Origin of the sequence: Synechococcus sp. BIOS-E4-1, from assembly GCF_014279995.1 — a bacterium.
Classification (GTDB): domain Bacteria; phylum Cyanobacteriota; class Cyanobacteriia; order PCC-6307; family Cyanobiaceae; genus Synechococcus_C.
This window is the reverse complement of the sequence record NZ_CP047935.1, coordinates 2,841,334-3,063,322: the sequence shown is the minus strand read 5'-3', so window position 1 is coordinate 3,063,322 and position 221,989 is coordinate 2,841,334. Positions and strand designations below refer to the sequence as shown.

The 221,989-nt window shown below is 58.3% G+C and carries 220 protein-coding genes, 3 tRNA genes and 3 rRNA genes (2 of these 226 running past the window's edge); 116 read left to right on the top strand and 110 right to left on the bottom strand.

What is annotated here, in order from left to right:
- From SynBIOSE41_RS16745 to coaE, 4 genes are all read right to left on the bottom strand, one after another.
- Positions 1 to 1,782, bottom strand: the 5' portion of a protein-coding gene (locus SynBIOSE41_RS16745) for an adenylate/guanylate cyclase domain-containing protein (protein WP_186539014.1). Its footprint begins 93 nt before the window's first position; only the first 1,782 of its 1,875 coding nucleotides appear in the window; its start codon is at positions 1,780 to 1,782; its stop codon lies off the left edge, out of view.
- A 35-nt stretch (positions 1,783 to 1,817) separates the two neighbouring features.
- Positions 1,818 to 2,264 (bottom strand): hypothetical protein, encoded by a 447-nt coding sequence (locus SynBIOSE41_RS18220; protein ID WP_255475850.1) that lies wholly within the window; start codon positions 2,262 to 2,264, stop codon positions 1,818 to 1,820.
- Positions 2,252 to 2,584, bottom strand: coding sequence for a hypothetical protein (locus SynBIOSE41_RS18215; protein ID WP_255475849.1), 333 nt, complete (start codon positions 2,582 to 2,584; stop codon positions 2,252 to 2,254). The genes SynBIOSE41_RS18220 and SynBIOSE41_RS18215 overlap by 13 nt, the downstream gene beginning before the upstream one ends.
- 80 nt (positions 2,585 to 2,664) lie before the next feature.
- Positions 2,665 to 3,321 (bottom strand): dephospho-CoA kinase, encoded by a 657-nt coding sequence (gene coaE / locus SynBIOSE41_RS16735; protein WP_186539013.1) that lies wholly within the window; start codon positions 3,319 to 3,321, stop codon positions 2,665 to 2,667.
- 104 nt (positions 3,322 to 3,425) lie between these two features.
- On the opposite strand from coaE, the gene argJ reads away from it, so the two are divergent.
- Genes argJ through SynBIOSE41_RS16715 form a run of 4 tightly spaced genes read left to right on the top strand, consistent with a single transcriptional unit; the run spans position 3,426 to position 7,463 of the window.
- Positions 3,426 to 4,661: a bifunctional glutamate N-acetyltransferase/amino-acid acetyltransferase ArgJ gene (gene argJ, locus SynBIOSE41_RS16730; protein ID WP_186539012.1), complete on the top strand. Its 1,236-nt coding sequence runs from the start codon at positions 3,426 to 3,428 to the stop codon at positions 4,659 to 4,661.
- Between the two features lie 43 nt (positions 4,662 to 4,704).
- Positions 4,705 to 5,415, top strand: coding sequence for a hypothetical protein (locus tag SynBIOSE41_RS16725; protein ID WP_186539011.1), 711 nt, complete (start codon positions 4,705 to 4,707; stop codon positions 5,413 to 5,415).
- A gap of 57 nt (positions 5,416 to 5,472) precedes the next feature.
- Positions 5,473 to 5,784: a hypothetical protein gene (locus SynBIOSE41_RS16720; RefSeq protein ID WP_186539010.1), complete on the top strand. Its 312-nt coding sequence runs from the start codon at positions 5,473 to 5,475 to the stop codon at positions 5,782 to 5,784.
- A complete protein-coding gene (locus SynBIOSE41_RS16715) occupies positions 5,781 to 7,463 on the top strand; it encodes an AarF/ABC1/UbiB kinase family protein (protein ID WP_186539009.1) in 1,683 nt (560 codons plus the stop codon). The genes SynBIOSE41_RS16720 and SynBIOSE41_RS16715 overlap by 4 nt, the downstream gene beginning before the upstream one ends.
- A 276-nt stretch (positions 7,464 to 7,739) precedes the next feature.
- On the opposite strand, the gene eno is transcribed toward SynBIOSE41_RS16715, so the two are convergent.
- On the bottom strand, positions 7,740 to 9,032 hold the full coding sequence (gene eno, locus SynBIOSE41_RS16710; RefSeq protein WP_186539008.1) for a phosphopyruvate hydratase: 1,293 nt from the start codon (positions 9,030 to 9,032) through the stop codon (positions 7,740 to 7,742).
- A 145-nt stretch (positions 9,033 to 9,177) separates the two neighbouring features.
- Between eno and gloA the strand changes: the two genes are divergently transcribed.
- The 8 genes from gloA to rplL all read left to right on the top strand — a co-directional run bounded on the left by gloA (position 9,178) and on the right by rplL (position 16,002).
- Positions 9,178 to 9,579, top strand: coding sequence for a lactoylglutathione lyase (gene gloA, locus SynBIOSE41_RS16705; RefSeq protein WP_186541361.1), 402 nt, complete (start codon positions 9,178 to 9,180; stop codon positions 9,577 to 9,579).
- A 14-nt stretch (positions 9,580 to 9,593) separates the two neighbouring features.
- On the top strand, positions 9,594 to 12,359 hold the full coding sequence (locus SynBIOSE41_RS16700) for an ATP-dependent Clp protease ATP-binding subunit (protein ID WP_186539007.1): 2,766 nt from the start codon (positions 9,594 to 9,596) through the stop codon (positions 12,357 to 12,359).
- A 97-nt stretch (positions 12,360 to 12,456) separates the two neighbouring features.
- Positions 12,457 to 12,705 (top strand): preprotein translocase subunit SecE, encoded by a 249-nt coding sequence (gene secE, locus SynBIOSE41_RS16695; protein WP_066909273.1) that lies wholly within the window; start codon positions 12,457 to 12,459, stop codon positions 12,703 to 12,705.
- A 61-nt stretch (positions 12,706 to 12,766) separates the two neighbouring features.
- A complete protein-coding gene (gene nusG, locus SynBIOSE41_RS16690) occupies positions 12,767 to 13,435 on the top strand; it encodes a transcription termination/antitermination protein NusG (RefSeq protein ID WP_066909270.1) in 669 nt (222 codons plus the stop codon).
- 110 nt (positions 13,436 to 13,545) lie between these two features.
- Positions 13,546 to 13,971: a 50S ribosomal protein L11 gene (rplK, locus tag SynBIOSE41_RS16685; RefSeq protein ID WP_066909267.1), complete on the top strand. Its 426-nt coding sequence runs from the start codon at positions 13,546 to 13,548 to the stop codon at positions 13,969 to 13,971.
- A gap of 75 nt (positions 13,972 to 14,046) precedes the next feature.
- Entirely contained in the window at positions 14,047 to 14,754 is a 708-nt protein-coding gene (gene rplA, locus SynBIOSE41_RS16680) for a 50S ribosomal protein L1 (RefSeq protein ID WP_066909264.1), read from the top strand.
- Positions 14,755 to 15,034: 280 nt separating this feature from the next.
- Positions 15,035 to 15,562 carry a 50S ribosomal protein L10 gene (gene rplJ / locus SynBIOSE41_RS16675; protein WP_066909261.1) on the top strand — a complete coding sequence of 176 codons (528 nt, stop codon included), beginning with the start codon at positions 15,035 to 15,037 and terminating at the stop codon, positions 15,560 to 15,562.
- 47 nt (positions 15,563 to 15,609) lie between these two features.
- Complete coding sequence (gene rplL / locus SynBIOSE41_RS16670; protein ID WP_186539006.1) at positions 15,610 to 16,002, top strand: 50S ribosomal protein L7/L12; 393 nt, start codon at positions 15,610 to 15,612, stop codon at positions 16,000 to 16,002.
- 291 nt (positions 16,003 to 16,293) lie between these two features.
- Here rplL and SynBIOSE41_RS16665 read toward each other — a convergent pair whose 3' ends face one another.
- On the bottom strand, positions 16,294 to 17,022 hold the full coding sequence (locus SynBIOSE41_RS16665) for a DUF3747 domain-containing protein (protein WP_370594150.1): 729 nt from the start codon (positions 17,020 to 17,022) through the stop codon (positions 16,294 to 16,296).
- Between the two features lie 36 nt (positions 17,023 to 17,058).
- Here SynBIOSE41_RS16665 and SynBIOSE41_RS16660 point away from each other — a divergent pair, with 36 nt between their 5' ends.
- The 6 genes from SynBIOSE41_RS16660 (at position 17,059) to SynBIOSE41_RS16635 (ending at position 23,726) form a co-directional block, all read left to right on the top strand.
- Positions 17,059 to 17,826, top strand: a complete 768-nt coding sequence (locus SynBIOSE41_RS16660; RefSeq protein WP_186539005.1) for a ribonuclease H — start codon at positions 17,059 to 17,061, stop codon at positions 17,824 to 17,826.
- A 14-nt stretch (positions 17,827 to 17,840) separates the two neighbouring features.
- Entirely contained in the window at positions 17,841 to 19,019 is a 1,179-nt protein-coding gene (locus SynBIOSE41_RS16655; protein WP_186539004.1) for a quinone-dependent dihydroorotate dehydrogenase, read from the top strand.
- A gap of 47 nt (positions 19,020 to 19,066) precedes the next feature.
- Entirely contained in the window at positions 19,067 to 19,957 is an 891-nt protein-coding gene (locus SynBIOSE41_RS16650) for a hypothetical protein (RefSeq protein WP_255475848.1), read from the top strand.
- Entirely contained in the window at positions 19,950 to 20,648 is a 699-nt protein-coding gene (locus tag SynBIOSE41_RS16645) for a PilN domain-containing protein (protein ID WP_186539003.1), read from the top strand. Before SynBIOSE41_RS16650 ends, SynBIOSE41_RS16645 begins: the two co-directional genes overlap by 8 nt.
- Entirely contained in the window at positions 20,645 to 21,421 is a 777-nt protein-coding gene (locus SynBIOSE41_RS16640) for a hypothetical protein (protein WP_186539002.1), read from the top strand. The genes SynBIOSE41_RS16645 and SynBIOSE41_RS16640 overlap by 4 nt, the downstream gene beginning before the upstream one ends.
- A 244-nt stretch (positions 21,422 to 21,665) precedes the next feature.
- Positions 21,666 to 23,726 carry a type II secretion system protein GspD gene (locus SynBIOSE41_RS16635; protein ID WP_370594149.1) on the top strand — a complete coding sequence of 687 codons (2,061 nt, stop codon included), beginning with the start codon at positions 21,666 to 21,668 and terminating at the stop codon, positions 23,724 to 23,726.
- A gap of 57 nt (positions 23,727 to 23,783) precedes the next feature.
- On the opposite strand, the gene SynBIOSE41_RS16630 is transcribed toward SynBIOSE41_RS16635, so the two are convergent.
- On the bottom strand, positions 23,784 to 24,620 hold the full coding sequence (locus SynBIOSE41_RS16630; RefSeq protein ID WP_186539000.1) for a pentapeptide repeat-containing protein: 837 nt from the start codon (positions 24,618 to 24,620) through the stop codon (positions 23,784 to 23,786).
- Positions 24,621 to 24,697: 77 nt separating this feature from the next.
- Here SynBIOSE41_RS16630 and SynBIOSE41_RS16625 point away from each other — a divergent pair, with 77 nt between their 5' ends.
- A complete protein-coding gene (locus SynBIOSE41_RS16625) occupies positions 24,698 to 25,810 on the top strand; it encodes a histidinol-phosphate transaminase (RefSeq protein ID WP_255475847.1) in 1,113 nt (370 codons plus the stop codon).
- 9 nt (positions 25,811 to 25,819) lie between these two features.
- On the opposite strand, the gene SynBIOSE41_RS16620 is transcribed toward SynBIOSE41_RS16625, so the two are convergent.
- Entirely contained in the window at positions 25,820 to 26,896 is a 1,077-nt protein-coding gene (locus tag SynBIOSE41_RS16620) for a glycosyltransferase (RefSeq protein WP_186538998.1), read from the bottom strand.
- Between the two features lie 54 nt (positions 26,897 to 26,950).
- Here SynBIOSE41_RS16620 and SynBIOSE41_RS16615 point away from each other — a divergent pair, with 54 nt between their 5' ends.
- Positions 26,951 to 27,700: a hypothetical protein gene (locus SynBIOSE41_RS16615; protein WP_186538997.1), complete on the top strand. Its 750-nt coding sequence runs from the start codon at positions 26,951 to 26,953 to the stop codon at positions 27,698 to 27,700.
- Here SynBIOSE41_RS16615 and SynBIOSE41_RS16610 read toward each other — a convergent pair.
- Positions 27,690 to 28,607, bottom strand: a complete 918-nt coding sequence (locus tag SynBIOSE41_RS16610) for an NAD(P)-dependent oxidoreductase (RefSeq protein WP_186538996.1) — start codon at positions 28,605 to 28,607, stop codon at positions 27,690 to 27,692. The genes SynBIOSE41_RS16615 and SynBIOSE41_RS16610 overlap by 11 nt on opposite strands.
- Before the next feature lie 75 nt (positions 28,608 to 28,682).
- On the opposite strand from SynBIOSE41_RS16610, the gene SynBIOSE41_RS16605 reads away from it, so the two are divergent.
- Positions 28,683 to 29,078 (top strand): hypothetical protein, encoded by a 396-nt coding sequence (locus SynBIOSE41_RS16605; protein WP_255475846.1) that lies wholly within the window; start codon positions 28,683 to 28,685, stop codon positions 29,076 to 29,078.
- A gap of 29 nt (positions 29,079 to 29,107) precedes the next feature.
- Here the strand turns inward: SynBIOSE41_RS16605 and pgk are convergent, their stop codons facing one another.
- Complete coding sequence (pgk, locus tag SynBIOSE41_RS16600; RefSeq protein WP_066909225.1) at positions 29,108 to 30,313, bottom strand: phosphoglycerate kinase; 1,206 nt, start codon at positions 30,311 to 30,313, stop codon at positions 29,108 to 29,110.
- A gap of 102 nt (positions 30,314 to 30,415) precedes the next feature.
- On the opposite strand from pgk, the gene SynBIOSE41_RS16595 reads away from it, so the two are divergent.
- Genes SynBIOSE41_RS16595 through SynBIOSE41_RS16585 form a run of 3 tightly spaced genes read left to right on the top strand, consistent with a single transcriptional unit; the run spans position 30,416 to position 32,651 of the window.
- On the top strand, positions 30,416 to 30,799 hold the full coding sequence (locus tag SynBIOSE41_RS16595; protein WP_066909222.1) for a universal stress protein: 384 nt from the start codon (positions 30,416 to 30,418) through the stop codon (positions 30,797 to 30,799).
- Complete coding sequence (gene ylqF, locus SynBIOSE41_RS16590) at positions 30,796 to 31,662, top strand: ribosome biogenesis GTPase YlqF (protein WP_066909219.1); 867 nt, start codon at positions 30,796 to 30,798, stop codon at positions 31,660 to 31,662. Before SynBIOSE41_RS16595 ends, ylqF begins: the two co-directional genes overlap by 4 nt.
- Positions 31,659 to 32,651 carry an RluA family pseudouridine synthase gene (locus tag SynBIOSE41_RS16585; protein WP_186538994.1) on the top strand — a complete coding sequence of 331 codons (993 nt, stop codon included), beginning with the start codon at positions 31,659 to 31,661 and terminating at the stop codon, positions 32,649 to 32,651. Before ylqF ends, SynBIOSE41_RS16585 begins: the two co-directional genes overlap by 4 nt.
- 7 nt (positions 32,652 to 32,658) lie before the next feature.
- Here SynBIOSE41_RS16585 and SynBIOSE41_RS16580 read toward each other — a convergent pair whose 3' ends face one another.
- From SynBIOSE41_RS16580 to SynBIOSE41_RS16560, 5 genes are all read right to left on the bottom strand, one after another.
- Positions 32,659 to 34,701 (bottom strand): S8 family serine peptidase, encoded by a 2,043-nt coding sequence (locus SynBIOSE41_RS16580; protein ID WP_186538993.1) that lies wholly within the window; start codon positions 34,699 to 34,701, stop codon positions 32,659 to 32,661.
- 466 nt (positions 34,702 to 35,167) lie between these two features.
- The gene (locus SynBIOSE41_RS16575; RefSeq protein WP_222930557.1) at positions 35,168 to 36,280 is read right to left on the bottom strand and encodes an ABC transporter substrate-binding protein; all 1,113 of its coding nucleotides are present in this window, start codon (positions 36,278 to 36,280) and stop codon (positions 35,168 to 35,170) included.
- 194 nt (positions 36,281 to 36,474) lie between these two features.
- A complete protein-coding gene (locus tag SynBIOSE41_RS16570; RefSeq protein WP_186538991.1) occupies positions 36,475 to 38,322 on the bottom strand; it encodes a cellulose binding domain-containing protein in 1,848 nt (615 codons plus the stop codon).
- A gap of 186 nt (positions 38,323 to 38,508) precedes the next feature.
- Complete coding sequence (locus tag SynBIOSE41_RS16565; RefSeq protein ID WP_186538990.1) at positions 38,509 to 39,204, bottom strand: response regulator transcription factor; 696 nt, start codon at positions 39,202 to 39,204, stop codon at positions 38,509 to 38,511.
- A gap of 4 nt (positions 39,205 to 39,208) precedes the next feature.
- On the bottom strand, positions 39,209 to 40,813 hold the full coding sequence (locus tag SynBIOSE41_RS16560) for an ABC transporter ATP-binding protein (protein WP_186538989.1): 1,605 nt from the start codon (positions 40,811 to 40,813) through the stop codon (positions 39,209 to 39,211).
- A 57-nt stretch (positions 40,814 to 40,870) separates the two neighbouring features.
- Between SynBIOSE41_RS16560 and SynBIOSE41_RS16555 the strand changes: the two genes are divergently transcribed.
- Entirely contained in the window at positions 40,871 to 43,204 is a 2,334-nt protein-coding gene (locus SynBIOSE41_RS16555) for a bifunctional (p)ppGpp synthetase/guanosine-3',5'-bis(diphosphate) 3'-pyrophosphohydrolase (RefSeq protein WP_186538988.1), read from the top strand.
- On the opposite strand, the gene SynBIOSE41_RS16550 is transcribed toward SynBIOSE41_RS16555, so the two are convergent.
- Positions 43,160 to 43,678: a DUF2062 domain-containing protein gene (locus SynBIOSE41_RS16550; RefSeq protein ID WP_186538987.1), complete on the bottom strand. Its 519-nt coding sequence runs from the start codon at positions 43,676 to 43,678 to the stop codon at positions 43,160 to 43,162. The genes SynBIOSE41_RS16555 and SynBIOSE41_RS16550 overlap by 45 nt on opposite strands.
- A gap of 76 nt (positions 43,679 to 43,754) precedes the next feature.
- On the opposite strand from SynBIOSE41_RS16550, the gene mnmE reads away from it, so the two are divergent.
- The 4 genes from mnmE (at position 43,755) to SynBIOSE41_RS16530 (ending at position 48,912) form a co-directional block, all read left to right on the top strand.
- Positions 43,755 to 45,116, top strand: a complete 1,362-nt coding sequence (gene mnmE, locus SynBIOSE41_RS16545) for a tRNA uridine-5-carboxymethylaminomethyl(34) synthesis GTPase MnmE (RefSeq protein WP_186538986.1) — start codon at positions 43,755 to 43,757, stop codon at positions 45,114 to 45,116.
- 74 nt (positions 45,117 to 45,190) lie between these two features.
- Entirely contained in the window at positions 45,191 to 46,069 is an 879-nt protein-coding gene (gene nadC / locus SynBIOSE41_RS16540) for a carboxylating nicotinate-nucleotide diphosphorylase (protein ID WP_186538985.1), read from the top strand.
- Between the two features lie 30 nt (positions 46,070 to 46,099).
- The gene (gene argS / locus SynBIOSE41_RS16535; protein WP_186538984.1) at positions 46,100 to 47,893 is read left to right on the top strand and encodes an arginine--tRNA ligase; all 1,794 of its coding nucleotides are present in this window, start codon (positions 46,100 to 46,102) and stop codon (positions 47,891 to 47,893) included.
- Between the two features lie 26 nt (positions 47,894 to 47,919).
- On the top strand, positions 47,920 to 48,912 hold the full coding sequence (locus SynBIOSE41_RS16530; RefSeq protein WP_186538983.1) for an asparaginase: 993 nt from the start codon (positions 47,920 to 47,922) through the stop codon (positions 48,910 to 48,912).
- A gap of 220 nt (positions 48,913 to 49,132) precedes the next feature.
- Here SynBIOSE41_RS16530 and SynBIOSE41_RS16525 read toward each other — a convergent pair whose 3' ends face one another.
- Complete coding sequence (locus SynBIOSE41_RS16525) at positions 49,133 to 49,621, bottom strand: DUF6790 family protein (protein WP_222930556.1); 489 nt, start codon at positions 49,619 to 49,621, stop codon at positions 49,133 to 49,135.
- Between the two features lie 279 nt (positions 49,622 to 49,900).
- Entirely contained in the window at positions 49,901 to 51,598 is a 1,698-nt protein-coding gene (locus SynBIOSE41_RS16520) for a protein adenylyltransferase SelO family protein (RefSeq protein WP_186538981.1), read from the bottom strand.
- 108 nt (positions 51,599 to 51,706) lie between these two features.
- Here SynBIOSE41_RS16520 and SynBIOSE41_RS16515 point away from each other — a divergent pair, with 108 nt between their 5' ends.
- Positions 51,707 to 52,810, top strand: coding sequence for a histidinol-phosphate transaminase (locus SynBIOSE41_RS16515; RefSeq protein WP_186538980.1), 1,104 nt, complete (start codon positions 51,707 to 51,709; stop codon positions 52,808 to 52,810).
- Between the two features lie 8 nt (positions 52,811 to 52,818).
- Here the strand turns inward: SynBIOSE41_RS16515 and SynBIOSE41_RS16510 are convergent, their stop codons facing one another.
- From SynBIOSE41_RS16510 to SynBIOSE41_RS16480, 7 genes are all read right to left on the bottom strand, one after another.
- Complete coding sequence (locus SynBIOSE41_RS16510; RefSeq protein WP_186538979.1) at positions 52,819 to 53,562, bottom strand: MBL fold metallo-hydrolase; 744 nt, start codon at positions 53,560 to 53,562, stop codon at positions 52,819 to 52,821.
- A gap of 26 nt (positions 53,563 to 53,588) precedes the next feature.
- Positions 53,589 to 54,197 (bottom strand): aminodeoxychorismate/anthranilate synthase component II, encoded by a 609-nt coding sequence (locus tag SynBIOSE41_RS16505; RefSeq protein ID WP_186538978.1) that lies wholly within the window; start codon positions 54,195 to 54,197, stop codon positions 53,589 to 53,591.
- Positions 54,198 to 54,200: 3 nt separating this feature from the next.
- Complete coding sequence (locus SynBIOSE41_RS16500; RefSeq protein ID WP_186538977.1) at positions 54,201 to 54,674, bottom strand: diacylglycerol kinase family protein; 474 nt, start codon at positions 54,672 to 54,674, stop codon at positions 54,201 to 54,203.
- A complete protein-coding gene (gene ybeY, locus SynBIOSE41_RS16495; RefSeq protein ID WP_186538976.1) occupies positions 54,652 to 55,248 on the bottom strand; it encodes an rRNA maturation RNase YbeY in 597 nt (198 codons plus the stop codon). Before ybeY ends, SynBIOSE41_RS16500 begins: the two co-directional genes overlap by 23 nt.
- Positions 55,245 to 55,445 carry a DUF3285 domain-containing protein gene (locus tag SynBIOSE41_RS16490; protein WP_066909162.1) on the bottom strand — a complete coding sequence of 67 codons (201 nt, stop codon included), beginning with the start codon at positions 55,443 to 55,445 and terminating at the stop codon, positions 55,245 to 55,247. The genes ybeY and SynBIOSE41_RS16490 overlap by 4 nt, the downstream gene beginning before the upstream one ends.
- Positions 55,446 to 55,447: 2 nt before the next feature.
- A protein-coding gene (gene prfB / locus SynBIOSE41_RS16485; RefSeq protein ID WP_186541359.1) for a peptide chain release factor 2 occupies positions 55,448 to 56,576 on the bottom strand; the annotation gives its coding sequence in 2 pieces (ribosomal slippage) (positions 55,448 to 56,500 and positions 56,502 to 56,576; 1,128 coding nt in all).
- Complete coding sequence (locus SynBIOSE41_RS16480; protein ID WP_222930603.1) at positions 56,499 to 56,690, bottom strand: hypothetical protein; 192 nt, start codon at positions 56,688 to 56,690, stop codon at positions 56,499 to 56,501. Before SynBIOSE41_RS16480 ends, prfB begins: the two co-directional genes overlap by 78 nt.
- A 28-nt stretch (positions 56,691 to 56,718) precedes the next feature.
- On the opposite strand from SynBIOSE41_RS16480, the gene grxC reads away from it, so the two are divergent.
- The 4 genes from grxC (at position 56,719) to SynBIOSE41_RS16460 (ending at position 62,060) form a co-directional block, all read left to right on the top strand.
- Positions 56,719 to 56,973 (top strand): glutaredoxin 3, encoded by a 255-nt coding sequence (gene grxC, locus SynBIOSE41_RS16475; RefSeq protein WP_066909153.1) that lies wholly within the window; start codon positions 56,719 to 56,721, stop codon positions 56,971 to 56,973.
- A 23-nt stretch (positions 56,974 to 56,996) separates the two neighbouring features.
- A complete protein-coding gene (gshB, locus tag SynBIOSE41_RS16470; protein ID WP_186538975.1) occupies positions 56,997 to 57,920 on the top strand; it encodes a glutathione synthase in 924 nt (307 codons plus the stop codon).
- Positions 57,899 to 59,965 carry a S9 family peptidase gene (locus tag SynBIOSE41_RS16465; RefSeq protein WP_255475845.1) on the top strand — a complete coding sequence of 689 codons (2,067 nt, stop codon included), beginning with the start codon at positions 57,899 to 57,901 and terminating at the stop codon, positions 59,963 to 59,965. The genes gshB and SynBIOSE41_RS16465 overlap by 22 nt, the downstream gene beginning before the upstream one ends.
- Positions 59,966 to 60,050: 85 nt before the next feature.
- Positions 60,051 to 62,060 (top strand): S9 family peptidase, encoded by a 2,010-nt coding sequence (locus SynBIOSE41_RS16460; protein WP_255475844.1) that lies wholly within the window; start codon positions 60,051 to 60,053, stop codon positions 62,058 to 62,060.
- Here the strand turns inward: SynBIOSE41_RS16460 and SynBIOSE41_RS16455 are convergent.
- Positions 62,046 to 63,452, bottom strand: coding sequence for an isochorismate synthase MenF (locus SynBIOSE41_RS16455; protein ID WP_186538974.1), 1,407 nt, complete (start codon positions 63,450 to 63,452; stop codon positions 62,046 to 62,048). The genes SynBIOSE41_RS16460 and SynBIOSE41_RS16455 overlap by 15 nt on opposite strands.
- A gap of 69 nt (positions 63,453 to 63,521) precedes the next feature.
- Between SynBIOSE41_RS16455 and menA the strand changes: the two genes are divergently transcribed.
- The 4 genes from menA (at position 63,522) to SynBIOSE41_RS16435 (ending at position 67,929) form a co-directional block, all read left to right on the top strand.
- Positions 63,522 to 64,487: a 2-carboxy-1,4-naphthoquinone phytyltransferase gene (menA, locus tag SynBIOSE41_RS16450; protein ID WP_186538973.1), complete on the top strand. Its 966-nt coding sequence runs from the start codon at positions 63,522 to 63,524 to the stop codon at positions 64,485 to 64,487.
- A 4-nt stretch (positions 64,488 to 64,491) separates the two neighbouring features.
- Positions 64,492 to 65,469 (top strand): o-succinylbenzoate synthase, encoded by a 978-nt coding sequence (locus tag SynBIOSE41_RS16445; RefSeq protein ID WP_186538972.1) that lies wholly within the window; start codon positions 64,492 to 64,494, stop codon positions 65,467 to 65,469.
- A complete protein-coding gene (locus SynBIOSE41_RS16440) occupies positions 65,469 to 66,734 on the top strand; it encodes an AMP-binding protein (protein ID WP_186538971.1) in 1,266 nt (421 codons plus the stop codon). Before SynBIOSE41_RS16445 ends, SynBIOSE41_RS16440 begins: the two co-directional genes overlap by 1 nt.
- A gap of 532 nt (positions 66,735 to 67,266) precedes the next feature.
- The gene (locus SynBIOSE41_RS16435; protein ID WP_186541356.1) at positions 67,267 to 67,929 is read left to right on the top strand and encodes a phycobilisome rod-core linker polypeptide; all 663 of its coding nucleotides are present in this window, start codon (positions 67,267 to 67,269) and stop codon (positions 67,927 to 67,929) included.
- Between the two features lie 5 nt (positions 67,930 to 67,934).
- Here the strand turns inward: SynBIOSE41_RS16435 and SynBIOSE41_RS16430 are convergent, their stop codons facing one another.
- The 5 genes from SynBIOSE41_RS16430 to SynBIOSE41_RS16410 form a co-directional block, all read right to left on the bottom strand.
- The gene (locus SynBIOSE41_RS16430; RefSeq protein ID WP_186538970.1) at positions 67,935 to 68,315 is read right to left on the bottom strand and encodes a ferredoxin; all 381 of its coding nucleotides are present in this window, start codon (positions 68,313 to 68,315) and stop codon (positions 67,935 to 67,937) included.
- Positions 68,316 to 68,462: 147 nt separating this feature from the next.
- The gene (locus tag SynBIOSE41_RS16425) at positions 68,463 to 68,597 is read right to left on the bottom strand and encodes a photosystem II protein Y (protein ID WP_186541355.1); all 135 of its coding nucleotides are present in this window, start codon (positions 68,595 to 68,597) and stop codon (positions 68,463 to 68,465) included.
- A gap of 198 nt (positions 68,598 to 68,795) precedes the next feature.
- Entirely contained in the window at positions 68,796 to 69,248 is a 453-nt protein-coding gene (locus tag SynBIOSE41_RS16420; protein ID WP_186538969.1) for a thioesterase family protein, read from the bottom strand.
- 146 nt (positions 69,249 to 69,394) lie between these two features.
- Positions 69,395 to 71,062, bottom strand: a complete 1,668-nt coding sequence (locus tag SynBIOSE41_RS16415) for a hypothetical protein (protein ID WP_186538968.1) — start codon at positions 71,060 to 71,062, stop codon at positions 69,395 to 69,397.
- 392 nt (positions 71,063 to 71,454) lie between these two features.
- On the bottom strand, positions 71,455 to 72,639 hold the full coding sequence (locus tag SynBIOSE41_RS16410) for an NAD(P)H-quinone oxidoreductase subunit H (RefSeq protein WP_186538967.1): 1,185 nt from the start codon (positions 72,637 to 72,639) through the stop codon (positions 71,455 to 71,457).
- Positions 72,640 to 72,683: 44 nt separating this feature from the next.
- Between SynBIOSE41_RS16410 and rsmH the strand changes: the two genes are divergently transcribed.
- A complete protein-coding gene (rsmH, locus tag SynBIOSE41_RS16405; protein ID WP_186538966.1) occupies positions 72,684 to 73,616 on the top strand; it encodes a 16S rRNA (cytosine(1402)-N(4))-methyltransferase RsmH in 933 nt (310 codons plus the stop codon).
- Complete coding sequence (locus tag SynBIOSE41_RS16400; RefSeq protein WP_186538965.1) at positions 73,613 to 74,161, top strand: DUF456 domain-containing protein; 549 nt, start codon at positions 73,613 to 73,615, stop codon at positions 74,159 to 74,161. Before rsmH ends, SynBIOSE41_RS16400 begins: the two co-directional genes overlap by 4 nt.
- Here the strand turns inward: SynBIOSE41_RS16400 and SynBIOSE41_RS16395 are convergent.
- Positions 74,148 to 74,918: a hypothetical protein gene (locus SynBIOSE41_RS16395; protein ID WP_186538964.1), complete on the bottom strand. Its 771-nt coding sequence runs from the start codon at positions 74,916 to 74,918 to the stop codon at positions 74,148 to 74,150. The two genes, SynBIOSE41_RS16400 and SynBIOSE41_RS16395, sit on opposite strands and share 14 nt — an antisense overlap.
- A gap of 77 nt (positions 74,919 to 74,995) precedes the next feature.
- Positions 74,996 to 76,207: a cysteine desulfurase family protein gene (locus tag SynBIOSE41_RS16390; RefSeq protein ID WP_186538963.1), complete on the bottom strand. Its 1,212-nt coding sequence runs from the start codon at positions 76,205 to 76,207 to the stop codon at positions 74,996 to 74,998.
- Here SynBIOSE41_RS16390 and SynBIOSE41_RS16385 point away from each other — a divergent pair.
- The 4 genes from SynBIOSE41_RS16385 to SynBIOSE41_RS16370 all read left to right on the top strand — a co-directional run bounded on the left by SynBIOSE41_RS16385 (position 76,197) and on the right by SynBIOSE41_RS16370 (position 79,119).
- Positions 76,197 to 76,712, top strand: a complete 516-nt coding sequence (locus tag SynBIOSE41_RS16385; protein WP_186538962.1) for a hypothetical protein — start codon at positions 76,197 to 76,199, stop codon at positions 76,710 to 76,712. The two genes, SynBIOSE41_RS16390 and SynBIOSE41_RS16385, sit on opposite strands and share 11 nt — an antisense overlap.
- Before the next feature lie 111 nt (positions 76,713 to 76,823).
- Positions 76,824 to 77,531, top strand: coding sequence for a response regulator transcription factor (locus SynBIOSE41_RS16380; protein ID WP_186541349.1), 708 nt, complete (start codon positions 76,824 to 76,826; stop codon positions 77,529 to 77,531).
- A complete protein-coding gene (locus SynBIOSE41_RS16375; protein ID WP_370594148.1) occupies positions 77,528 to 78,487 on the top strand; it encodes a pseudouridine synthase family protein in 960 nt (319 codons plus the stop codon). The genes SynBIOSE41_RS16380 and SynBIOSE41_RS16375 overlap by 4 nt, the downstream gene beginning before the upstream one ends.
- Before the next feature lie 56 nt (positions 78,488 to 78,543).
- On the top strand, positions 78,544 to 79,119 hold the full coding sequence (locus SynBIOSE41_RS16370; RefSeq protein ID WP_186538961.1) for a hypothetical protein: 576 nt from the start codon (positions 78,544 to 78,546) through the stop codon (positions 79,117 to 79,119).
- Positions 79,120 to 79,153: 34 nt separating this feature from the next.
- Here the strand turns inward: SynBIOSE41_RS16370 and bchM are convergent, their stop codons facing one another.
- On the bottom strand, positions 79,154 to 79,867 hold the full coding sequence (bchM, locus tag SynBIOSE41_RS16365) for a magnesium protoporphyrin IX methyltransferase (protein WP_066909105.1): 714 nt from the start codon (positions 79,865 to 79,867) through the stop codon (positions 79,154 to 79,156).
- Positions 79,868 to 79,891: 24 nt separating this feature from the next.
- The gene (locus tag SynBIOSE41_RS16360; protein WP_186538960.1) at positions 79,892 to 81,046 is read right to left on the bottom strand and encodes an N-acetylglucosamine-6-phosphate deacetylase; all 1,155 of its coding nucleotides are present in this window, start codon (positions 81,044 to 81,046) and stop codon (positions 79,892 to 79,894) included.
- A gap of 33 nt (positions 81,047 to 81,079) precedes the next feature.
- Here SynBIOSE41_RS16360 and purE point away from each other — a divergent pair, with 33 nt between their 5' ends.
- From purE to SynBIOSE41_RS16345, 3 genes are all read left to right on the top strand, one after another.
- Positions 81,080 to 81,667, top strand: a complete 588-nt coding sequence (gene purE, locus SynBIOSE41_RS16355) for a 5-(carboxyamino)imidazole ribonucleotide mutase (RefSeq protein WP_255475843.1) — start codon at positions 81,080 to 81,082, stop codon at positions 81,665 to 81,667.
- Positions 81,668 to 81,747: 80 nt separating this feature from the next.
- On the top strand, positions 81,748 to 82,287 hold the full coding sequence (locus SynBIOSE41_RS16350; protein ID WP_255475842.1) for an oxidoreductase: 540 nt from the start codon (positions 81,748 to 81,750) through the stop codon (positions 82,285 to 82,287).
- Positions 82,288 to 82,306: 19 nt separating this feature from the next.
- Complete coding sequence (locus SynBIOSE41_RS16345) at positions 82,307 to 83,389, top strand: AI-2E family transporter (RefSeq protein WP_186538958.1); 1,083 nt, start codon at positions 82,307 to 82,309, stop codon at positions 83,387 to 83,389.
- On the opposite strand, the gene cysC is transcribed toward SynBIOSE41_RS16345, so the two are convergent.
- Together cysC and SynBIOSE41_RS16335 are read right to left on the bottom strand one after the other, a co-directional pair.
- Complete coding sequence (gene cysC, locus SynBIOSE41_RS16340) at positions 83,370 to 84,017, bottom strand: adenylyl-sulfate kinase (RefSeq protein ID WP_066909093.1); 648 nt, start codon at positions 84,015 to 84,017, stop codon at positions 83,370 to 83,372. The two genes, SynBIOSE41_RS16345 and cysC, sit on opposite strands and share 20 nt — an antisense overlap.
- Positions 84,018 to 84,082: 65 nt before the next feature.
- Positions 84,083 to 84,409, bottom strand: a complete 327-nt coding sequence (locus SynBIOSE41_RS16335) for a translation initiation factor (protein WP_186538957.1) — start codon at positions 84,407 to 84,409, stop codon at positions 84,083 to 84,085.
- Positions 84,410 to 84,447: 38 nt separating this feature from the next.
- Here SynBIOSE41_RS16335 and SynBIOSE41_RS16330 point away from each other — a divergent pair, with 38 nt between their 5' ends.
- Both SynBIOSE41_RS16330 and trpB read left to right on the top strand, forming a co-directional pair.
- Positions 84,448 to 85,407 carry a class I SAM-dependent methyltransferase gene (locus SynBIOSE41_RS16330; RefSeq protein WP_186538956.1) on the top strand — a complete coding sequence of 320 codons (960 nt, stop codon included), beginning with the start codon at positions 84,448 to 84,450 and terminating at the stop codon, positions 85,405 to 85,407.
- 39 nt (positions 85,408 to 85,446) lie between these two features.
- Positions 85,447 to 86,697, top strand: a complete 1,251-nt coding sequence (gene trpB, locus SynBIOSE41_RS16325) for a tryptophan synthase subunit beta (protein WP_186538955.1) — start codon at positions 85,447 to 85,449, stop codon at positions 86,695 to 86,697.
- Between the two features lie 17 nt (positions 86,698 to 86,714).
- Here trpB and SynBIOSE41_RS16320 read toward each other — a convergent pair whose 3' ends face one another.
- The gene (locus SynBIOSE41_RS16320; RefSeq protein ID WP_186538954.1) at positions 86,715 to 87,707 is read right to left on the bottom strand and encodes a heat-inducible transcriptional repressor HrcA; all 993 of its coding nucleotides are present in this window, start codon (positions 87,705 to 87,707) and stop codon (positions 86,715 to 86,717) included.
- A 140-nt stretch (positions 87,708 to 87,847) separates the two neighbouring features.
- Entirely contained in the window at positions 87,848 to 88,198 is a 351-nt protein-coding gene (locus tag SynBIOSE41_RS16315) for a rhodanese-like domain-containing protein (protein ID WP_186538953.1), read from the bottom strand.
- Between the two features lie 77 nt (positions 88,199 to 88,275).
- On the opposite strand from SynBIOSE41_RS16315, the gene SynBIOSE41_RS16310 reads away from it, so the two are divergent.
- The 10 genes from SynBIOSE41_RS16310 to SynBIOSE41_RS16265 all read left to right on the top strand — a co-directional run bounded on the left by SynBIOSE41_RS16310 (position 88,276) and on the right by SynBIOSE41_RS16265 (position 96,182).
- Complete coding sequence (locus SynBIOSE41_RS16310) at positions 88,276 to 89,913, top strand: DUF3352 domain-containing protein (protein WP_186538951.1); 1,638 nt, start codon at positions 88,276 to 88,278, stop codon at positions 89,911 to 89,913.
- Positions 89,891 to 90,391, top strand: coding sequence for a histidine phosphatase family protein (locus tag SynBIOSE41_RS16305; RefSeq protein ID WP_186538949.1), 501 nt, complete (start codon positions 89,891 to 89,893; stop codon positions 90,389 to 90,391). The genes SynBIOSE41_RS16310 and SynBIOSE41_RS16305 overlap by 23 nt, the downstream gene beginning before the upstream one ends.
- Before the next feature lie 27 nt (positions 90,392 to 90,418).
- Positions 90,419 to 91,609: a citrate synthase gene (locus SynBIOSE41_RS16300; RefSeq protein WP_066909317.1), complete on the top strand. Its 1,191-nt coding sequence runs from the start codon at positions 90,419 to 90,421 to the stop codon at positions 91,607 to 91,609.
- 24 nt (positions 91,610 to 91,633) lie between these two features.
- Positions 91,634 to 92,788, top strand: a complete 1,155-nt coding sequence (nuoH, locus tag SynBIOSE41_RS16295; RefSeq protein ID WP_066909075.1) for an NADH-quinone oxidoreductase subunit NuoH — start codon at positions 91,634 to 91,636, stop codon at positions 92,786 to 92,788.
- A gap of 55 nt (positions 92,789 to 92,843) precedes the next feature.
- The gene (gene ndhI, locus SynBIOSE41_RS16290) at positions 92,844 to 93,500 is read left to right on the top strand and encodes an NAD(P)H-quinone oxidoreductase subunit I (RefSeq protein ID WP_186538947.1); all 657 of its coding nucleotides are present in this window, start codon (positions 92,844 to 92,846) and stop codon (positions 93,498 to 93,500) included.
- Positions 93,497 to 94,096: an NADH-quinone oxidoreductase subunit J gene (locus SynBIOSE41_RS16285; protein ID WP_067096234.1), complete on the top strand. Its 600-nt coding sequence runs from the start codon at positions 93,497 to 93,499 to the stop codon at positions 94,094 to 94,096. Before ndhI ends, SynBIOSE41_RS16285 begins: the two co-directional genes overlap by 4 nt.
- 18 nt (positions 94,097 to 94,114) lie before the next feature.
- Entirely contained in the window at positions 94,115 to 94,447 is a 333-nt protein-coding gene (gene nuoK / locus SynBIOSE41_RS16280; RefSeq protein ID WP_066909066.1) for an NADH-quinone oxidoreductase subunit NuoK, read from the top strand.
- Positions 94,448 to 94,463: 16 nt separating this feature from the next.
- A complete protein-coding gene (locus SynBIOSE41_RS16275; protein WP_186538945.1) occupies positions 94,464 to 95,405 on the top strand; it encodes an NAD(+) kinase in 942 nt (313 codons plus the stop codon).
- Positions 95,406 to 95,415: 10 nt separating this feature from the next.
- Complete coding sequence (locus SynBIOSE41_RS16270; RefSeq protein ID WP_186538943.1) at positions 95,416 to 95,922, top strand: CYTH domain-containing protein; 507 nt, start codon at positions 95,416 to 95,418, stop codon at positions 95,920 to 95,922.
- Positions 95,923 to 95,996: 74 nt separating this feature from the next.
- The gene (locus SynBIOSE41_RS16265; RefSeq protein WP_074159334.1) at positions 95,997 to 96,182 is read left to right on the top strand and encodes a hypothetical protein; all 186 of its coding nucleotides are present in this window, start codon (positions 95,997 to 95,999) and stop codon (positions 96,180 to 96,182) included.
- On the opposite strand, the gene SynBIOSE41_RS16260 is transcribed toward SynBIOSE41_RS16265, so the two are convergent.
- Complete coding sequence (locus tag SynBIOSE41_RS16260) at positions 96,139 to 96,417, bottom strand: LuxR C-terminal-related transcriptional regulator (protein WP_066909057.1); 279 nt, start codon at positions 96,415 to 96,417, stop codon at positions 96,139 to 96,141. The genes SynBIOSE41_RS16265 and SynBIOSE41_RS16260 overlap by 44 nt on opposite strands.
- A 91-nt stretch (positions 96,418 to 96,508) precedes the next feature.
- Between SynBIOSE41_RS16260 and SynBIOSE41_RS16255 the strand changes: the two genes are divergently transcribed.
- Positions 96,509 to 97,402, top strand: coding sequence for a methylenetetrahydrofolate reductase (locus SynBIOSE41_RS16255; RefSeq protein ID WP_186538942.1), 894 nt, complete (start codon positions 96,509 to 96,511; stop codon positions 97,400 to 97,402).
- Here the strand turns inward: SynBIOSE41_RS16255 and SynBIOSE41_RS16250 are convergent.
- The 6 genes from SynBIOSE41_RS16250 to SynBIOSE41_RS16225 form a co-directional block, all read right to left on the bottom strand.
- Positions 97,383 to 98,561, bottom strand: coding sequence for an NDP-sugar synthase (locus tag SynBIOSE41_RS16250; protein ID WP_066909051.1), 1,179 nt, complete (start codon positions 98,559 to 98,561; stop codon positions 97,383 to 97,385). The two genes, SynBIOSE41_RS16255 and SynBIOSE41_RS16250, sit on opposite strands and share 20 nt — an antisense overlap.
- A 44-nt stretch (positions 98,562 to 98,605) precedes the next feature.
- Positions 98,606 to 99,505, bottom strand: coding sequence for a segregation/condensation protein A (locus tag SynBIOSE41_RS16245; RefSeq protein ID WP_186538940.1), 900 nt, complete (start codon positions 99,503 to 99,505; stop codon positions 98,606 to 98,608).
- A 98-nt stretch (positions 99,506 to 99,603) separates the two neighbouring features.
- Positions 99,604 to 101,274: an NAD(P)H-quinone oxidoreductase subunit 4 gene (locus SynBIOSE41_RS16240; RefSeq protein ID WP_186538938.1), complete on the bottom strand. Its 1,671-nt coding sequence runs from the start codon at positions 101,272 to 101,274 to the stop codon at positions 99,604 to 99,606.
- A gap of 306 nt (positions 101,275 to 101,580) precedes the next feature.
- Complete coding sequence (locus SynBIOSE41_RS16235) at positions 101,581 to 101,736, bottom strand: hypothetical protein (protein ID WP_186538936.1); 156 nt, start codon at positions 101,734 to 101,736, stop codon at positions 101,581 to 101,583.
- A gap of 73 nt (positions 101,737 to 101,809) precedes the next feature.
- Positions 101,810 to 103,822: an NAD(P)H-quinone oxidoreductase subunit 5 gene (locus SynBIOSE41_RS16230; protein ID WP_186538935.1), complete on the bottom strand. Its 2,013-nt coding sequence runs from the start codon at positions 103,820 to 103,822 to the stop codon at positions 101,810 to 101,812.
- Between the two features lie 34 nt (positions 103,823 to 103,856).
- Positions 103,857 to 104,558, bottom strand: coding sequence for an NnrU family protein (locus SynBIOSE41_RS16225; protein WP_186541346.1), 702 nt, complete (start codon positions 104,556 to 104,558; stop codon positions 103,857 to 103,859).
- A 133-nt stretch (positions 104,559 to 104,691) separates the two neighbouring features.
- Between SynBIOSE41_RS16225 and SynBIOSE41_RS16220 the strand changes: the two genes are divergently transcribed.
- Positions 104,692 to 105,696, top strand: a complete 1,005-nt coding sequence (locus SynBIOSE41_RS16220; protein WP_186538933.1) for a LysR family transcriptional regulator — start codon at positions 104,692 to 104,694, stop codon at positions 105,694 to 105,696.
- Here SynBIOSE41_RS16220 and SynBIOSE41_RS16215 read toward each other — a convergent pair.
- On the bottom strand, positions 105,687 to 106,319 hold the full coding sequence (locus SynBIOSE41_RS16215) for a DUF3172 domain-containing protein (RefSeq protein WP_186538931.1): 633 nt from the start codon (positions 106,317 to 106,319) through the stop codon (positions 105,687 to 105,689). The two genes, SynBIOSE41_RS16220 and SynBIOSE41_RS16215, sit on opposite strands and share 10 nt — an antisense overlap.
- On the bottom strand, positions 106,316 to 106,663 hold the full coding sequence (gene ndhM / locus SynBIOSE41_RS16210) for an NAD(P)H-quinone oxidoreductase subunit M (RefSeq protein WP_186538930.1): 348 nt from the start codon (positions 106,661 to 106,663) through the stop codon (positions 106,316 to 106,318). The genes SynBIOSE41_RS16215 and ndhM overlap by 4 nt, the downstream gene beginning before the upstream one ends.
- A 108-nt stretch (positions 106,664 to 106,771) precedes the next feature.
- Between ndhM and pds the strand changes: the two genes are divergently transcribed.
- Both pds and SynBIOSE41_RS16200 read left to right on the top strand, forming a co-directional pair.
- Positions 106,772 to 108,190 carry a 15-cis-phytoene desaturase gene (gene pds, locus SynBIOSE41_RS16205; protein ID WP_186538928.1) on the top strand — a complete coding sequence of 473 codons (1,419 nt, stop codon included), beginning with the start codon at positions 106,772 to 106,774 and terminating at the stop codon, positions 108,188 to 108,190.
- Between the two features lie 3 nt (positions 108,191 to 108,193).
- Positions 108,194 to 109,102: a phytoene synthase gene (locus SynBIOSE41_RS16200; RefSeq protein WP_066909022.1), complete on the top strand. Its 909-nt coding sequence runs from the start codon at positions 108,194 to 108,196 to the stop codon at positions 109,100 to 109,102.
- 61 nt (positions 109,103 to 109,163) lie between these two features.
- Here SynBIOSE41_RS16200 and SynBIOSE41_RS16195 read toward each other — a convergent pair whose 3' ends face one another.
- Together SynBIOSE41_RS16195 and SynBIOSE41_RS16190 are read right to left on the bottom strand one after the other, a co-directional pair.
- Positions 109,164 to 109,598, bottom strand: coding sequence for an RNA-binding protein (locus SynBIOSE41_RS16195; protein ID WP_114993943.1), 435 nt, complete (start codon positions 109,596 to 109,598; stop codon positions 109,164 to 109,166).
- 64 nt (positions 109,599 to 109,662) lie between these two features.
- Complete coding sequence (locus SynBIOSE41_RS16190) at positions 109,663 to 110,940, bottom strand: CCA tRNA nucleotidyltransferase (RefSeq protein WP_186538926.1); 1,278 nt, start codon at positions 110,938 to 110,940, stop codon at positions 109,663 to 109,665.
- Here SynBIOSE41_RS16190 and SynBIOSE41_RS16185 point away from each other — a divergent pair.
- Genes SynBIOSE41_RS16185 through SynBIOSE41_RS16175 form a run of 3 tightly spaced genes read left to right on the top strand, consistent with a single transcriptional unit; the run spans position 110,939 to position 112,391 of the window.
- A complete protein-coding gene (locus SynBIOSE41_RS16185) occupies positions 110,939 to 111,190 on the top strand; it encodes a Ycf34 family protein (protein ID WP_066909016.1) in 252 nt (83 codons plus the stop codon). The genes SynBIOSE41_RS16190 and SynBIOSE41_RS16185 overlap by 2 nt on opposite strands.
- Positions 111,187 to 111,804 carry a tRNA (adenosine(37)-N6)-threonylcarbamoyltransferase complex dimerization subunit type 1 TsaB gene (gene tsaB / locus SynBIOSE41_RS16180; protein WP_186538924.1) on the top strand — a complete coding sequence of 206 codons (618 nt, stop codon included), beginning with the start codon at positions 111,187 to 111,189 and terminating at the stop codon, positions 111,802 to 111,804. The genes SynBIOSE41_RS16185 and tsaB overlap by 4 nt, the downstream gene beginning before the upstream one ends.
- Positions 111,804 to 112,391 (top strand): YdcF family protein, encoded by a 588-nt coding sequence (locus SynBIOSE41_RS16175; protein WP_186541345.1) that lies wholly within the window; start codon positions 111,804 to 111,806, stop codon positions 112,389 to 112,391. Before tsaB ends, SynBIOSE41_RS16175 begins: the two co-directional genes overlap by 1 nt.
- Here SynBIOSE41_RS16175 and SynBIOSE41_RS16170 read toward each other — a convergent pair.
- The 5 genes from SynBIOSE41_RS16170 to rpaB all read right to left on the bottom strand — a co-directional run bounded on the left by SynBIOSE41_RS16170 (position 112,385) and on the right by rpaB (position 117,197).
- The gene (locus SynBIOSE41_RS16170) at positions 112,385 to 113,047 is read right to left on the bottom strand and encodes a 1-acyl-sn-glycerol-3-phosphate acyltransferase (protein WP_186538922.1); all 663 of its coding nucleotides are present in this window, start codon (positions 113,045 to 113,047) and stop codon (positions 112,385 to 112,387) included. The genes SynBIOSE41_RS16175 and SynBIOSE41_RS16170 overlap by 7 nt on opposite strands.
- Before the next feature lie 2 nt (positions 113,048 to 113,049).
- On the bottom strand, positions 113,050 to 113,946 hold the full coding sequence (gene fabD, locus SynBIOSE41_RS16165; protein ID WP_186538920.1) for an ACP S-malonyltransferase: 897 nt from the start codon (positions 113,944 to 113,946) through the stop codon (positions 113,050 to 113,052).
- A 27-nt stretch (positions 113,947 to 113,973) separates the two neighbouring features.
- Positions 113,974 to 114,987: a beta-ketoacyl-ACP synthase III gene (locus SynBIOSE41_RS16160; protein ID WP_186541343.1), complete on the bottom strand. Its 1,014-nt coding sequence runs from the start codon at positions 114,985 to 114,987 to the stop codon at positions 113,974 to 113,976.
- Positions 114,988 to 115,123: 136 nt separating this feature from the next.
- Positions 115,124 to 116,464, bottom strand: a complete 1,341-nt coding sequence (gene plsX / locus SynBIOSE41_RS16155; RefSeq protein ID WP_186538918.1) for a phosphate acyltransferase PlsX — start codon at positions 116,462 to 116,464, stop codon at positions 115,124 to 115,126.
- Positions 116,445 to 117,197: a response regulator transcription factor RpaB gene (rpaB, locus tag SynBIOSE41_RS16150; RefSeq protein ID WP_186538917.1), complete on the bottom strand. Its 753-nt coding sequence runs from the start codon at positions 117,195 to 117,197 to the stop codon at positions 116,445 to 116,447. Before rpaB ends, plsX begins: the two co-directional genes overlap by 20 nt.
- Before the next feature lie 90 nt (positions 117,198 to 117,287).
- On the opposite strand from rpaB, the gene radA reads away from it, so the two are divergent.
- Complete coding sequence (radA, locus tag SynBIOSE41_RS16145; protein ID WP_186538915.1) at positions 117,288 to 118,685, top strand: DNA repair protein RadA; 1,398 nt, start codon at positions 117,288 to 117,290, stop codon at positions 118,683 to 118,685.
- 14 nt (positions 118,686 to 118,699) lie between these two features.
- Here the strand turns inward: radA and SynBIOSE41_RS16140 are convergent, their stop codons facing one another.
- Positions 118,700 to 119,221, bottom strand: coding sequence for a photosystem I assembly protein Ycf3 (locus tag SynBIOSE41_RS16140; RefSeq protein WP_066908996.1), 522 nt, complete (start codon positions 119,219 to 119,221; stop codon positions 118,700 to 118,702).
- A gap of 73 nt (positions 119,222 to 119,294) precedes the next feature.
- Between SynBIOSE41_RS16140 and SynBIOSE41_RS16135 the strand changes: the two genes are divergently transcribed.
- The 3 genes from SynBIOSE41_RS16135 to SynBIOSE41_RS16125 are packed head-to-tail and all read left to right on the top strand — an operon-like array spanning position 119,295 to position 123,255.
- On the top strand, positions 119,295 to 121,649 hold the full coding sequence (locus SynBIOSE41_RS16135) for a cation-translocating P-type ATPase (protein WP_255475841.1): 2,355 nt from the start codon (positions 119,295 to 119,297) through the stop codon (positions 121,647 to 121,649).
- Between the two features lie 2 nt (positions 121,650 to 121,651).
- The gene (gene tmk, locus SynBIOSE41_RS16130) at positions 121,652 to 122,293 is read left to right on the top strand and encodes a dTMP kinase (protein ID WP_186538914.1); all 642 of its coding nucleotides are present in this window, start codon (positions 121,652 to 121,654) and stop codon (positions 122,291 to 122,293) included.
- Positions 122,294 to 122,298: 5 nt separating this feature from the next.
- Positions 122,299 to 123,255 carry a DNA polymerase III subunit delta' gene (locus SynBIOSE41_RS16125; protein WP_186538912.1) on the top strand — a complete coding sequence of 319 codons (957 nt, stop codon included), beginning with the start codon at positions 122,299 to 122,301 and terminating at the stop codon, positions 123,253 to 123,255.
- Between the two features lie 11 nt (positions 123,256 to 123,266).
- Here SynBIOSE41_RS16125 and SynBIOSE41_RS16120 read toward each other — a convergent pair whose 3' ends face one another.
- The 4 genes from SynBIOSE41_RS16120 to SynBIOSE41_RS16105 all read right to left on the bottom strand — a co-directional run bounded on the left by SynBIOSE41_RS16120 (position 123,267) and on the right by SynBIOSE41_RS16105 (position 125,490).
- Positions 123,267 to 124,064: a response regulator transcription factor gene (locus tag SynBIOSE41_RS16120; protein WP_066908990.1), complete on the bottom strand. Its 798-nt coding sequence runs from the start codon at positions 124,062 to 124,064 to the stop codon at positions 123,267 to 123,269.
- 362 nt (positions 124,065 to 124,426) lie between these two features.
- Positions 124,427 to 124,498, bottom strand: a tRNA-Asn gene (locus SynBIOSE41_RS16115).
- A 23-nt stretch (positions 124,499 to 124,521) separates the two neighbouring features.
- Positions 124,522 to 125,220, bottom strand: coding sequence for an ABC transporter ATP-binding protein (locus SynBIOSE41_RS16110; protein WP_186538910.1), 699 nt, complete (start codon positions 125,218 to 125,220; stop codon positions 124,522 to 124,524).
- Between the two features lie 6 nt (positions 125,221 to 125,226).
- Positions 125,227 to 125,490 (bottom strand): hypothetical protein, encoded by a 264-nt coding sequence (locus tag SynBIOSE41_RS16105; RefSeq protein ID WP_186538908.1) that lies wholly within the window; start codon positions 125,488 to 125,490, stop codon positions 125,227 to 125,229.
- Between the two features lie 155 nt (positions 125,491 to 125,645).
- Here SynBIOSE41_RS16105 and psbD point away from each other — a divergent pair, with 155 nt between their 5' ends.
- From psbD to SynBIOSE41_RS16090, 3 genes are all read left to right on the top strand, one after another.
- Positions 125,646 to 126,701 (top strand): photosystem II D2 protein (photosystem q(a) protein), encoded by a 1,056-nt coding sequence (gene psbD, locus SynBIOSE41_RS16100; RefSeq protein WP_186538906.1) that lies wholly within the window; start codon positions 125,646 to 125,648, stop codon positions 126,699 to 126,701.
- Between the two features lie 87 nt (positions 126,702 to 126,788).
- Positions 126,789 to 127,742, top strand: a complete 954-nt coding sequence (locus tag SynBIOSE41_RS16095; protein WP_186541436.1) for a hypothetical protein — start codon at positions 126,789 to 126,791, stop codon at positions 127,740 to 127,742.
- Positions 127,743 to 127,785: 43 nt separating this feature from the next.
- On the top strand, positions 127,786 to 129,414 hold the full coding sequence (locus SynBIOSE41_RS16090; RefSeq protein ID WP_186538905.1) for a DUF2079 domain-containing protein: 1,629 nt from the start codon (positions 127,786 to 127,788) through the stop codon (positions 129,412 to 129,414).
- A gap of 19 nt (positions 129,415 to 129,433) precedes the next feature.
- Here SynBIOSE41_RS16090 and SynBIOSE41_RS16085 read toward each other — a convergent pair whose 3' ends face one another.
- Genes SynBIOSE41_RS16085 through SynBIOSE41_RS16075 form a run of 3 tightly spaced genes read right to left on the bottom strand, consistent with a single transcriptional unit; the run spans position 129,434 to position 133,706 of the window.
- Positions 129,434 to 130,990, bottom strand: coding sequence for a glycosyltransferase family 39 protein (locus SynBIOSE41_RS16085; RefSeq protein ID WP_255475840.1), 1,557 nt, complete (start codon positions 130,988 to 130,990; stop codon positions 129,434 to 129,436).
- A 12-nt stretch (positions 130,991 to 131,002) separates the two neighbouring features.
- Complete coding sequence (locus SynBIOSE41_RS16080; protein ID WP_255475839.1) at positions 131,003 to 132,124, bottom strand: glycosyltransferase family 2 protein; 1,122 nt, start codon at positions 132,122 to 132,124, stop codon at positions 131,003 to 131,005.
- Between the two features lie 4 nt (positions 132,125 to 132,128).
- The gene (locus tag SynBIOSE41_RS16075; protein ID WP_186538903.1) at positions 132,129 to 133,706 is read right to left on the bottom strand and encodes a glycosyltransferase family 39 protein; all 1,578 of its coding nucleotides are present in this window, start codon (positions 133,704 to 133,706) and stop codon (positions 132,129 to 132,131) included.
- 513 nt (positions 133,707 to 134,219) lie between these two features.
- Here SynBIOSE41_RS16075 and SynBIOSE41_RS16070 point away from each other — a divergent pair.
- The 4 genes from SynBIOSE41_RS16070 (at position 134,220) to SynBIOSE41_RS16055 (ending at position 139,871) form a co-directional block, all read left to right on the top strand.
- Positions 134,220 to 135,923 carry an iron uptake porin gene (locus SynBIOSE41_RS16070; RefSeq protein WP_186538901.1) on the top strand — a complete coding sequence of 568 codons (1,704 nt, stop codon included), beginning with the start codon at positions 134,220 to 134,222 and terminating at the stop codon, positions 135,921 to 135,923.
- Between the two features lie 158 nt (positions 135,924 to 136,081).
- The gene (gene cysK, locus SynBIOSE41_RS16065; protein ID WP_066911739.1) at positions 136,082 to 137,050 is read left to right on the top strand and encodes a cysteine synthase A; all 969 of its coding nucleotides are present in this window, start codon (positions 136,082 to 136,084) and stop codon (positions 137,048 to 137,050) included.
- Positions 137,047 to 137,775 carry a J domain-containing protein gene (locus tag SynBIOSE41_RS16060; protein ID WP_231857191.1) on the top strand — a complete coding sequence of 243 codons (729 nt, stop codon included), beginning with the start codon at positions 137,047 to 137,049 and terminating at the stop codon, positions 137,773 to 137,775. The genes cysK and SynBIOSE41_RS16060 overlap by 4 nt, the downstream gene beginning before the upstream one ends.
- Positions 137,775 to 139,871: a phospholipid carrier-dependent glycosyltransferase gene (locus SynBIOSE41_RS16055; protein ID WP_186538899.1), complete on the top strand. Its 2,097-nt coding sequence runs from the start codon at positions 137,775 to 137,777 to the stop codon at positions 139,869 to 139,871. Before SynBIOSE41_RS16060 ends, SynBIOSE41_RS16055 begins: the two co-directional genes overlap by 1 nt.
- On the opposite strand, the gene ndhO is transcribed toward SynBIOSE41_RS16055, so the two are convergent.
- A complete protein-coding gene (gene ndhO / locus SynBIOSE41_RS16050) occupies positions 139,850 to 140,107 on the bottom strand; it encodes an NAD(P)H-quinone oxidoreductase subunit O (protein ID WP_186538897.1) in 258 nt (85 codons plus the stop codon). The genes SynBIOSE41_RS16055 and ndhO overlap by 22 nt on opposite strands.
- A 58-nt stretch (positions 140,108 to 140,165) precedes the next feature.
- Between ndhO and SynBIOSE41_RS16045 the strand changes: the two genes are divergently transcribed.
- Both SynBIOSE41_RS16045 and SynBIOSE41_RS16040 read left to right on the top strand, forming a co-directional pair.
- Positions 140,166 to 141,422 carry a cation:proton antiporter gene (locus SynBIOSE41_RS16045; RefSeq protein ID WP_186538895.1) on the top strand — a complete coding sequence of 419 codons (1,257 nt, stop codon included), beginning with the start codon at positions 140,166 to 140,168 and terminating at the stop codon, positions 141,420 to 141,422.
- 27 nt (positions 141,423 to 141,449) lie between these two features.
- Complete coding sequence (locus SynBIOSE41_RS16040) at positions 141,450 to 142,394, top strand: TIGR01777 family oxidoreductase (RefSeq protein WP_186538893.1); 945 nt, start codon at positions 141,450 to 141,452, stop codon at positions 142,392 to 142,394.
- Here SynBIOSE41_RS16040 and SynBIOSE41_RS16035 read toward each other — a convergent pair.
- From SynBIOSE41_RS16035 to SynBIOSE41_RS16020, 4 genes are all read right to left on the bottom strand, one after another.
- Positions 142,330 to 142,605 (bottom strand): hypothetical protein, encoded by a 276-nt coding sequence (locus SynBIOSE41_RS16035; protein ID WP_074159391.1) that lies wholly within the window; start codon positions 142,603 to 142,605, stop codon positions 142,330 to 142,332. The two genes, SynBIOSE41_RS16040 and SynBIOSE41_RS16035, sit on opposite strands and share 65 nt — an antisense overlap.
- Positions 142,602 to 143,807, bottom strand: coding sequence for a lipid-A-disaccharide synthase-related protein (locus SynBIOSE41_RS16030; protein WP_186538892.1), 1,206 nt, complete (start codon positions 143,805 to 143,807; stop codon positions 142,602 to 142,604). Before SynBIOSE41_RS16030 ends, SynBIOSE41_RS16035 begins: the two co-directional genes overlap by 4 nt.
- Before the next feature lies 1 nt (position 143,808).
- Positions 143,809 to 144,228 (bottom strand): M48 family metallopeptidase, encoded by a 420-nt coding sequence (locus SynBIOSE41_RS16025; RefSeq protein ID WP_186538890.1) that lies wholly within the window; start codon positions 144,226 to 144,228, stop codon positions 143,809 to 143,811.
- 63 nt (positions 144,229 to 144,291) lie between these two features.
- Positions 144,292 to 144,702 (bottom strand): iron-sulfur cluster assembly accessory protein, encoded by a 411-nt coding sequence (locus tag SynBIOSE41_RS16020; RefSeq protein ID WP_066911760.1) that lies wholly within the window; start codon positions 144,700 to 144,702, stop codon positions 144,292 to 144,294.
- A 111-nt stretch (positions 144,703 to 144,813) separates the two neighbouring features.
- Here SynBIOSE41_RS16020 and zds point away from each other — a divergent pair, with 111 nt between their 5' ends.
- Genes zds through SynBIOSE41_RS16005 form a run of 3 tightly spaced genes read left to right on the top strand, consistent with a single transcriptional unit; the run spans position 144,814 to position 147,269 of the window.
- The gene (gene zds / locus SynBIOSE41_RS16015; protein WP_186541337.1) at positions 144,814 to 146,280 is read left to right on the top strand and encodes a 9,9'-di-cis-zeta-carotene desaturase; all 1,467 of its coding nucleotides are present in this window, start codon (positions 144,814 to 144,816) and stop codon (positions 146,278 to 146,280) included.
- A gap of 4 nt (positions 146,281 to 146,284) precedes the next feature.
- Complete coding sequence (locus SynBIOSE41_RS16010) at positions 146,285 to 146,734, top strand: SRPBCC family protein (RefSeq protein ID WP_066911761.1); 450 nt, start codon at positions 146,285 to 146,287, stop codon at positions 146,732 to 146,734.
- Positions 146,685 to 147,269 (top strand): hypothetical protein, encoded by a 585-nt coding sequence (locus SynBIOSE41_RS16005; protein WP_186538888.1) that lies wholly within the window; start codon positions 146,685 to 146,687, stop codon positions 147,267 to 147,269. The genes SynBIOSE41_RS16010 and SynBIOSE41_RS16005 overlap by 50 nt, the downstream gene beginning before the upstream one ends.
- On the opposite strand, the gene SynBIOSE41_RS16000 is transcribed toward SynBIOSE41_RS16005, so the two are convergent.
- From SynBIOSE41_RS16000 to SynBIOSE41_RS15980, 5 genes are all read right to left on the bottom strand, one after another.
- A complete protein-coding gene (locus tag SynBIOSE41_RS16000; protein ID WP_186538886.1) occupies positions 147,248 to 148,057 on the bottom strand; it encodes a uroporphyrinogen-III synthase in 810 nt (269 codons plus the stop codon). The two genes, SynBIOSE41_RS16005 and SynBIOSE41_RS16000, sit on opposite strands and share 22 nt — an antisense overlap.
- Positions 148,054 to 149,265, bottom strand: a complete 1,212-nt coding sequence (locus tag SynBIOSE41_RS15995; RefSeq protein WP_186541335.1) for a glycosyltransferase — start codon at positions 149,263 to 149,265, stop codon at positions 148,054 to 148,056. The genes SynBIOSE41_RS16000 and SynBIOSE41_RS15995 overlap by 4 nt, the downstream gene beginning before the upstream one ends.
- Before the next feature lie 69 nt (positions 149,266 to 149,334).
- Entirely contained in the window at positions 149,335 to 150,963 is a 1,629-nt protein-coding gene (locus tag SynBIOSE41_RS15990; RefSeq protein ID WP_186538885.1) for a glycoside hydrolase family 3 N-terminal domain-containing protein, read from the bottom strand.
- Positions 150,956 to 151,372: a 30S ribosome-binding factor RbfA gene (gene rbfA / locus SynBIOSE41_RS15985; RefSeq protein WP_186538883.1), complete on the bottom strand. Its 417-nt coding sequence runs from the start codon at positions 151,370 to 151,372 to the stop codon at positions 150,956 to 150,958. The genes SynBIOSE41_RS15990 and rbfA overlap by 8 nt, the downstream gene beginning before the upstream one ends.
- A gap of 1 nt (position 151,373) precedes the next feature.
- Positions 151,374 to 151,580, bottom strand: coding sequence for a DUF751 family protein (locus SynBIOSE41_RS15980; protein ID WP_066911775.1), 207 nt, complete (start codon positions 151,578 to 151,580; stop codon positions 151,374 to 151,376).
- 447 nt (positions 151,581 to 152,027) lie between these two features.
- Between SynBIOSE41_RS15980 and SynBIOSE41_RS15975 the strand changes: the two genes are divergently transcribed.
- The 3 genes from SynBIOSE41_RS15975 (at position 152,028) to SynBIOSE41_RS15965 (ending at position 153,969) form a co-directional block, all read left to right on the top strand.
- Positions 152,028 to 152,243 (top strand): hypothetical protein, encoded by a 216-nt coding sequence (locus tag SynBIOSE41_RS15975; RefSeq protein WP_066911778.1) that lies wholly within the window; start codon positions 152,028 to 152,030, stop codon positions 152,241 to 152,243.
- Between the two features lie 150 nt (positions 152,244 to 152,393).
- Positions 152,394 to 153,146, top strand: a complete 753-nt coding sequence (locus tag SynBIOSE41_RS15970) for a putative 2OG-Fe(II) oxygenase (protein ID WP_186538881.1) — start codon at positions 152,394 to 152,396, stop codon at positions 153,144 to 153,146.
- Positions 153,147 to 153,240: 94 nt separating this feature from the next.
- Positions 153,241 to 153,969: a glutathione S-transferase family protein gene (locus tag SynBIOSE41_RS15965; RefSeq protein WP_186541333.1), complete on the top strand. Its 729-nt coding sequence runs from the start codon at positions 153,241 to 153,243 to the stop codon at positions 153,967 to 153,969.
- Here the strand turns inward: SynBIOSE41_RS15965 and SynBIOSE41_RS15960 are convergent.
- Positions 153,941 to 154,618 carry a DUF6816 family protein gene (locus SynBIOSE41_RS15960; protein ID WP_186538879.1) on the bottom strand — a complete coding sequence of 226 codons (678 nt, stop codon included), beginning with the start codon at positions 154,616 to 154,618 and terminating at the stop codon, positions 153,941 to 153,943. The genes SynBIOSE41_RS15965 and SynBIOSE41_RS15960 overlap by 29 nt on opposite strands.
- A 31-nt stretch (positions 154,619 to 154,649) precedes the next feature.
- Between SynBIOSE41_RS15960 and SynBIOSE41_RS15955 the strand changes: the two genes are divergently transcribed.
- Complete coding sequence (locus SynBIOSE41_RS15955; RefSeq protein WP_186541331.1) at positions 154,650 to 154,913, top strand: chlororespiratory reduction protein 7; 264 nt, start codon at positions 154,650 to 154,652, stop codon at positions 154,911 to 154,913.
- 3 nt (positions 154,914 to 154,916) lie between these two features.
- Here SynBIOSE41_RS15955 and SynBIOSE41_RS15950 read toward each other — a convergent pair whose 3' ends face one another.
- Complete coding sequence (locus SynBIOSE41_RS15950; protein ID WP_370594147.1) at positions 154,917 to 155,516, bottom strand: shikimate kinase; 600 nt, start codon at positions 155,514 to 155,516, stop codon at positions 154,917 to 154,919.
- 27 nt (positions 155,517 to 155,543) lie between these two features.
- Between SynBIOSE41_RS15950 and SynBIOSE41_RS15945 the strand changes: the two genes are divergently transcribed.
- Together SynBIOSE41_RS15945 and SynBIOSE41_RS15940 are read left to right on the top strand one after the other, a co-directional pair.
- Complete coding sequence (locus tag SynBIOSE41_RS15945; protein WP_066911790.1) at positions 155,544 to 156,461, top strand: 6-carboxytetrahydropterin synthase; 918 nt, start codon at positions 155,544 to 155,546, stop codon at positions 156,459 to 156,461.
- Positions 156,462 to 156,471: 10 nt separating this feature from the next.
- Positions 156,472 to 157,143: a RibD family protein gene (locus tag SynBIOSE41_RS15940; protein WP_186538877.1), complete on the top strand. Its 672-nt coding sequence runs from the start codon at positions 156,472 to 156,474 to the stop codon at positions 157,141 to 157,143.
- Here the strand turns inward: SynBIOSE41_RS15940 and SynBIOSE41_RS15935 are convergent.
- A complete protein-coding gene (locus tag SynBIOSE41_RS15935) occupies positions 157,113 to 157,577 on the bottom strand; it encodes a hypothetical protein (RefSeq protein WP_255475838.1) in 465 nt (154 codons plus the stop codon). The two genes, SynBIOSE41_RS15940 and SynBIOSE41_RS15935, sit on opposite strands and share 31 nt — an antisense overlap.
- An 85-nt stretch (positions 157,578 to 157,662) precedes the next feature.
- Here SynBIOSE41_RS15935 and SynBIOSE41_RS15930 point away from each other — a divergent pair, with 85 nt between their 5' ends.
- Positions 157,663 to 158,844, top strand: coding sequence for a GNAT family N-acetyltransferase (locus SynBIOSE41_RS15930; protein ID WP_186541326.1), 1,182 nt, complete (start codon positions 157,663 to 157,665; stop codon positions 158,842 to 158,844).
- Between the two features lie 24 nt (positions 158,845 to 158,868).
- Positions 158,869 to 159,243, top strand: a complete 375-nt coding sequence (locus SynBIOSE41_RS15925) for a DUF4346 domain-containing protein (protein WP_186538875.1) — start codon at positions 158,869 to 158,871, stop codon at positions 159,241 to 159,243.
- A 6-nt stretch (positions 159,244 to 159,249) separates the two neighbouring features.
- Here SynBIOSE41_RS15925 and SynBIOSE41_RS15920 read toward each other — a convergent pair whose 3' ends face one another.
- Complete coding sequence (locus SynBIOSE41_RS15920; protein ID WP_186538873.1) at positions 159,250 to 160,824, bottom strand: B12-binding domain-containing radical SAM protein; 1,575 nt, start codon at positions 160,822 to 160,824, stop codon at positions 159,250 to 159,252.
- A gap of 157 nt (positions 160,825 to 160,981) precedes the next feature.
- Here SynBIOSE41_RS15920 and SynBIOSE41_RS15915 point away from each other — a divergent pair, with 157 nt between their 5' ends.
- A complete protein-coding gene (locus SynBIOSE41_RS15915; protein ID WP_156486801.1) occupies positions 160,982 to 161,074 on the top strand; it encodes a cytochrome B6 in 93 nt (30 codons plus the stop codon).
- On the opposite strand, the gene SynBIOSE41_RS15910 is transcribed toward SynBIOSE41_RS15915, so the two are convergent.
- Positions 161,061 to 162,287, bottom strand: coding sequence for an MFS transporter (locus SynBIOSE41_RS15910; protein WP_186538871.1), 1,227 nt, complete (start codon positions 162,285 to 162,287; stop codon positions 161,061 to 161,063). The two genes, SynBIOSE41_RS15915 and SynBIOSE41_RS15910, sit on opposite strands and share 14 nt — an antisense overlap.
- Positions 162,284 to 163,684 (bottom strand): 30S ribosomal protein S12 methylthiotransferase RimO, encoded by a 1,401-nt coding sequence (gene rimO / locus SynBIOSE41_RS15905; protein ID WP_255475837.1) that lies wholly within the window; start codon positions 163,682 to 163,684, stop codon positions 162,284 to 162,286. The genes SynBIOSE41_RS15910 and rimO overlap by 4 nt, the downstream gene beginning before the upstream one ends.
- 75 nt (positions 163,685 to 163,759) lie before the next feature.
- On the opposite strand from rimO, the gene SynBIOSE41_RS15900 reads away from it, so the two are divergent.
- The gene (locus tag SynBIOSE41_RS15900) at positions 163,760 to 164,701 is read left to right on the top strand and encodes a vitamin K epoxide reductase family protein (protein WP_186538869.1); all 942 of its coding nucleotides are present in this window, start codon (positions 163,760 to 163,762) and stop codon (positions 164,699 to 164,701) included.
- Between the two features lie 33 nt (positions 164,702 to 164,734).
- Here the strand turns inward: SynBIOSE41_RS15900 and nadB are convergent, their stop codons facing one another.
- The 3 genes from nadB to SynBIOSE41_RS15885 form a co-directional block, all read right to left on the bottom strand.
- A complete protein-coding gene (nadB, locus tag SynBIOSE41_RS15895) occupies positions 164,735 to 166,420 on the bottom strand; it encodes an L-aspartate oxidase (RefSeq protein ID WP_186538868.1) in 1,686 nt (561 codons plus the stop codon).
- 91 nt (positions 166,421 to 166,511) lie between these two features.
- On the bottom strand, positions 166,512 to 166,889 hold the full coding sequence (psbU, locus tag SynBIOSE41_RS15890; protein ID WP_066911821.1) for a photosystem II complex extrinsic protein PsbU: 378 nt from the start codon (positions 166,887 to 166,889) through the stop codon (positions 166,512 to 166,514).
- Between the two features lie 117 nt (positions 166,890 to 167,006).
- Complete coding sequence (locus SynBIOSE41_RS15885; RefSeq protein ID WP_255475836.1) at positions 167,007 to 167,738, bottom strand: DUF3120 domain-containing protein; 732 nt, start codon at positions 167,736 to 167,738, stop codon at positions 167,007 to 167,009.
- A 142-nt stretch (positions 167,739 to 167,880) separates the two neighbouring features.
- Between SynBIOSE41_RS15885 and SynBIOSE41_RS15880 the strand changes: the two genes are divergently transcribed.
- On the top strand, positions 167,881 to 168,729 hold the full coding sequence (locus tag SynBIOSE41_RS15880; RefSeq protein ID WP_186538866.1) for an undecaprenyl-diphosphate phosphatase: 849 nt from the start codon (positions 167,881 to 167,883) through the stop codon (positions 168,727 to 168,729).
- Between the two features lie 19 nt (positions 168,730 to 168,748).
- On the top strand, positions 168,749 to 170,146 hold the full coding sequence (locus SynBIOSE41_RS15875) for a TIGR03279 family radical SAM protein (RefSeq protein ID WP_186538864.1): 1,398 nt from the start codon (positions 168,749 to 168,751) through the stop codon (positions 170,144 to 170,146).
- A gap of 120 nt (positions 170,147 to 170,266) precedes the next feature.
- On the opposite strand, the gene SynBIOSE41_RS18440 is transcribed toward SynBIOSE41_RS15875, so the two are convergent.
- Entirely contained in the window at positions 170,267 to 170,635 is a 369-nt protein-coding gene (locus SynBIOSE41_RS18440) for a hypothetical protein (protein WP_370594250.1), read from the bottom strand.
- Between SynBIOSE41_RS18440 and SynBIOSE41_RS15870 the strand changes: the two genes are divergently transcribed.
- From SynBIOSE41_RS15870 to SynBIOSE41_RS15830, 9 genes are all read left to right on the top strand, one after another.
- Positions 170,525 to 171,880 (top strand): TolC family protein, encoded by a 1,356-nt coding sequence (locus tag SynBIOSE41_RS15870; protein ID WP_370594245.1) that lies wholly within the window; start codon positions 170,525 to 170,527, stop codon positions 171,878 to 171,880. The genes SynBIOSE41_RS18440 and SynBIOSE41_RS15870 overlap by 111 nt on opposite strands.
- Positions 171,881 to 171,893: 13 nt before the next feature.
- The gene (locus SynBIOSE41_RS15865) at positions 171,894 to 172,697 is read left to right on the top strand and encodes an inositol monophosphatase family protein (RefSeq protein WP_186538861.1); all 804 of its coding nucleotides are present in this window, start codon (positions 171,894 to 171,896) and stop codon (positions 172,695 to 172,697) included.
- 600 nt (positions 172,698 to 173,297) lie between these two features.
- A 16S ribosomal RNA gene (locus tag SynBIOSE41_RS15860) occupies positions 173,298 to 174,782 on the top strand.
- 183 nt (positions 174,783 to 174,965) lie between these two features.
- Positions 174,966 to 175,039, top strand: a tRNA-Ile gene (locus SynBIOSE41_RS15855).
- Between the two features lie 9 nt (positions 175,040 to 175,048).
- Positions 175,049 to 175,121 (top strand) — tRNA-Ala (locus SynBIOSE41_RS15850).
- 394 nt (positions 175,122 to 175,515) lie between these two features.
- Positions 175,516 to 178,381 (top strand): 23S ribosomal RNA (locus SynBIOSE41_RS15845).
- A 116-nt stretch (positions 178,382 to 178,497) separates the two neighbouring features.
- Positions 178,498 to 178,614 (top strand): 5S ribosomal RNA (gene rrf / locus SynBIOSE41_RS15840).
- Together the 16S, 23S and 5S rRNA genes with 2 tRNA genes alongside form the textbook arrangement of a ribosomal RNA operon.
- A gap of 104 nt (positions 178,615 to 178,718) precedes the next feature.
- Entirely contained in the window at positions 178,719 to 179,654 is a 936-nt protein-coding gene (locus SynBIOSE41_RS15835) for a YihY/virulence factor BrkB family protein (protein WP_186538859.1), read from the top strand.
- Positions 179,655 to 179,703: 49 nt separating this feature from the next.
- The gene (locus tag SynBIOSE41_RS15830; protein ID WP_186538857.1) at positions 179,704 to 180,054 is read left to right on the top strand and encodes a hypothetical protein; all 351 of its coding nucleotides are present in this window, start codon (positions 179,704 to 179,706) and stop codon (positions 180,052 to 180,054) included.
- A gap of 24 nt (positions 180,055 to 180,078) precedes the next feature.
- Here the strand turns inward: SynBIOSE41_RS15830 and SynBIOSE41_RS15825 are convergent, their stop codons facing one another.
- The 9 genes from SynBIOSE41_RS15825 to SynBIOSE41_RS15785 all read right to left on the bottom strand — a co-directional run bounded on the left by SynBIOSE41_RS15825 (position 180,079) and on the right by SynBIOSE41_RS15785 (position 185,922).
- Positions 180,079 to 180,447 (bottom strand): DUF2834 domain-containing protein, encoded by a 369-nt coding sequence (locus tag SynBIOSE41_RS15825; RefSeq protein WP_186538855.1) that lies wholly within the window; start codon positions 180,445 to 180,447, stop codon positions 180,079 to 180,081.
- Positions 180,440 to 180,697, bottom strand: coding sequence for an exodeoxyribonuclease VII small subunit (gene xseB / locus SynBIOSE41_RS15820; RefSeq protein ID WP_370594145.1), 258 nt, complete (start codon positions 180,695 to 180,697; stop codon positions 180,440 to 180,442). The genes SynBIOSE41_RS15825 and xseB overlap by 8 nt, the downstream gene beginning before the upstream one ends.
- A gap of 92 nt (positions 180,698 to 180,789) precedes the next feature.
- A complete protein-coding gene (gene xseA, locus SynBIOSE41_RS15815; RefSeq protein ID WP_186538851.1) occupies positions 180,790 to 181,941 on the bottom strand; it encodes an exodeoxyribonuclease VII large subunit in 1,152 nt (383 codons plus the stop codon).
- Positions 181,931 to 182,107 carry a hypothetical protein gene (locus tag SynBIOSE41_RS15810; RefSeq protein ID WP_170953712.1) on the bottom strand — a complete coding sequence of 59 codons (177 nt, stop codon included), beginning with the start codon at positions 182,105 to 182,107 and terminating at the stop codon, positions 181,931 to 181,933. The genes xseA and SynBIOSE41_RS15810 overlap by 11 nt, the downstream gene beginning before the upstream one ends.
- 114 nt (positions 182,108 to 182,221) lie before the next feature.
- On the bottom strand, positions 182,222 to 182,365 hold the full coding sequence (locus SynBIOSE41_RS15805) for a chlorophyll a/b-binding protein (RefSeq protein ID WP_066911871.1): 144 nt from the start codon (positions 182,363 to 182,365) through the stop codon (positions 182,222 to 182,224).
- Between the two features lie 69 nt (positions 182,366 to 182,434).
- A complete protein-coding gene (gene hrpB, locus SynBIOSE41_RS15800) occupies positions 182,435 to 184,972 on the bottom strand; it encodes an ATP-dependent helicase HrpB (RefSeq protein WP_186538849.1) in 2,538 nt (845 codons plus the stop codon).
- A gap of 15 nt (positions 184,973 to 184,987) precedes the next feature.
- Positions 184,988 to 185,164: a hypothetical protein gene (locus tag SynBIOSE41_RS15795; RefSeq protein WP_186541434.1), complete on the bottom strand. Its 177-nt coding sequence runs from the start codon at positions 185,162 to 185,164 to the stop codon at positions 184,988 to 184,990.
- Between the two features lie 54 nt (positions 185,165 to 185,218).
- Complete coding sequence (locus tag SynBIOSE41_RS15790) at positions 185,219 to 185,602, bottom strand: hypothetical protein (protein ID WP_066911878.1); 384 nt, start codon at positions 185,600 to 185,602, stop codon at positions 185,219 to 185,221.
- Positions 185,603 to 185,658: 56 nt separating this feature from the next.
- Positions 185,659 to 185,922: a DUF2973 domain-containing protein gene (locus SynBIOSE41_RS15785; RefSeq protein ID WP_114994276.1), complete on the bottom strand. Its 264-nt coding sequence runs from the start codon at positions 185,920 to 185,922 to the stop codon at positions 185,659 to 185,661.
- 268 nt (positions 185,923 to 186,190) lie between these two features.
- Between SynBIOSE41_RS15785 and SynBIOSE41_RS15780 the strand changes: the two genes are divergently transcribed.
- A complete protein-coding gene (locus tag SynBIOSE41_RS15780; protein WP_369813460.1) occupies positions 186,191 to 187,294 on the top strand; it encodes a trypsin-like peptidase domain-containing protein in 1,104 nt (367 codons plus the stop codon).
- A 6-nt stretch (positions 187,295 to 187,300) separates the two neighbouring features.
- On the opposite strand, the gene SynBIOSE41_RS15775 is transcribed toward SynBIOSE41_RS15780, so the two are convergent.
- Both SynBIOSE41_RS15775 and abc-f read right to left on the bottom strand, forming a co-directional pair.
- On the bottom strand, positions 187,301 to 187,492 hold the full coding sequence (locus tag SynBIOSE41_RS15775; protein WP_066911882.1) for a hypothetical protein: 192 nt from the start codon (positions 187,490 to 187,492) through the stop codon (positions 187,301 to 187,303).
- Between the two features lie 115 nt (positions 187,493 to 187,607).
- Positions 187,608 to 189,332: a ribosomal protection-like ABC-F family protein gene (gene abc-f / locus SynBIOSE41_RS15770; protein ID WP_186538847.1), complete on the bottom strand. Its 1,725-nt coding sequence runs from the start codon at positions 189,330 to 189,332 to the stop codon at positions 187,608 to 187,610.
- Between the two features lie 77 nt (positions 189,333 to 189,409).
- On the opposite strand from abc-f, the gene SynBIOSE41_RS15765 reads away from it, so the two are divergent.
- The gene (locus tag SynBIOSE41_RS15765) at positions 189,410 to 189,580 is read left to right on the top strand and encodes a hypothetical protein (RefSeq protein ID WP_186538845.1); all 171 of its coding nucleotides are present in this window, start codon (positions 189,410 to 189,412) and stop codon (positions 189,578 to 189,580) included.
- Here SynBIOSE41_RS15765 and SynBIOSE41_RS15760 read toward each other — a convergent pair.
- Complete coding sequence (locus SynBIOSE41_RS15760; RefSeq protein WP_066911884.1) at positions 189,558 to 189,785, bottom strand: hypothetical protein; 228 nt, start codon at positions 189,783 to 189,785, stop codon at positions 189,558 to 189,560. The genes SynBIOSE41_RS15765 and SynBIOSE41_RS15760 overlap by 23 nt on opposite strands.
- A 65-nt stretch (positions 189,786 to 189,850) precedes the next feature.
- Positions 189,851 to 190,165, bottom strand: a complete 315-nt coding sequence (locus SynBIOSE41_RS15755; protein ID WP_066911933.1) for a hypothetical protein — start codon at positions 190,163 to 190,165, stop codon at positions 189,851 to 189,853.
- 138 nt (positions 190,166 to 190,303) lie between these two features.
- Here SynBIOSE41_RS15755 and SynBIOSE41_RS15750 point away from each other — a divergent pair, with 138 nt between their 5' ends.
- On the top strand, positions 190,304 to 190,597 hold the full coding sequence (locus SynBIOSE41_RS15750) for a hypothetical protein (RefSeq protein ID WP_186538843.1): 294 nt from the start codon (positions 190,304 to 190,306) through the stop codon (positions 190,595 to 190,597).
- Positions 190,598 to 190,628: 31 nt separating this feature from the next.
- On the opposite strand, the gene SynBIOSE41_RS15745 is transcribed toward SynBIOSE41_RS15750, so the two are convergent.
- Genes SynBIOSE41_RS15745 through SynBIOSE41_RS15720 form a run of 6 tightly spaced genes read right to left on the bottom strand, consistent with a single transcriptional unit; the run spans position 190,629 to position 198,650 of the window.
- Positions 190,629 to 191,783, bottom strand: a complete 1,155-nt coding sequence (locus SynBIOSE41_RS15745) for an anhydro-N-acetylmuramic acid kinase (protein ID WP_186538842.1) — start codon at positions 191,781 to 191,783, stop codon at positions 190,629 to 190,631.
- Between the two features lie 8 nt (positions 191,784 to 191,791).
- The gene (locus SynBIOSE41_RS15740) at positions 191,792 to 192,496 is read right to left on the bottom strand and encodes a TrkA family potassium uptake protein (RefSeq protein WP_186538840.1); all 705 of its coding nucleotides are present in this window, start codon (positions 192,494 to 192,496) and stop codon (positions 191,792 to 191,794) included.
- Between the two features lie 24 nt (positions 192,497 to 192,520).
- Complete coding sequence (locus SynBIOSE41_RS15735; RefSeq protein WP_066911936.1) at positions 192,521 to 193,924, bottom strand: TrkH family potassium uptake protein; 1,404 nt, start codon at positions 193,922 to 193,924, stop codon at positions 192,521 to 192,523.
- 4 nt (positions 193,925 to 193,928) lie between these two features.
- Complete coding sequence (locus SynBIOSE41_RS15730; RefSeq protein ID WP_186538838.1) at positions 193,929 to 195,773, bottom strand: SLC13 family permease; 1,845 nt, start codon at positions 195,771 to 195,773, stop codon at positions 193,929 to 193,931.
- On the bottom strand, positions 195,766 to 197,481 hold the full coding sequence (gene hflX, locus SynBIOSE41_RS15725) for a GTPase HflX (RefSeq protein ID WP_186538837.1): 1,716 nt from the start codon (positions 197,479 to 197,481) through the stop codon (positions 195,766 to 195,768). Before hflX ends, SynBIOSE41_RS15730 begins: the two co-directional genes overlap by 8 nt.
- Positions 197,478 to 198,650, bottom strand: a complete 1,173-nt coding sequence (locus SynBIOSE41_RS15720; RefSeq protein WP_186538835.1) for an NAD(P)/FAD-dependent oxidoreductase — start codon at positions 198,648 to 198,650, stop codon at positions 197,478 to 197,480. The genes hflX and SynBIOSE41_RS15720 overlap by 4 nt, the downstream gene beginning before the upstream one ends.
- A gap of 69 nt (positions 198,651 to 198,719) precedes the next feature.
- Between SynBIOSE41_RS15720 and SynBIOSE41_RS15715 the strand changes: the two genes are divergently transcribed.
- Together SynBIOSE41_RS15715 and SynBIOSE41_RS15710 are read left to right on the top strand one after the other, a co-directional pair.
- Positions 198,720 to 199,493, top strand: a complete 774-nt coding sequence (locus SynBIOSE41_RS15715) for a phosphoadenylyl-sulfate reductase (RefSeq protein WP_186538833.1) — start codon at positions 198,720 to 198,722, stop codon at positions 199,491 to 199,493.
- 2 nt (positions 199,494 to 199,495) lie between these two features.
- A complete protein-coding gene (locus SynBIOSE41_RS15710; RefSeq protein WP_186538831.1) occupies positions 199,496 to 200,224 on the top strand; it encodes a type III pantothenate kinase in 729 nt (242 codons plus the stop codon).
- Here the strand turns inward: SynBIOSE41_RS15710 and bcp are convergent.
- On the bottom strand, positions 200,172 to 200,639 hold the full coding sequence (gene bcp / locus SynBIOSE41_RS15705) for a thioredoxin-dependent thiol peroxidase (protein WP_066911906.1): 468 nt from the start codon (positions 200,637 to 200,639) through the stop codon (positions 200,172 to 200,174). The two genes, SynBIOSE41_RS15710 and bcp, sit on opposite strands and share 53 nt — an antisense overlap.
- A gap of 40 nt (positions 200,640 to 200,679) precedes the next feature.
- Here bcp and SynBIOSE41_RS15700 point away from each other — a divergent pair, with 40 nt between their 5' ends.
- The gene (locus SynBIOSE41_RS15700; RefSeq protein ID WP_255475833.1) at positions 200,680 to 201,306 is read left to right on the top strand and encodes a 4'-phosphopantetheinyl transferase superfamily protein; all 627 of its coding nucleotides are present in this window, start codon (positions 200,680 to 200,682) and stop codon (positions 201,304 to 201,306) included.
- Positions 201,307 to 201,537: 231 nt separating this feature from the next.
- A complete protein-coding gene (locus tag SynBIOSE41_RS15695) occupies positions 201,538 to 202,164 on the top strand; it encodes an alpha/beta hydrolase (protein ID WP_186538830.1) in 627 nt (208 codons plus the stop codon).
- A 100-nt stretch (positions 202,165 to 202,264) separates the two neighbouring features.
- On the opposite strand, the gene SynBIOSE41_RS15690 is transcribed toward SynBIOSE41_RS15695, so the two are convergent.
- Positions 202,265 to 204,469 (bottom strand): AAA family ATPase, encoded by a 2,205-nt coding sequence (locus SynBIOSE41_RS15690; RefSeq protein WP_186541317.1) that lies wholly within the window; start codon positions 204,467 to 204,469, stop codon positions 202,265 to 202,267.
- Positions 204,470 to 204,615: 146 nt separating this feature from the next.
- Between SynBIOSE41_RS15690 and SynBIOSE41_RS15685 the strand changes: the two genes are divergently transcribed.
- From SynBIOSE41_RS15685 to SynBIOSE41_RS15675, 3 genes are read left to right on the top strand one after another with little or no spacing between them, the layout of a single operon-like run.
- On the top strand, positions 204,616 to 205,677 hold the full coding sequence (locus SynBIOSE41_RS15685) for an efflux RND transporter periplasmic adaptor subunit (protein ID WP_186541315.1): 1,062 nt from the start codon (positions 204,616 to 204,618) through the stop codon (positions 205,675 to 205,677).
- Positions 205,678 to 205,688: 11 nt separating this feature from the next.
- Positions 205,689 to 209,123 (top strand): efflux RND transporter permease subunit, encoded by a 3,435-nt coding sequence (locus tag SynBIOSE41_RS15680; RefSeq protein ID WP_186538828.1) that lies wholly within the window; start codon positions 205,689 to 205,691, stop codon positions 209,121 to 209,123.
- On the top strand, positions 209,123 to 209,404 hold the full coding sequence (locus SynBIOSE41_RS15675; protein ID WP_186538826.1) for a hypothetical protein: 282 nt from the start codon (positions 209,123 to 209,125) through the stop codon (positions 209,402 to 209,404). Before SynBIOSE41_RS15680 ends, SynBIOSE41_RS15675 begins: the two co-directional genes overlap by 1 nt.
- Before the next feature lie 29 nt (positions 209,405 to 209,433).
- On the opposite strand, the gene SynBIOSE41_RS15670 is transcribed toward SynBIOSE41_RS15675, so the two are convergent.
- On the bottom strand, positions 209,434 to 211,092 hold the full coding sequence (locus SynBIOSE41_RS15670) for an alpha-D-glucose phosphate-specific phosphoglucomutase (RefSeq protein WP_186538824.1): 1,659 nt from the start codon (positions 211,090 to 211,092) through the stop codon (positions 209,434 to 209,436).
- Between the two features lie 110 nt (positions 211,093 to 211,202).
- Between SynBIOSE41_RS15670 and SynBIOSE41_RS15665 the strand changes: the two genes are divergently transcribed.
- A complete protein-coding gene (locus SynBIOSE41_RS15665; protein ID WP_066911923.1) occupies positions 211,203 to 211,442 on the top strand; it encodes a hypothetical protein in 240 nt (79 codons plus the stop codon).
- Between the two features lie 14 nt (positions 211,443 to 211,456).
- On the opposite strand, the gene SynBIOSE41_RS15660 is transcribed toward SynBIOSE41_RS15665, so the two are convergent.
- From SynBIOSE41_RS15660 to sufB, 4 genes are all read right to left on the bottom strand, one after another.
- Positions 211,457 to 211,792 carry a hypothetical protein gene (locus SynBIOSE41_RS15660; RefSeq protein WP_370594144.1) on the bottom strand — a complete coding sequence of 112 codons (336 nt, stop codon included), beginning with the start codon at positions 211,790 to 211,792 and terminating at the stop codon, positions 211,457 to 211,459.
- 456 nt (positions 211,793 to 212,248) lie between these two features.
- Positions 212,249 to 213,436, bottom strand: a complete 1,188-nt coding sequence (gene sufD, locus SynBIOSE41_RS15655; protein WP_186538821.1) for a Fe-S cluster assembly protein SufD — start codon at positions 213,434 to 213,436, stop codon at positions 212,249 to 212,251.
- Positions 213,437 to 213,438: 2 nt separating this feature from the next.
- Positions 213,439 to 214,227, bottom strand: coding sequence for a Fe-S cluster assembly ATPase SufC (gene sufC / locus SynBIOSE41_RS15650; protein ID WP_186538819.1), 789 nt, complete (start codon positions 214,225 to 214,227; stop codon positions 213,439 to 213,441).
- Positions 214,228 to 214,275: 48 nt separating this feature from the next.
- Positions 214,276 to 215,727 carry a Fe-S cluster assembly protein SufB gene (sufB, locus tag SynBIOSE41_RS15645; protein WP_186538818.1) on the bottom strand — a complete coding sequence of 484 codons (1,452 nt, stop codon included), beginning with the start codon at positions 215,725 to 215,727 and terminating at the stop codon, positions 214,276 to 214,278.
- A gap of 462 nt (positions 215,728 to 216,189) precedes the next feature.
- Here sufB and SynBIOSE41_RS15640 point away from each other — a divergent pair, with 462 nt between their 5' ends.
- Both SynBIOSE41_RS15640 and SynBIOSE41_RS15635 read left to right on the top strand, forming a co-directional pair.
- A complete protein-coding gene (locus SynBIOSE41_RS15640; RefSeq protein ID WP_222930555.1) occupies positions 216,190 to 217,308 on the top strand; it encodes an efflux RND transporter periplasmic adaptor subunit in 1,119 nt (372 codons plus the stop codon).
- Positions 217,309 to 217,321: 13 nt separating this feature from the next.
- Entirely contained in the window at positions 217,322 to 220,582 is a 3,261-nt protein-coding gene (locus SynBIOSE41_RS15635; protein ID WP_186538815.1) for an efflux RND transporter permease subunit, read from the top strand.
- 151 nt (positions 220,583 to 220,733) lie between these two features.
- Here the strand turns inward: SynBIOSE41_RS15635 and SynBIOSE41_RS15630 are convergent, their stop codons facing one another.
- Positions 220,734 to 221,989: the 3' portion of a phosphatidylserine/phosphatidylglycerophosphate/cardiolipin synthase family protein gene (locus SynBIOSE41_RS15630; RefSeq protein ID WP_186541313.1), read on the bottom strand. The gene runs 106 nt beyond the window's last position; only the last 1,256 of its 1,362 coding nucleotides appear in the window; the start codon falls outside the window, past its right edge; its stop codon occupies positions 220,734 to 220,736.

Here is a 221,989-nt window from a genome sequence, read left to right as displayed (position 1 = left end):
AAGCAGTGCGGTTTGCTCGTCCATCAGGATTGGCGTCCTGAGCTTTCTGGTCAGTGATTCCAGGCGGCTGGCCAGATTGACCGTGTCACCGATCACGGTGAAGTCCATGCGTTGTGGACTGCCGATCTGGCCAACCACCGCTTCCCCGCTGGCCAGACCGATTCCACAGCTGAGCGGATCAAGGCCCCTCACTGTCCAACTTTGATTCAGTTCTTCCAGGGCTTCGCGCATTGCCGCGGCACACCGAACGGCCTGCCTGGCTTCCATCTCAGTCCCCCGACTAACGGGTGAGCCAAAGACGGCCATGACGCAATCGCCGATGAACTTGTCGACCGTTCCCCCATGCACGGTGATCACCTCCACCATCCGGCCCAGGTAAAGATTCAGTTGGTGGATCAGTTCTTCGCTGCGACCTTGCTGGGAACGTTCCCGTGTCAGGGCCGTGAAACCCTCAAGGTCACTGAATAGGACTGTCACGTTGAGGGTCTTGCCCTTGAGAATGCCTTCGGCGCTGTCGCGGTCTTTAAGGATTTCCTGGACCACGCTCGGGGATACATAGCGCTCAAAGGTTTGGCGGAGCCGTCGGCGCTCCTGCTCCTCACGCCAGAACGTGCTGACGGCGAGTGCCGCAGCCAGGCCCACAACCCCGGCGCTTGGTGCCAGTAAAGGCAGAACGGTCTGGCGTTGCACCAGCGTGATGATGCTGATCAGAAGGAGTCCGATCAGGCCCAGTGAGCAGCTGACCAGCCGCCAGCGCAGGGTCAGTCGCCGCGTGGCCAGATAGGCAATCAGCCAACTGCAGGCAGCGCTCAACAGAGCTTTCTGCCAGGGATGCTGTGGCCATTGCCGCAGGCCGCTGCCATCGAGGTCGTTGGCGGTTGCTGTTGCCAGTAGTTCGACTCCCGACAGGGTGCCAAAGGGAGTGGACTGGCCGCTCTGGTTGTCTTCCAGGGTTGGACCGATCAGCACCAGGCTGTCTTGGAGCCTGGGCCGGAGCGGGTGATTGCGCCAGCGGAGCGGGTCCAGCACCTCCCAGGCTGATAGTCGGGTGATGGTTCCCTCCGGTCCATACAGCCGCAGTGAACGATCCGCCTGATCGGGGGGTGGTTGGAGCCCGGCGATCTTCAGCAGAGCAGAGGGGAGGGATTGCTGCAACTGGAAGCCGTAGGGCCGCAGCACTCGTTGTCCATAGGCTTCAGGATGTGGCCCGATGCTGCCGTCTTCGGCATTGAGCATGTTGGTGAGGCCCAGATGGGGTAGGCCGCCAAGGGCATTCAGCAAGATTGATGCGGGGGGCTCGAGGGAAAGCCCGCCAGCCCCCTGGCGATCAACCGGTTCCATCATCTCGGCGGCCAAAGCCACCGCTGAACCATGTCGTTTCAGCGTTTGCGCAAAGCGGGCATCATCTTCAGGGCCATACATGCTTGGCCCGGCAAACAGCACATTGATCGCCACACCGCGACTGCCAGCGGCGATGACGCGTTCAATCAACTGTCCGTAGGTCGCTCTTGGCCATGGCCAGCGGTCGAGCCCTTCGCTCCAGGGGGCGGGGTCCGGATCTTCTCGAATCCAGCGTGCCTGCTGCAGGGAAGCATCATCCACGGCGATGACCACCACCTCTGCCGGAGGACCGCTGGGCCCTGCCCAGAGTGTGATCTGATCGGTGATGTCTTTGGACCAGCTGCGCCACAGAGCGGGTGGCCAGCCGCTGAGGCCACCACAGAGCAGGCCGAACAGCGTGATCGCGATGCCTCTTCTGGCTGTGCCGGAGGTGGTTTTCATCCGCGCTGCTGCTTGGGGTTGGGATGCTCAGGTCATCAGAAGAAACGAACCGGGCTGGGCACGCTCGGCAGGTTGGGGGTGATTCGGATCTGGCTCCCCGGCACGCTGGGGATGCGTAGACCTGGCACATTCAGATTCAGATAACGCCTGAGATTGGCTAATCCCGGCAATGGGGCTGTGTAGCCGATGAAAAGGGGACCATCAAGAATCCTCTGGTAGTCGCCGGCCGCCAGTTGCAGCAGTCCGATCACCACACCCGTAGGGCTGAGTCGAAGGCGTTGGCCTGCTTCAACGGTGACGGCCTCCTGTTTCCCGCTGTTATCCGTGACTTCAACGGAGCCTTCCAGGACAGCCAGATCTGTACTGCCGTCATCACTGACTTTCAGAACGTAATTGGTGCCGCGAACGCTCAATCGACTGGAGGCTGTACAACCGTCCTGACGGCCTGAAATCAGAATCTGGCCTTTGTTCAGAAGAAACAACTGCTCCCGAGCTTGACCAGGGATTGACGATTGATTCGACCAACAGCACCTCCGCTGAAGGCAATCTGGCCGCGGCTGACTCCAGTGCTGATGACCTGCGGTGACTGGGCTGTTTCTTCGACTTTAGCCTTTTGATCATCGATGAACAGTTCGTCTCCATCCAGGATCTCTTCAATCGTGGCTTTCTCGGAATTGGCAACAACCGGAGCAGCTCCAACCAGTGAGACTGTTAGGCAGGCACTGAAGGCGACGGTCTGGCGGCAGAAGCTCATCGGTTCGATCGATCTGATCAGCCAAATCCTGCCATCGTTCGCCGTCACTGACTCAGAGCCCGCTGCAATCCCTTGCATGAATGGTGTCGCCTGAACGGAATCTGTTCAGAGCTCAAAGCTCAAGGCATTCAGCGCCGTCCGGGTTTGATCAGTGCGAGCCTTGCCTTGATCTGTCTTTCCCAGCAGATCGATGCTGAGCGGTTATCGAGCACCAGATCGGCCTTTGCGCATTTCTGGCTCAACGGCCATTGGGCTGCAATTCTTGCTTTCGCTTCGGCCGCACTCAGACCGTCTCGCTGCTTCAGCCGCTCAAGCTGCTGTGTCGGCAGGCAGTGAACCAACCAGACCTCGGAGACGAGCTCGGTGAGATCAGCTTCAAACAAAAGTGGAATCATCAACACGATGGGTGCGGTCTCTGGATGCTTCCCCAGTTCAAGCTCGAAGCGCGCGCGGACAATGGGATGGATCAGCTGCTCGAGCCATCGCCTTTCTTCCAGGTTGTTGAAGACGATCCTGCCCAGTTCACGGCGATTGATTGTGCGTTGACCTGCGCTCGGCTCGATGTCGCATTCCGGTTCAGCTTCCACCTGCGGGCCATATCGTTTCAGCACCATTTGCGAGGCCAGAGTTTCCGGTTGGAGCGCCTCGTGGGAATAGGTGTCTGCATCGAGAACCACAATCCCAAGCTCTTTCAGGTAGCAGGCGACAGTGCTTTTGCCGCTGGCAATCCCACCGGTCAGACCGATGCGGTGCTGCGCTCCTTGCCAGCGGGATGTTGCACTCAAGCGCCGGTGCTCGATGACTAACTCCACTCTGTAACTCCCGCCTGGTTCGGTGCGGGGTATGGGCGTTTTGAATAAGTCGTATGGATCGTTTGCTCAGGCCATCGATGGCGCAATCTTCCAGCTGGACCCCGACAAAAGGCGGGGTTACTGCTCCCTGTGGCTTTCAGGCCGCAGGTATTACGGCTGGTCTCAAGGAATCCGGAAAGCCGGATCTGGCTCTGCTTCTGGCTCCGCAGGGTTCCGTCTGTGCCGGCACCTTCACAACCTCTGTGGTGCGTGCGGCCTGCGTGGATCTCTGTGCTGAGCGCCTGCAAACCAGGGGCGGTCAGTGCAGAGCTGTCTTGATCAATTCCGGACAGGCCAATGCCTGCACGGGTGATCGGGGCCTGATCGACAGCCAGCGCGCCACTCAGGTGCTGGCTGACCGACTGGGGTTGTCGTGTGATCAGGTTCTGATCTGCTCCACCGGTGTGATCGGCGTGCCAATCCCGATGCAGGTGTTGCTGGCGGGTCTGGATCCGCTCGTGGAGGCCTTGGCCGTTGATGGCGGTTCGGCAGCTGCAAGCGCCATCCTCACCACGGATCTGGTGGACAAGCAGATCGCTGTTGAGGCGCAGATTGCAGGCCGCACCGTGCGCATCGGCGGGATGGCCAAGGGTTCGGGAATGATTCACCCGGATATGGCCACCATGCTCGGCTTTCTCACCTGTGATGCCGGAGTGCCAGCAGAGGTTTGGCAGGCCATGGTTCGTCGCGCTGTTCAGCGCTCTTTCAATGCCATCACCGTGGACGGCGACACCAGCACCAACGACACGTTTCTGGCCTTTGCCGCAGGGAAACCTCTCCCAGCGGATCAGTTTGAACTGGTTGAGGAGGGGGTGACCCTGGTCGCTCAACACCTGGCGCGTTCCATTGCTCGTGATGGTGAAGGTGCGACTTGCCTGATTGAGGTGCAGGTGGAAGGAGCTGCATCAGAAACAGACGCCTTCCAGATGGCCCGCACCGTGTGTGGCTCGTCGCTGGTGAAAACGGCAGTGCACGGCCGTGATCCCAACTGGGGCAGGATTGTGGCGGCGGCTGGGCGCTCGGGAGCGACCTTTGATGCGCAGGCGGTTTCGCTCTGGATCGGAGAGCATCAATTGATGGAGAACGGTCAGCCGCTCGGCTTTGATCGGTCGGCAGCGTCGACTTACCTGCGCGAGCGGGCTTCCGGCCGTTCCCTACACGATGACGCTGTGGTGATCCGTTTGCTGATCGGTTCAGGCCCGGGCCAAGGTCGTGCCTGGGGGTGTGATCTTTCTGATCAATACGTGCGCATCAACGCCGACTACACGACTTGATCAATCCAGGCAGGTGGTGCAGCACCGGCGATCAGACGCGAAGATGGTCTGCACCGACTGTTCGGTGTTGTCCGTATCTGCCATAGCGATGACCACGACCACCTCTGATCAGAAGCGGTCCCGGCGACCTCGTTACTGGGTTGGCCCTTTAGTGGCGGGCGCTTGCTTTGCCCTTGGCTATGGAATCACTCAGCGGGTGGTGCTGATGCGGCAGGCCTGGGAAAAGCCTCAGCAGGCGACGTTTCGCCAGAACAGTTTTCCTGGAGAGAGCCTGGATGGTTTGAGGAGACGGTATGGCTCTGACCAACCGTTGATGGGGGATGTTGCCGCGAAGGAGGTTCTTGATGCCGAGCAGCGCAAGGCCAATGAACAGGCCGAGGCCATCGCTCAGAAAGCGAAGCAGCGTGAGCAGGCGCAGCAGGCTGCAGTGCCAGAGCCTTGGGCGGTTCGGGAGGATCCAGTATCCACGGCTGCACCAGTGGCGACACCTGCTCCAGACGTCGGCGAGCAGGAGGGTCCCGATGGGTCTCAGCCTGCTGCCGTCTTGACTCCCAACTCTGAGCCGGTTGTCCCGGAGCCTGCGCCTGGCGCAGACCCTGCCATCGAGCCTTCGCTTCAAGCTGCGCCGGAACCAAGACCTGCCGCTGTTGCCACTCCAGAGCCTGCGGTGACTCCAACCCGACCAGCCATCGATGAGTCGCTCATCTTCAAAGCACCACCAGCCACTCCACCGGCTGCTCCACCAGCTCCTTGAGGGAGGTCGCAACCCTGTCGGCGTATCTGCCACAGTTTCTGCATCGCTAGTCAGGCCATGACTCCCCCGGACGCCCTGTTGAGAGCAGCGATGAATCGTCTGATCGCCCGAGTGGGTGAAGGCGTGGCCGATGCAGCTGCCGGAGTCGCGGTCGCTGTTCAGGATGCGCCCGAGCGTATTCGGCAGGAATGGGATCTTTTTCAGGAAGAAGTGAAGGCGGAAGCCGAACGTTTGCAACAGGAGGACCAGCCCTCCTCTGCATCCGCAGCCGACCGCAGCAGCACAGAGCATGAGCCACTGCAGCAGCGCATCGATCGGCTGCGGGCGAAGGTTGCTGAGTTGGGCACGCGGCTGGAGGAACGGTCTTGAGCCGTTGGCGTGCGCGACCTCTATCTTGGCGCAGGGGTCTCAGGGCACTGCGCATCTGGCGCACTGTTCTGGCTCTGTTGTTTCTGCTCTGGTGGGATAGCTGTGGCTGGACGTATCCGGGCGGGGTTTCGCCCGAGCGTCGCCAAACCCGTCAGCAGCAGCGTGCCCGCTGGCTAACCAGGGAATTGCTCCAGCTCGGGTCGGCGTTCATCAAGCTCGGTCAGCTGCTGTCGGCGCGTCCCGATGTGCTGCCTGCGGGCTGGGTCGCTGAACTGGCCGATCTGCAGGACAAAGTTCCGGCTTTCCCATTTGATCAGGCCCAGGCCCTGTTGGAAGCAGAGCTGGGTGCTCGCTGTGCGGAGATCATTGATCTCGATGAGAACCCGCTTGCGGCTGCATCGTTGGCCCAGGTGCATCGAGCCAGCTTGCGCAGTGGTCGTCAGGTGGTTCTCAAGATTCAACGCCCCGGCCTGGAGTCGCTGTTCCGGCTTGACCTGGAGGTGATGCAGCAGGTGGCCTCTGTGCTGCAGCGTCATCCTCAATGGGGCCGCGGTCGTGACTGGGTGGCCATTGCTCAGGAATGCCGGCGAGTGTTGTTGCGTGAGCTGGATTTTCGGCTGGAAGCGCAGCACGCGGCCCGTTTTCGTCAACAGTTTCTTGATGATCCCCGCATCCGTGTACCTGGTGTGATCTGGGAACTGAGTACTCGTCAGGTGCTCTGCCTTGATTACTTGCCGGGCATCAAGATCAACAACCGTCCTGAATTGCTTGCGGCCGGGATTGATCCGGGTGAGGTCGCTGAGATTGGTGCCGCCAGCTACTTGCAGCAGCTGGTGCGTTTCGGCTTTTTCCACGCTGATCCCCATCCCGGAAATCTGGCGGTTGCCAGTGATGGAGCCCTGATTTACTACGACTTCGGAATGATGGGGCAGCTTTCTGAGCGGTTGAGACGACGCCTGGGTTCCATGGTTCGGGCAGCTGCGTCCCGCGATGCATCGGCTCTGGTGGAGGAGATGCAGGTGGCTGGTGTCATCGCTGCAGATGTGGATCTCGGGCCTGTGCGACGTCTGGTTCGCCTGATGCTGCGGGATGCACTCACCCCTCCCTTCAGTGCTTCGGTGATCGACAAATTGTCGGGAGATCTCTATGAGTTGGTTTACGGCCAACCGTTTCGGCTGCCGGTCGAGCTGATCTTCGTGATGCGGGCTTTGTCGACCTTTGAGGGCGTGGGCCGCAGCCTCGATCCCGGCTTTAGCCTGGTGGGGATTGCCAAGCCTTATCTGCTGCCGCTCATGACTTCCAGTGGATCCGGTTCCAATGATCTGTTCAATGAACTTGGCCGTCAGGTGGGTGCCCTGAGTTCCCGGGCCGTGGGGATTCCCCGGCGATTGGATGAAAGTCTTGAGCGCCTGGAACAGGGGGATCTGCAGTTGCAGATCCGCATGGGTGAATCGGATCGTCAGTTCCGCCGCATGGTCACCGCTCAGCATTCCGTCGGTCAGTCGGTGCTTCTGGGAGGCCTGGCTTTGGCAGCGGCTGTCTTGGGTGCCAGCGTACGTCCACTCTGGGCCCTGCTGCCTCTCGGTGCAGCTGTGCCGGTCGGGATGGGTTGGCTCAAACTCCAGGTGAAGTTGCGCAAGGATGCCCGCATGGAATCCCTGTCTTCATCAAAAGGCTAAATCGCCTTGTTGGCAGAGTTGTTGTTCCCCAGGAGTTTGAGCCAACAGGTTTGTGTTTGAGCAAATCAGGCCTAGTTATTCCTCCTGGTGATCATCCACTCTCGGTGATTTCTCATAGATCAGTATCTTGATTCGTTGCCTTGATTCTTTGAGTGGACTCTGCTCTTAATCTTGATTGATTGTGGTGAGAGCATTGGCTTTCAACAACATCAAAATGCCATTCAGTGCGGGTAATCCCTGGCTGGATGGCATTTTTTTTGAGCTCTGATCGTTGGATCAGGCTTTGCCGCGGGGGCCCTGGCCGACGGCACCGGCGTAAACAGCCTGGCTGCCCAGTTCGTCCTCGATGCGCAGCAGCTGGTTGTACTTGGCAACGCGCTCACTTCGGCTCAGAGAGCCGGTTTTGATCTGACCGGCCCGGGTTGCGACGGACAGATCGGCGATGGTGGTGTCCTCCGTTTCACCACTTCGGTGACTGATCACGCTGGTATACCCAGAACGGCCAGCGAGATCGATGGCCTGAAGCGTTTCGGTGAGAGAGCCGATCTGATTCACCTTGATCAGGATCGAGTTGGCCGTGCCGCTGTCGATTCCCTGTTGCAGGCGTTTGGTGTTGGTCACGAACAGGTCGTCACCCACCAGTTGCACCTTGCTGCCGAGACGTTCGGTCAGCAGTTTCCATCCCTCCCAGTCGTCTTCGGCAAGACCGTCCTCGATCGAGACAATCGGGAACCTCTCCACCAACTGTTCGAGTTGGCCGACCATCTCAGCGCTGTCGTAGCTGCCTCCATCAAAGGCGTAGCGACCATTGTCGAAGAACTCTGTGCTGGCAACATCCAGTGCCAGTGAAATCTGCTCACCGGCCTGGTATCCCGCCTTGGTGATCGCTTCCACCAGAATCTCGCCGGCCTCCACGTTGCCAAGATCAGGCGCGAAGCCTCCTTCATCCCCAACGGAGGTGCTCATGCCTTTGTCCTTGAGCAGTCCCTTCAGGGTGTGGAACACTTCGGTGCCCATGCGCAGCGCCTCACGGAAGCTTGGGGCGCCATGGGGAACCAGCATGAATTCCTGGAAATCCAGGCTGTTGGCGGCGTGTGCTCCACCGTTGATCACGTTCATCAGCGGTACGGGCAACAGGGTGGCCATCGGCCCGCCCAGGTAGCGGTAGAGGGGAATGCCCAGACCATTGGCGGCTGCACGCGCATTGGCCATGCTCACCGCCAGGATGGCGTTGGCGCCGAGGCTGGATTTGTTGTCACTGCCGTCAAGTTCCAGCATCGCTGCATCGACTGCTGCCTGATCCAGTGCGGAGAGTCCACAGAGAGCGGGGGCAATGCGTTCCTCGATGTGATTCACGGCCTGGCTGACGCCTTTGCCCATGTAGCGATCGCCGCCGTCGCGCAGCTCGTGGGCTTCGTGGGCACCGGTGCTGGCACCACTGGGCACGATGGCTCGACCACTGGCACCACCCTCTAGCAAGACCTCAGCCTCCACCGTTGGATTTCCGCGGGAGTCGAGCACCTCACGGGCCACGATGGTGTCGATGACGAGGTCGAGGGAATCGAACACGTGAAGCGGATCAAAGACCTGGCGATCCTATGGGTCCCCCTGCATCGCTGATTTTCCACCCCTGCCAACAGGCCACGACCCCTGCGGGGCCGCTTCCGCTGATCTTGGGGATGCACCATGCTGGTATCAGCGATTGACCCGGATCATGCGCATGTTGCACACCATGCTTCGGGTTGGTGATCTCGAGAAATCACTCGCATTTTATACCGATGTCCTCGGCATGCAGCTGCTGCGTCGCAAGGACTATGCCTCCGGTCGTTTCACCCTGGCCTTCCTCGGCTATGGCGACGAAAAGGATCACACCGTGCTGGAGCTCACTCACAACTGGGACACAGAGCATTACGACCTGGGTGATGGATACGGCCACATCGCCCTCGGGGTGCAGGACATCCAAGCCACCTGTTCGGGGATCGCTGAGCGAGGCGGAAGACTCGTGCGTGCACCGGGTCCGATGAAACACGGCAGCACGGTGATCGCTTTTCTGGAAGATCCCGATGGCTACAAGGTGGAGCTGATTGAGCTGCCCTCTCGATCGACGACCGCCTAGTGGATTCGCCCGCGATGACATCCGATTTCGGCGTCACACCTCAACCTCCAGCCAGTCTCACGGTGGAGCCAGACCGTTTCAGCGACGACGCCTGGGAGCTGTTGCTCTCAGCTCAGGATGGAGCCCGTCGCTGGCGACACGGCGATCTGGATGTGGAGCATCTGCTCCAGGCTCTGTTCAGTGATCCACGCTTCGAGGCCGACGTGGGCGCATTGCCGCTGCCTCAGGACCAGTTGCTTGATCAGCTCGAGGGCTTTCTGGAGGAGCAGCCCATGGCCCGGGGTGATGAGCTGTTTGTCGGTGAAGATCTGGAGACCTTGCTCGAGGCGGCCGACAGGGTGCGTGGTCTCTGGGGATCCAGGTTGATCGAGGTGTCGCATCTGCTGATCGCCATCGGCCGGGACCCGCGCATCGGCGCTGATCTGTTGTCCCGTTTTGGGTTGCCTGCCGATCGCCTCGAGGCAGAGCTGCGGCGACCGACCGCATCCGCTGCCTCTGCTCCGCCCAGTCCTCCTGCACCCGTCATTCGTTCAGCAGCGCCCACCCCTGCTGTTCCAATCGTTCAGCCCATAACCGAGCCTGTTCAGTCCGGGCTTGGGTCGTCGGGACCTGTCGCTGATCCGGTGCCTGATCCTGCCAAGGAGCCTGAGCCCAGGGCCCTGGATCGTTATGCCCGCGACCTCACTGCCGCCGCGGCGCAGGGGCTCCTGGATCCGGTGGTCGGCCGTGATGGCGAGATCCGCAGCTTGATCAAGGTGCTCTCGCGGCGGGGCAAAAACAATCCGGTTCTGATCGGAGCGCCCGGTGTGGGTAAGACGGCCATCGCCGAGCTGCTGGCCCAGCGCATCGTTGCCGGTGAAGTCCCGGAATCGCTTCAGGGATTGCGACTTGTGGCCCTGGATGTGGGTGCCCTGATCGCAGGCGCCAAGTTTCGGGGGCAGTTTGAGGAACGCCTGCGAGAGGTGTTGCAGGAGGTGAGTGATCCAGAGGCAGGAGTTGTGCTGTTCATCGATGAGCTGCATACCGTGGTCAACAGCGACCGCTCCAGCGCCGACGCAGGCAGTCTGCTTAAGCCGGCTCTGGCCAGGGGAGATCTGCGTTGCATTGCTGCAACCACGCCAGAGGACTACCGCCGCACGGTTGAGAAGGATCCAGCTCTGAACCGTCGCTTCCAGCAGGTGCAGATCTCTGAGCCATCGATCGACCACAGCGTTGAGATCCTGCGGGGAGTGAAGGAGCGCTATGAGCTTCATCACGGCGTGACGATCACCGACGCTGCCGTGACGGCTGCAGCACGCCTTGCCGACCGCTACATCAGTGATCGATGCCTGCCGGACAAGGCCATCGATCTGATCGATGAAGCGGCGGCACAACTCAAGATGGATGTCACGTCAAAGCCCCAGGTGGTGGAGGACGCTGAAATGGATCTCCGTCGAGTGGAACTGGCGGTGCTCGCGGCAGAGCAGGCTCCTGAGTCGGAGCGCGTTCAGCTTCAGCGTCAGCGACTGGAGGCCTCGTCCCAGCTCACTCAACTGCGTGAGCGCTGGCAGGCAGAGCGGGAACAGCTGCAGGAACTGCGCCAGCTGTTGCAGGAAGATGAGGATCTCCGCCATGCCATTGCTGAAGCAGAGCGACAGGGCGATCTTGAGGAGGCTGCGCGGCTTCAGTACGACCAGCTGCATCGTCTTCAGCAGCGCCGCAGTGACCTGGAGGAGGCTCTCAACAAGGCGCAGCGAGACGGAACGGCACTGCTACGAGAGCAGGTGGAGGCCGAGGACATTGCCGATGTGGTGGCGCGATGGACAGGTATTCCCATCCAGCGCCTGTTGGCGGGTGAACGTCAGAAGCTGCTGGAGCTTGATCAGCGCCTCGCGGATCGGGTGATCGGTCAGTCCGATGCCGTGGCAGCCGTGGCCGCGGCGATCCGCAGGGCCCGAGCCGGCATGAAGGATCCGCGACGCCCCGTGGGGTCATTTCTGTTTCTGGGGCCGACAGGTGTGGGCAAAACAGAACTGGCCAAGGCTCTGGCAGGACAGCTGTTCGATGAGGAGGAGTCGATGGTGCGCCTCGACATGAGTGAGTTCATGGAGCGCAATGCGGTGGCGCGCTTGCTCGGTGCCCCGCCCGGCTATGTCGGTTATGAGGAGGGAGGGCAGCTGACCGAAGCGGTACGTCGTCGTCCGTATGCGTTGCTGCTCCTGGATGAGGTGGAGAAGGCTCACCCGGATGTGTTCAATGTGCTCCTGCAGGTGCTGGATGACGGACGCCTCAGCGATTCACAGGGGCGCACGGTTGATTTCCGTCACACGGTGGTCGTGATGACCAGCAATCTGGCCAGCCGCGCCATTCTCGAATCAGCCCGCCAGGACATGGAAGCGGGAACAACGATTGATCAATCCGCCCTGGATGCTGCTGTGGATGAGGCTTTGGGACATCATTTTCGACCTGAATTCCTGAACCGCATCGATGAAGTGATCCGGTTTCAGCCTCTCGGACTCGATGATCTCAGCAAGATTGTGCGCCTGCAGCTGGCTGATCTGGCCGCGTTGCTGAGAGAACAGGGGCTGGAGCTGCGCGTTGAGGAAGGTGTGATTGAAGCGATCGTGAGCCTGGGTTATGAGCCGGAATATGGAGCCAGGCCGTTGAGAAGGGTGCTGCGTCGTCGACTGGAGAATCCCCTGGCGACTGAACTGCTGGAGGACCGTTTCAGCGGGGCTCAGGCGGTTCGTGTGCGGGCTGGATCGACACCAAACGATCCCTTCCTGTTTGAACAGGAATAACGTCTTATTGAGGCGTCCGGTACGATGTTCAATTGCTGTCACGTGCCCTCAGAGCCGGCGTCAGCACCGGCCCAGACGCCTTTTTGACCCGTCATCAGTGACCAGCCCCACTTCCGAGGACACCACCGCCGCGACGACGCCCCCCTCATCAGGCCCTGAACAGCCTGAAAAAAAGGGTGGTTTTCTGCAGGCCACCTTCGAGGAGTTGAAGCTTGTGGTCTGGCCCAGCCGACAACAGCTGTTCAGCGAATCCATCGCGGTGATCCTGATGGTGAGCCTCTCGGCTGCGGCCATTGCCGCTCTGAGTCGGTTCTACGGCTGGGCTGCGTCCCAGGTGTTCCGTTGACTCCTGCTCCGGTCTGATCCGGTGCAATTTCCCAGTTCATCCCTCTTTCCTGCCCTGCCTCGTGTCTGATCTCGATCCAAGCCAGTCGGACTCCAATGAGGTGCTTGATCTTCCGGCGCCGAATGACGGAGAAGAGGGCACCCTCGAAAGTCCTCCAATCCGCACGGGTGTTGCCCGCTGGTATGCGGTGCAGGTGGCATCAAGTTGCGAGAAAAAGGTGAAGGCCACGCTGGAGCAGCGGGCTGTGACTCTCGGTGTGAGCAATCGCATTCTTGAGATCGAAATTCCTGAAACGCCTGCGGTGAAAATCAAGAAGGATGGCAGTCGCCAGTCCACCGAGGAGAAGGTGTTTCCCGGTTATGTACTTGTGCGCATGGTGCTGGATGAAGACACGATGATGGCCGTGCGCAGCACTCCCAACGTCATCAACTTTGTCGGTGCGGAAGACCGCCGAGCCACCGGTAAAGCACGGGGTCACATCAAGCCACGTCCTCTGAGCCGCCAGGAAGTGGACCGCATCTTCAAGAGGGCTGCCGAGAAGAAAGCCGTTGTGAAGGTCGATCTCACCGAGGGTGATCAGATTTTGGTCACTGCTGGTCCTTTCAAGGATTTCCAGGGTGAGGTCATCGAGGTGTCGGGTGAGCGCAGCAAGCTCAAGGCTCTCCTCTCCATTTTTGGCCGTGAGACACCGGTCGAACTCGAGTTTTCTCAGGTGAGCAAGCAGAACTGATATCAGCGGCGGCCGTCTCCCTGCGGAGGGCGGCCTAAGGGGTGGTTGCTCACCCCGCCGCACCTGCCCCGAGGGCCAGGTGATCCGCAGATGTTCAACTCCGTCCGCCGATGGCCAAGAAAGTCGTAGCTGTGATCAAGCTGGCCCTTCAGGCCGGCAAAGCCAACCCTGCACCGCCCGTGGGTCCTGCCCTCGGTCAGCATGGGGTCAATATCATGGCGTTCTGCAAGGAGTACAACGCTCGCACCCAAGACAAAGCCGGGTTCGTGATTCCGGTGGAGATCTCGGTCTTCGAAGACCGCAGTTTCACCTTCATCACCAAGACGCCTCCAGCGTCCGTGTTGATCACCAAGGCTGCTGGAATCCCTAAAGGTTCCGGAGAGTCCGCCAAGGGAAGCGTTGGCTCCATCAAGCGATCCCAGCTTGAGGAGATCGCCAAGACCAAGCTGCCCGACCTCAACTGCACCAGCGTTGAGTCGGCCATGCGCATCATCGAAGGCACTGCCCGCAACATGGGCGTTGCTATCAGCGACTGACGCTCCTGCGCCGGTCATTCTCACTTCAATTTCTTCAGGGGGAGACCTTGTGGTCGTCTGAACCCCGTCTAAGCCATGCCAAAACTTTCCAAACGCCTGGCCAGCCTCGTCACCAAGGTTGAAGAGCGCGCTTACGAGCCGCTTGAAGCCATCCAGCTGGTCAAGGACAACGCCAACGCCAAGTTCGACGAGACCATGGAGGCGCATGTGCGTCTCGGGATCGATCCCAAGTACACCGATCAGCAGCTCCGCACCACCGTGGCACTGCCTCACGGCACCGGTCAGACCGTGCGCATTGCTGTGGTGACCAGTGGTGAGAAGGTTGCAGCAGCCAAAGCAGCTGGCGCTGAACTCGCTGGCGACGAGGATCTGGTCAACACCATCAGCAAGGGGGAGATGGATTTCGACCTGCTGATCGCCACGCCGGACATGATGCCCAAGGTGGCCAAGCTGGGCCGCGTCCTCGGCCCCCGGGGCCTGATGCCCAACCCCAAAGCCGGCACCGTTACCACTGATCTGGCCGCCGCCATCAAGGAGTTCAAGGCTGGCAAGCTCGAGTTCCGAGCTGACCGCACCGGCATTGTGCATGTGCGTTTCGGCAAGGCCAGCTTTGACGCTGCCAACCTGCTCGATAACTTAAAGATGCTTCAGGAGACGATTGACCGCAACAAGCCCAGCGGTGCAAAGGGTCGTTACTGGAAGAGCCTGTATGTGACCTCCACCATGGGCCCTTCAGTGGAAGTGGATATCTCAGCTCTTCAGGACATCAACAAAGAGGGCTGATTCAGCGTATCCAGGCCTGATTGCAGCCAGCCTCCGCTCCGGTGGAGGCTTTGTTGTAGGTTTGACTGCTGGCGAAAGCCAGACAACGGGCACGCGCCCGGCCAAAGACAGCAGGTTGCTTCAAGCGGTTGTTTCAACCGTTTCTGATGCCTAAGTCCTGCCGAGGCAGACGCGACGATTTTGCTCCCTTATGGGATTGGATCGATACGCGGCCTCGTCTCCTTCGGGAGCACTGAACGGCCGTGTGTCCAGCTTGTTCCCCCGATCCGATCCAAATCCTATGGGCCGCACTCTGGAGAGCAAGCAACAGATCGTCGAAGAGCTCAAGCAGCTCCTCGGTGAGGCCGAAATGGCATTGGTCCTGGATTACCAGGGTCTCTCCATCAAGGAAATGTCTGATCTGAGGACTCGTCTTCGGGCCAGCAACGGCGTTTGCAAGGTGACCAAAAACTCCTTGATGCGTCATGCCATTGATGGTGATAGTGCCTGGTCCAACCTCGATCCCCTTCTGAGCGGCACCAACGCTTTCGTCCTGGTCAAGGGCGATGTCGGTGGTGCAGTCAAGGCTCTTCAGTCTTTTCAGAAGGACACCAAGAAGTCCGAAACCAAGGGCGGCCTTTTCGAAGGCAAGCTCCTGTCTCAGGACGAGATCAAGGCCATCGGTGACCTTCCCTCCAAGGAAGTGCTCATGGCCCAGATTGCTGGTTCCATCAATGCCCTTGCCACCAAGGTGGCTGTGGGCATCAACGAGGTTCCCTCCGGTCTTGCTCGGGCGCTCAAGCAGCACGCCGAATCCGGCGAAAGCTGAACGTCTTCGACCCGACTGTTTTTTTGATCTGTTGCTGAATCCCAACCATGTCTGCAAAAACCGACGAAATCCTCGAATCGCTGAAGTCTCTTTCGCTGCTTGAAGCTTCCGAGCTTGTCAAGCAGATCGAAGAAGCCTTCGGCGTCTCCGCGGCCGCATCAGCGGGTGTGGTGATGGCTGCCCCCGGCGCTGCCGCTGGTGGTGGTGGCGAGGCCGCTGAAGAAAAGACCGAGTTTGATGTTGTGCTGGAAAGCTTCGATGCTTCCGCCAAGATCAAGGTCCTCAAGGCTGTGCGCGAAGCCACCGGCCTTGGCCTGGGCGATGCCAAGGCCATGGTCGAAGCTGCTCCGAAGGCCATCAAGGAAGGTGTCTCCAAGGATGACGCCGAGGCCCTCAAGAAGGCCATTGAAGAGGTGGGCGGCAAGGTCACACTCAAGTGATTTTGTTGGATCGGCGGCTTGTGCTTGCCGATCCCTCCTCTTTGAGAACACCGACCTTCGGGTCGGTGTTCTCATGTTTGGCCGATCCCAGACAATCTGGCTTCAGCACTCAAAAAAAAAGCCCTGCCTTTGGCAGGGCTCAGAAGTGAAACGCGTTGCTGGAGTCTGTCCTTGTTTCGACCCAGAAGAGGCGCTTTCCACTCCTCACACATCGCCAAAGTAAAAAATTGCCCTCTGGATTGCGCGTTGTGCTGGGGCGCTCTTTCAACTGTCCTTCAGTTAGGAGGCGGTTCAGGGTCGGAAGGGAATCACTTTCAGACGGATCGGACCCCTTTGCTGATTCAGTCGTTGTCCGGCTGGCTGTGAAGGGGGTTTGGGCAGGCTGGCGGTGAAGGTCAGACTTCGATCCACGGGTTTCGCCTTGTTCGCTGCCATCAGCGTGTTCATCGACTTCGAATGGGCGAAATAGACGTGGCTCAGCCTGCGCCCCTTGTAATTGCGGCGTTCGAGCGACCAGCCCGGCTCCAGCGTCAGTTTCACAAAGGCATTTTTGTCCCTGCGCACTTTGCTGGCTCTCGCCAATGTGATGCCGCCACCGTGAACGGAGTCCATTGCCTGTAACGCCAGCCCACTTTTGCTCTGGTTCAGTCGCAGGCGATAGCGCTTGTCCACATCTCTGCCGGACGTGCGCAATGAGTAGCCGTTGCTGTCGAGATAGCGGCTGCAGATTCCTGTGAAATCGAAGTTGTTCAGAGAGGGGTTCATCAGCCCGTCCTGCCGCTCCTCCCAGCAGAGCGGTCTGGCTTTGATCTGTTCCAGCACCAGCAGCTTCCAGCGATCTGGTCCCACCGCCTGAGCCAGGATCGCGAAACGTTCTTCTTGCAGCGGACTGCTGTCGAACAGGGCCCGGGCCAATCCCGGCAGGCTTCCAGCGATGGCCGCTAGTCCCACCGCGCCGGCACTCAGCGCAGCTCTGCGGAAGTAGGTTCGGCCCATGGCCCAGTCCTCCTGGGTGTTCAAGAACCGTGTTGTACCGAAGAAGACGTGGGGTGACCAATGGCAGAGGCTGATCAGAGAGGCCGAGTTGTGGCCGCTGCCACCGACGGAGCCTGCAGCGGGAATCCCGGGCCAGGCGGCTGGGGGGCTTTGATTCGTTTTGAGGATGGCAGTGTGGAGGAGTTCGGCGGTGCCGACCCTGCCACCACCAACAACCGCATGGAGCTGCAGGCAGCGCTGGCGATGCTTGAAAGGCTGGCGGAGTTGCCACTTCATCCTGATCTCACCCTGCGGACCGACAGCAAATATCTGATCGATGGCCTGGGCTCCTGGATGGCTGGCTGGAAACGCAAGGGCTGGAAAACCGCAGCGGGCAAACCTGTGCTCAATCAGGATCTCTGGCAGGCCCTCGACGCTGCACGGCTGTCGGATGTGCCGCTGCGCTACGTGAAAGGACACAGCGGTGACCCTGATAACGACCGGGTCGATCAGATCGCTGTGGCTTTCTCCAAGGGGACGCCGCCACGGCTGGATCGAGCCTCCCAATCAGCCCCCTCCAGGGCCGGGACAACAGCCAACGGGATCCAAGAACAGGCCGATGATGCAGCACCGCAATCCCTGCAAAAGCTGCTCACCAGGCTTGAACTGGCTGACCGTCTCGCTGCTGGTGGATATGCCCTGTCGTTGGTGGAGCTGGCTCAGTTGGTGGAGCAACCGCTGACGCGTCTGGCTGAACGCCAACAGGCATGGAGCTGGCGCAATTGGCTGGTGGAACCGGTGGAGGGTGACTGCTGGCGGCTGCGCCGCGCCGAGGCAGGATCGAGATAGATCGAGGAACCCAGATGACCCAGCCGTCATCGTCCGGGGTGATGTCCACCGCAGGTTTCTATCGGCGCTGGCTGGGACCTGTGCTGGCCAAAGATGAAGGTGTGGATGCTGAACAGCTCAGCCGTGCAGCTCTTCAGGCCCTTGGTCAGCTCAGTCTTCGCCGTCAGTGGCCGGGCCTCTCGGGTGTGCTTGATGGTGTGGCGTCTGAGCTGACACGCCGGGACCTGCGCTTGGAGCAGGTGTTGTTTGGATGCCGTTTCAGTAATCCCCTGGGGCTGGCGGCTGGTTTCGACAAAAACGGAGTCGCCGCAGGGGTCTGGGATCGTTTTGGTTTCGGGTTTGCCGAAGTCGGCACCGTCACCTGGCATGGCCAGCCCGGCAATCCGCGGCCGCGCCTGTTTCGCCTGGCCCAGGAGCGAGCAGCACTGAACCGCATGGGTTTCAACAACAAAGGGGCGGAGGAGCTGCGTCGCACTCTTCAGCGGCAGGCCCTTCCGCCTCGCGGACAGCGGCCTGCCGTGCTGGGTATCAATCTGGGTAAATCGAAGGTGACGCCATTGGAGCTGGCGGCCGATGACTACGCCTCTTCGCTGGAAATGCTGGCGCCACTGGCCGACTATGCGGTGATCAATGTCAGTTCGCCGAACACGCCTGGTCTTCGCGATCTGCAGGACGCCACTCAGCTGCGCCGACTGGTGGAACGCTTGCGCAGGTTGCCTGGCTGTCCGCCACTGCTGGTGAAGATCGCACCGGATCTCGAAGATGATGCCATCGACGGAATCGCCCGTCTGGCCTATGAGGAGGGGCTAGCCGGTGTGATCGCGGTCAACACCAGTCTCGATCGTCTCGGGCTGGGTCAGCGGCTGCTCAGCCAGACCGGCCGCAGCCTTGACCAGGAAGCCGGGGGCCTCAGCGGGGATCCTTTGCGTCAACGGGCTTTGGAGGTGCTGCGTCGGTTGCGAGCCACGGCCGGTCCTGCCCTGCCGCTGGTGGGGGTCGGCGGCATCAGTACGCCCGAGGCCGCCTGGGAGCGGATCGTCGCAGGCGCATCTCTGGTTCAGCTCTACACCGGTTGGATCTTTGAAGGTCCGGATCTGGTTCCCCGGGTGCTTGAAGGGCTGATCGAGCAGCTAGACCGACATGGCATCCGTCATATCAGTGAAGCGGTGGGCAGCGGCGCTCCCTGGCAGTAGCCGATACCCTGCCAGCAGAGTCGCGGCACCCAGTTGCTCGGAGTTGCATGGTCGGGCTGACTGAACTGCGTGATCGCTTCCCAGCACTGGATGGCTGGTTGATGCAGGCGCAGGGTCTGCTGGATCCTCGCAGGGTGCTTCTGGCTCCGGATCATCAAGCGCTCCATCTGGCTTGGTGGTCGCAGGATGACTGGGTGTTATCGAATGTTGTGCTTCCGCCTGATTTATGCAGCTCCGGTCAGCCGCTGAATTCCGATGTCCTGGGGGAAACGATTGCTGATCTGCTGCTTGAACAGGGGCTGAGCCCACCCCAGGTGGAGATTGAGCTGTTGTTGCCGGTGGCCAGTTGTCAGTGGCGTTTGCTTGAGGGGCCTGCCGCGAGTGGGTTGACCTGTGGTGCTGACCTGCGAGTGCTGCAGCCCGAGCTGGGCTGGTCGCTGGCCTTACAGGACAGTTATCTGGATGTGATCCCTCAGACGCGAGATGATCTCGCTCTCGTCGTGGGGACGGATCGTTTGTTGTTGCAGGCCTGGGTGAGCACCCTGGAGGCGGCGGATCTTTGCTTGCGGAGGGTTGAATGGCTGCTTTCGGCCGCCTGGCGTGGCCTTTGTGATGCCCAGGCTGGTGCTGACGAGCCACTGGTCTGGTTGGTGGAGCACGGGGGCCACTGGCGACTGTTGTTGTCGAGTCATGGCTGTCCGGAGATTGATCTCAGCCTGCAGGCTTCGGAGTATCCGGCGCTCAGAGAGGAGGTGATCGAGCTGGTTGAAGCCTGGGATCCAGCCGGTATGCCGGGGTGGTGGATCACCGCCGGGTCTCAGTGGCAGGGCCGCTGGGCAGCAGAGCATGATTCGTGTCTAGGACCTCTACGTTCCGACGCCGAGATGTCATTGCTTGAGTTGGCTTTGACGGCGTCCCGGAGGAATCGCGATGACTGAGCGGTCCACCCAGCAGAGCTTGCCTGATCTCCTGGGGGAGCGTCGGCTCGAACTGGGGTTGCCCGAGCCTGCCGGGTCATGGCAACCCATGCGACCGCTGCTGTTGCGCGGGGCATTGATCGGTGGGGCGGCGTTGCTTGTTTCCCTTGGTTCGATCGTTGTGATCGGGCGGATTGAAAGCGAGCAGCAGCAGCAGTTGCAGCTGCTTTCGCCTTTTGAGCAGCGGGTGAGATCGGCTGAAGGCCGCTTGCGCACTGCCAAGCAACAACTGGTCACTGTGCGTCAGGACAATCAGCAAATCACCGAACAGTTGTTGGCTGTCCCGGCCGGCTCACCTCTGTTGGAGCAGTTGCGCCGTGTGACGCCGGTGGGTATTCAGTTGGAGGATGTGTCGGTGCAGAACGACCAGATCAAAGTGTCTGGGAGGGTTGGTCTTGGCAGCACACCAGGCCCGCTCGAGCGGATCAATGCCCTTGTTCTCACGTTGGAGCGTTTGCCGATCACCCGCCCCAACGGCGTCAAGGTGCTGCAGGTCAACCGTGATGACGGCGAGGAGACATCGGTGAGCTTTAGCCTCGACTGGTCACTCGATCCCAAGGCCCAACCCTCCATTCAGCAGCTTCAGCAGCTCGGTGCGACGGGCCTGGTGCAGCGCTATCGCTTGCTGGAGCAGCAGGGGGTCGCTCTTTGACCAATCTCAGCCCAGATCGCCCTGCCTGGCGGCATCAAATCACCAGGGAACGCCTGTTGGTGGCCGTTCCTGCTTTGCTGGGTCTGGTTCTTGCTGGTGGTGTGTTCGTCGCGTTTGGCTTGCCAGTCCTGGACAGGCTTGATCAGCAAAGCCAGCGGATGGCGGAGCTCGAAAGCAAGCGAGACACTCTTCCTCTTCTGCAGGCTCAGCTCAAGCAGAGCGACAACACCCTGGGTGAGGTGAGGCAGCAGCAGGCTCTGCTGGTGGACCTGGTGGCAGGCCGTGGTCAGATTCAGACCTTTCTGGCGCAGCTGAGCCGTATTTCCGCCGCCAGCGGAGTGTTGATCAACCGGTATGAACCTGTTCCTGTGAGTTCAGTGGAGGCCTCGAACTCCAGTGGCAACCAGGATCAACAGAGCAAGAGTGGTGACAGTGCCGCAGCGAGCAATGATCCCCTCCAGGCTCTTGGATACGAGAAAAGCGTGGTGCTGCTGCAGGTGGAGGGTCCTTATCAGGGATTGCTGCAGTTCCTGAGGCGGATGGAGTTGCTTGAGCTTCTAGTGCAGCCGAGTGATCTCGAGCTCACCGCTCTCGAAGCCCCTGACAAAGGTGAGGATCAGCCAGTGATCAGCGGTCCACCTCGCACTCGATTGAAGTTGAGGCTGACCTTCTTTGATCAGTCCCCCAAGACTGTCAATGGTGCTGGCGGCCCCAGTGAGGACTCGGGGAAGCCTGAAGGGAATCCCCCGCCCCCTTCCCAAGCTCCTTCTTGAATTGAGCCAGTCACTTTGAGATCAGGGCTGGCCCCGGCTGGTTCCGATCGATACCATCCGCCCATGTCTGTGGCGTCCAGGCCAGGGTATGACTTTCACCCCTTCTCGCCTGAGCGCACTGTTGCTGGTCGCTGGCCTCAGCCTTGTCGATCTGGGCCTGTTGGAATCACTGATGGGATCCGGGTCCCGCGCGGCACTGGCTCAGGGGGCCATGTCCTTGCGTGTTCAGAGTGGAGAGGGTGGCGTGGAGGTGGTGATCCAAGGGGTAGGACCGCAGCCGTTGCTGAAGCAACGGCTCAACGGCCGGGTTTGGCAGGGCAGTTTGCAGACCAAGGGGACACCTGGAATTCTCAATGGCCGTCAACAGCTCTCTGATTCCGTCGCAGGCCTGCAGCGGGTGGCCATCAGTGGATCTGGCAGTGCCTACCGCTTGGAGGTGGTCCCCGAACCAGGACAGACCCTGCAGGAGCCGGTTGTCAGCGCTGATGGGCGCAACCTCATTCTCATGTTTCCGGGGTTGAGGGTGGCCCCGTCTCTGCAGACAGGTCTCCTGGATCTCAATACGCCAGGGTCGGTGCCCCAGGCGAGCTACGCACCCCCATTACGACCTCGGGCCGTGGCACCACCGTTGGGGGATATGGCAGTGGGGACCATGGTGTTGCAGAACCGCAGCTACGTGAATGTCAGTGGCCCACCCGTGACACTCACACTGAACAATGCGCCGGCCAAGGATGCACTGATGGCACTGGCTCGATTAGGGGGGTACGGCTTTGTTTTCGTTGGAGATGATGCTGCTGTCGATCAAGACAGCGACAACTCCGGAGCTGATTCAGCGAATCCCAGTGGCCGTGATGTGTCGATGGCATTTGTGAATGAATCCTATTCAAGAGCGTTGAACGGGATCTTGCTTGCCTCGGGCCTTCAAGGCAAGCTCGATGGACGTATGTTGCTTGTGGGAACATCAGTTTCATCGAAGACATTTGGCCCTCAAGTGTCAAAAGTGATTCGGCTGAATCAGGTCAGAGCGAATGCAGGAGCTGAATATCTGGGGAACCTTGGGGCAACAGTCAATTTCACGAACACGATTAAGGTGACGACTGGAGAGCCTGCTTCGCAAGGCACATCTGAAATCAGCAATACAACCTCTCAAGAGAAGTCCGAATTGAAAGCCACTGAGTCGTTTGGTGCTTCTGTTGGGCCTTTGCGCGGGCTTGTGGTTACAACCGATTCAAGGTTGCAGACCCTGACGCTTGTGGGTGATTCAGGCCTGATTCAAGTGGCTGAAAATTATCTGAAGCAAATTGATCTTCGCCAGAGGCAGGTGGCTCTGTCAGTGAAGATTTTGGATATTAATCTCGACAATGAGACCTCTATTTCTAATAGTTTTGCGTTTAGAAATGGGTATAATTTTATTGTCAGTGATCGCGGAGAGTTGCTCGGAGCGTTTGGTTCAAAGCTTCCGCCGAATTCAGAAAATTTCAACATCATCGCGGGCGAAGCTGAAAGTGCAAAGCCACAATATTCTGATGAAGAGCAGCAGGTGGTGGAGCCTCTCGCGCCAGCGCGAGTTAACCCTGGCTTGTCTTTTCCGGATTCAGATCAAGCCAAATTCACCGATGGATTTTTAGACTTCCTGAGGGCCAAGATTGAGTCCAATAGTGCAAAAACACTTGCCTCTCCCACTCTGCTTCTTTCTGAATCTCCAGAGGAGTTGCAGGGAGGGTCATCTGCCAGTGTCTCTGATCCAGAATCGGCATTGTCTAGCGGCACGATTGGCCGCGAGCGGGCCAACGAGTCGTTTGTGACTGTCGGAACGCAAGAAATTGTGGATTACAACGTACAAGCTGGTCAAAATGGTGCTGCTAATACATGTCAGCCAGAATTTCAAACAGCAGGACTGACCTTCGGGGCAAGAGTTTCGAAAATTGATGACAATGGTTTTGTCAGCTTTACTCTTTCTCCTTCGTTGTCTGCGGTAACGCGCTCTCAAAATGTTGAAGGCTGTGGCCCTATTAGCGTTCTCAGTGTTCGGAGATTAGATACTGGATCCCTGAGGGTGAGGGATGGTCAAACGTTGATATTGACAGGCGTTATTTCGGATGCTGACTCAAGGGTTGTGAGTAAATGGCCCATTCTTGGCGATATTCCCTTGATCGGCCAGTTTTTCAGGTCAACCACCGGGGATAGGGCCAAGAGAGAGTTGGTGATCCTCGTGACCCCACGGATTGTTGATGATGAGCAAGGTGGTAACTATGGGTATGGATATCGGCCTGATCTTCCGGCTGCTCGACGCATGATGAATTGAATTTGGCTGATATTTAGTTTTTTGCTTTTGAGGCTTAAAGGATTTTGGGCTTTGAATTTAAAACCCCAGTCCCATTGGAATGAGTGCTTTTGCTGCGATTGGCGCGAGCATTCGTAAGCCTGCAATCGTGTTGCTCAGCAGCTGAATTCCAAGACCGTTGCCTTCATTTGGTGATTGCTCCTTCAAGCGCCGACCTTGGATTGATTCGGCTGCTTTGCGCAGTTGCATCGCCCAGGTGGCTTGACCTTCTTTCTCATAAATCACTGCGGCATAGCGGAAATCGGCCGCAGCAACATCATCTTTGGCTTGCTCGCCACGGCAGATGCCCCGGGCCACCCAGCTCAGGGGTTGCCCAGGTTGCCTGCTGATCGCATCACTGAACAGCTGCTCCGCCGCTGACCACCGGCCCGCCTGGAAAGCCTCCACGCCTGCGTTGTGCAGAGCGGCATGGCTGCGGATGCCAGCAGAGATGCCACTGGCCCCCTGCCAGTGAGCCTCATCCAGGGCATTGGGGTTCAGCTGAGCACCGGTGAGGTCCGCGTCGCGCAGATCCGTTCCGTACAGAAGAGTTCCTGTGAGGTTGGCCCCTCGCAGCGAGGCGCCGCGCAGGCTGGTGAAGCTGAGATCGGCACCGCTGAGGTCGGCTCCATCCAGCTGCGCCTGGCCCAGATTGGCTCGCATCAGCTTGGCGTCGCTGAGGTCAGCATCACGAAGGTCAGCGTGGACTAGATCGGCATCAGCCAGTCGGCAGCCCCTGCAGCTGCGTTCCTGCAGAACCTGAATCAGCTCATCACTGGCCTTGGCCTGCGTGCCGGCCATGCTCAGCAGAGCGCTCAGCATCATCACTCCAGAGAGCTGTTGGATCCTGATCAGGCTGCATTCGGAGTCGTTCATGGGTGGCGGCTCTGAACCGTCTGGTTGTATCGGTCTCTGATGCCGACGTCGAGAGTGACTGGGCAGGATGATGTTGCGTGTCGCCTGCGGTGATCTTGAGCAGCGGCCTTCCACCGCATGGAGGCAATCTTGCCCAGGAGGCCCTTCGCCTCGGCTTGAAGCCGTCGCAGCTTCTGGATGCCAGTGCTTCGCTGGTGCCCTTCCGTCCACCAAGGGTTCTGCGGCGTGCCCTGAAGCGAGCGATCAGGGGCAGTGCACTGCGCAACTATCCCGACCGCGAGCAGCAAGAACTTCGCCAGGTGATTGCGAGTTGGCATGGTCTCGAGCCTGAGGCCGTGCTGCCCGGTAATGGTGCGGCCGAACTGTTCACCTGGGCGGCACGGGATGCGGCCGCATGTGGTGTGAGTGGCCTTCCGGAACCTGGCTTTGCGGACTATCGCCGAGCGTTGGCTTGCTGGAATGGAGCTGCGCGCAGCATGCCTCTCAGCCTGAGCTGGTCGGCAAACCGGCCACAGCCATGGCCCTCTCAGCCAGCACCTGATCCGAGCTGCCAGGTGCTTTGGATTACCAATCCCCACAACCCCACGGGTCAGCTCTGGAGTCGCGAGTCGCTGGAGCCGCTGCTGCAGCACTACGCATTGGTGATCTGTGATGAAGCCTTCCTGCCTCTCGTGCCATCAGGAGAAGCGCAGTCTCTGCTGCCTCTGGTGGAGACCCATCCCAATCTCGTGGTCATTCGCAGTCTCACCAAGTTGTTGGCGATTGCAGGCCTGCGCCTGGGCTATGCCGTGGCTTCACCAGAACGCCTGAAACGGTGGCAGCAATGGCGTGATCCCTGGCCTGTGAATGGTCTGGCGCTCGCTGCCGGTCGGTCTGTGATGGCTGATCAATCCGGCCTGGAGCGTTGGTTGCGGCGAGTGCAGGTTTGGGTGGCGCAGGAGGGGACCTGGTTTCACCACCAGCTGACCCATCTGCCTGGTGTGTTGCCAATGCCGTCAAGCGCCAACTATTTGCTGCTTCATGGCGTCGACTCCCTGCTGGGAGTGCGCGAGCGTGTGGCACAACGGGGTGTGCTTCTGCGCGACTGCCGCTCGTTCACGGGCCTGGGGGAAGACTGGCTGAGAATTGGTTTGCAGGATCGCCGCGGCAACCTACGGATCCTCAGAGCCCTGAAGCAGGAACTGCGCTGACGCGTTCCATCACGGCACCAGTGATTGCAACAGCGTCGCGAGTTGCTGATCGGCATCGCGCACAGCCAGCTGCTGCATGGCTTGTTTCATTGTCAGCAGGGGGGGCTCAGTCGCTCCATTGCCTTGAAGCCTGGGGCCCAGCAGACGCCAGAGCGTTTCGCGCAGGGCAGGATGGTTCGGGTCGTGCTGGTGCACGATCACAGCGGCGCCAAGGGCTGCGGCACAGGCTGCATTCGCGTCCTGATGCTGATCTGCTGCCTGCGGGAATGGCACCAGCACGGAGGGCGTCCCGCATACGGCCAGTTCGCTGAGGCTGCCTGCTCCTGCTCTGCTGATCGCCAGATCAGCGTGTTGCAGCAGTCCGGGGATGTCGCCGCTGAAGGGTCGCTCCACCAGGGCGGCGTGCTCAATGCTGTTCACATCCGGGTCGTTGCTGCCGGTCAGATGCACCACCCGGCAGCCGTGGCTGAGCAGCTCCGGAAGCAGCACCCGCACCATCCGGTTGAGGCCCAGAGCCCCCTGGCTGCCTCCCATCACCACGAGCAAGGGGCCTTCACCTCTCGGGACCCAGGTCGGCAGTGGCTGGGGTTGCAGAAATGTCTCCCTCACCGGTGTGCCCGTGACCACGGCCAGACATCCTGGGATGCGACTTGCTGCTGCTTGAAGACCGATGGCCACGCGGGTGCAGAAGCGCCCCAGCAGCCTGGTGACCCGACCTGGAATGGCGTTGGATTCGTGCAGCACAACTGGAACACCGCACCACCGGGCTCCAAGGATTGCCGGTGCAGCGATGTAACCACCTGTGGTGAACACCGCATCGATCCGTTCCCTGCGGATCAGTCGGCGCACATCGCGGCTGGCCCCCAGAAGCCGCAGCAACTGGATGAGTTTGCGCAGGCCTCGGCCCTGCAGCCCGCCGGCTTTCACCGTCACCAGGTTGTACTGCGCAGGCACCAGTGTCGTTTCCAGGCGATCTGGAACGCCAAGCCAGCGCACGCTCCAGTCCGGAGGGAGCGCTTCGGCAACCGACAGCGCCGGAAACAGATGGCCACCGGTGCCACTGGCGGCGATGAGAAGCCGGGGCATGGGAGCGGACCACGAAAACGCGGCCTAACTTAGTTCGACTGCTGAGGCTGATTCATGGTTCCGCTCCTGCGAGCCTCTTTGGCGACTGTGCTCTCGAGTGCGGCGCTGATCAGCACGATGCCGGCACTGGCGGCCAGCGGGGGTGCAGCTGATCTCAGTGCCCGGTTGCAGCTTGCCCTCAATGCAGAGGACCGTGTTCAGGCCCTGTCCGCCTTGATGGCGCCCGACCAGGCAACGACCCTGATTGAGCGCTTTCGTCGCTTCAGCACGCGTTTCCCTGAAACCCGCTGGTCCGTCCGGCCAGGCCAGCCTCTCGACGATGGCCGATCCACCGTGAAGCTGGCAGTAAGCGGCACCCGTCAGCAGGATGGTCTCAGCTACTCCTTCAAAGCCAACCAGCGGGTTGCCTTCTCCACGGATGGAGGATTGATCACCGCTCAGGAGGTTCTCAGCGATCAATCGGTGCTCACCAGTGCCCGCAAGGCGTTGCCGATCTCGCTGCTGATCCCCGACAAAGTGCTCACCGGCAGTCGTTACGACGTGGATGTGGTGGTGGATCAACCGCTGGGCAAAGCAATGCTCGCCGGAGGGCTCATCGCGGTGACCCCTCAGCAAGTGATGGCGCAACAGAGCCCGGATGTTCAGTTGGAACCGCTTGGCGGTGGCGGGTTGTTCAAGTCGGTGCAGGCTCCCTTTCAGCCAGGGATTCAGACCTGGGCGGCCCTGTTGGTGCACCCCGATGGGGTGATCACGGTGAGCAAGCGTGTGCAGGTGGTTGACGATCAGACCAAGCTCAATCCCTGATGTGCCGAGATCGGTGGGGGTTCGCAGGAAGACTTCGGCGCAGAGCAGACACATCGACATTCCCGAGCCCAGCGTCCATCAGGGCCTGCTCCTGGTTGTGCACGGCCTCGGTGATCGGCAGCTTCAGGCCCGTCTGTAACGCCGCATCGAGTGCAATCCCGAGATCCTTGTGGTGCAGGGCCAGCTTGAAGCCGAGTGGGTAATCGTCATTGAGCATGGTCTGTGACCGATGTTGCAGGGCCCAGGAGCCGGCAGCCCCCTGGCACAGCGCATCCACCACCTGCTCCATCGGCAGCTGCAGGTGCTCTCCGAGGGCGATGGCCTCCGCCACTGCGGCATAACTACCGGCCACCAGCACCTGGTTGATTGCTTTGACCTGCTGTCCACTGCCCACGTCACCGAAATGGTGGATTGAGCCGCCGATCACCTCCAGCACTGGTCGTGCTCTCTCCACTGCTGAAGTTTCTCCACCGCAGAGCACTGTGAGGGTGCCGGCCTTTGCGCCCTCGGTGCCGCCGGTCACAGGAGCATCAATGTAGGCAATGTCTCGTTCGGCGAGACGTTGAGCCATGGCCCTGGAGGTGGAGGGACTGATGGTGGAGCAGTCGATCACGAGGCTGCCCGGCTCAAGTGCAGGCACTGCGCCCTGATCTCCCCAGAGCACGGTCTGCACAGCTGCATCGTCGCTGACGCAAAGCAGCAGACCCCGGCAGCGACGCACCACTTCGACAGGACTTTCTGCGGCAAAGGCTCCGTTCAGGCCAGGGTCGGACTCCGCCAGGCGACTGCGGGTGTGAACCTGCAGTGGGTAGCCAGCTGCCTGGAGATTCACCGCCATCGGTAACCCCAGAGCCCCGAGGCCAATACAAGCCAGTCGGGTTTGTGGCGTGAGATCACATCCAGTCATGGTTCGAGGCCATCTGAGTCAGATCCTGGCCCGGCACTCCCAGCAACCTGGGCCTGTTCACTGTTGATGGTCTTCATGGCGCTCACCCATCGCTGGCGACGAGCATTGCTGATTCCCTGCGTTGCACTCACAGCCGCTGCTCTGCAGCAGACCGGCGGAGTCGCGGAAGCGGCTCCAGGCCGAAGGATGACGGAATCCAAACTCACGGAAAGTCAGAAGATGCAGCTGTTCCAGGCCCGCCGCAACTGGGGACTGCGCAGCTACGACCAACGGCTTGCGCTGCTCAAGTCGGGCAAGAGCTGCCTTGAGCGTGCGCAAACTCCTGAGGCGGGCAAGACCTGCATGAAGCAACAGAAGCAGGCTCGCAGGCGCCTGATGGAGCAGGGACGCCAGGTTGTGAATGCCGAGCGTCGCCGCTTGGGCCTCACACCTTTGCCCGATTTCCGGAGGCAAGGCCGAGGGAGGAGCTGACGCTCCTCCCCTTGCCCGGATCTTGTTACTCAGGCGGCGTCGAGGGCGGAAACGCCTGGAAGCACCTTGCCTTCCAGCAGTTCGAGGCTGGCACCACCGCCCGTGGAGATGTGCGACATCTTCTCGGCAAGACCGGCTTTCTCCACGGCAGCAACCGAGTCGCCGCCGCCGATGATCGTGCAGCAGCCCTTGCCGCTCAGCTCGGCCAGGGTGGTGGCGATGGCATTGGTGCCGGCGGCGAACTTGTCGAACTCGAACACGCCCATGGGGCCGTTCCAGATCACGGTCTTGCAGTCGGCGAGTGCGTCCTGGAACACCTTGATGGAGTCAGGGCCGATGTCCAGCCCCATCCAGCCGTCAGGGATGGCGTTGATATCAGCGATCTGGCTGTTGGCATCGGGAGCGAAGTTATCGGCCAGCACCACATCGGTGGGCAGCAGCAACTGAACACCCTTGGCCTTCGCTTTGGCCTCCAGCTCTTTAGCGAGCTCGAGCTTGTCCTCTTCCACCAGGCTCTTGCCCACTGAGAGACCGCGCGCCTTGTAGAAGGTGAAGATCATGCCGCCTCCGATCAGCACCTTGTCGCACTTGTCGATCAGGGCTTCGAGCACGCCGATCTTGGAGCTCACCTTGGAGCCACCTACGATCGCAGCGAGGGGGCGTTTGGGATCGTCAACGGCACCCTGCAGGTATTGCAGCTCCTTCTCCATCAGGAAGCCGGCAACAGATGGCTTGAGGAATTTGGTCACGCCTTCGGTGGAGGCATGTGCGCGGTGGGCGGCACCGAAGGCGTCGTTCACATACACCTCAGCAAGTCCAGCAAGCTTTTCGGCGAAACCGGCTTCATTCTTTTCCTCTTCCGCGAAGAAACGTACGTTCTCCAGCAGCACCACATCGCCATCGGCCATGGCATTGACCTTGGCTTCGGCGTCAGGTCCGATGCAGCTTTCGGTCTTGGAGACAGGCTTGCCCAGCAATTCGCTCAGACGGGCGGCAACGGGGGTGAGACGCATGGAGTCATTCACCTGCCCCTTGGGCCGTCCGAAGTGGGCGGAAAGAATCACTTTGGCGCCTTTGTCGATCAGGTCCTTGACGGTGGGCAGCGCAGCACGGATGCGGGTGTCATCGGTGATGGCCCCGGCATCATTGAGGGGCACATTGAAATCGACCCGCACGAGAACACGTTTTCCGCTGAGGTCGGCGCCGGAGAGGCTGGCCAGGGAACGCTTCGCCATGAGGGTTGTGTGGTGCGGTAAGAAAACGGGGAGAGATTAACCCGAGTTCTGCAGGCCCAGCGCTAGGACTGGCTTAAAGGGCATTGGCCGGAGGTCGTGTGAATGTTCAAGACCGTCCTCTTCCCGATCGATCAGAGCGATGAGGCCCTGGAGACAGTGGACAAGGCTCTGGAGCTCGCGCGCCGTTACGGCAGTCGATTGGTGCTTCTGTCGGTGCTGCAGTCAGAACGTTCTCAGAAGCATGACCATGAAGCGGTTGCAGGGAGGCTTGACCAGACCCGCGAACGCTTTGAACAGGCTGGTTTCAGCTGCCAGAAGATTGAGCGCAGTGGCCAAACGGCCTCTGTGATTTCTGATGTGGCTGATGAGTTGAATGTGGATGTGATCGTGATGGGAACAAGGGGTGTGAACTTGGAATCCGACAGCGGCTGCACGGCTGCACGGGTGCTTCAGCTGGTGTCCTGTCCTGTGTTGGTGGTGCCGTGAGTTCACCACCGATTCAGTGGTACCCCGGCCACATCGCCAAGGCGGAGCAACAACTCCGGCGCAATCTCGACAAGGTGGATCTGGTGATCGAGGTCCGTGACGCACGCATCCCTCTGGCCACCGGCCATCCCCACCTCAGCCGTTGGATCAAGGGCAAGCAACACCTGCTGGTGATCAACCGTCGCGACATGGTCACGGCTGAAGCGCGAAGCTCCTGGGAGGCATGGTTCAAAGGCCGGGGTCAGCGCACGCTGTGGTGTGACGCCAAGGCGGGCACCGGGGTCAAACAGGTGCAGCAGGCTGCCATTCGCGCCGGCGACCAGCTGAACGAACGGCGGCGTAACAGGGGCATGCGCCCCAGGCCTGTGCGAGCGCTCACTCTGGGTTTTCCCAACGTGGGCAAATCAGCGCTGATCAACAGGCTGGTGAAGCAGAAGGTGGTGGCGAGTGCTCGCCGGGCTGGCGTCACCCGCACCCTGCGCTGGGTGCGCCTTGGCCAGGACATCGACCTGCTGGATGCACCGGGAGTGCTGCCACCCAGGCTTGATGATCAGCAGGCCGCGTTGCATCTGGCCCTCTGTGATGACATCGGCCAGGCGGCCTATGACGGTGAACTCGTCGCTCAGGCGTTTTTGCGGCTGCTGATGGGTCTGCAGCAGCAGCAGTCTTCCGGTGTGGCGCTTGCTGTGTTGCAAGGGCGGTATGGAACACCTCTTGCGGGTGAGACCGAAGACCCAGCCCTCTGGCTTCAGGCCGTGGCACTGCGCCACACCTCCGGTGACACGGCGCGAATGGCTCAGAGGTTGCTGGATGACTTTCGTAAGTCGGCGCTGGGCAGCATCGCTTTGGAGTTGCCGGCATGAGTCGTGTCTGGAGTCGCCCTCCGCTGCCGGAAGAAACGTTCACCGACGGGTTCGGCGAGGGCGAGGGTGAGCTGCTGTCGCTCACCTATCCCAAACCGCTGCCGATGCGGCTTGACCGTTGGCTGGTGAGTCAGCGCACTGAGCAGAGTCGCGCCCGCATTCAGAAGTTCATTGATGCCGGTTATGTGCGTGTGAACGGCAAGACCGGCAAGGCCAAGACACCCCTGCGCCAGGGCGATGAGGTGCAGCTTTGGATGCCACCGCCGGAGCCGCTGCCCTATCTGAAGCCGCAGCCGATGGATCTCGATGTGCTTTTTGAGGATGAGCATCTGATCGTGATCAACAAACCGGCTGGTCTCACCGTGCATCCGGCACCCGGCAACAAAGACGGCACGCTGGTGAATGGTTTGCTGCACCACTGCCCTGATTTGCCGGGGATCAGCGGCAAGCTGCGACCCGGCATCGTCCATCGTCTCGACAAGGACACCACCGGTTGCATCGTGATTGCCAAGAGCCAGGAGGCTCTGGTGCGCCTCCAGAGTCAGATTCAGAAGCGCATCGCTTCACGTGAGTACCTGGCGGTGGTGCATGGTGTGCCCACAGGTGACAGCGGCACGATCGTGGGGGCGATCGGTCGTCATCCCGTCGATCGCAAAAAATATGCGGTGGTGAGTGGTGAGACTGGACGTCATGCCTGCACGCACTGGAACCTCGAGGAGCGGCTCGGCGATTATTCGCTGTTGCGCTTCAAGCTCGACACCGGCCGCACCCACCAGATCCGGGTGCATTGCGCGCACATCAATCACCCGGTGGTGGGCGATCCCACTTACAGCCGCTGCCGCAAATTGCCGATTGAGTTGCCCGGCCAGGCCCTGCATGCCTTTCAGCTGGGCTTGGACCACCCCATCACACGGAAGCGGATGCTGTTTGAGGCACCGATCCCGCCGGTGCTGGAAAAATTGTTGGCGGTCCTAAGACGCCGTTCCTAGTGCACGATCAAAGGATCTGCTGGCTCGCGAAGTTCAGCACCAGATCGTTGAAATCACCTTCTCCGGCAATGCCAGCCTGATCCTCAAACCCAAAGCGATTGGCACCCAGCACTTTGAAGCGATTCAGACCATCACTGTTGGCCTCGCTCCAGGCAAACCAGGTGTTGTCTCCACTGATGATGTAGGGCGCTAGATAGGTGCCCTTGATTGAGCTGGAAATTGAGTAATCCACAAGGCTACTTCCCTCGTTGTTGATTTCAAGATTGGTCAGCCCATTCACCAGATTACCTGCATTGAGAGCGATGGATTGATAGTTGGCATCGCCCGGTTTGATGCTGTTGCCGAGTGCATCGAGCACTGTTCCATTGGTATCAAGTACGCGATAGAAGCCAATGACTGAGTCGTGCTCAGTATCACGGCTCAGTGTTAGTTGGCCTGTAAGGGCTTGTGATGTCGTTAGTGCGGTGAGATTCATCACTGGAGCACTTTCTTGGCCGATCTTGGTCAGGGTGTTCGGACCTTCCCAGCTCTGTGCCAGCAACAATGAATCGTAGAGATTGGCTTGGTAACCCTGGTTCACATAGGGCATCAAGCGTGGGTTGCGTTGTGCCCCCGCTCGGAGTATTGCCAGAGTTTCCGTTGCTGTGATTTGTGCATCCTGAGCACGGATTAAGGCCGCCATGCCTGCAACCAAAGGTGCGGCTTGTGATGTGCCAGCCATGTAATCGTAGTGGTCTTCGATGGAGCCAGTGTTTGTAGGTACTGTGCTGAGAATATATGTTTCTAGGTGGGGGCCATCACCTCCAGGCGCGGCAATGGAAATTGATTGCCCAAAATTGCTATAACTTGCCTTGTCATTTTGAATATTTGTTGAGGCGACGGAAGCAATATTTCCAAAGCTTTCGCTAAAGCTGGCGGGCACATCAAAGTATCGATCAAGATTGCCCACGCCATCCCACATATCCCGATTGTAGTAAGGCTCTCCTTCGTTGCCGGCTGCGACGGTGATGAACACATCATTGTCGTAGGCATGTTGGAATGCCTCAACCAGCGGTATGTTTTTTTGGGCCCAATATTGATCACTACTTAGCTTGGTTCTCTGGCCAAATGACATATTGATAATATCGGCTCCATTGTCGACGGCATAGCGAATGGCTTCAGGAACAATATGTGTGTAAAAGTTTGGATCTTCCGCGTTTAGTGGGTCTCCATTTTCTACATCTAGTGTCATCAGCTGCGCGTCCCATGCAACGCCTGTTATACCTAGATTATTGTTTCCTTGAGCTGCAGCGATCCCCGCTACATGTGTTCCATGGGATGTATTTTTGTTGGCGACTATATTGGGGGTGTTGGTAATAAAGTTCCAGCCGTGAATGTCATCCGCTTTTCCGTTGCCATCGTCGTCATTTCCGTTGTTTGCAATTTCGTCTGGGTTGTGCCAAAGGTTCCCGATCAGGTCCGGATGGTTGACGTCGACCCCCGTGTCAATAATGGCAATTTGAATATTCGAAGCATCATACGCTAAATTCCAACCTTCTTGTGCGGAGATATCCGCATCAGGGACACCTCTGTTAAAGAGATACCACTGCTGATTGAACAATGAGTCATTGCTTAGCTTTGTTGTTTTGTTGAATATTTGCCCATCAACTTTAAATTCAAAGGCCTTAAGTTGTTGATCTTTTGTTGGCCAGGTGATTTGATTCTCTTCATGATTGATTTTCAGGCTCAGCCAGTATTCCCCTGGTTCAAGTTGGGCAAAAAAGCTTTCTTCTTCTTGGTTGGGATTGGTGGAGCTGTTGTAGATGTCGGGGGCAAGAGGCTTGACAGTGCTTTCAGGCTCGCCAGTGCTTTCGTCGATTTTTCCTAGATAGAGATCTATATCAAAAGGTAAATCATTGAGCTGTGCGAATAAACTAGTTGTTTCGGTTACTTCAAACGATGTGTAATGCCCTATTGTTTTATCGTAATTCTTGAAGTATGTATTGATAAAGTCTTGATAGCTTTTGTGCTCGCTAGTGAAGAAGCCGGGCTGGACTGATTCAATGCTCATTGCCTGTTTGGGCGTCGGCGTTAATGCCTTGTTAGCAATGAGATGGATGATCTGCCGCCCTAGGGCTTGGCATCGAAGCTTAAGCCGAAATCGTTTGGCTCAGTTGTTGCCTTCATGGCTTCTGTGACGCTGTCGTCAAATTTCTGGAAATGTCTGTCCCCGATTGCCCTGGCTTGAGTGTATTCATGCGGAGCTCTCTCTCTCTCTCTCTCTCTCTCTTATGTCGTCAGTCACAGTCAGCTGTGCTGCTCTGGGTAATATCTAGACTTTTCTTGGTTAAATGAGGATTTTGAATGATCAGAAACGATGATCTGTTCCAGTGCTTGGCCGTGAGATCAGCTCCTGATGTTTTTGGAGATTGCTTTTGAGAGGTTCTTGCGCGACCTGTTGCGGCTGATGTCTGATGTCATCTTGTTGGGAGAGGACAGCATCACTTTGACTGTAGATAATATCTGCAGATATGTTGCTATTTGCGCAGCCAGGTCTGGCTCAGTTTGGCATAAGTTCCGTCGTAATAGCTACGAGCTATTGCGTCGTTGATAGCCCCTGAGCGGGGATCATCCAGGAAGTTTTTTGACATCCCGTAGGCGATAAATAATGTTGTCAGGGTTTCACTCGTTGGCTTGATATTGAGTGAGTAAGGCGTCTGTTGAAGCGCGGTTTGCATGCTCTGTTCGTCTGCGAGGATTGCATCAGCGCGACCGTCTTCAAGTTGTTGCAGGCATTCAGGTATCAGCTCGCAGCTGATCTGTTTGATGCCTTTGGCTTTCAGAATAGACCCCTGAATGGAATCTGTTAAAGAAGCAAAGGTTTTTCCTTGGAGAGTTGGACTGTCGAGCGAAGTGATGACTTCCTGTTCGCTACTCTTCTGAACATTATTGGCTGTTTTTAGGATGTAAGAAGCGAAGTAAGCTGTTAATAAGACTCTTGCAAATAATGAGATAATCGAAATGATCCGAGTTTTGGATTTTTGTGTGTGATCTGTAGAGAGTAAGAGGGTTTTCTGGAGGATCAGAATCAGTTGGTGGCGTTTCTTTTCGTGAATAAGATCGAGTCGATTGCGTTCAAGCAGCCAAACCGGTACTGCGAAGAAGCAGGCGATTAGAGCAACTCCCGCAAAGATCAGGAGTACTTCCTTGGAAGTTGTCACCTGGAGCAGGCGAAGTGCTGTCGACCTTTCCTGTTTCAGCTCATAAATTTTGAACTCGCTCGTGGCTGTTGGAAAGCTGAACTCGAAGCGTTTGCTGCGATTTTCGTTGATTAAAATCCCTCCCATTGCCACGTCTGCGCGTCCACTGCCAATTGCTTCGAGAAGCTCTCCAAAGGTATGAGCTCGTGTGATGCGGTATGGGATCTTCCTGGTCTCGGCGATCATCCTCCAGAGATCGATCTCAAATCCTGTTGGTATCTCGTTTTCGTTTAATGCATAAGGTGGATCAGGGTGCCAAATCACGTTGACTGGTTCTTGTTCGTCCGAGATGTTCTCACTGGCGCGGACTTTGCAACTCAAATTCCCCATGGTGCATGCCATGAATGCACCTAGGCCCAACATCACAATGGTTCTCATTAGCTTGGGCATCGAATCTCGACGCACGACTCACCAGTCAAAATGCGGGGAGCATCCAGGGTAAATCACGATAACTTATAAGGATTTTTATCCTGAAACTGAGATTCGATCCTTGCTAGATGAGCCCGAATCATCTCATCGGTGTCGACGGGGTGATTCAGGCTTCTGGACTGGTTTCGGTGCACCCTGAGGAATCGCAGCCTTGGTTACAGCTGACTGATTTCGCTCCCTGAAGCCAGCAGCATGTCTTCTGTTAGCACTCCATCTCTGCCAAGATCCGTAGTCGAAAGGGCATTGAATCCCACCGTCAGCGACTGACCAGCACCAATGGATGAGCCCCAGTCCGCTCCGGAGAGTTCGTAGCGATAGAGCTCTCCATCCAATTGTTCAGTGGTCACGTCTATTCCCCAGGATTCGCCATAAAACCTGTGGTTGCTGTTGAAACTCAGCGACCAACGATCAAGTTGCTGTTCGCTCTGGTTGTTCACTGTGAGGGAGGCTGTCAAGCCGCCCCACCAAAGATCGCCGCTGACCTCTACATCAAGTGGTTTGCCTGTTAGCTGATCAGTCTCTTCAGGCTGTGAATCGGGGAGGATGGGTTCTGGAGAAGGAACGGGTTGTTGCTCCTGCTTGAGGGTTCCAGGGTTGGACAACGCTTCGAGATTCTGCCCCAGTGGATCACCCAGAGACACAATCCCCTGGTAGTAGTTGATCACCGTGGAATCGGAAACATCCAGTGCCGGCCATTGCGGCCAGTCAAAGGTGTCATTCATGAAGGGTTGGTCCTGATCCCATCCCAGAACCGTGAGGTGATTGATGTCGTGAGCAATCGCGACATCTTCGATGTTCAAAAATCCATGGGTGCGGCCATGCATCCAGCCTCCGTAATGGGGCTCCATTTTCAAGGTGTTGATGAAGGTCTCCCGCAATCCGGATTGCTCGATGTAGTCGGCGAATCCCTCATGGCCAAACTCACGGACCATTCCCATCACGTCGTCCTGGGATCCCAGTCGTGCCGTTCGTTGGATGTCAGCGAGGATCTGAGGGTCATAGGCCTGATCAGCAATCCAACCCACCTTCGCTCCCTGCATGGCATACCAAAGGCCGACCCCCTTGGTGTCATCGCCCCATGCCTGCGAATTGTTGGTCAGACCGTTGGCAAAAGCCCATTCACCGACGGTCTCAATGCCAACAGCTTCAAGACCTGAGAAAGCACGCAGGCCGTTGTAGGCCTCCAAGGCTTCGGTGGTAATCGCTGTGCGGCCTCCGACCAGTTCGTTGTGCTCGGAATTGTGATTGGAGCCGTGGAAGCTTCCCCAGCTGTTGATATCCGTGTAAGCCCCCTCCGCGGCAGCGTGCTGATGCATGGCGTGATCGTGGCCGGCATGCCCGCCCATTCCTGCAGCGTCCATGCCGGCAGCGTTAGAGCTGGAAGCTGCCATGGATGCTTCGCCCATGGATGTTTCGCTGATGGATGCTTCGCCCATGGATGTTTCGCTGATGGATGTTTCGCTGATGGATGTTTCGCTGATGGATGTTTCGCTGATGGATGTTTCGCTGATGGATGTTTCGCTGATCGATGTCTCACCGTTGGCCATCCCACCGTTGGCCATCCCACCGTTGGATGTCTCAGCAGTGGATGTCTCAGTAGTTGATGCCTCGTCCATGCTCATGCTGGAGCCGGAATCTGCGTTGGAGCTGTCGCTGAAGGCAAGGCTTGTCGCTGAGAACAACATCCCCTCGGTGAGGTTGCCATCGCGTCCAAGGTCAGTGCCCTGCGCTCCGTTGAAGCCAACATTGATGGTTTCGCCAGCTGGGATGCGACTGCCCCAACCCGTTCCTGAGAGGGTGTAGCGCGTCAGTCCGTTGTCCAATTGTTCGCTTTCGAGGGCGACTCCCCAGGCATTGGGATCCAGTTGATGGGGACTGGTGAAGCTGATGCTCCAGCTTTCAAGCGCCTGATCGCTCTTATTGGTGACGGCCAGTGCGGCAGTGAAGCCGCCCCACCAGATGTCTCCGCCGATGGAGACCTGCAGTGACTCAGATGACGTCATGGCATGAATGAGAGGTACAGATTCAGTGCAGCGACGGGATGTGATTCAGATCTGTCTCGCGAAAGTCGGGATGTGTCCGAATCATTTCGTGTTGAGGGAAGCAAGGTCGCTGCCTTGGTTGTTCCATTCACGGCTGAAACCGTTTGAACGCCAATCCTGCAAATGGGGGGTTTTCTGGAGCGCGGGTCAGGGAATCAGCCCGAGCCTCAAGGCTGCGGAGACGGCACTGGCTCTGTTGTTGACATCCAGGCGCGTGAGGATCTCACTGAGGTGATCGCGAGCAGTGTTGACGGAGATATTGAGCTGATCAGCAATTTGACGATTGCTCAGTCCCTCGGCGACCAAGGCGAGGATTTCAAGCTGGCGTTCTGAAAGCACCTTTGCATTCTCCCGGCCAACAATTCTTTCCCCCTCAAGGAGACTTGGATCCTCAAAGTGTTTGCCTTGTTTCATGGAAGTCAGAGCATTGATCAATGCTCCGGAGCGTTGCTCCAAACTCAATTCATTCAGGACTGCATCCACGTTCAGTCCTCGGGCAATGCGCAAGCTGCTTTTGCCTGGACGGTTGATCAGGAGCAGGGTGCGATGGCTGCTAGGGAAGCGTTTGCTTTCACGCAGCAAGTCCAGTCCGCTTCCGTCACTGAGTTGCTCGGATACGAGGAGCCAGTGAGGGGACTTGACGTTCTTCAGATAAATCATCGCTTCAGCTTTGGAGTCATAAAAGCGTCTGATTCTTTTGCTTCGCATCCCTGAAAGTCGCAGCATTTGCTTCACTGCAAACAGATGTGGGTAGAGGCAGATGAGTAAATCCTGATCGTGGATCAATGAACGAATCCTGCGTGCTTTTTCAAGATCGCTCGTTTCACTTCGGCTTCGGGCCATGACCTCAACTTGGCAATCGAGGACAGGCTTCGACCAGTGTTCGCGTGATCTCGGCCTGCGGTTGATGCAGCAGCCGGTCTCCGGGTCCCTCCTCCACGACGTGTCCTTTGTTGAGCACGATCAGTCGATGGCAGAAGCCACCGGCCACTGAAAGGTCATGGGTGATGAAAATCATGGCCAGTCCAAGCTCCTGCTGCAGCTGCCGAAGCAGTGCCAGAACCTCCGCCTGGATTTCGGCATCGAGCATGCTCACACTTTCATCACAGATCAGCACCTTCGGTTTCAGCGCCAGAGCGCGGGCGATGGCCACCCGTTGCTGCTGGCCCCCGGAAAGCTGGCGGGGAAGCCGATTCTGGTAACGATCGGCTGGTCCAAGACCCACGCGTTCCAGCAGCTGGCGGCCTTGTTCCCGAGCTGCTGCCGGTGACGCCAGATTGTGGATCCGCAGTGGATCGACGATGGCATCCAGCACCGACATGGCTGGATTCAGACAAGCCAGAGGGTCCTGGAACACCATCTGAATGGTTCGCCGCGCCTGGCGCGCTTCACGTCCCCGCAGCCTGAGCAGATCCTGACCGAGTAACTGCACCCTGCCACCACGAATCGGCATCAGTCCCATCAGGGCACGGCAGAGGGTGCTTTTGCCGCAGCCGGATCCTCCCACCACTCCAAGGGTTTCGCCGGCTTGCAACTGGAAGCTGATGCCGTCCACCGCTTTCAGCCAGGTTGGATTCCAGGGTGGACCGCCCAGGTTGTGCCAGCAGCGCAGTGCCTGCACAGCCAGCACCGTTTCAGCCTCGGGTGCTTCAGGGGTGCTTCCTCCCTCTCGTGCTCGGGCAGCGGCAAGCAGCCGTTGTCCCACCCTGGAGCTGGGATAGGTCAGGACCACGTCGCTTCGGTTGATCTCCACGACCCGTCCACCGTCCAGTACAGCCATGCGTTCGCACCAGCGATTGGCCATGGCCAGATCGTGAGTGATCAGTAACAGAGCGCTGCCCAGTTCCTGGCACAGCGCTCTCAGAGCAGCCATTACCTGACCAGCCACGGCTACATCCAGGCTGGTGGTGGGTTCGTCCGCGATCACCAGAGGGGGGCTCAGTGCGATGGCCAGGGCAATGGCCAGGCGCTGACGCATGCCGCCGCTGAACTCGTGGGGGTAGGCGCGGAAGCGAGCAGCGCCGATGCCCACCTGCTCCAGCAGCTCCTCGGCCCGCTTGAGACGTTCTGTCTCGTGCATGGTCGGCCTGTGGGCACGCAGGGTGTCGATCAGATGACCGCCCACGGTCATCAGTGGATTCAGGCGTGTCATCGGATCCTGAAACACCAGTCCCACCGACTCGCCGCGCAATCTCCTCAGATCGGTCAAGTTGAGGCTGCGGGGATCGTGACCATTCAGGCTTAGTTCTCCCTCGCAACTGCTGCCCGGGGGCAGCAGTTGCAGCGCTGCCCTGGCCACTGTGCTCTTGCCGCAGCCGGAGGGGCCAACCAGGGCCAGGCGTTCGCCGGGATGCAGACGCAGGTCAAGTCCATCGAGAGTCCAGGCCTGGCTTCCCGGGTAACGGAGCCTGAATTGTTCGAGCTCCAGGACAGTCGCTGGCGCGGTTGTCATGGCAATCGAAGCGCAGGTGCTCATGGCTACATACCATGGATTCACCTGTCGGTTCGGATGCTCAACGCCACCTCCGAGACGGTCGCAGTGCAGATCCGGAATGGATCCGCTGCACCGGCTTGCGGTCTGGTGGCTCTGAGGGACAGGCCCATCCGTTCGGCTGACGACTACGGCATCGACCTCCCTGCCTGGTTGCGTGAGTGCATCGACCACGTGCCGCCAGGGATCGGTCACAGCTGCCCCACCGATTCAGAGGCTCTGCTTGCAGCGGCCTTTGATTTTGCTTTTCAGCTGCACGAGGGCCAGTTTCGCGCCAGCGGCGACCCCTACATCGTTCATCCGGTGGCGGTGGCTGATCTGCTGAGGGATATCGGTGCCAGCGCCAGCGTGATCGCTGCAGGCTTTCTGCACGACGTGGTGGAGGACACCGATGTCACTCCGGAGCAGCTCGAGAGTCATTTCGGACCGGAGGTCCGGGAGCTGGTGGAGGGGGTCACCAAGCTTGGGGGGCTGCATTTCACCAATCGCACTGAGGCTCAGGCCGAAAACCTGCGCAAGATGTTCCTGGCGATGGCCAGCGACATCCGCGTGGTGCTTGTGAAGCTCGCCGACCGACTGCACAACATGCGCACGCTGGGGGCGCTGCGCGAGGAAAAGCGCCAGCGCATTGCCCGGGAAACCCGCGAGATTTATGCACCTCTGGCCAACCGTCTTGGCATCGGTCGCTTCAAGTGGGAGCTGGAGGATCTGTCCTTCAAATTGCTTGAGCCGGATGCCTTCAGGGAGATTCAGCAGGAAGTCGCGACCAAGCGCAGCGAGCGGGAGGAACGTCTGGGGGTCACCGTGCAGTTGCTCAGTGATCGCCTGGCGGCTGTCGGGCTTGAGAACTGTGAGGTGAGCGGTCGGCCCAAGCACCTCTTCGGTATCTGGACCAAGATGCAGCGTCAGCAAAAAGCCTTCCACGAGATTTACGACGTGGCGGCCCTGCGGATCCTTACCCCCAGTGTTGAAGCCTGCTATCGGGCTCTTGCGGTTGTTCACGACACCTTCCGTCCCATTCCCGGGCGCTTCAAGGACTACATCGGTCTGCCCAAGCCCAATGGTTATCAGTCGTTGCATACGGCTGTCATCGGACGTCACCGTCCGATCGAAGTACAGATCCGAACGCTGGATATGCACCGGGTGGCGGAGTTCGGAATTGCCGCGCACTGGAAATACAAAGAGGGCGGCTCACCCGCTGCCGGCGGAGACACTGAACGCTTCAACTGGTTGCGGCAACTTGTTGATTGGCAGCAGGAGGGGGGAGCTGATGATCACAATGACTACCTCGCTTCGATCAAGGAAGATCTCTTCGATGAAGAGGTGTTCGTGTTCACGCCCAAAGGCGACGTTCTGGGTTTGCGCAAAGGGTCGACGGCTGTGGATTTTGCCTATCGCATCCACTCGGAAGTGGGTAATCACTGCCATGGCGTGCGCATCAACGATCGACTTTCTCCCCTGTCGACGCCGCTCCAGAACGGTGATTTTGTGAATGTGCTCACGAGCAAGACGGCACACCCCAGTCTTGATTGGCTCAATTTCGTGGCGACGCCCACGGCGCGTAATCGCATCCGCCAGTGGTACAAACGCAGTCATCGGGATGAAACGGTTGAGCGGGGCAAGGATCTGCTCGAACGGGAGCTGGGACGCAGCGGTTTTGATGCTCTGCTCAGCAGTGATGCCATGACGCGTGTGGCCGAGCGCTGCAACCTGCTCAGCACCGAGGATCTGCTTGCGGCCCTCGGCTTCGGAGCCGTCACCCTGCATCAGGTGCTCAACCGTCTGCGAGAGGAGATCCGCCTGCAGGCCACCATCGAGGAGCCACCGCTCAGTAACGAAGACGTCGCCCGCCAGCTTGTGCAGCAGGCTGAAACCGGCACCCCCCGCTCCAGCCCTGATCAGCAGGATCCCATCCTTGGTGTGGAGGGTCTCGACTACCGCCTCGGTGGTTGTTGCAGCCCTCTTCCCGGCGAGGCGATTCTGGGCACGGTAGCCCTCGGCAACCATGGCATCACCGTGCATCGCCAGGACTGCTCCAATGTGGAGGCGATTCCAAGCGAACGGCGATTGCCTGTGCGCTGGAATCCCGCTTTGGCGGCAAGAAGCCAACGTTTCCCCGCGCAGCTGCGGATTGAGGTGATCGACCGTGTCGGGATTCTCAAGGACATCCTGATGCGCCTCTCTGATGGACGCATCAACGTCAGTGATGCCCGTGTGAAGACCAGCTATGGAAAGCCAGCACGCATTGATCTGCGTTTGGAGCTGGCCAGTGCCGAGCAGCTGCAGCGCACCATGCACCAGATCCGTTCAATGGCGGATGTGATTGATATCGCCCGCAGCAGCGGTACCTGACTTCGAGCGCGACTGCCCACAGCGTTTGCGTTGTTGCTGTAGGAGCCAATTCAGGCTTAGCCACCAGCCCAGTGCCGAGCAGACGGCACCAGTGATGCTGGAGCCCAGCAGCAAGCGGCTGATCACGCTCCAGCCCAGTTGGTTGAAGCCCTCCTGGTGCAGGGCATCGAAGCCTGGCCATTCGCGGCCGGGGCCGAGCAGCAGAGCCCCGATCCGGTAGTTGAACCAATAGAGCGGCAGGTAGGTGAAGGGATTGCTGATCCAGGTGCCGGCGGCCGCCAACAGATGGTTCCCACGCACCACACTGGCCAGAGCGATTCCCACCAGTGTCTGCAAACCGAAGATCGGAAAGCAGCCGCAGAAGATGCCGGCAGCAAGCCCACGGGCCCGCTGTCCTGGAGTGCCTTCCTGTTGCCAGATCCATTGCAGCCCTTTCTGCAGGCGTTGATGTGCCTTTCTCAGCATCCGGCCCATCGGAGTGTCGGCGGTTCTCGCATGGCATTGAGGATGTGATCGTAGGGAGTGGGCTCGGGGCTGTTGCAGCACTGCGATGCAGGAGATCAACCTGGAGAGGCAAACGATTGCTGCAGTGGCCACGGCAGTGGCCCCCGGGCAGGGCGGCATCGCGGTGATTCGACTGTCCGGCCCTGACGCTCAACGGGCGGTGAGCGAGATCACCTGCTTCCCGGGCACACAGCTGTGGGAGAGCCATCGGGTGCTTTACGGCCACGTGATGGCAGCCGATGGAATGGAGCGACTCGATGAGGTGTTGGTGCTTGTGATGAAGGCGCCACGCAGTTTCACCGCTGAAGACGTGGTGGAAATCCATTGCCATGGCGGAGTGATGGCTGTGCAGCGGGTCATGGCCCGTGTGCTCGAACAGCCTGGGATTCGCCGAGCATTGCCCGGTGAATTCAGTCAGAGAGCTGTCCTGAACGGGCGCCTCGATCTCACGCGTGCTGAGGCGATCGGTGATCTGGTGGCCGCACGCAGCCAGCGAGCTGCGCAGCTGGCGATGGCAGGCGTGGATGGCGGCATTCAGCGTCGAATCCAGATGTTGCGCGAACGTCTGCTGGATCAGCTCAGTGAGTTGGAGGCCAGGGTTGATTTTGAGGAGGATCTGCCTGCTCTCGATGGCCCGGCCTTACTGAAGGTCTTGCAGTCAGTACGCGACGAGTTGCTGCAACTTGTGGCGGATGGGGAGCGCAGTGTCGCCTTGCGTCAGGGGCTGCGGGTGGCGCTCGTCGGCAGACCGAACGTGGGCAAGAGCTCACTTCTGAATCTGCTCAGTCGGCGCGAGCGAGCCATCGTCACCGATCTGCCTGGAACCACAAGAGACCTGCTGGAAAGCGAAATCGTGCTGGAGGGCGTTCCGATCACGCTGCTCGATACCGCCGGTATCCGCAGCACCAATGATGCCGTTGAGCAGTTGGGCATCGCCCGAAGCCACGACGCTTTGGCCAGTGCCGACCTGGTCGTGCTTCTGTTTGATCTCGCTGACGGCTGGACCGCTGAGGATCAGGTTCTGCGTGAACAGATCCCTGCGGATGTGCCCCATCTGCTGGTGGGAAACAAGGCTGATCTCAGCGATGCTGCGGTTCCCGCCGATGTCCATCTGTCCGCTGTGACAGGGGTGGGGGAAGCGCAGCTGGTGCAGGCGCTTCTGGAGCGTTGTGGCGCACTCAGCGACGGCTCTCTGTTGCTGGCGCTCAACCAACGACAGGTTGACCTGGCAACTGTGGCGGCCGCTGCCCTTGATCGCAGTGAGCAGGTTGCCGCGGATGGATTGCCCTGGGATTTCTGGACGATTGACCTGCGTGAGGCCATTCACAGCCTCGGCGAGATCACGGGGGAAGAGCTCACCGAATCGGTGCTGGATCGTATTTTTTCCCGCTTTTGCATCGGCAAATGAAGCGCTGCGGGACAGGTCCAAACACTCGTGCCCGCATGATGGATCCAGTCGGTTGAGCGGGCGATTCCGGAGTGATGAACGTTGAGCAGCCCCTAACGACCCCCCGTCTTCAGGCGCAACTCCAGGACTGGCTGGCTGAGGACCTTGGCCGCGGTGATCTCACCGCGCCGGCCCTGAGTGGACGGCGGGCTCAGGCGAGCTGGATCGCCAAGCAGGAAGGAGTGTTCTGCGGTGGCAGCCTTGCTCTGCGCTTGTTTCGCCTGTTGGATCCCAAGCTTGAGGTGGAGTGTCTGGTTGCCGAGGGTGCTGCGGTGCAGTCCGGGGACACGCTGATCCGTTTCGACGGCCAGGCCTCTGCTCTGGTGGGTGCTGAACGGACGGCGCTGAATTTGGCGATGCGTCTCTCTGGCATCGCCACGGCCACAGCGGCACTGGTGAGAGAACTGAAGGGAACCGGTGTGCGCCTGGCTGACACCCGCAAGACCACGCCTGGACTGCGCGAACTTGAGAAGTACGCCGTGCGCATGGGCGGGGGTGTCAATCATCGACTCGGTCTGGACGATGCCGCCATGCTCAAGGAAAACCATCTGGCCTGGGCGGGTGGCATTGAAGCTGCGATTGCAGCTGTGCGGGCTTCAGCTCCATGGCCGGCGAGGGTGATTGTGGAAGCGGAAAGCGAGCAAGAAGCCTCGGAGGCCGTGATTGCCGGAGCCGATGGTGTGCTGTTGGATGAGTTCACGCCTGAGCAGCTGAGTAGCCTGGTGCCCAGGTTGCGCCAGCTGGCCGTTGAACGAACTGCCTCCAGGGCTGTGATTCTTGAAGCCTCTGGAATTCAGCCAGGGGATTTACGCGCCTATGCCGCCACAGGAATCGATCTGATCTCCACCAGTGCGCCGGTCACGCGCAGTCGCTGGCTGGATCTGAGTATGCGTTTCGCACCTGCCGGGGGATGATCAGGGCTTGCCAAGCCCGTTGATCCGTTCATGCTGCGCATCGCCCATTCCCTGGATCAACAGTTGCGTGCAGCCATGGACCGGGCTTTCCCGGAGGCCGCTGCGGAGGCTCAGCAGGCCGGGCGCGCGTTGGATCCCCAGCTTGTTCCTGCGAGCAAGCCCGAATTCGGAGATTTTCAGGCCAATGGAGCCCTGGCCCTGGCCAAACCGCTCAAGCAGGCCCCGCGTCAGATCGCTGCAGCGATTGTGGAGCAGCTCAAGAACGACGCTGCTTTCACCGACCTTTGTCTTGAACCTCAGATCGCCGGTCCAGGCTTCATCAACCTCACCATCCGGCCCGAGTGTCTTGCTGCTGAGCTGGCCTCCCGGCTAGGTGATGCGCGGTTGGGCGTTCCATCGGTGAAGGATGCAGCGCCGGTGGTGGTCGACTTCTCCAGTCCCAACATCGCCAAGGAGATGCACGTGGGCCATCTGCGCTCCACGATCATCGGCGACTCACTGGCGCGTGTTCTCGAGTTTCGCGGTCATCGGGTGCTCCGCCTCAACCATGTGGGTGATTGGGGGACCCAGTTCGGGATGCTGATCACCCATCTGAAGCAGGTTGCACCTGAGGCTCTGGAGACAGCCGATGCAGTGGATCTCGGTGATCTGGTGGCGTTCTATCGCGAAGCCAAGAAGCGTTTTGATGATGACGAGGACTTCCAGATCACATCCCGGGAGGAGGTGGTCAAGCTCCAGGGAGGCGATCCTCTTTCGCTCAAGGCCTGGGGGCTGCTCTGTGACCAGTCGCGGCGCGAGTTCCAGAAGATCTATGACCGGCTTGATATTCGCCTGAGTGAGCGGGGAGAGTCGTTCTACAACCCCTTCCTGCCAGGGGTGATCGATGGGCTGAAGCAAGTCGGTCTGCTGGTCACCGACGATGGGGCAGAGTGCGTCTTCCTGGAAGGGGTCAGCGGTAAGGACGGCAAACCGCTGCCGGTGATCGTGCAGAAAAGCGATGGCGGTTTTAATTACGCCACCACCGACCTGGCGGCGATTCGCTACCGGTTCGCGGCCGCTCCCGATGGGGATTCGGCTCGCCGGGTGATCTATGTGACGGATGCCGGCCAGGCCAACCATTTTGCTGGGGTTTTTCAGGTGGCGCAACGGGCGGGCTGGATTCCCGACGGTGCCCGCCTGGAGCATGTGCCCTTCGGATTGGTGCAGGGAGAAGACGGCAAGAAGCTCAAGACTCGGGCCGGTGACACCGTGCGACTCCGCGATCTGCTGGATGGAGCGGTGGAGCGCGCTGAAGCGGATCTGCGTTCGCGTCTCAAGGAGGAGGAGCGGCAGGAACCCGAAGACTTCATCAACCATGTAGCCGGCACCGTCGGCCTTGCGGCGGTGAAATACGCCGACCTCAGTCAGAACCGGATCACCAACTACCAGTTTTCGTTTGATCGGATGCTGGCCCTGCAGGGAAACACGGCTCCCTATCTGCTCTATGCGCTGGTGCGCATCTCCGGTATCGCCCGCAAGGGAGGCGACCTGGATCGATCGACTACTCAGCTGCAGTTCAGTGAGCCTCAGGAATGGGCTCTTGTGCGTGAACTTCTCAAGTTCGATGCAGTGGTTGCCGAGGTGGAGGAGGAGTTGCTCCCCAATCGGCTCTGCAGCTATCTGTTTGAGCTCAGCCAGGTGTTCAATCGCTTTTACGACCAGGTGCCGGTGCTTAAGGCCGGGCCTAAGGCGTTGCCGTCACGGCTGGCCCTCTGTCGCCTCACTGCCGACACGCTCAAAACCGGACTCGGTCTGCTCGGCATCAACACCTTGGAGCGGATGTGAGCGGTTCCTTGGAGAGTGGTGCCTTCATGCCTCGGCTCTTGTTGCTCGCCACCGGTGGCACAATCGCAGGAAGGGCGAAAGATGTCACCGCTCTGAACAACTACTCAGCAGGCGTCATCCACGCTGAGCAGTTGCTGCAATCGGTGCCCCAGCTGCAACAGCTCGCTGAGATTCAGGTGGAGCAGATTGCCAACGTCGACAGTGCGGACCTGACCTTCGCCCATTGGCAGGCGCTCGTCACCCATGTGCGTTCAGCCTTTGCAGCTGATGCCGATCTCGCTGGTGTTGTGATCAGCCACGGCACCAACACCTTGGAGGAAACAGCCTGGCTGCTGCAGTTGCTGATCGATGACCCGCGGCCGGTGGTGCTAGGTGGGGCGATGCGGCCGGCAACGGCACTCAGTGCGGATGGCCCGCTCAATCTGTTTCAGGCCGTTCAGGTGGCCAGTGCTCCGCAATCCCGCGGTCAGGGAGTGCTGGTGGTGATGGATGGATGGATCCATGCGGCACGCAAGGTGACCAAGGTGGCGACACAGGGGGTAGGGGCGTTTGCCAGTCCAGGCACTGGGCCGTTGGGCTGGGTTGATGACGCCGGCGTTCATTTGCCTCTGGTGAGTGAAGCGCGAGAGGCTCCGTTCGCAGGCCTCACCTTGCCTGGGCAATGGCCCAGGGTGGCCATCCTCTATGGCTGTGTGGAGCCCGAGTCGAGCATGCTCACTGCGATGCTGAAGGCAAGAATTCAGGGCCTGGTGTTTACCGGCACCGGCGCCGGTCAGCTCTCGGCCGTGGAACGTGACGTGCTTGAGACTTGGTCGGGTCCGCGGCCATTGATGCTGCGGGCCAGCCGTTGTGGATCAGGTCCTGTGCATCGCTCGCCTGAAGATGAACGTTGTGGAACGCTGCCTGCCGGCAGCCTGAATCCTCAGAAAGCTCGGGTGCTGTTGTTGTTGTCTTTGAGTGCAGGCCTTAATGGTGTGCAAATGGCGGCAGTATTGGCTCAGTTGGAGTCAGTGAGTTGATGCCGGGAGGTTGCCATGGTTCTTGCCAATCTTTTGGCATTCATCTGACGGTATCTTTTGCTCTGTAGGAGCTTGATGAAATGCCTCACTTGCTCAAGGGTGGTGGAGAGGACCGAATCTGATGTTTAAGTTTATGGCTTTGATCTTGTGTCGCATTCGGCATGGAAAGAATGTGCGCATTTATTTAGCCCATTAGTGCTCGTTTTTGGTAGGTCTGGCGTCAGGAGGAAAGGGCATTAATGCCGAAATAAAGTGTGAAAAGTGCGTAGCTAATGTTGATAACTTTGCTGGTATATCGAGGTTGTTTGGCTGTTCTTAATTCGAGTAAATGCAAGACGGCCGCTTGCAGCATATAGATTCCCACAAGAAGAATCAGGGACCCAAGGGCTTGGGTCCCCCAGCCTTGTGCGAGTCCGGCGAAAGCGACTACTCCCCATGCGAGATTCGCGAAGCCAACTTCAAGTTGAAAGTCGTTACGGGTGCCGTAATCCCATCCCATGCGTAATGCATCGCTGCGGTGGAATATTGCATGGCGCACAAATGAAACCAGGCCAACGCCTCCGACAGACCATCCTGCAATCCATTGGGTGGCTGAATCTATATTTCCGGCGCCAAGAGCGTTAAAGCCATTCCATAATCCAATGCCACCAATGACCCAGGTGATTTGCATTAATACTTTGGAAATTTGCGGGTTGCTTGATAGGACCATTTCGGTATCACTGCACTTTAAAATGCTTGCATGCAAGATTTGTTATTGCAACCCTTTGTTGATGTATTGCCCATGAATAATCTTTTGGTCGGGTGCTGGCTGAAGCATTCCTGGGCTGAATGGTTGTAGTGCGACGTCACTGAGTCATCGAAACAAGTGGAGTTGATGGTCTTGCCGCAATGTCTGCGCAGCGATGTTGATCAGCTTGTGCGGCCAAGTGCTCGTGCGGCGGCTGGGTCTGCCTTGCCCGGGTTGTGAGATTGGTTCCTAGGTGCTCGTCTAGGAGGAGCAGCTGTAGTGAGAGATGCCCCCAGCGCCGAAGAACTCCTTAGGCCTTAATTGGTCGTAACGAACTGCGAGTTCTGGCGAAAGCGGCTCATAGGGATGACGGAACACTGTCTGCAATTCGCGCACGTGACCGTAGTCGCCCCGAGCTGCCTGTTCGTACGCAGGGGCGATCAGCCATTCGCGCCAGGTGATGGCGGGATTGGTGCGACTCATTGAGGCTGTGATCTCCCCTCGTTCGCCATTGCCGGCAAGTTGCAGATGCCAGCGCTGAAGCCATGCGTTCCACTTGTTGTCGAGTTGTTCATCGCTGGGTTGGTAAAAACCCCGTTTCAGAGGTGTGACGTTTTCCGGCAGTGCCGATAATTCACGGAAGGCAACCGTGTAGTCCGCCTTCGACGCCACCAGCAGCTGCAGAAGCTCTCCAATCAGCTCAGGTTCATGGCTGGCCAGGCCAAGCTTCCGAGCCCACATGGCATCCAGTTCTTGCTGCATGGCATCGCCGAAGCTGGCCAGCAGCTCATCCAGACGAGCCGTTTCTGACGGGTGATCCTTGAGCAGCGTTTTGAGGGCTGACCAGAACATCCGGTAATTGGTTTCTGCCGCCTTCGGCTGATTGAAAAAGGAGAAATGAATTCCGCCTCCGGTCCAGGGCTGAAAGCGGGGGTCGAAAAGTTCGCAGAAGCCAAATGGTCCGTAGTCAAGGGTGAAGCCGCCGGCGGCACAGTTGTCGCTGTTGAAGTTGCCTTGGCAATAGCCCACTCGCATCCAGTGGGATATCAGGGTGATCAATCGTGCTCGGAACAACGTTGCGAGCTGCACCACCTGCTCAGGGAAGCTCAGAGACTCATCAATCTCGGTGCGGTAGTTCCGATCGATCAGGTGCTGCACGATCATCTGCAGTTCCTGTAGCGCCTGTGGATGAGCTTCTCTGCGGACGCGCCGCGCGAAGAGCTCGAGCTGACCCACTCGCAGGAAGGATGGCGCCACGCGCGTGGTGATCGCTGCAGGGTTCTCGATCAGCACATCGGGATCCATGGATTGAGATTGATCTGAATACCAGGGGCGACGCACACTCTCGGCATGGGAGACGTACAGCGTCAGGGAGCGTGATGTGGGAACTCCGAGTGCATGCATGAATTCCTGGGCCAGAAACTCGCGCACACTGGAGCGCAGCACGGCTCGACCATCAGCACCTCTGCAATAGGGCGTCGGTCCGCCGCCCTTCAGTTGCATTTCCCAGCGGCGTCCTCGGAAAAGACCTTCGAACACGGAGACGGCTCGACCATCGCCGTATCCGTTGCCATTGCCGAACGGACATTGCTGATCGTATTCGGTGCCGTAGATCGACAAGGCATAGCCGGTGGCCCACCCATAAGGGAGCATCTCCCCGCGGTTCACGCTGATGTCGCCGGAGAACAACCGTCGGAAGCCGTCATCCTCGGCCAAGCTATGGCTGAGTCCCAGCTCATCGAATAATTCGTCGCTGTGTGCCACGTATTCCGGGGTTGGCAGAGGCGTTGGCGTGACCGGTACGTAGTGCCCCGATTTCACCTGACGTGCCTGATGGTCATGCCCGTTCACACGGGCCTCGGGGTCCGCTCTGAGTTGGCTCAGCAAGGAGTAATCGACGTGTTCAGCGAACTCGGCGAATGTGTCGGTTGTGGAGGATGCGCTAGAGGTGGTTGGCATCAGACCGGTCACTGCAGTCTTCCCATCATCGGCGTGAATCCACCACTGTTGGGATGAGAGGGATGTCGATAGCTTGTGGATTGACCTTCGTGGGCAAGGTTGATTGGCATGACCGCAGCGACTCCCTCGCCTTCAGCACGCCCTGAGGTTGAGCGCCTTAGGGGTTACAGCGCACCACTGGAGGGACGCCGTGGTTTGCTCCGGCTTGATTTCAACGAGAACACCATCGGTCCCAGCCCGGCGGTTGCTGAGGCGCTACGGACCTTTCCGGCTGATCAAATTGCCGTTTATCCCGAATACGACGGACTGCGCGAGGCGGTGATCAGCAATCTGCAGGCCTCGCCTGCGGGTCTAGCGCATGCTTTGTTGCCGCAGCAAGTGGGTGTGTTTAACGGGGTGGATGCTGCGATTCATGCGGTGATTCACGCCTATGGCGCTCAGGGAGACACCCTGCTCACTACGAGTCCCACCTTCGGCTACTACGCCCCCTGTGCTGGGATGCAGGGGATGGAGGTGGAAGCGGTGCCCCATGCCCTGCCTGGTTTTGGCTTTCCGCTGGAGCAGATTCGCGAAGCCCTGGAGCGTCGCCCGCGCATTCTGATGCTCTGCAATCCCAACAATCCCACCGGGACTCGTCTTTCCGCAGAGCATGTGCTGCAGCTGGCAATGTCCGCGCCCGACACCCTGGTGGTGGTGGATGAGCTCTATGAAGCTTTCACGGGCGACAGCGTGCTGCCGACTGTTGATTTCGGGCGGCATGGCAATCTGCTGGTCCTGCGCTCCCTCGCCAAGACTTCAGGGCTTGCGGGCTTGCGGATCGGTTTTGCGTTCGGTCATGCCGATGTGGTTGATCGGGTCTGCAGGGTGACCGGTCCTTACGACGTCAACAGCCTTGCTGTGACTGCCGCGTTCGCTGCATTGTCGGACCAGTCGTACACAGACAGCTATGTGGCCGAAGTGTTACGCGCGCGTGACTATTTAGTGACGCAGCTGACGCAGTCTGGTGCCGATTTTCATTGCGACGGCGGTAACTATCTGTTGATCTGGCCCTCGTCTCCCGCTCAGCAGGTGGAGCAGCAATTGCGGCAGGAGGGCATCCTGGTGCGTTCGATGGCCGGCAAGCCGCAGCTCGAAGGATCTCTGCGCGTCAGCATCGGCACCCTCACTCAGATGCAGAAGTTCTGGGCGTGTTACCAACAGCTTGACTCCTGAACGGATCCTCAGCGCATCACCTCGATCACGGTGCTGTCGTTCAGGCTCCCTGGCAGCGTGAGGCTGGGACCCACCTGGCGAACCTTTGTACCGCTCATCGCATCCAGGAAGGGCTGTACTCCGCCTTGGTCACATCCGCTCGGAGCCTCCCCATTCACGTATTGAACGGGAATCACCCGGCGTGGATTCAGCTGTCTGACCACCTCAGCAGCCTCCTCACCGTTGTAGACCTTGCCTCCACCGCCGACGCCGATGATCAGCACATCTGGGCGACCCAGCAGCACCCTGTCCTCACCGCTGAGAGGGGCGGCTGTTCCTCCCAGATGGGCAAAGTTCAGGCCTCCCTGCTGCCAGCGCCAGATTGTGGCGTTGCCGAAACGGCGTCCACCCATACGGTCATGTGGAGCAGAAAATCCCTCGAGGTCCATGCCGCCAACGCGATAGGAACCCGGCTTGGAGAGGAAGGTGCCTCCTCCGATCCGTGCCCCTTCGTCAGGAAGTTCGGAGCTGGCCAGGGTCACGTTGGCGCTGACGCGCGGTTCGCTGAGTCCAGTGGCGCAGCCCACGGCCCGGAAGGGGTTCACAAGCACCGACTGGCCTCCGCCGCGAATCAGCAGAGCACTGTGCCCGTAGCTCGTGATCGAGACGCCTGCAGCCTGCGCGGCAGTGCCGCTGATTCCGGCCAGGAGGGTTGATGCGGCAAGGGAGGCGATGGCCCGCCCAGGACCCTGGCGTTTCAGGAAGACTGTCATGGGGGAATGCCTGCTGGCAGAGGAAACTAGCAGTGCTGAATGCGCCCTTCCGCCAGTCGAAGGAAGTTGGCCAGCAGGTTATGCCCGGCCTCCGTCAACACGCTTTCAGGGTGGAACTGCACGCCCTGGAGATGGGGGTGCTCACGGTGACGCAGGCCCATCACGGTGTTGTCCTCCAGCCATGCAGTGACTTCCAGGCAGTCGGGAAGACTGCTGCGGTCAGCAATCAAGCTGTGATATCGGGTGGCGGTGAGTGGCTGAGGCAGGCCTGCAAAGACGCCTTCGCCTCGATGCAGCACCGGTGAGGTCTTGCCATGCATCAGTTCCGAGGCCCGCACCACTTTTCCTCCGTAGGCCTGAGCAAGAGCCTGATGGCCCAGACAGACCCCAAGAGTGGGGATGCTCGGGGACAACTCCTTCAGCACACTCAGGCAGACTCCCGCCTGATCAGGATCTCCGGGCCCAGGGGATAACAGGATGGCATCGGGGCTGAGGTCACGGATCTGGGCAACACTGATCGCATCGTTGCGCTCCACGCGCAGGTCTTCAGCCAGAGGATGCTGAGCCGCTAACTCCCCGAAATACTGCACCAGGTTGAAGGTGAAGCTGTCGTAGTTGTCGATGACCAGGAGCATCGTTCAAAGGCCGAGGCGAAGAATCAGGGGCGGTAGCACCAGCAGCAGGGCAATCACCAGAGAGCTGATGGCCGCCACCAAAACCGCTGCCGCGGCACAGTCCTTGGCGATCCTGGCCAGCGGGTGAAAGCGACGTCCGATGGCCAGGTCGACCACAGATTCGATCGCGGTGTTGAGCAGCTCAAGCACGAGCACGGCCGCCACGGTCAGGACCAAAACGGCCAGCTGAATCGCTGGTAACTTCAGCCACAGTCCTAAAAAGAAAACGACGCTGCCGATCCCCAGGTGGATGCGGAAGTTGCGTTGACTGATGAAGCCGTAACCCAGTCCCTGAGCGGCGTAACGGAAGCTGGCGGGCAGGTCGCCGGCGATTTTCCAGGCTCCTCTGTGGGCAGCGTGGTGGGCACGGCGGGTGCTGCGCTGGCTGATCTCCTCGGTCAACGGAGTTCCATCGTCAGGTTTCCTTAGTGATTTCATCTGCTGATTCACAGTTGATCTCACCGTGGGATTGAACGATACCGGCCATGGCAACCAGTTGCTCCTGGCATTGCAGCATGGCTTCAAGCCTCGACTCATCGGGATGGTCCCATCCCAGCAGGTGCAGCAGGCCATGGCTCACCAACCAGCAGAGCTCCCGTTCCAGGCTGTGATCCTGTTCGAGAGCCTGACGTTCCGCAGTCGGTACCGACACGATGATGTCTCCCAGTTCAAGACTGGGGCAGCTGTCCAGGGGCATGTCAGCTTCCAGTGCTGAAAAGGACAAGACATCCGTGGCCGTGGGCTTGTTGCGCCAGCGTGCGTTGAGATCAGTGATCTGGGCATCATCCACAAACTGCAGGCCCAGGCAGATCTCCTCACAGCTCTGAAGTTCCGCTGGGACGCTGTCGCCCCCGGCAGCGATCAGGTGTTGCAGCCAGAGGCGCAGGGTTGATTCCCAGACATCTCCCTGGCTGAGCCGCTGCTGGGCTCCAATCCCTTTCCCGGCCTGGATCAGTTGCTCTTCAGCTGGCGTGAAGGCCAGGTCAATCGCAACAGCCCGCGTGTTAGTCACTGGGGCAGTGTTGGACGTCCCAGCCAGGCGACCACAAGGATGAAACCGATGAACCCTGCGGCCGTGAGTCCAAGATGAAACAGGCTCTTGCTGCCCTTGCGGACCATGTTGCGCATGGCCTGTTTGACGAAGCTGGGAGGAGGCGTGGTGGTGGCGCCGTCCGGCGAAGTCTCGATGCCGTCTGGCTTTGAGCTCATGGTCAGCTGTCCTCGTCCTGTCCGGGGCTGTCCACACCCTGACGCAGCAGCGCCTGAATGAAGGGGTCTAGATCGCCGTTCATCACACCCTGAACATCATTGGTTTCCTCCTGGGTGCGCAGGTCCTTGACCATTTGATAAGGGTGAAACACATAGTTGCGGATCTGATTGCCCCAGGCGGCCTCCACGATGTCGCCGCGGATGTCGGCGATCTCGGCAGCTCTTTGTTCCTGTGCGATCACCAGCAGCTTGGCCTTGAGCAGGGCCATGGCCTTTTCCTTGTTCTGGAGCTGGGAGCGTTCCTGGGTGCAGCGCACAGCCAGTCCTGTGGGGATGTGCAGGATGCGCACAGCGGTTTCCACCTTGTTGACGTTCTGTCCACCAGCTCCGCCGGAGCGGCTGGTGGTCACCTCCAGGTCCTTCTCGGGAATGTCGATGTCGACTTCCTCCTCGAGTTTCGGCATCACTTCAATGCCCGCAAAACTGGTCTGGCGCTTGTCGTTGGCATTGAAGGGCGAGATCCGCACCAGGCGATGGGTGCCCTTCTCATTGCGCAGATAGCCGTAGGCGTAGCGGCCCTCGATCTCGATTGTGGCGCTCTTGATGCCTGCTTCCTCACCTTCGCTGAGTTCGTCAACCGTGACCTTCATGTCATGGTCCTCGGCCCAGCGGGTGTACATCCGCAGCAGCATCTGAGCCCAGTCCTGGGCATCGGTGCCACCCGCTCCGGCATTGATGGAGAGGACGGCTCCCTCCTTGTCGTATTCACCGCTGAGCAGGCGTTCCAGCTCCCAGCGATCCAGCTCCTTACGCAGCTGATCAAGGCCTGCCTGGGCCTCCGCAAGCATCTCGTCGTCCTGTTCAAGCTCATACAGCTCAAGAGTGGCCTGGGCATCGCCCACGGCACCTTGCCATGTGGTCAGCTGCAGCAGCTGGGCCTTGACCTCATCGAGGCGGCGCATCTGCTTCTGAGCGTTCTGCTGGTCATCCCAGAAATCTGGCTGGGCGGCAAGCTGCTCGAGATCCTGTTGTCTTGCGGTCAGTGCAGGGACGTCAAAGACAGTCCTGGGCATTGCCCAGGCGGTCAGTGAGCTCGGAGAGATCGCGCTTGAAGTCGGTGAGATCGAGCAACGGAGTGCGTTGAACGGAATTTGCGACCCTATCAGTGCGGAATCCAGGCCTGATCGTGGGCCGAGGCAGGAGAGGGAGCGAATGCCCATCGCGATGAAGCGGACTGCCCTGCATAGGATTCAGGATCCATGTTGAGGGCACCATGCCGAGCGTCGAGATCTACACCTGGCGCACCTGCCCCTTCTGTATCCGAGCCAAGCAGCTGTTGGATCGCAAGGGTGTGGCTTACACCGAACATTCCGTCGATGGCGATGAGCCCGGCCGTGATGCCATGGCCGCCCGCGGCGACGGCCGGCGCAGCGTTCCGCAGATCTTCATCGATGAGCGTCATATCGGTGGCTGTGATGACCTGCACGCCCTTGAGCGCGCGGGTGAACTCGATCCGCTGCTCTCCTGAGCCCCCTCTCGCGCCCGCTGTTCATGCGTCATCTGTTCGTGCTGGATCCGTTGGATCGGATCAATCCAGCCAAGGATTCCACTGCTGCATTGATGCAGGCCGCCAGTCGAGCGGCGCTGGAGGTTTGGGCCTGCACTCCTGCGGATCTGATCGCCCTGGGTGATGAACCTCTGGCGATGGCCATGCCGGTTCAACCTGAGCCTTGGATCACTTCCGGGGAGCCTGAAAGGCTGCCGCTGGCCACATTCCAGGTGATCTGGATGCGGAAGGATCCACCGGTTGATGAGGCCTATCTCTATGCCACCCATCTTCTTGATGTCGCAGAGCGGGCCGGTGTTCGTGTTCTCAACCGCCCCGACTCGCTGCGCACTTGGAATGAAAAGCTCGGGGCTCTGCGTTTCAGTCGATGGATGGCTCCCACCCTTGTCTCCGGGAGGGTGAGTGAGCTCAAGTCCTTTGCCCAAGCGCACAGCGACATCGTGCTCAAACCTCTGGGAGGCCGTGCAGGGCTGGGGGTGATCCGTGTGTCCTCCCAGGCGCCTGGCCTGAAGGCCCTATTGGAGTTGGTCACGGAGCAGGAACGACTGCCTGTGATGGCTCAGTGTTTTCTTCCTTCGGTGAGCGAGGGCGACAAGCGCATCCTGTTGGTGGATGGTGAGCCGCTCGGTGCCATCAATCGCATGCCAGCCGCTGGAGAATTCCGCAGCAATCTGGCGGTTGGTGGTCAGGCTGAAGCCACCGAGCTCACTGAGCGTGAACGACAGATCTGTGTGGCCCTTGCGCCCGCTCTGAGGGCCGAGGGTCTGTTCTTTGTCGGCATCGATGTAATCGGCGGCATGCTCAGCGAGATCAACGTCACCAGTCCCACCGGCATTCGTGAGGTGGAACGGTTGATGGATCAGCCCCTGGCCGATCAGGTCATCGCATGTCTGCGCGACCTGCTCTGAGCGATCAACATTGGGGTCTGACGATCAGGAAAGGTTTTGCTGAAGAGAGGTCTGCGCTGGGGAACGGTGTGACGATCGCCGGTGAGTCGATGCATGCCTGCCCCACTCCGCCGCTGATTCCGCGTGAGGTGTTGTTTGGCAATCCGGAGATCATCGGGGTGTCACTCAGTCCCGATGGACGTCGGATCTCTTATCTGGCTCCCAAAGAGGGTGTGCTCAATCTCTGGGTTCAGGAGCTCGATGGGGATGCTCCTGCTCGCGTGATCACCCGTCAGCGGGACCGTCCCCAGAGATCAGCGTTCTGGACGGCCGATGGTCGTTATCTGATCTCCTCTCGCGATGGAAATGGTGATGAGAACACCGTTTTGATGAGGATCGACCCTCTTACAGGCCACAAAAAGGATTTAACACCTGTGAGCAAGGTGAAGGCTTTCTTGATCGGAGCTGATCGTGAGGCCCCTTCCGAACTTGTTGTGGGACTCAATGACCGTGATCCTCGCTACCACGATCTGTACGTGATCGATGTTGACAGCGGAGACAGGCGTTTGCTCTATCGCTCGACCGATGACGGGAGTCAGGTCAGTGTTGAGTGGCTGAAGGGTGCGTGGCAGCCGGTACTGCGTTCCCAGATCCTCCCGGACGGCGGCAGCAGCTTTGAGTTGCGCCTGCCGGGTGACACCAACTGGCGACCGTTCCTTCAGTTTAATTTCGAAGACACGATCAGCAATTCCGGGCCCAGCGGGTTCACGCGTGATGGCCGTTGGCTGTATGGACAGCTCAGCAGCGGTGAAGATCTCCCCAGGCTGGTGCGTTGGAGTTGTGATCATCTTCATTCGTGCGGTCTCGACTGCACTTCGGAGGTGGTGCATCGGTCGTCAGCTGGTGCCTTCGCTGTCGAACTCAATGATCTCGAAACGGGGGTTCCCACCGTTCTGAAGGAGGTTGATCTTCGTTCCCGAAGAGTGGTGTTGGATGCGTCCGTCCAAGCTGACATGGACAGGCTCGAGCGGTTGGCTGGTCCCAACAACTTCAGAGTTGTCGATCGCGACCTCGGCAACCGCCGCTGGTTAGTCGCCATCGGTTCGGATCAGCAGGGGTCGCAATACTGGCTCTGGGATCGTGAACAGGATGAGATCCGCAAGCTTTTCTCAGTACAGCCCCGCCTGGACGCCTACGAGCTGGTGTCCATGGAGAGTTTTGATCTCAAGGCTCGGGACGGACGTCGATTGCCTGTTTACCTGAGCAGAACTCCGATTGGCGGGTCAGGGCCGCAACCTCTGGTGCTGCTGGTCCACGGAGGCCCTCAGGCCAGGGATTACTGGGGGTTCAATCCGATTCATCAGCTGCTGGCCAATCGCGGTTATCACGCCCTGAGCGTGAATTACAGAGGATCCACCGGGTTCGGCAAGTCTCATCTTCTGGCAGGAGAGGGCGAGTGGTACGGCCGGATGCAGGATGATCTGGTCGACGCCGTGCGCTGGGCGGTCGCTGAGGGCATCGCCGATCCCGATCGTCTCGTAATCATGGGGGCTTCCTATGGGGGCTACGCGGCCCTCTCAGGCCTCACCCGTGATTCCGAGCTCTTTGCCGCCGCCATCGCGGAATTCGGTCCTTCCAATGTGCGTACATTTCTGGATTCGACACCGCCGTATTGGCAATCAACAACGCTTGTTTTCTTCAAGCGCATGATCGGGGTGGGGAAAGTGAATCTTGATGCCATCTCCCCGATCCAGCACGTGGACCGGATTCAGCGTCCGCTGCTGCTCGGTCATGGCGCCAACGACCCTCGCGTCAAGCTCAGCGAAAGCGAAACAATTGCAGCAGCGATGAAGGAGCGACAGCTTCCGATTGACTTCGTGGTCTTTCCTGATGAAGGGCACGGACTGGTGAATCCGCTCAACGCCTTGGCGATGTACGCGCTGGTGGAAGCTTTCCTCAGGAACCATGTCGGAGGAAGGGCGGAGCCCTTTGGCTCGTCTGTTGATCAGTCTTCCCTGGAGTGGCGAATGCGCTCCTTACCGACTACTGAGATCAGATCCAGCTGATCAGCCCCTGGCCGATCAGGTCATCGCATGTCTGCGCGACCTGCTCTGAGCGATCAACATTGGGGTCTGACGATCAGGAAAGGTTTTGCTGAAAAAAGGACTGCGCTGGGGAACAGCTCTGTTGGTGGGCCTGACGGGAAGCCTCACGATCTCCAGTCGCGCTATGGATACCAGCTCCACGCCGCCGCTGATTCCGCGTGAGGTGTTGTTCGGTAACCCCGAGATCGCCGGGGTTGAACTCAGCCCCGATGGAACCCGTATCGCGTACCTCGCTCCTTACCGAGGAGTCCTCAATCTCTGGGTCCGTGATCTTGATGGGCGTGAACAGCCCCGTCTGCTGACCCGGAAGACGGATCGGCCGCAACAGAGTGCCGGATGGACGCCTGATGGGCGATTTCTGATCTCTAGCAGAGATGCACAAGGGGATGAAAACACTGTGCTGGTCCGCATTGACCCAAGCACAGGGGATACGGTTGATCTCACGCCACCATCTGGTGTCTTGGCGATTGTCAGTGCATCAGATCGCGATGTGCCGGGCGAATTGGTGGTTGGCCTCAATGATCGGGATCCGCGCTATCACGACCTTTATGTGCTCGACATTGCAAGTGGTGAGCGCGAACTGCTCTATCAAGTTGACGATGGTCGACCCGTTCAAGTGGATCGCCTCAATGGTGAGTGGCATCCCTATCTGCGCACCGAAGCATTGGCCAATGGCGGCCAGGCTTATGAGCTTCGCTTGCCTGGTGAGAAGCAGTGGCGCCCCTTCCTCAAATTCGATTTCGAAGATGCCCGCTTGTCAGGGCTGGCAGGGTTCACCCGTGATGGTCAGTGGCTGTATGGGCAACTGAGCACGGGGGAAGACAAACCTCGTTTGGTGCGTTGGAGTCGTCAGGAGCTTGAGAGCTGCACGACCGACTGTCGTTTTGAAGTCGTGCACCGTGCAACGAGTGGATCGTTGGGTATCGGGATGAGCGCGATCGAGACTGGCGTGCCCACGGTGCTGGTCGAAACGGATCTGCGCAGTGAGCGTTTCATTTTGGATCCTTCGCTGCGCTCCGATTACGACGCCTTGGAACGTTTGGCGGGCTCCAATGAGTTCTCGGTTGTCGATCGCGACAGGAAGGATCGCCTCTGGCTGGTTTTGGTCGCTTCCGATCGTCAGGGCGAGCAAATCTGGCTCTGGGATCGGGATCGCCGCCAGCATCAGCTGTTGTTTTCAGTTCAGCCAAAACTGGACGATTACGCCCTGGCGTCGATGGAAAGCCTCGACCTCAAGGCTCGGGATGGCAGGCGGCTTCCTGCTTACTTAACGCGCACTCCCCTCGCCAATGATGGGCCGCAGCCCCTTGTTCTGGTCGTGCATGGTGGACCTCAGGCCAGAGATTACTGGGGATTGAATCGCACCCATCAGTGGCTAGCCAATCGGGGCTATCACGTGATGAGTGTGAACTATCGCGGCAGCACTGGCTTCGGAAAGGAGCACCTGCTGGCAGGAGAAGGTGAGTGGTACGCCCGGATGCAGGACGATCTGGTGGACGCCGTTCGCTGGGCGGTGGATCAGGGCATTGCAGACCCTGACAAAGTGGTGATCAAAGGCGCGTCCTATGGCGGCTATGCAGCTTTGGCGGGATTGACCCGTGATCCATCGCTGTTTGCCGCAGCGGTTTCAGAAGTAGGACCCTCCAATCTGCGCACATTGTTGGAAGCGATTCCTCCTTATTGGGCAGCCGTTCGCATCAATTTTGAACGCATGATTGGTGTCGGCAGTGTGGACCTCGATGCCATTTCTCCGATCAATCATGTGGATCAGATTCAACGCCCCCTTCTCTTGGGTCACGGTGCCAATGATCCGCGGGTCAGCTTGCAGGAGAGTGAATCCATCGCAGCTGCAATGACGTCTCGCAAACTACCGATCGATTTTGTTGTGTTTCCGGATGAGGGGCATGGCTGGGCCAATCCCCGTAATGCGTTGGCCTGGGCAGCGTTAGAGGAGCACTTTCTCCAACAACACATCGGCGGGCGTGTGGAGCCCTTCGGTGATGTGCTCAAGCAGTCATCAATGGATTGGCGACTGCGCTCCTTACCGACCCCCTGACACCAGATCCAGCTGATCGGCGAGGACGGTGAGCTTGAGCCCCACTTCCTGGAGCTCGCGTTCGGCCACGGATCCGCGCACCAGTCCAGCTCCGGCCGTGAGGTCGAGCTGGGTTCCGCGGGCATGGCCGCAGCGGATGGCCACACGCAGTTCCGCATCGCCAGCACTGTCGATCCAGCCGATCGGTGCTGCATAGCCATCGCGATCGAACGGCTCGAGGCTGCGCAACCAGTTCATGGCCTCTCGTCTGGGCAGGCCTGCCACAGCCGGGGTGGGATGGAGCACTCCAGCCAGAGCAAGGGGTGATTGGCCTGGAGCTGGAGTCGTGATCGGGGTGTGCAAATGGATCAGTTGGCCGTGTCTGGCCAGTTGTGGACTGCGCGGACGCCGTGGCTGCAGTCCCTGGGCGCTGAGATGGTCTGTGATCGCCTGCACCACCAGTTCATGCTCGCGTCGGTCCTTGTCGGAGTTGAGCAGGGAGGTGGCGTGGTCGTTGCGACCGGCAGTGCCGGCAAGCGCATCGCAACGCAGTTGCCCGTTGCGCAGGCTCAGCAGTCGCTCAGGCGAGGCGCCGAAGAAGCTGTCTTGCTGGTTGCGCTGCCAGAGGAACCGGCAGCTGCCTGCCTGCTGGTGGCGCAGCCGTTTCAGCAACAGCACCGGGTCCAGAGTTGAGGTCAGGCTCACCGAGTGGCGCACGGCCAGAACAAGCTTGTGCAGTTCACCACCATTCACCAGTTCCAGACCGCGCTGAAGCGCCGTGGTGTAGCGCCGCTCCCAGTCGCCGGGAGTGATCCTGCCGCTGAGGTTGCCCGAGGCCTGGCCAGGCCAACTACTCCAAGACTGCAGCTGTTCCGCCATCAACCAGAGCGACTCCGTCAGTGAGCGCACATCACTCGCCTGTTGGGCGATGCCGTGCAGACGCAGCCAGCCTTGCCGTCCATGACGACTCAGTTGCCAGCGGGGCAGAACGGCCTGGACCGAGGGCATGTTCCCCTGGGGCTGGAGCTCACCGGTCTGCTCAAAAAAGGAGAAGGCCAGCAGGATGCGCGAGCGGGCCTGAGCGGGTGCCTCGGGCGTGCCCTCCAGGATGCGTCCGAGCGTGATGTCACTGAAACGTTGCGCCAGTTCGAAACGTCGGGGACCTGATAGCTCCAGGTGATGGCAGCGGCCCGCTGCTGCAAGACAAAGGCCTGGCGCTCCATCCCAGAGAAAGCGGAACGGGTCTGTATCCTCGAGATCAGCGAGCTGCAGCAGTGGATCCAGCCCCTGCAATGGCATTGCTAAGCCAAAAACTCCGTCTTCGGCCAGGCGCTGATCCCATGCGCATAGTGCACCCTCCAGCAGTTCGCTGAAGTGCACAGCAGGTGAACTGTCGTGGTGCGCGGCCGACATCTTGACGGCAGGACGATGGATTACTGCTCAAATGTATGAGTCTTGAAGCGGGCTCCACGAGTCCAGTCCATGCCAGATCGAAAGGCTGTTGTAACCCTTCACTCCCGCGCCAACGACCGCCGGCGTCTTTGGAAGGCAGCGATCAAGTGGCCGATGTACTCCGTTGCGGTGATGCCCGTGCTGCTTGCGGCTGGATGGCGCCTGGGGGCAGGCTTGCCGGTGCGCTGGGCCCAGGGCTTCGTTTTTCTGTTGGCAGCCGTGCTGCTGTTGATCTGGGAGAACCTCAGCAACGACCTCTTTGATGCCGAGACCGGGGTTGATGACCAGGGCAAGCCCCATTCGGTTGTGGCGCTGGTCGGAAGGCCTCGTCCTGTTCAGCAGCTGGCCATGCTTGCGTTGCTGACGGGACTGATCCTGATGCTGTGGATTGCGCTGAGGAGCAGTCTTGCGGTGCTGGTGCTGGTGCTGGTGAGCTGTGGTCTCGGGTACCTCTATCAAGGACCTCCCTTCCGTCTCGGGTACCAGGGGCTGGGTGAACCACTGTGTTGGCTCGCTTTTGGCCCTTTCGCCACGGCAGCTGCGTTGTTGGTCATCGCCCCTTCAACGGATGTCGTGCCCTGGGACACCGCCCTGCTCCTCGGCTCCGGCCCTGCTCTGGCAACCACGCTGGTGTTGTTCTGCTCGCATTTTCATCAGGTCGAGCAGGATGCGGCACACGGCAAGCAGTCTCCTGTTGTACGCATGGGGACTGCGCGGGCGGCGTCTCTGGTGCCGTGGTTCGTTGCTGGGACTCTTGCCCTGGAGTGGGCCCCCGTGCTGCATGGCGATTGGCCACCCACCGCACTTCTCGGAGCCCTGGGGTTACCTGCGGCCTCAGCGTTGATTCGCTTGCTTCGCTGGCATCATGACGAGCCTGAACGCATCACTGGCAGCAAGTTCCTCGCATTGCGATTCCAGGCACTGAATGGCCTCGGTCTGAGTATCGGTCTGGGCCTGGGGCCATGGTTTGGCTCCCCTGTTCTGCTGCCGGGTTAAGTGAATGGCGCTGCAACTGGCGATCCGCTCCTATGCCTATTCCCTGTCGGGTCCGCTGAGAACCGCTTCTGGCGCTTGGCAGCAGCGTGAGGGTTGGTTGCTGCGTCTGACCTGTGCGATCTCCGGCCGCGTGGGATGGGGGGAGGTGGCTCCGCTCGATCCAGCAGACCGTCCGGCCTGTGTGCGGGCTTTGTCGCAATGGCAGAACTCTGTGGATATGGAGTGCAAACGGGACCAGCTTGAGGCTCTTCTGCCGAAGCTGCCGGCTGAAGTCGCCTTTGCGCTCGGCGCTGCGTTGGCAGAGCTGGATGGCCTTGTTCAGGCATGGCTTCCTGCTCCGAGCTCGGCCTGTCTTTTGCCCGCTGGTCCGGCCATGCTTACGACGCTGGACCAGCTGCTGGCGACTCATCCAGTCGGGCATCCCATCACTGTGAAGTGGAAGGTGGCCGCAATGGATGCGGATCTGGAATGGTCATTGCTCTCCAGGCTTCTGGACCGTCTTCCACCAGAGGCGCGTCTGCGCCTGGACGCCAATGCCGGCTGGGATCGGTTTGAGGCGGATCGATGGGCTGGAGTGCTGGAGGGTGATCCCCGTCTGGATTGGCTGGAGCAGCCACTGGCAGTGGACGATCTTCAAGGCCTGGGGGATTTGGCGAAGCGTGTGCCGGTCGCTCTGGATGAGTCGTTGCTGAAGCAGCCTGCTCTGCGGGAGCAGTGGCAGGGTTGGCAGGTGCGGCGACCCCTGCTGGAGGGAGATCCTCGACTTCTGCTGCGCCAGTTGCAGGAAGGCCGGCCGCGGCTGATGCTCAGCACTGTTTTCGAAACCGGTATCGGCTTCCGCTGGCTGGCGTTAATGGCAGGGCTTCAGCAGCGAGGTCCTACTCCCGTGGCTCCCGGGCTGGCGCCAGGTTGGTGTCCTGAAGGTCGCCTGTTCAGCTCTGATCCTGCGCAGGTGTGGGCCGCCGCTGAGTTGGGCCGCTGATGGTTGGCCTGAGGGATCTGCACTGTGACCCTGCTCAGCCTGGTCAGGCTGCTGCTGCTCTCGAGCTGGCCCTGGCCGATCAGGTTTGGGTGCGTCTGATCGGTTCCGGAGTTCAGCCTGAGCGGCAAGTCCTGGATGCTGATGGCCTGGATTGGCCGCCTGGACCAGGGCTGGTGCTGTCAACTGGTGGAAGCAGCGGCGGACGACAGCTCTGCCTCCATCCCCTGTCGAATCTGGATCGTTCTGCCCGGGCCTGCGGGTCGTGGCTGAAGACGATCGGCTTGGATCCAGCCTCAACTCTGGTTTGGAACCCCCTGCCGTTTCAGCACGTGAGCGGTCTGATGCCCTGGTGGCGTGCCCGTCAGTGGGGCGCAGATCACGCCTGGATCTCGCCCGCTCTGATTAAACAGCCGGCGCAACTTCTCAAACACAGCCGTTGCCATCCAGGCTGGCAACAGCGGCCGATGGTGCTGTCGCTGGTGCCCACCCAACTGCGTCGGCTGCTGGCCGAACCCTGTGGTCGCGCCTGGTTATGTGAGATGGCGCTGATCTGGGTTGGGGGTGCAGCATTGCCAGATGAGCTGGCCGATCAATCCCGCGACCTGGGCATCAGGCTTGCCCCCTGTTACGGCGCGACGGAGACGGCCGCCATGGTGACGGCCCAGGCACCGCTTGATTTTCTGGCGGGGATGGGTGGTTGTGGTCGCCCCCTTGACGGTGTTCGTCTGCGAGTGAATCAGCAGGGCGCTCTGGCGGTGCACTGCAATCGGTTAGCTGTGGCCAGGCTGGATGATGCAGGGGTGCTCTGTGCATTGTCGGATGGGGACGGTTGGTGGCATTCAGCTGATCTGGCGGAACTTGAAGGCTCATCAACTGATCCCCAGCTGCATCTCTTGGGGCGAATCGATCACGCCATCCAGTCCGGTGGGGTCACGGTGTTCCCTTCACAACTGGAGCAAAGACTGCTGATGGAGGCTCGCAAGCAAGGGTTACCGCTTGATGCCGTGCTGTTGCTCGGGGTGGTGAACCGTGAATGGGGACAACGTCTGGTGGCTCTTGTTCGCTGGTCGTCGGTGGACGAGCCGTCGGACGGTTGGGACCGCTTGCACAGATTGGTGTCCGACTGGCCCGCACCGGAACGCCCTCTCTACTGGGTTCAGTGCCAGGAGTTGCAATGCTCTGCAGCAGGGAAGTGGGAGCGTCCGCGATGGCAGAACTGGTTGACAGCTCAACAATCAGCTCAGTCATCAGCTCAGCTGTTCTGAATCCGTGCCGAAGTGATTCATCCCAGATTCATCCGCAAGGATTTGCACTGAGATGAACTTCCTTGCTGCTTGGTTGCATTTTCACTGTCAATCTTGAGGCGGATCTGCTCCGTTTTATCCACCGGAGACTGGGATGTTTGTGAAGTTGGGACAAATGGTGCGCTCAACCGAATGGCCGATGAATCTGCCTGTTAAGCCGTTTGACGTGATGGCGAGAATCGCCCAGGCCTGGACAGTGATCTGCTCGAGTGCCTTTGGCTGATGCCTTGACCTTGCCCGGTGTATTCGCGCACAAGAAGAAAGCAGCAAAAGGCAACGTTGTCTTTGCCACAGATGCGCGTATCAAATTAATTTCACCCCCCTGTTTTGGTGCCTGAATTGTGAATTAGTTTGCGGTTTTTCCCGCTGGCATATCGGCAAACTCTTAGTGTAATTTTCTGAGTTTTGCTGGGTTTCTTCGTTGCCAGTTCCCCTTCGGCCCTTTCGACCTGCTTCTCAAAATATTCGTGTGAGCACAATTGCTGCTCCCTCCATGGAAGGGGATGTTGTTGATAACGCTGGCGATGTCATTAACCGTTGTTATCGCCAGATCTATTTTCATGCAATGAGTAGCGACAGAGATCGCTATCTTGAATCTCAGCTTAGAAATGGTTCAATTACGGTAAGAGATTTCATTCGCGGTCTGTTGCTTTCGGACCGTTTTTTGCGGGGTTATGTTGCTTGTAATAGTAATTATCGCCTTGTTGAACAGGTCATCGGCAGGGCTTTAGGTCGCAAGGTGAAAGATAACACCGAAAAGTTAACTTATTCGATCGTCATTGCTGAAAAGGGATTCGAGACTTTTGTTGATCTGGTCCTCAACAGTGAGGAGTACATGCAGAGGTTTGGCTACGACAGTGTGCCTCTTGAGATGTCAAGAGTTTTGCCCGGCCGAGCTGTTGGTGAAGCCCCTGTTTATCAGGAATTCCCGCGATATTCTTACGATTGGCAAGAGAAGTTAACTTCAAACGACATGATGATGTCAATTGAAGATCACCTGAATTTCGGCCCTACAAAGTCGTTCGCAGAGAAAGTATTGTATGAGAGACCCTCGGATAAGGCGTTCCGTTATATCATTCCATCCTTCGTGATTCTTTCGGGATTGATTGTTGTTGGAATTGTGAAAGTCTTTACTAGTATTTTTGTGGTGGGCTGAGCTGTTTAATAGGCAGCTTTAGCCATTTCTTCCTTTTTCTTTTCAATCAATTCTTCGAAGCTGATCCAATGGATGCAGTCCACTGGACAGGTGTCAATAGCTTCGTTGATCACCATGGTTGAATCACCGTCTTGGCGAATTGCTCTGCACTTTCCCGTGTCCTGATCCATCAGGAAGGTGTTCGTTGCCACGTGGGCACAATATCGACATCCGACGCACACTTTTTCATCGACCCAGATGGCCTGCAATCTCAGTTCGCCGCCGAGGCAGGGTTCCAGGCCTGAAGGTGGCGTGATGTTGTGAGACGGTGCGGTAAATGCAGCCGAAGTGTCAAACGTCGTTTCAGCGTCTGAAGATGCTGTAAATGCCGCAGAGGTGTCGAACATTGTGGAGAGCTGGTATCACTTGCGAATCGAGAAGCCTGGCAATCTTTGCTCAATGTTGAGCCTTGAGACTTTTAAAATGCTGCAGGACAACTTCAATTGTTAAAGAGGTGATGAATGATGTAATTGAATGGGGTTGAGGAATATCTTTCAGTATGTTTGGTTGATTTTGTATTGCTTAATCGCAATTTGTAGTTGGCTGGTTGCGGCTCTGCCAATGTTGAAGGCTGCCCAGCTCAGGGCAAGAAGAATAGGCAAAGCCACAATCAGAATTCTCAAATCCATCGGAATTTGGAAAACGACCCACAAATTAGCTTTGGTGCAAATATTTTCAGTGTTCTTTGACGGTTGCCTGCGTTGCGGATGCCTGATGCGTGAGCTGATTCTTGAACTTGTCGATGTCGCAATTGTGCCGCCAACGGCTTTCGGGGGCTGGCGTCGATCCGACACTGTCCCGGTTTGGAGGTTGGCTGAGTTGTGGGCTCAGAGTTCTTTGATTTGTCCGATTTCTGCAGCCTCGAGCCAGCGTGAGATTGCATCAGGTAACGGGCAGCGTCGCCGCGTTGGCACATTGATGGCCAGCTGTCTGATCAAGCCATTGGCGACTTCCTGTTCGTTCAGCAGAAATTGGCTGCGAACTTCAAAACATCCCTGATCAATCCGTTGTGGAGTCAGTCTTACGACGAGCCGATCTCCCCCATGCACCGCTTTTTTGAAGTTGGCGCTGCATTGCACCACTGGGAGTGCAGTGTCGGGCCAGCGTTCTTGGTCACGACATCCAGGAAAAACCGTTTTGGCTTCAATTCCATAGAGCTCCAGGCTCTCTTCCCATGCCTCATGGCACCAGCGCAACAGCTGATGGAAATGCATCACGCCGGCAGCATCGGTGTCGCCGAAACGCACTGTTCTGGTGAGGTTGAGCCAGGCTGGCAACATGATCAAGGGTGTTGAGATCACTGAACCGCACTCTCACCTTGGCATCAGTGCATCACAAACCCAACGGCTCAGCCAGAGTGAGCATCTGCGTATGAGTTGGTCAGTGACCAGATGATGGCGATGTGACCTTGATCCGATGAAGATCATCAGACCAGAGATTGAGGCGTTGTTGTCCAGAGCAGTGGTTCCACTGGGCCAATGAGTGGCGTCTTCACTGGGTCTGCAAGGCCTATGGCCTGAAACACGCTGTGCTGGCCATAGAGGTCAGCTTTTTCGTTGTAATTGTTGGCGACCCAGACGTTCCCAGCACTATCCACTTCCAACCCTGTTGGACGCATGATGTTGCCGTCAAAGTCATATCCACCCTCGGGTGAGAGTGCTGTGCCTGGTTCATGACCGTAAAGTGAATCGACGCCGGATCCATTCAGCACGGAAATGGAGAGATCTTCAAAGTTGGCAACGTAGACATTGTTCGCGCCGTCAAGGTTGAGGCCCCAAGGGCCCGATTCCTTTGATGCATTGATGGAGAATGTTTCCACTTCTCCGGTGATCGGGTCGATTTTGCATACGGTTCTGGATTTATAGCGAGGAGGCCCACCGTTGTTGGCGACCCAAATACTCCCATCCGATGCGGTTGCAATTCCGAAGGGAACATTCAGGTCTCGGGACTCAATCGTTTGAATCAGTCTGATTCCATCCTTTGAGTCGAAGCTGAAGTGGCCAATCCCTCCCTGGCCGCTGCGACCGCCACTTCTGTAGCTCACCCAGGCATCCCCAGAGGCATCAATGGCAATATCGAAAGGTGATGTCAGCTCAGGGTGTTGGAAGCTGTCAAATTTCTTCGGTTGGCCATTTTCATAAACCACAATTTTGCTTGGCGTTGCAGCGGTATCTCTAAAGCTGGCGATCCAAATGTTGCCCTCTTGATCGCTGGTTACACCCTGCACGCCGAGCAGCTCGCCCTCGGTGTAACCACCGGATGGCTTGCGGGGTGCACGCCGTGATCGATTCGGTGAAAGTGCTTCGCCTTCCTTTGAGAAGAGCGACACACTGTTCCCGTTGCCGCGCAGGGGAATGTTCGAGGCTCCGAATCCGAAATTGCCGATCCATACTTGACCTTCGGGGTCAATGCCGATCCCGAATCCTGCCCCATAGAGGCCACCGCCTTGTAAAGGTTCGCCTCCGACCAATTCCCCGCTGGGTTTCAATCGAGGCAAGGTGGTGCCTGGAAGTGGGGGGTCAAACTGTTCGGATCCAGGTTTGAAGTTGTTGGCAATCCAGAGATCACCATGGCTGTCAATTGCAATATTTCCCGGTCCAAAAAAGATGGACTCTGATTCATCGGCTGCTCCAAAGTGCTCGAAATACAGAAGCCAGGAGTCGCGTTGGGAAATACTCCAGCTGTCTGCGGGATAAATGGCTGGGGCGGATTCGGCCAGTTCAAAGAGTTGCCTTGCGTTGTTGGCAGGGCTTTGTCCGATTGATATGAGGGCTTCGAGATTAGTTTGGTTCGATTCTCTTTCGATTGAAGATGTGAGATTTAAAAGTATCTTCCGGAATGCGGGATTGGAGATTGCTTCTGCATTGAGATTGGCCAGTAAATTAAGCCGCTCAGCAGTGGCGGCATTGTTAAGTGCAACTTGATCGATGGTTCCATTCGGATTGACCAGGTTTTGGTAGGTCATCCAGCCTGAGCGAAGTGAAGGCTTGTTGCCGGTCAGGCCCTCTCCATTGATGAATCGATTGAATGTATAGGCGCTCGCAGCGGTTGAGAGGTCATTGATTGTTAGTCCCTGGGTGTCGTTGCTTTGCAACAGCCCCAGGAGTTTGTTGGAGCCATCTGAAGCTAAAATATAATACGTATTCTTGGGCGAAATGTTGATTCCATAGAACTCAAATAGGCCTCCTGAATTGCTTGATGTGGATGCAATTAACTTGGGTTTTTCGAGCGGAGTGTCTGGGATTTCGTAAAGTTTGACGTCTCTGCTTTTGAAGCCTTGGTCGCCAGAAATTAAATGCCCTTTAAGTGTCGGCATTTTCGGTTAAAACTAGTTTTTTAGGCTAGTAGCATTGTGAATAAGTGGTGAATGTTTCAACTTTTTTTTATTTTACTTCGCTTGTCTGGCTTCCTCAAGAAATCTCTTCCGGTTGTGTGCTGCAGATGTGCGTTTCTGGTCAGCATCCATGGCAAGAGACTGAGAATGAATCAGCGATCCACGGAGCCCATGATCACGTCGATGGAGCCAAGGATCGCCATGATGTCAGCCACCTTGTGTCCCTTGAGGATGTGAGGAAGGATCTGCAGGTTGTTGCTGTCTGCGGCACGGATCTTGAAACGCCAGGGTGTCACGTCGTTGTTTCCCTGAATGAAGACCCCGATCTCGCCCTTCCCTGATTCCAGTCGGGTGTAGAGCTCGCCGTTGGGGATCTTGAATGTTGGTGCCACCTTCTTGGCCACATACTGGTAGTCGAAGCCGGCGAAATCGCTGTCTTTGCCTTCGGCCATGCGTTTGGCTTCCAGGTTTTCCGTCGGGCCACCGGGAATCATGTCGCAGGCCTGGCGAAGAATCTTGAGGGACTGGCGCATTTCCTCGACACGAACCCTGTAACGGGCGAAGCAGTCGCCCTCTTTCTCCCAGACCACATCCCAGTCGAAGTCGTCGTAGCACTCGTAGTGGTCAACCTTGCGCAGGTCCCAGGCCACTCCGGAAGCCCTCAGCATCGGGCCGGAAAGGCTCCAATTGATGGCTTCTTCCTTGCCGATCACTCCCAGACCTTCAATGCGTCGACGGAAGATCGGGTTGTTGGTGATCAGCTTTTCGTATTCATCGATTTTGGGGCCGAACCAGTCACAGAAATCGCGACATTTTTCAAGCCACCCCCAAGGTAGATCGGCTGCCACACCGCCGATACGGAAGTAGTTGTTGTTGATCAGGCGCTGCCCTGTGGCCGCCTCCCAGAGGTCATAGATCATCTCCCGTTCACGGAAGATGTAGAAAAACGGGGTCTGGGCCCCGACATCAGCAAGAAAGGGTCCCAGCCAAAGCAAATGATTGGCGATGCGATTGAGCTCCAGCATCAGAACCCGGATATAACTCGCTCGCTTGGGCACAGAAATATTCGCCAGCCTTTCAGGGGCGTTGACGACAATCGCTTCGTAGAACATGCCCGCTGCATAATCCATGCGGCTCACGTAAGGCACGAACATGACATTTGTTCGGTTCTCGGCGATCTTCTCCATGCCGCGATGCAGGTAGCCGATCACGGGCTCGCAATCCACGACATCCTCTCCATCGAGAGTCACCACAAGGCGCAACACCCCGTGCATTGAGGGATGGTGGGGGCCAAAGTTGACCACCATCGGCTCCGTGCGCGTTTCCAGCTGCGTCATGGGGCCGTGGCAGAACATTCGTGTTGGGATCTTAGGAAGGACCCATGCCCGATCTGCCATCCAGTCACGCCCTGGGCTTCATGCATGTGCCGGTTCTGGCTGAACCGTTGATGCAGACGCTGGCCACCGAGTTCAGTGATCACAGGCAATCTGGGGTGTTGATTGATGCAACGCTGGGTGGAGGCGGCCACAGCGGTCTGCTGATGGAGCGTTATCCGCAGCTGCGACTGATCGGGCTTGATCACGATGAAACCGCGCGTCTGGCAGCGGCCGAGCGGCTCAAGCACTACGCAGATCGCGTCACGATCGTGGCGACCAACTTCGCTGATTACATCCCTCCTCACCCGGTTGCATTGGTCCTGGTGGATCTTGGCGTGAGCAGCCCTCAGCTGGATGTGGCCCAGCGGGGATTCAGCTTTCGGCTGGATGGTCCCCTCGACATGCGGATGAATCCAGCAGGGGGAGGAGAAACTGCCGCTGAGCTGATCACAAGGCTGGACGAGTCGGCCTTGGCGGATCTGATCTATGCCTACGGCGAGGAACGCTTGTCACGGCGGATTGCACGCAGGATCAAAGCTGATCTGGACGCAAACGGCGCCTATACCGGTACGGCCGCGCTGGCCTATGCAGTCGCTGGCTGTTATCCACCCAAGGCCCGCCGTGGTCGCATTCATCCCGCCACGCGCACCTTTCAGGCTCTGCGGGTCGCGGTCAATGATGAGCTTGCTGTTCTGGACCGCTTGTTGCAACAAGCCCCTGACTGGCTCCAGCCCGATGGTCTGCTGGCAATCATCAGTTTCCATTCGCTTGAGGACCGGCGCGTGAAGACCGCCTTTGTCAGCGACGAGCGCCTGCAGCGCGTCACTCGCAAGCCGCTGAGAGCTGACGCGGCTGAGCAGCAATCCAATCCGCGCAGTCGCAGCGCCAAGCTGAGAATTGCCCGACGCCGCCCGACTGAGTCGAGGTCTGAGGCATGAGCTGGTTCTGGACCCCCGATGGCGTGTGGTGGATTGCCCTGCTGGTTCAGCTGCTGGCGATTCCTGGCACGTTCTTACCCCTTCTTCCAGGTCTGATTTGGTTGCCGGTGGGATCTCTTGTCTGGATGGGGGCTGTTGGCTGGGCTCAGGCATGGCCTGAGTTCATCCTGGCGACAGTGCTTTTCGGGTTGGGTCTCATCGCGGATCTGCTGGCTCTGGGTCTCGCATCTGCACGTCTGAAGGCCAGCCGCTGGTCTGCTGCGGGAGCTGGTGTGGGTTTGCTCGTTGGCGTGCTGGGCCTGCTGCCGGCACTCCCGTTTGGAGGGCCGCTTCTGGGGGCTTTGTTTGGTCCATGGCTGGGAGCAACCCTGGTTGAAACCTGGTTCACAACAAAGCCACCCCGGAATCTGGGGTGGCTTGAGGCGTTGCGCCAGGGATCAGTCGTTGGTCTGGCGGTGGTGGCTGGCCTTTTAATCAGCAAGATTGCCCAGTTTTTGATGGCTCTGTTCGGTCTTGCCGGTTTTGTGATTCTCAGTTTCCACTAATCAAACCTGTCTGATCTTCGCTCCCAAACAGTTGGCGATAGGCAGCAGTGGAGATGCAGATCAGGACGGGCACCACGACAAACAATCCTCCGTACTGGAATGCGGCGGCGATTGCATTAATGATCGCTTCGACGATGAAGAACCAGAGAACTGTCCACCAAGAAGGATCAACAACGGAGCGTCCCGTCTGAATGGCTTCAAAGGAACCGTTGTTTTTAAACAGAGCGATAAAGGGGAGGAACTTCTGATTGATGGAGAGGTAAATGAAGAAAACAAGAGCAATGATCAGCGGGATAATGGCGAGTGCCTGGTTGATTTGCACAAGCCCAAATCCAACAAGGGAGCAGATCAAGCCGATCACGGCAAAGAGGACGAAAAGTTCAATCGCTCTGATGAATAAGCGACCTGTGGCTTCGCCATCCCAGCGTGTAAAAGTATTGAAATCGGGTTTGACTCCCTCAAGGCACTGCCAGGAGCCTCGGATCAGTCCCACGACCCCCCAAAGAACCACAATGATGTAGCCAACAAGGCCCACGACCAGCAGTATCCCAGCACCTATAGGATGAATATCAGGGATGCCTGGAACAGACGCGATTCGTGCTGAGCAAACTGCTGTCAAAGCTGCGAAAGGCAGGGCGATGACAGCAACAAGTGCTTGAAAGAGCAGGAAAGTCCAGGGAGCCTTTGCGAAGGCATTCCATCCGTCTTCGATGGCTTGAAGCACATGTAGCGGCTGGTTGGCCGGTGTCTCAGTCATGAATCACTCTGGAACTTGCGCGGAAGGTAGCTTCCCTGACACTTTTTTCCAGAGGTTGTGTCACGCGTCTTTTGGTTTCAGTGCTGGGTCAATGTCCTGATTGCGGATGTGATCACCTCGATGGCTCCGTCAATGTCCTTGGCTGTTGTGTCGCGTCCGAGGCTCAGCCTCAATGATCCTTCCGCCTCGACACGGCTTCGGCCAATGGATTGCAAAACGTGAGATGGCTCACCACGACTGCAGGCAGAACCGCTGCTGCAGGCCAGTCTTGGCCGCAGAGCCCGTTGCAGGCGGCTGCCTGAGACATTGGGAACAGTGATGTTGAGGTTGTGGGCCAGTCGCGGTTGCAGCGCGCCGTTGAGCTCGATTGTTGGATTCTGATCTTTGAGATCCGTCCACAGCTGATTCCTCAAGGCCTGGAGCCGAGCCTGACGCTCTTCCAGGTCTTGAATTGACAGCTCGGCTGCCGCAGCCATGCCCATGATTAGCGGCACTGGCAAGGTCCCCGCCCGCAGGCCCTGCTCTTGTCCTCCACCCCACTGCAGCGGTTGCAGCTCTGTGCCACCCCTGACCACAAGGGCACCGATGCCTTTCGGGCCATTGAATTTGTGTGCGCTGAGACTGATCAGCGCACATCCCAGCTCTTCGGCATCCAGCGGAAGATGCCCGTAGGCCTGGGCCGCATCGGTGTGCATGGTGATGCCGTTGTTGCTGCAGAGGTCGCTGAGTTCCCGGATCGGTTGGATCACACCGATCTCGTTATTGGCCACCATCACGCTGATCAGCTGGGTGTTGGTCTGAAGGGCCTGTTCCAGCTGTTCCGGCTTGAGCAGTCCGTTCGTTTGCGGAGTCAGCAGCGTGATCTGAAATCCCTCCTGCTTCAGCTGCAGCAGAGGGTCGAGCACCGCGTGATGCTCACTGGCCACGCTGATCAGATGCCCTGGTTCACCGTCGGACAGTGCCCTGGCCCTGGCGTGGCCCAGCAGCGCCAGATTGTTGGCTTCGGTGGCACCACTGGTGAAGATCAGTTCATCGGATCTGATGCCCAGGCTGCCCGCAAGCCGCTCTCTGGCTGAGCCGATTGCAGCTGCGGCTGTCAGGCCAAGCCGATGTTGGCGGCTCGACGGATTGCCCCATTGCTCTCGCCACCAGGGCTCCATCGCCTGGATCACAGAGGGGTGACAGGGTGTGGTGGCCTGGTGATCGAGGTTGATCACAACTTCACTGCGCTTAGGAGGGTGTGTGGGGTCAGCATGGTGTGACTCTCGGATTGTCGCGATGCACTCCATCCGTTGGATCTTCAGTTTGGGCCTGGTTGCGTCAGCTGCTTTTCAGCCAGCTGTTGCTGAGGCCGTGAATCGGGAACAGCTGCTTGAGCAGATGAAAGCGATGCGTCCGGTTGATCTGGTGGTCCTCGATCAGAGCGAGGGGGCCGAGGAGTACACGTTGGGGATCTTCGCGGTTTCGGGAGACCCTGCTGATCCTGAAATACGCAGGTTCAAGCTTTGGCAGGAATCCGCCGACAATCTTGTGATTCCCTCCGAATCGGTGAACTGCAGTCGCGAGGAGCCGTTGCGGGTCACGAGGGACAGCGAAGCCATTTATGTCCGCAAGCTCAATCCAGGGGGGACCAGGCGTGCGTCCACGCGCGAAGACCATCTGGTCTGGTGGGCGGCTTGTCATCCCGACCTCGCTGGCCAGGATCCAGCAGGTCTCTCGGACAAGGCCAGAGAGCTCGGTTATTCCACTGAGTTGATCGAGTCCCAGGAAGTGTTGCGGTTGCCTGCGCCCTGACGCCCCTAGATTCCGGCCAGATGAGGTCAGGCCTTGACAACCTCCCAGCCCGAACAACCCTCTCAGCCCGAGCAGTCCTCTCAGACTGAACAGCCAACCCAATCAGAACAGCTGGCTCAGTCAGAACAGCCAACAGTTCGCCTGCTGCTGGTGGATGATGAACCTGGACTACGTTCTGCCGTGCAGGCCTACCTCGAGGATGAGGGGTTTGATGTCACGACTGCTGTTGATGGTGAGGATGGTTTCGCCAAGGCGCAGCAGATGCTGCCGGATGTGGTGATCAGCGACGTGATGATGCCCAGGCTCGACGGCTACGGGCTGCTCAACAAGCTCAGAGCTGATGAGCGCTTGGGTGGCACCCCTGTGATTTTCCTCACGGCCAAGGGCATGACGGCGGATCGCACCCAGGGCTATCTGGCGGGTGTGGACGATTACATCCCCAAACCCTTTGACCCGGATGAGCTGGTGGCGCGCGTGAGCAACGTGGCCCAGCGTCAGCAGCGGCTGCTGCAGGAAGCAGCCCGCTTCGCAGATGCCGACATGGGGCAGATGGCAAAACAGATCACTGAGATTCGCTCTCTGCTGGCCCAGGCGGAGGCACTGCCTTCCAGCGAGCCTGTGCAGCACAATTTCACGCCCAGGGAATCCAGTGTTCTGCAACTGGTGGCGGAAGGGTTGATGAACAAGGAAATCGCCCGCCAGTTGGAGACATCAATCCGCAATGTGGAGAAATATGTGAGCAGGTTGTTCATCAAAACCGGTACATCCAGCAGAACCGAGCTGGTGCGTTACGCCTTGCAGCATCGTCTGGTGGAGTGACCTGCCAACAGGCAGAGCCTTTGCCTGAGGGTTGGCGTGCAGCCGCACTCAATCAGGGATGGATGTACAGGGACATCACGCACCTTGGTAACCAAGGAACTCTGATCAGTGCGCTGCTGGCCGAGCGTTATCCCCACTCCTGCGAAGACGTCTGGCTTCGCCGAATCGCAGCGGGTGAAATCCGACTCAACGGAAAGCTTCTGTTCAAGGATCGACCGCTGCCCGCCCAGGCGGAGCTGCTCTGGCACCGTCCTGGATGGATCGAGCCAGCGATCCCCGACAGCTGGTCGGTGGAATATGACGATGGGGATCTGCTGGTGATCAACAAACCCTCCGGACTGCCGGTGATGCCGGGTGGAGGCTTTCTGCAGCACACGCTGGCGACGCTGTTGGATCAGCGCAGTCGGCTGCTGGGTGAGCCCCTGGTTCCAAAGCCCGTGCATCGTCTTGGTCGCTTCACCTCCGGACTGCAGGTCTGTGCACGCCAGCCGACCACCAGAGCCGCCCTCTCGCGATCTTTTCAGCCTGCTTCAGGAACCCGCAAGCTCTATCACGCCTGGTCACAGCGTGTTGCAGGGCTCGAGTTCGGTAAGTCTCTTGTGGTGAAGACGGATGTGGTTGAGCGGCCCCATGCCTTGCTGGGCTGGGTCTGGGGGCCGCTGCCCCAATCGGATGGGTTGATCCGGCGACGACGAACAGCCCACAGTGAACTGAAGCTGCTGGACCGCTGTCCGCAGGGAGACCGTCTGCAGGTGGCGATCACAACGGGACGACCTCACCAGATCCGCATTCATCTCGCGCAACTGGGGTCTCCCCTGCTCGGTGATCCGCTTTACCTCAACGACCAGCGCATCAGCGATCTGGCCACTCCAGGAAACGGGGGTTATCGCCTTCATGCCTGGCGTCTGCAGCTGAATGATCTGCATCTCTGTTGTGAGCCGCCATCAACGTTCTGATGCAGCTCAGATTCACCATGCGTTGTCAGCATCGAGTGAGTTCAGACGTTGATGCCATGCCGAGGTCGGTTTCCGCAGTTGTTTTTGGGTCGCTGCTGTGTCTGCTGGCGGGCTGTTCCACCGGCGGTTCCGGAGCTGATCAACGGCAGTCCAAACAGCTCAAGGTGTTGTTCTGCAACGTGAAGTCAGGCACCTTCATCGATGCCAATCGTGATTCAGTCCTGTCGGTGGGGGATTCGGTCAGCTACAGACTGGCCGTGGCCCGGCTGGGTGGAGCTGTGCAGAGCTGTGAACAGCCGAACGGTTCGTTCTATGGGCTCGAAGAGGTGATCGAACGACGAGTCCATGACGGCGAAACCGTGTTTCTGACTCATGCCCAGGGAACCCTGACCTTCAAGGACGGCAACATCCAGACCCGCTCTCTTGGCTCGCTTCAGCTCAGTGCCGGTGTGACACCAAGTCTGGAATCAGGATCCATGCAACTGCCGCTTGGAGATCTCTTCCCCAGTAATCACGGTGCGACCCTGATCGGTCAGGGAGGCGCTTTCAGTGGCTATGTGGGGTCGGCTGACTTTGTCAGTGCCACCCCTCCCTACGCGCTGCTCAAGCTGCACAGTCAGTTCCCTTCCTGATGGGCCTCGAGCCATGGCCTGTTCGAGGCGTTGTTTAGGCCTTGTGAAATTCGATCAGCCTTGAGAAGTAAAAAGGCGCCTTGTTGAGGCTGCGCCTTACGGATTTGAAGCCGCTGGCTTCCGCGGCCGCCACAATCCCTTTTTCCTTGAGGGTGTAAGCGCGGGTGGTTTTGCTGGGGCCTGGGAACAACTGGCCGATGCCTTTCAGAGCTGCCAGGAGCGGTGTGTAGGGCGCGAAGCTCACGATCAGGCGCTGTTCGGTGAGAGAGCAGAGGTGTCGCACCATCTCTTCCGCAGCCTCCTGGGGGTAGTGAATGAACACATCCAGACAGCACACGGTGTGGAACGAGCCGCTGAGACTTTCCAGATCGCTGGCCGCGAATTGGAGCTTGGACATGTCCAGGCCTGCATCACGTGCCCGGCGCTCCGCTTCCTCGGCCATCGCTTCAGAGATGTCGCTGGCATGGATGAAACCGGCTCCCATCCCTGCGAGGGGGATGCTCAGACTGCCGACGCCGCAACCGGCATCGCAGAAACGCACGTCGTGGAACTGGCCACTCTCCTCGATCCAGGCCAACACCTCATCAACGGTTTTCTGGTGCCCGATTCTGATATTGCGCTGGACCTTGTTGACGTCATTGCTGTCGCTGTAAATCCGGTTCCAGCGATCGAAGCCCGTCGTCTCGAAATAGCCCTTCACCTCCTTTTTCTCGGCCTGCTTGTCATTCAGCAGTTGCTCGGGGGCCATCAATTCATTCGCAGCGGCGGAATCTTAAGCAGCCTGCCGCCAGGCCAGCTTGCGTTCCGATTCGTTCCATTGCCAGCGCAGCAGATTGCTCAGTACGTCTCCAATCAGAAAGCAGTCTTGAAGACTCTCTTGGAGCACTTCTCTGGGCGCCATGGTGGCGGCCCAGATCGCGCCATCCGCATCACCGCTCCAGCTGGCCAGCCTGCAGGTCCCTTCGAGCAAAGGCAGGGTCACACCGGCCAGGGTGCCGTCTTCAAGCCGACAGGTGCCGTTTTTCACCAGGAGCACGCGCTCGTCCCAGCGATGTTCACCATCAGCCAGTCCGTAGGGAGCCAGGGCATCACTTACCAGCACCAGCTGATTCCCCACCAGCCTCTGCAGCAACACCGCAGTGGTGGGATGCACATGCACGCCGTCGGCAATCAGCCCAAGAGCAATGTCTCCGCGTCGGCAGGCTTCCCCCAATGGTCCCGGAGCGCGGTGGTGCAGTCCCGGCATGGCATTGAAAGCATGCGTGATCATCTCGACGCCCTGCCTGAAAGCCAGGGCTGCCTGATCGGCATCTGCTGTGCTGTGACCCAGAGCCACATGGATGCCGAGCTTCTTCAGCTGGCTGATCAACTCCTGAGCGCCCGGTTGCTCCGGCGCCAGGGTGATCAGGCTGATGTCGGTTTCAAATCCGGCGATCCGTGCCTCCAGGGCTGCGACGCTGGGAGCAGCAATGTGCTCCAGCGGGTGTGCACCTCGCCGTGCTTCCGCTAGGAACGGGCCCTCCAGGTGTGCTCCCAGCAGCTGGCAGCGGCCGGCTTGATGCCGTTCACGGGCCTGCCGGAGCACGGCCAGGGATTGGCGTAATGGGGCCACTGCACAGGTGACCAGGGTCGGAGCGATCGCCTCAACGCCATCGCGCCAAAGCAGCTCCAGCAACTGCAAGAGCCTTGGCAGATCCTGCTGCGTAAGTTCCGTGAAGGCCAGGCCAAGCCCCCCATTGATCTGCAGGTCGATCCCCCGACGACTGAGTCTGTCCCCCTGCCAGCTTTCACCGGCCATCGCTCCACCGGCGGGCATGGGCCCGGCAGCTGTGATCAGATTGTGATCATTCAGGGTGAGCCAGGACAGACCGTCAGGGTCGTTGCTTCCGGGGCGCCAGGGCAGACGCACATCGGTGATCCGACGCATGCGGTTGGGCCGGCCTCAGGCCGGTGCGGGACGATGGCAGTCTCGCTGTCCTTCCGGTTCTTGCCTGTGGCCGAGTTGCCATCGCCCCCCATTGATCCCGGTGCCGCGCCCAGGGTCGCCGTGATCATGGGCAGCGATTCCGACCTTCCCAGCCTCCAGCCTGCCGTGCTGGTGCTGGAAGAATTGGGCGTGGCGGTGGAGGTGCGGGTGCTGTCCGCCCACCGAACGCCTCTGGAGATGGTCAGCTTCGCCCAGCAGGCTCGCCAGCGCGGTCTGGCTGTGATTGTGGCCGGAGCCGGCGGTGCCGCCCATCTGCCAGGAATGGTGGCCGCACTCACAACCTTGCCTGTGATCGGGGTGCCGGTGCAGAGCAAAGCACTCTCCGGTGTCGACTCTCTGCATTCGATCGTCCAGATGCCTGGGGGTATTCCGGTGGCCACGGTGGCGATCGGCGGTGGTCTGAATGCCGGCTTGCTGGCTGCACAGATCCTCGCCGTCGAGAGTGGTGAGCTGGCGGAACGACTTGAGGCCTATCGCCAGCAGCTGCATGACACCGTTGTGGATAAGGATGCCCGCCTCAAGGATCTGGGCAGTCGTGAGTATCTCGAGCGAATGGAATGATGCAAACAGGATCTCGGCCGACCATTCGTTCGACGGTTTTGATAACGCTTCTTCCAGCGGCCTTGCTGTATTGGATTGCGTTGGCTTGGAGTGCTGCTGAGGACATCAGCTCAACGAAGGTGTTGCGTGATCTGGCTCAGGCCTGCGATGCCCCATTGGGTCAGGGATTTTTATCGAGTGTTGGCTATCTGCTCTGGATGGCTGCGGCTGCGATTGCTTTATTTGCAGCATCAACGCATCTGATAAGAGGGTCCAGTGTTAATAGTCAGTTTGCATTCTGCGGTGGTGGTTTTTCGTTGTGGCTCTGCCTTGATGACATGTTTCTGGTCCATGATCGTTATCTGGGTCAATCGTTCCTCTACGTCACTTACAGCGTCTTCACGGTGTTGCTTCTCGTCTGTTTCCGTGAACCTTTGAAGAGGTTTGCTGGAGACTCATTCCTGCTCTCAGTGGTTTTCCTGGGGTCTTCGGTTTTGATTGACGCTTTCCAAGGAATCTTCCCGGCTTCCTATGAAACCGTTCAATTGTTTGAGGAGGGAGCAAAATTCCTCGGTATTGCGGCCTGGCTCGCCTTCTGGTGCCATTACGTCAATGCCACATCAAAGCTGAGCTCAATTTGATCTGCAGCTCCTGTCATCGATGACGTCCTGGCCAGCCTGGATTCGCTGGGGATTGGTGCTGCCGTTGCTGACCCTCAACCTGTTCGTAATCCGTCAGCTTCTCCTGCCGCTGGCTCCGTTTCCGGGCCTGTTCCTCACCGCGGCGTTGATTGCGTTCCTGCTGGATATTCCCTGCCGCTGGCTCACCGGTCGGGGGATTCGCCGCTGGGTGGCGATCGTGTTCGTCACCCTCGCCACGATCGGTGCACTGGTCTTCGCTGCGCTGACCCTGGTGCCGCTGCTGATTGAGCAGCTTGGTCAGTTGATCAATGCTTTGCCTGGACTGCTCCTGGCGGCTCAGGAGTGGGTCAACCGTCTTCAGGAGTGGGCATCAATGCGTGGACTGCCCACTGAGTTTGGAGACCTCAGCAGTGATCTGCTCTCCCGTGCAAGCACCGTGGCCAGTCAGCTCAGTCAGAGCTTGCTGAGCATCCTCGGGGCCACACTCGGCACCACGATCAACACGGTGATCGTGCTTGTTTTGGCGGTGTTCTTCCTGATCGGAAGCGACTCGATCACGAAGGGCCTGGCTCGCTGGCTGCCTGATGAATGGCGTGCTCTGGTGACCAGCACGCTGGTTCGCACCTTCCGTGGTTACTTCGGCGGTCAAGTGATCCTGGCGCTGATCCTGACGCTGGGTCAGATCGTGGTCTTCACCCTTCTTGAGATCCCCTATGGAGTGCTGTTTGCAGTACTGATCGGTTTCACAACCCTGATCCCCTATGCCAGCGCTTTGACCATCGTCGCTGTGAGTGGCTTACTCGCTTTTCAGAATCCCAGTACAGGCCTCGAGACTCTGGTGGCCGCGATCGTGGTGGGTCAGATCGTCGATCAGGTCATTCAGCCGCGTCTGATGGGAAGCATCGTGGGGCTGCAGCCAGCCTGGCTGCTGATTGCCCTGCCCCTGGGAGCGAAGGCCGGAGACCTTTACGGCCTCGGAGATCTGTTGGGTCTGCTTCTGGCAGTGCCTGTCGCCAGCTGCCTCAAGACGTTTGTGGATGCCTGGGCAGAGCATCAGGGCATCCACGCGGTCGTCAGTGACGTCAGTGCTGGGCCGGAATGATTTGCCGGGAGATCAGCTCGTTCACAACCTGATCCACGCAGTTGGCGAGGTCTGCTGCGCCGGTGTCGACAGAGAGTTCCGGGGTCTCTGGTGCTTCATAGGGGCTTGAGATCCCCGTGAATTCTTTGATTTCGCCAGCACGTGCCTTCGCATAGAGACCTTTGGTATCGCGCTGTTCGCACACGTTCAGATCAGCGGCACAGAAGATTTCGATGAAATCACCTTCGCTCACCAGGTTGCGTGCCTTGTCGCGGTCAGCACGGAACGGCGAGACGAATGCCGTCAAAACGATGGCACCGGAATCCAGAAAGAGTTTGGATACCTCTCCGATGCGGCGGATGTTCTCCTCGCGGTCGGCATCGGAAAAACCCAGGTCCTTGCAGAGGCCATGGCGAATGTTGTCGCCGTCGAGCACGTAGGTGGTAAGTCCCCGCTTGAACAGGGCCTGATTGACCGCATTGGCGAGTGTGCTCTTGCCTGCACCGCTCAGGCCTGTGAACCAGAGGATGGCGCTGCGGTGTCCCCGTTGTTCAGCGCGGGCTGCTCGGTCAACCGATGCCTGATGCCAGGCGATGTTGGTGGACGCACCCTGGTTGGTGAGCTTGCCGTAGCTGGACGAAGCGGTCATGGGGATCCGGCGGTCTCGGGCCGCCATTGTCCCTCAGCTTGTATCTCTCCAAGCCTGCATTGGCCTCAGCCCCCAGCTCGCTTGGGTCGGTACCCCTCTTTGTTGAGCAGTTCCAGCGCCATCTCCACCTGATCGCCTTGAAGTTCGATCAGGCCGTCTTTTGCGGTGCCACCGCTGCCGATGCGTGTCTTGAGTTTCTTCAGCAGTGCTTTGAGGCCTTCTTGGTTGAGCTCCAGACCGCGGATCACTGTCACTGTCTTGCCGCCCTTTCCACCTCGGGTCGGCTGCACTCGAACCATCTGCTGGGCTTTCGCGGTCGGTTGCTTCCCTGGGCCGCTCGGCCGCTGCAGACTGTCTGTGTTACCGAATTCCTGCCACCCGCCTTTCGGCATCGCTTCTGCGCATCCGACACCATCCTGCCGTTCTCGTGATGACCGACTCTGCGTCTACGCCTCGATGGGCTGACTCAAGCCAGGGCCTTGGTCGCTGGATCGAACGTCTGATCGGTATCGCTCTGCTGAGGCGTCCCCTGTTCTTCCAGGCACGACAGCTGATTATTCGCACTGCAGAACGTAACGGCATTCCCTGGAGAGTCCGTCGCCGGGAACTGCAGCAGGCTGCAGCGCCGTTGTTGTCGAGCACCATCACTCCCGGCCTTGTGCCGCCGGCCTATTACGTGGCGCGTTTCCATGCCTATGAACAGGGCAACCTCTGCTGGCAGGCTGCTGCCGAAGCGGAGCAGGCCACCGATGCCATGGCCCTGCGCATCTGGCCGGAGGAATCGCTGGCGCCGTCCGTGGCGCAGACCCGCCTGAGGGATGAGATCCATCGCGTCGTGGCGCCCTTCCTGAACGACTCCATTGATCAGGTGCTCGATCTTGGCTGTTCAGTGGGTGTGAGCACCCTGCATCTCGGCCGCTGGTTGCGTGAGCGGGCTGAGCAGCGCCAAGAGCCCGCACCTCGGATTCAGGGTCTGGATCTTTCACCCGACATGCTCGCGGTCGCCCGGGTGCGGGATCGGGAGAGACTGGTGGATGGCTGGTTGCATGCAGCCGCGGAGGACACAGGTTTGGCGGATGCGTCCTTTGACCTGATCAGCCTCCAGTTCGTCTGCCATGAGCTGCCTCAGGACGCCACCCACGCCGTTTTGGGGGAAGCTGCGCGCTTGCTGCGGCCAGGAGGTGCTTTGTTGATGGTTGACCAGGATCCCGCCTCTTCCGTTCTTCAGCGCCTGCCGGCGGCGGTCGCCACATTGCTGAAAAGCACCGAGCCCTACATCGAGCAGTACTTCAGCCTCGACATGGCGGCGGCTCTGCGGGCAGCAGGGTTCCGGAATCTTCAAATCACTGCCTGTGATCCACGGCATCGCGTGATTGCCTGCTTACGCTGAACCGACGCTTCAAAGGCCGCGCGCGCGGTCAGCTGCATCTTGACCAGCACCCTGCCACCCAAGCCCACTGCTCAGGACCTGGCCGTCAGCTCCAGGCCAGCCTCCTCCGGTCGTTTCGGCCGTTTCGGTGGTCAGTACGTGCCTGAGACTCTGATGCCTGCCCTGGCTGAGCTCGAGAAGGCCGCGGCGGAGGCCTGGAACGATCCGGCTTTCACAGCCGAGCTCAACCGCCTGTTGCGCAACTACGTGGGCAGGGCCACACCTCTTTATGAGGCGGAGCGGCTCACTGCGCACTACCGCCGCAGTGACGGCGGACCCAGGATCTGGTTGAAGCGTGAGGACCTTAACCACACCGGTGCTCACAAAATCAACAATGCACTGGGGCAGGCGCTGCTGGCCTTGCGAATGGGCAAAAAGCGGATCATTGCGGAGACAGGAGCTGGTCAGCACGGGGTCGCCACGGCCACGGTCTGCGCCCGCTTCGGCCTGGAGTGTGTGGTGTACATGGGTGCTGAAGACATGCGCCGTCAGGCTCTGAATGTGTTCCGCATGCGTCTTCTTGGTGCCAGCGTTCAGCCTGTCACCGCCGGCACAGCCACACTCAAGGACGCCACCAGTGAGGCCATTCGTGACTGGGTGACGAATGTGGAGACCACGCATTACATCCTCGGATCAGTGGCGGGTCCCCATCCCTATCCGATGCTGGTCCGCGACTTCCATGCGGTGATCGGCGAGGAAGCAAGGGAACAGTGTCAGCAAGCGTTCGGCCGTTTGCCGGACGTGCTGATGGCCTGTGTTGGTGGGGGTTCCAACGCCATGGGGCTGTTTCATCCCTTCGTGGAGTGCAGCGATGTGCGTCTGATCGGAGTTGAGGCTGCCGGTGATGGTGTCTCCACAGGCCGTCATGCCGCCACGATGACTGAAGGCACGGTCGGAGTGCTTCACGGTGCCATGAGCCTGTTGCTGCAGGATCAGGACGGGCAGGTGCAGGAAGCTCATTCGATCAGCGCCGGCCTGGATTACCCCGGGGTCGGTCCTGAACACAGCTATCTGCGCGAGATCGGACGGGCCGAGTACGGCGCCGTCACTGATGCGCAAGCGCTCCATGCGTTGCAACTTGTGAGTCGACTGGAGGGCATCATTCCTGCCCTTGAAACAGCCCATGCATTCGCCTGGCTAGAGATCCTCTGTCCAACCCTGCCGGACGGCACTGAAGTTGTGCTGAACTGCTCTGGACGTGGTGACAAGGACGTGAACACGGTCGCTGATCAGCTTGGCGACGCACTCTGAAGTGTCAGAGCGCATGCTCAGCTAAGCAAGCGCTCCAGGGTGACTGCGACGGAGTTCACGGCTGCACGGGCTGTTGCGTAGGCCATCCGCATCGGCCCGATCAGGGCAACCTGTCCCACACCTCCGTCACCGCTGCGATAGCTGGCATGCACGACTGAGCAGCGGCTGAGTGCTGTCTGCGGATGCTCCTGGCCGATCCAGACTCTTCCGTCGGACCAGGCAGGCGCGGGAACAAATGCTGCCGGATCGCTGTCCATGAGGTCGAGAAGAGGTCTCACTCTGGCGCTGTCACTGAATTCGGGTTCGGCCACCAGCCTCGACACCCCATGCACCAGAGGTGCCTGCTCGATCGGGCGATGAGAGGGATTCCCGTTTTCCAGGGCATCCTTGAGTGCCTTCCCACAGGGTTGCAGCTGCTGTGGAAGAGAGCTCCAGTCCAGTGTCCCGGCCTGCAAAAGCTGGTCTGAGGTCCAGCGTTCCAGGGCTTCCACCTGACCGGCACAGCCGTGGGGCAGCCGCAGATTGAGGTGATCGGCCTGGCTGGAATCGCCCACGAGCATCACCAGCAGGCGATCTTCACTGCGGACCAGGCGAATGGTTCGGAGCTGGCTCTGGGATCGTTGCGGCGGGCTGATCAGGCTCATCAGTCCTGTGAAATCCGTCAGCCGGCGCGCCAGCTGCAGCAGCAGATCATCCAGTGCCGCCCAGCGCAGACTCAGCTGGGTCAATTCCCGCTCCAGGTGATGGGCCCCCGCGCCGGGTTCGGGCAGCAGGCAGTCCACATAGTGGCGGTAGCCCTGGGGGCTTGGAACCCGACCCGCCGAGGTGTGGGGTTGAGTCAGGAGTCCACGTTGCTCGAGAGCTCCCATGGCCGAGCGCACCGTGGCCGAACTGGCCTTGATCCCGAATCGCTGCACCAAGGCTCTGCTGCCCACCGGTTCGATGGTGTCGACGTAATGGTGGACCGTGGCCTGAAGGACCTCCTGCTGTCGACGGGGCAGCGGCTTCACGGGGAGCACCTTGCAGGTGTCGATCCTACGAAGAATCCGAAACGACGATTCGTTCCTGTCATGAATGCACGCTGTTGGGCTGACTGGCGCAACGATCAGTAGCGCAGCGATCAGTGGCGGGGCGATCAGTGGGGCGGTGTTCAGTAGCGCGGCACTGCCGAATCCACCATGACGCTCCAGGCGTCAATGCCACCCTCGAGGTTCCACACGTCCAGTGACGGCCGATTCTCGAGCAGCCAGCAACCGAAATTCCAGCTGCGTACACCGGCATGGCATAGCACCACGATCGAGCCATCCTCTGGCAGCAGCTCATCAATGCTGCCCATCCAGTTTTCAGCATCACTCAGGGGCAAATGCCGGACCGGATGTGGAAATGGAGCGATCGCCAACTCTTGTTGCTCCCGCACATCCACAACGGTCAAATCGGCGTTCTGGCTGAGCCAGTCGTTCAGTTCCCTGGCTTTAAGGGGTTTGGGGGTGGGTCCATTCATCGCTTCAGTCTGGCGTCGGGCTGGCACAGCTCCGTGGATGGATAGAAGATGAGCACCATGTGCTTCACCGCCTGTTCATGAAAGGGCGCTCGTTCCTGTTGGCTCTGGTCGCCGTGGCCATGGTGCTGCTCACGCTCGCACTGGGGTTCTGGTGGGCCATGGCTCGTCAGAGCCCGCTGCGGATCATGGACCGGTCACTTGAGTTGCCCCGGGCTGCACGTTTCATGCCCAGTGATGCAGCCCTGACCTTGCATTGGCTGGTTGATCCACGTCAGGTACCTGCCTATGCCCAGGCTGTTGCACCAGTTCGCCAACGCCACGTGGTGAATGAAAGCACCCGTCAGCTCAGAGATGGTGTTTTTGCTCTGGCCGGACTTGACTTCGAAACGGAGCTGGCCGGCTGGATTGGGCCCGAGGTCAGCTTTGCCCTGCTGGACGCTCCGGCTCAGCAGTCCGGTGAACAACCCAAGGAGGGCTGGGTCCTGGCACTGTCGAGCCGCGATCAAGACGGGGCCAAACGCTTTCTGCAGCGTTTCTGGCAGACCCGCAGCCTGGCAGGCACGGATCTGCAGATTTCCCGCTACCGCGGCATGGGACTGATCAGCGGTCGTGGTGCCCTGCTGGGAAGGGATCCACAACCGATCGCCACGGCCTTGATTGATGACGATCTGCTGTTGCTGGCTTCAGGGCGAGGTGTGCTTGAACAGGCGCTTGATGTCTCCCAGCTGGAAAGTCAGCATCAGCTTGGAGACCCTGTTCTGGCATCTGATCTGCAGAGCTTCGGTCGCGGTGCCGCTGTTCTGATTGCCAACCCTGCTGCCATGGACCGCTGGCTGGGGGTCCCCTCCGTGATCACGGCCCGCGAAGACCTGCAGGGGCTGGTGGCAGCGCTGACACCGCAGGGCTCTGATCTGGCGCTTGATGCCGTGGTCCACTTCCGTGAGCCTCGGATTCCTGTGGTGTCTCAGATGACCGACAGCGATGCATTACTGAGAGATGCCGGCGGTGATGCGGAGACAGTCGCACTGCTGACGAACCCTGCAGCTCTGCTGGCTGCCGATGCCAATGAGCCCCTGGCCCAGTGGATTGCTCCCCTTCTGCGGCAGTCGCTGGAATCCGTTCCGACCGGGGCCGCGGCTGCGGTCGTCGGACTTGACGAGGGGCCCATGCTCTGGCAACAGGGGCCGCAGGGCTGGGTGCTGGGCACCCGGCCTAACCGTCCCGATCCCGACATGGTGGATGGGAAGCTTCAGCAGCTCGGATTGACAGGCTCAACCCTCGACAGCGAAGGCCAGTCTGTTCAGGTCTGGACCCGTCTTGCCCGTCAGCGCCGTCGCGGCGAGGAGTCGCTGCAGGCTGAGCTCGCTGTCGCTCTGGAACGCCATGCCGGTGTGAACTGGTGGGCAGAGACGCTGGATGGTTTGCGCCGTCGCGGTGAGAGTGGTGATCTGATTCAGCGACAGCAGCAGTTGCAGGAGCTCGATTCTGCGAGCCAGTCAGGGCTGGCTCAGCAACTGGCATTCGCTGCGGCCCCCAGTCGCTCACACCTGGGTCAGTGGCGACCCTGGGGGCTGGTGCAGGGTGTGGCGGGTCGATCACTGCTGCCGGCTGTGAAAGGGTTGTCCATCGCCGCTGGGGCTGACCAGAACGCCGGCTCCGTGCAGGATGAACGTGTGAGCAGCTTGCGTCTGCGTGCGCGACTCCAGCTCGGTTGATCTTCTTCTCCTGCGCCATGGCATTGCCGCAGAACGTGTGTCGGGCCGTGATCATCCGGATCGCCCCCTGACCGATCGCGGCATGCGGCGAACCCTGGAGGTGGTCCGTCAACTGCGGATGCTGGATGTGCAGGCGGATTCGCTGATCAGCAGTCCTTACCGGCGAGCCAGGCAGACCGCTGAGCTGGCGATCCAGGCTGGGCTGGCGCAGTCGATCTGTCTGGATTCAGCCCTGAAGCCAGGCGGTGACCCGTGGCCTCTTGTCTCCCGCTTGTCCGGCTGTTGCCTGTTCGTCGGCCATGAGCCGGATCTGAGCACTCTTGCGGCGAACCTGATTGGAGCACCCTTAGGGAGCCTGCGTCTGCGTAAGGCCGGATACTGCCATCTCAGTTGGCCGGCTCATCTGAGCGATCCTCGTGGTCAGGCGGAACTCCAGGCATTGCTCAGGCCTCGTCTTTTGCTCCCGCGCTCCGTTTAAGTTGCCCTTGCGTTGAAGCGGAGGTTGGTGAGTCAGAACGATGGTGCCGAGATCCGTCATGAGCGAACCGGTCTGGTGTTCCGCCCCGGACTTGAGGGGGTGCCTGCCACCCAGTCGTCCATCTGTGACATCGACGGTCATGCGGGCTGCTTGTCCTATCGCGGCTATCCCGTCGACGATCTGGCCACCCACTGCAGCTTTCTTGAAACCACCTATCTGCTGATCTGGGGGGAATTGCCGACTCCTCGGCAGTTGCGCGACTTTGAGGACGAAGTGCAGATGCACCGACGCGTGAGTTTCCGCGTCAGGGACATGATGAAGTGCTTCCCATCCGATGGGCATCCGATGGATGCTCTGCAGTCCAGTGCTGCGTCTCTTGGTCTGTTTTATTCCCGTCGTGCCATCGACGACCCTCAGTACATCTATGACGCGGTCGTCCGGTTGATCGCCAAGATCCCAACGATGGTCGCTGCCTTTCAGCTGATCCGCAAAGGCCAGGACCCCATCCAGCCCAGGGATGATCTTGCCTATTCCGCCAACTTTCTCTACATGCTCATGGAGCGTGAGCCGGATCCAATGGCCTCAAGGATCTTTGATCAGTGCCTGATCCTGCATGCGGAACACAGTCTCAATGCAAGCACCTTCAGTGCTCGCGTCACCGCCAGCACACTCACCGATCCTTACGCGGTTGTCGCCTCAGCTGTCGGCACGCTGGCGGGCCCTCTTCATGGCGGAGCCAACGAAGACGTCCTGGCGATGCTGGAGGAGATCGGTACGCCAGATCTGGCAGCTGGCTACCTCGATGAGGCCATGGCCAGCAAGCGCAAGATCATGGGATTCGGTCACCGTGAATACCGCGTCAAGGATCCTCGTGCTGTGATTCTTCAGGCTCTTGCGGAAGAGATGTTCAAGCGATTCGGTCACGATGAGATGTACGACGTGGCCAGAGCTCTGGAGGCAGCGGCGGAAACCCGTCTTGGCCCAAAAGGGATTTATCCCAATGTGGATTTCTATTCCGGACTTGTGTACCGCAAGCTGGGTATTCCCAGAGATCTGTTCACTCCGGTCTTTGCCATTGCAAGAGTCGCCGGCTGGCTTGCTCACTGGCGTGAACAGCTTGGTGCCAATCGGATCTTCCGACCATCTCAGATCTACACAGGCAGTGATCTGCGCCAATGGTCGCCATTGGAGGCGCGTGTTCCAACCATCACCACTTAAGTTACATTCATCACACCTTTGCTCATGGTGACTTTCCTCGCCACCAGCGCACCGGCTCTGGTCAGTCCAGGCCTGGATCTTGAACGAAGTTTCAGTCAGGCTCTTGAAGGTTTCGGTCTGTCTGAGCAGGCCGCTCGATTGATCTGGCTGCCACTACCCATGCTGTTGGTGCTGGTGGCGGCAGTGGTGGGGGTTCTTGTCACCGTTTGGCTCGAGCGCAAAATCTCAGCAGCGGTTCAGCAGCGCATTGGACCTGAATATGCGGGTGCGCTCGGCGTTCTTCAGCCCCTTGCTGATGGCCTCAAGTTGCTGGTGAAGGAAGACATCATTCCTGCCAGGGCGGACAGTCTGTTGTTCACTCTCGGCCCGGTTCTGGTCGTCGTTCCAGTGATTCTGTCCTGGTTGATCGTCCCCTTCGGTCAGAACCTGCTGATCAGCAATGTGGGAGTGGGCATTTTTCTGTGGATTTCCCTCAGCAGCGTTCAGCCGATCGGTCTGCTGATGAGTGGTTACGCCTCCAACAACAAGTATTCCTTGCTTGGCGGTCTCAGGGCAGCTGCACAGTCGATCAGCTACGAGATTCCTCTCGCGCTCGCCGTGCTTGCGGTTGTGATGATGAGCAATTCTCTCAGCACCGTCGACATTGTCGACCAGCAAACCGGAGCGGGCATCCTCAGCTGGAACATCTGGCGTCAGCCTGTTGGCTTTCTGATTTTCTGGATCTGTGCCCTGGCGGAATGTGAACGCCTTCCCTTCGACCTCCCTGAGGCGGAGGAGGAGCTGGTCGCCGGCTACCAGACTGAGTACGCCGGGATGAAGTTCGCTCTCTTCTACCTCGGCAGCTACATCAACCTGGTGCTGTCAGCTCTGCTGGTTTCAGTGTTGTATCTAGGGGGCTGGGGCTTCCCCTTGCCCGTGGAATGGCTGGCCGGCTGGCTGGGGCAATCGGTCGATGCTCCCCTGGTTCAGGTGATCACAGGAACCACAGGCATTGTGATGACTGTGCTGAAGGCCTATCTGCTTGTGTTCATCGCAATCCTGCTGCGCTGGTCGACGCCGCGGGTGCGTATTGACCAGCTTCTTGATCTCGGCTGGAAGTTCCTGCTGCCACTGGCCTTGGTGAACCTGCTCGTGACCGCAGCTCTGAAACTTGCCTTCCCGGTCGCCTTCGGGGGTTAGGTTTAATTACCTAGGCTCTTGTTCAGCGGTCTTTCCGTCTTCCCTCCCTCAGGCCATGTTCGGTTTTCTCAAACAGGTTGGTGACTACACCAGAGATGCCGTGGATGCGGCGCGCAATCTCACCCAGGGTCTGGCCGTTACCTTCGACCACATGAAGCGCCGTCCTGTGACGGTGCAGTACCCCTACGAGAAGCTGATCCCCTCTGAGAGGTACCGGGGGCGCATCCATTACGAGTTCGATAAGTGCATTGCCTGCGAAGTGTGCGTGCGGGTCTGCCCGATCAATCTTCCCGTGGTCGACTGGGTGATGAACAAGGCCACCAAGAAGAAGGAGCTGCGCAACTACTCAATCGATTTCGGCGTTTGCATCTTCTGTGGCAACTGCGTGGAGTACTGCCCCACCAACTGCCTCTCGATGACTGAGGAGTATGAGTTGGCTGCATTTGACCGTCACAGCCTCAATTACGACAACGTCGCACTGGGGCGTCTCCCCACCAGCGTGACCACCGACCCCTCAGTTCTGCCTTTGCGCGAACTTGCTTACCTTCCGGCCGGAGAGCTGGATCCCCATGTTGTGGACCCTGATCGTCCTCGTGCCGGTCAGCGCCCCGAACAGGTGTTGGCGGCCATGAAGTCAGCTGCAGCTTTGACAACAGTGGATGCGGGAGAATCGACCACAGCGTCCACTGATCGCAAGGAGGGTGCCGAATGACGATTGCAGCATCGACGCAGCTGATCTGCTTCCTGGTGCTCAGCTCTGTGGTTGTGCTGGGAGCCCTCGGAGTGGTTCTGCTCAGCAATATCGTCTATTCCGCCTTTCTGCTTGGGGGCGTGTTCCTGGCGGTGGCTGGTCTGTATCTGCTGCTCAATGCCAGTTTCGTGGCGGCAGCCCAAGTGCTGGTGTATGTCGGTGCTGTGAACGTGCTGATCCTGTTCGCGATCATGCTCGTCAACAAAAAGGAAGACCTTGCCCCGATTCCAGGGTTGACCTTGCGCCGACTGCTTTCAGGTGGGGTCTGCGCCGGCCTTTTCGCCCTGTTGACAAGGGTTGTTCTCACCACCCCGTGGGCAGAAGGGCCGGAGCCGATCGGAGAAGATGCCACGGTTCGAATCGGTGAGCATCTCTTCACTGATTATTTGCTTCCTTTTGAGCTGGCCTCAGTTCTGCTGCTGATGGCCATGATCGGAGCCATTGTGCTGGCTCGACGTGATGTTCAGGCCGTCGATCCAGGAACTGGCGAAATCGCCGACCAAGGCCTGATTGAAAAGGCTCGGACTCCCCTGCTGGTTGATCAACCACCTTCCTAACCTCACCTGCTTCTTCTCATGCTCTCCGAGCTGCTGTCCGGTTCCGTTCCTCTTGAGGCTTATCTGCTTGTCGCGGCAGTGCTTTTTTGCACTGGCGTCTGGGGGCTGATCAACAGCCGCAATGCTGTCAGGGTGCTGATGAGCATCGAGCTGATGCTCAATGGTGTGAACATCAACCTGATGGCGTTCTCCTCCTATGTGGATGGCCAGTTGATCCGTGGTCAGATTTTTTCAGTGTTTGTGATCACCGTGGCGGCTGCTGAAGCTGCAGTCGGTTTGGCCATTCTTTTGTCGCTCTATCGCAATCGCGTCACAGTGGACATGGAACGCTTCAATCTTCTGCGCTGGTAGGGCCGGCGCCCTCATTATGCGTCTGCAACGGGTCTGGTTGATCTACAGGGCTGAAAGCCCTCTGGCTCTGAAAGAGGCCAAGGCCTGCGCCAAGACGCTGGAGTCTCTAGGCGTGACAGTGTCCGTTGCGATGAGCGGTCTTACTGCCGATCCCTTCCCAGGTCTTCTCGCGTCGGAACCGGAACTCCCTGATCTGGCGGTGGTGCTTGGAGGCGATGGCACAGTTCTTGGTGCTGCAAGGCATCTGGCTGTATACGACGTGCCGATTCTCTGTTTCAACGTTGGTGGTCATCTCGGCTTCCTCACCCATGAACCTGGGCTGATTCGGCGTGATGGTTTGTGGCGTCGCCTGCAGGATGATCATTTCGCGATGGAGCGCCGCATGATGCTGGAGGCTGTCGTGAATCGCGCGGATGACCTCCACTGTTCCGTGTCTGGAGAAGGAGGCCAGGCCGAGGATGAGACTGAGCGTCACTGGGCTCTGAATGATCTGTATCTGCGTCCCTGTCAGGAAGATCTTGCGCCCACCTGCACCCTGGAACTTGAGATTGATGGGGAAGTGGTCGATCAGGTGCGGGGTGATGGTCTGATCCTGGCGACACCAACCGGTTCAACCGGCTATGCCATGGCGGCAGGAGGACCCATCCTTCACCCAGGAATCGACGCCATCATCGTGAGCCCCATCTGTCCGATGAGTCTTTCCAGCCGTCCGGTGGTGCTTCCACCCAGATCGAGATTGGTGATCTGGCCCCTTGGAGATGGATACCGACCGGTGAAGCTCTGGAAGGACGGCGCCAGTGGGCCGGTGCTGTGTCCTGGTGAATGCTGCGTGATTCAAAGGGCTCCTCACCATGCGCTGATGGTTCAGCTGGAGCAGTCGCCTTCCTACTACCGCACCCTTTCACGCAAGTTGCACTGGGCTGGGAGCCTGGTGGACACCATGCCCTCGCCCAACTGACAGCTCAGCGATGCCCCTTGAAATCGAACGCCGTTTCCTGGTGACAGGGTCCGGCTGGCGTGCCCATGCCGGAGAGCCACAGCACCTCAGGCAGGGTTACCTGGCTTCGAGTGAGGAAGGTTTCACCGTGCGGGTGCGGCTTCGGGCGGATGGAAAAGCCTGGCTCACGCTCAAGGCACCGGCGGAGGGAATCGCTCGCCATGAATTCGAATACGAACTGCCGTCTACCGATTCCGAAGCCCTTTGGACGCTTGCGCCTCATCGGTTGATCAAGACCCGTTTTGCCTTGTCACTGCCTGGTGGCGACTGGGTGGTGGATTGCTTTAAAGGAGGTAATGCACCGCTTGTGTTGGCGGAGGTGGAGCTCAGTGACGCCTCAGATCTTTTTGACCCACCCGAGTGGTGTGGTCAGGAGGTCACCGGCGAGGGCCTGTGGAGCAATGCAGCACTGGCTTATCAGCCGATTTCAAGCTGGTCTCTGGAGATGAGACAGCGCCATGGCCTGGAGCTGACTTAAAACAATCACCCCACGACTCTTGAAAGAGTCTTTGGTTTTCCTTTAGATTTGGATTGGGAATGGTGAAGTGACTCGTGCACGGCCTTTACGACCACGACGGAATTCTGCGGTTCATCGGACTGGACCGGGAGGCCTGTGTCGCGTATGCCGAGCTGTTCGATCTTTCTCTGGCCAGGTGCTCCCTGATGGATCTGCCTGTGCCTCTGCCGCTGGCGGTCAGGACGCGTCAACGGATGATTCCGGGAGCAGGCAACAGTTGAAGCCGTCGCGGCAGATTTTTCCGTGATCCATGGCCCAATTGAGCAGGGCGACTCTGTTCTTGGAGCCAGTTTTGGTGAACACGTTGCTGACGTGATTGTCGACCGTTCGTTTGCTGATGGTGAGCCGCTCTGCAATCTCCTGGTTGGTCAGTCCCTCTGCCACCAGTTCGATGATTTCAACCTCCCGGGTCGAGAGTGAGATGTTCGAGGACCCATGTCCATCGCCATTCACCATGCTGGACACCGACGATTCTTCCAGCCCCATCCTAGGCATTCATTCCTGACCGGCGATCTTCCATAGTGTCCTTCAGAAGCATTTGAAGGGTTTGGGTTCAGCGCTGCAGCGCAGTCTTGAGGCTGGTGCCGTCACCGTCACGGCTGAGGTGATGCCGCCCCGAGGGGGAGATCCCAGTCATACCCTCGCCATGGCCAATCTCCTGCGCGACTGGGTTCAGGCCATCAATGTCACTGACGGCAGCCGGGCTGTGATGCGCATGAGCAGTCTTGCGGTGTGCCGCTTGCTTTTGGACGTTGGCCTTGAACCTGTGCTGCAGATGGCTGGGCGTGATCGCAATCGCATCGGGATTCAGGCGGATCTACTCGGTGCCCATGCGCTCGGCATCCGAAATTTGCTTTGTCTCACGGGCGATTCAGTGAAGGCTGGTGATCAACCTGCCGTTCGCCCGGTGCATGAACTGGAGTCGGTGCGGCTGCTGCAGCAGGTGAGCGCTTTCAACCGGGGTGAGGACCCAGTCAAGGAGAGCCTGCCCGACGGCCCCACAGCCTTGTTTGCTGGAGCTGCCGCTGATCCGCACTGTGCAAGCTGGTCGGGGCTCAAGCGCAGGCTGGAGCGTAAACGCGAAGCAGGTGCTCGTTTTGTTCAGACCCAGATGGTGATGGACCCGCAGGTGCTGGAGCGTTTCTGCCGTGAGATGGCTGCTCCGATGGAGATGCCTGTTCTGGCAGGGGTGTTTCTGCTCAAATCGGCCAGGAATGCCAGCTTCATCAATCAGAAGGTCCCTGGAGCCAACATTCCAGACAGCCTGATCGCGCGACTGGATGCCGCCTCAGATCCTGCGGCCGAGGGCATCGCCATCGCGGCTGAGCAGGTCCGTCAATTTGCCGGGATTGCTCATGGCGTTCACGTGATGGCCGTGAGAGCGGAAGAGCGGATTCCTGAGGTGCTGGAACGCGCTGGGCTCAGCTCGCAGCAGTCGTGAGATCAGTCCCGAGCAGTTCGGCCATCGCTTTCTGCTGAGGAGAGGGTTCAACCAGATCCTGGCGCCTGGCATCGGTGATCAACCAGTCGAGAGCAGCTTCCTGAAGATCGAAATGGTCGCCATTTTTGCCGACGCAATAGCGGCCGAACACCAGCTTTTCAACGAGCTGGACGCCTGCGCCGATGCGTGAGTAGTCGAAGATGATCGAATTATCGATCGTGGCACCTTCGCAGATGTGGCAGCTGGGCCCGATCATCGTGGGACCAATCAGCGTTGCGCCGTCTTCGATCTTGGTCATGCCACCGACGTAGACGGGCCCCTGAACGTCGATCCGCTCCCAGTTGGCCGCCACATTCAGACCGGTGTAGACCCCGGGACGAACCTCTTTGCCAGGAATGCCCACCTGGCGAACGTCACCCTGAAGCACACTGCGGATCGCCCGCCAGTAATCGGGAACCTTGCCGATGTCGACCCATTCGAACTCCATGGGCAAGGCATAGAACGGTGCACCGACCTCAACCAGCTTTGGGAAGAGATCCGAGCCGATATCGAAGGACTCACCCGAAGGGATGTGTTCAAAAATCTCTGGTTCGAACAGGTAGATGCCTGTGTTGATGGTGTCGCTGAGGGCTTCGTCCACTTTCGGCTTTTCCTGGAAAGCCTGAATGCGTCCTTCTGCATCGCTCACGACAACGCCGTAGCTGCTGACCTGTTCCTTCGGCACACGCTTGGTGATCAGGCTGGCGAGAGCACCCTTCTCCCGGTGTCGTCTCACCGCTTCGCTGAGATCAAGGTCGATCAGCGCATCGCCACACAACACCACGAAGGTGTCATCGAAGAACGTCTGGAAATCCTGGATTTTCTTGAGCCCGCCAGCGGAGCCCAGAGCGTCTCCGATCAGTTCGCCATCTTCGATGCGGCCTTCGAAGCTATAAGCGATTTCAACACCAAATCGCTGGCCGTCCCGGAAGTAGTTCTCGATCTCCTCGGCCAGGTGGGACACATTGACCATCACCTCTGTGAAACCATGCTCCTTGAGCAGTTCCAGCAGGAACTCCATCACCGGCTTCTGCAGGATCGGAATCATCGGTTTAGGGATCACATGCGTGATCGGCTGAACCCTTGTTCCTTTGCCCGCGGCCAGGATCATCGCCTTCATCGGCGTTACAGGCTTACAACGGATAAGCCAACATAAGGGTGTGGTTAGGCGGCCACGGCCCCCTCGGCCGGCATGACAGCTGGCACGTCAATGCTGGCTAGAGGCATTTGGGCCATGGTGCCTGGAGCGAGCAGGCGTTTGAGTCGGATCGGACCATGCAGGGAGTCCATCTGCTCCAGCTCGACCTGGCCTTGTGAGGACAGGAAAAGGAGCGCCCAGAAGACGCCCACGCGGTCCTTGTCCAGGTCGTCGTCGGCAACGTCATGCCACTGTGTCACCAGGTGTTCGAAATTGACCCATTGCAGGGCTGCCTCCCAGCTGTTCAGAAAGACACTCATGGCAGCTGTGGTTTCAGGCAGTTTCTCCCGGTGAGCAAGAGCCGCCACTTGAGCGATCGCTTCCTTATTGGAATAGCGCTTCTGACGCTGACGCCGGCGCATTTCCAGTTCGTCTGATTCGAGCTGTTCCGCAATCGATTCCAGTTGTTCAATCAGTTCCCCAAGCGTCACCGGGCGCCGCAGCGGTGGTGGAGCCACCGGTCGGCGTTGCAGGTGCCGCTCGGGGTGGCGAGGAATATCGAAGCTTGGATCAAGCCAGCCCTGGTCAGCAAAATCCGCTTCAAACATCTCCTCCACGTCTGGTTGTGGCGGAAACGTGCTGGCTTCAAGCACTTCCGCCTTCAGGCCCACCAGCACAGACGCTGCCAGGAAGGCCTCACTGCTGTCGGCCAGGTCACGTTCATAGCTTCCGCCACGTCGCTTCAAGGCTTCCTCCACCTGGCGAGGAACTTCGATCCGTTGTTTCAGCTGATCCAGAAAGCCGTCGACCACAGCGATGACATCCACATCCCATGGATCGAGATCACCCTGCTGAGCAGCATCCTGAAGGAGACGAATGGCGAGCCTGGCCCCGGCATCAGCTCTCTGACTCAGCCCGGCATCCATCTCAGCCTGTGGCCGTCTTCAGGAAAAATACCGGTGATGGATTGATCGGGCCAGCCCCTCGCGGCTTCAGCTCCTCAGCTTCCTGGCCGCGTCAAGGATCAGGATCCGTTGTGGGAAATCAGCTGAGGCGCCTTGAGCATGGCTGGCGCCAGAGTGCCACTGCGAATCAGCGGTGCAGTCGGACGGCTGATCACCTCCATGGCTGCAACATCTCGGTCAACCAGTGCTTCGATCGCTGTGCGGTAACTGTCAGTCATTAGACGCGGGTAGAGACCGATGCCGATGATTGGCACCAGCAGGCAGCCAATGATGTAGATCTCACGGGGCTCCGCATCCACCAGGTTGGTGTTGGTGGTGAGCTGGGCGTTCTCCTTGCCGAAGAAAATTTCCCTCAGCATGGAGAGCAGATAGATCGGCGTCAGGATGACACCGATCGCGGCCAGTCCGTCGATCACGATCCTGAAGCTGAGCGTGTAGGCCTCGTCGGTGGCGAAGCCTGTGAACACCATCAATTCACTGACAAATCCACTCATGCCTGGGAGTGCGAGCGATGCCAGGCAGCAGACGGTCCAAAGCGCAAACATGACCCGCATCTTCTGGCCCACGCCACCCATCTCATCGAGCTGCAGGGTGTGGGTACGGTCATACGTGGCACCCACAAGGAAAAACAGGCTGGCGCCGATCAGGCCATGGCTGATCATCTGCAGCATCGCGCCGCTCGTTCCCAGAGCGCTGAAGCTGCCGATGCCAATCAGCACAAAACCCATATGGCTGATGGAGCTGTAGGCAATTTTGCGTTTGAGGTTGCGCTGAGCGAAGGATGTGAGTGCTGCATAGATGATGTTGACCACACCCAGAACCACCAGCAGTGGTGCGAACTGGGCATGCGCTTCAGGCAGCATTTCTGCGTTGAAGCGCATCAGGGCATAGCCGCCCATTTTCAGCAGGATTCCCGCCAGCAGCATGTGCACTGGTGCTGTCGCTTCCCCGTGAGCATCCGGTAGCCAGGTGTGCAGCGGAACGATCGGTAGTTTGACTCCGAAGGCGATCAGCAGACCGGCATAACAGAGCAGCTGAAATCCTGTGCTGAATCCTTTCTGTGCCAGCACGCTGTATTCGAAGTTTGGGGTGCCGCCTCCCATGAAGCCCATGGCCAGAGCCGCGAGCAGGATGAACAACGAACTGCCTGCTGTGTAGAGGATGAATTTTGTGGCAGCGTACTGACGCCTCTTGCCGCCCCAGATGGCCAGTAACAGATAAACAGGCAGCAGTTCCAGCTCCCAGGCCAGGAAAAACAGCAGCATGTCCTGGACTGCGAAGACCGCGATCTGGCCACCATCCATGGCCAGAATCAGAAAGAAGAACAGCTTGGGTTTGAAGGTGACCGGCCAGGCGGCCAGCACCGCCAGAGCGGTGATGAAGCTGGTGAGCAGGATGAGAGGCATGGACAATCCATCTGCACCAACGGCCCAGGTGAGTCCCAGATTCGGCAGCCAGCTGACACGTTCGGAGAGCTGCAGGCCACTGAAGCTGGGGTCATAACCGCTCAGATAGGCAGCCACAGTGATCAGAAAGGTGATCAGGGCGATGCCAAGAGCGAACCAGCGGACCTGTCGCCCTTCTCCCTGATCAGGGATGAAGGGGACGATCAACGCGCCCACGATCGGGAACAGGATGGAAAGACTCAGCCAAGGAAACTGAGCTGGAATGATTCCTGCTGCGATATCAGCTGCAGGGTCAAAGGGAGCACTGACGGCAAACTCCAGCAACGAAAAGGCCTTTCACCACTATTCGGAGTGTAGAAATCCTGGCTGTGCTGGCACTGAGTCGATAGGCGTTGACACACATAACCCGGATTGATGTGCTGATCTGCTGATCAGCCCTCTCCAGAACCCTGAACAACAGGAAAAGGTTGATCCTTTCTGTAACCACAACTTGTGGGGTTGATGACATGTTCGCTGCATTCATCTTCAAGTCCTCAGTGGTCGATCCAGATCGCTTCTCAGGATTCAGTGGGACCAGGTCGTTGTTTTCAGAAGCAAAGAACCACTCGGTCCAGCAACAAAAAAGCTTCCTCATTGAAGCAGCTTGAAGTGGTCGAACAATCGATAGAGATCTGCAGACCTCAGATCAGAAACACCGGCAATATGGAGTTCAGGTGGATCATCAACAACATCAGCCAAAAGGCCCTGGTCAGCGGGAGTAACCAGCAGTTGCTGGAACGATTGCAAGGCGAAGGCTTCTCACACAGAACCGGCACTTCGAGCGCGACCAACCCGTTGAGGCTTGTTCATGCTGAGCGCTTCAACTGATTGGGCCACCAAGCACACCAAAGAGAACCACCAGTCCGATGACACCGCCGAACACGATCAGGGCATAGAACTGAGCGCGGCCGGTTTCGAAGTATTTGAGACCCTCACCGCTGCCCAGTGTGAGCAGACCGGTGAGGTTCACGACCCCGTCAACCACCTTGGCGTCGACTTCCAGCACCTCTCGAGCAATCTTGCGGCTGCCGCGGACGAACAGCTTGTCGTTGATGTCATCCAGATACCATTTGTTGGCCAGGAAGGCATTAACGGCTGGGAAACGAGCTGCCACCAGCTCACCCAGGTCGATTCGGCGTAGGGCATAAGCGAGCACAGCAACGCTGATTCCGATCAAGGAGATGGCAACGGAGGCTCCTGCCAGAGGCAGGAATTCTCCCCAGCTGAAGTGCTCCGCCATCTCAAGGGCTTCTTCGGGGTCGAGCAGTCCGGCGAAGCGGCTGTTCCAGGGGGTTCCGAGCAGACCGATCAAGACGGATGGGACGGCGAGCACCACCAGTGGCAGGGTCATCGGCCAAGGGGATTCATGCAGGCTGCCCGCATGGTGGGCATGCTCCTCATCCACCGCTTTGCCCGCGGCAGCCATGAGATTGGCCTGCATGGCTTCGTCGTTGCCACGAAACTCTCCCTCGAAGGTGAGGAAGTAAAGGCGGAACATATAGAAAGCGGTCATGCCAGCGGTGAGAAAGCCCACCACCCAGAGCAGAGGGAATGTGCCGAAGGCCTGGCCAAGAATCTCGTCTTTGCTCCAGAAACCTGCCAGCGGCGGGATGCCACTGATGGCGATGCAGCCGATCAGAAAAGTGATGGCTGTGATCGGCATTTTTTTGCGCAGACCGCCCATCAGTCGCATGTCCTGGGCGAGCACAGGTTCATGGCCCACCACATCCTCCATGGAGTGAATCACGGATCCTGATCCCAGGAAGAGCATGGCCTTGAAGAAGGCATGGGTCACCAGGTGAAACATGCCGGCCACAGGGGCTCCACAGCCCATGGCCAGCATCATGTAACCCAGCTGGGAAACGGTGCTGTAGGCCAGTCCTTTTTTCAGGTCCATCTGGGTGAGGGCGATCGAGGCCCCCAGAAAGCAGGTGATCGTGCCGGTCACGGCGATGAACACTCCAACGCTCGGGAACTGGCTGTAGAGCGGTTCCAGACGTGCCACCAGGAACACGCCTGCAGCCACCATCGTGGCGGCATGGATCAGTGCAGAGATGGGTGTGGGCCCTTCCATCGCATCCGGTAGCCACACGTGCAGAGGGAACTGGGCCGATTTCGCCATCGGGCCCATAAAGACAAACAGACAGAGGAGCAGTGCTGCCCAGCCAGGCACGATGCCGCTGCTCACACCCGCTGAAAGCCCATCCGCAATTCCCTGGAAGTCAAAACTGCCTGTTGCCCAGAACAGGCCGAGGATGCCGAGCAAGAGGCCGAAGTCGCCAACCCGGTTGACCACAAATGCTTTCTGAGCCGCATGTGCGGCACCATCACGGTCGTACCAGAAGCCCACCAGCAGATAGGACGACATACCCACCAACTCCCAGAACACGTAGATCTCGAGCAGGTTGGGGCTCACCACCAACCCCAGCATCGAACTGCTGAAGATGGCCAGGTAGGTGAAGAAGCGCACGTAACTCTTGTCGTGCGCCATATAGCCGTGTGAATAGATCATCACCAGCAGGGCCACTGTGGTGACCAGCGCCAGCATCACTGCGGCCAGCGGGTCGATCACGTAACCCATCGGCAGAATGAAATCACCAGCGCTGGCCCACACGAACAGGTGTTCAACCGGGGGTGCGCCTCCGATTTGCTCCAACAGCACCGCATAACTGATCACCGCGGCAGCACCGATGCAGCTGATCAGCAGCAGAGCCACCGGTTTTCGCAATCGGTTGATGGTGCGGTTGAAGCTGATCAGACCAAGACCGGTGATCAGGGCCCCGAACAGGGGCAGCACTGGAATCAACCAGGCGGAGTCGGCAGCCGAGGGCATCCAGACAAAACAGCTTGTGACGAGTGTAGGCAGCTCAGCTCAACAGCTCTCCGAGACGCGAGTGCAGAAAGGCCATGCCCCCTCTGGGGATGTAGCGATGCGCCCACCAGAACACCCCCACGGCGATGGCGATGCCCAGCTGGGCCGGTCGGACAAGTTCGCTCAACACCAGCTGCTGGCGGCCATCGATCACAGCAGCGAAAGGCATCACAGATGTTTCGGCCTGAAGCCTGTCGAAAGCTTCCCCGAAGCGGGCTTTCAGTCGTCGGTCGCCATGCCAGACGGCGAATAGATGATGCGCAATCAGGCCCGTACAGGTGACCAACATGAAGCTGCTGCCGATCCAGAGGGCGTGGCTCATGCACCAGAGAATCTGACCAACAGCCTGAGGATGTCGGCTGATCCGAATAATTCCGCTGGCATAGAGGCGGACCTGAGGCTTGAGCACCGCCGGGATTTCCAGCAAGTTGTAAGTGGCTGGATAGAGAAACAGAAAACTGATCGCCGTCACGACCCAGATGGAAGGCACCATCCCCGGCACACCCTGGAGATTCCAGATTCGGATGCCGTCATAGCGGTGGGCCAGGAAGTAGGCGATCACCACCACGGCTGACGGGATGCTCAGGGCTGCAAAGATCAGCCGCCAGGCTCGCGCGCCGATCTTGGCCTCAGCCCGGGTACGCAAGGCTGCCCCACCGCTGTGGATCACTGCGAAGACAACGAGCAATCCCAGCATCACCAGGCTGCTGTGATGGATGCCTGCTGTTGCGTCAGCCAACGAGATGCTGCGGGAGCCGTGATTCTGGCGTTCAGCAGGGGAGAGGACCCCTACAGTTTTCGGGCTTCCGCTGTTTGCCGGGCAGCTTTTCATGGCCGATCTGCCCTTCACCCTGGATCAGCTGCGCATCCTGCGGGCCATCGTCAGTGAGGGCAGTTTCAAAAAGGCGGCCGACAGCCTCTACGTCACTCAGCCGGCGGTGAGCCTGCAGATTCAGAACCTGGAAAAGCAGCTGGAGGTGGCCTTGTTCGACCGTGGCGGTCGCAAGGCACAGCTCACAGAAGCAGGCCACCTTCTGCTCAGCTACTGCGATCGAATTCTCAGCCAGTGCCATGAGGCGTGCAGGGCACTGGACGATCTTCACGATCTCAAGGGTGGGTCTCTGCTGGTCGGTGCCAGCCAGACCACCGGGACTTATCTCATGCCTCGCATGATCGGTTTGTTTCGTCAGAAATTCCCTGATGTGGCTGTGCAGTTGCATGTGCACAGCACTCGACGCACCGGTTGGAGTGTCGCCAATGGACAGATCGATCTGGCGATCATCGGAGGGGAACTTCCAGCTGAATTGAATGAATTGCTGCAGGTCGTCCCCTACGCCAGTGATGAGCTTGCTCTGGTGCTGCCGGTGAAGCACCCTCTGGCGCGTCTGGTGGAGCTCAGCAAGGATGACCTCTACCGGCTCGGATTTGTGAGCCTGGATGCGCAGTCAACCACCCGCAAGATGGTTGATCAGTTGCTGGGCCGTTCCGGATTGGATGTGCAGCGGCTGCGCATCGAGATGGAACTGAATTCATTCGAAGCGATCAAGAACGCGGTCCAGGCTGGCCTGGGTGCTGCTTTCCTGCCAGTGGTCTCGATCGAGCGGGAACTTACCGCCGGGACTTTGTTGCGCCCCAGCGTCGTGGACCTTCAGGTGCGTCGTCAGCTCAAGTTGATCACGAATCCATCCCGCTACTGCTCAAGGGCAGCCGAAGCATTTCGCAGAGATGTGCTTCCGGTCTTTGCCAGTGCGGACAGCCCCTTGCGCCAGGGAAGGACCAACGCCCTGCCTCAGGAGATCAGCTCCGAAGACGCTGTCGAAAGCGGTCAGAACTGATCAGCTTCCGGAGTGATTCCCACGGTGTCATCCGCCACGCCCCGGGTCAGGAACTTGTTCTGTGTGATGTCGGTCTGATAGACGCAGCGCACAACAGGTTTGTCCCGCACTGAACCGATGTAGGCGAAAGTGTTCATGCGCTGTTTGCATTCACGCTCCTGAGCTGAAGTGATGGCCCCTTCCTTGCGCAGCACCGCCCAGTTCTCTCTTCGAATCACGCAACCAGGCTGCAGGGTCGGCTGGGTGACAAAACTGCTGGACGGATTCAGCGTCGTGTACATCTCGATATCCATCACAAAGGCACTGGCCCCCCACTGTCTGCAGAACTCCGGGTCTGGAACCGCCATGTCGAGCTGTTGGGAGCTGGCAATGTTGCCCTGGTCGCCCTGAGTGGTGCTGGTGACTGCACTACCGATCCCGATCCCCACAATCAGCACTCCAGCCAGAACCGCAATGGTGGCTGTGTTCAAGCTCATGCCGTTGCCACCTGTCTTTGGGGGTGGTGGTGGTCCTCCATAGCCTCGACCGTCTCGAGGGTCATCCCTGCGAGGCTGATCACGGCGACGTTCACCGTTTCTCCGGTCGTAGCCGGAGCCGGAACGGTCGTAGGGCGAACGACTCACAGCAGTTCAGGGGTTCTGGGAAGACCCATCGAATAGTTGAGGACGCGGCAGTCGGGGTTGTAACTCAACTTTCCGGCCTGGAGCAGCTCCCGGATACATCCTTCGAGTTCTGTGCCGATGCGACGCAGGTTGTAGTCATTCAGAGCTTGGCCGTCATGGCTTTTGACCAGCTCGCGGAAGCGTTGCTGGATAATCTCGATGGTGTGATCAGTCCAGACGAATTCGTTGTCGGGATCCAGGTCGAGGGTGAGTTGACTCGGGTCGGCGACCAGATCACCATTCTCGACCCTTGCCGTGAACAGGCGCACGTGACGGGTGGTGCTCTTCAGCAGAGTCTCGGCCATGAATCAAGCGGAGCGATGTGGACATCGCACAGGCGTATTGGCGGTGACTTTAGGAAGCGGAGAGGAGACCTCTCCTTTTAAGGTTGTTTTCAACTTGTGTTCAGAAGCATGCGCGTCGCCATCGCTGGGGCCGGACTGGCAGGTCTTTCCTGCGCCAAGTATCTGGCCGATGCTGGTCATACCCCGGTCGTGGTCGAAGCTCGCGACGTGCTTGGTGGCAAGGTCGCTGCCTGGAAGGACGAGGACGGTGATTGGTACGAGACCGGTCTTCACATCTTCTTCGGGGCCTATCCGAACATGCTTCAGATGTTCAAGGAGCTGGACATCGAAGACCGGCTGCAGTGGAAGAGTCACTCGATGATCTTCAACCAGCCGGAGGAACCTGGCACCTACAGCCGCTTTGATTTTCCTGATCTGCCAGCTCCTGTGAATGGTGTGGCCGCGATTCTGGGAAATAACGACATGCTGAGTTGGCCCGAGAAAATCAGCTTCGGATTGGGCCTTGTGCCAGCGATGCTTCGGGGGCAGGGCTACGTCGAAGAGTGCGATAAATATTCCTGGACCGAGTGGCTGCGGGTCCACAACATTCCCGAACGGGTGAACGATGAAGTGTTCATCGCCATGAGCAAGGCGCTGAATTTCATTGATCCCGATGAGATCTCCGCCACGGTCGTGCTTACGGCTCTCAATCGCTTCCTGCAGGAGAAGAGCGGCTCCAAAATGGCTTTCCTTGACGGTGCGCCGCCCGAGCGGCTCTGCCAGCCGATGGTGGAGCACATCGAAGCGCTCGGTGGTGAAGTTCATCTCGATTGCCCGCTGCGTGAAATCAAGCTCAATGACGATGGCTCTGTCGCTGCCTTCCATATCGGTGGCATCAAGGGCAAGGAGAGCTTCGACCTCACCGCTGATGCCTACGTGAGTGCTCTGCCGGTGGACCCCTTCAAGTTGCTGCTGCCGCTGCCCTGGAAGCAGATGGATGTCTTCAAGAAGCTCGACGGCCTTCGCGGAGTGCCTGTGATCAACCTGCATCTCTGGTTCGATCGCAAGCTCACCGATATTGATCACCTGTTGTTCAGTCGTTCGCCGCTGCTCAGCGTCTACGCCGACATGAGCATCACCTGCAAGGAGTACGAGGACCCTGACAAGTCAATGTTGGAGCTCGTGTTTGCACCCGCCAAAGACTGGATCGGACGCTTGGACGAGGAAATCATCGAGGCCACGATGGGTGAACTCCACAAGTTGTTCCCCACCCACTTCGGTGGAGACAACCCCGCCACGCTGCGTAAATACAAGGTGGTGAAGACACCCCTGTCGGTTTACAAGACAACGCCAGGATGCCAGCAGCTTCGTCCTGATCAGACCACGCCAATCAGAAACTTTTTCCTGGCAGGTGATTACACCATGCAGCGCTACCTCGCATCCATGGAAGGTGCGGTTCTGAGCGGCAAACTCTGTGCAGGGGCGGTGGACCGCAAGAGCGATCAGCTGGCATCATCGTCCCCTGTCAGCGAGCCGGTCTCGGCCTGAGTCATGCCTCTCGCAGCTCCGGACCTCGACGCAGCCTTCGAGGCCTGTCGTCGGGAGACCGCCGAGTGGGCCAAAACGTTCTATCTCGGAACGCTGCTGCTCCCCTATGAGAAGCGTCGGGCCATCTGGGCGATCTATGTCTGGTGCAGGCGCACGGATGAGCTGATGGATAGTCCGGAGGCTCAGGCTCGTCCTGTCGAGGAGCTGGCTGATCGTCTGAATCGCTGGGAGTTGAAAACCCGCGATCTGTTCAAGGGGTATGTCAACGATGAGCTCGATGCGGTGATGGTCGACACGCTCGAGAGGTTCCCCCAGAGCATTCAGCCCTATCTCGACATGATCGAGGGTCAGCGGATGGACCTCACCTGGACTCGCTATCCCCGTTTTGATGATCTCAGGTTGTACTGCTACAGGGTTGCAGGAACAGTTGGCCTCATGACTCAGGGGGTCATGGGTTTGGATCAGGCCTACAGCTCTGCTCCTTGGAGTGATCGGCCAGACACTTCAGATGCCGCCGTTGCCCTGGGAATCGCCAATCAACTCACGAACATTCTCCGTGATGTCGGAGAAGATCGCGGTCGTGGTCGGATCTATCTGCCGTTAGAGGATCTCGAGCACTTCGGCTACAGCGAAGATGATCTGATGGCAGGTCGTATGAATCAGGCCTGGAAGGATCTGATGGCGTTTCAACTGCGTCGCGCCCGTGAGTGGTTTGATCGCTCCGAGGCCGGGGTGCGTTGGTTGTCCCGTGATGCCCGATGGCCTGTCTGGACCTCTCTGCGCCTCTACAGGGGAATTCTCGATGTCATTGAGCGCCACGACTACGACGTCTTCAATAAGCGTGCCTATGTGGGAAAGCTCAACAAGCTGCTTGATCTTCCTCGCTCCTTTGTCCTCGCTCAGTCTCGCTAGAGCGTGATGAACAAAAAAAACCGGTCATCTCAGATGACCGGTCGGGAAAGTTGAACGTGTTTCAAACAGCCGTTTTCTGATCGGCAAGCAAGTCCTTGAGCTTGGACAGTTCACCAGCCCAACGAGGATCGGGGGCTTCTTCAGCTTTGGCATCGCTGTGAACAACCTTGTTGACAGCTTTGCGCGCTGAGCCCGGTGCGTGGCCGCCGGCCTGTCCGCGTCGGCCACCGCCGCCGCCGGCATTGCTGTCTCGTCGCTCCGAGCGCTCGACACGGAGTGCATTTCCTCCGAACTCCTTGCCGTTGAACTGCTCAATCACGGCATCAGCGACTTTTTCGTCATCGACGTTGGCGAAACCGAATCCCCGGCAGGCTCCGGTTTCGCGGTCGAGAACTGCTTTGAAGCGAACTCCCTCCCCAACGCTGGTGAGCTGAGCCTCAAGCTCTTTGCTCTCAAAATTCTGCGGCAAGTTGCCGATGTAAAGACGCACGCTCATGAAACGGGGAAGGGAAACGGAAGACTGCGTGTCAGGCCGATCGTTGTCGTCACTGCAAGGGCAGTTAATCACAGGACCCATCCGGGTCTGTCTGAACCGCTTGGTGGGACAACCAGGATCGGGCTGCGTTCAGCGCCTGCTCGCGAGTCGAAACACGACCATACGCACGCTCAAGGCTCAAGTGTCGAAGGAGGGCGCCCAAGGTTGGTCCTGGCGAGATCTTGAGGGCTTCCTGAAGGCTTGTGCCATTCAGTGGAGGGCGTGGATGGAAGAGGCTGTCCTGGAGATCTCTCCAGCGCTCAAGCCACTGCTGCTGGAGTCCTGCAGGCCAGGTCAGGATGAGCGCAGGCAGATCCTGTTCAAGATCCATGTGCAGCCGCAGTCGTTCTTGCTCAGTCAATTCCTCGGGGCAAGGACGTCCTTCGCTGGATGTTGAACGCTTGATCCAGTAACGCAGACGTTCACAACGTTGTAACTCCCGGCGACTGAAGCGGAGCTCTTTCAGTCCGACATCCGGCAGCAGCTGGGTGAGCCTTGCCAGCGGCAGGGCTTGCCTGCGTTCCATGTCTGTCAGCAGTTCGCTTGTCTGCGCACCCCTGACAGGCCGTTCGTTCCCAGCTGCCGCGTCTTGCTTGGTCCAGGGCTCTAGCAGCCCCAGTTCCTGGATGGTCGCCATGGCGCGGTCTGCGGCCGGTGCTGCGACAAGGCGCACCAGTTCGGCCTGGATCCGTTCCGGCGCGGCACGGGCAAGCAGGGCACGGTTGCGCTTGAGCATTTCCAAGGTTGGATCATCCAGGTGCATGTTCAGCTCCGCGATCAGGCGGAGGCCTCTCAACAAGCGAAGGGGATCCTCCCGAAGGTTGGCTTCACGGACTGCGACGATCCTGGCCTCCTGCAGATCCTCAAGGCCACCAGTGGGATCCAGCAGTCTTGGAGATCCGTCGAAGCTCAGGGCAATGGCATTCAGCCTGTAATCACGACGGTTCAGATCGTCGTCCAGCGTCTCCCCCTCCTGTCGGGCTAGATCGATCGTCCATCCCCCCAGCACCAGGCGGGCCATGTCCCGTTGTTCATCGAGCACAACGCAGGCACCTCCAAGCTTCTGGGCGAGCTGTCGTGTGCTCTTAAGAGCGTTGTCAGGCACCACCAGGTCCAGGTCAGGGGTATCAGAAAGCCTGTCCAGGAGGGCATCACGAACCGCTCCTCCCACCAGCACTGATCCTTTCGGGAGCTCTGTTGGCCGCACCGGCCAGCTGTTCGGTTTCAAACGCTGCCAGATGATTTCTGCCAGCTTGTCCCGATCTCCCGTCAGAATGGGTGTCGAACCGGAGCGGGGGGGCATGTGCATCTGTGTGGACTGCCGCTGGGTGGACCGCTGTCAGGCCTATCACGCTGTGGAGCGACAGCATGGAGCTCCTCATCTCGCCGAGACTCCTGATCTGAAGCCTGCTGATCCTCGAATCCACATCAGCGTGATGGACCTGCCGGCCGGGCAGGTTGGTGTGGAATGGGATGTGCGCGGCTGTGGATCATTTCAACTGGATCGAGGTCGTTGGAGTCGACTCCGGCCCGGTGAGGAGGTTCCTACATGAGCGGCTGGCTGCTCGCTCTGCACAGCTCCACAGAAACTCTTGGGATCGCACTGGTGGGCGCAGAAGCCCCTATGCAGGAAGCCCGCGTGATCTGTCGTTCGCTTGGACGAGCTCTCACCAATGAGCTGGTGATTTCGCTTCAGCAGCTCCTTCCCGCTGATCAGTGGGCAGACATCAGCAGGCTTGCCGTGGCTACGGGACCAGGCGGGTTCACGGGAACCCGTCTCACCGTTGTGCTGGCCCGCACGCTGGCTCAGCAGTTAGGTGCGCCCCTGCATGGAGTGAGCAGCTTCGCCTTGATGGCTCCCAGGCTGCGCAAACAGCTGCCGAAGCCGCAGCGGGACAAGCCGTTCTCAATTGTGCAGACCCTTCCCCGCAGAGGGAAGGTCGCCGGCCGCTACAGGATTGCGAACACAGAGGTGGAGGAACTGGAATCCCCTCGCTTGCTCAGCAATGGCGATCAGCCTGCACCAGCTGTTGCGATGGCCGTGGATGTGCCTGCGGATGTGCTGCAGCTGTTGCGCTGTTGCCATGAGTGTCATCAGCGCGATCTCCCAGGCCCATGGGATTCGGTCCTCCCGATCTATCCCACCTCGCCTGTGGGGCCAGTCTGATGGCGTTGGGTGGTCGCCTGCTGCTTCTCTGTGCTGCGGTTGTGGCCGGAGCCGCTGTGGGGGGTCCCCTGCGCCCCTACGTGGAAGCTGCTCTCACCAATCATCAGCCCCAGCGCATTCTCGTTCTCGGAGGCGATGCTGATCGAGAGCGCATGGGTCTGCATCTCGCCCGTCGCATGAACCTGCCTCTGGTCGTGAGCGGGGGAACCAATCCTGAATACGCCCAGTCCCTGGTGCGTGATGCCGGTCTCACGCAGGACAGGGTTCGACTGGATTACAGGGCTGAGGACACGCTTGGGAACTTCACGTCATTGGTGGATGAACTTGAGCGAGACGGGGTGCATCATCTGCTCTTGGTCACAAGCGAAGACCATCTGCCCCGGGCAATGGCTGTCGGCGGAATCGTTGCCGGCAGCCGTGGAATCCGGCTCACGGGCGTTCCCGTCAGCTGTCAGCCCAAATGCCGTGATGAAGGCCTCGGCAAGCGTTTTGGAGATGGATTGCGTGCTGCTGCCTGGGTGATCACTGGTCGTGATTTGAAGCCCTGGGCTCGCAGGAACTGGCCTCAGCTGTTCAGCGCTCAATAATCAAGCAGGGCGTTGATGCGTCTCTGGAGTTCGCGTGTGGCTGCTTCCAGGTCTGGTTTGCGTCTGCTGCTTGGTGCGGGAACGGGTTCGCCAATTCGCATTTCAAGCTTCACCAGTCGCGGCAGATTGCGACCCATGCCAAGGGCTCTGTGGCTGTTGAGAATGGCGACTGGCAGCAGTGGGGCTCCTGATCTCGCCGCCAGAAGCGCTGCGCCCGGCATGGGTTGGTTCACGCGTCCGTCAGACTGCCGGGTTCCATCGAGAAAGACGCCGATGGCCCAGCCTTCATTGAGTCTTGCCGTGGCGGTCCGGATCGCTTCACGATCGCTCGCACCACGCTTCACCGGATAGGCGCCGCAGGCCCGGATCACATGGCCCAGGACAGGGATGCGGAACAGCTCGGCTTTGGCCATGAACGACACCGGTCGCCCAAGGGCATGGCCGAGCAAGGGTGGATCGAGATGGGACCCATGGTTGGCCACAACAACAAGGGGGCCTTCCATCGGCACGTTGATGTTGCCGCGGGTGCGTCCTCGGAACAGCATCCTGAACACCGGAAACACCAGCAGGCCACTGACCAGCCTGTAAGTGAGGCTTGGACGCGGCGTCTTCAGTGGCTGCAGGCCGCTGGCGTTGGTTGCAAGGTTGCTGCTCACATTCACAGACCCAGGTCGCCAGCGCTCGCCAGCTGCGAGGTGGTGACCCCTTTCATCGCACGTTTGGCCAGACCGCTGAGCACATTTCCAGGACCGATTTCAACCATGGTGTCCACACCGGAAGAGGTCATTGCCGCCATCGTTTCTCGCCAGCGCACGCCAGTGGTCATTTGGCGACGCAGTCGTTGCTTCAGCTCACCGGCATCGCGGCTGGGGGTGGGGTCGGTGTTGCTGAAGACCGGGAAGCGTGCGTCTTCGAAAGCCACCCCGTCGAGATGGGAGGCGAAGGCCTCTGCCGCCTTCGCCATGAAGGGGGAATGGAAGGCACCTGAGACGGCAAGGGGAATGGCCCGCTTGCAGGTCAGTGCTTGGCTCAGCTCGTTCACAGCCTCTGGACGTCCTGACAGCACCACCTGGGCATCGCTGTTGTCATTGGCAATCACCACCCCCTCAGTGGCATTCACAAGGGTTTCCAGTTGGCTGCGATCGAAACCGATCACTGCCGTCATCGCTCCTCCCCCTGCGCTGGCCATGAGCTCTGATCGGCGTTGCATGAGCTCCAGGCCCGTCGCTGCATCAAATACACCAGCCGCATAGAGAGCCACTAGTTCGCCAAGGCTGTGCCCGGCCACCAGTTCGGGTTGCCTGCCCTGACGCAACAACTCATCGACAATCAGCGATTCCACTGCAAACAGGGCCGGCTGCGTGTTCCGGGTGTCGTTCAGGTTGGAGAGGCCGCTCGTCTCTGCTCCCTCACCTCTGCAGATCGAGAGCAGGTCCCTGCCGAGCAGGTTCGAAGCCAGAGCGAAGCGTTCCTCCGCGCCAGGCAAGCTGAGGACGGGCTCGGCCATGCCGTTTTTCTGAGATCCCTGTCCGGGGAACACCCAGGCGATCGACATTCACAGTGGCGCAACGGTGCTGGGAGCCTAAGCGGGACCCTGCCAGCGGAACAGGGCGGCTCCCCAGCTCAGACCAGCTCCAAAACCACTGCTTGCCAGCAGCTGTCCAGGCCGGATTTGGCCACCCCGCACTGCTTCATCCAGAACCAGAGGGATGGTTGCCGCTGAGGTGTTGCCGTAGTGCGCCAGGTTGCTCAGCACCTTGGCCCTGGGAATCGCAAAGCGATCGGCAACGGCATCCAGGATGCGCTGATTGGCTTGATGCAGCAGCAGCCAGTCGATGGCCTCCGGGCCAATCTCACAGCGTTCAAGCAGGCATTGCAGGACCGCCGGGACTTCACGCACGGCGAACTTGTACACCTCCTGACCGTTCATCTCGATCGGTCGGTAGCCACCCTGTCGATGGCGTGTATCGGCAGCCAGGGGTTTATCGCTGTCGAGTGCAGGCAGGTTGAGTACTCCACCGCGTGCTCCATCACTGCGCAACAGAAACCCCAGGAGTCCATCGTTGTCGGCAGCTTCAAGGGCGACAGCTCCGGCTCCATCGCCGAACAGCACACAGCTGCGTCGGTCATCCCAGTCCACGAAACGGCTCAGCTGGTCGGCGCCGATCACAAGCGCCCGTCGCATGGCTCCTGTGCGCAGGTACTGAGCGGCCGTCACCAGCGAAAACAAAAAGCCGCTGCAGGCGGCTGTGAGATCAAACGCCACGGCATTCGAAGCCCCAAGCCTGGCCTGCACTGCTGGCGCTGAGCCAAACAGATCATCCGGAGTTGAGGTCGCCAGCAACACCAAGTCGAGGCTGTCGGCGGACCATCCGGCCATGTCCAGAGCAGATCGGCCGGCTTCAGCGGCAAGGTCGTTCAGGCTCTGATCGGGGCTGCTCACCCGTCGAGTGGAAATACCTGTGCGGCTGCGGATCCATTCATCGCTGGTCTCCACTCGCAGACCCAGCTGGTTGTTTGTGATCACCTGGGCTGCCTGGGCGCTGCCGCTGCCGACCAGAGCGACGCCTCGAGAGTGCGGTGATGCTCCAGCCAAAAGAGGGTCCAAGCAGTGGCGTCAGTCAATCACAGTCCGCCAGAACGCCTGTCAGGCAAGGGGGTTGATCAGACCCTCAGTTCTGCGAGTCGAGTTGTGACTGCCGAGTTCCGCTCTGTTGAAGCCTGCTGGCTGCTTAAGCCCGGGAGGTGGCTTTGGCCCCAAGCTGGGCAAGATGGTCCATCACACCATGACTGGCGGCGGAATGGGCCAGCCGCAAGGCACTGACCACTGACAAGGCTTTGCTGCTGCCGTGGCCGATCACGCAGATGCCATTCACGCCCAGAAGCAGTGCTCCGCCATGTTCGGCGTGATCCAACCGCTTCTTGATGCGCTTGAGGTTGCTGCGCAGGAAGGCGGAACCCACCTTGCCTCGACGCCCACGTGGCAGTTCGGCTCTGAGCACACCAAGCAGCACACTGCCGACGGATTCAAGGAACTTCAGCAGGACATTGCCGGTAAAGCCATCACAGACCACCACATCGAACTCACCCGACAGCACATCACGCCCCTCACAGTTGCCGGCGAAGTGCAGAAGTGATTCCTCGATGAGCAGCTCATGGGTGCGAACGGAAAGATCGTTGCCCTTGCATTCCTCCTCGCCGATGTTGAGCAGTCCGATCCTGGGTTGGCTCACCTGCAGCACATCCCTGCAGTAGATGTCTCCCAGCAGGGCGAATTGGTGCAGATAGGAGGGCTTGCAATCCATGTTGGCGCCCACGTCGAGAACCAGCACTGGCTGGCCGGGATCTTTGGTGGGAAACAGGGCACCGATGGCGGGTCGGTCGATGCCGGCCAGTCGTCCCAGTCGGAAGATGGCTGAAGCCATGACAGCCCCGGAGTTGCCTGCTGAGTAAACGGCCTGGGCCTCGCCTCGCTTCACCAGATCCATGGCCACGTTGATGCTGGCGTCGCGTTTGCGTCGCACCACCGTGGCCTCCTCATGCATTTCCACGGAGGGGCCGCTGGTGATCAGTTCCAGCAGTCCTGTATCGATCGCCGCATTCAATGCTTCAGCCAGTCCTGCTGTAGAGGCGGCTTCCAGCACCCGGTCCGTTTCGCCGACGAAGCGGATTTTCACGGCCAGCCGTTCGATGGCCTGGAGGCATCCCTCCAGAATCGGAACGGGCGCGTTGTCACCTCCCATTCCGTCGACGGCCACCCAGACGCGGTCACGGTCATCGATTTCGAGTTCCTCGCCGGGGACCCCGCCCTGAAGGCGCCGGAGCGGATCCATCACGGGTTGGAGAACGGAGCCGGCCATGCTTCCGGCACTGTTCACCACAGTTCCCGCCATTGAGGTGACGGAACCTGCCACATTGCCGGCCGCATTGGCTGAAGTCGTTGCGGTGTCAACCAGGCTGGTCACTGCAGCATTGCGCCGATACCAAATCACAAGGCGTCGAACAGCCTTGGATCGGCGGGCTTTGATCCTCGGCGCAGCGTCCGGGGTGAGGTCAGGATCCTTCGGAGGCAACAGAATCGATGATGCGCTGGAACAGGTAACCGGTGCCGCGAGCGGTGAGGATCAGCTCGGGGTTGGCCGGGTCGTCTTCCAATTTGGAACGAAGACGTGAGATATGAACATCCACGACCCGGGTGTCGACGTGGCGTTCAGGGGTGTAACCCCACACCTCCTTCAGGATCTCACCGCGGCTGAACGGTTCGCCCGATCGGCTCACAAGCAGTTCAAGCAGACTGAATTCCATCCCGGTGAGACGGATCCGCTCGTCGTTGCGGAACACCTGCCGCTTGTTGGTGTCGATCTTCAGGTCTGAGACCTGGATCACTCCGGAGTTGGGGATGCCGGCAGCGTGCTCTTTTTCCACGCGGCGCAAAACGCAGCGGATCCGCGCCTCAAGCTCCTTCGGACTGAAGGGTTTGATCACATAGTCGTCCGCTCCGAGCTCCAGACCGGTGATCCGGTCAGCGACATCGCCCAGCGCTGTAAGCATCACAATCGGAACATCCGACTCCTTGCGCAGTTCCTGACAGACCCCGTAGCCATCCAGCTTCGGCATCATCACGTCGAGCACGACCAGATCCGGGTTGCATTCCTGGAAGCTTTCCAGGGCTTCGGTCCCGTCGCAGGCAGTGACGACGTTGTACCCGATCATCGAGAGGCGGGTTTCGAGGATCCTGCGGATGCTGGCCTCGTCATCCACCACGAGGATGGTTTCCTTGGAGGTGGAGGGTGCTGAGGCCGTCATATCGCCGGCAAGGAGCGAAGATAGTGCTCACAAATAGGTGATTAGCGGGTTCAGTCGTTCACGTAGCGCCAACTTTCTTCATCATTCGACGTGCCCCGATCGGCCAATTTTTACGTCTGTCAGAGCTGTGGTGCCCAGACACGGCAGTTCTTTGGGCGGTGTAGCAGCTGCGGTAGCTGGAATTCTCTGGTGGAGCAATCGGCACCCAAGGACGACGGCCGCCGCCGTCGCTCCGGGGGCGATCCCTCAGCGGCACCGAAGGCGCGTCGTTCCACGTCGATGGCATCCCTCGGCGATCAGCCCCTTCAGCGCATCGGCAGTGGTTACGGGGAGCTCAACCGGGTTCTTGGCGGGGGACTGGTCCCTGGATCGCTGGTGCTGGTTGGGGGTGATCCTGGTATCGGCAAGAGCACACTGCTGCTGCAGAGTGCGTCGGCCATTGCGCGGGATCGTGTGGTGCTCTACGTGAGCGCCGAGGAATCTGCGCAGCAGGTGAAGCTGCGCTGGCAGCGGCTCACTGCTGACAGCAGTGATCTGCAGCTGCTGGCGGAGACGGATCTCGAGCTGGTGCTGGAGGAACTCGAGGCTCTGAGGCCAGATGTGGCCATCATCGACAGCATTCAGGCCTTGCACGACGCCGAACTCTCCAGTGCACCTGGTTCTGTCGCTCAAGTGAGGGAATGTGCTGCGGCTCTGCAGAGACTGGCGAAGCGTCAGAACACCGCGCTGCTGCTTGTGGGACACGTCACAAAGGAAGGCGCGCTGGCCGGACCCAAGGTGCTTGAACACCTTGTGGATGCGGTGCTCACCTTCGAGGGCGACCGCTTCGCCAGCCATCGCCTGCTTCGGGCTGTCAAGAACCGGTTCGGGGCCACCCACGAGCTGGGGGTCTTTGAGATGCGTGGTCAGGGCCTCGAGGAGGTCGGCAATCCCAGTGAGTTGTTCCTCAGTGGAGAGCGGGCCAATGGGGTGGCAACGATCGTTGCCTGTGAAGGCACCCGGCCACTGGTGGTTGACCTGCAAGCCCTGGTGAGCTCCACCAGCTATGCGAGCCCTCGTCGGACCGCCACCGGCATCGCCGTGAACCGCCTGCATCAGATCCTGGCTGTGCTGGAAAAGCACATGGGCTTGCCACTCTCGCGGTTCGATTGCTATCTGGCCGTGGCTGGTGGCCTGGATGTGGAGGAGCCCGCGGCAGATCTGGGAGTGGCGGCGGCAGTGGTGGCCAGTTTCAGGGACCTGACTCTGCCGGTCGGTACTGTCCTGCTCGGGGAACTTGGTCTGGGCGGTCAGCTTCGACCGGTAGGACAGTTGGAGTTGCGATTGCAGGAGGCTGTGCGTCTTGGATTCAGACGTGCGGTCGTGCCGCGGGGAAGCGGACTGGGTCCGATCGCGTCTGGCCTCGATCTGGAACTGCTGGAGGCGGGATCCATCACCGAAGCCCTCGTGCTGGGGCTAGGTGTGAACCCCGAGGATGGCGAGACCTGAGTCGCTGTGATGCCTCAGAAGTAGACGTCCACGTTGCTGCGGCCGCTGGATTTGAGCCAGTTCTCGATGTCCAGATACCCCCCTGGATTCAGTCGCACCGCCTGAGTCCAGGCTTCAGCGGCTTTGTCTAGCCACACGTCTGCTTCATCACGCCGACCCTCTTCCTCGGCAATCCGGCCGCGCTTCTCGTAGATCAGCCCCATGTTTTTGAGACAGGAGGGCTGTTTGGGGTTTTCATCCAGAGCCTGTTGATAGGTCTCGATTGCCCTGTCTTCTTCGCCATTGCTCATGTAGATGATCGCCATGTTCTTGAGGGTTTCTCCGCGATCGATCGGGTTCTCCTCAAGCTTCAGGCTCTCTTCATAGTTTTCGAGAGCTTCGGCGTAATCACCGTCGTTCTGAGCAGACAGTCCGTCGCGGTAATACACGTAGGCCTCCTTGGCCCGGGCATTGATCGGCAGCAGCTTCACAATCAGGTCGGCCATGACCGTGAAGCTCTTGTCGATGAAGTTGTCGTTGCGGTTGCTGCGTGGCACGGAAAGCCGGACGGATTAAACCATCCTGAACCCAACAGGTGCTGCCTAGCGTGGAGTGGTGTGAACCGTTGAAGTGTCAGCAGCGTCTTCCCATCCATTGGACCCGACCGCACAGTCCCATGCTGTGCTTCTGGATGTGGAGGGGATGAAGTGTGGGGCGTGCGTTCGTGCAGTGGAGCGCACGCTGCTCGCTCAGCCAGGTGTGAAAGAGGCCAGTGTCAACCTTGTGACCCGCAGTGCCTGGCTGCGACTTGATGGCGAGGCGACATCGTCCTCTCAGCCGTTGCTTGATGACGTGCTAGCGGCCTTGCGTGGCCGAGGTTTTCCAGCACAGCCCCGACAGAGCGGACTCTTCTCCAAGGAAACGGAGCCCGAGCGAACCAGGGGATGGTGGCAGCAGTGGCGACAACTGATGGTCGCTCTTGTGCTGCTGCTGCTGTCGGTGCTTGGTCACCTTGCTGAAGCTGGGACGCTCTCTCTGCCGCTGATCGGCACGCTCAGCTTCCATGCTGCCCTGGCCACGGTGGCACTGCTCGGGCCCGGTCGCCCGATCCTGGTCAGTGGCTGGTCTGCGCTGCGCAGTGGTGTTCCCAGCATGGACACGCTGGTCAGCCTCGGTGTCGGCAGCGCCTACCTGGCCAGTCTTGTGGCACTGATCTGGCCCTCGGTGGGCTGGCCCTGTTTTTTCAACGAACCTGTGATGCTTCTCGGTTTCGTTCTGCTGGGGCGATTCCTGGAGGAACGTGCACGCCGTCGTACGGGCAGGGCTCTGCAGGAGCTTGCTGCCCTGCAGCCCGATACAGCGCGTCTGTTGATGGCTGATGACACGGTTCGCGAGGTGCCCGTCTCTGTGCTCCGTCCAGGCGAATGCATCCAGCTGCTTGCTGGAGACAGGATCCCTGTGGATGGTGTGGTGCGGAACGGCTGTTCTGCTGTTGATCTGTCAAGTCTCACCGGTGAACCGCTGCCGCTCGAGGCCGAACCCGGCACGGAGCTCAGTTCTGGTTGTCTCAACCTGGAGGCCAATCTGGAGATGGAGGTTCAGCGTGTCGGCAGCGACACGGCCCTGGCCCGCATCATTGCCCTTGTTGAGGAGGCTCAGGCCAGACGAGCTCCCATCCAGGGACTGGCTGACAGGGTGGCTGGCCGTTTTTGCTACGGCGTCGTCAGCCTGGCGCTGGTCACCTTCCTGTTCTGGTGGCAGCTGGGCAGCCGTCTCTGGCCTCAGGTCCTGGAGGTTCCTGTGGTGCTCATGGATCATGGCCATGATGCTGCGCTCCATGGCTCCCTTGGAGCCGGAGCTCAGACACCGTTCGGCCTCGGACTTCAACTGGCCATTGCTGTGCTTGTGGTGGCTTGTCCCTGTGCGCTCGGCCTGGCAACGCCCACAGTGATCACGGTCTCCTCAGGACTTGCCGCACGCCAGGGCTGGCTGTTCAGAGGTGGAGATGTGATCGAGCAGTCCGCCTCCGTCCAGCGGATGGTCTTTGACAAGACCGGAACGCTCACCCTGGGTCGTCCGCTCGTGGCTGCGGTGATGGCGAGTGAGGATGCATCCCGCACGATCCAACTGGCAGCAAGTCTGGAACAAACGAGCCGGCATCCTCTGGCCCATGCGCTGTTGCAAGAGGCCCAGCGGCTCAATCTCACGCTCTTGCCGGTGACGGCCAGTCGGACCCTGCCAGGATCCGGTATGAAGGGCACACTCGAGTCCCTGAAGGGACAATTGCGGGTGGGCTCTCCTGAATGGCTTCAGCAGGAAGGTGTGGTGTGGTCTGCAACGCAACAGCAGGCTGTTGAGGAAGCTCTGCAACGAGGACAGACGCTCGTGGCAGTTGGTCTTGATGCCGAACCGCTGGGTGTGGTGGCCATTGATGACCGCCTCAGGCCCGATGCCCCTGTTGCACTTCAGCGTTTGAGGGATCAGGGGCTGACACTGGGAATGCTCAGTGGTGATCGTCGTCAGGCCGTTGAAAAGATTGCGCAGATGCTCGGCTTCGCTGATGACGAACTGGCCTGGCAACTCCTCCCGAATCAGAAGCTCGAGCGCCTCGAACACTGGCGCGCAAACGAGACTGTGGGAATGGTTGGCGACGGTATTAACGATGCCCCTGCCCTGGCCGCGGCGGATCTGGGTATCGCCGTGGGCACGGGTACACAGATTGCTCAGGACACCGCAGATCTGGTGTTGCTTGGCGATCGGCTCGAGGCTTTGCCGGAAGCCCTGACTCTGGCGAGACGCACGATGGCCAAGATTCGGCAGAACCTGTTCTGGGCATTCGGCTACAACATGATCGCTTTGCCAGTCGCTGCAGGTGCTCTGTTGCCAGGCTTCAATCTGCTGCTGTCTCCGCCGCTTGCGGCACTGCTCATGGCCCTCAGCTCCGTGTCGGTGGTTTTGAATGCCCTCAGCCTGAGTCTCCGCTGATCATGGTCGGGCGTTTTCTGGCGCTTGAGGGCATCGATGGCTGTGGCAAAACCACGCAGCTTCGCCATCTGGCCGATTGGCTTCCAGCCAGTGGCTTGATGCCTTCCGGAGCCACGCTGCATCTCACGCGTGAACCCGGCGGCACACCCCTTGGTCGTGCGTTGCGCGAGCTCCTGCTCAATCCACCGCAAGAGTCGGCTCCTGCTCCCACCGCTGAATTGCTGCTTTATGCCGCAGATCGCGCTCAGCACGTTGAACGCATGATCCGCCCAGCTCTGCAGCGAGGAGACTGGGTCCTGAGCGATCGTTTCAGCGGTTCCACCATCGCCTATCAGGGGGATGGCCGGGGACTCGATCTGCAGACCATCCTCGATCTGGAGCGGATCGCCACGGTTGGTGTGACGCCGGATCTCACGTTCTGGCTTGATCTACCCCTGCAGGAGAGCCTCAAACGGCGCGGTGCACGCAGCGATGACCGGATCGAAGCCGAAGGTGAGGCCTTTCTGGCGCGGGTGTCTGAGGGTTTCCAGCGCCTGTCCGCTGAGCGCGGCTGGACAGCTGTGGCGGCGGACCAGAGCGCTGATCAGGTGCAACAGCTCATTCGCAGACGGCTGAGGGATTGGTTGGCTAAGGCATCGCTGTGACTGAGATGTTGTTCGGCGAATTGCAGGGTCAGCCGCTGGCGCAACGGTTGCTCATTGCGGCTCTGCAAAACCGTCGACTGGCTCCCGCTTATTTGTTCAGTGGCCCAGATGGAGTGGGCCGACGTCTTGCGGCGCTCCGTTTCTTGGAAGGTCTGCTGGGTGGAGGTGACTCGATTCCACGCGAACGCCGGCGGCTTGAAGCACGCAACCATCCCGACTTGCTCTGGGTCGAGCCCACCTACAACCATCAGGGCCGTCTGATCCCACGATCGGAAGCCGAGTCCATGGGCGTGAGCAAGCGGACACCACCGCAGGTGCGCTTGGAGCAGATCCGTGAGCTGAGCAGATTTCTGGCCCGTCAGCCTTTGCAGTCGCCGAGGGGTTTGGTGATTCTCGAACAACCTGAGGCCATGGCGGAGGGAGCGGCCAACGCACTGCTCAAGACTCTTGAAGAGCCAGGACACGGACTGTTGATTCTGTTGTCCGCTGCACCGGAAAGACTCCTGACCACGATTCGATCGCGATGTCAGCAGATCCGTTTCACACGCCTCAGCGAGGTTTGCATGCGCTCAGTGCTTGTGCAATTGCCGGACGGGACAGGTGAGCAAGCGCTTGCTCTGGCGGCCAGTCATCCAGAGCTCCTGGCCCTGGCCGGTGGATCGCCTGGGGCCCTGCTGGAGCATGTGCGGGTTTGGAACACCATCCCAGAGGAGCTGAGGCAAAGGTTTCAAAGCCTTCCCACCACACCATTGCAAGCTCTCGCTTTGGCGAGAGATGTGACAGAGCAGCTCGAAGGAGATCAGCAGCTCTGGATGATCAACTGGTGGCAGCACAGACTTTGGAATTCATCCAATCAGCCTGAGCGTCTGAAAAGGCTGAATCGTCTTCGCCAGCATCTGCTGTCGTTTGTTCAACCCAGGCTGGCCTGGGAGGTGGCACTACTCAACCTGATTGAAACTTGACCAACCTCGGATCAAGCGCTGGCCCGACTTTCCTGATCTTTCTGTTCACGCTCCTGGCGTGCCTGAGCGAGAACGTCTTGAAGACCTTCGAGCTGGGCTCCGGTTGGAAGCTCCAGGCAATAACCGGCTCCATAAACAGTTTTGATGAAGCGCGGTTTACGGGGATCTGGCTCAAGTTTTGTGCGCAAGTGCCTTACATGCACTCGGATGGTTTCGATGTCGTCGTCTGGCTCATATCCCCAAACCTCCTTGAGGATGAGAGACGGTGCAACGGTCTGACCATGACGCTGCAACAGACAGTGCAGCAATTCAAATTCAAGGTGAGTGAGGCGCACAGGTCGATCAAACCAGATGGCTTCAAATCGCTCAGGGACAAGGGTCAGCGGTCCGTAGCTGAGGATTTCGTGATGGTTGCTAGTTGTCCCAACCGGTGCTCGATCGCTGCGGCGTAACAACGCCTTGACCCTCACCTGAAGTTCCTCCAGGTCGAAGGGCTTGGTCAGGTAGTCGTCCGCTCCGGAATTGAACCCACTCACCTTGTCTTTGGTTCCACCAAGTGCAGTGAGCATCAGGATTGGGATTGCCGCCGTACGCTCATCGCGTCGAAGACGCTGGCAGAGGGTGAGTCCATCGACTTTGGGCAGCATCAGATCCAAAAGAATCAGATCCGGGCTGTATTGCAGAGCCAGTGCCTGGCCTTTGATCCCATCGTCAGCACTTTGAACATCGAAGCCACTGTGCTCAAGGTGACCACTCACCAGTTCACGCATGTCCCGGTCGTCTTCGATTAGCAGGATGCAGGGCTTCATCGACAGAGCAGCGGAGGAAAAGTTGGACGAGGGTATGCCGCGTCATTGCTTGACAGATTCTCTCAAGGTTCTTTCTGGCTTGCAGAGATGTCCTGATGGGGAGTGAACAGGATTACTTGGTTGAGAAGTGCTGCTATAACTAGTTTTTTGGGCTAATTCGACACGACTTAACGTCGTGGCCTCTAAAGAAAGTCTTCGGTTTCGAGGGGCAACTGTTAAGGAAATTCCGTTTTTCAGGGCATTTTCAGGGAGGGGATTCAGCTGCTGGAACGTTCAGTCCTCAACCTGGTGAGAGTCGGTGGGACGTTTTCAACAAAAATCACCACAACTCAATGAGTCGTGGTGATTTTTGTTGAACAGAACTCCCCGGGCGGGATTCGAACCTGCGACCAATCGATTAACAGTCGACCGCTCTACCGCTGAGCTACCGAGGAATGTGACGTGGAGAACCTACCCCTCAGCCATGCCGTCCCGCAAGGGGTTCAAGTTGATTTCGCAGCGATGGCCCTTTCTGCCAGGCGCCGACTCGTCCCCGCTCCATTCTGGCGGCTCCATCGGCATGATCCAATTCTCCAAGTCGGTGGGTGATCCAGAGAGCTGTGAAGGGAGACCTGGACCGGTGGCAGAGCTGTTGGACCGTGCTCAGGATGGCTGCCTGACTGGTGGGATCCAGCAATGCTGTGGGTTCATCGAGGAGCAGAAGCGTTGCTTCGCTGGCCAGCGCACCGGCGATGGCCAGACGTTGCTTCTGGCCGCCACTCAGGGTGTGAATCGGTCGTCCTGCCATCTCTGCCAGTCCGACCTGCTCCATCAGTCGATGGATTCTGTGACGCTGTTCATGACGGCTCAAGCCGGAAGGCAGGTTGAGCAGAAGCTCGCTGCCGCAGCTGGGCAGCAAAAGTTGGTGGTCTGGATTCTGGAAGACAAGGGCTGGCCTCAGCTCATGGCTAACAAGGCCTGACTGAGGGCTGATCAGTCCGCTGATGATTCTGAACAGGGTGCTTTTTCCGCTGCCATTGCTGCCCACAAGCATCCAGAGTCCCGGTCCGGGAATCTGGAAGCTGCAGCGATCAAGAGCTTTTGTGCCGCAGGGCCAGCTGAAACTGACTCTTTCGAACCTCAGTCCTGCCTGCGCGGCCTGTTGATCCGGGCTCATGCAGGTTCAGCCGTCCAGAGAGAAGCCCGGACGCTTGCTTCCACCCGCAGCCGCTGTTTTTTCGTAGATCTGCACTGCCATCAGATCATTGGTGAGCACACTGAGACGTTTGCCTTCAACCTTTTCGCAAGTCAGTTCGAGCAACTTTGGTTGCCCCTGCTCAAGGGCCGACCGCACCTGTTGATAAAGCCCTTCGGCAGCGTCAAGCTCCTTGCGCTGCACGGAAACGGGCATGGGGCTCATGCGCAGAGCCAGCTCAATCACGTACACGGTCGGATCTCTTCATTCAGGTCATCTTCGCGAATGAAGGGCGGGTGTGTAGTGATGGGCATTTCTACTCATGTCGAAAGCAATTTCTGAATCATTGCCCACAGAGTCGCTGACTCCAACTAGGCTCGGCACGTAAAGCTTCATGAAGCTCTCTCATGACGATCGCTGTAGGACGCGCGCCACAGCGGGGATGGTTTGACGTCCTCGATGACTGGCTCAAGCGCGACCGCTTCGTTTTTGTCGGCTGGTCCGGCATTCTTCTCTTCCCAACGGCCTATCTGGCCATCGGTGGCTGGCTCACAGGCACCACCTTTGTCACCTCCTGGTACACCCACGGCATCGCCTCCTCGTACCTGGAAGGTTGCAACTTCCTCACAGCTGCTGTGTCCACCCCCGCTGATGCGATGGGTCACAGCCTGCTGCTGCTCTGGGGCCCTGAAGCCCAGGGCGACTTTGTTCGCTGGTGTCAGCTCGGCGGCCTCTGGGCCTTCGTGGCCCTGCACGGTGCCTTCTCCCTGATCGGCTTCATGCTGCGTCAGTTTGAGATCGCCCGTCTGGTCGGCATCCGTCCTTACAACGCCATCGCCTTCTCCGGTCCGATCGCGGTGTTCGTCAGTGTCTTCCTGATGTACCCCCTCGGCCAGAGCAGCTGGTTCTTCGCGCCCTCCTTTGGTGTGGCAGCGATCTTCCGTTTCCTGCTCTTCCTGCAGGGCTTCCATAACTGGACTCTCAATCCCTTCCACATGATGGGCGTCGCCGGCATCCTCGGCGGTGCACTGCTCTGCGCCATCCACGGCGCCACCGTGGAAAACACCTTGTTTGAGGATGGTGAACAGGCCAACACCTTCAAGGCGTTCGAACCAACCCAGGAAGAAGAGACCTATTCCATGGTCACCGCCAACCGCTTCTGGAGTCAGATCTTCGGTATCGCCTTCTCCAACAAGCGCTGGCTGCACTTCTTCATGTTGTTCGTGCCTGTGATGGGCCTTTGGACCAGCTCCATCGGCATCATCGGCCTGGCCCTCAACCTGCGCGCCTATGACTTCGTGTCACAGGAAATCCGCGCTGCAGAAGATCCCGAATTCGAGACCTTCTACACCAAGAACATCCTTCTGAATGAAGGTCTGCGTGCCTGGATGGCACCGGCTGACCAGCCACACGAAAACTTCGTCTTCCCTGAAGAGGTTCTACCTCGCGGTAATGCGCTCTGATTGTTTCAAACCATCCATGCCAGGGCCCCGAAAGGGGCCCTTTTTTTGTGGTCTGATCGAAGAACCCATGCTCCTAACGTCTGGGACATGCCATTTTCAATGCGCTATTCCAGGGGAGTGCGTTTAACGCATTGGTTGATTGTCGGTCTGGGATCTGCGGCCGTTCTGGCACTCATGATCGGTTTCATCCAGCTTCTGCTCGCTGGGTTCGGCTCTGGAGCCAGTGCTGATTCAGGTTGGTTCCTGCTCGCTTTGGCGCTGGCGGTCGTGATGGCATGGGGGCGCATCTCCCCATGGATGACGCGAATGCTGGCCGATGCAGACGAGCCTGCCCATCGTGCACGTCGACTGGCCGTTTGGTTGCTGGTCGCAGCAGCGATTCTGTTGATTGCCGTTTTGAAGATCAGCGCAGCAGACATGGATGCCTACAAAAGGCTTGTCTTCGGCGAAGGTGGCCTGGTCGAGTGGAGCCAGGTGCTCGTTCTGGCCGCAGCCTGTCGTGTGGCCTGGCTGATCGGCGCAGATCTCAGGCGACAGTTGGCGCACCCAGCTCCATGCCTGCTGGCCAGAGGATTTGCACTGCTTCTTGGTCTGTTGCTGTTGGAAGAGCTGGCCTGGGGGCAGGTGATTTTTGGCTGGCAGACGCCGGAATCACTTCGATCCATCAATGCCCAGCAGGAGACCACCATTCACAACATCGGCTGGTTTCAGGATCGTCTTGATCTCTTCACGTTCCTGGCAACGCTGGCTCTGCTGGCTGCTGTACTGCTGCTTCCTTGGATCTGCAGGAGAGCCCTGCGTCGATCGTCAGCGCAGCGAAAAACACTTGTGCAGGCATTGATGCCTGCTCCTTACGCCTGGCCACTCTTTCTGCTGGTGGTCGGCCTTGCCTATTGCGTGGCCACGGAGTCATGGTCTGATGTCGTCCACAACCGCGACCAGGAATGGGGTGAGCTTGTTCTCTATGGATCGAGCTTATTAATGCTTCTCAGGACGCATGTCTTGCTGGGAGCCTTCGAGCAGCAACCCGGTGAACTGTGATTCAAGCAATCCGTAGCCTGCTCGAACATCAAGTCAGGGCTGCATGAGCGACCCCTCCCTAACAGGTGTTTCAGCCCCCTGGTCATTTCCTCGGCCTGTCATTCTCTTGGCGGCAGGTTTCTTTCTGCTGTGTCTGGCCATTCAGATCTGGCGGCTGGAAAGTCTGAGCGCCACCTACGACCAGGCTTTGTTTTTGCAGGAGCTCTGGTCGACGGCTCAGGGGAGGCCTTTTGAAAGCAGCCTTTCCTCTGTTTTATCGGGTCCTGTGAAGGTGGGTGGGGAGCTGCCCCGCATCGGTTATCTGCACCTTGGTCAGCATGCCAATGCACTCACGCTGATCGTTGCTCCGCTGCTGGCACTCATCGGCAGCTGGGCATTACCGCTAGCGCAGGTGTCCTTGCTGACGGCGGCAGGTCTTGTGTTGTGGAGGATCGCTTCCAGGCGTCTGCCGCACTCTCTTGCCCTCAGGATTACCGCCGCCTATTACCTGAGCGGAGCGGTCATCGGGCCTGCACTTGAGAATTTTCACGATCTCATCTGGTTGCCACTGCTTGGATTTCTTGTTGTGGAGGCTCTGCTAGAAGACCGTCGTGGTCAGCTGATCATCACCGCGCTGCTGCTGTTGCTGGTGCGTGAAGACAGCGGTCTGCTGTTGTTTTCGCTTGGGCTCTGGGGTCTTGTGAGGCGGCCGGGTATGCGCTGGATGTCTGCCGGCTTGATGTTGATGTCATTTGTCTGGGTCCTGCTGGTCACGGGCTGGATTCAGCCGGCGGTGGATTCCTCTCTTTCTGATCGCTTCCTTCAGGAGAAGTTCGGACATCTGGTCGAGGACGTTTCAGGTGGAACGTTTGCGCTGATGCTCGGCATGCTCCGCCAGCCTCTGGCACTGCTGCAGGCGATTGTGTCTCCGCCAGGCAGCACGCTCGGCTTCCTGCTTGCGCTGAGTCTGCCGTTGCTGTTCATCCCGCTGCTTTCCGTTGATTCGTTGCTGCTGGTGGCCGCTCCTCTGTTCATCGCTCTGGTCTCTCAGGGACGTTCAGCACTGTCAGTCACGCTGCGTTATGTCTTGGCACTGGTTCCCGGCCTGTACCTGGGAGCGGTCCTCTGGTGGCAGGCGCACCCTGTCATCTGGTCCAGACGCTGGATTCGTCGATGCTGGACAGGAGCCCTCAGCCTCGGGCTGCTGCTCACACTGGTTGGCAATCCCCATCGCAGCCTTTCAGCACTGGTTCCCGACAGTTTTTCTCCCTGGGTGCATGTGCCTCCAGCCGAGATGCTCGATCGAAGGGCCGCTGCGCTTGAGGCCGTGGCCATGGTCCCTGAGCAGGCTTCCGTTTCAGCGGATACCCCCCTTCTGCCGCTTTTGGCTCAACGGGATGTGGTCATCCGCTTCCCGAAAAGTGTTCGATACCGCGATCGAGATGGAGATCCGCAGGATGTTGATTGGGTTGTGGCATTCCCAGGGTTTTATTCACCGCTCGCGCCGGTGTTCGATCTTGAGCACAACCAGCAGCGTTCGATTCGGCGTGCGTTGAACAAGCTCACTGAATCCGGCGATTATCAGTTGGTGCACTGCCGTAAAGGAACAGTTGTGTTGCAGCGACAGCGCGGTCTTGTTGGATCAGCACTCAACAACGCCGGCTCTGTCGGAGCTTGTCCGTGGATTGAATGATGATGTCTGCGGTGATGAATTAAAACTCGGTCGGTAGATTCTTGAGCGGGATAAGAAACGTCTGCTGTCTTTCGTCGATCCAGCCGTTATCGCTGGATGATGCGATACGACGAAGTGTTTTTTGATGATCTTCTGGCATGGCCTGATAGGTCTCCTCCCAGAGAAAGCTTCCTGCTAGATGACTAGCCCCTGCTTGCTTCAGTTCCGTCATCCGCGATGGGGTGATTTTCTCGCTGGAGATGAGCCAACCCTGGCGACGAGAGAGATTGAGGAGAGTTGGGTCTGGGCCGGTCACCGTGATCAGTCGGGCATCGGCCGGGAGCTCATTGCGGATGGTCGTCGCCAGTGGCATCCAGATTCTGCTCTGGCGAACCTCGACAGCCCAGTAATCAAGTGAAAGCACAATCATGCTGATGGTCATCCAAAGCCCCAGAAGCGCCCAGATCAGTCGTCCGTTTTGCTGCTTCTGCCAAGAGTCCCAGCCCACTCCAATCAGCGGTGATGTGAACAACAGCAGCGGGAACTGGTAGTAGTCATGAACGGTGCTGGACCGCATGGTGGCGATGGTGCAGAGCAGCAGCCCGATCAATCCTCCGATCGCAATGCGCCCTCCGCCTGTCGACCAGCTGCGAATCCCCCCAAGAATCAGGAATGGGATGCCGATCACACACAACACCCTGATAACAGTTCGTATCGACAGATTCAGCCAGCTGGAGAGATTCAGAATCAGGCCGATGTTGCTGCGATCGCTGTCTCCCCCCCAGAAGCCGAAGCTCAACCCGCTGGCTTCACCAAGGTGGTAGGCATGCGAATACCAGGCTGAAAGAATCGCAATCGATGTTCCGCTGTAGATCCAGAAACCCGGAGATCGCAACAGCCTGAGCAATTGTTGAGCAGTCGCTTTGAGAGTGATTGCTTGCTCCCGTGGAGCGGGGGTCAGATGCACCAGGAGCAATGGAAGTCCCAGCCAAAGCAAAGGAATAACTTTGATCAGTGCAGCAGTTGTAAAAAACAGCCAACTCAGAATCAGCCACCATTTTGATTTCTGATTTGATGTCTGACTGTTCCAAACGCTATGACATTCGAGTGCTGCAGCAGCGCAAAGCAACATCAGCGCTTCTGCTTGAAAGCTGCGGCCGTAATAAACGCCCAGGGGAGCAACAGCCATTGCCATTCCGCCCCACCAGCCAGCTGTCGGATTAAACCAGCGTCGACCTAGCCGAATGACGAGCCAAATGGTTAATCCGCTGCAAAGGATCGAGATACAGCGTCCCAGCCACTCGTGAAGGCCAAAAAATTGATAGAGCTGACTCGTCAGGTATGGGAAGAGTGGGAACTCTGATTCCACATAGCCAGCAGATGCACCTGCCCAGTCGATCTGTGGTAGCCAGATCGGAGTCTTTGAAAGATGGAAATGACGGGCCATCGCGGCAGTATCAGCTTGCCGCCAGCTGTGGATACCGGTGATGGGCATCCAGGCCTGAATGCCGCGCAGGATGACTCCCAGACTGATTGGAATCCAGGTTGCAGCAGCAAGCAGATTTTGCTTTCGGCTGCCAAGGCAACTAGCTGTCATTGAAGGACCGTCTCAGGGAGTGTTCCAGACAAATCGGGATGACGCCGCATAATTCCAGATGTAAACCACAATGATTCCTGATAGTTGTGCAATAACCGCATTGGCCTGAACCAGGTTGTAGAAAACGGTTGCCAGTCCAATATTGGCGAGTGAAGGAAGAGAGGCGACGAGTAAGAATTTAAGAAGACCTTTGAGCAGTCGTCGGCCATGCTGGCGTTGGTCTTTGAATGTCAAGCTGTTATTGATTAGATAATTTGAGCTTGCGGCTGAAATAACAGCAACAGGCAGGGCTTGTTGAAAGCTCAATCCAAGAGCCATGACCAACGACGTGATGATCAGCTGTACGACCACTCCAGAGACTCCCACGAGGCCAAAACTGATTGCTCGCCGCGGAAGGAGTCTGAACAGGGCAGTGTGAATCAGTGATACAACAAAATCCCAAAGTACGGCGTAGTCAAGCTTTGAAGTTCCATGCAGTCGTGGTTGAAAATTCAGTGGGATTTCAGTGATTCTTAACTTCCCTTTGCTAATCGCAAGTAGTTCGTACAGGAATTTGAAGCCGTTGACATCCACTTTTCTGACCAGCTGAATGCAGCGATTGAGGTCCATGGCAATGAAGCCACTCATGTAATCGGTGAGCTGGCAATAGCTGTTGGGCAGACTCCATCTCGCCAGGCGATTGGCCAGATTGGAACCCTCGGTGCGGCGTTCACTCAGCCCGTGGATTTCAGAGTTAACAAGAAAGCGACTTCCAATCACGAGTTCAGCGCCGTCATGAAGATGCTGAATGGCTGATAAGACGGAGGAGGGTTCATGTTGTCCGTCACTGTCCATGGCAATTGCAAAGGGATAAATAGCGGCGATCAGCCCTTCCTTGATCGCGCTTGCCAGGCCAGAACGCCCCACGCGCTGGATTAACTTGATCCGGGAATTCTGTCTCGCCAGTTTCCGTACAATGTTTGCAGTTCCATCCTGGGAATCATCGTCAATAACTAAAATTTCGACTTGGTATTGATTGGTGAGTTCAAGAAGTGAGGAAACCATTGTCTCGATCGATCCGGCTTCGTTGAATGTCGGCAGAATGATCGATAAGCCTTGGACTTCGATATTTTCTGATCCGGTTGTGAAGGGCACGTCTTTAATCTTCTGGAAGCATGTTATCGCAATCAGTCAAAGTCCACTTTTGGTGTCTGGCCAAGATTTCACAATGATGTTGCTGCTTGTCGCTCAAGCGCAGTCTCTTGTCTGAACGGTTTCGGGGAATTCTCTGCTTTGCGTACCAATTCAGGCTGGGCCTTTCGTCATGCCCCACGATGGTGATTGGTTGTCCATGCCCACGAGTTGTCAGATCGGCAACCGGTTGAACAGGCCATGTTTCATTGAGTTCCCAGTGCCAGAGCGGTGAGCTGAAGATCAGTGCCAGAGCCCCCAGATTTCCGCAAACAAGGCTGAAGGCGCCCAGTCGTCTTTGACCGATGCTGCTGGTCATCAGCAAGGACCCGCCCACGCTCCAGCCCAGCCCTAGAGCTGCGGCAGGCCCTCGATAGTCGCTGAGCGCAGATGCGAGCGGCGTCATGCTGGCTCCCAAGAGGATCAACAGCAGAAGGCCCATCAGAGTCCAGAGCCGTGGAACTCTGGTCAGAAGTCCTCGCAGCAGTAGTGGTGGGTCAGGGGAGGCCCTCTGGTTCACGATCCAGGCCAGTAGCGGTGCGCAGAGCAGGGCCACCGGCAGCCAGAGAGGGTGGCTGTACCAGGGCAGCTGAGTGCGCAGAGGCAGGATCGATGCACTCATGACAACCAGAAGGCTCAGGCTCCATCGTCCCCAGCGTGTGGTTTTGAGCTGCCAGGCCCACAGCACCGCAATCGGGAAGAGGGCGAGCCAAGGCCAACCTCCTTCGAGCATTTCGATCAACGGCACTCGCCAGCCGAGGTCACTGCCCTCGCCTGCATCCAGAAGAACGCGTCCTGCGCCATCACCCCCCCAGAGCCAGAGTGCGGATTGACCTCGCACCAGGGCATGCCATCCATGCCATGCAAGGCCTGGCAGCAATCCTGCTGCAATCCCCAAGCCTGTCTCAGGCAGTTGCCAGTGCCGCCATTCCTTTCCCCAGGCAATGGCCACCGCTCCGGCAGCGGCGGCGGGCACCAGCAGAGGAGCTTTCAGCAGCAGCATCGCGCTTGCTGCTAAGCCGGTCAGCAGTCCTGCTCGCCGTGGCTGATGCGTTGAGGTCAGATGCATCAGTCCCAGCCAAAGCGCCGCCATGACTGTGAGTTGAGTGCCGTCGAGCATGGCCATTCGCCCATGGCGAGCGACCGGCAGAAGCGTCATCAGAATGGCGCTCATGGCAAGAGTGCTCGATCGGTCTCCAGGCCGAAGCCTCCACTGCAGCAGTCCGCCCAGCGGTACAACCAGTGTGGAGAGAAGAGCCGGTGCAATTCGGATCGTCCATTCATCAGGAAGTCCTGAAGATGGGTTGATGCCAATCATCGTTGCGATGATCAGATGCAGGCCTGGAGCTTTATTGAGATAGGGATTCCCCCAGAGTGTTGGCAGCCATGCCGCTTCGCCTTGACCCTGGTGAAGTTCGAAGGCCACTCTCGCCACGGTGGCTTCATCAAAGTCCCTCAGTGGCACATCGCCCAGGCCGACTAGGGACAGAACAGCTGCGACAATCCAGAGAGTGAACAGGATCCGCCAGGGAAGCTTGGATGACATGGGGTTGGAGCCAACGGGTACTCCACAGGGCCGACGAATCTGAGTATGGTCCTGAGGTACAGGATGCAGTGTCGTGAATTCAGGTTTTGCTCCCCGGAGCCCCTCCTGATTTCGAACGCGTCGCCGGCATTCACAATCCTTCAGGAGGAGGTGTCCATGAGTTCCAGTTCTTTAATTCAGGGTCTGCTGATCGCGGAGAACGCCGGCTGACGGCACCTTCCTTTGAGTGATCATTCGGTTCCGCGCCAGAGTGGACCCGGCGAGAGCCCCCGATCGGTTTCCGGTCGGGGGCATCGTTTTGAAGTGGTGCTGTCATTCGCGCTCGTGTGCCGAGATGCATTCACGGACTGCACGTTTGGTCGCCGTTCTTACACAAATTGCTGATTTTGGTACTCACCGATACATGTCAGGGCTTCTGGTGTCACAGCATGTGGCTCTTTGACCAAGGCAATCAGCCACATTCAATGTGGCGTTTTATACATTCGCCGGTTCTGTGTGTGAGGACCCTTCTCCATGAAATTGTTCAAGCAACTGCTTGTTGCTCCTGCTGCCCTGGGCCTGCTGGCTCCTGTGGCTGCCGGTGCAACTGAAGTCAATGTTGCCGGTGTCTCCGACTATGCCTCCGTGTCCGAGGGCGCGGTGTCTGTCGAGCAGGTCACCAGCATCACCCAGTTCTCTGATGTCTACCCGACCGACTGGGCCTATCAGGCTCTCAGCAACCTGATTGAGCGCTACGGCTGTGTCGCCGGTTATCCCAACGGCACCTACCGCGGCAACCGTGCCATGACCCGCTTTGAGGCGGCCGCACTGCTGAATGCCTGTCTCGACCGCGTCACCGAAGTGACCGACGAGCTCAAGCGTCTGATGAAGGAGTTCGAAAAGGAACTCGCCATCGTCAAGGGCCGTGTTGACGGTCTGGAAGCTCGCGTTGGCGAACTGGAAGCAACCCAGTTCTCCACCACGACCAAGCTGAAAGGTCAGACCACCTTCGTGATCGGCGCCAACAGCTACGGCGGTGACGCCAAAATTGGCGGAACAGAGGTTGCGGATCTTGCTGCTGCTGCCTCTGGCGCAACCACCTTTAACTACGACACCCGCCTCTTCCTTGACACCAGCTTCACTGGTAAGGATTTGCTGCGCACCATGCTGCGTGCGGGCAACTTCGCCAATTCCGCCTTCGGTGGTAACAGCCCTTATTCGGGTCTGACCACGATGGAGACTGCCTACGAAGAAGGCAGCCCCGACCAGATCAACGTCAACAGAATCTGGTACCAGTTCCCAATCGGATCAAGCTTCACCGCCACAGTGGGTGGTCGGGTCCGTCAGGACGACATGCTGGCTGTCTGGCCGAGTGCTTATCCAGCTGACACCGTCCTCGACTTCTTCACCTACGCCGGTGCTCCTCAGACCTACAACCTGCAGCTCGGTGCAGGTGCTGGTCTCTGGTGGTCTGACAACGACTTCAGCGTCAGCGTCAACTACGTGAGTGGTAACGGCAAAAACGGCAACCCTCAGGTCACTAACCCTGACAGCGTTCTGAGGGATTCAAGCGAATGCGGAGGCATCGGAACCGATTGTTCCTCAAGCAGCGGAACCATTCAGATTGCCTATGCCCCCGACAACTGGGGTATCGCCGCTGCATACAACTATGCATCGGGTGATAACGGAGCTGGTATTTATGCCGGTAACGGCACTCCGCTGGCGAACCTTTTCAGCAGCCTGGGCACCACCAACTCTGTTGGTGTGAGTGCTTGGTGGACTCCTGAAAATGCAGGTTGGATGCCGAGCATCAGTACCGGTTGGGGTTACAACAGAGTCGACATCACAGGTGCCAATCTGCTGTCAGATTCTGACGACACTGATTTGATTGGCTCTGGCTCCATTGATGGTGCAACATCCCAGTCTTGGTATGTGGGTCTTCAGTGGTCTGATGTCTTCCTGAAAGGCAACGCTGCTGGTATGGCTGTTGGCCAGCCGACTTTTGTCACCAGTTGGGATAACGATTCCAGCATCAATGATGGAAGCGACTTTGTTGCTGATGGCAACTATGCCTGGGAATGGTGGTACATGTTCCAAGTGACTGACAACATCTCTGTCACTCCTGCCATTTTCTACTTGAGTCGTCCTCTGGGCGCCAACACCAATGGTTTGGCTTCCAATGATGATGAGTCCTTCAATAACTTTGGTGGTCTTGTCAAGACAACCTTCCGCTTCTGATCCTGAATCGGTTTTGGTGTATTTAGCCTCCCGTTTTTAAGGGGGGCTTTTTTTATTGGGTTGAATTTTTAGTGAGTCGACGCAGGCAGAATTCCAGTTCCTGATCTGCGTTTGTGATGATTGGATGGAGTTGAAGCAGCACCAGTCACCCGACCCGCATGCCGATCGCTCCCGACATCACAGCGTTGGTGGGTCGTACGCCCCTGGTGCGGCTCAATCGTCTTCCGCAGGCCTTCGGCTGCCAGGCCGAAATCGTGGCCAAGCTTGAGAGCTTCAACCCCACAGCTTCGGTGAAAGACCGCATCGCAGGGGCGATGGTGGAGGCGGCGGAGCAAAGCGGCACAATCCTGCCTGGCAGCACTGTGCTGGTGGAACCCACCAGCGGCAATACGGGGATCGCTCTGGCGATGGTCGCAGCAGCGAGAGGTTATCGACTCATTCTCACGATGCCTGACACCATGAGCACGGAGCGGAGATCGATGCTGCGTGCCTACGGCGCGGAATTGCAGCTCACCCCAGGCAATGAAGGAATGCAGGGCGCCATCGCTCTCGCCAGGGAGCTGGTGGAAGAGATTCCAGGGGCCTATCTTCTTCAACAATTCGATAACCCTGCCAATCCCTCCGTCCATGCGACGTCCACCGCAGAGGAAATCTGGCAGGACACAGATGGCCGACTGGATGCCTTGGTGGCGGGAGTGGGGACGGGAGGAACCATCACCGGTTGTGCCCGCGTGCTGCGCAGCCGACAGCAGGATCTTCAGGTGATTGCAGTGGAGCCTGCTGCCAGTCCAGTGCTTTCGGGCGGAGCGGCCGGTCCCCATCGCATTCAAGGCATCGGGGCCGGCTTTGTCCCTCCGGTTCTGGAGAAGGAATTGATTGATGAGGTCATTGCAGTGACCGATGAGGAGGCCATGGATCTGGGCCGGCGTCTCGCCCGGGAAGAAGGACTGCTCTGCGGAGTGAGCAGCGGAGCGGCTGTTGCAGCAGCGTTGAGGCTGGGCCAGCGTCCAGCGATGGCCGGTCGACGAATCGTGGTGATTCTTGCCAGCTTCGGCGAGCGTTATCTCTCCACTCCGATGTTCAGTGCTGCAGCTGTTCTGCCCGCGCGCAGGGATGGTCAGCTTTGAGCCCTGCATTTCCCAATCGCTCGGATCATCCCCTGGATCCCTATGAGGTGCTTGAGGTGACATCCAACGCCACCCAAGCCGAACTCAAAGCCGCCTATCGCCGACTGGTGAAGCAGCACCATCCCGACGCAGGGGGCGATGAAGAGCGGATCCTGGCGCTCAACGCCGCCTGGGAACAGCTCGGTGATCCCGAGACCAGGCGCTGCTTTGATCGCGAGCAGGGATCCCCGCAGTCCGTCCGCGAGGAAGCACGTGCCCGAGGGGCCCGCAATGCCAGAGCCAGTCAGGCCGCACGGCGTGCATCAGGCCAGGGAGCTAGCGAAGACCAGGCACTGTCCACATGGCTGCAGAAGGTCTACGCCCCGATTGATCGTCTGCTCGGGCAGGTGATCAATCCTTTTGCTGCGGAATTGAAAGCTCTTTCAGCTGATCCCTATGACGATGACCTGATGGAGGCGTTTTGCACCTATCTGGAGCAGAGCCGAAACCGTTTGGACAAGGTCAAGAATCTGTTTCAGTCCTTGCCGACTCCGCCATCGGCCCGTGGCTTTGGCCTGAGCGTGTATCACTGCCTCTCTCAGGTGGAGGATGCCGTTGCAGAGCTGGAGCGTTACACGATGGGTTACGTCGATAGCTATCTCCATGACGGTCGGGAGATGCTTCGGGAGGCACGACAACGGCGCCAGCGTCTTCAGCAGGAAAGGCGCAGGTTGGAGATCGGTTGATGAGTGCCGGGGCGTTCCGTGTCTGCCTGATCCTGGTCTGGCTGCTGTCCACCGTTGCTGATCGTCTGTGGTGGGGCCATCACGCTGGCTTGCCGTCCTGGGATCAGGCGGATTACCTCAACAGCGCGCTTGACCATGGCCGTGCTCTCGGTGTTCTGGCTGGAGGCGGTTGGCAAGGGTGGAATGCTCTGCTCGATCTCTCGCCCAAGATCCCCCCTCTGGCGTCGTTGGTGAACGGCACGGTGATGGCCGCGGCTGGCGATGCTCCCGCCCAGGCGGCATGGACGTTGAGCCTCTGGAATGCTCTACTGCTGTTCTCAAGTGCCGGCTGGGCACTTCAACTCCTGCGCCCGAGAGGTTCAGCCAGGGGTTTCGCCCTGCTGGCCACCGCCGCTGTGGCCCTGGCACCGATGCTCCTGGAACTCAGGACCGACTACGTGCTTGAGCTGCCTTTGACCGCCATGGTCACCCTCGCACTCTGGCGTCTGGGTGCCTGGTGGAGTCCTCGTAGCGGCGGCCAATGGTGGCAGGCATGGCTCGCTGCCCTTGCGGTGGCGTTGTCACTGCTGGTGAAACAGAGCGCTCTGCTGGTTCTGCTCCCCGCTCTGGCTTGGTCACTGGTTGCCGCTCAACGCATTGGTCGAGGCCGTCGACTTCAGGCGCTGGCAGGACTGATTCTGGTTCTGATCTCAGTGTTTCCCTGGCTTCGGCACAACTGGATCACGACCCTCGGTGGCACCAATCGAGCTGTGATTGAATCTGCGGCCCGTGAAGGTGATCCAGGGGTCTTCAGCTTGTCGGGCTGGTTCTGGTATCTGCGTCAGGTGCCTCTTCAGATCGGCTCGGCACTGCTGTGGATCGGTTTGGCCGGCCTTGTGTTGCTGGTCGTGATGCGCTGCAGGCCTCCAATGGCAACGATGAGCAATCAACAGGATCGAGGCGATGCCTGGAGCTGGTTGGTGGGAACGCTGGTTCTGGGCTGGTTGGTCACCAATCTCAGCCCCAATAAGGATGCCCGTTACATCGCCCCTTTGTTGCCGCCGTTGCTGATATCGCTGAGCCGCGGCTGGTGGCAGTGGGGGGTGTGGATCCGGCAACACTGGCCCGCCCGATCAGCCTGGCTGCCTGGATTGGCTCTCACTGCGGGAGCAATGGTCGCGATCGCACCGGCTTGGACTGCCCAGTCCGCTCGTCTACGCCCCCGCAATCGTCATCCGCTTCAAGCGATCGTTGAGAGGGCTGGTGGCGCCGATCCCGTCGCGGCGCCCAACACGTTGATCGTTGTGCCCAGCACTCCAGATCTCAATCAGCACAATGTCAGTTACTACGGTCGCCGTAACGGGGGACGGTTGGTGGGTCGCCAGCTCGGCGGCAGCACGGATCACATTCAGCCCGTGCTGGCCCATGCCAACTGGGTCTTGCTTGCCGAAGGTGACCAGGGGTCGGTGCGCAGGTCTGCAAGTTCCTTGGATCAGGCCGTGCGTGAGAGCGGGGTTTTTGAGGAGGTGGAGGTGTTTCCGCGTCCAAAGGGAGGCAGTTACTCGCTCTGGAAGCGACGCATCGATTCAGAGTCTCCCGTTGGCTTCGAACAGCGGTTTCCCCAGCTCGCTGCAGGACTGGCCCAAGGTCCTGCAGGACTCGATCCCGTTTTCAGCAGTGTGGCGATTGAACACATGCTTGACGGTCATTTCAGCTATCGAGCACCACTGCGGCAAGCGGCTATTGAACGCCTGGAGCAGGATCCATCCGATGTGTCTGCTCGCTGGACTCTGGCTCTGTTGGCGGTATTGGCCAACAGGCCGGCTGAGGCCGCTCACCATTTCGAGCTGTTGGAGAATCTCCAACCTGACAGTCCCTGGCCCAGCGCTTATCGCAGTGTGGTGCTGCTGGCGGGCTGGAATCCTTGGTCTGCTTCCTCGGTGGCCTCAGCGGCTCTTGGGCGATATGGGCGACACCCAATTCTGGAGAGCCTTGAATCACTCTCCGCTGTTCTTGGTGGAGCCATCTGGAGAGTTCCTGAGGCTGTTCAGTCGCTGCCCGCAGCAGTCTCCACAGTTGAGGAGTCGCTGAATCCTCAGGCGAAGGGTTCGAGCTGATCGATGCGTAACCAGACATCAGGAACTGGACGCCGCCAGCGCACCTGGCCGTAGTCGCCCTTCACCACCAACAGCTCTCCAGGACCCTCGAAGATGTAGGCCGGTGGATAAGGATCGCTGGCACCAGCCTCCACACTGCCGGCATAGGCCGCCCGATTCACCCTCACCAGCGCGCCTTTCTTCAGGGGTGCGGGGGGTTTGGCAGCTGCTGCAGGGCTCGACTCTGTCTCTGCCATCACGGGTCGTTATTCGCTGGCCAGGCTAGAACCCTTCAAGACCACTTCCATCGTTGGTTTGGACAACGGCCTCTCTCTCTATCTGGTCGCATTCGGTGGTTTGCTGCTGGTTGCAGTGCTGCTGGATGACCTGGCGGCAAGGGTGAGGGTGCCTGGAATCCTCATGGTGCTGCTGCTCGGTCTGCTGATTGAAAATCACGTGGATGTGGCAGGCAGCCATGAGATCACACTGCTGAGTATTGATCAGGCCAAGCAGATCACTCAGGCGGCTCTGGTGCTGGTGCTGTTTTTTGGAGGTCTCACCACGAACTGGCAGCAAGTTCGTGGCGTGATTCCTTCAGCGGCTCGTCTGGCCACCATCGGTGTCTTGATCACGGCCGCTCTGATCACGCTGGTGGTCCTCGGCTTCGGTCTGTCGCAAGGCACGGAGTCGATCTCCGCTCTGCTCCCGCGCAGTCTTTTCGTTGGCGCCATGGTTGCGAGCACCGACGCCTCGGCTGTTCTGGCTCTGCTGCGTCCTCTCCAGGGCCGTCTGCCGAAGCCGTTGACGGATCTGATCGAGTGCGAGTCGGGTTTCAACGATCCCATTGCTGTCGTTCTCGCCGGACTGGCTCTGGCACTGGCCGGTGGTGAGGGTGTCGGAGCTGGAGTGCTGGTAACCGATTTGGTCCGTCAGTTCCTGCTTGGGATTCTGATTGGCTTCCTCGGCGGCAGTCTCACGGTGCAGCTGCTGGGAACACGCATGGGGCTGAACCAGACCCAAATGCTGCCCGTGGTCAGTCTTGCCTTGCTGATGGTGCTGAGTGGTGGTACTTCACTGCTGGGCGGCAGCTCTTTGCTTGCGGCCTACGTGGCAGGTCTGGTTCTTGGCAACAGTGCCGATCTAGACCAGAACTGCTTGGAGGAAGCGCATTCCAGCTACGCAAAAATGGCCGAGCTCCTGCTGTTTCTCTGCATGGGGCTCGTGGTGAATCCGCAGGATGTCGTTAAGTCCGCCGCTCTCGCGTTTGTGCTGTTTCTGGTGATGCAGCTGGTGCGTCTGTTGATGGTGCAGATTCTGCTCTGGCGTACGCCGTTCAGTTCCGGCGAAAGGATCTTCGTGTGCTGGGCGGGCCTGCGCGGTGCCGTGCCCATTGCGATGGCTATCCAGGCCTGGTCGACGACGGGTGTGAGCTGGGGTTTGACCATGCCTCCGCTCGCTCTGGCGGTGGTTCTGTATGGCCTCTTCATTCAGGGCTTTGCCCTGGTGCCCATGGCGCGCAAGATGAATCTCACCTTGCCCCTCGAGGACACCGATCCCTCCATCGCTTCCTAACCTCGACAACTTGACGTCGCCATTGCCATGCGCCTTCTGCTGATCGGATGCACGGGCTTGGTCGGCCGTGGTCTGATTCCCGTTCTGCATGCCGCCGGTCATCAACTCACCATCGTCAGTCGCCGTGCCTCGCCGGCTGCCTTCCCGGCTGACGTTGCAGGAGATCTTCAATGGATTCAGGTGGATCCAGCTGCGGCGTCCAGCTGGGCAGTGTCCACACCTCTGCATGATGCGCTCACCGCCAGTGACGGTGTTGTGAATCTCGCCGGTGAACCGATCGCAGAGCAGCGCTGGACTGTCCAGCATTTAGAGACGTTGGAATCCAGTCGTCTGGGCACAACGCGTCACCTGGTGACTGCCCTGGCCACGCTGGCCAAGCCTCCATCGGTGCTGGTGAATGCCTCTGCTGTTGGCTATTTCGGCACCAGTCTTGATGGCCGCTTTGAGGAGAGCAGCCCGACCGGTCAGGATTTTCTTGCGCGTCTTTGTCAGAAGTGGGAGCAGTCTGCTGCCGAAAAGCCAGAAGCAACTCGGCTTGTGGTGCTGCGAATCGGCATCGTTTTGTCAGCAGATGGTGGGGCTCTTGCCAAAATGCTGCCCGTTTTCCGCGCAGGCTTCGGTGGCCCGATCGGCTCTGGTCAGCAATGGATGAGCTGGATAGAACGAGGCGATTTATGCCGGATCATTCAGAGTTCTCTGGAACAAAACTCCTGGTCTGGAGTGATCAACGCCGTGGCTCCCGACCCTGTGACCATGGCTGTCTTCGCTGGAAGTCTTGGCCGTTGTCTGGGCAGACCGAGTCTTCTGCCGGTGCCAGGTCCCATGCTGCAGCTGCTGCTGGGTGATGGCTCCAAGGTTGTTCTGGAGGGTCAGTTCGTGAGTTCGAGTCGACTCGAACAACTGGGATTCAACTTCCGCTGTCCGACCCTGCCCGTTGCACTCGACGTTGCCACCAGCTCAAGCAACCGCTGAGCAGAGCTGCGCCCATGAGCAGGCCGATGGCGGGTGTGAACAGAGGTTCCCACAGGCGCATGAACACTCGCATCGGCGCTTCCAAACCCTGACTGCTGCCGATAACCGCGATGGCGAACCAACCGGCGCCGGCGATGACCAGGAAGACATTCAGAACAAGGACGCGGTCCAGCCAGCGCTTCCAGATGGGTTCGTTGTTCGGTTTGCTCATTCGGACGCCCGCAGCAGTTGCGAGATCGATGCCGCCATCCTGGCCCCGCCGCCGGCCTCGCCGAGGCGGTTCAGCGCGACGTCCTGGCAGAGGCGCTGCAGCTGCTGATCAAGGTGGCTGCGCTCCAGAAGTTCGAGGGCTAACGCCGCAGTGCGTTGGAGGGTCGTTGCTGTACCCGCCTCGCCATCCACACAGAACACCGTCGGCCCCAGCAAACGGCGCTGAGCCTCCGCGAATCCTGCTGTGAACTGAGGCCCTTCACCCACCAGCTGCAGGACCGGTCTGGCCAGACCCACGGCTTGTTCGGCTGCTGTTCCCGCCATACACAGCAGAAGATCGGAGCTGTGCAGAACTGCTCCAAACCCTCCCCGGCGGATCCGCACCTGATGAGCATCTCGTCGCAGCAGAGTTGACGTCCCGCTGTCGGCGGTTTTGAGGCTCCAGCCGATCGGTGCAACCAGCTCTGACAGTGAAGCGTCGGACAGGGAGGACACCAGTGCCAGCTCAAGCTGCAGCTCACCACTGCTCAGCAATGCTGCCGGCAGATGTTCAACCACTCCCAGCAAAAGGACCAGGTTCTGCTCCAGCTCAGGCCGTCTGCTCCCCGGCAGCAATCCCAGTCGGCGGCGTGCTTCAGGTAGGCGTCGATCGTCTCTCAGGATCGGATCCATGAACGGATTGCCCAGAAACGTGACTGGCTTGCGCAACTGTTCACTCAGATCGTCCGCACTGAGCTGGTCCCGGCTGAATACGGCCTGAACGCGAGGGCTGCGCAAGCACTCAGCGCATGGCCAGGGCAGCCGCAACCTTCCCTCATAGTGACTCGAGTACGCCACCAGGTAGGTGGCCACAGGCCGTCTGCAGAGCCAGGCAGCCATCACCGGAATCACATCTCCAATCACCACCACCTGGTCGTAACGGTGGGCGATGCGCAGCAACCTCAGCAGGCGGCGCAGCAGATAGACCACCTGTCCCTGCAACAGCTCGGTCAGACGACCACGCAAGCTGGTGTAACCAAGGCCACCCGTGCTGAATTCTTGAGTGCCTCCGATCAGTGCGATGCCAGCGTCCCGATAGGGCTGTCCCTTGCCAACCAGGGGAAGAGCGTCCACTGCATGGCCTTCGGACTGGAGTGCCTGTCCCAGCAGAGCACCGGAAAGATCTTCTCCATGGCCGTTGCTGAGCAGCAGCAGTCGGCCCACTTCAGAGCTCCAGCCAGGCCTTCACCTTGAGCAGCGCCGGCCAGTCCGGTCGGCGTTTGAGACCGTCTTCGATGGATTCCTTCAGTTCAGCCCCCACTTCAGGTGCAAGAGCCATCACCTGCTGAACCACTTCAATCTGATCTCTCACGCCTTTGGCTTTGGTTTCCAGCATCGCCAGACACAAATTGATCCGGGCCTGAGGATCCTGATTGTTGAGCTTCACCGCCATCCGCGCAGACCGCAGTGCCTCTTCGGACTGATTGCTCAGCAACTGAAGCCACGCCAGACACGTCCAGCCTGCTGACTGTCGAGGGGCAGCTGAGGTGATGGTCTCAAAATCAGCGAGTAACTCCTGAGCCGGAGCTCCTTGCTGGTAACGGTTCATCGCCTGCTGGAAGAGACTTTCCTGGCTGGACTCCATGGAGTGCTGATCTGTCGGGCAATGTCTTCAGATTCCCACAGCAGCCAGATGCTCACGGATCGATCAAACGGCGAAGGAGCTTCCGCAGCCGCAGGTCTGGGTGGCGTTGGGGTTGGTGAAATTGAAGCCGCCGCCAATCAGCGCTGTGCTGAAGTCCAATTGCATGCCGTAGATGTAAAGCAGGCTTTTGGGATCACAGATCACTTCAAAGCAGGCGCCATCAGGTGCTTCGTACTGATAGCGCTCATCATCTTTTTGAATGTCTGATGCAGGCACGAAATCCATCGTGTAACTCATGCCGCTGCAGCCTCCCGAGCGCACGCCCACCCTCAGAACCTGTTGGCTTCCTTGGTCGGTGCAAAGTCTGGCCAGCTGCTGCATGGCAGGCCCTGTAATCAGGATGCCCTTGCCGTCTCTGGCGGTGTGAGACTCACTGGAGGTTGTGGTCTCAGCTGTGATTTCGCTGCTGGACATTGGAGGCAGTGGCACGAGGACCTTTCTTCACTTTATGAAGCCCTTGCTTGTTCTGCCTAAAGCAGTTCAGCCTGATCAATTCATAGAGTCCTCGCAGTTGCACTCATGACGGTGCGGGTCGCGATTGTGGGTTCTGGGCTGGCTGGCCTCTCCGCTGCTGTGGATCTGGTGGATGCAGGCCATGAGGTGAATCTCTACGAGGCTCGTCCTTTCATGGGCGGAAAGGTGGGCAGCTGGGTGGATCCGGATGGCAACCACATCGAAATGGGATTGCATGTCTTCTTCTTCAATTACGCGAACCTGTTCGCACTGATGCACAAGGTGGGCGCTTTCGACAATCTGCTGCCCAAAGACCACACCCATCTGTTTGTGAACCAGGGTGGTGACCTGCGGGAACTGGATTTCCGATTCCCTGTAGGTGCGCCTTTCAACGGTCTCAAAGCGTTCTTCACCACTCCCCAGCTGGGTTGGATTGACAAACTGCGCAACGCTCTTGCTCTCGGAACAAGTCCGATTGTCAGAGGCCTGGTGGATTACGAAGGCGCGATGCGCACGATCCGAGCTCTGGATTCGGTCAGCTTCAAGGACTGGTTCGTGGGGCATGGCGGCAGTCCGGAGAGCATCCGCAGGATGTGGAACCCGATCGCCTACGCGCTTGGGTTCATCGACTGCGAAACGATTTCCGCCCGATGCATGTTGACCATCTTCATGATGTTCGCGGCCAAAACCGAAGCCTCCAAACTCAACCTGCTCAAGGGTTCACCCCATCGTTGGCTGACCGGTCCCATCCTCGATTACATCCAGCAGCGTGGAGGCAAGCTGCACCTACGCCATCCGGTGAAGCAGGTCGAGTTCAGTGACGGGGATCACCCCGAAGTGACTGGCCTGAAGCTGAGTACCCCTGATGGGGAAAAGCATGTAGTTGCCGATGCCTATCTTGCCGCTTGTGATGTGCCCGGTATCCAGCGCCTGCTCCCAGGCGAATGGCGTCGTTTTCCACAATTTGAGGCCATTCACCATCTCGAGGCGGTTCCGGTGGCCACGGTTCAGCTTCGCTACGACGGTTGGGTGACGGAACTCGGTGATAGCAATGGTGAGAGTCGTCGCGACTTAAGTCACCCCGCTGGTCTCAACAACCTGCTTTATACGGCCGATGCCGACTTCAGCTGTTTTGCCGATCTCGCCCTGGCCAGCCCGGAGGATTACCGCAAGCACGGTGAGGGTTCCCTGCTGCAGTGTGTGCTGACACCTGGCGATCCCTGGATGCGGAAGTCTGTTAAAGACATCGTTGAGCACACCGATCGCCAGGTTCGAGCGCTGTTCCCATCCGCCGCAAACCTCACACTCACCTGGAGCAATGTGGTGAAGCTGGCGCAGTCCCTTTACAGAGAAGCGCCTGGTATGGAGCCTTATCGACCTGACCAGAGCACTCCGATCAGCAATTTCTACCTTGCTGGGAGCTACACCCGTCAGGATTACATCGACTCGATGGAAGGAGCCACCATGAGCGGACACCTCGCCGCTGCCGCCATCCTGGGGCAACCGGCTCGACTTGCCGTGAACACCGCAGTTGCCTGAACCGATGGGACGCTGGCTCGAACATTCCGTAACCACAGAAGTCAAGGCTCCCGTTGATCGGGTCTGGGATGTCTGGAGTGATCTGGAGGCAATGCCCAAGTGGATGCGCTGGATCGAATCCGTGAAAACCCTCGACGATCCAGACCTCACCGACTGGACACTGGCAGCTCAGGGTTTCCGTTTTCATTGGAAGGCCCGCATTACCCAGAGGGTTGAGGCCCAGCAACTCCACTGGGAATCGGTTGGAGGTTTGCCCACCAAAGGTGGAGTGCGCTTCTACGCCGAACAGCCCCAGCTCACGGCTGTGAAACTCAGCGTCACCTACGAACTCCCAGGTGTCCTTGCTCCCTTGATGGAACCCAGCATCCTCGGTGGAATCGTGACGAAGGAACTTCAGGCGAACCTTGACCGATTCCGAGACCTGGTGGAAAGCGGATACGCAGCTCAGACCTGAGGTGACTACTCCTCACAGTCCATCCCCAGTTTCCTGTGCAGCTTGGCTTCTGGCGTTCGCTTTGGCAGGCCTCAGCGGATGTGGAAAGCCAGAGAACACCCAGTCATCAGCCGCTGCGATCTCGCCTGATGCGCCCGTTGCTGAGTTGTCTCCGCCCCAACCGTCCACAGCTGCGACTGGACTGACCCCCCTGCCCACTCGTGAACAGGTCTTGTCATCGGTGCCGGAGGGGCGAGAGGACCCTTTCGCACCAATTGTCGGCGCCTCCTCGTCCGTCACCTCTGAGACGGATCCTGACGCCTCAGCCACGCCCGCTTTCGAGGTCATGGGTGTTATGGCTGTCGGATCTGAACTTCGGGCGCTGGTCAGAGGCCCCGAAGTCTTTGGAACGGTCTGCGTCGGTCAGCGTGGCCGTTGCCCGGATAATCCGGATGCTCCGCTGCCGATGGGCTGGACTGTGCAGAGCATTGATTTGGGACTGGGCTGTCTGAGACTTTCAATCTCTGGAGAGTCTCAGCTCCGCTGTATTGCCTGAACGCAGGCTTCCACCAGTCCTTCCAGGTCGTGAGGCGTGGCTTCCTGATCCACTCTGCCGAGCAGTTCCCTGCAGCGTTTGCTGGTCTGTGGACCGATTGAAACCACAGCAGGCTTACTGAACAGCTGTTCAGTGCCTGAATTCCCGAGTGCGCTCTGCAGCAGCTGCACGGTGTGGGTCACGGTTTTGCCGCTGCTGAAGCTGATCACATCAACGTCTCCATTCTCCAGTGCTTTCAGGGTGTCTGGCGGAATCGACGTTGGGCAGCGGGATTCGTAAGCCGCCACTTCCACCACCCGTGAGCCCGCCTCTGCGAAGGCTTCTGCCAGAAGAGTGCGTCCGCCGCTCTGCACCCGCGGCAACAGGATTCTCAACCCCCATCCAGAGACAGGGAAGTGGTCGATCAGGCTGTCGGCCACGAATGTGGGGGGCACGAAATCAGCAGGTGCCCCCAGTTCTTCCAGCCGCTCAGCGGTTTTCCGCCCCACGGCTGCGATCTTGAGGCTTTCAGGCCGTTGCATCAGTCCCTTGCCTCTGAGCTGCAGTCGTTCCTCCACCGCTTCCACCCCGTTGGCACTGGACACAATCAACCAGTGAAAGTTCTCCAGATCGGCGAGGGCATCGTCGAGGGGAGCCCAGCTGTCAGGGGGGCCGATTTCCAGAGCTGGCAGGTCGAGAACCCTGGCACCAAGTGACTGCAGCAGCCTGCGGCCTTCGCTCTGCTGTTCACGGGCCCGGGTGATCACCACCGTGTGTCCCTGCAACGGCAGGGGTTGATCGCTGCTCATGCGCTGGCCTCATCGTCCAGCTTCACCAGTCCATGCACCTGGGCCTGCAGGGCGCTGGCTTCTCCCTGCCGCTCCTGTGAGCGCAGCAGCGCGATCGCCTGGCGGAAGCCTGCACGCGCTCCATCGATATCCCCTCCTATCAGCCTGGCCACTGCCAGGTTCTGGTGGCTTTCCGCGTGGGAGGGATTCACGCTCAGGGATCGCTCGTAAGCCTTGATCGCCGCCAGCAGGTCGCCACGACGGCGCTCCATCAAGCCCAGGTTGTACCAGGCCAGTGCCACTTCGGGTGCTCGTTGACAAGCGGTTGTGGTGAGCTGAACGGCTTCCTCCAGTTCGTTGCGCTGCATCAGCAAGGCCGCCAGGTTCATACGTGCACCAAGGCTTAAACGAGTCTCCAGCGGTTGCTGCAGTGCCTCTCGATAGCACTTCACGGCAGCCTCGCTGTCTTCTGAAGCCAGCGCGATTCCGAGATTGAGCAGCAGTTCATAGCGTTCAGCACTGCTGCCATCGCCTTCAGGCAAATGCTCTAGACCGTGGCGAAGAAGACTGAGACCACGTTCTCGGTTGCCGTCACTGACCTCCAGAGCACCAAGCTTGGCGCAGGCATAGGGATCATTGGGCTGATCGTTCAGCCAGCTCTCCATCGATTGACGCAGTCTTTCCGCCTTATCGGATCCAGCCAGCAGATCCGGTCGATACCCTTCATGCAGCAGGGCTGGTTCGGTGCAGTTGGCAATCCGCCAGCCGGGCTCTTCCTTGAGCAGCGCATCAACGCTCTCGTCGATCATCGAGTGATAAGGCTTGCTCCATCGGATGCGCGGATGTCGGCGAAACAGACGGCTCACATTGGAGTAGGGAGCCATGGTTGCTCCCAGTTCGTGGCGCAGCAGGTTGATCACCAGCACATCCGGCTGGGCCATCAGGGCTTTGAGCTGCGGGATTGCTTCCGAGCGCAGCTGTTCGTCGGCATCGAGCACCAGGACCCAGTCACCCTTGACGAGCTTCAGGGCTGCATTGCGTGCCGGCGCAAAGTCTCCGGGCCAGTCCATCCGCTCCACCTGAGCGCCGCAGGCTTCGGCGAGGGCGATGGTGCCATCCACTGAGCCGGTATCGAGAAGAACCATCTCATCCGCGAAGCCCTTGACAGAGCGGATGCAGGCCTCGATCTGCGCTTCCTCATCGCGCACGATCATCGAGAGGCTGAGCATGTTGGTGAGGAGCACTGCCGCAGAGGTTAAGGCGGTTCCAATGGAGCGGTTTCGACAGGCTTTGTTGGTCTAGTCCGTGAAGTCCTGGCGTTGGTGCGCTTCGCTGCTGAACCCCCACATCCGATTCAACAGCTGCTGCTGAGCTTCAGGCATCTGCCCAGGGCTGTAGCCCGCAGCGATGCTGTCCGGAATCAGCTTGCGCAGAGAGTCCCAGCGGTAAGGACAGCCATAGACCGCCAAACCGCAAAGGCGCTGAACACGCAGCAACTGCTCGATGGCTTCAGCCCAGGGTTCATGGCGCTGCTGGCCGGCGCGGAATGGATTGCCGCGCAGAAACAGTTGCAGGAAGACAGAGCCAGGCCCCAGACGTTCAAGGTCAAGCGCCCCCGCGGGGTCTTTGTCAGTGCTCCAGGGCTCAATGCCCCTGTCATGGCAGATCAGAGCCTTGTATCCATGGCGTTCGGGTGTGCTGATCGCAGCGGCATCAGCACGCAGGAATCTGCAGGGGAGCACCCCATCCACCCGGATCAAGGTCACTCCGTTCTGTGCGGGCTGGGTTGGAAGTTGGGGGCCCTGCACCTCCAGTGAGCTCTCGATGAGCTCCATGCACAGCCGGCGGTCCGTTGCTGTTTCGAGCTCGATTTCGGGCGTAGTGGCTATGGCGGTGGCGGAGGGCTTTTCACAACCTTGCAGGGCTTCTGTTCGTCTCTTCAGCGAATCGTGCAGACGGGATTCAGGGATCCTGCCGTCGGCCAGTGCCGTGCAGAGTGCATCAATCGCCGCATCGGCATCGGCGGGCATCAGGATCAGGTCCGCTCCAGCTGCGAAGGCCTGAACCGCGGCTTCTCCAGGCCCTGCCCTGTTGCTGATGGCCTCCATCACCAGTGCATCGGTAACGACGAGGCCAGTGAACCCAAGTTCTGTTCGCAGTAGATCTGTCAGCACTGCTCGCGACAAGGTCGCCGGCTGCGAGTCGTCCAGTGCCGGGATCAGCACATGAGCTGTCATCACACTGGCGATTCCTGAGTCGATCAGTCGCCGGAACGGCACCAGTTCCACGCGGTCGAGCCGGCTGCGTCCGTGCTTGATCAGAGGCAGCTCCAGGTGGGAATCCTGATCCGTGTCGCCATGGCCAGGGAAATGCTTGGCGCAGCCCAGCACGCCAGCGGCGTTGAGGCCCCGTTGAAATGCTGTCACCAGATCCGCTACGGACTCAGGCTGATCGCCCCAGGCCCTCACATTGATCACCGGGTTGTCCGGATTGCTGTTCACATCGCAGACCGGCGCGAGCACCCAGTTGAGGCCGCATCGTTGTGCCTGATCCCCGGTTGTTCGGCCATAGCGCTCGGCCAGTTTCAGAGCGTGCTCCGGGTTGGTTTGATGCAGCCGGCCCACGGCCATCGGTGGCGCCAACCAGGTGGCACCTGGGAATCTCTGGCCAATGCCTTCCTCCACGTCGGCGCAGAGCAGCAGCTCTCCGCTGTCGCTCCAGCTCCTGAGTGTTCGACATCGTTGCTGCAGCTCCGTGGCTGTGCCACCCAGCAGGATCACCCCGCCAACGCCTGATTGCAGCAGCCTCTGCAGCTCACCATTGGAATGTTCCCAGTGGGGGTACTGACGTTGCCGGTCTTCGGCATGGCCGCTGGCGCGAATCACCAGAAGCTGGGCGACGGCTCTGCGACGCTCAGCTTCAGTCATTGAAGTTGGGAGTCTCGGTGTCGTCGCTGCCGGAGTGGATGCTGCCCTTCACCTCTCGCTCCCGCTCTAGTTCTCCGAGCAGGTGCAGAACGTTGGTTCCCCTCTCCAGCCCGCGGTCGAGTTGGAACACCACTTCAGGGGCTCGTCTCATCTGCAGACGTCGACCCAGTTCTCCCCTCAGGTAGCCACTGGCTGCCTGCAGACCGTCCATGACCTCTTTGCGAGCATCGTTGTCCGCCAGGACGCTGACAAAAATCTTGCAGTGCTGAAGGTCGCCGCTGACCTCAACATTCGTGATGCTCACCATGCCCTGATGCACGCGCTCATCACGGATCCCATTGATCAGCAGTTCACTGATCTCTCGCCGGATGAGGGCTGCCACGCGTTCAACCCGACGTCCCGGGGCCATGTCAGCTCTGCGGTGCTGAAGACACCATGGCACGCAGGACAAAGCTCAGACTGAGGAAGCCACTGATCAAAGCCCCGATCAGGGCCACCGCGGTCACCGGGTTGCTGCGACGACGGGCGAGTGGCTCTGCCACGGAATTGATCACGCCCAGGCTGAAAGCGATCAAGTAGCGCGGATAGCGCGTCACGTTGATGAAAAATTCTTTCATGGCCAGTTATCGCAGGGTGTCTTGTTGAGTCGGGTGTTTCCGGAATGACTGAGGCTTGCTGCAGAGGAGAGGGCACTCAACGGCAAGCAGCAAGTTCTCAATAAGAGGGCCTTATTGACATATTTCAGTCTATCTGGAGCAAATACAGACGAAGAACGACCTTCCGGCTCAGGGGCTTTTCGCCCAGGTGACCTGGGACTCCGGAACACCCCGAGTAGCAAATGAGTCATTTGCTACAGCGTCTAGTGATTTTTGTCGATTCAATTAAGAGGAGGTTGATGACCTCTGAATCACACCAAGATTGGGGGAGTCGGCAGCGAGTCTCCTTTTTTTGAGCTTTATAGGCTCTGGGCAGCTCTGCTGGATGAGCCCCTTCGGTATCAGTTTGATCAGTTTCGGCATGCGAAGTGTTTGCTAGTGAGGGATTCAATGTTGTTGAGCTCGGAAATGAAAGGTTTCTTCCTTTTCAAGGCGATGTTGCTGCTCGGTTTGTGCGGCGCTGCCTATGCGGGATCTGTCACGGTTGAGGGCATGGATCGAGAGATCACCATCAATCAGGCTCAGAGCAAAGTGCCCCAAGGGAAAAAGGTGACCGACACCTCCTGCACAACCATTGAGGTCCGTCTGGATCCGAGATATCGCTGCACTGTGATCTGGGAGTGAAACCACATCTGCTTCAGTCGTCCCATCAATGCTCTGATCTGAGTGATGGACATCCTCAGGAGCTGAATCAGCAATCGGCCAGTTTTCATCGCTGTGGACAGTCAGCTCAAGTTGTCGCTGGCACCATGCGTTGCAGTTTTTGCTCGAATCTTGGAGATCCTCGATCTTTTCCCAAGATCCATTTTCAAGGGCCACCTGCCTGAGTCGCTGTTGAATCAGCTGCTCAGCATCAGCGCCGATGTGCTGGCTCATCCTGGCGCCAGTCTTGATGCCTCAGCAAAGCTGGCTGGTCAGCTCAGCCAGCAAAGAGAGCTCAGTGGTGGGCATCCCGCGATTCAGCAGTTGTGTTCAACGCATGTGCTTCCAGCCTGTGACCGCTGGATCAATCATGTGATGGGGCGTCAGCCTCCACAGGGGCGGGGGCCCTGGGTGCCTGGTCGCTATCAGCTGCAGATGGTTGATCTGTGGCTCAACTGTCAGCGGGCTGGCGACTACAACCCCACTCATACCCATGGGGGCAGTTTTTCAGGGGTGATCTTTCTGAAAGTTCCACCACAGATCAATGGCCAATGCTTTGACGGTCAGCTCTGCTTCCATGGCCCTGAGGATTGGCATCTGCAGTCGTTTCGTACGGGCATGGCTCACTATGTGTTGCCCGTGCCAGGGGAGTTCTACGTTTTCCCCGCCTGGCAACCGCACTCCGTTGCTCCCTTTCGGGGAGACGGAGACCGTTGGTCGATTGCCTTCAATGTGCTCGCTCTTCCTCTTCAAACTTCCCCGTCGGCTCATTCCGCTGGAGTCTCCACCACGCATCGCATCGGGACAGGATCGCCTCGCAGGTCTGAGTCGACGCCTAGGAATGTCTCGCTTTCAAGTGGTCGCACAATGCCGAGGGGATTCTGAACAAGGTCTGGGTCAGTCGTGAAGGCTGCTCCGGTGCTGATGGCGAGGTGAAGATCTGGATGGCTACCGTTCCAGCGCCTGACCCGGCTTGGACATGCTGGAGCTTCATCAGTTTCGTCACTCGGCTTTCTGTCTCAAGGTGCGGATGGCGTTGCACGCCAAGGGACTCAGTTTTCGCGAGGTTGAGGTCACCCCTGGTATCGGCCAGATTGCCCTGTTTCGGCTTTCCGGTCAGCGGCAGGTCCCCGTTCTTGTGGATGGTGATGAGGTGGTCTCTGACTCGAGTGCCATCTGCCGATATCTGGAGGAACTCAGGCATGAGCCGGCCTTGATTCCTGCTGATCCCCGCCAGCGTGCTCAGATGCAGTTGATCGAAGACTGGGCCGACACCACCCTTGCCGCTGCGGTCAGGGCCGCGCTTGTTCAGGCGGCTGCGGATGACACTCAGCTTCGGGATGTCCTGCTTCCTGATGATGTCCCCTCCCCGGTGCGCCAGGTGATGTCTGGTCTTCCGGGTGGTTGGCTCAGCAGTCTTGGTGAATTGCTTGGCCAGGAACAGAGAGCGTCGATGCTCAGCAGTTTGTGCGCCGTTGCCGATGGCCTGGATCTCAACGGCTTTTTGGTTGGAGATGCCATCAGCCTTGCGGACCTTGCTGTTGCTGCCCAGTTGTCGCTGCTGCGTTTCCCTGCTTCTGCAGGAGATTCACTTGCCGGGCGAGGGGTTCCAGGGCTCAGCGATCATCCCCATCTCCAGGATCTGTTTCGCTGGCGAGATCAACTGGAGACGCGACTGATCAACCTTCATCCAGCCTCAGCGGTTTAAGCGTCAGCCTGAAACGGCTGCTGCGCCCCTCCAGTGTCTGATCAGTCTTCAGGCCAGGTCCTGCATGACTCACCTGACGCTGGTCGGCGCAGATGTCCGGTCCACAGCGCTCATAGTGCGTGAGGGTTTCAATTCTGCTCAATCGTGGAGCGCCCGGTCCGTGCAGGATTTGCAGAACCAGTTCATCGCTGAAGAAATCAGAGGCCGCCTTTGGACTCGTTTCTCGACGCCCGATCACTGTGGTTTCGAGCAGCACATCGTCTCGAAATCTCGCCAGCTGACGATTCACCTGGTTGGGATCCTGTTCGACCGAAAGCAATTGCTCCCCAAGCAGAGCTTTCCCGACTGAAGTCGCGTTGTAGGGGCGGTCACCGATGAGTTCGTTGCGACGGTTTCGCAGGAAACGGACCTTGTGCACAAGGGGGCGATCGTCGGGAATGGCTTGGCCTGAATCATCCAGTGCCTCACTGGTCACTTGCCATGTCCCTGAAAACCAGTCGGGATAAATCAGGTCCTGTTTGGCGCGCGGACGGGGCAGAGGTGCCGGCAGTGACCATTGCGGCCAGCTTTCGAAACGCTGCTCAAGAAAGTCAATCCCGCGATCACTAGCCGCAGCGGCGGACTGGACTGACACAAGCTGCAGCAGCATGGTGATCAGCAGTGTCAACACCGGTTTTGCCATGTCCGACCCTCTGATTCGATCCCTTGATCACTATGTGGTGCTGGTTCCAGGCGAACCTGAACAGCTGCTCACAGCGGCAGACACGATGACATGGCTGGCCGGTCGGCTGCAGGATCTTGACCCCTGGCCCTCGGATCTCAGCAGTTGCGAGAGCCCGGAGCAGGCGGCACTTCGCTTGATGGATACAGCCTGTGAACTGGAGATTTCGCCTGGGATCGCTCTGCAGTGGTACGCGGTGCGTCTCGATCCACCTGGCTCCTGAACCTCATTCCGGTCGTTCTTTGGGTGGATCCTTGATCAATTCCGGCAGCAGCTGAATGATCCCGTTGGCAACGACGTCTGGTGTTTCTGATTCGATCACCACTGTGAGATCCGCCTCGTCGTACAGGGGGCGTCGCTGCTTGAGGATCGCGTCAAGTGTTTCGGCAGGATCTTCCGTCATCAGTAGCGGTCGCTGAGTGGAGTCGGCCTGCAAGCGTTGCAGTAGCTGACGGCGTTCGACATCGAGCCAGATCACAATGCCCTGTTGCATCATTCCCCAGTTTTCGGAACGCGTGACAACGCCGCCCCCGGTGGCCACGACAAGAGAATGACGTTCACTGATGGACCTCAGCACCTGCGTTTCAAGGCTGCGGAAGTCCTCTTCACCGTCACGTTCAAAGATTTCTGAGATGGTGCAGCCGGCTACCTGCTCGATCACTGCATCCGCGTCCACGAATCCATACCCCAGCCTTTCCGCCAGAGGCCTGCCGGTGCTGGTTTTGCCGCTGCCCATCATGCCCACCAGGTAAAGACTGCGCCCTCCCAGACGCTGCCGCAGAGTTGGAGTGGTCTCCACCATGACTCGGAATTGCCTGTAGCTCATTAGGATGCCTCCTGGCCGGACCGTCACATGACTGAAATGAAGTCAATTGCTCACGGTCGCGGACGTGGCTGCGTCATCACCCGACGCGCCTGCTTCAGTGCAAGCCACCGCTACTGGTTGCCTGAATTGTCCGCTGATGACAATGCCGCGCGCTTCGGGCCCTGTGCGCTGGCTCCTGGTCATGGTCACAACTATGAGTTAATCGTTTCGATGGCCGGTGGCCTCGATGCTCATGGAATGGTGCTCAACCTCTCCGAGGTGAAGCACGCCATCCGCAGCGAGGTGACTGGCCAGCTCGACTTTCGCTTTCTCAACGACGCCTGGCCCGAATTCGATGTGTCGAAGCCGGAGGGTTGCCTTCCCACCACTGAGGCCATCGTCCGGCAGATCTGGGCTCGTCTGAGTCCTCATCTCCCCATCACGGCATTACGCCTCTACGAACAACCAGGCCTCTGGGCCGACTATCTCGGACATCCCATGGACGCCTTCCTCACGATTCGCACCCATTTCGCTGCTGCCCATCGTCTGGCAAGACCTGAGCTCAGCCAGGAGGAGAACGAACGTATCTACGGCAAGTGCGCACGTCCCCATGGTCATGGCCACAACTACCTGGTGGATGTCACGGTGCGAGGCCCCATTGATGCCCGCTCAGGCATGGTCTGCGACCTGTCCGCGCTGCAACGCCTCGTCGACGACCTTGTGGTTGAGCCGTTTGATCACACATTCCTCAACAAGGACGTGCCCTTCTTCGCCGAATGTGTTCCCACCGCAGAGAACATCGCGCTGCACATTGCTGACCGCCTGTCGTCTCCGATCAAGGCGATCGGTGCCCATCTCCACAAAGTGCGCCTGCAGGAAAGCCCCAACAACGCGGCTGAGGTCTACGCCGAAGTTCCTCAGTTGGAGATGACTCCTTCAATGCTTGAGGCGGCGGTTCCTGTCTGAATCCATCGCCTTGGCTGAGCAACCCACGCTTCGTCTTGTGCTTGCGGTGAGTCTCGATGGTCGTCTTGCTCCACCGAGAGGAGGAGCAGCTCAGTTGGGTGGATCAGGTGATCGTCGTGTTCTTGAGGAGGCGCTCGCCTGGAGTGATGCGGTGCTGATCGGAGCAGGCACACTCAGGGCTCATCAATCCAGCTGTCTGATCCGGGATCAGGATCTGTTGAACGAACGTCGATTTCAGGGGCGCTCGCCTCAGCCGGCAGCGCTGGTCGTCAGTCGGCAGGCTGGATTTCCTCTGGAGTGGCCCTTTTTTCAGCAACCGTTTGAACGTCATCTGCTGTCTGTAAGCGATGGGTCTGCCCCTGGCTTCCAGTCATGTTGTCGGCTTTCGTCCCGCTGGAGCCAAACGCTGCAGAATCTGCGCGCCAAGGGCTGGTTCAGGCTGGTCCTGCTTGGTGGTGCTGTCCTGACTCATTCGTTGCTGGTCCAGGATGCGGTCGATGAGCTGCAGCTGACGCTCAGTCCCAGGCTCCTGGGCGGATCCTTCACCTGGTTGCTGCAGACGGAGACAGCGCTGCCAGCGTCGCTCACGTCTTCGCAGGCTTGGAGTCTGATGGATGCCCGTTCGCTCGGAGACAACGAACTGCTGGTGCATTACTGCCGTAATCGCTCCAGCAGTTCCTGAACAGGAATCTGCTTCAGGCTGGATTGGGACAGGCCAGTCAGGGATGCCAGGCAACGACGAATCACCACTTGCGCGTCGTCGCCTACCTTGCCTCTCAGCAGTTCCGTCAGCACTCCCAGCTCTCTGCCACTGCGGCTGGTTTCTCTGATCAGACACTCACTCACAGGGCGGGCAAGTGTTCGGCAAGGCTGCTCAACAGCGGAGTTCAGCCAGCTTTTTGGAGCGATCTCGGCTGCAACGCCATCAAGAGCCTGTTCAGCCAGCTGACGGCATTCGCTCACAAGCTTGCGTTCGATTCGTGGTTGCAACAGCTGAATCAATGGTTGGAACAGCCCCGCATGGGCGGTTTGATGCACGGAGCTCACCTCCAGACAAAGAGGTGAGATCAACAGAGGTGTGATCCATCTCAGGCTGTGCCGAGATGATCTGGGCATGACCCTGGCCCAAAGGTGTCTTCATTGTCTCCCCTTCTGGTTTCGCTGGTTAGTGTCGTTGCCGAGTCGTTTCAATTGGCCCTGGATGGCATCGCTCACGGCTCGTTGGCACCGCAGCATCCATGAGATCCCTCAGCCCCAATGGGAGGAGTTGCTCGCAGAGCACGCAAGCCCCTTCTATCGCTGGTCTTGGCTGGAGGCTTTGGAAAACTCAGGCAGTGTGGCTCCCGATCAGGGTTGGCAGCCACTGCACCTGTCGCTTTGGAGGGGCGACGAGAGTCTGATTGCCATCGCACCTCTTTATCTCAAGGGGCACAGCTACGGAGAATTCATCTTTGATCAATCTTTCGCACGCCTGGCCGGTGATCTTGGACTGCGCTACTACCCCAAACTGATCGGGATGAGTCCCGTCAGCCCTGTTCAGGGCTATCGCTTCCATATCCACCCGGATGAAGATGCTCAGGGCATCACGGTCATGTTGCTTCAACTGATCGATGAGTTTGCCGCTCGCAACAACATTCTCAGCTGCAACTTTCTCTACGTGGATCCTGTATGGCAGCCCTTGGCGGAGGCTGCGGGCTGTGCGGGCTGGGTGAATCATCAGAGCCTGTGGTCTTCAGAAGACCAAAAAGATTTCTCCGACTATCTCGCTGGCTTCAATGCCAATCAGAGGCGCAATATCAAGCGGGAACGCAAAGCGGTCAGCCAGGCAGGACTGGCCGTGACACCACTGACCGGCTCAGAGCTCACCCCGGAGCTGCTGGCGCGGATGCATTGCTTCTATGCGCAGCACTGCGCCCGCTGGGGTCCCTGGGGAAGCAAATATCTTCAGGGCTCATTCTTTGATCGACTGGCTGAACCTGAACTCGCACAGCATGTGGTGCTGTTTAGTGCCCATCGCGGAGATCCCTTTGAACCGGTGGCGATGTCCCTTTGCATCCAGGACGAGTCCCATCTCTGGGGGCGCTACTGGGGTAGTGAAGAAGACATCGACTGCCTTCACTTTGAGGTCTGTTACTACGCGCCGATCGAGTGGGCCCTGCATCAGGGCCTTCGCAGCTTTGATCCAGGAGCGGGTGGCAGTCACAAGCGCCGACGCGGCTTTGTGGCTCAAGCTCGTACCAGCCTGCATCGCTGGTACGACCCGCGCATGGATGGCCTGATCCGCTCCTGGCTTCCAAGAGCGAATGGACTGATGGAGGAGGAGATCGAGGCCATTAACGCCGAGCTTCCCTTTCGCACCAAGCCGCCTGAATTGATGGCCTGAGGCGATCATTTGTAAGGTGTGACGATGGCAGAAGGCACTTCCTCGATCGATGACCAGCTTTCACAGCGATTCATCGAGCTTGACCCGTCTGGTTACTTCCTGATCAAGCTGGACACTGATGTCGGTGAACTCGTTGCTGAGCACTACAGCAATGATGTGGATGAACGGGGCCGAGCCACTGATCCGGAAACTGGTGAAGTTCTGGCCTGTCGTGGTGGTGGCCCGCGTCAGCCGAGCACAAGCTTTCGCGGCAGAACGGCCAAGGAACTTGGCATTGCTCTGACCGAAGCGGATGCCCCACTTCCCGTCAGCCGTCTTGACCATGCCTTGTACCTAGGCAGGGAATTGCAGAAAGCCGAAGCCTGCCTGAAAGCAGGACTGCCCTACAGGCAGGATTGAGTCAGGTCAGGCCGTCAGCAACTCGCGGGAAGTGCTGGGTTCTTCTGGGGGAAGCGATTCCAGCTGTTCGCGGATTTCGCGTTGAACGATCGCGCGATATTCCAGGAAGTGTTCGTTGTGGGCCAGCACCACCAGGAACTGCTCCAGCATGGCTGGGTTGCGTCGAGCCATGCTGAACATGTAACGCCAGAAACGACTGCGGGTATCGCGTTTGATGCCCTGCCTCCAGACCACGATGGACAGAGCCCTGATATCAGTCCAGGTCGGCAGTTTTGATGTGCCCTTCCAGCGTGGCGCTCCCATTTTCAGGTAGTAGGAGTAAACGCGATCCATGTATGCGTTTGGTTCATAGAGCGCACAGAAGGCATCGACGTATTCGTTGGCGATGTCCCGGATCGGACGCGTGGGTTTGAAATTGAGCAGGTTGGTTTGGTTCACGCCCTTGGCGGCGGACTTGTCCTGAATCAGACGCCCCTCTTTCTCAAGGCGATGCCAGAGGGCTGTGTTTGGAAGAGCCTGCAACATGCCCATCATGGCTGCCGGAATTCCGGTTCTGGTCACGAAATCAACAATGCGTCCGCCGGCGCCGTCTTTTTCACCGTCGAAACCAATGATGAAGCCTGCCATCACGCGGATGCCGTTCGCGGTGATCCTGTCAACGGCAGCATCCAGAGGATTGCGTGTGTTCTGAAGTTTTCGGGAGGTTTCCAGACTCGCTTCATCCGGAGTTTCGATGCCGAGAAACACACTCTCAAAGCGCGCTTCGTGCATCATGCGCATCATCTCTTCGTCATCGGCGAGGTCCACTGAGGCTTCGGTTGCGAAGCTGAAGGGATAGCCACGCTCTTCCTGAAACTCTCTGATCTGGGGGAGGAGCTGCTTGGCGTTGCGCTTGTTGCCGATGAAGTTGTCATCCACAAGGAAGATGGATCGCCTCCAGCCGAGGTCGTGGAGATACTGAAGCTCTGCGATCAGCTGTTCCGGTTTTTTCGTGCGTGGCTTGCGTCCATAGAGAACGATGATGTCGCAGAACTCGCAGTTGAAGGGACAGCCTCTTGAGAACTGCACGCTCATCGAGTCGTAGGCATCGAGCTGCAGCAGGTCGAAGCGGGGAATCGGTGTGGCTGTGACATCGGGTTTGTCACCCTCAGCGCTGAAACGCCCGCCACTGTCACCTCGCTGGATCGCTTCGATGAACATGGGCAGTGTGATTTCACCTTCATCGAGCACCTTGAAGTCGGCCTCTGCGATCTCAGGGGCATCAGGAGTGGAACTCGCATAGGGGCCTCCCACGGCGACTGACAATCCGCGACGCTTGGCTTCGGCGATCTGGATCTGCATGTCGTCTTTCTGGACGATCATTCCCGAGATCACCACAAGCTCGGCCCAGTTCCATTCCTCTTCGGTGATCTCTCGCACGTTGCGATCGACGAGCTTCATCTCCCATTCCTGGGGCAGTAATGCCGCCACGGTGACCAATCCCAGGGGAGGGAGCAGCACCTTGCGATTCACCAGCTCCAGAATCTTCTCGTAACTCCAGAACGTCTTCGGGAAGAGGGGATAAATGAATAAGGTGCGCATGATCCGGAGCGTGAAGGTGGTCTGTCTGTTACTTGCGGTCGACCCTGCGGACAGAACCTTCCGTTTCCATTTGATTTCGTTGTGCAGGATCTTAAGGGGGATCTGCTGAATCGAGACCTGATTTCTGATCTAATAGGTGCTGCAATCTGTGACAGGCATGGGCGTCCTCATTTATGTGGGTCTAGTCGGGGCCGGACTCACCACCGCTGTGACCATCAGTTTCGTTCTGCGTCGGATCAAACTGATCTGATTTCGGTCAGCACAGAGTCGCCGCGGCGCCAGATCTCAAGCACTGCAAAAAAGACTCCGAGAGTGCCGCTGATGGCGAAAGTCGCCTGAAGTCCCATCATTACGGTGAGTTGTGCGGCAATCAGCCCACTGAGTCCACCGCCTCCCAGAAAGGCAATCTGTCCAAGGCCAGCCATACGGCCGCGCAGGATCTGTGTTGAACCCACCTGGGTAATCAGGTTGCTGCTGCTCAGCAGCCCCGCAGTGCCTGCTCCGATCATCAGCGTCATTGCGAGCAAGAAGGGCACGTCACCCCCATGGGCCATCCCCAGTTGAGCCACGGCGGTGATCAGTGCAAAACCGGCCAGAGTCCGAGAGGGTCTTCGGCAGAAACGGTGACTGTTGCGTTGCAGCAGCAGCCCACCAGCAATGCTTCCCAGGGCCAGAACGCTGGTGAAAACAGCAAGATCCATCGGGGTATTGCCCAGTTCGCTAGCGGCGATCAAGGGCCCAAGCCCAGGGTGGAAGAAGCCCACCACGCACATCAATCCGGTGAACATCAGCACGTGCCTCAACGTGCTGCCGCATTCCCTCCAGGCCACGCGCAGTGACGCCTTATCTCCCGGCGCACTGCGCTCCTCCAGTTCCGTTCTCGGATGCAGCAGCCAGATCACACTGGCGATCGGTATCAGGTAAGTGGCGGCATCAAGAGTGAGGGCTGTGGCCGGACCCGCCAGAGTGATGAGCACTCCCCCCAGGAGGGGGCCTACTAGCTTCCCGACGTTGAAGACCACTGAGAAGCTCGTCAGGAAGGGTGCCAGCTCGGAGTTGTCGTCCAACAGCAGCGCGCAGTATTTATTGCGAGCCGTGAGTTCATAGGCACCGGCAATGCCCACCAGCAAGGTGCTGGCCAGCAACATCAAGACCTGTGCTTGCCCATCGAACACTGGAATGGAAAGGGCTCCCAGCAGGCCTGCGCCGAGCAGTGCCCACTGTGCCTGGATCAACACCCGCTCACAGCCAACCCGATCGGTGCGCACGCCGGCGGGGCCGCTCACCAGTATCGTAGGCAGGGAGAGTGCGGCGAAATTCAGTGCCAGCACCATGGGTGCCTTGGTTTCATCCATCAGGATCCAGCCCTTGGCGGTGAGCCCTGCGAACGAACCGGCAGTGCTCAAGCCGGATGCGATCAGGAAGATGACGCGTTGGCGTGCATGCGGTGAAGGATGGCTCAAGTGCTGCTGCGAGCAGAGGCCACCATTTCGCTTGCTCCTACGATCTCTCCGCTCAGGTCGTAAATGTCGGCACTGTTGATTCGCACCGGAACCATGGTTCCCGGTCCTGCTTGCATGCCGTCCGCGCGTGGCTGCACCTGCACTTCGCCATCCACTTCAGGTGCAAAGCGGGCACAGCGGCCAATCATGTCTCCAGTGCTCGGATTGTGCTGCTCGATCAGCACATCCACGGTGCGCCCCACCCAGCGGGTGTTGGCCTCGGCCGAGATCGGTTGTTGCAGGGTCATCAGCCGATCTTTCCTGGCAGTGGCAATCTCGGCTGGCACTGGATTGGGGAGCTTTGCTGCGGCCGTTCCTTCCTCCGCGGAGAAGGTGAACACTCCAACGTGATCGAATCGCTGGCTTTCAAGGAACCCAGCCAGGTGTTCGAATTGCTCCTCCGTTTCACCGGGAAAGCCCACGATCAGCGTGGTGCGCATCACGGCATCCGGCAGCTGTTCCCGCAGCTGGTTCATCAGACGGTCGTTGACATCCGCCTGCCAGGGACGGTTCATGGCTCTCAGTACCTTGGGGTGGCTGTGCTGGAGAGGCAGGTCGAGATAGGGGAGAACATTGGGGACATCCTTGTATGCGGCGATCACTTCAGGGGTCAGGCCTGTGGGGTAGGCGTAATGAACCCGAATCCAGGGAATCTCAACGTCACCGAGGGCCCTGAGAAGGTCCGCAAGGCGAGGCCGTCCGTAGATGTCCTGCCCGTAATTGGTGGTGATCTGGCTGATCAGAATCAGTTCCTGAACGCCCTGTTCCGCCAGTTGATGGGCTTCAGAAACGATCGATTCGATCGTTCTTGAACGTTGATTGCCACGCAGATGCGGAATGATGCAAAACGCGCAGCGATAGTCGCAACCTTCGGCCACTTTGAGATACGCAACCGCTTCTCCGGTGGTGCGATACCTGGGAAGGGTTTCATCGCCGACGAACGTCGGGTTCTTGCTGACCCGGTTGACGCGTTCCCCCGCCTCGACTCGCTCCAGCACCTCCACAATGTGCTGGTAATCGCCAGTGCCGACGATGGCTTTGGCTTCCGGTAAAGAGTCGAGCAGCTCTTCCTGAAAATGCTGTGCCAGGCAGCCGGCGATGATCAGTTCCTTGCCTTGCTCAGCGAGTCCCACCAGCGTGCGGACCGATTCCTCCCGGGCTTCCTGGATGAAGCTGCAGGTATTGACCACCACAACGTTGGCATCACTTTCGTCACTGCTGACCCCATAGCCTGCTCGTGTCAGCAGGCCGAGCATGTGTTCGGTGTCGACCCGGTTCTTTTCGCATCCCAGATGGGCGAAAGCCACCGTTGGTCGTGTGCTGACCATGTCGCGGCCGGGAGCTTGGTCCGGTGACATGGGAACTGCGCAGCAACTTTCACCATAAATCTCGCGCTGATTCCTGCCAAAATTCAAAAACTCAGTTCAGTGCGCATGGGCACCACCCGACTCACCAGCCGACGTCGTCAGGACCAGGGCTTCAAATGGGCGCGCATCAGCATGGCGGTGCTGGCAACCGTCGGGGTGATCGATACCGGTTCGATCACGCTTAAGCGTTGGGGGATGCTCGGTGAGCTCATTTGCCCGATGGGCGGAGATGGGTGCGACAAGGTCCTGAACAGTCCCTGGGGAACCCTGGCTCAGACGGATGCCGTCAGCATCCCGTTGTCCTTTGCCGGACTGCTGGCCTACCTCGCTGTTCTGGTGATGGCCCTTGTGCCTCTTTTGCCGGGATTGATGGAGAACCGCAGCGATCTGTCCAGGCGCACCTGGTGGGGACTGTTCGCTGTGTCTCTTGGGATGGCGGTCTTCAGCTTGGTGCTGCTGGGCTTGATGGTCTTCAAGATTCAGGCCTTCTGTTTTTTCTGTGTGCTCTCAGCGACCTTGTCGATTCTGCTGCTGATCCTTTGCGTGATCGGCGGTGGATGGGACGACCCCTCTCAGCTGTTCTTCCGCGGCATTCTCCTGGCTCTGGCTGTCTTGCTCGGCAGTTTGATCTGGGCCTCGGTTCTTGACCCTGACCGGCCGGAGGCTGCTGTGACCGGCCCTGGTGCACCTCCTCTTGTCACCACCGAAAGCACTCCTGCCAAGGTGGCTCTGGCTGAACATCTCACCGCCACCGGAGCAGTCATGTACAGCGCTTACTGGTGTCCTCACTGCCATGAGCAGAAGGAGGACTTTGGTCTGGAAGCTGCCAATAAGCTCACCATCGTTGAATGTGCCCAGGATGGTCAGAACAGTCAACGCGCCCTCTGCCAGAGCAAGAAGATCGAAGGTTTCCCCACCTGGGAGATCAACGGCAAACTCGATTCAGGTGTCAAAAATCTGAAAACCCTGGCAGGCCTCTCCGGCTTCAAGGGAGACACCAACTTCTGAGCTGCCGGCCCCACTGTTTGGTCAGCGCGTCGATTAATCAATGACGCTGCGGGTTTTGATCTCTTCCCCTCTGAGCTGCCGACTGTGCCGGCGCCACTGGGGAAGGGAACAGGGTGCATCGCTGCGGAAATGTCCTCCGCGACTTTCGGTTCTGAACAGACAGGCTTCCAGGAGCAAAGCAGTGGTGCGCTGCCGATGGATGAGATCAAGCAGCAGATTCAGTTCCTGGCGACTTGGTTCCTCCAGCTGCAGCAGTTGCTGATGGGATTGGCGGTTGACCATACACAGCAGCACTTCCTGTTCCAGGGGGCTCATGGCCCTCCTGGTCAACTTCAGCAGGGTCTGCATCCCTGCTCTGGAGCGATTGACGCCGGCCACATCCCAGCAGTGTTCACTCAGCTGATCGATGCTGCGCGTGAGTTCGCCGATGCTGATCGTGCTGCGGGCATTGGTCTGGCTGGTGCTGGTTGTGTCCCTCTGAAGGCTCCATTGCTCTTTGTCGTGCTTTGAAACAGCCGGCAGGTCGATCGTTCCCAGTTGGCGTGCGAAGACCAGACATTCCATCAGTGAATTGCTGGCCAGACGATTGGCACCGTGCAGCCCTGTGCAGGCCACCTCACCCACTGCGTAGAGGCCTGGCAGCGATGTGGCGGCGTTCAGATCCGTTGCGACGCCTCCCATCCAGTAATGGGCTGCAGGTGCGACGGGGATTGGTTGCTCAAGAGGATTGAGGTTGTGGTTGCGGCACCGCTCAAGAATTGTGGGGAAGCGGCGTTCAGCCTGGTCGCGGGGGATCCCTGAAAGGTCCAGGCCAACGTGGTCGGTGTCCTGGTTGCGCATGCTTTTCAACAGTGCGCGGCTGACCTGGTCTCTGGGAGCGAGATCAGCCCCTGGCAGGTCAGTGACTGGACTGTTTCCCGCTGCGTCCACGAGTCGTCCTCCTTCTCCACGCACTGCCTCAGAGATCAGAAAGCAGGGAGCTCCAGGAAGCTTCAGCGCAGTCGGATGAAACTGGACGAACTCGAGATCTTCAACTGCAGCCCCAGCAGCCCAGGCCAGGGCAATTCCCTCCCCTGCGGCTTGAGCTGGATTGGTGGTGTTGGTGTAGAGGTGACCTCCGCCTCCAGTGGCCAGGATCACTGCTCTGGATCGGATCCATTGCAGCCTGAACCCGTCCAGAACCTGGACGCCGCAGCACCGCCCGTTCTCAACCCAGAGCTGGCTGACGCGAACACCCCTGCGATGCAGCAATCCAGGCCTCTGCTCGGCATGTTGCCGAAGCACATCAACCAGAGCATGGCCGGTTCGGTCCTGAACATGCAGCACTCGATGATGACTGTGCGCAGCTTCGAGGGTGGTGGCCAGGCTCCCGTCGCTATTCCGATCAAAATCCATCCCCAGCTCGAGCAGCCTGTCGACACACTGCGGTGCCTGTTCAACGAGAAGACGGACCGAATCACCGTCGCAAAGACCAGCACCCGCATCAATGGTGTCTGTTGCGTGGCTGTCGCTGTTGTCATCGCGACGGGTGACGGACGCAATCCCGCCCTGGGCCCATCGGCTCGATGAGCGCCGGCTGGTGTTGCGATTGACAAGCAGCACTCGCAGCCCGTCCGGCAGTTCAAGACAGGTCATCAGGTCTGCGGCTCCGGCACCAACCACCACCACATCCCAGGGACCCGAAGGGATGGGTTCGCTGCCAGGGCTGGAGGGTTTCATGTCAGAACCAAAAAACCGCCGGGTTGTCCGGCGGTTTTACCGCAATCGAAGCAATCCAATCAATGGCGATCGGCGTTTTCAGTGAGCTGCCTCAGCGGTACTGGCCATCATTGATCCGATCGAAACCCTCATTGAGAGCAATTGATGGTTCTGTGACGGTGAAATTGTCGCGGTACTTCTCGAACAGCTCTTTCTGCCGATCTGTGAGATCGAGGGAAAGAACATCGTTAACGCTCTCGTAGGGCCCACCCAACACGATCTTGCCGGCAAGGGTGGGATACATGCCAGGGAACTGCTGGAAACGACGCACGGAGGAATTGTTCAGATCCACCTTTTCGCCGCGCTCTGCGATCTTGTCGTCAGCCACGTTGCGGATGTCAGCAGCCTGAACGCTCGCTGGTAGGAGCAGGCCCATCAGCAGGCCTGCCATCACAAGAATGCCTGTCAGCCAGGACAGCAGACGCTTCATGGAACTCTCCGTCTAGAAGATCGGAACGGGATGATTACCGGCATTGCCGGCATGCAAACCATACAAGTGCCGTTGCCGTGATCCGTTGCCAGGGGTCGCAGTTTTTTGCAGTTCGTTTCAGACCAGGCCGCTGAGTTCTGGTGCAAGCAGTGACAGCGACAGAAATAATCCGTCAATCAGAAGGGTTGTGAACAGCACTGCAGCCGCCACAGACCAGGACTTGTCCGTCGCTGTTGACAGGTTGCTGCGATGTCTGCAGTGCTGGACGAGCTTGAGGATGACTGCTCCTGCCGTGATCACCGTCAGCAGAGAACTTGGCCTGAGCACGAATGCAGCAGCGTCCTGGAGCAGCAAAGTCGCTTCTGCCGTGGAGGCTCCAATCACCGCAGGCCAAAGGGATATGACGCCTGTGAGAGCCATGGCCAGATCGGTGAAAGCTGTGCCCAGCAGCGACGCCAGATAAAAGGCGCAGCCAAGACGCCATCGCGTTTGTAGGCCTGTGATCGCCAGAGGCAAGGCAAAGGCTTCAACAGGAAGATGCAGCAATGGATGACTCGCAAGCCACCCCCAGAACAGGCTGCCAGCCAGCCAGCTGCCACTGAAGCCAACCAGAAGTGCGCCCAGCTCTTTCCATTTATTAGGTGCAATCGAATTGGTGATCACGCCCACTGAAAGCAGGACCAGGCCGAACAGGCAGGAGGTGAAGGGCTGTTGGCGCACCCATGGAGCCTGAACAAACACAGGCAACACCACCAGCATGGATGCCCAGAAGGGCAAACCTGCCATTCCCAGAGCGATCGGCTGGACCGGCTCAGTAAGGGCTTGGTTGCGTATCAGCCCACTGAACAACGATCCACTCCCGCCATATGTGAAGAAAGGACTGTGACATTAGAAGATTTGCGCCTGATTGAGCGTTTTTGTGAGCTGTCTGATGTCATCGAGTGTTGGGTCTGGCGATAGCGTCCTCAAACTTGTGTTCAGGACGTCATAGGTGTCAGAACCCGGACTGCTTGAGGCCATCTGGAGAAATGTTGTTCTGGGTGTCGTTCAGGGCCTGACTGAGTTTTTGCCGATCAGCAGCACGGCCCACCTGAAGGTGGTGCCCGCCTTGGCCGGCTGGCAGGATCCCGGTGTGTCGGCCACGGCTGTCATCCAGCTGGGCAGCATCGTCGCGGTTATCGGCTATTTCCGCGACGACCTTGCTGGGGTTTGGAAGGGAATCAGTGCTGCCCTGCGGAGAGGGCAGTGGCGGGAGCCCGAAGCCCGTCTGGGGATTGCAATGGCCATTGGCACTGTGCCGATCCTGGTGGTGGGGCTTGGCATCAAAGTGTTCTGGCCCGGCTATGAGACGTCTCTGCTGCGCAGCGAACCGGTGATCGCCGTTGTGTCGATTGTGATGGCGTTGCTGCTGGCTCTGGCGGAGAAGCTTGGCCCCCGCCTCAAGCGACTCGACCAGGTGCAAGGGCGTGATGGCCTGGTGGTGGGTCTCGCCCAGGTGCTCGCTCTGATTCCTGGGGTTTCCCGATCGGGGAGCACTCTCACCGCCTCGCTCTTTGACAGCTGGAAGCGTCCGGATGCGGCCCGATTTTCTTTTTTGTTGGGCATTCCAGCCATCACCCTGGCGGGTTTGATTCAGTTAAAGGATGCTTTTAGTGATCCCAGCGCTGGTGGCGCGCTGCCCCTGTTGATCGGAATTTTTTCTGCAGCAGTGGTCTCCTGGCTGGCCATCGACTGGCTGTTGAAGTACCTGCAACGTCACAGCACCTGGATTTTCGTGATCTACAGGTTGCTCTTCGGAGTGTTGCTGCTGGTGTGGTGGTCCGCCGCCGGCCCAAACTGATAACACTCGCCTGCTTGATGTGTGGAATGAGCCTTCCGCAGGGGTTGCTGTCGCGGCTCTGGACCCCGCAAGCCCCTCACGACAGCCTGAGCCTGCAGTGGTGGCTTCAGTCGAGTCAGGCTCCATTGGAGAGGAACTGGGGTTCGAGCCAGGGGATCAGCTGCTCAGCATCAATGGTGTGCGCCCCCGCGATCTCATTGATTACCGCTATCTGATTGTTGAGGAGGAGCTGACGCTTGAGGTTCGTGACAGCGCCGGTGCGCTGCATTGCGTCGAGCTGGAGAAGGATGCGGACGATGGCTTGGGGCTGGCTTTCACCGAAGCTCTCTTTGACGGCCTTCGTCAATGCACCAATCGTTGCCCCTTCTGCTTCATCGATCAGCAGCCGCCGGGCCATCGAGACAGCCTATATCTCAAGGATGACGATTATCGACTCAGCTTCCTTTACGGCTCCTATCTCACTCTCACCAACCTGAGTGATGCCGATTGGGAGCGGATTGAGCAGCAACGGCTGACACCGCTTTTCGTGTCTGTGCATGCAACAGACCCCGATCTGCGATCCGCACTTCTGGAGAATCCAAGAGCAGGAAAGCTGCTGAAGCAGCTGGAGTGGTTTGCGCAGCGCAAGTTGCAGATTCACGCGCAGGTAGTGGTGTGCCCCGGTCTTAATGACGGTGATGCACTTTTAAGGACTCTTCGCGATCTCGCCTGTTTTACAGGTGTTGAGTGGCCTGCAGTGCTTTCGGCTGCGGTGGTACCGGTGGGGCTGACTCGTTTCCGCCCACCTGGTGATGGGTTACGGGCTGTCACCCCTGAAGATGCCAGGCGGGTGATTGACGCAGTGGAACCGCTCCAGTCTGAGTTCCAAGGGCGCTTCGGCAGTCGATTTGTTTGGTTGTCGGATGAGTGGTATTTGATAGCGGGTCGTCCACTTCCTCCACGCCTCAGCTATGAGGATCTCCCTCAGCAGGAAAACGGCGTGGGAACGATCCGGGCGTTTCTCGAGTCCCTGGATGAGGCCACGGAATCACTGCCAGAGCGAGTCGCCGTGCCACGGCGCAGCAGTTGGGTGGTGGGTCGTCTCGTCGACAAGGCTCTGGAGACGGTCACCGAACGTCTCAACAGGATTGATGGCGTCTGCCTGCGGATGCACGGTCTTCCCAGTCCCTACTGGGGACAGGACCAGGTGGTCACCGGTCTGCTGACTGGTCAGGATCTGCTGGATGGCCTCAAGGATCAGGACCTGGGGGATCAGTTGCTGCTGCCGTCGGTGATGTTGCGGCAGGGGCAGCCTGTTTTTCTTGATGACATGACTCTGGATCAGGTTCAGGCGCAACTTCCTGTCCCGATTCGGATCGTGCATGGAGCAGCTGACATCGTGGCCGCAGTGCTCGGAGATCCAGAGAAAACCACCTAAGCTCCGCCAAGCTCAGGATTTGAAGTGCGTCGGACAGCTGCAAGCCTTTTTCTGATTGCAGGCATCGTGCCCTCTCACATCGCTGGGGTTGTCTCCGCTCAAGAGTCTTCTGGAGTCACGTCAGACAACGGCGCTGCGTTGATTGATCAGAATTCCCTGCCGACAGCCATTGAACAGAAAGGAGCCCGGCCCCAGGCGGACCCTTCGGTGCTTCCTCCGGCGGCCACAACACTGCCCGAGACGCTCGATTCGTTGCATTCGCCGCCTACTCTCGCGCTTCCGGATCAGCCTGATCAGGTTCGGATTCGAGAGCTCAGACCGCTCACTCTCGCGGAAGTTGAACAGCTGGCAGAAGTCAATAGTCCAAGGCTCAAGGCGGTGGCACTCGAGGTGCAGCAAGCCAAGTCCAGCTTGAGAGCGGCGATCTCTAGCTGGTACCCAACGCTCAATCTCACTGCCAATGGTCTGCCGCAGTATCTTTCCGGACAAGAGCGATTCACTGACAATAATGAAGCGGATACTGAGAGCGTTACGACTGGTCTGCGGCAGAGATCAGGTGTTCTCACCTATACAGAACAGACCACTGCCAGTTTCCGAGCATCGCTGAACTGGAAGTTGATTGATCCAGCACGAGTTCCCCAGATTTCTGCTGCGCGAGACAGCTTTGAAAGAGCACGTGATGCCTATTTGATCGCTTTGAGAGATCTGCGATTAACTGCGGCCACCGCCTACTACAACCTTCAGCGATATGACTCACAAGTTGATGTTGGCAAGCAGGCTGTGGCTGCTTCACTGTTGAGCTTGCGTTACGCAAGATCACGTTTTCAGGCAGGTGTGGCAACCAAGCTGGAAGTGCTTGAAGCGGAAACGCAACTTGCCCGAGATCGAGATGGCTTAATCCAGTCTCTTAATTTACAGGTTCGAGCGCGTCGAGATTTGGCCAGAATCATCGATCTGCCTCAGGACATCACTGCAACCGCCGCATCCCCAGCAAAAGTTGTGGGCGTTTGGGAGCCGTCTTTGCAAGAGAGCATCATTGCGGCTTATGCCTTCCGCGAAGAGCTCGATCAGTTCATTCTGGATATTTCGATTAAAAACAGCAATGCCAATGCTTCTTTGGCAGCTGTGCAGCCGGTTTTAACCATCTTTAACGATTTCTCGACACAAAGATCCGAGATCCAGCAATCCCAACAATCTTTCTCTACCGAACTTGAAGGATGGGACATGGACAATGCGGTTGGCCTTCAAGCAACCTGGAATATTTTTGATGGTGGCAAAGCCCGAGCTGATTACCGTCGCCAAAAGCAGGCTGCTGAAGCGAGCGCTTATGAATTCGCGAATCAACGCGGTGTGATTCGCTTGCAAGTGGAACAGAGCTTTTATGACTTAAGGGCGAATCAGCAGACCATTCAGACAACCGCGCGCGAGGTTCTGTCTCAACGAGAAGCCTTACGCCTTGCACGCCTTCGCTTCGCTGCGGGTGTGACCACCCAGCGTGAAGTGGTTGATAACCAAAGAGACCTCACAAGAGCACAGACTCGTCATGTCGATGCTTTATCTAACTACAACATCACCGTTGCCGAGTTGAGGCGATATACGGGACTGGACCAGGTCGGCGCTTGTCCACCTCTGAACTTACCTGCTGACAAGGCAGAAATTCCTGAGGCTGAACAGATTCAGATCAAACCCACACCAGAAATTCCAGCCTGTCAAGCTTCCCTCTTGGGTTCTTGATGATGATGCGACGTTGACCTCAAGATTCCTTAACTCTCAGCAATTACTTGCAGTTCATCAGCTGCTCGACAGGGTTGCAGATCGGCAGAGACAGGATTTCGGACACATCGTTTCGGATCTCAAGGCTGATGGATCCCTGATCACAGCCTGTGATCGCTGGAGCGATCAGGCGCTGGTAGATGGACTATCTGAGCTGGCTCCCGGTGAATTCACCCTCAGTGAGGAGGGAGAGAAGGTTTGTCCGTCTTCTTCAGCCTTCTGGGTTGTCGATCCACTCGACGGCACCACCAATTACGCAGCTGGAATTCCTTACTGGGCGATTTCCGTGGCTCGTTTTGTGGACGGTCGTCCTAGCGAGGCTTTCCTGGAGATTCCATCTCTGCGTCAGCGCATCGTGGCGATCCGAGGTCGAGGTGCTTGGCGCAACGGCAAACCTCTCACGCCCGAGACCCGTCTGCAGGCTGGCAGTGCCTGCGTGTCGCTTTGCAGTCGTGCGATCCGGGTGCTGCAGCGCCGTCATGAGGACCCTTTTCCAGGAAAAATCCGCTTGCTGGGTGTTGCCAGCCTCAACCTGGTCAGCGTGGCGATGGGACAGACAGTCGCAGCCCTGGAGGCCACACCCAAGATCTGGGATCTTGCAGCAGCCTGGCTGGTTTTGAGCGAATTGGACTGTCCTCTGCAATGGCTTGATCAAGATCCGGCCGCGCTGACGCCTGGACAAGATCTCGCCGACGTCAGTTTTCCCGTGCTCGCAGCGAGTTCGCAGGCTGAGCTTGAGCGGCTCAGGCCCTGGGGAGAGTCGCTGCTGCTTTCCTGACTGGTCAACCAGTTGCGTATGGGGTGGATTGTGAGTTATGTTTTTGGACTGCGCGTCAGGCGGAAGCCTGCAGCGCAGCCTTTGAGCATGAAGAGCGCGAGCTTGTAATGTTTGGGGGTGCTTACGAGGCCAGGAGGGAGAGATCCCACGGTGTTGTAAGTTTCACAAGCGGTCGCGAGACCGCACGGCCAACCGTTCCTGAGAGGGGACGCGACGGCAGAACCTGGACAATCGAAAAGTTTAGGAACTGACGCTTTCATCGCGTCGAGTTTCGGTTGCTGAGCCGCAAGGTTGAGTAATTGAGCTTGATGAAAATGCGATGTAAGTGTGAGGTCCCGTCAACAATTATTCGTTGCAAGGAAGCAACGTGCTTACAAGGTTGAAAGTTTTCACGAGCTTTTGAGTTTGTCGGTGTGCACGTTGTGGAGCAACAACCGGATCTGAGATCCTGGAAAGTCACGAGGGAGAGATTCTAAGTGCACTCTTAAGAACCCTTCTGTCAGAGGAAGGAGGTTTTAACTGCCATCAGTGCGCCAGTGCTGATGAGTGGGTAAAGCAAATCAAGTTGAAGAGGTGAAAGCCTTTAAGAGGACTTGATCTACAACGGAGAGTTTGATCCTGGCTCAGGATGAACGCTGGCGGCGTGCTTAACACATGCAAGTCGAACGAACCTTCGGGTTAGTGGCGGACGGGTGAGTAACGCGTGGGAATCTGCCCTCAGGAGGGGGATAACGGTTGGAAACGACCGCTAATACCCCATATGCCGAGAGGTGAAATGAATTTCGCCTGAGGATGAGCCCGCGTCTGATTAGCTAGTTGGTGAGGTAAGAGCTCACCAAGGCATCGATCAGTAGCTGGTCTGAGAGGATGATCAGCCACACTGGGACTGAGACACGGCCCAGACTCCTACGGGAGGCAGCAGTGGGGAATTTTCCGCAATGGGCGAAAGCCTGACGGAGCAACGCCGCGTGAGGGATGAAGGCCTCTGGGCTGTAAACCTCTTTTCTCAAGGAAGAAGATCTGACGGTACTTGAGGAATAAGCCACGGCTAATTCCGTGCCAGCAGCCGCGGTAATACGGGAGTGGCAAGCGTTATCCGGAATTATTGGGCGTAAAGCGTCCGCAGGCGGCCTTTCAAGTCTGCTGTTAAAACGTGGAGCTTAACTCCATCATGGCAGTGGAAACTGTTGGGCTTGAGTGTGGTAGGGGCAGAGGGAATTCCCGGTGTAGCGGTGAAATGCGTAGATATCGGGAAGAACACCAGTGGCGAAGGCGCTCTGCTGGGCCATAACTGACGCTCATGGACGAAAGCCAGGGGAGCGAAAGGGATTAGATACCCCTGTAGTCCTGGCCGTAAACGATGAACACTAGGTGTCGGGGGAATCGACCCCCTCGGTGTCGTAGCCAACGCGTTAAGTGTTCCGCCTGGGGAGTACGCACGCAAGTGTGAAACTCAAAGGAATTGACGGGGGCCCGCACAAGCGGTGGAGTATGTGGTTTAATTCGATGCAACGCGAAGAACCTTACCAGGGTTTGACATCCTGCGAATCTCTTGGAAACGAGAGAGTGCCCTCGGGAACGCAGTGACAGGTGGTGCATGGCTGTCGTCAGCTCGTGTCGTGAGATGTTGGGTTAAGTCCCGCAACGAGCGCAACCCACGTCTTTAGTTGCCAGCATTTAGTTGGGCACTCTAGAGAGACCGCCGGTGATAAACCGGAGGAAGGTGTGGATGACGTCAAGTCATCATGCCCCTTACATCCTGGGCTACACACGTACTACAATGCTACGGACAAAGAGCAGCAAGTTCGCGAGGACAAGCAAATCTCATAAACCGTGGCTCAGTTCAGATCGTAGGCTGCAACTCGCCTACGTGAAGGAGGAATCGCTAGTAATCGCAGGTCAGCATACTGCGGTGAATACGTTCCCGGGCCTTGTACACACCGCCCGTCACACCATGGAAGTTGGCCACGCCCGAAGCCGTTACTCCAACCCTTGTGGAGGAGGACGTCGAAGGTGGGGCTGATGACTGGGGTGAAGTCGTAACAAGGTAGCCGTACCGGAAGGTGCGGCTGGATCACCTCCTAACAGGGAGACAAACAACGATTTTGATGTCTGAGTACTTAATTCTTAGGCCGAAATCCTGTCACCTTAGGTCGATCGGTACCTCAATTTTGAAGTCAAGAATGTGTAGCAATGTGCATTGCTTGATGGAGATTTTCAGTTCCTAAACTTTGTCTAGGTCACATCCCACAAGGGTTGAGTCTTCCTGGGCCATTAGCTCAGGTGGTTAGAGCGCACCCCTGATAAGGGTGAGGTCCCTGGTTCAAGTCCAGGATGGCCCATTCGGTGTTGGGGGTTTAGCTCAGTTGGTAGAGCGCCTGCTTTGCAAGCAGGATGTCAGGAGTTCGAGTCTCCTAACCTCCACTGATCGAACTCAATCTCCATCTTCTGGATGATGGAAGATGAACTCGAATGTGATGTGATTTAGATGTGTCCGCTGGCATGACCCCAGCTTCCTGTCATTCCGAAATGAAGTGAATCATCACGATTGTTTTGGTTGATAAGATGCTGGGCTCGAACTGATTGATCAGTTTGATGTCTAGCAGAACCTTGACAACTGCATAGGAAAAAGTCTGTAAGAATAAAGCATCTCTCATGGATGCATCATTCTTTTATAGGATGATGTCAATTCTTGAGCAAGAGCCGAGACTCCATAACGTTCTTTTGATTGTGTCGAGCAATCGAGAGTTTGATGATTAATTCAAATTTGAATTAGTCAGAATCTGTTTCAACGACAGCAAGCGTTTTGGAGATGAATGGTCAAGCTACAAAGAGCTCACGGCGGATACCTTGGCACACAGAGGCGATGAAGGACGTGGTTACCTGCGATAAGTCTCGGGGAGCTGGAAACACGCTTTGATCCGGGAATTTCCGAATGGGGCAACCCTTAGAACGGCCAGCTGAATCCATAGGCTGGCACGAGCCAACCCAGCGAACTGAAACATCTTAGTAGCTGGAGGAAAGGAAAGTAAAAACGACTCCCTGAGTAGCGGCGAGCGAACGGGGAAGAGCCTAAACCGATGGTTTCGACCATCGGGGTTGTGGGACAGCAATGTGGAAAAGGGATGTTAGTGGAAGTGTTTGAAAGACACGCCAAAGAAGGTGAAAGCCCCGTACACGAAAACTGAACTGACCTAGCTGTATCCCGAGTAGCACGGAGCACGTGAAATTCCGTGTGAATCCGCGAGGACCACCTCGTAAGGCTAAGTACTACTGTGTGACCGATAGCGAAACAGTACCGCGAGGGAAAGGTGAAAAGAACCCCGGGAGGGGAGTGAAATAGAACATGAAACCGTGAGCTTACAAGCAATGGGAGCCCGACTTATCGGGTGACCGTGTGCCTGTTGAAGAATGAGCCGGCGACTTATAGGCACTGGCGGGTTAAACCGGAAATGGTGGAGCCACAGCGAAAGCGAGTCTGAATAGGGCGTTTGTCAGTGTTTATAGACCCGAACCCGGGTGATCTAACCATGGCCAGGATGAAGCTTGGGTGATACCAAGTGGAGGTCCCAACCAACTGACGTTGAAAAGTCACTGGATGAGCTGTGGTTAGCGGTGAAATGCCAATCGAACCCGGAGCTAGCTGGTTCTCCCCGAAATACGTTGAGGCGTAGCGTCTCGTGCTCCAGCAGGGGGGTAAAGCCACCATTTCGGTGCGGGCTGCGAGAGCGGTACCAAATCGAGATGAACTCTGAATACCCTGTGTGTAGCGAGGCAGTCAGACTGTGGGGGATAAGCTCCATGGTCGAGAGGGAAACAGCCCAGACCGCCAGCTAAGGTCCCCAAATCAACGCTAAGTGATAAAGGAGGTGGGATTGCCCAGACAACCAGGAGGTTTGCCTAGAAGCAGCCATCCTCAAAGGAGTGCGTAATAGCTCACTGGTCGAGCGATCCTGCGCCGAAAATGAACGGGGCTAAGCGTTGTACCGAAGCTGCGGATTTATGGTAGGGGAGCGTTCTATGTGGGGCGAAGCGTTAGCGTGAGCGGGCGTGGACTGCATAGAAGTGAGAATGTCGGCTTGAGTAGCGAAAACATGGGTGAGAATCCCATGCACCGAAACCCTAAGGGTTCCTCCGGCAGGCTCGTCCGCGGAGGGTTAGTCTGGTCCTAAGGTCAGGCCGAAAGGCGTAGTCGATGGATAACAGGTCAACATTCCTGTACCGGTTATGTTTTGGGAAGAGGGACGGAGAAGGCTAGCCAAGCCAGATATTGGTTACTGGTTCAAGCGTTCGAGGCTATGAGGAGCGGCGAAAACGTTCCGAGCTGAGGCGTGAGTACGAGCTGCTACGGCAGCGAAGTTGGTGATGTCATGCTTCCAAGAAAAGCTCTATACCCGTTAAGGCATAACTGCCAGTACCCGAAACCGACACAGGTGGGGTGGTAGAGAATACCGAGGTGCGCGAGGTAACTCTCTCTAAGGAACTCGGCAAATTAGCCCCGTAACTTCGGGAGAAGGGGTGCCACCGCAAGGTGGTCGCAGTGAAAAGGCCCTGGCGACTGTTTACCAAAAACACAGGTCTCCGCTAAGTCGCAAGACGATGTATGGGGGCTGACGCCTGCCCAGTGCCGGAAGGTTAAGGAAGCCGGTCAGCGTAAGCGAAGCTGGCGACTGAAGCCCCGGTGAACGGCGGCCGTAACTATAACGGTCCTAAGGTAGCGAAATTCCTTGTCGGGTAAGTTCCGACCCGCACGAAAGGCGTAACGATCAGGGCGCTGTCTCGGAGAGAGGCTCGGCGAAATAGAATTGTCTGTGAAGATGCGGACTACATACACCCGGACAGAAAGACCCTATGAAGCTTTACTGTAGCTTGGTATTGTGCCCGGGCTCTGAATGCGCAGGATAGGTGGGAGACGTTGATCTCGTGCTTGTGGGTACGAGGGAGTCAATGGTGAGATACCACTCTTTCAGAGCTAGGGTTCTAACGTTCACCCGTTATCCGGGGAGCGGACAGTATCAGGTGGGCAGTTTGACTGGGGCGGTCGCCTCCTAAAAGGTAACGGAGGCGCGCAAAGGTTTCCTCAGGCTGGTTGGAAATCAGCCGCTGAGTGCAAAAGCAGAAGGAAGCTTGACTGTGAGACCTACAAGTCGAACAGGGACGAAAGTCGGCTTTAGTGATCCGACGGTTCTGAGTGGAAGGGCCGTCGCTCAACGGATAAAAGTTACTCTAGGGATAACAGGCTGATCTCCCCCAAGAGTTCACATCGACGGGGAGGTTTGGCACCTCGATGTCGGCTCATCGCAACCTGGGGCTGAAGTCGGTCCCAAGGGTTGGGCTGTTCGCCCATTAAAGCGGTACGCGAGCTGGGTTCAGAACGTCGTGAGACAGTTCGGTCCATATCCGGTGTATGCGTAGGAATATTGAGAGGATTTCTCCCTAGTACGAGAGGACCGGGAGGAACGCACCTCTGGTGTACCAGTTATCGTGCCAACGGTAAACGCTGGGTAGCCATGTGCGGAGTGGATAACCGCTGAAAGCATCTAAGTGGGAAGCCCACCTCAAGATGAGTATTCCCATGGGGTAACCCAGTAAGGTCACGGGAAGAACACCCGTTGATAGGCTCTACGTCGAAGTCCAGTAATGGATGCAGCGGAGGAGTACTAATAGACCGAGGGCTTGACCATGATTTGGTTCTTGCCTGAGGCGAAGTTTTATTCGATTCAGACGAATGATTGATGATGAAAGTTGTTGATCATGTCCTATGCAGTTCTCAGGGTTCACCCTTGGGAATGTTTTCTATCCTGGTGTCCATAGCGCTGTGGAACCACTCCGATCCATCTCGAACTCGGTTGTGAAACGCAGCAGCGGCGACGATATTTGGGGGGTAGCCCCCTGAGAAAATAGCTCGATGCCAGGTAAAACATTCCAATCACATTGTGATACGAAGAAAGCCACCCCGGAGAGGGTGGCTTTTTTTGTGCCTTGACGCGCTAGTTTAGAGCGATAACTTTGTCAGAATTCATGGCGAAGATGCTGTCGATTCGTCAGCTTTGCCGCTCTCTGTGGAGGGCTTATCTGCGTTGGGCGTCTTCTGATTGTGTTGATCTCAGTGCAGCTTTCGCTTACTACACTCTTCAGTCAATCTTTCCGATTCTGCTGATTTCATTGTCTTTGACGTCCTGGTTGCTTGGGCGGCAGCAGAACCTGGATGAACAGATTCTGATCTATGCAAGTGGTGTGCTACCACCTCCTGCGATTGAGATTATTCGCCAGACTCTTCAGAAGCTTGTTTCTCAGGGATTTGGAGCTGGTCTTCTCGGTGCAGCCGTTCTGTTGGTGACGGCTGGGAATGTTTATTTGACCTTGCAGCGTGGAGCGGATCGTTTATGGCGTGATGTTCTGCAGCCATTGCCTGATGCGTTGCCGTTCGGGGCACAGGCTTATCGGTTTGTGCGGGTGAGAATAGAAGCTTTTTTCGTTGTGATTCTGATAGGTCTTCTGATCGTTGTCGATCAAATCAGTGCCAATCTGCGAATGGTGCCTGCGGCTTTTGTTGATGAATTAACCCGCTCTTTGCCATGGTTGACTGATATTTTTCCTGATTTGCCGGTGCTTCAGTTCGGCCGTTTGTTGATTCCTTTTATGGGTTTTTCGGGAATGGCTTTGTTGCTGCAATTCCTGCTTCCCAGCCGAAAAGTCCCTTTCTTGCCTCTGATTCCCGGTTCTTTGTTGATCGGGTTTTTGCTGACAGTCCTCAATCTTGCTGTCAGCAGAAGTATTTTTTCGCTGGGAGCTCGATATCAGGCTTATGGAGTCATTGGTGGAGTTCTCGTGCTGACGCTATGGATCTGGATGGTTGGCGTTGTGATTTACTTCGGACAGTGTTGGAGTGTGGAGTTGGCCAATATGCGTATTAAGAAGAGCGGTGATCCGTTCTTTCACGCCGTCCAGGACTGACATGGATCAGTGATCATAGATATGGATCATTCACTGGGTCTCGGTTGATATGGGTCGACTGCCTCCTCTGGTCTGGCTTGTGGCCCTGTTGCTGTTGCTGCCGACGCCTCTTGGCCGAGCATTGATCGATGTGCTCGGCGGAGTTGCTCTGGTTCTGCTTGCGCTTCCTGTGATTCTTGGTGGTCTGGGTTGGATTGGATGGAAGGTGTTGCAAAGCCGAATGCAGGTTTGCCCCAACTGCGGTTCAGCTTCGTTGCAGGCAACCCCAGTTTGTGCTGTCTGTGGGTCTGCGTTCTCAACGGCCGATACAGCTCAGGCTTCCAGATCGCAGACTGAAGTTGATTCAACTCCCGCTAGTTCCGTCACGATTGATGTCACTGCCGAAGATGTTGATAGCTGAGGTTCACCTCAATGGGTTGGTCCTTCAATCGTTTTGCTCGATCACTGGCGTTTCTTTTTCCAGCTCCAGCAGACGACGTTCACGTAAATACAGAAAAAATGGTCCTCCGCAGGCAAATGACACGGTGACGCACAGCACTAAAGAGATCCACCAGCTTCTGACCTGTAAACGGCGCCCTTCGATGGTGATCCAGATGGTGAATGCAGTGGCGCCGATGATCAGATCGCGGCTGAGTGATCGTGAGGCTGCATTCAGATTGGCGTCTCGGATGAAGCCAGTTAGATCGAATCCTGTTCCCGCTCCTGCCTGAATGAATTCCAGATTGGCTTGCCAAGGCAGAACGGCACCCAGCAAGGCCAGAAACAGATAGCTCCAGATCAGCACGTTACGCATCGTTCCGCTGCTCATAGGTCTCGCTCTCATACGTCTGGGTGGTCAATGTCTGAGGATCAAGTTGAAGAACACTCTGTTCTGTTTCGCTGAGAAGTTGTTCACATCGACTCAGATAAATCTCCGCCCGTTGATGACTGCTCTGAAGTTCGGACAACGGTAGGGATTCGTCCTGAAGCTTGGCCAAGAGAAGGTCGAGTGCCTGGAGGGCCTCCTCGTAGTTCAGTGCTTCAGCATCTTTTCGCCAGGTCACCTGAGGATCATTCTTGACGGTTGGGGATTTCTTCGGCATCGACAGATAGGGGAGTGGAGTTCCAAGCAGAGGTTTCCCTCTGAAATGAGCAGTTAACCCAAGTTTGTCTGAACGGATTGGACCGTGACACCGATCAGTCCGTCTCGAACATGGATCACCAGATCGTCGTTGGGATTGGCTTGATTCACCGACTCCAGCACCGTTCCGTCCAGTCGGATCACCTTCGCGAATCCCCGGCTCAACCAGCGATCTGGTGAGAGAGCCTTGAGCAGTTGTTGCCGTTGACGCAACTGCTGGCGGCTGCGCTGCAGCACAGTAAGCGGTTGCACACTTTGTAGCAGTTGATGCCTTTGCTGAAGCCGCTCTCTTTCTCGCCTGAAACGCCATTGTTGTTGTTGGATCAACTGCAAACGTTGCTGCCGGGCTGTCTGCAAGGCTGAGACTCGACTAGGACAAAGGCTGACGATTGCTGCGGTGGGTGTCGCAGCACGATGATCAGCCACCAGATCGGCAACGGTGAGATCGTCCTCGTGCCCCAGTCCGGTCACGACCGGACAGCAGAACGCTGCAATGGCACGACAGACCTGTTCATCGTCGAAAACCATCAGATCCTCCCTGCTTCCTCCTCCCCTGGCCAGAACCAGAGCATCCAGGTTCAACTGGGGGTCAGCCTGGTTGAGCTGCTCCAGCACTGCGCAGATCTGTGGGGCGACGGCGCCCTGAACAGGGATTGGAACAACCAGCAGTTCTGCTAGAGGCCATCGCTCACTGGCAGTCCTGAGCATGTCCGCCAAGGCCGAACTGGGCACGCTCGTCAACAGAGCAATTCGCCTGGGGATCAACGGCAGGCGTTTTCGTGTTGCTGGATCAATCAACCCTTCTGAAGTCAGCAGCGCTTTAACAGCTTCAAAGCGTCGCTCAACGGTGGAGAGACTCGGGCGGATGTCGATGGCCTGGACCGCGAGACTGGCCCGGGCTGCCCAGAAATTCAGTTTTCCCACCACCGTGACTCCGTCACCGTCTGCAGGCACGTAATCGAGCTGGTTTAACCGCGATGCCCAGCAGACCACAGTGATGGTTGCACCCCCATCGGTGAGGTTCATCCATAGGTGCCCTTTTTTGACCTGGGGGCGGGACGCAATGCCCTGGACCAGAAAACGGGGGGCGAAACCACGTTCGAGCAGTGAGCCGACTGCACTGTTGAGCTCCTTGACGGAGTAGCTGGGGATGGCGTTAGCGGTCAAGGCGGCGATAGGCGAAACCCCAGTAGATGCAGACGGCGCCAGCGATCACACTCAGGATTCGTCCCCATTGATGGTCCAGCTGGGTCAGCCCGATCGACAGAAACACCAGTGCACTGCTCAGCAACCTGGCACCATCGCGGCGGTTGCCGGCGAAGAAACGGGGCAAGGGCAGGGGTCAACTCCGCATACTCTCTCGCAGTGAGGGCAGACAATAAAAAACCCCATCGGCTTGGCCAATGGGGTTGGTGAGTGCCAATGGCGCTCAGTGCGGTAGACGAGATCAACCGAGGCCGATCTGAGACAGGATGCCTTGGCCGGTGAGCAGCTCTGTACCCAGGCCGATCACGAAGCCCATCATGGCCAGGCGGCCATTCCAGGTTTCAGCGAAGTTGACGAAGCCGAAGCGGGATGCGTTGTCAGACATGGGTTGTGATCCGTGACTTCAACCAATGTAACAAACAATGGAGTTTTGTTGCCTGTCGTGAATGCGACATTACGACCACTTCTTCGACCTGCTAGTGGGGACCGCTGTCATCGGTGACTCCGGCCATGGGTGTTTCGGGTAGCGGCCGCGCATCTCGCGACGGACTTCCCTGTAGCTCCCGGTCCAGAAGCCTGCAAGGTCCTTGGTGCGCTGCAAAGGTCGGCCGGCTGGCGAGAGCAGTTCAAGGGTCACCGGCAGGGCTCCGTTGAGAAGGATCGGTCCCTGGCTGCAGCCGAACATCTCCTGCAGCTTGACCGACAGCACTGCATCGTCATCGCCGTAAGTGACTCTGGCTTCTCTGCCGCTGGGAATCCTCAGTCTCTCGGGAAGCAGTGTTTCCAGCTCCCGTCGCTGTGCCCATGTGAGGTCGCTCCACAATGCTTCAGTCAGGTCGCCGCTGGCCAGCTCCTGCCAGCTGCTGCAGTTCAGGCTGGCCTCTCCGAGCCAGAGCTCAGGAGTTTCCTGCAGTGTCTGGAGAGTGCGATTCGGCCATGGGCTCCCCAAGTGGCTGTGGGCAATCTGAAGGCGCCGACGCAGCTGTTCGCAGGATTCGTCCCAGGGGAGAAGTTCGAGGCCATGGTCGCGAAGGCGCTGCAGCAACGCATGGCTTACCAGATCGGCTGAAGGGCGGGGCAGTTGCTGTCGCTGCAATTCGATCGCACCGAGGCTCAGGACTCGCTCAGCGCGGATTCCCTGTTGTTTGTCGTTCCAGGCGACGTGTTCACTCCATTCCCCATGCTCTGAGGCCATGTCTTCGAGAAAGTGCCGGCTGATGGGCACCGCCAGGCGAATGCGTGCATCACGTTCCTTGAGGTCAAGCCTGGCGATGGCCAGGGCCTCGGCACTGCTCAAGGGGTCTGATATCAGCAGTACTGCGCCGCGACCCTGGCGCAGTAGGAATGCCCCTGGTCGTCCAGGTCGTGCCAGGGCGAGCCACTCAGGGAATGCAGTGGCGATCAGCCGCGCGAGAGAGAGATCCTCAGGCTCGTTGAGGGGCAACCGCGACGCTGATGGCTCGAGTGAGCGGAGCTGTCTTTGCCATTGCCTGCTCTGCTGGCGCATGCTGCCGAGGCCGTCGTGACGATTGGATCGCGCTGTGTCTCGCAAGCGCTGAAGGCGATGGCCGACATCACACCCAACATCACGGCTGCCGGGTAGATCCCGTTCACTCAGCAGCGCAGCCAGATCGCAGGCCAGTGTCTCCAGTCCCCAGCGCCTCGCCTGGATCAACATCAGCCCCAACCTTGGGTGCATGCCGAACGCTGCCACCTGTTGCCCAGCGGCTGTGATCTGCCCCTGATCCGTGAGCAGTTTCAGCTGCTTCAGTTGCTGCTGCCCTTCCTGGAACAGTGGTTTGGGTGGAGGTTCCAGCCAGTCGAGGTCTTCACCCAGGCCAGCACCCCACTGCGCCAGGTCAAGCACGGTGGGTTGTGGATCTGCCCGTTGCAGCTCCGGAGGATCTTGCGCTGGCCGCCGTTGCTCGTCAGCCGCTGACCAAAGGCGTACGCAGCGGCCTGGTCCCTGGCGCCCCGCTCGTCCCCGCCTCTGATCCGCGCTGGCAATGCTGGCTGGCACGGTCACCAACTTTTCCATGCCGGTGCCTGGATCAAAACGCGTGTGGCGATTCAGTCCTGCATCCACCACGAGGCGGATGCCATCCAGGGTGAGAGAGCTTTCCGCAATGGATGTCGCCAGGACGATGCGTCCATGCCAGCGTCTGTCGCAGGGCCTGAGTGTTTCGGTCTGCAGTTTGAGGGAGAGCTGGCCATGCAGCGTCAGTACCCGCCAGTTACGCAGACGCTGTACTCCCATAAGCCTTTGTCGGCAGCGTTCAATCTCACGCACACCAGGGAGAAAGACGAGGACCCCAGGAGAGATTTCACCGGTGTGGCTGTTGTGTTCGAGCTCGATCAATTCCTCCTCGAGGACGCGCAGCACATGCGTTTCGAGGCACTCCTTGTTGCGGGGTTGGCAGTGGCGGGTCTGCACCGGGAAGGCTTGTCCCTGACTGGTGAGCGTGTCAGCAGCATCGAACTGGGCACTCAGCGCCTTCAGCTGCAGGGTTGCTGACATCAGCAGCAGCTTCAGATCAGGCCTCAGCAAGCGTCTTGCTTCCCGCAGAAGTGCCAGGGCAACGTCACTGTCGCGGCGGCGCTCATGGAATTCATCGAAGATCACAATCTCCACCCCTGGCAGGTCGGGCTGGGACTGAAGACGCCGCAGGAACAGCCCGTCAGTGATGGCTTCGATGGTCGTGGCGTCTGAGCGTCTCTGTTCGTTGCGGACGGAGTACCCCACGCGCTGGCCCACCGGTTCGCCGATGGACTCAGCCAATCGAGTAGCAGCCGCTTTAGCCGCAAGCCTTCGCGGCTCAATCAGCAGGATGCGACCTGAAGCCCGGGGGGCGTGGACCAGCTCCCCCATTAATGCCAGGGGAACCCGGGTGGTCTTGCCTGCACCCGGTGGTGCCTGAAGGATCAGGGTTCCTGAGCTGTGGAGTCGAAAACAGAGGTCAGTGAGAAGACCATCAATGGGAAAGGAACCCAAGGGCGACGATCGACGTCAGAGGATGAAGTTGAGAATCCCCAGCAGCAAAATGCTGGTTAATGCTCCCATTGCCGTGAGCAATTTGATCAGCGGTGCGCTGCGGTGTTTCAGCGTGGCCATGAAGAAATCCTTAAAGGCCTGACGGAAGTTTTTTAGCTCCTTGTGGGCTGGCTTGGCTGTGTCCGTTGGCACGGCGTTACATGTAGCAAGGTGGCGAACAAGGGCAGGCGCTGCCGTCTCAGGGGCTCAACGCACGTGGCGAGCCCCATCAACCGGGTGGTAATCCTCACCGGTGAGTTCTTCGTAGACAATCGCTGGCAGTCCGGTTTCGAACATCGTCTGCAGGGCTTCTTTCAGGTAAGGGTTCCAGCCACCGGTGCTCACCTGGCCATGCCTGACCGTCCAGTCCCAGGTGCCCTGAAGATCGCGAGGAATACGCCCTTCGCGGTCGCGTCGGGCAACCAAGTCGAGTGATTCAACCAGCCCTACCTGGATTGGATCTTTGCCGTAGGCGGGAGTCAGGCTGAGTTCCAGACGAACGGGGTCTTCCTTGAGCAGACGCAGGCGAAAGCGGGGAGGCAGTTTCACGGATTTGATCACCGCGGCAACGATCCGTGTTCTTTGATCCACCAGGAGGTTCCCCCTACGAGTCCGAGTCGAGCTGCCGCGCAGCTTTCCTACCTAACTTATTCATTAGGGCGCACGCCAGGTTCGCCAGTCTCGTCCTCACCACTGAATCGAACGGTGAGTAGGTCCTCCTCAGTCAATCGGCCATCACCATCGAGCAGTTCAGGGTGAATGGTCACCTTGCCGGTTCGGTCAGCAGGAGTGTTAGTCGCCCCTGGAGAACGCACTGCTGCGCTGAACCCGCGTCCCATCACCCGGAAGGCTTGCCACAGCAGGGCCAGGAAGACCAGTCCGTAAATCAGGGGAAAAAGACTGCTGATCATGGGATGACGGCGGTTGTCGAGCTGGGACACACCCTCTCTTGCCTCCATCATCGCTATTCCTCGCCCAGTTGTGCTCGTTCAGGGCGCACTGTTGGTTGCATCTGGTCATGGAATCAACGGTGATTCCCCCTATTCGCGGTGGATTGCCCTGATTAAGGTCGGTTTCTCGCAGTTCGTCGTCGCCCTCTCCATGGCTGTGGCACCGTTCATTTCTGTTAAGGAGCCTGCTCCGGTTACACGTGTCAGCCGGAGGGTCCTGCCTCTGATGATGGGGCTGTCGCTCGTGGCGCCAGTGGGTCTGGTCTTGCCACAGAGGAGTGTTGTGGCGGCAGCTCAGGTCTCAGCCTCAGCCGGTCTGTCGGCTCAATCCTTTGTGGCGGCGGCGGTGGCCAAAAGCGGCCCTGCGGTGGTCACGCTGGAAACGCAGCGAACCGTGCGGACAGCTGGTGGATCGGGCTTGCCAGATGGACTGCTGATGGATCCGTTCTTTCAGCGCTTCTTCGGTTTGCGGGGCTCCGCTGCTCCGAGGGCTCGCGTGGAACGTGGTCAGGGCAGTGGTGTGATCTTCGATGACCAGGGACTGGTGCTGACCAACGCCCATGTTGTTGAGAACACAGATCGGGTGATGGTGGGATTGCCTGATGGAAGACGAGTTTCCGGCCAGGTTGTCGGCCAGGATTCGGTGACCGATCTGGCGGTCGTGAAGCTCCAAGGAGGAGATCTCTGGCCAACCGCTCCTCTTGGCGATTCGGATCGACTGCGAGTTGGTGACTGGGCCATTGCTGTGGGTAATCCTTTCGGGCTTGAAAACACCGTCACCCTGGGAATCGTGAGCAACCTCAACAGGAACGTCTCCCAGCTCGGAATCCAGGGCAAACGCCTGGATCTGATTCAGACCGATGCGGCAATCAACCCCGGGAACTCCGGTGGCCCTTTGCTGAATTCCGTTGGTGAGGTGGTGGGAATCAACACATTGGTGCGCTCAGGCCCCGGCGCCGGCCTCGGATTTGCCATCCCGATCAACAGGGCTAGAACGATCGCTTCGCAGCTGGTGAACCAGGGACGAGCGAGTCACCCCATGGTCGGGATTGGTCTCTCGACGATTCCTGCATCAAAGCCTGGCGGAACGGTGCCCCCCGGCGCCGTTGTCCGCTCGGTGATGCCTGGTGGTCCGGGCGCTCTGGCCGGCCTTCAGATCAATGATGTCATCGTGTCAGTGGCCGGCCAGCCGGTGCGCAATCCAGCTGAGGTGGTGACAGCCATTGATCGCAGCGGTGTTGGTCAGCCTCTGGTGCTCAGCGTGCAGCGCCAGGGAAGGCAACTGCCAGTGACGGTGAGGCCCGTGGAAATGAGCGCTCTGAAGATGCCCTGATCTGGGTCAGGTGTCATCTGCATCCTTCAGTTGCTCAACGCAGCGTGTGATGCATTCACCATCATCCAGAGAGCATGTGGTAATGCACTCGAAGTAGGTCTCAACGGCATCCCATGTCTGCTCATGGTCGCCAGCTGGATTGGGGCTGCTCAGATTGACGCTATTGATACCGGCGGACTGAGTTTCATGGTTTCTCATCGAGTGCCGGGATCGGTGATGTCAGCCTATGCACACGTTTCGAGCGGGTAAAGGGAAATAAGTCTTCCTGCCTAACTGTTCGTGAAGTTTCGTCTTGCACGCCACCGTCTTGGTTTCAAGCCGCACTTCTCCGTTTCGCGTCCCGTTCTTTCTGTTTCTGGCGTTTGGCCTTTCTCTTCGCGTCCTGTTGCGCCTGGCGGAGTGCGGCTTCGGCGGCCTCCTTCTCTTCGGCTTTCTTTTCGACGTAGTAGGAGTAGTCGCCTCGGTAAAGCACCAGTTCTCCATCCCGCAGTTCAACGATGCGATTGGCGACACGGGAGATGAAATACCGGTCGTGAGAAACAAGCAGTGCCGCTCCCTCGTAGGCGCAGAGAGCGTCTTCCAGCATTTGCTTGGCTGGGATATCAAGATGGTTGGTGGGTTCGTCCAACACTAGGAAATTGCATGGTGTGAGCAGCATCAGGGCCAATGCAAGACGTGCCTTCTCGCCGCCGCTCAGCTTGCCGACCTCTTTGAACACGGTGTCGTTGCTGAAGCAGAAGCTGCCCAGCAGTGAGCGGACCTGGGTCTGCGTCCAGTCCGGTACCGCTTCAAACATCGTGTCAATCACTGTTTTGCCCAGGTCCAGAGCCTCTGCCTGGTTTTGTTCGAAATACCGCGCGATCACGTTGTGTTCACCCAGCCGAGCCGAGCCCTCGTCTGGTGACTCCATTCCCATGATCAGTCGCAGAAGCGTGGACTTTCCGGCTCCGTTCGGCCCAACAAAGGCAATGCGATCACCGCGCTCAACCTCCAGTTCCGCTCCCAGGAAGAGGATTTGGTCGCCGTAGCTATGGGTGAGATTCTCCATCAAAGCCACCTGGGCACCGGATCGGGGTGCTTCAGGAAACCGGAAACTCGGTCCGGCAACGCTTTCGATCGGAGCGTTAACCAGTTCCACCTTCTCGAGTTGTTTTTCCCTGCTCTTGGCCTGGGTGCTTCGCGTGGCACTTGCCCTGAATCGATCGATGTAGGCCTGCTGGGTGGCGATCTCCTTCTGCTGACGGTCGAAGGCCGCCTGCGTCGCCTCCTGCTCCAGCTGCTTCTGTTCCAGATGCGCGGTGTAATTGCCGAGATAACTTCTGGAGATCCCCCTTTCGGTGGCAACAATCTGGTTGCAGACGCGATCGAGAAAGGTTCGATCGTGACTGATTACCACAAGGGCTGCTGTCTGCTCCTGCAGGTAGCCCTCGAGCCACTGGATCGTTTCCACATCCAGGTGGTTGGTCGGCTCATCAAGCAGCAGCAGATCAGGGTCCTGAAGAAGAATCTTGCCCAGGGCGATGCGCATCTGCCATCCGCCCGAATAGTCTCCGACCAGGCATTCGGCACTCTCCGGCGTGAAGCCGATGGTGGGCAGCAGCTTGTCGATGCGGGCATCCAGTTCGTAGCCATGCAGGGCTTCGAATCGGTTCTGCAGCTGTCCTAACTCGTGGATCAGCTCATCGAGATGGTCGGGATCTTCAGCTGCTTGGTCAGAGCCCATCGCCTCTTCGACTTCGCGCTGACGGTTCAGCACAGTGGCGGCTTCTCCAAAGGCTTGGAAGAGCTCCTGCCGCACCGAGCGGTTGAGGTCCACGTCGAATTCCTGTTGCAGGAATGCGATTCGTGGTTCCCCCTGGCGAACGACCGCGCCGCTGGTCGGCTCTTCATGGCCCGCGATCAAGCGCATCTGAGTCGATTTGCCTGCGCCGTTGACACCGACCAGGCCAATGCGATCGCCGGGTTTGATCTCCCAGGTGACGTCCCGGAGCACTTCCCCAGTGGGATAGATCTTGCTGACGTGCTCAAGTCGCAGCACCGGCGAAGACGCGGAGAAACCCCATCATCTCGTGTCGGGGTGTGGGCAGACTGTGCTCAAAGAGAGAAGCTGCGTTGATGCGAAGGCTGGAGCAAGTCGCCGCCCTTGTGGTGGCAGCAGGGCTGGCTCTGGTGAGTTACTGGTTGTTCTTCAGCTGGGCCGGTGGAGGTGGCAGCAGGGAGCGTCTGCCTGTGCCGGTTTCACCCAGCCAATCCAGCCGGTTGATCAAAGACCGCCCCTCGCTTTGACCAGCCACTGCTTGCTGAGCTCGTCATCCAGGCTGTTGATGAAAGCCTTGACCTCGTCATGGGTCACCGGGAGGTTCATCTGTTCCCCCACCTGACAGATGGCCTGAATGGCTCCTCCAGGATTCTGAAGAGCCTGTCTGAACAGGGCGCGTGTTAACTCTCGATCCTGCTCGATCTTGGTGTAGAGCTCTGCTGCGTTGCTCATGGCGCACCACCATCTGCGTCAACCCTATCTGTGGCCATCCTGTGCAGCCATGGGCGCGCTCTCTCTTAAGCGGCCTGGTCCAGGTCGGCTTCCTTGAGGCCTGATGCGGAAGCATCCTCCATGCTGCGTGCATCCGCGCAGAGAACCTTGCGCAGTTGGGCGTAGTTAGCGGCCTGGGACATCCTGCCTTCCTGCACAGCTCCGTATTCAGCTCGCTGCAGCACATGGTGCAGGTGCGTGAGCAGGTAGGAACTGATCACTGCCGAAACCAGTACATCGCTGTTATCAGACGCACGGCGAGATCGACGTGAACCGGCAGCCCTTCGATTGCGCGGGGCTGACTGGCGAGTGCTGGAGGCCTGGCTGGTTGTACGTGGCATGGCAGTCCTGGCGGAATCGTTGATGTGCAGTCCTGAGGTGATGAGCCGCGTGTCAGGGAACGGAGTGACCGCATCATAGTGCTGGATACTACCCTTGCGCATCTCTGTACACTTTTAGGTATCTCTGCCTCATGGTTCGTGGCGACCCGCCAAACCTCATCCAGCGGGAAGCCGAAATCGCCGCGGATTCAGGTGGTTTTGCCTGAAGATCTCTGTCATCGGCTGACAGTCCTTGCTGAACAGGAGTGCCGTACCGTCAGCAACATGGCCAAGGTGTTGATCCAGCAGGGGGTTCAGCGTCTGGAACAGGTCGGTTCCTCAGTGGTGTCAGCTCCCACATCCACAGAGCGAATGCGCTCAGCTCTCGAGGCTCAGCAGCCTCGTCGACTCCGCGGAGCTCCCCGACGGTTGCGGCTGCATCGTCCTGGCTGATCTGAGTCACCTGCCGAGTGGCTGACAGGGTTCAGGCCGGTTCGGCGCGCACCCCCAGAACACAGCTGTGTTCTGCCCCAGTGATGGAAGGTGCATTGCCGGGATGATTGCGGTGATGCCACCAGGCCAGCAGCGCGAACACCAGGGCCTCGCGCGCCTCGCAGGGAAGATTCAGTTCGTCGCTGGGACGCACTCTGAGGCCATGGCAACGCGATTGCAATTCCCGCATCAGCGTTGTGTTGCGGCGGCCTCCTCCGGCCACCACCATTTCCGTCGGCAGGGGAAGGCCGAGATGGCGTAGCTGCTGCAGATCCTGAGCCACCACTGCAGCTGTGAAGGCTGTGAGTGTGGCCATCTGGTCCTCGGGGCAGGCCTGTTGCAGCTCGCTGAGCCTCCGTTCCAGATCCTTGCGACCAAAGAGTTCGCGTCCGGTCGACTTCGGTGCTCTCTTCAGGAAATAGGGCTCACTCAGCCAGCTCCTCAGCTGCTGATCCATCACCTGTCCGCGTGCAGCCATGCCTCCATCCCTGTCACAGCGCTCCTGCCCATCGCTGAAGGCGGCCATCGCCAGGTCGATCAGGCTGTTGGCTGGACCGCAGTCCCAGCCGAGCACGGGTCGTTGCCGGTCTGGACCGTGTGACGGCGGAATCAGGGTGATGTTGGCGATGCCACCGAGGTTCAACAGCGCCCGCCAGCCCTTGATTCTGCCCATCAGAGCCGCATCGGCCATGGGGACCAAGGGGGCGCCCTGCCCTCCCAGAGCGAGGTCAGCGGCACGGAAATCGTGAATAACAGGTCGCTGCAGCATGTGTGCGAGCAGCGGCCCCTGAAGCATCTGCCAGCTGCTTCCACGTTGGCGCTTGCCTCTCGCGTCGGCTTCAGGTGGGCGGTGCCAGATCGTTTGGCCATGGCAGCCAATGAGGCTGGCTGAACGATCGGGATCGCACGCTTCAGCAGCCTTTGCCTGGTATTCAGTGATCGCTTCAGCCAGATCCAGAATGGCCGCTGCAGGGGCAGCTTCTCCCTGGGCCATGGCCAGCATTCCCTTGCGCAGATCTGAGGGATAGGGGCAGGAAGCACTGTGAATCAGGGTCCAGCTTGGACTGCTCGATGACCCACTGAACTCAGCAAGAACGGCATCCACTCCATCGGCACTGGTGCCGCTCATCAGCCCGAGAACGCGCATGATTCCGATCAGGTGCGGGGGAGGTTCTGAAGGTCATCTGTCAAACCCATCACCACCAGAACGTGGCCTTCCATCAGAACGTGTGATGCGGGTGGATTGACCATCAGGTCTGCAGCAGGCCCGGCTGCCAGCACATTGACTCGAAAGTTCTTACGCAGATTGAGATCGCGCAGAGAGAGCCCAACAAAGCGTTCCGGCACCTTGATCTCCTCGATCGAGTTGAGCTCGTCCAGCTCCAATCGCTCCATCAGATTGGGGCGCACCAGTTCAAGACCCAGACGCTCGCCCTGCATCCGAGAGGGAAACACCACGCGGTCGGCACCAACGCGCTTCAGCATTTTTTCGTGCAGGTCACTGGTGGCACGCGCAATCACCCGGCGCACGCGAGTGCCCTCGCTGTCCTTGGCGATCAGGGTGGCTGTGATGCTCGCTTCGATCGGTTCGCTGATCGCCACGACCACGGTGTCCATGTCGAGGATGCCTGCTTCCCGCAGTGATTCCTCATCGGTGCAGTCCAGGACCCTGGCTTCGATGGAAGGTTCAAGCTGTCTGAGTTCCTCGATCGCCCTCGAGGAACGATCCACGGCGAGCACGTCAGCGCCGCTTTGCATCAACTGGCGGCACACAGCACTGCCGAAGCGTCCGACGCCCACGATTCCGAAGCTGCGGGGGTCGCTCTCTTCAGCAGGCGACCAGTGCCACCAGTCCCTCATGGCGTCAGCCCCAACGAGTTGTGTTCAGACATAGAGATCCTCGCGGGGATAACCGATCCGATTCTGGCGCTGCAGCTGGTTGCGGTCGAAGCTCTCCCAGATAGCACTCAGCAGCAGCAGGATTCCCAGCCGTCCCACAAACATTCCCACCACCAGAATCAGCTGGCCAAAGCGACCCAGTTGTTCAGTGACGCCCAGATCCATCCCCACGGTGGCAAAGGCGGAGATGCAAGTGAACAGCAGTTCCAGGAAGGTGAGTGGCTCTTCTCCGTTCTGGTTGGTGGTGAGGGCGAGCAGAAGCGCCATCACGAGAACGAACATCAGCGAGGCCATCACGATGCTCACGGCCCTGAGCACCACCTTGTCGGGAATCTGACGGTGCCGGATGACGACGTCATCCTGGCCGCGAAGTGTGGATCGGGTGGCTGCCATCAGGGCTGCAACCGTGGTCGTCTTGATGCCGCCTCCCGTACCTCCGGGACTGGCCCCGATGAACATCAGGGCCATCAGCAGCAACAGTCCTGAGTCGGAAACACTGTGCTCTGACAGCGGAACTGTGGTGAATCCAGCCGTGCGGGCGCTCACGGATTCGAACAGGGCGCTCATCAGCCGCTCTGGCCAGCCCATCGTCGTGAGGATATGCCCCTTGGACAGGGATTCGGTCAACAGCAGTCCGAAGGTGCCGATCAGGATCAGCAGAATCGACGTTCTCAGCACCAGCCGTGTATGGAGACTGAGATTGCGGCGCTTCAGTCGTTGTCGATTGCTCCAGAGATCACTGGTGACACGCCAGCCCAGTCCTCCCAGAACGATCAGCAGCATGATCACCGCGTTGACCACCCGATTCGTCCGGTAGCCCTCGAGGCTGTCGTTCCAGAGGCCGAATCCCGCATTGTTGTAGGCCGAGATGCTGTGAAACAAAGATGCCCACAGCCTTTCTCCACCCGCAGGAAGATCTGAAAAGCCGTAGCTGTAGAGCACAAAAGCTCCAATCAAGATCAGTACTGCTGCGGTGAGGGCGATGCTTCTGAACGTGCCGCCGACCCCACCCACGCCGAATTGATCAAGAGCCTGGCCACGGTCCAGGCGACGCTTCAGGGAGGCGCCCCGAACCACGAACCCCTGAAGGAAGGTGGTGATCGCCATCAGGCCGAGGCCTCCCACCAGGATCATGAACGCCAGAACGCCCTGACCGACGACCGTGAGATCCTTGCCGACATCGATCACGGTCAGGCCTGTCACGGTGACCGCGGAGGTCGCCGTGAACAGTGCTTCCCAGAGTCCGACACTTGTGTTTGAGCAAAGTGGGCTGGACAGAAGCAGCGTGCCGATGGTGATCACCAGCAATCCCGTCACGACCGTGAACTGGGGCACGGTGAGGCGCCGGTACCACGCCTGAGTGCGATGAATGGCTCTAGGGAGTGCCATGCGCTCAGCGGCCTCCTGCCTGGACAAGGATCAATCCAGGAACCAGCAAGGTCATCAGCAATGTGAGACCGGCCCCATAGCGAGCTACATCGAAAAAGCGGTAACGCCCTGGTCCGAAAACCATCAGGTTGGTTTGGTATCCCATCGGAGTGAGGAACGACTGGCTGGCTCCGAACAGCACAGTGAGCAATAAAGCCTGGGGGGGAAGGTTCAGAGACGGAGCCAGCTGCGTGGCCACAGGCACCAGCAGTGCCACCGACGCGGCATTGCTCATCACGCTGGTGATCAGGTTGGTGGCGAGAAAAATGACCAGTAACGCCCAGTAAGACGGCCAATTCAGCAGCAGTCTCTCCATGTCGGATGCCATGGCGTTGGCCAGGCCACTGGTCTGCAGAGCGACGCTGAAGCTGGAAAGGGACCCGAGCAGAAGAATCACGTCCAGTCTGATCGACCGCTGCACCTCACCTGTTCTCAGGCATCCCATCAGCACCAGCAGCACAACGGCCAAGAGCACTGCGGCAACCAGGGGGACGGCGGTGATGGTGGGCACCAGCAGCATCAGAGCCGTGATGGTGATGGCCTGAGGCTTGCGCCGGATGGTGGGTAGATCGTTTTCAAGCTGGTCGAGCACCAGCAGATCGTTACTGGCCTGAAGCCCCCGGATTGCATCCAGCGGAGCTTGCAGCAGCAGCACATCACCTTCACGCAGAACGGCCTGGCCAAGTCGCTCTTGAACCGTCTGCTGACCTCGACGGAGTGCCAGCACCGTTGCGTTGTGTCGTTGTCGAAAACGCAGCTCCCGCAGGCTTGCACCGGCCAGTGTGGATCCAGCTGGAAGCAGCACCTCAACGGTCTTCTGACCGTTTGCACCTTCGCTGGACAAGGTCGGCTCGGTGCTGACCATGGCGAGCTGATCAGCGGCAGGACGACTGGCAGAGGCGAGCTGAATCGTGTGGTCCTGTTGAAGGCGTAGCAGATCGGCCCGTGTGACTCTCAGCAGCAGGCGGTCCTCGGCCTCGATGCAGCGGTCGGCCAGGGGTGGAAGGATTCGTTCGCCACCTCTCTGCAGCTCGAGAACATCCACATCGAAGCGACGTTGCAGCCGGCTGTGCCGCAGGGTCTGTCCGACAAGCGAGGAAGATCCTGGGATCGTGACTTCCGTGAAGTATCCAGTGAGTGACTGGTTGGTGCTGAGCTGATCATCAGGCTCACTCCTGTCCGGCAGCAGTGCGCGGGGGGCAATCAGCATGTAGCTCGCTCCGGCGAGCCAGACCGGTACTCCGATGGCGCTGAAACTGAACAGATCCAGGGATCCATAGCCCAGTTGCTGGCTGACGTCACTGGCCAGCAGATTCACGGAACTGCCGAGCAGCGTGAGGGTGCCGCCCAGCAGTGTGGCAAAGGAAAGAGGCAGAAGCACCCTGGATGGCGCGATCCCTCTCTTCTGGCACCAGCTCTCCAGCACCGGAAGCAGGCTCGCCACAATGGGTGTGTTGGGCACCACGCCGGAGATCGGTGCCACCACCAGGGTCAGCAATCCCACCATGCGTCTGGGAGTCCTGATGCGTTCGGATGCAATCAGTTCTCTGAGTCGATCAAGAGCGCCGCTGCGGAACAGCGCTGCTGAAACGGCGAACAGTCCCATCAGCGTGATCAGAGCAGGGCTGCCGAAGCCGCTCAGGGCCTGCAGTGGGGTCAGCACGCCACCGATCATCAGCAGCGACACACTGAGCAGACCCACCAGTTCAGGTGCCATGGCTCCGCTGATGAACAGGGCCACCGCGACTAGCAGCACAGCGAGAGTGATCAGAGCGTCTCCGTTCTGCAGAGCGACACTGAGCTCAACCATTGGGGGGTGCGCCTGTTGGCTCCGTGACAGGTGGGCTGACTGTTTCTGGTGTGGACTCCCAGAACGTCTGTTCAAGCCATGTTCGCAGACCCTTCAGGCCTGTTCCCATGGTGGCGGAGAGGTAAAGGGCTTCAGGCTCCAGTGCACGGATCCGCTCTAAGGCTCCTGCATGACATCGGTCGATCTGGTTGGCCAGCACCTTTCTGGGCTGCTCACAGCCAAGCCCGTCGAGAATGGAGTGAACGGCTTTGAGTTGTCCGTGCCAGTCGGGATCTCCGAGATCCACCACCAGCAGCAGCTGGTCTGCATTGCGGGTTTCTTCGAGCGTGGCCATGAAGGCTTGCATCAGAGGGGCCGGCAGTTCACGGATGAACCCCACCGTGTCGGTGATCAACAGCTCCCGGGGAGCGGCTCCAGCCCTCGGCAAGCAGAGCCGACGTGTTGTGGGATCGAGGGTCGCGAACAGGATGTTTTCGGCTTGGACCGGTCCTCCCGGCGCGCGGTCACAGAGCGCATTGAGCAGCGATGACTTGCCGGCATTGGTGTACCCAACCAGCGCGACACCGGGAAGTTCATGGCGTCGCTCTCTCAGCCGGGCTCGGTGTGCTCCCAGCTGGCGCAATTCCCGGCCCAGGTGTTCGATGCGTCGGCTGATCGCACGTCTGTCTTTTTCAAGCTGGGTTTCTCCTGGACCGCGGGTGCCGATGCCACCCCCCTGCCGAGACAGACTCAATCCGCGTCCTGCAAGCCTTGGCAGTCTGTAGCGAAGCTGGGCCAGTTCGACCTGGAGGCGGCCTGCAGCGCTGGAGGCCCGTTGAGCAAAGATATCGAGGATCAGCTCGCTGCGATCCATCACTGGACTGTCGAGCAGCCGCTCCAGGTTTCTTGCTTGAACAGGCGTGAGCTCTCTGTCAGTGATCACAAGCGTGGCGCCGTGCTTGCGGATGTCCAGTGCTGCCTCCTGCAGCTTGCCTTTACCCCAGAGGGTCTGAGGATTGATCTGTCCCTGACGCTGGCGGCAGACGGCAACTGTTGTGGCACCGGCACTGCGCGTCAACCCCTCGAGTTCGGCCAGTTCACGCTCGTTCCGTGCAGGGTCCGTGCCGGTGAGAGTGAGCAGCAGCACCTGCTCCACTGTTGAAGCGATGTGCTCCTGCGCTGCCTGACACGGATCGCCATGCGGCGCGTCATTCCCAGCATTGGCTTCGCTGCTGCAGAGCATCGTCAGATCGCCTGCTTCCCCGCAACTCCAGCCAGCGTCGGCCTTGGGGTTTGGAAGCCAGAGGGCACCGGAACGGATCCCACTGCGAGCGATCACGGCCTGATACCGCAGCCAAGACTGGGGCTGAACATCCAGGGCGATCACCGCATCGCGACCATCAGGGACAAGGTCCGGAGAACGGCGTCCATGCAGCGCGCTGATCAGGCGCCATTGCCTGGGGCGGCGCCTGGATCCGCCCTGAAGATGGCGGTCCAGTCGATCGGATTCTCCGAGTGGGCCAACCCAAAGCAGGCGGCAGACGCCACGGTCGTCGATCAGCAGATGCAGCGTTTCCTCAAGCTGCACAGCGAGTTCGGCAAGCCGTTCCAGCGTGAAGAGGTCAGCACCGCAATCATCGGGGTGGCGACGATGGCTGAGGCGTTCCAGCTGCTTGAGCTGTGAAGGACGCAGCCCCCTGGTTCTGCCTGCCAGGTGAGCCTGTTTCAAGGACCAACCAGCCAGGCTCCGGCTGCGCGAAGCCCCAGCGAAAGCCCTGGCAATCGCGTCAGGTAGGTCAGTCGGCGCAGCTTGAAGGCCAGAGGCCCCGAGAGGGTCAGGCCGAGGCCAGTGATTGAGGCATCGCCAATGCCGAGGCTGAGCATTTCGCCGAGGTCCTTGAACACAAACGTGTTTGCATCCCTTCCTTGCAGCTTTGCCTTCAGCTCTTTCGCGGCAAACTGACCCTGCTGAATGGCCGCCTGAGCTGAATGAGGCCAGCCGGAAAGCTCATCTGCTTTGGGATTGACGGCGATATCTCCGAGAGCCAGTACATCCGGGTAGGCCTGCAGACGCAGTGATTGGCTGACTGGCAGTCGACCTTGATGGAGCTCCAGCTTGGGAGAGATGTCCGGAATTGTGGGGCGACTGCCTGCCGTCCATATCAATCCATCGTGATTCTGCTGATACGAGCCCTGCGGTCCGCTCAGCGACACGGACGTTGCTGACACCGAGTCGACTCGGGTGTTGAGGTGAATGGTCACACCACGCTTCTTCAGGGCGATCTCGGCCTGCTCCCTGTTGAAGGCTTTCGATCTGGGCAGGATCTGATCACCGAGCTCAACCACTTGCACCGTGGCGGCACCGTTGAGCAGGTCCATGAGCTTGCATGCCAGTTCAACCCCTGTGGCTCCTGCCCCAGCAATCACGAGGGAGCTTGTGCCTGATGGGCGCCGTCGCAGCTCCTGCAAGCGCTCCTGCAGAGGTTGCAGATCAGACAGGGTGTGGAAGTTCAGTGCGTTGTCGCGAACTCCTGGGATGCCGAAATCCTCGGGTTGCGCGCCCGTTGCCAACACCAGCTGGCTGTATTGCAGGGCGCGGCCCGAGGCTGTAGTGACGCTGCGGGCATCAAGGTCGATCGAGCTCGCGCGGTCCTGCAGATGACTGATTCCACGCCCCTGCAGCAAGGATGCGTAGTCGGGGGCAACCTCCCATCCCTTCAGTTCCCCGCTCATCAATTCGTAGAGCAGTGGAACGAAGACAAAGCGATCACGAGGTTCAATCAGCACAACCGGTGGTCGTGGATGCAGGCGACTGAAGGCAAGCGCCGATGACAATCCGGCGAATCCACCACCGATCACCACGATCGGTTGAACTTGCCCGCTGGCAGGGGTAGTCAAGGCATTCTCTGGAGCGTGTTGAAACCATAGGCAGACCTGTGGTCACCTCGGCATTGGAGGATGGGGTGCATGAGCCAGGGCACCACAGACATGATCGGCACCGCTGCTGGTGTGGATTCGGGGACGGCCGCTGCCGGTCTTGACACGCTGCGAGCAGAGCTGGACCCGATGCCGCCGCCGCAACGTCTTCAGTGGGCGTTGAATCGTTTCGGTTCCGGCTTCGCGATGACCACCAGTTTTGGCATCCAGTCGTCAGTGTTGCTGCACATGCTCAGTCGCCTCTCCGGAGCGGAGTCTGTGCCTGTGATCTGGGTGGATACGGGTTATCTGCCTGCGGAGACCTATCGCTACGCCAACACACTCAGTGCACGACTGGGCACCAGACTTGTTGTGACCCAGTCCGCCGTGTCTCCCGCGCGCATGGAAGCAGTCCATGGAAGGCTCTGGGCGAGTGATCGGGAGGAGGATATGGATCTGTATCTGCGCCTCCGCAAGGTGGAGCCTTTGGAGGAAGCGCTGAGTGGGCTGAACGTCAGCTGCTGGGCCAGTGGTGTTCGCCGCGGTCAGACAGAGCTGCGCAACACCATGACGGTGCTTGATCCGATCCGTGATCGTTTGTCTCTTCGTCCCTTGCTGGGGTGGACCAAGCGCGATGTCTTCTATTACATGCAGGAGCATGATCTGCCTCAGCACCCGCTGTTCGATCAGGGTTATTCCACCGTGGGAGACTGGCATTCCAGTGCTCCTGACGGTGTTGAGTCCGAGGGCCGCAGCACCCGCTTCGGAGGACAGCGTCAGGAGTGTGGCATCCATGTGCCCGGAGTCATGGGTGATGGCATCTGACCATGCGGTCTGAGCAGCGCTGTCTGCTGATCGGTAACAGTCGCTGGCACTGGGCCGAGCGAATTCGGAGCGGTGCCTGGAGCTACAGCCATTCCCAGCCTCAGCTGTCTCTATTGGCTTCTGATCCGCCGCTTTGTGCTTGGGCGGCAGTTGGACCTGTGCCTGATCATTCCATGCTCAGCCCAGATCGCTGTCTCGGCCTGGATGCGATTCCGCTGCGAAATGTGCCGCCATGGCTTGGCATCGACAGGGCGCTGGCGGGATGGGGAGCCTGGATTCAGTCAGACCAGGTTGGCTCCCTGATGGTTGTTGATGCCGGCACCGTGCTCAGCCTGACGCGGGTCAGCGGAGATGGTGGATTCAACGGTGGCTGGCTTTCAGCTGGATTGAGGCTGCAGTTGCAGGCCATGGCGGCAGGCACTCAGGCGCTGACAGATCCTGGCGACCAGATGCAGGATCCGAGTGCTGGAACCCCGTTCCCGAGGAAGCCGTGCGAGGCGATGCGCCGGGGAGTGATCGAAAGTCTCGTCGGTCTGATCATCCGAGCCCAGGAACTTGATCCCTCTCCGCTCTGGCTCTGCGGTGGTGATGCTCCGCTGCTGGTGCGGCCTTTGCTGAGCCAGGGGCTTGAAGTGAATCATGCCCCTGATCTTGTGATGCAGTCACTGGTGAAACTGGTCAGCCCAGCCCCAGATCGCTCAGCACTTGATCGGCCATTGAATCGGCTTTGACCTTCCTGTAAATCAATTCAAGCTTGCCTTCAGCATCCACCACAAAGGTGTGACGCATCATGCCCATGAACTCGCGGCCCATGAATTTCTTCAGGCCGTAGCTCTCGTAGCTGCTGGCCACGGCGCATGGTTCCTCGTCGGTGAGCAGGGTGAAGGGAAGTTCCTGCTTGGCGATGAAGCGGGTGTGGGATGCGGCGTTGTCCTTGCTGATTCCCAGCACCCTGATGCCATGGGCCTTGAGGTCGCTCCAGCGGTCCCGGAAGTTGCACGCTTCCTTGGTGCAGCCGGGGGTTGCGTCCTTCGGATAGAAATAGATCACCACTCGCTGCCCTTTCAGAGATGAAAGCGTGAGAGGCTCACCGTTCTCATCTGGAAGTGTGAAGTCAGGGGCGGGATCGCCGATCTGCAGAGTCATAGATAGCCGGACTGTCGGCGGCAGCGTAACTGCGTTGTGGATGCAGCAGATCGGCCCAGAGGCTTCAGCCGGAGAGCTGGTTGTGAGCGGGCAGGAGCGTGCCTGGGCCGCAGGGCTGACGGCGTCCCGCCGCCAGCAGTACCTGGCTTCGCGTGGTTGGATGCGGAGTTGTCTGGCCGCGCTGCATGCGGCTGACCCTCTGCAGGTGCCGCTGAACGCTCCACCGGGTGCTCCGCCACGGCTGTTGGACCCATGGGGTTATGTGAGCCTCAGCCACTGTGCTGACGCCTGTCTGATGGGTTGGTCTCAGCAGCCCATCGGCGTTGATCTGGAGCGTGCCGACCGAAAGCTCCGTGCGGCAGCCGCATTGATGCGTCGCTTCTTCACTGAGACTGAGCAACGTGAGCTGACGGCACTGGAGGGCGATCAGCTGCGACAGCAGGTTCTGGATCGGTGGCTGGTCAAAGAAGCTGCGATCAAGTGGCAGCGAGGCTCTCTGGCACAGGACCTCTGCTGCTGGGAGGTGAGCTCCAGCTTTTGTGGCGCCCTGCACCGTGGGTTGAATCTCAAGGTCGCTGCACAATTGCGGTCTCAGGGGGACTGGCGTTTTGGAGTTGTCGTTGCTGAGCAGACATTTCTGCAGGATTGTCTGCTTTGCTCAGCGTGAACAATCTTGAGCTCAATGGATGTCAATGTTTTGGGGGATGGATTTCACTCAACAACCGAATCAACGGCAATGCTTCACCACGAGATCCATGCATCCATTGAGAATCACGAGTCTTGTTCGGTTGGCCCTTGTGAGGCGGAATTGTCCTCATTTGCGCTTTTCATGTGCTGATTCTGTTGGCAACTCTTTTTCCTACCGATAGGATTAAAGAGACGTCTTCTCTCGCCGTCCGTGTTCACCCGTTTTGCAGCCGGCGCTCTCGCCGCCGCTTCCATTTCCACTCTGGCTGTCGCCGCTGAAGCTGGCACCAAGCGCCCTGTGCGCTGGGTGTCCGGTGGTGCTGTCTGGACCACCAAAGCATCAGCTTTCGCTAAGTTCTTCAACGATGGCGAAATCACTGACCGTGCCCTTCAAGCAGGTATCAACAACTCCGGTTGGACTGCTGATGAAATCCAAGAGGGCATGACCAAGAGCTACGACGTAGACCTGGTTGGTGTTTCTCGCTTCCTGTATTCCGCCGATGGCGTGAAGTTCCTGGACGACCAGACCCGCAGCTACTTCCCTTACTGGCAGAAGAAAAAGACCGCTGTGGTCGCTCTTCGCTCCGCCATCATCCTTGACGCTGCCGATGGAGAAATCTCCTCTGCAGGCATCATGCGCCAGCTTCCCGTTGACTTCCGTCTGAATGACAACGGCGTTTCTGACGGTGCTCAGAACGTCTGTAAGGAAGGTCTCGACGAGCCCCAGTCCACATCCCTTCTCTCCTGGTATGTGTTCCTGCCCGCATGCGTGCAGGCCAACCAGATCCTTCCCGCTGAGCCCGCACCTGCTGCTGCTCCCGTCCGCGGCCTCTGGTGATTGTCGAGAACCCTCACGGGTTCATCAACTTCATCAACCTTGTTCATCAAGCTCCGGCATCGCCGGGGCTTTTTTGATGAAAGTCTTTGATGGAAGCTGATCAGGTCAGTCGACCTTCGATTCGCCAGTGGCGAAGACTCTGGGGAAGATGTTTGCCGCGTTGCTTCATCAGCTCATGACGCAGCTCAGACAGAGCGTTTTCACTCGCTTCTCCGGTTTTTTCAAGAGCCCTGCGGTAGGGGCGGTTTTCTCCTAGCCATCGTTCGATCAGACTCGTCTCAACGGAGAGCCTCAGCGCTTCCTGCCAGCTGCTCTGGGTCGTCACCCAACCGCTGCGCTCAAGCTGACTCAGCAGCATTTGACGCTGTTCCGACTGACTCAGCCAGTTGGATTCCAGTGCGGCCAGGGTTTGCAGCGGTGACCTCGGTTTGGTTTCCGCCCTTTCGCGCTTGAGCAGTTCCAGCAGCCCCCCTGCCGGTCCGAGTTGGGGTTCACTAAGCAACAACCTCAGCTGAGCACCACTTCTTGAGCGGGCGCTCACCAGGGCCCAGAACCTCTCAAGGTCAGGGGCGTTGAGATCGGCCTGATTCAGTCGCCCGCCCACCACTTCGAACTGGTGGTCAGGGCTCAGCAACTCCAATTCAGCCGCATCGCTCAGGACGGCCGGTTGATTGAGTGGATCAAGCAACTGCAACTGCGCTTCCAGCCGTAGTTGTTCGCTTGAGGATGAACAGAGAATTGTGAGACCACCTTCGGCCACGGCTCCAAGGGGATCGAGCGACCAGAGCAGCGACCGACCGCCCAGGATCAGCACCCGATCCGTGCGCTGCCATGGGAGGTCTGACCAGAGTCTCTGTCGCAGCTCCTGCAGGCGTTCACCATCCACGGACAGTTGCCGTTGCAGCCAGCGCTCCAGCTGAGGTTGTTCCGGTCCGCTGCTCACCAACAGCGGGTGTTCGTCGACCGCCTCCACTGAGGCTGCCAGCTGAGCGGCACGACGTTCCAGCATCCGTTCGCGACGTTGTCCTTCCCAGCCCTGACGACTCGGTGACCAGAAGGCTTCACCCTGAAGGGCACTGGGTAAGTACTGCTGTGCCACCCAGTGTTCGCGAAAAGCATGGGGGTAGCGATAGCCCTTGCCGTCACCGAAGGCATCGCCATCGCGGTTGGCGTCGCGCAGGTGGGCAGGTACCTCCTGGCGCTGTGCTTCACGAACCTGCCGCAGCGCTTCGAACATGCCGCTGGTGCTGTTGCTTTTTTCGGTGCAGGCCAGATAGAGAGCTGCCTGGGCAAGTGGATACAGTCCCTCTGGAAGTCCGATGCGCTCAAAGGCCGCGGCGCAGGCTTCGACCACCACCACCGCCTGAGGGTCCGCAAGTCCCACGTCTTCCCCGGCCGCGATCAGCATGCGCCGGAAAATGAAGCGTGGGTTTTCACCGGCTTCGATCATCCGTGCCAGCCAGAACAGTGCAGCGTCGGCATCCGAGCCCCTCAGGGATTTGATGAATGCGCTGATCGTGTCGAAGTGCGCATCACCCTGCTTGTCGTAGAGCACGGCGCGCTGCTGGATGGATTCCTCAGCGATGCCAAGGTCGATTTCAATCACACCCAGGTGATTTTCAGGGGTGCTCTCCACGGCGAGCTCGAGCGCATTGAGCAGGCTGCGGGCGTCACCTCCTGCCACATTGACGAGATGGGCAGAAGCCTCAGCGCTGATTTCAACATCGCGGTCGCCATAGCCACGTTCCTTGTCTTGCAGCGCTGTCTGCAGCAAACGACTGAGGTCTTCAGGCTCCAGGCTCTGCAGACGAAACAACCTGGACCGACTGACCAGTGCCTTGTTGACTTCGAAAAAGGGGTTTTCGGTGGTGGCACCGATCAGGCTGAGTGTGCCGTTCTCCACCCAGGGCAGCAATGCATCCTGCTGGGCACTGTTGAAGCGATGCACCTCATCGATAAACAGGATGGTGCGGAGCCCATGGCGTTCGAGGCGTTGACGGGCATCGTTCACCTCAGAGCGCAAGTCCTTCACACCGGCAAGCACGGCATTGAGAGAACTGAAATGGGCTCTTGTGTGATTGGCGATAATCCTTGCCAAGGTGGTCTTTCCGACCCCGGGTGGGCCATGCAGAATCAGATTTCCGACACGATCCGCTGAGATGGCTCGGCGCAGCAAGCGGCCCTCCGCAAGGATTGCTCCCTGCCCAACGAATTCATCGAGATTGCGGGGCCGCAGACGATCGGCGAGCGGTGCTTGCCGTAGCCGAGCGGCTTCCCCGTGATGGCTGAACAGATCCTGTTTCAGAGGTCCGCCCAAGGCGTCGATTCCCGGTCAGACGATTCTTGCTCAAGTTGAGCCTTTGAGAGCGAGAGCACCGTCATAATGCGCCCGACTGCGTCCTGACCGTGCGTCTCAACCAATCCCTCATCCCCGTGGCACTGACGGCCTTCATGCTGAGTGCCTGCGGTAAGGGTGGCAATGCGCAGAGACCCCTTCCAGAAGTGCAGCAGGCTGCTGTCACCGAGGCTGCCTTCACAGATGATGTCGACACGGTGAGCACGCTGGAGGCCGGCGACCTGGTTCAGCTTGCGGCTCAGGCATCAGGCCGGATCATTGAATTGAAAATCACCCAGGGAGATCGGGTGACCCCGGGGCAGTTGCTCATGACCCTTGATCAGGCTCAGGAGCAGGCCAAGTTGGCCGGGTTAAAAGCCCAAGAGCAAAAGGATCTGCTGGAGCTGAAACGTTATGAATTCCTGGTGCCTCTTGGTGCCGCGGAAGCCTCAGATCGTGATCAGCGGCGTGCGATCTACATCGCCTCGCGAGAAGAGGTCAAAGCTCAGGAGGCCACCCTGGCCTACAGCAACCTGCAGTCACCGATCGCTGGAACAGTGGCAGACGTCTCCGTGCAGGTCGGGGATGTGGTCAGAAACGGCGACCCATTCACCAAATTGATTCGCAACAACACCCTTGAGGCCAGGGTGGAGGTGCCTTCAACCTACGCCGACCGCATCAGGATTGGATTGCCGGTGTTGCTCAGTCTTCCTGGCCGGAATGAGGTGATGGCCAGGAGTTCGGTGATGTCCATTGACCCTGGAATCAACGCCGGAACACAGGCCCTTCTGGTGATGGCGCAGTTCCCCAATCCAGATGGAAAGCTGCGCAACGGTCAGAGGTTGCGCACTCGGGTTCAGCTCGACTCCCGACAGGAGCCGTCCGTTCCATTTGCTGCCGTAACGCAGACGTCCGGCCAGAGCTTTGTGTTCCGTCTTGGAACACTCCAGGAGCTTGAAGCACAGCCTGGTAAGGCTGACCTGGCCAGGATCAAGCAGGGGATTGATCGTGGCGTGATTCCCTCCTCGACCCTTTTTGCGCTGCAAACGCCGGTCAATCTCGGTCCCCTGCAGAACAACCGCTATCCCGTCACCAGGGGGCTCAGGGTCGGACAGAAGGTGATTACCAGCAATCTGCTCAGCCTGCGCCACGGCGTGCCCGTGAAGGTGAAGAACTGAGCGACTGAGTCATGTCCGCCTCCAATAATTTCATTACCAGACCCGTTCTCACAACGGTCTGCAGCATCTTGATCGTGATCGTGGGATTGATTGCGATTCCGCTTCTTCCGATCGAGAATCTTCCGGACATCGCTCCCCCAACCGTCAAAGTCAGGGCCAATTACACCGGTGCCGATGCCGTCTCTGTTGAGGAGGGCGTCACCAGTGTTCTTGAGCAGCAGATCAACGGTGTGGAGAACATGGACTTCATCAAGTCCAACAGTTCCGCCGATGGAGTCAGTGCCATCGATGTGGCCTTCGCCAGCGGCACCGACGGTGACATCAATCAGGTCAATGTGCAGAACCGTGTGGCTCTGGCAGAACCGCAGTTGCCAGAGGAGGTTCGCAAGGCTGGAGTCAGCGTCAATAAGGCGTCCAACTCGATTCTGCTCGTCTACAACTTCGGCAGTGCGGATCCGGACCAGATCACCTACAGCGCTGAGACGATCAGCGGACTGCTGGATCTGAAGCTCACTGATGCCATCAAGCGGGTGAGCGGCGTCGGCGACCTCACTTACTTCGGTAACCGCAAACTGGCGTTTCGGCTGTGGCTTGATCCAGACAAGCTCACCAGTTTCGGCCTCACGTCGACCGATGTGGTCAACCAGCTCTCCAGCCAGAATCGCCTCGTACCCGCTGGTCAGGTGGGCGGTGAGCCTTCTCCGAAGGGGCAGCAGTTCACCTTCACCGTGCAGCTCCAGGGTCGGCTGCGCAGCGTCGAGGAATTTGAGCAGATGGTGGTGCGAACTGCTGAAGGGGGCGGCCTTGTGCGTCTTGGAGATGTGGGCAATGTTCAGCTCGGTGGTGAGTCATATGCCGTCAGCGCCACCGATCTCCAGGGTGTTCCGTCCGTGGGGCTGGCTGTTTATCAGCTTTCAGGCAGCAATGCGCTGGAGGTGTCGGACGGCGTGAAGCAGGTCTTAGCCGACTTTGAGACGACCATGCCCGTGGGCATGAAGATGGAAAAGATCTACGACAACACCGACTTCATCAGCGCCTCCATCCAGGGCGTGGTGAATTCCCTGCGGGATGCGGTGGTGCTCGTTGTTTTGATTCTTTTCCTGTTTCTTCAGAACTGGAAGGCCACCCTGGTTCCTGGGATTGCAATCCCCGTGGCGCTGATCGGCACTTTCGGTCTGGTGCTTGGCTTCGGGTTTTCCCTGAATCAGCTCACCTTGTTTGGTCTGGTGCTGGCAACGGGTCTCGTGGTCGATGATGCGATCACCGTGATCGAGGACACCTCCACCAAAAAAGCGGAGGGGATGACGGCTCTTGAAGCGGCGAAAGCCACCATGGATGAGCTGTTCTCCGCGGTCATCGCCACGTCCTTGGTGAAGTTCGCGGTGTTCCTGCCAGTGCTGTTTTTCCCGGGTGCGACGGGAACGATCTACAAACAGTTCGCGGCCACGGTGATCTTCTCGATCGCCATCTCCACCTTCAATGCGCTCACCTTCTCGCCGATGTTGTCCGCACTGTTGCTGGCACGCGAATCCAAGGATCCAGGACGGCGGAGCTATGCCATTGCCGGCATGGTGATCGGTTTTGTGTATGGGTTGCTGGTGGTCGGGGCTGGAGCGCCTCTGGTGATGATTCCGATGGCTCTTGGTGCCTTGATCGGTCTGCTGCTGGGGCGCTTGATCGATCGACCGGTCACCCTGCCTTTCACCATCGGTGGAGCCATTACAGGCTTGATTCTTGTCGGAGTCAGCAGAATCATCCCAGTGACGGTCTATCCAGCCCTGGGCCTGGCTCTTGGTTGGTTTACACCGATCATTTTCGCCAAATTCAACAGTGCTTATGCCGTGATGGAGAGCCGCTACGCCTCCGCTTTGGAGTGGGCTCTCGGTCGTCGTCGACTGGTGATGAGCATCCTTGGCATCGGCATCCTGCTTACGGCCGTTGCTTTCCAGGCCATTCCTGGTGGGTTTGTGCCGATCGAAGATCAGGGTTACGCGATTGGCGTGGTGCAGGCACCGGAGGGCGTCTCCACCCAGGTCACTGAGGCGATCAATCAGCAGGTGGCTGCCGTACTGCGCACGGAAAAGGACATCACGGCGGCGTCGGTGTTCAGCGGGGCAAGCCTGGATGGCAACAGTCCCAACAAGGGCTTGTTCTTCTTCGGCACCAGCAACTGGTCTGAGCGAAAGCAACGGGATCAGACCGTGGGGGCGATCGTGGAGCGGCTCAATCAGAAGCTGGTCCGTTCGGTGGATGGTGCCAGGGTGTTTGTCGTTGAACCTCCGGCCATCCCCGGCTATGGCACTGGCGGTGGATTTGAGTTTCAGCTGCTCGATCAGAGTGGTGGGGCCTACAGCCTGGCTGATTTTTATGGCACGGCAGCACGCCTGATCCAGGCCGGTAATGCTGACCATGATCTCAACCGTGTCTACACGCTGTTCGCTCCTGAATCGCCACAGATCGAGATTCAGGTGGATCGCGATCGCATGGCCGCTGTTGATGTTGACTTCGGTGCTGCCATGCAGACCTTCAGTATCAACTTCGGTGGCCTCTATGTGAACGACACCTTCCAGGAGGGCAAGGTGCGTCGGGTCTATGTCCAGGCCGATGCTCAAAGTCGTGCGACCCCTGAGCGTCTTTCAGCCCTCTACGTCAAGAGCACTAACGGTGATCTGATTTCGCTAGGGGAGTTCTTCAGCGTGCGTGAAACCCTGGGGCCCACGGTGGTTCCTCACTTCAATCTCTACAGAGCCATCAAGATCGAAGGCACGCCCGCGGCAGGGAACAGCTCTGGTCAGGCGATCAAAGCAATGAAGGGGATCTTTGAGACCATCAACCCGCAGGGTCTCAGTTTCGACTGGACCGGAATTTCCCGTGAGGAAGTGAAGGCCGGTGCCCTGGCAGTGGTGATCTTTGCCCTCGGCATCCTGGCGGTGTACCTGGTGCTGTCTGCGCAGTACGAAAGCTACGCCGATCCGCTGATCATTCTGATGACAGTGCCGACAGCCATGTTGGGCGCACTCGCCTTTCTGGCCTTGCGGGGTGAAGTGCTCAATGTTTATGCCCAGGTGGGCCTGGTGATGTTGATCGGCCTTGCCGCTGGCAATGGAATCCTGATCGTGGATATGGCCAATCAGCGGATGCAGGCTGGTGCCAATGCCCTGGAGGCTGCCCGTTTTGCGGCTGGTTCCCGCCTGAGGCCGATTTTGATGACGGCGATCTCCTCGCTGTTCGGTTTCATGCCGCTGGTTTTCGCCAGCGGTGCAGGTGCCCGTAGCCAGACGTCTCTCGGGGCTGTGGTGTTCGGTGGTCTGCTGATCGCCACCGTCCTATCGCTGTTCGTCGTGCCGGTTTTTTATGTCGTGCTCAAGTCTCTGCTTGGGCAGGCGGCTGGTTCATCCGAAGGATCACCGTCAAGCGGTGATGATGGCTCGGCACTGATCAGCTGATGAGACGCGAACCCAGTGGATTCAATGGCTTCAAAGTCCTCTGGGCTGCGTTGATCGGCGCAGGCGTTGGCATTGTTCTCTCGATCTTCCTGGACACGTTCATCCGCAACACGCCTGCCGACATCTCTCCCAGCCGATTGTTCTATCTCTATGGCGTGGTGATCTTCTCCGCTGTGCTGTTCGGTTCATCGATCGAAAGCATGCGCCAGCTTCAGGAGGGTGCTCCGGAGGAGGAGTACCGCTCACGCAAAGGCGGTCTGCGGGGGCAACGACGTCGTTGAGACTCCTGCTGCCCCACGGTCATGTCAGCTCAGGTGATCACTGTGGGTCGCGCCATACCCGTCCGCTGCTGAATCTCCGCTAGGGAGTTGATGCTGCTGATCATGTCTGACAAGGCGATCTGAGGATCCTGATGGAGATCACCACTGCTCGGCACATAGCTTTCCAGGTAGACCCGGATGGTGGCCCCCTTGGTGCCGGTGCCGGAGAGGCGCACGACAACGCGGCTGCCGTCATCCAAAAGGATGCGCAGCCCCTGACCCTGAGTCACCGACTGGTCCACAGGGTCCGTGTAACTGAAATTGTCGGCACAACTGATGCTGCGACCGGCGAAGCTCTGACCCATAAGCCCAGGAAGAAGATTTTCAAGCCGGTCGTAGAGGCCATGGGCTGCCTCGCTCGGCACCGCTTCGTAATCGTGACGTGAGTAGTAGTGACGCCCGAATTGATTCCAGTGGTTGCTCATGATCTCCGCCACGCTGCAACGGCGTACCGCGAGGATCTGCAACCAGAACAGCACGGCCCAGAGACCGTCTTTTTCGCGCACGTGGTTGCTGCCTGTGCCGAAACTTTCCTCGCCGCAGAGAGTGATGCGGCCGGCATCCAGCAGATTCCCGAAAAACTTCCAGCCTGTGGGTGTCTCGAAGCATTCAATGCCCAGCTGCTTCGCCACCACATCAACAGCGGAGCTGGTCGGCATTGAGCGCGCGACGCCTGCCAGTCCAGCGGCGTAGGCCGGTGCCAGCGTGGCGTTGGCGGTCAGCACGGCCAGGCTGTCGCTCGGATTCACGAAACAGTGATGACCAAGGATCATGTTGCGGTCGCCGTCACCGTCGCAGGCTGCACCAAAGCGGTAGTTGTCTCCCTTGAGGAGTAGATCGGCCAGTTCGTGGGCGTAAGTGAGGTTGGGATCAGGATGGCCGCCGCCGAAATCCTCGAGTGGAATGCCATTGCGCACGCTGCCTGCTGGTGCTCCCAGCAGATCTTCGAAGACACTTTTGGCATAGGGACCTGTGACGGCATGCATGGCGTCAAAGGCCAGTGGGAAATCGCTGCGCAGCAGAGCGTTGATCTGATCGAAATCGAACAGTTGCTGCATCAAGGCCACAAAGTCATCGACCCCATCAATGATTTCGACCTCCATGGCAGCGATGCTGTGCGTTCCTGGAGTGTCGAGATTGAGATCGGCAGCCTCAACCGTGGCGTACTGCTCCAGCGATTTGGTGCACTCGAACACTGCATCGGTGAAGGATCCCGGTGTGGGGCCGCCGTTGGCTCCATTCACCTTCACTCCAAAGTCACCATTGGGGCCGCCTGGATTGTGACTGGCCGAAAGGATGATCCCACCGATGGCCTCTCGCTTGCGGATCAGGTTGGATGCTGCCGGCGTGGAGAGAATGCCATCGGTGGTGATGATCACCTTGCTCAGGCCATGGGCTGCGGCCATGCGCAGGATCACATTGATGGCGCGCAGATTGCCGTAACGGCCGTCGCCTCCGAGCACCAAGGTGCCTCCTCGCACGCCAGGCAGAGTGCGAAACACAGCCTCAACAAAGCTTTCGAGATAGTGCGGTTGCTCAAACTGCGCACTGCTCTTGCGCAATCCAGAGGTGCCCGGCTTCTGGTCGGTGAAAGGGGCGTCGAGCCGCACGAAGGTTGGAGCGGGTTCAGCCAAGGCGGAGGCGGTCATCCCTGACGGGAGCGAATACTGAGAACCTTTACACGCCAGATGCTGATCAGGGTTGTCGGCGCGACCACTTGTCGCAGCTACCTTTTGGATCTAACGGCTTCTGAAGCGTTATGGATATCAATCACCCCAACGCCAGCCCGCTGTCTGAGCAGGAACAGATGGTGTTTGAGCACTTTCAGAAACGTCTGGAATCGATGGTGTCCAGCCATGGACTCACGGAAGGTGATGTGAAAGAGCTGGTCCGTGAACTGCGTTCACATCCGCTGATCTCAAGCCAGCTGTGGCAGGTTGCAGGCAGTGAGCTGACGCGGCTGCTGCCTGATCAACGCTTTGACTTCGAATGGGATTGAGTCCTCGCAGTGACTCAAGTCTGGGTTGGGGCAGCAGGTTCTTGCGGCTTGTCCGGTTCGGCACAGACCAGCGTCAGCCGTCGTGCAGGACGGTCGATGCTGTCACGGCGCTGGAAGCTGTTGGTCGTGACCACTTGTGAGGCCTGAACCAGTTCCCATACGGTGTCTTTGCAGGCAGCCGAAAGTCTGGGGTGGTCCATGAGTGGATCAGCAAGGTTGCGGGTCTTGCTGCAGCTGTCTTGATCATTCGCGCGCGAGCAGCTGTAGGCCATCAGTTGGAGTGATCGCAGTTCCTCCCTGGTCGGGAAGGGAACCTTTTTGGGCTTGGCCTGAACCGTTGAAGGCAGCATCAAGGCAAACCCTAAAAGCATCAGTGGCAGTCTCACAGGGTTGGCCCCACACGTCGCGGCATTCTGACCTGAGATGACTCATGGCGACGATTTCAGAAACGCAGCGCAAGTGCTCAACCACCGGCAGCAGGCCTGCTTTCATCTGTGGAGGCCGTTGATTGATGTTCGAGTTGGAACGCAAGGTCCTGCCCGTCATGATTCGGTCCGGTCCATGCCTGAGTGGAGTCAGACTCGAACAAACCTCTGAAGCTTGAACTGGATCAGCTGCCCTGTTGATCGGTAAATGACATTAATCGTCGCCAAGTCTTTCCCGAAATCAGAATTGAAATTGTCCCGAGTGGTTTTGATGACTGTAATAAGATCAAAGTTTGGTTTTCACAGCATTTGAAATGGATGCTTGACTTGTTTTTATGAAAGTAGTGGGTTGATCTGTTTTCAGGATGGAAGACTGAATGGCTAAGTCGTTGCCATCAGTGCATCGTGCATTCTTTTTGAAAGCTGCCATCGTTCAGCATTTGCCGGTAACTGATCAATCACTTCCTGGCAATATCCATTCAGGAGTAATGCTGTTGCTTCCACTTCAGTGATTCCGCGACTACGCAGATAAAACAGTTCATCCTCCTGCAGCTGGCTGACAGTGGCGCCGTGAGCACACTTCACGTCGTCAGCGATGATTTCAAGCTCTGGCTTGGTATCAACGCGTGCACGGCTCGATAACATCAAATTGCGACTGAGTTGTGCCGCATTGGTTCGTTGTGCTTCTTTGGGCACCTGAATCGAGCCATTGAAAATCGTGTGCGATTTTCCTGAGACAAGACTTTTCTGCAGTTGATCCAGTTCACCCTCGGGGCCGTCAAAACGCATTGCGGAGTGCACGCCGACTTGCTGCTCATCGGCAGCGACAGCCAATCCCTTCAGAGAGGTAAAGGCTTGCCCACTCAGTTGCACGATTCTTGGCTCGATTCGAGCGAACAACGACCCCTGAACGAAGGAGGACAATGCGTAGTGGCTGCGAGGCTCTTGTTGGATGGCCAGCGTTGTCAGCAGTGAACTGCTGCCATCGCCCATGGAGACCAAGCCATGCTGAAGCTGTGACTCTTCCCCGAGCAGGATTTCACACAGATGGCTATGCGCAACGCCGTCTTTTGACTGGAAGACCTGGAGCAGCTCGAGTTCGGCGTTCGGCTCAAGCACCAGCAGAACACGCGTTGCCAGCATGCCTGAACCACTGGCAGCAATCACGAGTTCCACTGCTGGAGCCTTGCCGCTGATCTGTAAAGCGAGGACCTGACGGCTGCAGGACTTGTTCAGTTCCACTGGCCAGTCCTGCGAGCAGCCGCAGTGATCTGTTGCGCGACCGAGAAGGACCTCGAGCTCATCACTGTTCAAGGCTTTGATGCCCGTTGGGAGCTCAACCCCTTCCAATGGATGTTGGTCAGACCCAAGCAGCAAGCGGACTCCGCTTTGCGGTGGTTGTGGCCAATCATTCTCGAGATCGGCGTCAATGGGAGGCAGGCCATGAACGGCCTCAAGGCGTTTGAGGTCGGTGAGCCGCCAGGCTTCCTGTTTACGGGTGGGCAATCCCAGACGCTGGAGGGCTTCACGTCCTCGCTGCTGCACCGGTGCCAGCACACTGCTCAGCATGATCAGGCCACTCCCTCTGCGGCGAGCTGCTTATCAACCCAGTCGTAGCCGGTTTTCTCCAGCTCAACAGCCAGATCACGACCGCCGGTGCGCAGGATGCGGCCGGCGGCCATCACATGCACGTAGTCGGGAGTGATTTCATCGAGCAATCGCTGGTAATGGGTGATCAGGATCGTGGCGTTCTGCGGACCGGAGAGCTGATTCACACCGCCGGCCACAATGCGCAGGGCGTCGATATCGAGGCCGGAATCGGTTTCATCAAGGATCGCCACCACCGGTTCCAGCAATGCCATCTGCAGGATTTCATTGCGCTTCTTCTCGCCACCGGAGAAGCCCTGATTGACGCTGCGCTCCAGGAAGGCCGGATCCATCTGCACCACCTTGAGCTTCTCGCGCACGTGGTCTTCAAAGTCAAAGGTGTCGAGTTCTTCCTGGCCCCGTTTCTCGCGCCGCGCATTGGTGGACACGCGCAGAAATTCCAGATTGCTGACGCCGGGGATCTCAACCGGATACTGGAAGCTGAGAAACACACCAAGGCGTGCCCGCTCTTCTGCCTCAAGTTCAAACAGGTCTTCACCGCGGTAACGGACACTGCCGCCGGTGACCTGATAGGCGGGATGGCCGGCCAGGACCTTGGAGAGTGTGCTTTTGCCGCTGCCGTTGCGGCCCATGATCGCGTGAATTTCACCGGCTCTGATCTGGAGATTCACACCTTTGAGGATGGGCTGATCCTCAACGGATGCATGCAGATCAGTGATGTCGAGGAGAAGCTCTGAATCCGGATTAATCATGGAGAAAATTAAAGAAATACTGCGTTGTTGGGGTCTGGATCAGGGTCTTTACCCCACGGCTCCCTCCAGGCGAAGTGAGAGAAGTTTGTCGGCTTCTGCTGCAAATTCCATGGGTAACTGGTTATAAACGTCCTGACAAAAACCACTCACCATCATCGAAACCGCTTCCTCGAAACCGATGCCGCGACTCTGCAGATAGAAGAGCTGGTCTTCTGAAATCCGGCAGGTGCTGGCCTCATGTTCAATTGCAGAATTCATTTGTTGGCAATGGATATAAGGATAGGTATTGGCGCTGGCATTGTCTCCTATGAGCATGGAATCGCACTGGCTGTAGTTTCGAGCTCCTTTGGCGGAAGGGTTGACATGAACAAGTCCTCGATAACTGTTGCTCGATCTGCCTGCACTGATCCCCTTGCTGACAATGGTTGAGCGTGTATGGGGACCGATATGAATCATTTTTGTGCCGGTATCTGCCTGTTGAAGATGATGTGTTAAAGCAACGGAATAAAATTCACCAACGGAATCTTCGCCGATCAAAACGCAACTGGGATATTTCCAGGTGATCGCTGAACCGGTCTCCACCTGGGTCCAGCTGATGCAGCTTCTGGCACCACGGCACTGTCCACGTTTGGTCACGAAGTTGTAGATGCCGCCAACACCGTTCTCATCACCTGGATACCAGTTCTGAACAGTGGAGTATTTGATGGAGGCATCGTCAAGTGCAATCAGTTCAACCACGGCGGCATGAAGTTGATTGGTGTCGAACATCGGTGCAGTGCAGCCCTCGAGGTAACTGACGGAAGCGCCTTCTTCCGCCACGATCAGGGTTCGCTCGAACTGTCCGGCATCTCCGGAGTTAATCCGAAAATAGGAAGAAAGCTCCATCGGGCATTCCACGCCCTTGGGGATATAGACGAAAGTGCCATCGCTAAACACCGAAGCGTTTAAGGCGGCAAAGAAATTATCGTTACTGGGGATGACAGTACCAAGATATTTTTTGACAAGTTCAGGATGCTCTTTTACGGCTTCTGCAAAGCCGCAAAAGATTACACCATGCTCCGCAAGTTTTTCTTTGAATGTTGTTGCAATCGAAACGCTGTCGAACACCGCATCTACTGCTACATTTCCTAACCTTTTTTGTTCACTCAGTGGGATTCCTAGTCTGCTGAATGTATCCAGGAGTTCAGGGTCAACTTCTTCAAGGCTTCGCTTTTTCTCTTTTGTTTTAGGTGCCGCATAATAAATAATGTCTTGATAATCAATCTGTGGATATCCTAGCTTTGCCCAGTCAGGTTCATCCTGAGATAGCCAGTTCTGATAGGCTTTAAGGCGAAACTCAAGCATAAAATCCGGCTCATCTTTTTTAGCCGAGATCAAGCGAATCACATCCTCATCAATCCCTTTAGGGATTTTTTCTTCTTCAATCTCTGTGACGAATCCATACTTATAAGGTTGCTCGACAAGCTCTTCAGCAGAGGATTCACCGGGTGTGTCTTTCATAAATCAATGCCTTGTCCAGGTATTTTTGAATGAGAGTCGAATGAGATTAGGGTGAGAAAGTTTGTTTTTTTGGTCAAAAAGCTAACAGCCTTGTGACCGTAAGCAGCATGCAGATTGTGATTCCCTGTTAAGCTAATCAGTGATGAGTCAATGGTCAGCCTGCAACTGATACGCACTTGCGCATCATTCGGGCGTGTACGGTTTGCTTGGGCAGATTCTGCAGAATGAACTTTTAGAATTAATCATGCAATCTATGAAATTCTTCAGTGTCAGGAGCTGATACTTAAAAATTATTGAGCCGATGTTTAAATCGAAGAGCTGGTTGATAATGATATTGTTGCTTTTTGTTGGCAAGTGCTAACGCCGTGAAATACTTGTTGACGAATTACATGAGAGCAGACTTAAGAGCTAGGCTTAGGCAAATTTAGTGACCCAATTTTGCCTTCGCACGTCCGCTCCAAAATGCGATTAGCAGTCAAAGTTGGCTTTTTATGCGGGCTTAGCTGCATGATGGCAGGTTGCCAAAGTAAAAGTCCAGCTCCTCAAGCTTTTCCGGTCGATGTGATGAGGATTCAAACCCGTGATTTTTCTGAGGTAATTGAAGCTGAGGGAACTTTGATCAATCCTGGGTATATTCAGCTCACGCCACAAGTCAGTGGTCTAATTACAAAAGTACTCGTCAAGGAAGGTGATTCTGTAACAAGTGGCCAGGTTCTGGTTGTTTTAGATAATGCGCAAGAAATTGCCGAATTCAAAACTGCGCAGGCCCAATTTAAAGAAGCTGATTTGCATGCAAAGCGTATACAATGGTTGTTTAAAAAAGGTGCAGAATCAAAGGAATCGGCAGAGGAAGCTAAAGTTGCTGCCATTGGCAAAAAAAGCAATTTAGTTGCAAAACAAGAAGCTCTTGATAAGAGATCAATCCGGTCACCGATCAATGGCATTGTCGGAGATTTATATGGTGTCAATCCCGGTCAATACTTCGAGCAAGGCAAGAGTAACTTTTTTGTAGTTAATAATGAAAATCTCTCCATTGACCTTTCTGTACCTGCATTGCAAGCAAGCAAAATCAAGCTAGGTCAACAAGTGAAAATGCTTGATGAGTCAAAAAACGATGTTATTGGTGAGGGTAAAATTGCTTTCATCCCTCCCTATTTTGAGTCCGATGCCAGTAACTATCAGCCCTTGAACACTCTAAGGGTTAGAGCAGTGTTTGTTAACGAAAAAGCAGGTCTTCGTCCTATGCAATTAATTCGCTCCAAAATTGTTATTGGGAATCAGCGTCATCCTGGCGTGCCCGCTACAGCAGTGTTGTTTAAAGCTCAACAACCTTATACCTATAAACTCATTCCAATTCAATCTTTTTTGAAGAATGCAGAGGTCAATCCTCAACAGAAAAAGTCAATATCTACGCTGCCTTCGACTACTCTAATTGCTGTTAACACACCCCTAAAACTAGGCAACTTGCAGGATGATTATTTTCCTGTTTTGTCAGGATTAAAAGCCGGTGATTTGATTCCAATCAGTGGATCCATGGTGCTTGCTAACGGCACGCCGGTATCAATCAAGTCTTCTAAGTAATCTCGATTTATAAATGTCTCTATCTGATCGCTTCATTTCAAGACCAGTTCTTACCAGTGTCTGCAGTCTGGTGATCTTTATCCTTGGGTTGATTTCTCTTGGCAGGTTGCCAATTGATTTTCTGCCCAATATTGCACAACCTCAAATTGTAGTAACTGCAATCTATCCAGGTGGTAATGCATCATTTGTTGAACTTTCCATTACACAGCAACTTGAAGATATTTTATCAGATACACCGGGAGTTGATTACATCACTTCAACATCCAAGGCTGGTTCAACGTCTATCACCCTGTATTTAGAGCCTGACACTTCAGCCGACACAGCATCATTGGATGTTCAGAATCGTGTCCAACAGGCTAAGTCCACTCTACCGCAAGTAACTCAAGATGAAGGGATTACTATTTCGCAGACAACAGATACATCAATTGGCGCTTACTTAATCACATCAACGAAAGGTCAATATGATGCGGCTTACCTTAATTCGATAGCTAAGGATCAATTGCAGAAACAACTTCAATTGATTGATGGAGTTGGGAAGCTAACATTATATCCACCAAAGCCTGTATTTCAGATTTCAATTGATCCGAACTTAGTTCGCGCTTATGGACTAAGCATTGATGAAGTGGATAATCAGATCTTCTCTCAAAATTTCCCTGCTTCTGGTGGATTTGTTGGAGCTAGTCGTGTTGGAGATCCCTCCACATATAGCTATTCAGTCATGATTGAGGATAGTGGCTTCATTCAATCAATAGGAGAATTTGAAGATATTGTTCTTAAACGATTGAACAGTGGAGCAGTTCTTCGGGTGAAGGACATTGGTCAGGTTCAATATATTGCCAGCCCGGAAAGCGCCATCCTATCAAGTAGTGGTTATCCCGGGGTGTTTATCGACATTAGTCTTCAGTCCGGAAGTAATGCTGTTGAGGTTGGCGAGCAGATCGATCAGCTTATTCAAAAATTCAAATCTACGGCTCCCCCCGGAATCAAAGTCGTTCAATTCAATGATCGAAAAACATTTATTTTAGACTCGATTTCGAATGTATTTGATGCCTTGGGGCTGGCAATCATCTTAGTTGTTTTAATCCTGTTGTTGTTTTTGCAAAATTGGCGTACCATCCTCATCCCCGGATTGGCAATACCGATATCGATCGTTGGAACATTTGCCTTTTTACAACTTTTTGACTACACGTTGAATTTTCTGACCATGACCGCCCTTGTTTTGGCGACGGGTTTGGTTGTCGATGATGCGATACTTGTTGTTCAGTCAGTGACAGCGAATATCCAAAAAGGAATGAATTCAACAGAAGCAGCTTTTGCATCTATGAATGAATTGTTTGGGGCGATTATATCCACTTCATTAGTGCTGATTTCTTTGTTTCTCCCTGTAACATTGGTCAGCGGTCCCATCGGCAATATTTATATTCAATTTGCAGTTACGATCATCTGCTCCATTGCTATATCAACATTTAATGCTCTGACATTTTCTCCGATGATGTCTGCACTATTGCTTCGTCCAGGGCGAATGGAGTCGATGCCATCGTGGACTACAGCAATCTTTGGTGCTGGCGTTGGACTTTTGATGGGTTACTTCACGAAGGCGAGTTTTGGGAACCTCGCTCTACCAATCAGTGCAGCCCTTTTTGCTGTCATTGGTCTCAAGTTAGAGACTGTTTTTAATGGTTTTGACCAGATTTATTCCAAACTCGAGTCTGCTTATGAGAAATTATTGGGCTGGTTTTTGAAAAAAAGAAAATTAGTATGCGTTTCTCTTGTACCACTTGCTTTTGCTACACTTTATTTATTTAATATCATCCCTGCTGGCTTCATCCCTCAAGAAGATATGAATCTTTTGACGGGTGCATATCTACTTAATCCTGGGGCATCGATTACAGCCTATGAACCTGTTAGCAGTCAGACGAGAAACTTCCTTAATAGAGAAAAAGAAAAAAAGTCATCGGGTATTAAGGATTTCGTGATCATCGATACTAACCAAGGCTATTCTCCATTCTTTATTCAATTGTTGCCTTTGGGTCAGCGACGACAGGCAAACCAAAAAATCGAAAAAATATCTTCTAATCTCTCAGCAGCGCTTGCAGCACTGCCTACACGATATCCACCTCAAATATTTCAATTACCAATGATCCCTGGTTTTGGTCAGGATGCTTCCTTGACGGTTGCATTGACTGACGAAAGCAGCGGTCGTTATTCGATTGATGAGTTTTATGCGTTGACGCAACAGTTTTTAGCTAAAGCTTCACAGGAGCCTTCAATTCAAAGTATTCAAACCCAATTTTCTCCGGATAATCCTTCTTATCAAATTAACATCGATCGGTCTTTGCTTGGTTCTCTTAACCTTAGCTATAAAGATGTTGTCAATACAATCGGTACTTATGCTGGCAGTAAACGGATTGTGCAAACCTCCCTGGATGGAGGTCCGAAGGATGTTGTTGTTATCAGTCAGTCCCAGGAAAGAAGTACGATCGATCAATTGATGAATTATGGTATTAAGAATTCCAAGGGAGATTATGTTGCTGTAAAAGAAATTGCTAGCTATGAATTAGTGACCACCCCTATGGCGATTGATCATTTTAATTTCAATCGCTCAATTGAGTACAAGGCCGTTCCAAATTCAGGGTATTCCACTGGAGATGTTATAAAGGCTGTCAAAAATGTTGTCGCTTCTCTAGGATTCAAGGATATTGGTTACCAATTTACTGGAGTGTCCAGGGTTCAGGAAAAATCTGGTGGCCAAATAGTTTTCCTGTTTGTGATGGCAGCATTGACTGTTTTCCTGGTGCTGTCCGCTCAATATGAAAGTTATATTATCTCAACTGTGATCATGATCACGGTTCCGATTGCCATACTAGGCAGTCTTGTATTTCTCCAAGCACGTTCGATGAATGTCAATATTTTTGTTCAGATAGGCCTCTTGATGCTGATTGGTCTTGCTGCTAAAAATTCTATTCTGATTGTCGAAGCCGCAGAGCAACGCGTCTCGGCTGGTGCAGAGATTGTCTTCGCTGCTGTAGAGGCAGGAAAAGCAAGGCTTCAGCCCATCTTGATGACTTCAGTCGCCTCTCTCGCTGGCTTTTTCCCCCTTGTTATTGCACAAAATGCCGGAGCCAGTGCTCAGCAAGCCATCGGCACAGTCGTTTTTGGCGGCCTTTTGATGGGCATGACGTTGTCACTGTTGGTTGTTCCACCAGTCTATGTGTTGATTAAAAACCTGGAAACCAGGCTTTTTTCGCGAAATGGCAATGCCAGTGTTTCTTGACTGCTGAACTTCTGCACTCTTCATTGATTGTACTGAATCATTCTTTTGCTCTATTGCCTTTGTTGACTCACTACTAAAGACTTAGTGATGGGGCCTTTAGGCACTCAATTTTGAATCGTTGCTGGGATGGTGCCAATCACGCTTCGCTCAATCAATACCTCTGCAGCCCTCGGCCGCACTTGGCACGTTGTCGTTCTAGCTTGCGCTGGATGTGCGGTGTGATTCCCAGCTCTGCTCCTCGCCACATCCGATCCATCTCGCGGGTGAAATGCTCAGCAATTTTGGGTGAGTGAATCACCAGCAGAGTTTCATCATTGGTGTGGGCAGCGGCGGGTGACCAGTTGAAGGATCCGGTGATCACGGTTTTGTTGTCGAACACCGCGAACTTGTGGTGGAGCTTATCGCCGCGGGCGAGGCGCGGTGAGCCGACGGTTTGTAATGGTGTTTTGAGGGGTTGATTGCCCGCTTCAAGTTTGCAAAAGCGGTCTGGGAGTTCCAGTCCGAGCAGATCCAGCACTTCAGAAAAGGAACGGCTTGCGAAGCCCGGGTCTGCCAGCAGACGGATGTCGATACCAGCAGCCATTCGCTTCGCCAGAACATTTGTGAGTGTTTGGGCTGAAAACACAAACAGCGCCATGTCGATACTTTGCTTTGCTGCTGCCAGCTGCTCAGTGATCAGCTCCAGTCCATGCCCCGGGAATTGTTTTGAATGAGGGGCGAACAGCACGTCGATTTGTATGCCATTGACTTGAACGGCTTGGATTCCTGGGCTGGTTTTTCCGCGTCCGAATCGACTGTTGTGTTCGCCTCCAGGACCATCGCCCCACATCCTTTCAAATTCTTCTCGGAACAATCCGGCCAATTCGGGGCTCCTGATGCTGAGCAGATGATTCACATTGCCCCGGCTTCGCGCTGCTCCTGCATCACCATGCATCCCTGAGCTGGTGAAGTTGGCACTGCCTGTGATCACCAGAGACTGATCCACCACAAGGAACTTGTGATGCATTAGGCCACTGCCTCGGCTCCCGTCTTCTGTGTCATCGATGATTGCGACCCCTGCTCGTTTCAGCAGCGCAATGGCATCGCCAGCCAACCGTTCTTCAGCGGTAAGCCTGCCGTCGCGATTGCTGTCCGCCAGCAGTTGCAGTTGCTGATGGCGCCGCCGGCCGTGAGCTGACAGATCGCTGGGATGCTGTTCCGACCAAGGCCTGCTGTAGTTGTTTTCCAGCACCACCTGAACACGGACTCCCCGCTTCTTGGCGCGAATCAGTGCTTTGGCGATCTGCGGAAGGGTGAGTTCCTGAATGGCCATCAGCACCTCTTCGTTCGCCGTATGGATCTGTCGGATCAGCTGCTCTTCAAGGTTGTCGCCGTTGCGCCACTGGCCTGTCAGGGGACTTTGGTAGC

Bases quoted from the DNA above. Each gene is read 5' to 3' on its own strand.
- cysK (WP_066911739.1), top strand. From the start codon at position 136,082: ATGCCGATCGCTCCCGACATCACAGCGTTGGTGGGTCGTACGCCCCTG.
- SynBIOSE41_RS15805 (WP_066911871.1), bottom strand. From the start codon at position 182,365: ATGTCTGACAACGCATCCCGCTTCGGCTTCGTCAACTTCGCTGAAACC.
- SynBIOSE41_RS16315 (WP_186538953.1), bottom strand. From the start codon at position 88,198: ATGAATGGACCCACCCCCAAACCCCTTAAAGCCAGGGAACTGAACGAC.
- sufD (WP_186538821.1), bottom strand. From the start codon at position 213,436: ATGCTGAGCAGTGTGCTGGCACCGGTGCAGCAGCGAGGACGTGAAGCC.
- SynBIOSE41_RS16250 (WP_066909051.1), bottom strand. From the start codon at position 98,561: ATGAAGGCGATGATCCTGGCCGCGGGCAAAGGAACAAGGGTTCAGCCG.
- SynBIOSE41_RS16505 (WP_186538978.1), bottom strand. From the start codon at position 54,197: ATGCTCCTGGTCATCGACAACTACGACAGCTTCACCTTCAACCTGGTG.
- SynBIOSE41_RS16630 (WP_186539000.1), bottom strand. From the start codon at position 24,620: ATGAACGACTCCGAATGCAGCCTGATCAGGATCCAACAGCTCTCTGGA.
- SynBIOSE41_RS16520 (WP_186538981.1), bottom strand. From the start codon at position 51,598: ATGCCAACCACCTCTAGCGCATCCTCCACAACCGACACATTCGCCGAG.
- nadB (WP_186538868.1), bottom strand. From the start codon at position 166,420: ATGAAACCCTCCAGCCCTGGCAGCGAACCCATCCCTTCGGGTCCCTGG.
- SynBIOSE41_RS15745 (WP_186538842.1), bottom strand. From the start codon at position 191,783: ATGCGCGTTCTCGGGCTGATGAGCGGCACCAGTGCCGATGGAGTGGAT.
- SynBIOSE41_RS15740 (WP_186538840.1), bottom strand. From the start codon at position 192,496: ATGAGGGACTGGTGGCACTGGTCGCCTGCTGAAGAGAGCGACCCCCGC.
- SynBIOSE41_RS16655 (WP_186539004.1), top strand. From the start codon at position 17,841: ATGACCCAGCCGTCATCGTCCGGGGTGATGTCCACCGCAGGTTTCTAT.
- rbfA (WP_186538883.1), bottom strand. From the start codon at position 151,372: ATGGCCCCGGGACGTCGGGTTGAACGCGTGGCAGCCCTCATCCGGCGA.
- SynBIOSE41_RS15700 (WP_255475833.1), top strand. From the start codon at position 200,680: ATGCAGCAGATCGGCCCAGAGGCTTCAGCCGGAGAGCTGGTTGTGAGC.
- SynBIOSE41_RS16000 (WP_186538886.1), bottom strand. From the start codon at position 148,057: ATGAGCAGCGATCAACCCCTGCCGTTGCAGGGACACACGGTGGTGATC.
- nadC (WP_186538985.1), top strand. From the start codon at position 45,191: ATGAACGTTGAGCAGCCCCTAACGACCCCCCGTCTTCAGGCGCAACTC.
- SynBIOSE41_RS15950 (WP_370594147.1), bottom strand. From the start codon at position 155,516: ATGAGCTACAGGCAATTCCGAGTCATGGTGGAGACCACTCCAACTCTG.
- pgk (WP_066909225.1), bottom strand. From the start codon at position 30,313: ATGGCGAAGCGTTCCCTGGCCAGCCTCTCCGGCGCCGACCTCAGCGGA.
- SynBIOSE41_RS15835 (WP_186538859.1), top strand. From the start codon at position 178,719: ATGGCGAAGATGCTGTCGATTCGTCAGCTTTGCCGCTCTCTGTGGAGG.
- SynBIOSE41_RS16410 (WP_186538967.1), bottom strand. From the start codon at position 72,639: ATGACGCAGCTGGAAACGCGCACGGAGCCGATGGTGGTCAACTTTGGC.
- mnmE (WP_186538986.1), top strand. From the start codon at position 43,755: ATGCAGGAGATCAACCTGGAGAGGCAAACGATTGCTGCAGTGGCCACG.
- SynBIOSE41_RS16445 (WP_186538972.1), top strand. From the start codon at position 64,492: ATGGCGCTGCAACTGGCGATCCGCTCCTATGCCTATTCCCTGTCGGGT.
- SynBIOSE41_RS15995 (WP_186541335.1), bottom strand. From the start codon at position 149,265: ATGCTCAGCCTCTCGATGATCGTGCGCGATGAGGAAGCGCAGATCGAG.
- SynBIOSE41_RS16010 (WP_066911761.1), top strand. From the start codon at position 146,285: ATGGGACGCTGGCTCGAACATTCCGTAACCACAGAAGTCAAGGCTCCC.
- SynBIOSE41_RS15920 (WP_186538873.1), bottom strand. From the start codon at position 160,824: ATGCGCACCTTATTCATTTATCCCCTCTTCCCGAAGACGTTCTGGAGT.
- SynBIOSE41_RS16345 (WP_186538958.1), top strand. From the start codon at position 82,307: ATGACGTCCTGGCCAGCCTGGATTCGCTGGGGATTGGTGCTGCCGTTG.
- SynBIOSE41_RS16070 (WP_186538901.1), top strand. From the start codon at position 134,220: ATGAAATTGTTCAAGCAACTGCTTGTTGCTCCTGCTGCCCTGGGCCTG.
- nuoH (WP_066909075.1), top strand. From the start codon at position 91,634: ATGGTGACTTTCCTCGCCACCAGCGCACCGGCTCTGGTCAGTCCAGGC.
- SynBIOSE41_RS15675 (WP_186538826.1), top strand. From the start codon at position 209,123: ATGAGACGCGAACCCAGTGGATTCAATGGCTTCAAAGTCCTCTGGGCT.
- fabD (WP_186538920.1), bottom strand. From the start codon at position 113,946: ATGTCGATCGCCTGGGTGTTCCCCGGACAGGGATCTCAGAAAAACGGC.
- SynBIOSE41_RS16385 (WP_186538962.1), top strand. From the start codon at position 76,197: ATGCACTCCATCCGTTGGATCTTCAGTTTGGGCCTGGTTGCGTCAGCT.
- SynBIOSE41_RS16095 (WP_186541436.1), top strand. From the start codon at position 126,789: ATGCCATTTTCAATGCGCTATTCCAGGGGAGTGCGTTTAACGCATTGG.
- SynBIOSE41_RS16455 (WP_186538974.1), bottom strand. From the start codon at position 63,452: ATGTCGGCCGCGCACCACGACAGTTCACCTGCTGTGCACTTCAGCGAA.
- SynBIOSE41_RS16620 (WP_186538998.1), bottom strand. From the start codon at position 26,896: ATGCCCCGGCTTCTCATCGCCGCCAGTGGCACCGGTGGCCATCTGTTT.
- grxC (WP_066909153.1), top strand. From the start codon at position 56,719: ATGCCGAGCGTCGAGATCTACACCTGGCGCACCTGCCCCTTCTGTATC.
- SynBIOSE41_RS15760 (WP_066911884.1), bottom strand. From the start codon at position 189,785: ATGAGCAACGCAGCAGAGCTCTACACCAAGATCGAGCAGGATCGAGAG.
- rimO (WP_255475837.1), bottom strand. From the start codon at position 163,684: ATGTCACCGGACCAAGCTCCCGGCCGCGACATGGTCAGCACACGACCA.
- SynBIOSE41_RS16110 (WP_186538910.1), bottom strand. From the start codon at position 125,220: ATGAGCCCGGATCAACAGGCCGCGCAGGCAGGACTGAGGTTCGAAAGA.
- SynBIOSE41_RS16580 (WP_186538993.1), bottom strand. From the start codon at position 34,701: ATGAGCATTGAATCAGTCCAGCCCGGCTTCTTCACTAGCGAGCACAAA.
- SynBIOSE41_RS15670 (WP_186538824.1), bottom strand. From the start codon at position 211,092: ATGACCGCCTCCGCCTTGGCTGAACCCGCTCCAACCTTCGTGCGGCTC.
- SynBIOSE41_RS16260 (WP_066909057.1), bottom strand. From the start codon at position 96,417: ATGGTGAATGGCGATGGACATGGGTCCTCGAACATCTCACTCTCGACC.
- rplK (WP_066909267.1), top strand. From the start codon at position 13,546: ATGGCCAAGAAAGTCGTAGCTGTGATCAAGCTGGCCCTTCAGGCCGGC.
- SynBIOSE41_RS16190 (WP_186538926.1), bottom strand. From the start codon at position 110,940: ATGCCCCCCCGCTCCGGTTCGACACCCATTCTGACGGGAGATCGGGAC.
- SynBIOSE41_RS16660 (WP_186539005.1), top strand. From the start codon at position 17,059: ATGGCAGAGGCTGATCAGAGAGGCCGAGTTGTGGCCGCTGCCACCGAC.
- SynBIOSE41_RS16500 (WP_186538977.1), bottom strand. From the start codon at position 54,674: ATGAAATCACTAAGGAAACCTGACGATGGAACTCCGTTGACCGAGGAG.
- SynBIOSE41_RS16525 (WP_222930556.1), bottom strand. From the start codon at position 49,621: ATGGTCCTATCAAGCAACCCGCAAATTTCCAAAGTATTAATGCAAATC.
- SynBIOSE41_RS16020 (WP_066911760.1), bottom strand. From the start codon at position 144,702: ATGTCCAGCAGCGAAATCACAGCTGAGACCACAACCTCCAGTGAGTCT.
- SynBIOSE41_RS16510 (WP_186538979.1), bottom strand. From the start codon at position 53,562: ATGACAGTCTTCCTGAAACGCCAGGGTCCTGGGCGGGCCATCGCCTCC.
- rsmH (WP_186538966.1), top strand. From the start codon at position 72,684: ATGCCCGATCTGCCATCCAGTCACGCCCTGGGCTTCATGCATGTGCCG.
- SynBIOSE41_RS16175 (WP_186541345.1), top strand. From the start codon at position 111,804: ATGGCGTTGGGTGGTCGCCTGCTGCTTCTCTGTGCTGCGGTTGTGGCC.
- SynBIOSE41_RS15635 (WP_186538815.1), top strand. From the start codon at position 217,322: ATGTCTCTATCTGATCGCTTCATTTCAAGACCAGTTCTTACCAGTGTC.
- SynBIOSE41_RS16195 (WP_114993943.1), bottom strand. From the start codon at position 109,598: ATGAGCGTGCGTCTTTACATCGGCAACTTGCCGCAGAATTTTGAGAGC.
- SynBIOSE41_RS16085 (WP_255475840.1), bottom strand. From the start codon at position 130,990: ATGACAGCTAGTTGCCTTGGCAGCCGAAAGCAAAATCTGCTTGCTGCT.
- SynBIOSE41_RS16605 (WP_255475846.1), top strand. From the start codon at position 28,683: ATGGCGCTCACCCATCGCTGGCGACGAGCATTGCTGATTCCCTGCGTT.
- SynBIOSE41_RS16275 (WP_186538945.1), top strand. From the start codon at position 94,464: ATGCGTCTGCAACGGGTCTGGTTGATCTACAGGGCTGAAAGCCCTCTG.
- SynBIOSE41_RS16220 (WP_186538933.1), top strand. From the start codon at position 104,692: ATGGCCGATCTGCCCTTCACCCTGGATCAGCTGCGCATCCTGCGGGCC.
- SynBIOSE41_RS16645 (WP_186539003.1), top strand. From the start codon at position 19,950: ATGACTGAGCGGTCCACCCAGCAGAGCTTGCCTGATCTCCTGGGGGAG.
- gloA (WP_186541361.1), top strand. From the start codon at position 9,178: ATGCGCATGTTGCACACCATGCTTCGGGTTGGTGATCTCGAGAAATCA.
- SynBIOSE41_RS15930 (WP_186541326.1), top strand. From the start codon at position 157,663: ATGGCATCGCTCACGGCTCGTTGGCACCGCAGCATCCATGAGATCCCT.
- SynBIOSE41_RS16530 (WP_186538983.1), top strand. From the start codon at position 47,920: ATGCCTCGGCTCTTGTTGCTCGCCACCGGTGGCACAATCGCAGGAAGG.
- SynBIOSE41_RS15755 (WP_066911933.1), bottom strand. From the start codon at position 190,165: ATGCCACGTACAACCAGCCAGGCCTCCAGCACTCGCCAGTCAGCCCCG.
- SynBIOSE41_RS15710 (WP_186538831.1), top strand. From the start codon at position 199,496: ATGCGGTCTGAGCAGCGCTGTCTGCTGATCGGTAACAGTCGCTGGCAC.
- SynBIOSE41_RS15780 (WP_369813460.1), top strand. From the start codon at position 186,191: ATGGGGCTGTCGCTCGTGGCGCCAGTGGGTCTGGTCTTGCCACAGAGG.
- sufB (WP_186538818.1), bottom strand. From the start codon at position 215,727: ATGAAAGACACACCCGGTGAATCCTCTGCTGAAGAGCTTGTCGAGCAA.
- SynBIOSE41_RS16025 (WP_186538890.1), bottom strand. From the start codon at position 144,228: ATGGAGTCCAGCCAGGAAAGTCTCTTCCAGCAGGCGATGAACCGTTAC.
- cysC (WP_066909093.1), bottom strand. From the start codon at position 84,017: ATGACCGCTTCGTCCAGCTACGGCAAGCTCACCAACCAGGGTGCGTCC.
- SynBIOSE41_RS16075 (WP_186538903.1), bottom strand. From the start codon at position 133,706: ATGTCATCCAAGCTTCCCTGGCGGATCCTGTTCACTCTCTGGATTGTC.
- purE (WP_255475843.1), top strand. From the start codon at position 81,080: ATGGCAGTCTCGCTGTCCTTCCGGTTCTTGCCTGTGGCCGAGTTGCCA.
- SynBIOSE41_RS16490 (WP_066909162.1), bottom strand. From the start codon at position 55,445: ATGAGCTCAAAGCCAGACGGCATCGAGACTTCGCCGGACGGCGCCACC.
- SynBIOSE41_RS16575 (WP_222930557.1), bottom strand. From the start codon at position 36,280: ATGCCCAAGCTAATGAGAACCATTGTGATGTTGGGCCTAGGTGCATTC.
- SynBIOSE41_RS16420 (WP_186538969.1), bottom strand. From the start codon at position 69,248: ATGTTGCCAGCCTGGCTCAACCTCACCAGAACAGTGCGTTTCGGCGAC.
- argJ (WP_186539012.1), top strand. From the start codon at position 3,426: ATGGCGCAATCTTCCAGCTGGACCCCGACAAAAGGCGGGGTTACTGCT.
- SynBIOSE41_RS15980 (WP_066911775.1), bottom strand. From the start codon at position 151,580: ATGAAAGAATTTTTCATCAACGTGACGCGCTATCCGCGCTACTTGATC.
- SynBIOSE41_RS16270 (WP_186538943.1), top strand. From the start codon at position 95,416: ATGCCCCTTGAAATCGAACGCCGTTTCCTGGTGACAGGGTCCGGCTGG.
- SynBIOSE41_RS16440 (WP_186538971.1), top strand. From the start codon at position 65,469: ATGGTTGGCCTGAGGGATCTGCACTGTGACCCTGCTCAGCCTGGTCAG.
- SynBIOSE41_RS16310 (WP_186538951.1), top strand. From the start codon at position 88,276: ATGAAAGGGCGCTCGTTCCTGTTGGCTCTGGTCGCCGTGGCCATGGTG.
- SynBIOSE41_RS16185 (WP_066909016.1), top strand. From the start codon at position 110,939: ATGTGCATCTGTGTGGACTGCCGCTGGGTGGACCGCTGTCAGGCCTAT.
- SynBIOSE41_RS15945 (WP_066911790.1), top strand. From the start codon at position 155,544: ATGACTGAAATGAAGTCAATTGCTCACGGTCGCGGACGTGGCTGCGTC.
- SynBIOSE41_RS15960 (WP_186538879.1), bottom strand. From the start codon at position 154,618: ATGCTGCTGCAGCTTGTGTCAGTCCAGTCCGCCGCTGCGGCTAGTGAT.
- SynBIOSE41_RS16480 (WP_222930603.1), bottom strand. From the start codon at position 56,690: ATGCAGGGCAGTCCGCTTCATCGCGATGGGCATTCGCTCCCTCTCCTG.
- SynBIOSE41_RS15765 (WP_186538845.1), top strand. From the start codon at position 189,410: ATGCGAAGGCTGGAGCAAGTCGCCGCCCTTGTGGTGGCAGCAGGGCTG.
- SynBIOSE41_RS16585 (WP_186538994.1), top strand. From the start codon at position 31,659: ATGAGTCGTGTCTGGAGTCGCCCTCCGCTGCCGGAAGAAACGTTCACC.
- SynBIOSE41_RS15735 (WP_066911936.1), bottom strand. From the start codon at position 193,924: ATGGCACTCCCTAGAGCCATTCATCGCACTCAGGCGTGGTACCGGCGC.
- SynBIOSE41_RS16560 (WP_186538989.1), bottom strand. From the start codon at position 40,813: ATGACAACCGCGCCAGCGACTGTCCTGGAGCTCGAACAATTCAGGCTC.
- SynBIOSE41_RS16430 (WP_186538970.1), bottom strand. From the start codon at position 68,315: ATGTTCGACACCTCTGCGGCATTTACAGCATCTTCAGACGCTGAAACG.
- SynBIOSE41_RS16615 (WP_186538997.1), top strand. From the start codon at position 26,951: ATGGTTCCGCTCCTGCGAGCCTCTTTGGCGACTGTGCTCTCGAGTGCG.
- SynBIOSE41_RS15830 (WP_186538857.1), top strand. From the start codon at position 179,704: ATGGGTCGACTGCCTCCTCTGGTCTGGCTTGTGGCCCTGTTGCTGTTG.
- SynBIOSE41_RS15825 (WP_186538855.1), bottom strand. From the start codon at position 180,447: ATGCGTAACGTGCTGATCTGGAGCTATCTGTTTCTGGCCTTGCTGGGT.
- SynBIOSE41_RS16700 (WP_186539007.1), top strand. From the start codon at position 9,594: ATGACATCCGATTTCGGCGTCACACCTCAACCTCCAGCCAGTCTCACG.
- SynBIOSE41_RS16550 (WP_186538987.1), bottom strand. From the start codon at position 43,678: ATGGGCCGGATGCTGAGAAAGGCACATCAACGCCTGCAGAAAGGGCTG.
- SynBIOSE41_RS15685 (WP_186541315.1), top strand. From the start codon at position 204,616: ATGCTGAGTGCCTGCGGTAAGGGTGGCAATGCGCAGAGACCCCTTCCA.
- psbU (WP_066911821.1), bottom strand. From the start codon at position 166,889: ATGAAGCGTCTGCTGTCCTGGCTGACAGGCATTCTTGTGATGGCAGGC.
- SynBIOSE41_RS16370 (WP_186538961.1), top strand. From the start codon at position 78,544: ATGCCGAGGTCGGTTTCCGCAGTTGTTTTTGGGTCGCTGCTGTGTCTG.
- SynBIOSE41_RS15935 (WP_255475838.1), bottom strand. From the start codon at position 157,577: ATGCCCAGATCATCTCGGCACAGCCTGAGATGGATCACACCTCTGTTG.
- nuoK (WP_066909066.1), top strand. From the start codon at position 94,115: ATGCTCTCCGAGCTGCTGTCCGGTTCCGTTCCTCTTGAGGCTTATCTG.
- tsaB (WP_186538924.1), top strand. From the start codon at position 111,187: ATGAGCGGCTGGCTGCTCGCTCTGCACAGCTCCACAGAAACTCTTGGG.
- SynBIOSE41_RS16360 (WP_186538960.1), bottom strand. From the start codon at position 81,046: ATGCGTCGGATCACCGATGTGCGTCTGCCCTGGCGCCCCGGAAGCAAC.
- SynBIOSE41_RS16125 (WP_186538912.1), top strand. From the start codon at position 122,299: ATGTTGTTCGGCGAATTGCAGGGTCAGCCGCTGGCGCAACGGTTGCTC.
- SynBIOSE41_RS15775 (WP_066911882.1), bottom strand. From the start codon at position 187,492: ATGAGAAACCATGAAACTCAGTCCGCCGGTATCAATAGCGTCAATCTG.
- SynBIOSE41_RS15715 (WP_186538833.1), top strand. From the start codon at position 198,720: ATGAGCCAGGGCACCACAGACATGATCGGCACCGCTGCTGGTGTGGAT.
- SynBIOSE41_RS15915 (WP_156486801.1), top strand. From the start codon at position 160,982: ATGGGCGTCCTCATTTATGTGGGTCTAGTCGGGGCCGGACTCACCACC.
- SynBIOSE41_RS16055 (WP_186538899.1), top strand. From the start codon at position 137,775: ATGAGTGCCGGGGCGTTCCGTGTCTGCCTGATCCTGGTCTGGCTGCTG.
- SynBIOSE41_RS16650 (WP_255475848.1), top strand. From the start codon at position 19,067: ATGGTCGGGCTGACTGAACTGCGTGATCGCTTCCCAGCACTGGATGGC.
- pds (WP_186538928.1), top strand. From the start codon at position 106,772: ATGCGCGTCGCCATCGCTGGGGCCGGACTGGCAGGTCTTTCCTGCGCC.
- SynBIOSE41_RS16400 (WP_186538965.1), top strand. From the start codon at position 73,613: ATGAGCTGGTTCTGGACCCCCGATGGCGTGTGGTGGATTGCCCTGCTG.
- SynBIOSE41_RS16595 (WP_066909222.1), top strand. From the start codon at position 30,416: ATGTTCAAGACCGTCCTCTTCCCGATCGATCAGAGCGATGAGGCCCTG.
- SynBIOSE41_RS16395 (WP_186538964.1), bottom strand. From the start codon at position 74,918: ATGACTGAGACACCGGCCAACCAGCCGCTACATGTGCTTCAAGCCATC.
- SynBIOSE41_RS16200 (WP_066909022.1), top strand. From the start codon at position 108,194: ATGCCTCTCGCAGCTCCGGACCTCGACGCAGCCTTCGAGGCCTGTCGT.
- tmk (WP_186538914.1), top strand. From the start codon at position 121,652: ATGGTCGGGCGTTTTCTGGCGCTTGAGGGCATCGATGGCTGTGGCAAA.
- SynBIOSE41_RS16610 (WP_186538996.1), bottom strand. From the start codon at position 28,607: ATGACTGGATGTGATCTCACGCCACAAACCCGACTGGCTTGTATTGGC.
- ndhM (WP_186538930.1), bottom strand. From the start codon at position 106,663: ATGGCCGAGACTCTGCTGAAGAGCACCACCCGTCACGTGCGCCTGTTC.
- SynBIOSE41_RS16230 (WP_186538935.1), bottom strand. From the start codon at position 103,822: ATGCCCTCGGCTGCCGACTCCGCCTGGTTGATTCCAGTGCTGCCCCTG.
- SynBIOSE41_RS16285 (WP_067096234.1), top strand. From the start codon at position 93,497: ATGACGATTGCAGCATCGACGCAGCTGATCTGCTTCCTGGTGCTCAGC.
- SynBIOSE41_RS16335 (WP_186538957.1), bottom strand. From the start codon at position 84,409: ATGCCGAAAGGCGGGTGGCAGGAATTCGGTAACACAGACAGTCTGCAG.
- SynBIOSE41_RS16090 (WP_186538905.1), top strand. From the start codon at position 127,786: ATGAGCGACCCCTCCCTAACAGGTGTTTCAGCCCCCTGGTCATTTCCT.
- bchM (WP_066909105.1), bottom strand. From the start codon at position 79,867: ATGGCCCCCGAGCAACTGCTGAATGACAAGCAGGCCGAGAAAAAGGAG.
- SynBIOSE41_RS16245 (WP_186538940.1), bottom strand. From the start codon at position 99,505: ATGGATGCCGGGCTGAGTCAGAGAGCTGATGCCGGGGCCAGGCTCGCC.
- SynBIOSE41_RS16390 (WP_186538963.1), bottom strand. From the start codon at position 76,207: ATGGAGTGCATCGCGACAATCCGAGAGTCACACCATGCTGACCCCACA.
- SynBIOSE41_RS15975 (WP_066911778.1), top strand. From the start codon at position 152,028: ATGAAAGGTTTCTTCCTTTTCAAGGCGATGTTGCTGCTCGGTTTGTGC.
- SynBIOSE41_RS16120 (WP_066908990.1), bottom strand. From the start codon at position 124,064: ATGAAGCCCTGCATCCTGCTAATCGAAGACGACCGGGACATGCGTGAA.
- menA (WP_186538973.1), top strand. From the start codon at position 63,522: ATGCCAGATCGAAAGGCTGTTGTAACCCTTCACTCCCGCGCCAACGAC.
- SynBIOSE41_RS16035 (WP_074159391.1), bottom strand. From the start codon at position 142,605: ATGAGCAAACCGAACAACGAACCCATCTGGAAGCGCTGGCTGGACCGC.
- SynBIOSE41_RS16330 (WP_186538956.1), top strand. From the start codon at position 84,448: ATGACCGACTCTGCGTCTACGCCTCGATGGGCTGACTCAAGCCAGGGC.
- SynBIOSE41_RS16425 (WP_186541355.1), bottom strand. From the start codon at position 68,597: ATGGATTTGAGAATTCTGATTGTGGCTTTGCCTATTCTTCTTGCCCTG.
- psbD (WP_186538906.1), top strand. From the start codon at position 125,646: ATGACGATCGCTGTAGGACGCGCGCCACAGCGGGGATGGTTTGACGTC.
- SynBIOSE41_RS16435 (WP_186541356.1), top strand. From the start codon at position 67,267: ATGGAAGGGGATGTTGTTGATAACGCTGGCGATGTCATTAACCGTTGT.
- SynBIOSE41_RS15680 (WP_186538828.1), top strand. From the start codon at position 205,689: ATGTCCGCCTCCAATAATTTCATTACCAGACCCGTTCTCACAACGGTC.
- rplL (WP_186539006.1), top strand. From the start codon at position 15,610: ATGTCTGCAAAAACCGACGAAATCCTCGAATCGCTGAAGTCTCTTTCG.
- rpaB (WP_186538917.1), bottom strand. From the start codon at position 117,197: ATGACGGCCTCAGCACCCTCCACCTCCAAGGAAACCATCCTCGTGGTG.
- SynBIOSE41_RS15965 (WP_186541333.1), top strand. From the start codon at position 153,241: ATGCTGGAGCTTCATCAGTTTCGTCACTCGGCTTTCTGTCTCAAGGTG.
- SynBIOSE41_RS15640 (WP_222930555.1), top strand. From the start codon at position 216,190: ATGCGATTAGCAGTCAAAGTTGGCTTTTTATGCGGGCTTAGCTGCATG.
- SynBIOSE41_RS16565 (WP_186538990.1), bottom strand. From the start codon at position 39,204: ATGGCCCGAAGCCGAAGTGAAACGAGCGATCTTGAAAAAGCACGCAGG.
- SynBIOSE41_RS15660 (WP_370594144.1), bottom strand. From the start codon at position 211,792: ATGCTGCCTTCAACGGTTCAGGCCAAGCCCAAAAAGGTTCCCTTCCCG.
- SynBIOSE41_RS16465 (WP_255475845.1), top strand. From the start codon at position 57,899: ATGTCTGCGCGACCTGCTCTGAGCGATCAACATTGGGGTCTGACGATC.
- SynBIOSE41_RS16725 (WP_186539011.1), top strand. From the start codon at position 4,705: ATGGTCTGCACCGACTGTTCGGTGTTGTCCGTATCTGCCATAGCGATG.
- rplA (WP_066909264.1), top strand. From the start codon at position 14,047: ATGCCAAAACTTTCCAAACGCCTGGCCAGCCTCGTCACCAAGGTTGAA.
- ndhO (WP_186538897.1), bottom strand. From the start codon at position 140,107: ATGGCAGAGACAGAGTCGAGCCCTGCAGCAGCTGCCAAACCCCCCGCA.
- SynBIOSE41_RS16225 (WP_186541346.1), bottom strand. From the start codon at position 104,558: ATGCTGGGATTGCTCGTTGTCTTCGCAGTGATCCACAGCGGTGGGGCA.
- SynBIOSE41_RS16570 (WP_186538991.1), bottom strand. From the start codon at position 38,322: ATGACGTCATCTGAGTCACTGCAGGTCTCCATCGGCGGAGACATCTGG.
- SynBIOSE41_RS15730 (WP_186538838.1), bottom strand. From the start codon at position 195,773: ATGGTTGAGCTCAGTGTCGCTCTGCAGAACGGAGACGCTCTGATCACT.
- rplJ (WP_066909261.1), top strand. From the start codon at position 15,035: ATGGGCCGCACTCTGGAGAGCAAGCAACAGATCGTCGAAGAGCTCAAG.
- gshB (WP_186538975.1), top strand. From the start codon at position 56,997: ATGCGTCATCTGTTCGTGCTGGATCCGTTGGATCGGATCAATCCAGCC.
- SynBIOSE41_RS15990 (WP_186538885.1), bottom strand. From the start codon at position 150,963: ATGACTGAAGCTGAGCGTCGCAGAGCCGTCGCCCAGCTTCTGGTGATT.
- SynBIOSE41_RS15955 (WP_186541331.1), top strand. From the start codon at position 154,650: ATGTCCGACCCTCTGATTCGATCCCTTGATCACTATGTGGTGCTGGTT.
- SynBIOSE41_RS16040 (WP_186538893.1), top strand. From the start codon at position 141,450: ATGCGCCTTCTGCTGATCGGATGCACGGGCTTGGTCGGCCGTGGTCTG.
- SynBIOSE41_RS15665 (WP_066911923.1), top strand. From the start codon at position 211,203: ATGGATATCAATCACCCCAACGCCAGCCCGCTGTCTGAGCAGGAACAG.
- bcp (WP_066911906.1), bottom strand. From the start codon at position 200,639: ATGACTCTGCAGATCGGCGATCCCGCCCCTGACTTCACACTTCCAGAT.
- SynBIOSE41_RS16555 (WP_186538988.1), top strand. From the start codon at position 40,871: ATGCTCAACGCCACCTCCGAGACGGTCGCAGTGCAGATCCGGAATGGA.
- ndhI (WP_186538947.1), top strand. From the start codon at position 92,844: ATGTTCGGTTTTCTCAAACAGGTTGGTGACTACACCAGAGATGCCGTG.
- SynBIOSE41_RS16515 (WP_186538980.1), top strand. From the start codon at position 51,707: ATGACCGCAGCGACTCCCTCGCCTTCAGCACGCCCTGAGGTTGAGCGC.
- SynBIOSE41_RS15785 (WP_114994276.1), bottom strand. From the start codon at position 185,922: ATGATCAGCAGTCTTTTTCCCCTGATTTACGGACTGGTCTTCCTGGCC.
- SynBIOSE41_RS16720 (WP_186539010.1), top strand. From the start codon at position 5,473: ATGACTCCCCCGGACGCCCTGTTGAGAGCAGCGATGAATCGTCTGATC.
- SynBIOSE41_RS15900 (WP_186538869.1), top strand. From the start codon at position 163,760: ATGGGCACCACCCGACTCACCAGCCGACGTCGTCAGGACCAGGGCTTC.
- SynBIOSE41_RS15925 (WP_186538875.1), top strand. From the start codon at position 158,869: ATGGCAGAAGGCACTTCCTCGATCGATGACCAGCTTTCACAGCGATTC.
- sufC (WP_186538819.1), bottom strand. From the start codon at position 214,227: ATGATTAATCCGGATTCAGAGCTTCTCCTCGACATCACTGATCTGCAT.
- argS (WP_186538984.1), top strand. From the start codon at position 46,100: ATGCTGCGCATCGCCCATTCCCTGGATCAACAGTTGCGTGCAGCCATG.